227 protein-coding genes, 3 tRNA genes, 3 pseudogenes and 1 other annotated feature (2 of these 234 only partly in view) are annotated in these 230,686 nt (G+C 48.2%); of the genes and pseudogenes, 37 read left to right on the plus strand and 196 right to left on the minus strand.

Features of this window, described 5'->3' with window-relative positions:
* From LHUE1_RS12750 to rpsU, 20 genes are all read right to left on the minus strand, one after another.
* Nucleotides 1-873, minus strand: partial view of an RsmF rRNA methyltransferase first C-terminal domain-containing protein gene (locus LHUE1_RS12750; RefSeq protein ID WP_049171438.1) — the 5' portion only. Its footprint begins 459 nt before the window's first position; the window shows 873 of its 1,332 coding nt (coding positions 1-873); the start codon lies at nucleotides 871-873; its stop codon lies beyond the left edge, outside the window.
* A complete protein-coding gene (locus LHUE1_RS12755) occupies nucleotides 860-1,816 on the minus strand; it encodes an ABC transporter permease (RefSeq protein ID WP_277848135.1) in 957 nt (318 codons plus the stop codon). Before LHUE1_RS12755 ends, LHUE1_RS12750 begins: the two co-directional genes overlap by 14 nt.
* A gap of 212 nt (nucleotides 1,817-2,028) precedes the next feature.
* Nucleotides 2,029-2,772 (minus strand): hypothetical protein, encoded by a 744-nt coding sequence (locus LHUE1_RS12760; protein WP_049171431.1) that lies wholly within the window; start codon nucleotides 2,770-2,772, stop codon nucleotides 2,029-2,031.
* A gap of 107 nt (nucleotides 2,773-2,879) precedes the next feature.
* On the minus strand, nucleotides 2,880-3,227 hold the full coding sequence (locus LHUE1_RS12765; RefSeq protein WP_025012406.1) for a metal-sulfur cluster assembly factor: 348 nt from the start codon (nucleotides 3,225-3,227) through the stop codon (nucleotides 2,880-2,882).
* Between the two features lie 34 nt (nucleotides 3,228-3,261).
* Complete coding sequence (locus LHUE1_RS12770; protein ID WP_025012407.1) at nucleotides 3,262-3,450, minus strand: 2-hydroxymuconate tautomerase; 189 nt, start codon at nucleotides 3,448-3,450, stop codon at nucleotides 3,262-3,264.
* 178 nt (nucleotides 3,451-3,628) lie between these two features.
* Nucleotides 3,629-4,423 carry a Nif3-like dinuclear metal center hexameric protein gene (locus LHUE1_RS12775; RefSeq protein WP_049171428.1) on the minus strand — a complete coding sequence of 265 codons (795 nt, stop codon included), beginning with the start codon at nucleotides 4,421-4,423 and terminating at the stop codon, nucleotides 3,629-3,631.
* Complete coding sequence (locus tag LHUE1_RS12780; RefSeq protein WP_277848134.1) at nucleotides 4,410-5,120, minus strand: tRNA (adenine(22)-N(1))-methyltransferase; 711 nt, start codon at nucleotides 5,118-5,120, stop codon at nucleotides 4,410-4,412. The genes LHUE1_RS12775 and LHUE1_RS12780 overlap by 14 nt, the downstream gene beginning before the upstream one ends.
* A 149-nt stretch (nucleotides 5,121-5,269) precedes the next feature.
* Complete coding sequence (gene rpoD, locus LHUE1_RS12785) at nucleotides 5,270-6,520, minus strand: RNA polymerase sigma factor RpoD (protein ID WP_080958079.1); 1,251 nt, start codon at nucleotides 6,518-6,520, stop codon at nucleotides 5,270-5,272.
* Nucleotides 6,521-6,533: 13 nt separating this feature from the next.
* The gene (gene dnaG, locus LHUE1_RS12790) at nucleotides 6,534-8,303 is read right to left on the minus strand and encodes a DNA primase (protein ID WP_049171425.1); all 1,770 of its coding nucleotides are present in this window, start codon (nucleotides 8,301-8,303) and stop codon (nucleotides 6,534-6,536) included.
* 195 nt (nucleotides 8,304-8,498) lie between these two features.
* Nucleotides 8,499-10,568 carry a glycine--tRNA ligase subunit beta gene (glyS, locus tag LHUE1_RS12795; protein WP_049171423.1) on the minus strand — a complete coding sequence of 690 codons (2,070 nt, stop codon included), beginning with the start codon at nucleotides 10,566-10,568 and terminating at the stop codon, nucleotides 8,499-8,501.
* Between the two features lies 1 nt (nucleotide 10,569).
* On the minus strand, nucleotides 10,570-11,466 hold the full coding sequence (gene glyQ / locus LHUE1_RS12800; protein WP_029345495.1) for a glycine--tRNA ligase subunit alpha: 897 nt from the start codon (nucleotides 11,464-11,466) through the stop codon (nucleotides 10,570-10,572).
* Nucleotides 11,467-11,938: 472 nt separating this feature from the next.
* Nucleotides 11,939-12,250: a hypothetical protein gene (locus LHUE1_RS12805; protein WP_213291534.1), complete on the minus strand. Its 312-nt coding sequence runs from the start codon at nucleotides 12,248-12,250 to the stop codon at nucleotides 11,939-11,941.
* Nucleotides 12,251-12,362: 112 nt separating this feature from the next.
* Entirely contained in the window at nucleotides 12,363-13,178 is an 816-nt protein-coding gene (recO, locus tag LHUE1_RS12810) for a DNA repair protein RecO (RefSeq protein ID WP_049171412.1), read from the minus strand.
* Nucleotides 13,178-14,080: a GTPase Era gene (gene era / locus LHUE1_RS12815; RefSeq protein WP_049171410.1), complete on the minus strand. Its 903-nt coding sequence runs from the start codon at nucleotides 14,078-14,080 to the stop codon at nucleotides 13,178-13,180. Before era ends, recO begins: the two co-directional genes overlap by 1 nt.
* Nucleotides 14,077-14,466 (minus strand): cytidine deaminase, encoded by a 390-nt coding sequence (locus LHUE1_RS12820; RefSeq protein WP_152902766.1) that lies wholly within the window; start codon nucleotides 14,464-14,466, stop codon nucleotides 14,077-14,079. Before LHUE1_RS12820 ends, era begins: the two co-directional genes overlap by 4 nt.
* 2 nt (nucleotides 14,467-14,468) lie before the next feature.
* Nucleotides 14,469-14,867, minus strand: a complete 399-nt coding sequence (locus LHUE1_RS12825; RefSeq protein ID WP_025013637.1) for a diacylglycerol kinase family protein — start codon at nucleotides 14,865-14,867, stop codon at nucleotides 14,469-14,471.
* A complete protein-coding gene (gene ybeY, locus LHUE1_RS12830) occupies nucleotides 14,851-15,309 on the minus strand; it encodes an rRNA maturation RNase YbeY (RefSeq protein WP_049171404.1) in 459 nt (152 codons plus the stop codon). The genes LHUE1_RS12825 and ybeY overlap by 17 nt, the downstream gene beginning before the upstream one ends.
* Nucleotides 15,310-15,312: 3 nt before the next feature.
* Nucleotides 15,313-16,299: a PhoH family protein gene (locus tag LHUE1_RS12835; protein ID WP_010488201.1), complete on the minus strand. Its 987-nt coding sequence runs from the start codon at nucleotides 16,297-16,299 to the stop codon at nucleotides 15,313-15,315.
* A 379-nt stretch (nucleotides 16,300-16,678) separates the two neighbouring features.
* On the minus strand, nucleotides 16,679-17,113 hold the full coding sequence (locus tag LHUE1_RS12840; protein WP_191978411.1) for a GatB/YqeY domain-containing protein: 435 nt from the start codon (nucleotides 17,111-17,113) through the stop codon (nucleotides 16,679-16,681).
* A 27-nt stretch (nucleotides 17,114-17,140) separates the two neighbouring features.
* Complete coding sequence (gene rpsU, locus LHUE1_RS12845) at nucleotides 17,141-17,317, minus strand: 30S ribosomal protein S21 (protein WP_005687665.1); 177 nt, start codon at nucleotides 17,315-17,317, stop codon at nucleotides 17,141-17,143.
* Between the two features lie 280 nt (nucleotides 17,318-17,597).
* Here rpsU and LHUE1_RS12850 point away from each other — a divergent pair, with 280 nt between their 5' ends.
* Nucleotides 17,598-18,428 carry a pyruvate, water dikinase regulatory protein gene (locus LHUE1_RS12850; protein ID WP_049171399.1) on the plus strand — a complete coding sequence of 277 codons (831 nt, stop codon included), beginning with the start codon at nucleotides 17,598-17,600 and terminating at the stop codon, nucleotides 18,426-18,428.
* Here LHUE1_RS12850 and LHUE1_RS12855 read toward each other — a convergent pair.
* Together LHUE1_RS12855 and LHUE1_RS12860 are read right to left on the minus strand one after the other, a co-directional pair.
* The gene (locus tag LHUE1_RS12855) at nucleotides 18,425-19,312 is read right to left on the minus strand and encodes a deoxyribonuclease IV (RefSeq protein ID WP_049171396.1); all 888 of its coding nucleotides are present in this window, start codon (nucleotides 19,310-19,312) and stop codon (nucleotides 18,425-18,427) included. The genes LHUE1_RS12850 and LHUE1_RS12855 overlap by 4 nt on opposite strands.
* Nucleotides 19,313-19,425: 113 nt before the next feature.
* Nucleotides 19,426-20,346 (minus strand): YitT family protein, encoded by a 921-nt coding sequence (locus LHUE1_RS12860; RefSeq protein ID WP_010488175.1) that lies wholly within the window; start codon nucleotides 20,344-20,346, stop codon nucleotides 19,426-19,428.
* 163 nt (nucleotides 20,347-20,509) lie between these two features.
* Here LHUE1_RS12860 and LHUE1_RS14405 point away from each other — a divergent pair.
* Nucleotides 20,510-20,581, plus strand: a pseudogene (locus LHUE1_RS14405) (Asp23/Gls24 family envelope stress response protein); the annotation flags it as partial.
* 119 nt (nucleotides 20,582-20,700) lie between these two features.
* On the opposite strand, the gene msrB reads toward LHUE1_RS14405, so the two are convergent.
* From msrB to hisS, 3 genes are all read right to left on the minus strand, one after another.
* Nucleotides 20,701-21,144, minus strand: coding sequence for a peptide-methionine (R)-S-oxide reductase MsrB (gene msrB, locus LHUE1_RS12865; RefSeq protein WP_047106212.1), 444 nt, complete (start codon nucleotides 21,142-21,144; stop codon nucleotides 20,701-20,703).
* Nucleotides 21,145-21,237: 93 nt separating this feature from the next.
* Nucleotides 21,238-23,043 (minus strand): aspartate--tRNA ligase, encoded by a 1,806-nt coding sequence (gene aspS, locus LHUE1_RS12870; protein WP_049171393.1) that lies wholly within the window; start codon nucleotides 23,041-23,043, stop codon nucleotides 21,238-21,240.
* A gap of 1 nt (nucleotide 23,044) precedes the next feature.
* Nucleotides 23,045-24,328: a histidine--tRNA ligase gene (hisS, locus tag LHUE1_RS12875; RefSeq protein WP_049171389.1), complete on the minus strand. Its 1,284-nt coding sequence runs from the start codon at nucleotides 24,326-24,328 to the stop codon at nucleotides 23,045-23,047.
* Between the two features lie 675 nt (nucleotides 24,329-25,003).
* Here hisS and LHUE1_RS12880 point away from each other — a divergent pair.
* Nucleotides 25,004-26,326, plus strand: coding sequence for an N-acetylmuramoyl-L-alanine amidase (locus LHUE1_RS12880; RefSeq protein WP_010488169.1), 1,323 nt, complete (start codon nucleotides 25,004-25,006; stop codon nucleotides 26,324-26,326).
* Nucleotides 26,327-26,406: 80 nt separating this feature from the next.
* On the opposite strand, the gene LHUE1_RS12885 is transcribed toward LHUE1_RS12880, so the two are convergent.
* The 8 genes from LHUE1_RS12885 to LHUE1_RS12920 form a co-directional block, all read right to left on the minus strand.
* Nucleotides 26,407-27,033: an HAD hydrolase-like protein gene (locus tag LHUE1_RS12885; RefSeq protein WP_277848133.1), complete on the minus strand. Its 627-nt coding sequence runs from the start codon at nucleotides 27,031-27,033 to the stop codon at nucleotides 26,407-26,409.
* Complete coding sequence (dtd, locus tag LHUE1_RS12890) at nucleotides 27,033-27,479, minus strand: D-aminoacyl-tRNA deacylase (protein WP_049171383.1); 447 nt, start codon at nucleotides 27,477-27,479, stop codon at nucleotides 27,033-27,035. Before dtd ends, LHUE1_RS12885 begins: the two co-directional genes overlap by 1 nt.
* 123 nt (nucleotides 27,480-27,602) lie before the next feature.
* Nucleotides 27,603-29,828 (minus strand): RelA/SpoT family protein, encoded by a 2,226-nt coding sequence (locus LHUE1_RS12895; RefSeq protein ID WP_047106218.1) that lies wholly within the window; start codon nucleotides 29,826-29,828, stop codon nucleotides 27,603-27,605.
* Between the two features lie 337 nt (nucleotides 29,829-30,165).
* Entirely contained in the window at nucleotides 30,166-30,489 is a 324-nt protein-coding gene (locus tag LHUE1_RS12900) for a membrane protein (protein WP_049171380.1), read from the minus strand.
* Nucleotides 30,490-30,541: 52 nt separating this feature from the next.
* Nucleotides 30,542-31,270 carry an RsmE family RNA methyltransferase gene (locus LHUE1_RS12905; protein ID WP_049171377.1) on the minus strand — a complete coding sequence of 243 codons (729 nt, stop codon included), beginning with the start codon at nucleotides 31,268-31,270 and terminating at the stop codon, nucleotides 30,542-30,544.
* Nucleotides 31,270-32,223 carry a 50S ribosomal protein L11 methyltransferase gene (prmA, locus tag LHUE1_RS12910; protein WP_049171374.1) on the minus strand — a complete coding sequence of 318 codons (954 nt, stop codon included), beginning with the start codon at nucleotides 32,221-32,223 and terminating at the stop codon, nucleotides 31,270-31,272. The genes LHUE1_RS12905 and prmA overlap by 1 nt, the downstream gene beginning before the upstream one ends.
* A 61-nt stretch (nucleotides 32,224-32,284) precedes the next feature.
* The gene (locus tag LHUE1_RS12915; RefSeq protein WP_049171371.1) at nucleotides 32,285-32,779 is read right to left on the minus strand and encodes a DUF3013 family protein; all 495 of its coding nucleotides are present in this window, start codon (nucleotides 32,777-32,779) and stop codon (nucleotides 32,285-32,287) included.
* Complete coding sequence (locus LHUE1_RS12920) at nucleotides 32,776-33,381, minus strand: DNA-3-methyladenine glycosylase (RefSeq protein WP_277848132.1); 606 nt, start codon at nucleotides 33,379-33,381, stop codon at nucleotides 32,776-32,778. The genes LHUE1_RS12915 and LHUE1_RS12920 overlap by 4 nt, the downstream gene beginning before the upstream one ends.
* 104 nt (nucleotides 33,382-33,485) lie before the next feature.
* Between LHUE1_RS12920 and LHUE1_RS12925 the strand changes: the two genes are divergently transcribed.
* A complete protein-coding gene (locus LHUE1_RS12925) occupies nucleotides 33,486-33,734 on the plus strand; it encodes a hypothetical protein (RefSeq protein ID WP_010488157.1) in 249 nt (82 codons plus the stop codon).
* A gap of 164 nt (nucleotides 33,735-33,898) precedes the next feature.
* Here LHUE1_RS12925 and LHUE1_RS12930 read toward each other — a convergent pair whose 3' ends face one another.
* The 4 genes from LHUE1_RS12930 to LHUE1_RS12945 all read right to left on the minus strand — a co-directional run bounded on the left by LHUE1_RS12930 (nucleotide 33,899) and on the right by LHUE1_RS12945 (nucleotide 35,607).
* Nucleotides 33,899-34,285 carry a DUF1093 domain-containing protein gene (locus LHUE1_RS12930; protein WP_010488156.1) on the minus strand — a complete coding sequence of 129 codons (387 nt, stop codon included), beginning with the start codon at nucleotides 34,283-34,285 and terminating at the stop codon, nucleotides 33,899-33,901.
* 384 nt (nucleotides 34,286-34,669) lie between these two features.
* Nucleotides 34,670-34,873, minus strand: coding sequence for a hypothetical protein (locus LHUE1_RS12935; protein WP_049171368.1), 204 nt, complete (start codon nucleotides 34,871-34,873; stop codon nucleotides 34,670-34,672).
* On the minus strand, nucleotides 34,873-35,259 hold the full coding sequence (locus LHUE1_RS12940; RefSeq protein ID WP_010488153.1) for a hypothetical protein: 387 nt from the start codon (nucleotides 35,257-35,259) through the stop codon (nucleotides 34,873-34,875). Before LHUE1_RS12940 ends, LHUE1_RS12935 begins: the two co-directional genes overlap by 1 nt.
* 260 nt (nucleotides 35,260-35,519) lie before the next feature.
* A tRNA-Ser gene (locus LHUE1_RS12945) sits at nucleotides 35,520-35,607 on the minus strand.
* 551 nt (nucleotides 35,608-36,158) lie between these two features.
* Between LHUE1_RS12945 and LHUE1_RS12950 the strand changes: the two genes are divergently transcribed.
* Nucleotides 36,159-36,758 carry an Ltp family lipoprotein gene (locus LHUE1_RS12950; RefSeq protein ID WP_044112435.1) on the plus strand — a complete coding sequence of 200 codons (600 nt, stop codon included), beginning with the start codon at nucleotides 36,159-36,161 and terminating at the stop codon, nucleotides 36,756-36,758.
* Between the two features lie 219 nt (nucleotides 36,759-36,977).
* Here the strand turns inward: LHUE1_RS12950 and LHUE1_RS12955 are convergent, their stop codons facing one another.
* The 5 genes from LHUE1_RS12955 to recJ form a co-directional block, all read right to left on the minus strand.
* Nucleotides 36,978-37,772: an N-formylglutamate amidohydrolase gene (locus LHUE1_RS12955; RefSeq protein ID WP_277848131.1), complete on the minus strand. Its 795-nt coding sequence runs from the start codon at nucleotides 37,770-37,772 to the stop codon at nucleotides 36,978-36,980.
* Nucleotides 37,773-37,875: 103 nt separating this feature from the next.
* On the minus strand, nucleotides 37,876-38,193 hold the full coding sequence (locus LHUE1_RS12960; RefSeq protein WP_049171364.1) for a DUF960 domain-containing protein: 318 nt from the start codon (nucleotides 38,191-38,193) through the stop codon (nucleotides 37,876-37,878).
* Between the two features lie 16 nt (nucleotides 38,194-38,209).
* Entirely contained in the window at nucleotides 38,210-38,710 is a 501-nt protein-coding gene (gene ybaK, locus LHUE1_RS12965) for a Cys-tRNA(Pro) deacylase (RefSeq protein WP_049171361.1), read from the minus strand.
* An 87-nt stretch (nucleotides 38,711-38,797) separates the two neighbouring features.
* A complete protein-coding gene (locus LHUE1_RS12970; protein ID WP_010488148.1) occupies nucleotides 38,798-39,325 on the minus strand; it encodes an adenine phosphoribosyltransferase in 528 nt (175 codons plus the stop codon).
* Nucleotides 39,322-41,616, minus strand: a complete 2,295-nt coding sequence (gene recJ / locus LHUE1_RS12975) for a single-stranded-DNA-specific exonuclease RecJ (protein WP_049171358.1) — start codon at nucleotides 41,614-41,616, stop codon at nucleotides 39,322-39,324. Before recJ ends, LHUE1_RS12970 begins: the two co-directional genes overlap by 4 nt.
* A 293-nt stretch (nucleotides 41,617-41,909) precedes the next feature.
* Between recJ and LHUE1_RS12980 the strand changes: the two genes are divergently transcribed.
* The 3 genes from LHUE1_RS12980 to LHUE1_RS12990 all read left to right on the plus strand — a co-directional run bounded on the left by LHUE1_RS12980 (nucleotide 41,910) and on the right by LHUE1_RS12990 (nucleotide 43,186).
* Nucleotides 41,910-42,281 (plus strand): hypothetical protein, encoded by a 372-nt coding sequence (locus LHUE1_RS12980; protein WP_049171355.1) that lies wholly within the window; start codon nucleotides 41,910-41,912, stop codon nucleotides 42,279-42,281.
* A 192-nt stretch (nucleotides 42,282-42,473) separates the two neighbouring features.
* Nucleotides 42,474-42,950 (plus strand): ASCH domain-containing protein, encoded by a 477-nt coding sequence (locus LHUE1_RS12985; protein ID WP_049171353.1) that lies wholly within the window; start codon nucleotides 42,474-42,476, stop codon nucleotides 42,948-42,950.
* A 5-nt stretch (nucleotides 42,951-42,955) separates the two neighbouring features.
* Nucleotides 42,956-43,186 carry a hypothetical protein gene (locus LHUE1_RS12990; RefSeq protein WP_025012476.1) on the plus strand — a complete coding sequence of 77 codons (231 nt, stop codon included), beginning with the start codon at nucleotides 42,956-42,958 and terminating at the stop codon, nucleotides 43,184-43,186.
* Between the two features lie 155 nt (nucleotides 43,187-43,341).
* Here LHUE1_RS12990 and lepA read toward each other — a convergent pair whose 3' ends face one another.
* The 26 genes from lepA to LHUE1_RS13120 form a co-directional block, all read right to left on the minus strand.
* Nucleotides 43,342-45,180 carry a translation elongation factor 4 gene (gene lepA, locus LHUE1_RS12995; RefSeq protein ID WP_049171350.1) on the minus strand — a complete coding sequence of 613 codons (1,839 nt, stop codon included), beginning with the start codon at nucleotides 45,178-45,180 and terminating at the stop codon, nucleotides 43,342-43,344.
* A gap of 402 nt (nucleotides 45,181-45,582) precedes the next feature.
* Nucleotides 45,583-46,755: a molecular chaperone DnaJ gene (gene dnaJ, locus LHUE1_RS13000; RefSeq protein ID WP_049169449.1), complete on the minus strand. Its 1,173-nt coding sequence runs from the start codon at nucleotides 46,753-46,755 to the stop codon at nucleotides 45,583-45,585.
* Between the two features lie 113 nt (nucleotides 46,756-46,868).
* Entirely contained in the window at nucleotides 46,869-48,737 is a 1,869-nt protein-coding gene (dnaK, locus tag LHUE1_RS13005) for a molecular chaperone DnaK (protein WP_049169450.1), read from the minus strand.
* 30 nt (nucleotides 48,738-48,767) lie between these two features.
* Nucleotides 48,768-49,361, minus strand: a complete 594-nt coding sequence (grpE, locus tag LHUE1_RS13010; protein WP_049169451.1) for a nucleotide exchange factor GrpE — start codon at nucleotides 49,359-49,361, stop codon at nucleotides 48,768-48,770.
* Between the two features lie 67 nt (nucleotides 49,362-49,428).
* Nucleotides 49,429-50,475, minus strand: a complete 1,047-nt coding sequence (gene hrcA / locus LHUE1_RS13015; protein WP_049169452.1) for a heat-inducible transcriptional repressor HrcA — start codon at nucleotides 50,473-50,475, stop codon at nucleotides 49,429-49,431.
* A gap of 158 nt (nucleotides 50,476-50,633) precedes the next feature.
* Nucleotides 50,634-51,779 (minus strand): radical SAM family heme chaperone HemW, encoded by a 1,146-nt coding sequence (gene hemW, locus LHUE1_RS13020; protein WP_049169453.1) that lies wholly within the window; start codon nucleotides 51,777-51,779, stop codon nucleotides 50,634-50,636.
* 1 nt (nucleotide 51,780) lies between these two features.
* On the minus strand, nucleotides 51,781-52,725 hold the full coding sequence (gene ribF / locus LHUE1_RS13025; protein WP_049169507.1) for a riboflavin biosynthesis protein RibF: 945 nt from the start codon (nucleotides 52,723-52,725) through the stop codon (nucleotides 51,781-51,783).
* Nucleotides 52,726-52,730: 5 nt separating this feature from the next.
* Nucleotides 52,731-53,639 carry a tRNA pseudouridine(55) synthase TruB gene (gene truB / locus LHUE1_RS13030; protein ID WP_049169454.1) on the minus strand — a complete coding sequence of 303 codons (909 nt, stop codon included), beginning with the start codon at nucleotides 53,637-53,639 and terminating at the stop codon, nucleotides 52,731-52,733.
* 54 nt (nucleotides 53,640-53,693) lie between these two features.
* Nucleotides 53,694-54,485, minus strand: coding sequence for a DUF475 domain-containing protein (locus tag LHUE1_RS13035; RefSeq protein WP_191978401.1), 792 nt, complete (start codon nucleotides 54,483-54,485; stop codon nucleotides 53,694-53,696).
* 127 nt (nucleotides 54,486-54,612) lie between these two features.
* Nucleotides 54,613-54,966 carry a 30S ribosome-binding factor RbfA gene (gene rbfA, locus LHUE1_RS13040; protein ID WP_003565780.1) on the minus strand — a complete coding sequence of 118 codons (354 nt, stop codon included), beginning with the start codon at nucleotides 54,964-54,966 and terminating at the stop codon, nucleotides 54,613-54,615.
* Between the two features lie 203 nt (nucleotides 54,967-55,169).
* Nucleotides 55,170-57,953 (minus strand): translation initiation factor IF-2, encoded by a 2,784-nt coding sequence (infB, locus tag LHUE1_RS13045; RefSeq protein ID WP_049169455.1) that lies wholly within the window; start codon nucleotides 57,951-57,953, stop codon nucleotides 55,170-55,172.
* Between the two features lie 20 nt (nucleotides 57,954-57,973).
* Nucleotides 57,974-58,273: a YlxQ-related RNA-binding protein gene (locus tag LHUE1_RS13050; protein WP_049169456.1), complete on the minus strand. Its 300-nt coding sequence runs from the start codon at nucleotides 58,271-58,273 to the stop codon at nucleotides 57,974-57,976.
* A gap of 2 nt (nucleotides 58,274-58,275) precedes the next feature.
* The gene (rnpM, locus tag LHUE1_RS13055) at nucleotides 58,276-58,569 is read right to left on the minus strand and encodes an RNase P modulator RnpM (protein WP_049169457.1); all 294 of its coding nucleotides are present in this window, start codon (nucleotides 58,567-58,569) and stop codon (nucleotides 58,276-58,278) included.
* 11 nt (nucleotides 58,570-58,580) lie between these two features.
* Nucleotides 58,581-59,792: a transcription termination factor NusA gene (nusA, locus tag LHUE1_RS13060; RefSeq protein WP_049169458.1), complete on the minus strand. Its 1,212-nt coding sequence runs from the start codon at nucleotides 59,790-59,792 to the stop codon at nucleotides 58,581-58,583.
* Nucleotides 59,793-59,808: 16 nt separating this feature from the next.
* Nucleotides 59,809-60,288 (minus strand): ribosome maturation factor RimP, encoded by a 480-nt coding sequence (rimP, locus tag LHUE1_RS13065; RefSeq protein WP_025012466.1) that lies wholly within the window; start codon nucleotides 60,286-60,288, stop codon nucleotides 59,809-59,811.
* Between the two features lie 252 nt (nucleotides 60,289-60,540).
* Nucleotides 60,541-64,875: a PolC-type DNA polymerase III gene (locus LHUE1_RS13070; protein ID WP_277848130.1), complete on the minus strand. Its 4,335-nt coding sequence runs from the start codon at nucleotides 64,873-64,875 to the stop codon at nucleotides 60,541-60,543.
* A 128-nt stretch (nucleotides 64,876-65,003) separates the two neighbouring features.
* Nucleotides 65,004-66,734, minus strand: coding sequence for a proline--tRNA ligase (locus LHUE1_RS13075; protein WP_049169460.1), 1,731 nt, complete (start codon nucleotides 66,732-66,734; stop codon nucleotides 65,004-65,006).
* A 23-nt stretch (nucleotides 66,735-66,757) separates the two neighbouring features.
* A complete protein-coding gene (gene rseP / locus LHUE1_RS13080; protein ID WP_049169461.1) occupies nucleotides 66,758-67,999 on the minus strand; it encodes an RIP metalloprotease RseP in 1,242 nt (413 codons plus the stop codon).
* A gap of 16 nt (nucleotides 68,000-68,015) precedes the next feature.
* Nucleotides 68,016-68,804, minus strand: a complete 789-nt coding sequence (locus LHUE1_RS13085; RefSeq protein WP_010488089.1) for a phosphatidate cytidylyltransferase — start codon at nucleotides 68,802-68,804, stop codon at nucleotides 68,016-68,018.
* Between the two features lie 35 nt (nucleotides 68,805-68,839).
* Nucleotides 68,840-69,592, minus strand: coding sequence for an isoprenyl transferase (locus LHUE1_RS13090; protein ID WP_049169462.1), 753 nt, complete (start codon nucleotides 69,590-69,592; stop codon nucleotides 68,840-68,842).
* Between the two features lie 587 nt (nucleotides 69,593-70,179).
* Nucleotides 70,180-70,737: a ribosome recycling factor gene (gene frr / locus LHUE1_RS13095; RefSeq protein WP_010488081.1), complete on the minus strand. Its 558-nt coding sequence runs from the start codon at nucleotides 70,735-70,737 to the stop codon at nucleotides 70,180-70,182.
* A complete protein-coding gene (gene pyrH / locus LHUE1_RS13100; RefSeq protein WP_010488080.1) occupies nucleotides 70,737-71,456 on the minus strand; it encodes a UMP kinase in 720 nt (239 codons plus the stop codon). Before pyrH ends, frr begins: the two co-directional genes overlap by 1 nt.
* A gap of 226 nt (nucleotides 71,457-71,682) precedes the next feature.
* The gene (gene tsf, locus LHUE1_RS13105; RefSeq protein WP_047106254.1) at nucleotides 71,683-72,564 is read right to left on the minus strand and encodes a translation elongation factor Ts; all 882 of its coding nucleotides are present in this window, start codon (nucleotides 72,562-72,564) and stop codon (nucleotides 71,683-71,685) included.
* A gap of 84 nt (nucleotides 72,565-72,648) precedes the next feature.
* A complete protein-coding gene (gene rpsB / locus LHUE1_RS13110) occupies nucleotides 72,649-73,437 on the minus strand; it encodes a 30S ribosomal protein S2 (RefSeq protein WP_010488078.1) in 789 nt (262 codons plus the stop codon).
* Between the two features lie 155 nt (nucleotides 73,438-73,592).
* Complete coding sequence (locus LHUE1_RS13115) at nucleotides 73,593-73,859, minus strand: GIY-YIG nuclease family protein (protein ID WP_213291533.1); 267 nt, start codon at nucleotides 73,857-73,859, stop codon at nucleotides 73,593-73,595.
* Complete coding sequence (locus LHUE1_RS13120) at nucleotides 73,849-74,583, minus strand: tRNA1(Val) (adenine(37)-N6)-methyltransferase (protein ID WP_049169509.1); 735 nt, start codon at nucleotides 74,581-74,583, stop codon at nucleotides 73,849-73,851. Before LHUE1_RS13120 ends, LHUE1_RS13115 begins: the two co-directional genes overlap by 11 nt.
* An 82-nt stretch (nucleotides 74,584-74,665) precedes the next feature.
* Here LHUE1_RS13120 and LHUE1_RS13125 point away from each other — a divergent pair, with 82 nt between their 5' ends.
* The 3 genes from LHUE1_RS13125 (at nucleotide 74,666) to LHUE1_RS13135 (ending at nucleotide 77,717) form a co-directional block, all read left to right on the plus strand.
* Complete coding sequence (locus tag LHUE1_RS13125) at nucleotides 74,666-75,316, plus strand: lysophospholipid acyltransferase family protein (RefSeq protein ID WP_049169464.1); 651 nt, start codon at nucleotides 74,666-74,668, stop codon at nucleotides 75,314-75,316.
* A gap of 185 nt (nucleotides 75,317-75,501) precedes the next feature.
* Complete coding sequence (locus LHUE1_RS13130) at nucleotides 75,502-76,896, plus strand: APC family permease (protein WP_049169465.1); 1,395 nt, start codon at nucleotides 75,502-75,504, stop codon at nucleotides 76,894-76,896.
* Between the two features lie 38 nt (nucleotides 76,897-76,934).
* A complete protein-coding gene (locus LHUE1_RS13135) occupies nucleotides 76,935-77,717 on the plus strand; it encodes a DUF1003 domain-containing protein (RefSeq protein WP_049169466.1) in 783 nt (260 codons plus the stop codon).
* Nucleotides 77,718-77,799: 82 nt separating this feature from the next.
* Here LHUE1_RS13135 and LHUE1_RS13140 read toward each other — a convergent pair whose 3' ends face one another.
* The 12 genes from LHUE1_RS13140 to LHUE1_RS13195 all read right to left on the minus strand — a co-directional run bounded on the left by LHUE1_RS13140 (nucleotide 77,800) and on the right by LHUE1_RS13195 (nucleotide 86,844).
* Nucleotides 77,800-79,608, minus strand: a complete 1,809-nt coding sequence (locus LHUE1_RS13140) for an ABC transporter ATP-binding protein (protein WP_049169467.1) — start codon at nucleotides 79,606-79,608, stop codon at nucleotides 77,800-77,802.
* Nucleotides 79,598-81,355, minus strand: a complete 1,758-nt coding sequence (locus LHUE1_RS13145; RefSeq protein ID WP_277848129.1) for an ABC transporter ATP-binding protein — start codon at nucleotides 81,353-81,355, stop codon at nucleotides 79,598-79,600. Before LHUE1_RS13145 ends, LHUE1_RS13140 begins: the two co-directional genes overlap by 11 nt.
* Nucleotides 81,356-81,545: 190 nt before the next feature.
* Nucleotides 81,546-81,767, minus strand: coding sequence for a YneF family protein (locus LHUE1_RS13150; RefSeq protein WP_010488061.1), 222 nt, complete (start codon nucleotides 81,765-81,767; stop codon nucleotides 81,546-81,548).
* 60 nt (nucleotides 81,768-81,827) lie between these two features.
* Nucleotides 81,828-82,073, minus strand: a complete 246-nt coding sequence (locus LHUE1_RS13155) for a DUF896 domain-containing protein (protein WP_049169468.1) — start codon at nucleotides 82,071-82,073, stop codon at nucleotides 81,828-81,830.
* 31 nt (nucleotides 82,074-82,104) lie between these two features.
* Nucleotides 82,105-82,281 (minus strand): hypothetical protein, encoded by a 177-nt coding sequence (locus LHUE1_RS13160; RefSeq protein WP_010488057.1) that lies wholly within the window; start codon nucleotides 82,279-82,281, stop codon nucleotides 82,105-82,107.
* A gap of 221 nt (nucleotides 82,282-82,502) precedes the next feature.
* Nucleotides 82,503-82,850 (minus strand): 50S ribosomal protein L19, encoded by a 348-nt coding sequence (gene rplS / locus LHUE1_RS13165; RefSeq protein WP_010488055.1) that lies wholly within the window; start codon nucleotides 82,848-82,850, stop codon nucleotides 82,503-82,505.
* A 193-nt stretch (nucleotides 82,851-83,043) separates the two neighbouring features.
* Nucleotides 83,044-83,838: a tRNA (guanosine(37)-N1)-methyltransferase TrmD gene (gene trmD, locus LHUE1_RS13170; RefSeq protein ID WP_049169469.1), complete on the minus strand. Its 795-nt coding sequence runs from the start codon at nucleotides 83,836-83,838 to the stop codon at nucleotides 83,044-83,046.
* Nucleotides 83,828-84,346: a ribosome maturation factor RimM gene (gene rimM, locus LHUE1_RS13175; protein WP_049169470.1), complete on the minus strand. Its 519-nt coding sequence runs from the start codon at nucleotides 84,344-84,346 to the stop codon at nucleotides 83,828-83,830. Before rimM ends, trmD begins: the two co-directional genes overlap by 11 nt.
* Nucleotides 84,347-84,415: 69 nt before the next feature.
* Nucleotides 84,416-84,670, minus strand: coding sequence for a KH domain-containing protein (locus tag LHUE1_RS13180; RefSeq protein WP_049169471.1), 255 nt, complete (start codon nucleotides 84,668-84,670; stop codon nucleotides 84,416-84,418).
* A gap of 12 nt (nucleotides 84,671-84,682) precedes the next feature.
* Entirely contained in the window at nucleotides 84,683-84,958 is a 276-nt protein-coding gene (gene rpsP, locus LHUE1_RS13185; RefSeq protein ID WP_003564756.1) for a 30S ribosomal protein S16, read from the minus strand.
* A gap of 95 nt (nucleotides 84,959-85,053) precedes the next feature.
* Nucleotides 85,054-86,490: a signal recognition particle protein gene (ffh, locus tag LHUE1_RS13190; protein ID WP_277848128.1), complete on the minus strand. Its 1,437-nt coding sequence runs from the start codon at nucleotides 86,488-86,490 to the stop codon at nucleotides 85,054-85,056.
* Nucleotides 86,491-86,502: 12 nt separating this feature from the next.
* Nucleotides 86,503-86,844, minus strand: a complete 342-nt coding sequence (locus LHUE1_RS13195; protein WP_049169472.1) for a putative DNA-binding protein — start codon at nucleotides 86,842-86,844, stop codon at nucleotides 86,503-86,505.
* Between the two features lie 231 nt (nucleotides 86,845-87,075).
* Between LHUE1_RS13195 and LHUE1_RS13200 the strand changes: the two genes are divergently transcribed.
* Together LHUE1_RS13200 and LHUE1_RS13205 are read left to right on the plus strand one after the other, a co-directional pair.
* On the plus strand, nucleotides 87,076-87,267 hold the full coding sequence (locus LHUE1_RS13200; protein ID WP_010488043.1) for a hypothetical protein: 192 nt from the start codon (nucleotides 87,076-87,078) through the stop codon (nucleotides 87,265-87,267).
* Between the two features lie 124 nt (nucleotides 87,268-87,391).
* Nucleotides 87,392-87,706, plus strand: a complete 315-nt coding sequence (locus LHUE1_RS13205) for a hypothetical protein (RefSeq protein WP_010488042.1) — start codon at nucleotides 87,392-87,394, stop codon at nucleotides 87,704-87,706.
* A gap of 212 nt (nucleotides 87,707-87,918) precedes the next feature.
* Here LHUE1_RS13205 and ftsY read toward each other — a convergent pair whose 3' ends face one another.
* From ftsY to LHUE1_RS13335, 26 genes are all read right to left on the minus strand, one after another.
* Nucleotides 87,919-88,914: a signal recognition particle-docking protein FtsY gene (ftsY, locus tag LHUE1_RS13210; RefSeq protein ID WP_010488041.1), complete on the minus strand. Its 996-nt coding sequence runs from the start codon at nucleotides 88,912-88,914 to the stop codon at nucleotides 87,919-87,921.
* Nucleotides 88,914-92,468: a chromosome segregation protein SMC gene (gene smc / locus LHUE1_RS13215; RefSeq protein ID WP_217774539.1), complete on the minus strand. Its 3,555-nt coding sequence runs from the start codon at nucleotides 92,466-92,468 to the stop codon at nucleotides 88,914-88,916. The genes ftsY and smc overlap by 1 nt, the downstream gene beginning before the upstream one ends.
* 19 nt (nucleotides 92,469-92,487) lie before the next feature.
* Entirely contained in the window at nucleotides 92,488-93,183 is a 696-nt protein-coding gene (rnc, locus tag LHUE1_RS13220; RefSeq protein ID WP_010488038.1) for a ribonuclease III, read from the minus strand.
* A gap of 97 nt (nucleotides 93,184-93,280) precedes the next feature.
* Entirely contained in the window at nucleotides 93,281-95,074 is a 1,794-nt protein-coding gene (locus LHUE1_RS13225) for an oligopeptide ABC transporter substrate-binding protein (protein ID WP_049169474.1), read from the minus strand.
* Nucleotides 95,075-95,276: 202 nt separating this feature from the next.
* Complete coding sequence (locus LHUE1_RS13230) at nucleotides 95,277-96,188, minus strand: ABC transporter permease (RefSeq protein WP_010488035.1); 912 nt, start codon at nucleotides 96,186-96,188, stop codon at nucleotides 95,277-95,279.
* 16 nt (nucleotides 96,189-96,204) lie between these two features.
* On the minus strand, nucleotides 96,205-97,167 hold the full coding sequence (opp4B, locus tag LHUE1_RS13235) for an oligopeptide ABC transporter permease (RefSeq protein WP_049169475.1): 963 nt from the start codon (nucleotides 97,165-97,167) through the stop codon (nucleotides 96,205-96,207).
* Nucleotides 97,167-98,120 carry an ABC transporter ATP-binding protein gene (locus LHUE1_RS13240; RefSeq protein ID WP_049169476.1) on the minus strand — a complete coding sequence of 318 codons (954 nt, stop codon included), beginning with the start codon at nucleotides 98,118-98,120 and terminating at the stop codon, nucleotides 97,167-97,169. The genes opp4B and LHUE1_RS13240 overlap by 1 nt, the downstream gene beginning before the upstream one ends.
* A gap of 2 nt (nucleotides 98,121-98,122) precedes the next feature.
* On the minus strand, nucleotides 98,123-99,145 hold the full coding sequence (locus LHUE1_RS13245) for an ABC transporter ATP-binding protein (RefSeq protein ID WP_010488029.1): 1,023 nt from the start codon (nucleotides 99,143-99,145) through the stop codon (nucleotides 98,123-98,125).
* Between the two features lie 470 nt (nucleotides 99,146-99,615).
* Nucleotides 99,616-99,858, minus strand: coding sequence for an acyl carrier protein (gene acpP / locus LHUE1_RS13250; RefSeq protein WP_047106272.1), 243 nt, complete (start codon nucleotides 99,856-99,858; stop codon nucleotides 99,616-99,618).
* 30 nt (nucleotides 99,859-99,888) lie between these two features.
* The gene (plsX, locus tag LHUE1_RS13255; RefSeq protein ID WP_049169477.1) at nucleotides 99,889-100,938 is read right to left on the minus strand and encodes a phosphate acyltransferase PlsX; all 1,050 of its coding nucleotides are present in this window, start codon (nucleotides 100,936-100,938) and stop codon (nucleotides 99,889-99,891) included.
* A gap of 23 nt (nucleotides 100,939-100,961) precedes the next feature.
* Complete coding sequence (gene recG, locus LHUE1_RS13260; RefSeq protein WP_277848127.1) at nucleotides 100,962-103,001, minus strand: ATP-dependent DNA helicase RecG; 2,040 nt, start codon at nucleotides 102,999-103,001, stop codon at nucleotides 100,962-100,964.
* A gap of 109 nt (nucleotides 103,002-103,110) precedes the next feature.
* Nucleotides 103,111-104,787 (minus strand): DAK2 domain-containing protein, encoded by a 1,677-nt coding sequence (locus LHUE1_RS13265; RefSeq protein ID WP_049169479.1) that lies wholly within the window; start codon nucleotides 104,785-104,787, stop codon nucleotides 103,111-103,113.
* Nucleotides 104,788-104,846: 59 nt separating this feature from the next.
* Entirely contained in the window at nucleotides 104,847-105,209 is a 363-nt protein-coding gene (locus LHUE1_RS13270; protein WP_010488017.1) for an Asp23/Gls24 family envelope stress response protein, read from the minus strand.
* A gap of 222 nt (nucleotides 105,210-105,431) precedes the next feature.
* Complete coding sequence (gene rpmB, locus LHUE1_RS13275; protein ID WP_010488015.1) at nucleotides 105,432-105,617, minus strand: 50S ribosomal protein L28; 186 nt, start codon at nucleotides 105,615-105,617, stop codon at nucleotides 105,432-105,434.
* A 155-nt stretch (nucleotides 105,618-105,772) separates the two neighbouring features.
* A complete protein-coding gene (locus LHUE1_RS13280; RefSeq protein ID WP_049169480.1) occupies nucleotides 105,773-106,441 on the minus strand; it encodes a thiamine diphosphokinase in 669 nt (222 codons plus the stop codon).
* Nucleotides 106,438-107,088 carry a ribulose-phosphate 3-epimerase gene (rpe, locus tag LHUE1_RS13285; protein WP_049169481.1) on the minus strand — a complete coding sequence of 217 codons (651 nt, stop codon included), beginning with the start codon at nucleotides 107,086-107,088 and terminating at the stop codon, nucleotides 106,438-106,440. Before rpe ends, LHUE1_RS13280 begins: the two co-directional genes overlap by 4 nt.
* 302 nt (nucleotides 107,089-107,390) lie before the next feature.
* The gene (rsgA, locus tag LHUE1_RS13290) at nucleotides 107,391-108,296 is read right to left on the minus strand and encodes a ribosome small subunit-dependent GTPase A (protein WP_049169482.1); all 906 of its coding nucleotides are present in this window, start codon (nucleotides 108,294-108,296) and stop codon (nucleotides 107,391-107,393) included.
* The gene (gene pknB, locus LHUE1_RS13295) at nucleotides 108,293-110,284 is read right to left on the minus strand and encodes a Stk1 family PASTA domain-containing Ser/Thr kinase (RefSeq protein WP_277848126.1); all 1,992 of its coding nucleotides are present in this window, start codon (nucleotides 110,282-110,284) and stop codon (nucleotides 108,293-108,295) included. Before pknB ends, rsgA begins: the two co-directional genes overlap by 4 nt.
* Nucleotides 110,281-111,024: a Stp1/IreP family PP2C-type Ser/Thr phosphatase gene (locus LHUE1_RS13300; RefSeq protein WP_049169484.1), complete on the minus strand. Its 744-nt coding sequence runs from the start codon at nucleotides 111,022-111,024 to the stop codon at nucleotides 110,281-110,283. Before LHUE1_RS13300 ends, pknB begins: the two co-directional genes overlap by 4 nt.
* 9 nt (nucleotides 111,025-111,033) lie before the next feature.
* Nucleotides 111,034-112,374 (minus strand): 16S rRNA (cytosine(967)-C(5))-methyltransferase RsmB, encoded by a 1,341-nt coding sequence (rsmB, locus tag LHUE1_RS13305; RefSeq protein ID WP_049169485.1) that lies wholly within the window; start codon nucleotides 112,372-112,374, stop codon nucleotides 111,034-111,036.
* Nucleotides 112,361-113,317, minus strand: coding sequence for a methionyl-tRNA formyltransferase (gene fmt / locus LHUE1_RS13310; protein ID WP_049169486.1), 957 nt, complete (start codon nucleotides 113,315-113,317; stop codon nucleotides 112,361-112,363). Before fmt ends, rsmB begins: the two co-directional genes overlap by 14 nt.
* Before the next feature lie 59 nt (nucleotides 113,318-113,376).
* Nucleotides 113,377-115,794 carry a primosomal protein N' gene (gene priA / locus LHUE1_RS13315; protein ID WP_049169487.1) on the minus strand — a complete coding sequence of 806 codons (2,418 nt, stop codon included), beginning with the start codon at nucleotides 115,792-115,794 and terminating at the stop codon, nucleotides 113,377-113,379.
* Between the two features lie 4 nt (nucleotides 115,795-115,798).
* Nucleotides 115,799-116,998: a bifunctional phosphopantothenoylcysteine decarboxylase/phosphopantothenate--cysteine ligase CoaBC gene (coaBC, locus tag LHUE1_RS13320; protein WP_049169488.1), complete on the minus strand. Its 1,200-nt coding sequence runs from the start codon at nucleotides 116,996-116,998 to the stop codon at nucleotides 115,799-115,801.
* Between the two features lie 215 nt (nucleotides 116,999-117,213).
* Complete coding sequence (gene rpoZ, locus LHUE1_RS13325) at nucleotides 117,214-117,462, minus strand: DNA-directed RNA polymerase subunit omega (RefSeq protein ID WP_010488005.1); 249 nt, start codon at nucleotides 117,460-117,462, stop codon at nucleotides 117,214-117,216.
* Between the two features lie 58 nt (nucleotides 117,463-117,520).
* On the minus strand, nucleotides 117,521-118,147 hold the full coding sequence (gene gmk / locus LHUE1_RS13330; RefSeq protein WP_025012432.1) for a guanylate kinase: 627 nt from the start codon (nucleotides 118,145-118,147) through the stop codon (nucleotides 117,521-117,523).
* Nucleotides 118,148-118,213: 66 nt separating this feature from the next.
* Nucleotides 118,214-118,921, minus strand: a complete 708-nt coding sequence (locus LHUE1_RS13335) for a patatin-like phospholipase family protein (RefSeq protein ID WP_049169510.1) — start codon at nucleotides 118,919-118,921, stop codon at nucleotides 118,214-118,216.
* 99 nt (nucleotides 118,922-119,020) lie between these two features.
* Between LHUE1_RS13335 and LHUE1_RS13340 the strand changes: the two genes are divergently transcribed.
* The gene (locus LHUE1_RS13340) at nucleotides 119,021-119,323 is read left to right on the plus strand and encodes a hypothetical protein (protein ID WP_049169511.1); all 303 of its coding nucleotides are present in this window, start codon (nucleotides 119,021-119,023) and stop codon (nucleotides 119,321-119,323) included.
* A gap of 235 nt (nucleotides 119,324-119,558) precedes the next feature.
* Here LHUE1_RS13340 and recN read toward each other — a convergent pair whose 3' ends face one another.
* The 16 genes from recN to LHUE1_RS13420 form a co-directional block, all read right to left on the minus strand.
* On the minus strand, nucleotides 119,559-121,256 hold the full coding sequence (recN, locus tag LHUE1_RS13345) for a DNA repair protein RecN (RefSeq protein WP_047106288.1): 1,698 nt from the start codon (nucleotides 121,254-121,256) through the stop codon (nucleotides 119,559-119,561).
* Between the two features lie 4 nt (nucleotides 121,257-121,260).
* The gene (locus LHUE1_RS13350) at nucleotides 121,261-121,713 is read right to left on the minus strand and encodes an arginine repressor (RefSeq protein ID WP_010487998.1); all 453 of its coding nucleotides are present in this window, start codon (nucleotides 121,711-121,713) and stop codon (nucleotides 121,261-121,263) included.
* A gap of 103 nt (nucleotides 121,714-121,816) precedes the next feature.
* On the minus strand, nucleotides 121,817-122,647 hold the full coding sequence (locus LHUE1_RS13355) for a TlyA family RNA methyltransferase (RefSeq protein WP_049169489.1): 831 nt from the start codon (nucleotides 122,645-122,647) through the stop codon (nucleotides 121,817-121,819).
* Nucleotides 122,647-123,495 carry a polyprenyl synthetase family protein gene (locus LHUE1_RS13360; protein ID WP_049169490.1) on the minus strand — a complete coding sequence of 283 codons (849 nt, stop codon included), beginning with the start codon at nucleotides 123,493-123,495 and terminating at the stop codon, nucleotides 122,647-122,649. Before LHUE1_RS13360 ends, LHUE1_RS13355 begins: the two co-directional genes overlap by 1 nt.
* Nucleotides 123,492-123,719: an exodeoxyribonuclease VII small subunit gene (locus LHUE1_RS13365; RefSeq protein ID WP_010487989.1), complete on the minus strand. Its 228-nt coding sequence runs from the start codon at nucleotides 123,717-123,719 to the stop codon at nucleotides 123,492-123,494. Before LHUE1_RS13365 ends, LHUE1_RS13360 begins: the two co-directional genes overlap by 4 nt.
* Nucleotides 123,712-125,061 (minus strand): exodeoxyribonuclease VII large subunit, encoded by a 1,350-nt coding sequence (xseA, locus tag LHUE1_RS13370; RefSeq protein WP_049169491.1) that lies wholly within the window; start codon nucleotides 125,059-125,061, stop codon nucleotides 123,712-123,714. The genes LHUE1_RS13365 and xseA overlap by 8 nt, the downstream gene beginning before the upstream one ends.
* Nucleotides 125,054-125,905 carry a bifunctional methylenetetrahydrofolate dehydrogenase/methenyltetrahydrofolate cyclohydrolase FolD gene (gene folD, locus LHUE1_RS13375; RefSeq protein WP_049169512.1) on the minus strand — a complete coding sequence of 284 codons (852 nt, stop codon included), beginning with the start codon at nucleotides 125,903-125,905 and terminating at the stop codon, nucleotides 125,054-125,056. The genes xseA and folD overlap by 8 nt, the downstream gene beginning before the upstream one ends.
* A 122-nt stretch (nucleotides 125,906-126,027) precedes the next feature.
* Nucleotides 126,028-126,435, minus strand: a complete 408-nt coding sequence (gene nusB / locus LHUE1_RS13380; protein WP_010487981.1) for a transcription antitermination factor NusB — start codon at nucleotides 126,433-126,435, stop codon at nucleotides 126,028-126,030.
* Between the two features lies 1 nt (nucleotide 126,436).
* A complete protein-coding gene (locus LHUE1_RS13385) occupies nucleotides 126,437-126,892 on the minus strand; it encodes an Asp23/Gls24 family envelope stress response protein (protein WP_010487980.1) in 456 nt (151 codons plus the stop codon).
* Between the two features lie 20 nt (nucleotides 126,893-126,912).
* Complete coding sequence (gene efp, locus LHUE1_RS13390; protein WP_010487979.1) at nucleotides 126,913-127,476, minus strand: elongation factor P; 564 nt, start codon at nucleotides 127,474-127,476, stop codon at nucleotides 126,913-126,915.
* 87 nt (nucleotides 127,477-127,563) lie between these two features.
* Complete coding sequence (locus LHUE1_RS13395; RefSeq protein ID WP_087912259.1) at nucleotides 127,564-128,631, minus strand: M24 family metallopeptidase; 1,068 nt, start codon at nucleotides 128,629-128,631, stop codon at nucleotides 127,564-127,566.
* 75 nt (nucleotides 128,632-128,706) lie between these two features.
* On the minus strand, nucleotides 128,707-128,997 hold the full coding sequence (rpmA, locus tag LHUE1_RS13400; protein WP_003564659.1) for a 50S ribosomal protein L27: 291 nt from the start codon (nucleotides 128,995-128,997) through the stop codon (nucleotides 128,707-128,709).
* Nucleotides 128,998-129,015: 18 nt separating this feature from the next.
* On the minus strand, nucleotides 129,016-129,366 hold the full coding sequence (locus LHUE1_RS13405) for a ribosomal-processing cysteine protease Prp (RefSeq protein ID WP_010487974.1): 351 nt from the start codon (nucleotides 129,364-129,366) through the stop codon (nucleotides 129,016-129,018).
* 11 nt (nucleotides 129,367-129,377) lie between these two features.
* On the minus strand, nucleotides 129,378-129,689 hold the full coding sequence (rplU, locus tag LHUE1_RS13410; RefSeq protein ID WP_005684402.1) for a 50S ribosomal protein L21: 312 nt from the start codon (nucleotides 129,687-129,689) through the stop codon (nucleotides 129,378-129,380).
* Between the two features lie 30 nt (nucleotides 129,690-129,719).
* Nucleotides 129,720-129,788, minus strand: a sequence feature (ribosomal protein L21 leader region).
* A gap of 196 nt (nucleotides 129,789-129,984) precedes the next feature.
* Nucleotides 129,985-130,221, minus strand: a complete 237-nt coding sequence (locus tag LHUE1_RS13415; RefSeq protein WP_049169513.1) for a hypothetical protein — start codon at nucleotides 130,219-130,221, stop codon at nucleotides 129,985-129,987.
* Between the two features lie 212 nt (nucleotides 130,222-130,433).
* Entirely contained in the window at nucleotides 130,434-130,556 is a 123-nt protein-coding gene (locus LHUE1_RS13420) for a hypothetical protein (protein ID WP_010487969.1), read from the minus strand.
* A 343-nt stretch (nucleotides 130,557-130,899) separates the two neighbouring features.
* Between LHUE1_RS13420 and LHUE1_RS13425 the strand changes: the two genes are divergently transcribed.
* A tRNA-Arg gene (locus tag LHUE1_RS13425) sits at nucleotides 130,900-130,973 on the plus strand.
* A gap of 78 nt (nucleotides 130,974-131,051) precedes the next feature.
* Here LHUE1_RS13425 and LHUE1_RS13430 read toward each other — a convergent pair.
* From LHUE1_RS13430 to LHUE1_RS13445, 4 genes are all read right to left on the minus strand, one after another.
* On the minus strand, nucleotides 131,052-132,713 hold the full coding sequence (locus tag LHUE1_RS13430; RefSeq protein WP_277848124.1) for an ATP-binding cassette domain-containing protein: 1,662 nt from the start codon (nucleotides 132,711-132,713) through the stop codon (nucleotides 131,052-131,054).
* 70 nt (nucleotides 132,714-132,783) lie between these two features.
* Nucleotides 132,784-135,177, minus strand: a complete 2,394-nt coding sequence (locus LHUE1_RS13435) for a Xaa-Pro dipeptidyl-peptidase (RefSeq protein WP_049169494.1) — start codon at nucleotides 135,175-135,177, stop codon at nucleotides 132,784-132,786.
* Nucleotides 135,178-135,413: 236 nt separating this feature from the next.
* The gene (gene glnA, locus LHUE1_RS13440) at nucleotides 135,414-136,754 is read right to left on the minus strand and encodes a type I glutamate--ammonia ligase (RefSeq protein WP_010487966.1); all 1,341 of its coding nucleotides are present in this window, start codon (nucleotides 136,752-136,754) and stop codon (nucleotides 135,414-135,416) included.
* Nucleotides 136,755-136,772: 18 nt separating this feature from the next.
* Nucleotides 136,773-137,135 (minus strand): MerR family transcriptional regulator, encoded by a 363-nt coding sequence (locus LHUE1_RS13445; RefSeq protein ID WP_010487965.1) that lies wholly within the window; start codon nucleotides 137,133-137,135, stop codon nucleotides 136,773-136,775.
* A 303-nt stretch (nucleotides 137,136-137,438) separates the two neighbouring features.
* On the opposite strand from LHUE1_RS13445, the gene LHUE1_RS13450 reads away from it, so the two are divergent.
* Nucleotides 137,439-139,529, plus strand: a complete 2,091-nt coding sequence (locus LHUE1_RS13450) for an Orn/Lys/Arg family decarboxylase (protein WP_049169495.1) — start codon at nucleotides 137,439-137,441, stop codon at nucleotides 139,527-139,529.
* A 107-nt stretch (nucleotides 139,530-139,636) separates the two neighbouring features.
* Here the strand turns inward: LHUE1_RS13450 and LHUE1_RS13455 are convergent, their stop codons facing one another.
* Together LHUE1_RS13455 and miaA are read right to left on the minus strand one after the other, a co-directional pair.
* A complete protein-coding gene (locus LHUE1_RS13455; RefSeq protein WP_049169496.1) occupies nucleotides 139,637-140,899 on the minus strand; it encodes a methionine gamma-lyase family protein in 1,263 nt (420 codons plus the stop codon).
* Nucleotides 140,883-141,842, minus strand: coding sequence for a tRNA (adenosine(37)-N6)-dimethylallyltransferase MiaA (miaA, locus tag LHUE1_RS13460; RefSeq protein WP_049169497.1), 960 nt, complete (start codon nucleotides 141,840-141,842; stop codon nucleotides 140,883-140,885). The genes LHUE1_RS13455 and miaA overlap by 17 nt, the downstream gene beginning before the upstream one ends.
* A gap of 68 nt (nucleotides 141,843-141,910) precedes the next feature.
* Between miaA and LHUE1_RS13465 the strand changes: the two genes are divergently transcribed.
* Complete coding sequence (locus LHUE1_RS13465; protein WP_010487958.1) at nucleotides 141,911-142,090, plus strand: DUF3042 family protein; 180 nt, start codon at nucleotides 141,911-141,913, stop codon at nucleotides 142,088-142,090.
* 70 nt (nucleotides 142,091-142,160) lie between these two features.
* Here LHUE1_RS13465 and LHUE1_RS13470 read toward each other — a convergent pair whose 3' ends face one another.
* The 5 genes from LHUE1_RS13470 to LHUE1_RS13490 all read right to left on the minus strand — a co-directional run bounded on the left by LHUE1_RS13470 (nucleotide 142,161) and on the right by LHUE1_RS13490 (nucleotide 146,797).
* Nucleotides 142,161-142,568, minus strand: coding sequence for a rhodanese-like domain-containing protein (locus tag LHUE1_RS13470; RefSeq protein WP_010487956.1), 408 nt, complete (start codon nucleotides 142,566-142,568; stop codon nucleotides 142,161-142,163).
* A gap of 22 nt (nucleotides 142,569-142,590) precedes the next feature.
* On the minus strand, nucleotides 142,591-143,553 hold the full coding sequence (locus LHUE1_RS13475) for an ROK family glucokinase (protein WP_010487954.1): 963 nt from the start codon (nucleotides 143,551-143,553) through the stop codon (nucleotides 142,591-142,593).
* The gene (locus LHUE1_RS13480; protein ID WP_049169498.1) at nucleotides 143,546-143,800 is read right to left on the minus strand and encodes a YqgQ family protein; all 255 of its coding nucleotides are present in this window, start codon (nucleotides 143,798-143,800) and stop codon (nucleotides 143,546-143,548) included. The genes LHUE1_RS13475 and LHUE1_RS13480 overlap by 8 nt, the downstream gene beginning before the upstream one ends.
* On the minus strand, nucleotides 143,797-144,486 hold the full coding sequence (locus LHUE1_RS13485) for a rhomboid family intramembrane serine protease (protein ID WP_010487950.1): 690 nt from the start codon (nucleotides 144,484-144,486) through the stop codon (nucleotides 143,797-143,799). Before LHUE1_RS13485 ends, LHUE1_RS13480 begins: the two co-directional genes overlap by 4 nt.
* 184 nt (nucleotides 144,487-144,670) lie before the next feature.
* Nucleotides 144,671-146,797, minus strand: a complete 2,127-nt coding sequence (locus LHUE1_RS13490) for a peptidoglycan D,D-transpeptidase FtsI family protein (RefSeq protein WP_049169499.1) — start codon at nucleotides 146,795-146,797, stop codon at nucleotides 144,671-144,673.
* A 145-nt stretch (nucleotides 146,798-146,942) separates the two neighbouring features.
* On the opposite strand from LHUE1_RS13490, the gene LHUE1_RS13495 reads away from it, so the two are divergent.
* Nucleotides 146,943-149,537 (plus strand): YfhO family protein, encoded by a 2,595-nt coding sequence (locus tag LHUE1_RS13495; protein ID WP_049169500.1) that lies wholly within the window; start codon nucleotides 146,943-146,945, stop codon nucleotides 149,535-149,537.
* Nucleotides 149,538-149,631: 94 nt separating this feature from the next.
* Here LHUE1_RS13495 and LHUE1_RS13500 read toward each other — a convergent pair whose 3' ends face one another.
* The 12 genes from LHUE1_RS13500 to LHUE1_RS13555 all read right to left on the minus strand — a co-directional run bounded on the left by LHUE1_RS13500 (nucleotide 149,632) and on the right by LHUE1_RS13555 (nucleotide 161,422).
* On the minus strand, nucleotides 149,632-149,931 hold the full coding sequence (locus tag LHUE1_RS13500) for a HesB/YadR/YfhF family protein (protein WP_217774535.1): 300 nt from the start codon (nucleotides 149,929-149,931) through the stop codon (nucleotides 149,632-149,634).
* The gene (locus tag LHUE1_RS13505) at nucleotides 149,912-150,577 is read right to left on the minus strand and encodes a response regulator (protein WP_039639112.1); all 666 of its coding nucleotides are present in this window, start codon (nucleotides 150,575-150,577) and stop codon (nucleotides 149,912-149,914) included. The genes LHUE1_RS13500 and LHUE1_RS13505 overlap by 20 nt, the downstream gene beginning before the upstream one ends.
* Entirely contained in the window at nucleotides 150,570-151,634 is a 1,065-nt protein-coding gene (locus LHUE1_RS13510) for a sensor histidine kinase (protein ID WP_049169502.1), read from the minus strand. The genes LHUE1_RS13505 and LHUE1_RS13510 overlap by 8 nt, the downstream gene beginning before the upstream one ends.
* Complete coding sequence (gene liaF / locus LHUE1_RS13515) at nucleotides 151,631-152,335, minus strand: cell wall-active antibiotics response protein LiaF (RefSeq protein WP_010487940.1); 705 nt, start codon at nucleotides 152,333-152,335, stop codon at nucleotides 151,631-151,633. The genes LHUE1_RS13510 and liaF overlap by 4 nt, the downstream gene beginning before the upstream one ends.
* A 228-nt stretch (nucleotides 152,336-152,563) precedes the next feature.
* Entirely contained in the window at nucleotides 152,564-153,034 is a 471-nt protein-coding gene (gene greA / locus LHUE1_RS13520) for a transcription elongation factor GreA (protein ID WP_010487938.1), read from the minus strand.
* 66 nt (nucleotides 153,035-153,100) lie between these two features.
* Nucleotides 153,101-153,739: a uridine kinase gene (gene udk / locus LHUE1_RS13525; RefSeq protein ID WP_277848116.1), complete on the minus strand. Its 639-nt coding sequence runs from the start codon at nucleotides 153,737-153,739 to the stop codon at nucleotides 153,101-153,103.
* 236 nt (nucleotides 153,740-153,975) lie between these two features.
* A complete protein-coding gene (gene mltG / locus LHUE1_RS13530) occupies nucleotides 153,976-155,127 on the minus strand; it encodes an endolytic transglycosylase MltG (RefSeq protein WP_049169504.1) in 1,152 nt (383 codons plus the stop codon).
* Between the two features lie 178 nt (nucleotides 155,128-155,305).
* On the minus strand, nucleotides 155,306-157,717 hold the full coding sequence (pheT, locus tag LHUE1_RS13535) for a phenylalanine--tRNA ligase subunit beta (RefSeq protein WP_049169505.1): 2,412 nt from the start codon (nucleotides 157,715-157,717) through the stop codon (nucleotides 155,306-155,308).
* Between the two features lies 1 nt (nucleotide 157,718).
* The gene (gene pheS / locus LHUE1_RS13540) at nucleotides 157,719-158,765 is read right to left on the minus strand and encodes a phenylalanine--tRNA ligase subunit alpha (RefSeq protein WP_049169506.1); all 1,047 of its coding nucleotides are present in this window, start codon (nucleotides 158,763-158,765) and stop codon (nucleotides 157,719-157,721) included.
* 381 nt (nucleotides 158,766-159,146) lie between these two features.
* Nucleotides 159,147-159,533 carry a winged helix-turn-helix transcriptional regulator gene (locus LHUE1_RS13545; RefSeq protein WP_010487928.1) on the minus strand — a complete coding sequence of 129 codons (387 nt, stop codon included), beginning with the start codon at nucleotides 159,531-159,533 and terminating at the stop codon, nucleotides 159,147-159,149.
* 540 nt (nucleotides 159,534-160,073) lie between these two features.
* Nucleotides 160,074-160,577 (minus strand): HD domain-containing protein, encoded by a 504-nt coding sequence (locus LHUE1_RS13550; RefSeq protein WP_005684434.1) that lies wholly within the window; start codon nucleotides 160,575-160,577, stop codon nucleotides 160,074-160,076.
* An 83-nt stretch (nucleotides 160,578-160,660) separates the two neighbouring features.
* Nucleotides 160,661-161,422, minus strand: coding sequence for a TrmH family RNA methyltransferase (locus tag LHUE1_RS13555; protein WP_049172173.1), 762 nt, complete (start codon nucleotides 161,420-161,422; stop codon nucleotides 160,661-160,663).
* A 244-nt stretch (nucleotides 161,423-161,666) separates the two neighbouring features.
* Here LHUE1_RS13555 and LHUE1_RS13560 point away from each other — a divergent pair, with 244 nt between their 5' ends.
* Together LHUE1_RS13560 and yidC are read left to right on the plus strand one after the other, a co-directional pair.
* Nucleotides 161,667-161,948: an acylphosphatase gene (locus tag LHUE1_RS13560; RefSeq protein ID WP_025013374.1), complete on the plus strand. Its 282-nt coding sequence runs from the start codon at nucleotides 161,667-161,669 to the stop codon at nucleotides 161,946-161,948.
* Between the two features lie 58 nt (nucleotides 161,949-162,006).
* Nucleotides 162,007-162,996 (plus strand): membrane protein insertase YidC, encoded by a 990-nt coding sequence (gene yidC / locus LHUE1_RS13565; RefSeq protein WP_049172171.1) that lies wholly within the window; start codon nucleotides 162,007-162,009, stop codon nucleotides 162,994-162,996.
* 242 nt (nucleotides 162,997-163,238) lie between these two features.
* Here yidC and LHUE1_RS13570 read toward each other — a convergent pair whose 3' ends face one another.
* From LHUE1_RS13570 to LHUE1_RS13625, 12 genes are all read right to left on the minus strand, one after another.
* Complete coding sequence (locus LHUE1_RS13570; RefSeq protein ID WP_049172164.1) at nucleotides 163,239-164,825, minus strand: HAMP domain-containing sensor histidine kinase; 1,587 nt, start codon at nucleotides 164,823-164,825, stop codon at nucleotides 163,239-163,241.
* On the minus strand, nucleotides 164,825-165,511 hold the full coding sequence (locus LHUE1_RS13575) for a response regulator transcription factor (protein WP_003565833.1): 687 nt from the start codon (nucleotides 165,509-165,511) through the stop codon (nucleotides 164,825-164,827). The genes LHUE1_RS13570 and LHUE1_RS13575 overlap by 1 nt, the downstream gene beginning before the upstream one ends.
* Before the next feature lie 388 nt (nucleotides 165,512-165,899).
* Nucleotides 165,900-167,318 carry an NADP-dependent phosphogluconate dehydrogenase gene (gene gndA / locus LHUE1_RS13580; RefSeq protein ID WP_010487912.1) on the minus strand — a complete coding sequence of 473 codons (1,419 nt, stop codon included), beginning with the start codon at nucleotides 167,316-167,318 and terminating at the stop codon, nucleotides 165,900-165,902.
* A 268-nt stretch (nucleotides 167,319-167,586) separates the two neighbouring features.
* On the minus strand, nucleotides 167,587-168,135 hold the full coding sequence (locus LHUE1_RS13585; protein WP_049172159.1) for a YceD family protein: 549 nt from the start codon (nucleotides 168,133-168,135) through the stop codon (nucleotides 167,587-167,589).
* Nucleotides 168,136-168,200: 65 nt separating this feature from the next.
* The gene (locus LHUE1_RS13590) at nucleotides 168,201-169,337 is read right to left on the minus strand and encodes a nucleotidyltransferase (protein ID WP_277848113.1); all 1,137 of its coding nucleotides are present in this window, start codon (nucleotides 169,335-169,337) and stop codon (nucleotides 168,201-168,203) included.
* 49 nt (nucleotides 169,338-169,386) lie between these two features.
* Nucleotides 169,387-170,124, minus strand: a complete 738-nt coding sequence (locus LHUE1_RS13595) for a class I SAM-dependent DNA methyltransferase (RefSeq protein ID WP_049172157.1) — start codon at nucleotides 170,122-170,124, stop codon at nucleotides 169,387-169,389.
* Nucleotides 170,121-170,480 (minus strand): ribosome silencing factor, encoded by a 360-nt coding sequence (rsfS, locus tag LHUE1_RS13600; RefSeq protein ID WP_010487900.1) that lies wholly within the window; start codon nucleotides 170,478-170,480, stop codon nucleotides 170,121-170,123. Before rsfS ends, LHUE1_RS13595 begins: the two co-directional genes overlap by 4 nt.
* A gap of 3 nt (nucleotides 170,481-170,483) precedes the next feature.
* Entirely contained in the window at nucleotides 170,484-171,083 is a 600-nt protein-coding gene (yqeK, locus tag LHUE1_RS13605) for a bis(5'-nucleosyl)-tetraphosphatase (symmetrical) YqeK (protein ID WP_049172155.1), read from the minus strand.
* Nucleotides 171,076-171,726 (minus strand): nicotinate-nucleotide adenylyltransferase, encoded by a 651-nt coding sequence (locus tag LHUE1_RS13610; protein WP_010487897.1) that lies wholly within the window; start codon nucleotides 171,724-171,726, stop codon nucleotides 171,076-171,078. Before LHUE1_RS13610 ends, yqeK begins: the two co-directional genes overlap by 8 nt.
* 8 nt (nucleotides 171,727-171,734) lie before the next feature.
* Nucleotides 171,735-172,046 carry a YhbY family RNA-binding protein gene (locus tag LHUE1_RS13615; protein ID WP_047107524.1) on the minus strand — a complete coding sequence of 104 codons (312 nt, stop codon included), beginning with the start codon at nucleotides 172,044-172,046 and terminating at the stop codon, nucleotides 171,735-171,737.
* Nucleotides 172,047-172,130: 84 nt separating this feature from the next.
* A complete protein-coding gene (gene yqeH, locus LHUE1_RS13620) occupies nucleotides 172,131-173,255 on the minus strand; it encodes a ribosome biogenesis GTPase YqeH (RefSeq protein ID WP_049172152.1) in 1,125 nt (374 codons plus the stop codon).
* The gene (locus LHUE1_RS13625; RefSeq protein ID WP_025013367.1) at nucleotides 173,236-173,772 is read right to left on the minus strand and encodes a YqeG family HAD IIIA-type phosphatase; all 537 of its coding nucleotides are present in this window, start codon (nucleotides 173,770-173,772) and stop codon (nucleotides 173,236-173,238) included. Before LHUE1_RS13625 ends, yqeH begins: the two co-directional genes overlap by 20 nt.
* 242 nt (nucleotides 173,773-174,014) lie before the next feature.
* Here LHUE1_RS13625 and LHUE1_RS13630 point away from each other — a divergent pair, with 242 nt between their 5' ends.
* The 5 genes from LHUE1_RS13630 (at nucleotide 174,015) to LHUE1_RS13650 (ending at nucleotide 178,140) form a co-directional block, all read left to right on the plus strand.
* Complete coding sequence (locus LHUE1_RS13630) at nucleotides 174,015-174,914, plus strand: VOC family protein (protein ID WP_049172149.1); 900 nt, start codon at nucleotides 174,015-174,017, stop codon at nucleotides 174,912-174,914.
* Entirely contained in the window at nucleotides 174,907-175,875 is a 969-nt protein-coding gene (locus tag LHUE1_RS13635) for a ring-cleaving dioxygenase (RefSeq protein ID WP_049172148.1), read from the plus strand. The genes LHUE1_RS13630 and LHUE1_RS13635 overlap by 8 nt, the downstream gene beginning before the upstream one ends.
* 15 nt (nucleotides 175,876-175,890) lie before the next feature.
* Nucleotides 175,891-176,532 (plus strand): alpha/beta hydrolase, encoded by a 642-nt coding sequence (locus tag LHUE1_RS13640; protein WP_049172146.1) that lies wholly within the window; start codon nucleotides 175,891-175,893, stop codon nucleotides 176,530-176,532.
* Nucleotides 176,533-176,537: 5 nt separating this feature from the next.
* Nucleotides 176,538-177,506 carry an NADP-dependent oxidoreductase gene (locus LHUE1_RS13645; protein ID WP_049172145.1) on the plus strand — a complete coding sequence of 323 codons (969 nt, stop codon included), beginning with the start codon at nucleotides 176,538-176,540 and terminating at the stop codon, nucleotides 177,504-177,506.
* Nucleotides 177,507-177,579: 73 nt separating this feature from the next.
* On the plus strand, nucleotides 177,580-178,140 hold the full coding sequence (locus LHUE1_RS13650) for an LOG family protein (RefSeq protein ID WP_049172144.1): 561 nt from the start codon (nucleotides 177,580-177,582) through the stop codon (nucleotides 178,138-178,140).
* Between the two features lie 134 nt (nucleotides 178,141-178,274).
* On the opposite strand, the gene rplT is transcribed toward LHUE1_RS13650, so the two are convergent.
* The 23 genes and pseudogenes from rplT to LHUE1_RS13760 all read right to left on the minus strand — a co-directional run bounded on the left by rplT (nucleotide 178,275) and on the right by LHUE1_RS13760 (nucleotide 204,417).
* Complete coding sequence (rplT, locus tag LHUE1_RS13655; protein WP_025013361.1) at nucleotides 178,275-178,631, minus strand: 50S ribosomal protein L20; 357 nt, start codon at nucleotides 178,629-178,631, stop codon at nucleotides 178,275-178,277.
* A 34-nt stretch (nucleotides 178,632-178,665) separates the two neighbouring features.
* Nucleotides 178,666-178,866 (minus strand): 50S ribosomal protein L35, encoded by a 201-nt coding sequence (gene rpmI, locus LHUE1_RS13660; RefSeq protein WP_003565872.1) that lies wholly within the window; start codon nucleotides 178,864-178,866, stop codon nucleotides 178,666-178,668.
* A 77-nt stretch (nucleotides 178,867-178,943) separates the two neighbouring features.
* On the minus strand, nucleotides 178,944-179,459 hold the full coding sequence (gene infC, locus LHUE1_RS13665) for a translation initiation factor IF-3 (RefSeq protein WP_171024638.1): 516 nt from the start codon (nucleotides 179,457-179,459) through the stop codon (nucleotides 178,944-178,946).
* 197 nt (nucleotides 179,460-179,656) lie between these two features.
* Nucleotides 179,657-180,352, minus strand: a complete 696-nt coding sequence (locus LHUE1_RS13670; protein ID WP_049172141.1) for an enhanced serine sensitivity protein SseB C-terminal domain-containing protein — start codon at nucleotides 180,350-180,352, stop codon at nucleotides 179,657-179,659.
* Nucleotides 180,342-180,734 carry a hypothetical protein gene (locus LHUE1_RS13675; RefSeq protein WP_025013647.1) on the minus strand — a complete coding sequence of 131 codons (393 nt, stop codon included), beginning with the start codon at nucleotides 180,732-180,734 and terminating at the stop codon, nucleotides 180,342-180,344. Before LHUE1_RS13675 ends, LHUE1_RS13670 begins: the two co-directional genes overlap by 11 nt.
* 155 nt (nucleotides 180,735-180,889) lie before the next feature.
* The gene (gene thrS, locus LHUE1_RS13680; protein ID WP_049172139.1) at nucleotides 180,890-182,863 is read right to left on the minus strand and encodes a threonine--tRNA ligase; all 1,974 of its coding nucleotides are present in this window, start codon (nucleotides 182,861-182,863) and stop codon (nucleotides 180,890-180,892) included.
* Nucleotides 182,864-183,418: 555 nt separating this feature from the next.
* Nucleotides 183,419-184,354: a primosomal protein DnaI gene (gene dnaI / locus LHUE1_RS13685; RefSeq protein ID WP_049172138.1), complete on the minus strand. Its 936-nt coding sequence runs from the start codon at nucleotides 184,352-184,354 to the stop codon at nucleotides 183,419-183,421.
* Nucleotides 184,354-185,703 (minus strand): replication initiation and membrane attachment family protein, encoded by a 1,350-nt coding sequence (locus tag LHUE1_RS13690; protein WP_049172136.1) that lies wholly within the window; start codon nucleotides 185,701-185,703, stop codon nucleotides 184,354-184,356. Before LHUE1_RS13690 ends, dnaI begins: the two co-directional genes overlap by 1 nt.
* 68 nt (nucleotides 185,704-185,771) lie before the next feature.
* Nucleotides 185,772-186,239 carry a transcriptional regulator NrdR gene (gene nrdR / locus LHUE1_RS13695; RefSeq protein ID WP_005687991.1) on the minus strand — a complete coding sequence of 156 codons (468 nt, stop codon included), beginning with the start codon at nucleotides 186,237-186,239 and terminating at the stop codon, nucleotides 185,772-185,774.
* A gap of 54 nt (nucleotides 186,240-186,293) precedes the next feature.
* Nucleotides 186,294-186,896 carry a dephospho-CoA kinase gene (gene coaE, locus LHUE1_RS13700; RefSeq protein WP_049172133.1) on the minus strand — a complete coding sequence of 201 codons (603 nt, stop codon included), beginning with the start codon at nucleotides 186,894-186,896 and terminating at the stop codon, nucleotides 186,294-186,296.
* A complete protein-coding gene (gene mutM / locus LHUE1_RS13705) occupies nucleotides 186,893-187,741 on the minus strand; it encodes a DNA-formamidopyrimidine glycosylase (RefSeq protein WP_049172131.1) in 849 nt (282 codons plus the stop codon). The genes coaE and mutM overlap by 4 nt, the downstream gene beginning before the upstream one ends.
* An 11-nt stretch (nucleotides 187,742-187,752) precedes the next feature.
* Nucleotides 187,753-190,398: a DNA polymerase I gene (polA, locus tag LHUE1_RS13710; protein ID WP_049172129.1), complete on the minus strand. Its 2,646-nt coding sequence runs from the start codon at nucleotides 190,396-190,398 to the stop codon at nucleotides 187,753-187,755.
* Nucleotides 190,399-190,571: 173 nt separating this feature from the next.
* Entirely contained in the window at nucleotides 190,572-191,282 is a 711-nt protein-coding gene (locus tag LHUE1_RS13715; protein ID WP_277848110.1) for a Bax inhibitor-1/YccA family protein, read from the minus strand.
* A gap of 287 nt (nucleotides 191,283-191,569) precedes the next feature.
* Entirely contained in the window at nucleotides 191,570-192,592 is a 1,023-nt protein-coding gene (locus LHUE1_RS13720) for a DUF916 and DUF3324 domain-containing protein (RefSeq protein ID WP_049172125.1), read from the minus strand.
* 85 nt (nucleotides 192,593-192,677) lie between these two features.
* On the minus strand, nucleotides 192,678-193,049 hold the full coding sequence (locus LHUE1_RS13725) for a hypothetical protein (RefSeq protein WP_152902778.1): 372 nt from the start codon (nucleotides 193,047-193,049) through the stop codon (nucleotides 192,678-192,680).
* Between the two features lie 5 nt (nucleotides 193,050-193,054).
* Nucleotides 193,055-193,831, minus strand: coding sequence for a WxL domain-containing protein (locus LHUE1_RS13730; protein WP_049172123.1), 777 nt, complete (start codon nucleotides 193,829-193,831; stop codon nucleotides 193,055-193,057).
* A 34-nt stretch (nucleotides 193,832-193,865) separates the two neighbouring features.
* The gene (locus tag LHUE1_RS13735; RefSeq protein WP_241484827.1) at nucleotides 193,866-197,372 is read right to left on the minus strand and encodes a cell surface protein; all 3,507 of its coding nucleotides are present in this window, start codon (nucleotides 197,370-197,372) and stop codon (nucleotides 193,866-193,868) included.
* Nucleotides 197,373-197,788: 416 nt separating this feature from the next.
* Nucleotides 197,789-199,309, minus strand: a complete 1,521-nt coding sequence (locus tag LHUE1_RS13740; RefSeq protein ID WP_049172122.1) for a helix-turn-helix domain-containing protein — start codon at nucleotides 199,307-199,309, stop codon at nucleotides 197,789-197,791.
* Between the two features lie 271 nt (nucleotides 199,310-199,580).
* The gene (gene murC, locus LHUE1_RS13745) at nucleotides 199,581-200,903 is read right to left on the minus strand and encodes a UDP-N-acetylmuramate--L-alanine ligase (RefSeq protein ID WP_049172121.1); all 1,323 of its coding nucleotides are present in this window, start codon (nucleotides 200,901-200,903) and stop codon (nucleotides 199,581-199,583) included.
* Nucleotides 200,900-202,402: pseudogene (locus LHUE1_RS14410) on the minus strand (DNA translocase FtsK); the annotation flags it as partial. The pseudogene LHUE1_RS14410 and the gene murC, both read right to left, overlap by 4 nt.
* Before the next feature lie 518 nt (nucleotides 202,403-202,920).
* Nucleotides 202,921-203,275 (minus strand): annotated as a pseudogene (locus tag LHUE1_RS14435) (DNA translocase FtsK); the annotation flags it as partial.
* Between the two features lie 171 nt (nucleotides 203,276-203,446).
* A complete protein-coding gene (gene ytpR, locus LHUE1_RS13755; RefSeq protein WP_049172118.1) occupies nucleotides 203,447-204,085 on the minus strand; it encodes a YtpR family tRNA-binding protein in 639 nt (212 codons plus the stop codon).
* A 14-nt stretch (nucleotides 204,086-204,099) separates the two neighbouring features.
* Nucleotides 204,100-204,417 (minus strand): thioredoxin family protein, encoded by a 318-nt coding sequence (locus LHUE1_RS13760; protein ID WP_010487858.1) that lies wholly within the window; start codon nucleotides 204,415-204,417, stop codon nucleotides 204,100-204,102.
* Nucleotides 204,418-204,579: 162 nt separating this feature from the next.
* Here LHUE1_RS13760 and LHUE1_RS13765 point away from each other — a divergent pair, with 162 nt between their 5' ends.
* Nucleotides 204,580-204,921 (plus strand): small secreted protein, encoded by a 342-nt coding sequence (locus tag LHUE1_RS13765; RefSeq protein WP_049172111.1) that lies wholly within the window; start codon nucleotides 204,580-204,582, stop codon nucleotides 204,919-204,921.
* On the opposite strand, the gene trmB is transcribed toward LHUE1_RS13765, so the two are convergent.
* The 4 genes from trmB to LHUE1_RS13785 form a co-directional block, all read right to left on the minus strand.
* Nucleotides 204,918-205,556, minus strand: coding sequence for a tRNA (guanosine(46)-N7)-methyltransferase TrmB (trmB, locus tag LHUE1_RS13770; protein WP_049172109.1), 639 nt, complete (start codon nucleotides 205,554-205,556; stop codon nucleotides 204,918-204,920). The genes LHUE1_RS13765 and trmB overlap by 4 nt on opposite strands.
* A 404-nt stretch (nucleotides 205,557-205,960) precedes the next feature.
* Nucleotides 205,961-206,734 carry a phosphotransferase family protein gene (locus LHUE1_RS13775; RefSeq protein ID WP_049172100.1) on the minus strand — a complete coding sequence of 258 codons (774 nt, stop codon included), beginning with the start codon at nucleotides 206,732-206,734 and terminating at the stop codon, nucleotides 205,961-205,963.
* A 209-nt stretch (nucleotides 206,735-206,943) separates the two neighbouring features.
* Complete coding sequence (locus LHUE1_RS13780; protein WP_049172098.1) at nucleotides 206,944-208,158, minus strand: ABC transporter permease; 1,215 nt, start codon at nucleotides 208,156-208,158, stop codon at nucleotides 206,944-206,946.
* The gene (locus LHUE1_RS13785) at nucleotides 208,155-208,886 is read right to left on the minus strand and encodes an ABC transporter ATP-binding protein (RefSeq protein WP_049172095.1); all 732 of its coding nucleotides are present in this window, start codon (nucleotides 208,884-208,886) and stop codon (nucleotides 208,155-208,157) included. The genes LHUE1_RS13780 and LHUE1_RS13785 overlap by 4 nt, the downstream gene beginning before the upstream one ends.
* A gap of 97 nt (nucleotides 208,887-208,983) precedes the next feature.
* Between LHUE1_RS13785 and LHUE1_RS13790 the strand changes: the two genes are divergently transcribed.
* From LHUE1_RS13790 to LHUE1_RS13800, 3 genes are all read left to right on the plus strand, one after another.
* Nucleotides 208,984-209,418 (plus strand): HIT family protein, encoded by a 435-nt coding sequence (locus LHUE1_RS13790; protein WP_010487852.1) that lies wholly within the window; start codon nucleotides 208,984-208,986, stop codon nucleotides 209,416-209,418.
* Entirely contained in the window at nucleotides 209,415-209,774 is a 360-nt protein-coding gene (locus LHUE1_RS13795; RefSeq protein ID WP_049172093.1) for a YtxH domain-containing protein, read from the plus strand. The genes LHUE1_RS13790 and LHUE1_RS13795 overlap by 4 nt, the downstream gene beginning before the upstream one ends.
* Nucleotides 209,775-209,921: 147 nt before the next feature.
* Nucleotides 209,922-210,827: a peptidylprolyl isomerase gene (locus LHUE1_RS13800; protein ID WP_049172091.1), complete on the plus strand. Its 906-nt coding sequence runs from the start codon at nucleotides 209,922-209,924 to the stop codon at nucleotides 210,825-210,827.
* Between the two features lie 94 nt (nucleotides 210,828-210,921).
* On the opposite strand, the gene LHUE1_RS13805 is transcribed toward LHUE1_RS13800, so the two are convergent.
* From LHUE1_RS13805 to LHUE1_RS13815, 3 genes are all read right to left on the minus strand, one after another.
* Nucleotides 210,922-211,890, minus strand: coding sequence for a 3'-5' exoribonuclease YhaM family protein (locus tag LHUE1_RS13805; protein ID WP_049172089.1), 969 nt, complete (start codon nucleotides 211,888-211,890; stop codon nucleotides 210,922-210,924).
* Between the two features lie 191 nt (nucleotides 211,891-212,081).
* Nucleotides 212,082-212,429: a YlbF family regulator gene (locus tag LHUE1_RS13810; protein WP_049172087.1), complete on the minus strand. Its 348-nt coding sequence runs from the start codon at nucleotides 212,427-212,429 to the stop codon at nucleotides 212,082-212,084.
* Between the two features lie 22 nt (nucleotides 212,430-212,451).
* Entirely contained in the window at nucleotides 212,452-214,494 is a 2,043-nt protein-coding gene (locus LHUE1_RS13815) for a PBP1A family penicillin-binding protein (RefSeq protein WP_049172085.1), read from the minus strand.
* A gap of 111 nt (nucleotides 214,495-214,605) precedes the next feature.
* Between LHUE1_RS13815 and LHUE1_RS13820 the strand changes: the two genes are divergently transcribed.
* The gene (locus LHUE1_RS13820; RefSeq protein ID WP_049172084.1) at nucleotides 214,606-215,436 is read left to right on the plus strand and encodes an RluA family pseudouridine synthase; all 831 of its coding nucleotides are present in this window, start codon (nucleotides 214,606-214,608) and stop codon (nucleotides 215,434-215,436) included.
* Between the two features lie 456 nt (nucleotides 215,437-215,892).
* Here LHUE1_RS13820 and argR read toward each other — a convergent pair whose 3' ends face one another.
* The 3 genes from argR to LHUE1_RS13835 form a co-directional block, all read right to left on the minus strand.
* Nucleotides 215,893-216,348 (minus strand): arginine repressor, encoded by a 456-nt coding sequence (argR, locus tag LHUE1_RS13825; RefSeq protein ID WP_049171698.1) that lies wholly within the window; start codon nucleotides 216,346-216,348, stop codon nucleotides 215,893-215,895.
* Nucleotides 216,349-216,397: 49 nt separating this feature from the next.
* Nucleotides 216,398-218,080, minus strand: a complete 1,683-nt coding sequence (gene argS, locus LHUE1_RS13830; RefSeq protein WP_049171700.1) for an arginine--tRNA ligase — start codon at nucleotides 218,078-218,080, stop codon at nucleotides 216,398-216,400.
* A gap of 219 nt (nucleotides 218,081-218,299) precedes the next feature.
* Nucleotides 218,300-218,370 (minus strand) — tRNA-Gly (locus LHUE1_RS13835).
* Between the two features lie 167 nt (nucleotides 218,371-218,537).
* On the opposite strand from LHUE1_RS13835, the gene LHUE1_RS13840 reads away from it, so the two are divergent.
* The 4 genes from LHUE1_RS13840 to LHUE1_RS13855 all read left to right on the plus strand — a co-directional run bounded on the left by LHUE1_RS13840 (nucleotide 218,538) and on the right by LHUE1_RS13855 (nucleotide 222,004).
* The gene (locus LHUE1_RS13840; RefSeq protein ID WP_047107557.1) at nucleotides 218,538-218,924 is read left to right on the plus strand and encodes a hypothetical protein; all 387 of its coding nucleotides are present in this window, start codon (nucleotides 218,538-218,540) and stop codon (nucleotides 218,922-218,924) included.
* 12 nt (nucleotides 218,925-218,936) lie between these two features.
* Nucleotides 218,937-219,119, plus strand: a complete 183-nt coding sequence (locus LHUE1_RS13845; RefSeq protein ID WP_049171702.1) for a hypothetical protein — start codon at nucleotides 218,937-218,939, stop codon at nucleotides 219,117-219,119.
* 129 nt (nucleotides 219,120-219,248) lie between these two features.
* Complete coding sequence (locus tag LHUE1_RS13850; protein WP_277848104.1) at nucleotides 219,249-220,190, plus strand: dihydroorotate oxidase; 942 nt, start codon at nucleotides 219,249-219,251, stop codon at nucleotides 220,188-220,190.
* On the plus strand, nucleotides 220,187-222,004 hold the full coding sequence (locus tag LHUE1_RS13855) for a glycerophosphoryl diester phosphodiesterase membrane domain-containing protein (protein WP_049171706.1): 1,818 nt from the start codon (nucleotides 220,187-220,189) through the stop codon (nucleotides 222,002-222,004). Before LHUE1_RS13850 ends, LHUE1_RS13855 begins: the two co-directional genes overlap by 4 nt.
* A 115-nt stretch (nucleotides 222,005-222,119) precedes the next feature.
* Here the strand turns inward: LHUE1_RS13855 and LHUE1_RS13860 are convergent, their stop codons facing one another.
* The 3 genes from LHUE1_RS13860 to LHUE1_RS13870 all read right to left on the minus strand — a co-directional run bounded on the left by LHUE1_RS13860 (nucleotide 222,120) and on the right by LHUE1_RS13870 (nucleotide 224,690).
* A complete protein-coding gene (locus LHUE1_RS13860) occupies nucleotides 222,120-222,803 on the minus strand; it encodes an adaptor protein MecA (protein ID WP_010487827.1) in 684 nt (227 codons plus the stop codon).
* Nucleotides 222,804-223,303: 500 nt separating this feature from the next.
* The gene (gene spxA / locus LHUE1_RS13865; protein ID WP_049171709.1) at nucleotides 223,304-223,702 is read right to left on the minus strand and encodes a transcriptional regulator SpxA; all 399 of its coding nucleotides are present in this window, start codon (nucleotides 223,700-223,702) and stop codon (nucleotides 223,304-223,306) included.
* 250 nt (nucleotides 223,703-223,952) lie between these two features.
* The gene (locus tag LHUE1_RS13870; protein WP_049171711.1) at nucleotides 223,953-224,690 is read right to left on the minus strand and encodes an MBL fold metallo-hydrolase; all 738 of its coding nucleotides are present in this window, start codon (nucleotides 224,688-224,690) and stop codon (nucleotides 223,953-223,955) included.
* Between the two features lie 68 nt (nucleotides 224,691-224,758).
* Between LHUE1_RS13870 and LHUE1_RS13875 the strand changes: the two genes are divergently transcribed.
* Entirely contained in the window at nucleotides 224,759-225,265 is a 507-nt protein-coding gene (locus LHUE1_RS13875; protein WP_025012703.1) for a hypothetical protein, read from the plus strand.
* 168 nt (nucleotides 225,266-225,433) lie between these two features.
* Here the strand turns inward: LHUE1_RS13875 and LHUE1_RS13880 are convergent, their stop codons facing one another.
* Nucleotides 225,434-227,509: an ABC transporter permease gene (locus tag LHUE1_RS13880; protein WP_049171713.1), complete on the minus strand. Its 2,076-nt coding sequence runs from the start codon at nucleotides 227,507-227,509 to the stop codon at nucleotides 225,434-225,436.
* A complete protein-coding gene (locus LHUE1_RS13885) occupies nucleotides 227,493-228,263 on the minus strand; it encodes an ABC transporter ATP-binding protein (protein ID WP_025012701.1) in 771 nt (256 codons plus the stop codon). The genes LHUE1_RS13880 and LHUE1_RS13885 overlap by 17 nt, the downstream gene beginning before the upstream one ends.
* A gap of 168 nt (nucleotides 228,264-228,431) precedes the next feature.
* On the opposite strand from LHUE1_RS13885, the gene LHUE1_RS13890 reads away from it, so the two are divergent.
* The gene (locus LHUE1_RS13890) at nucleotides 228,432-229,106 is read left to right on the plus strand and encodes a response regulator transcription factor (RefSeq protein ID WP_010487816.1); all 675 of its coding nucleotides are present in this window, start codon (nucleotides 228,432-228,434) and stop codon (nucleotides 229,104-229,106) included.
* Between the two features lie 9 nt (nucleotides 229,107-229,115).
* Nucleotides 229,116-230,195 carry a sensor histidine kinase gene (locus LHUE1_RS13895; protein ID WP_049171716.1) on the plus strand — a complete coding sequence of 360 codons (1,080 nt, stop codon included), beginning with the start codon at nucleotides 229,116-229,118 and terminating at the stop codon, nucleotides 230,193-230,195.
* A 93-nt stretch (nucleotides 230,196-230,288) separates the two neighbouring features.
* On the opposite strand, the gene nrdG is transcribed toward LHUE1_RS13895, so the two are convergent.
* On the minus strand, nucleotides 230,289-230,686 hold the 3' portion of the coding sequence (gene nrdG / locus LHUE1_RS13900) for an anaerobic ribonucleoside-triphosphate reductase activating protein (RefSeq protein WP_049171719.1). 181 nt of this gene lie beyond the right edge of the window; 398 of the gene's 579 nt are visible here — the last part of the coding sequence; the start codon falls outside the window, past its right edge; it ends in the stop codon at nucleotides 230,289-230,291.

Raw genomic sequence — 230,686 nt, forward strand, 5'->3', positions numbered from 1 at the left:
TAGGCGTAATTTAGCCACAAAATGACCTTCACCGCGCAGCCGATGCGGGAACAAGCGTACCGCTTTGGCTAACTCTTGGTTGCCATCGGCCCATTCCGGTCGCCCGGCTTCCATTCCTGGATAGGTTTTGATGGGCTCAAGCGTCATGTCATAGTTTGTCAATAACCATGCGATGATTTGCTCATCTTCTTCCGGGCTGAAGGTACATGTCGAATAAATCAACTCGCCGCTGGGTTGCAGCATTTTAACGGCCGCTTGCAGAATCTGCTTCTGTCTGGCAGCGCATTCGGCCGGATAATCGCGATGCCAATATTGAACCGCGTCCGGATCTTTGCGAAACATCCCTTCACCCGAACATGGTGCATCAACCAAAATCCGGTCAAACGTTTGCGGCCAGGCCTTCGCCAGCGTATCAGGATCATTATTGGTCACCAGAATGTTTTGGCTGCCCCAGCGCTCGAGATTGCCTGATAGCACCTTGGAGCGGGCCGGGTTGATCTCATTGCTGACAAGCAGGCCGGTATCGCCCAGATAACTGGCCAGTTGCGTCGACTTACCGCCGGGAGCAGCGCAAAGATCAAGAACCCGTTCACCTGCTTGTGGCGCAGCGACCGTGCCCACAAACTGAGCGCTGGGTTCCTGGCTGTAAACCAGACCGGCAACGTGATCAATGTCATTGCCGGCAATTTTGCCATAATATCCCCAAGGACTCCAAGGAACAGGATCATCCGTTGCTTCATCCAGCGGCCAGGGTTTAACAGGATCGCGCCGGAAGCCACTCACCGGTGCTGCATCAAAGCTGGCCAAAAAAGCCGCCGCATCTGCGCCTAATAAACGAGTATATTTTTCTTTAAAAGCTTCAGGTAGTTGCACTTGTTCGATCCTTTCTGCGAATTAAGTAACGCAGGAAAATAATAGTGGCGATCGTTAAAATAACCAGAAAACTCCAGATATTGGTCCGGGTGGTGAAGTAGAACCACCAATTGGCAAACAAGCCGCCGAGAAACAGACTGATGCCCACATGACTGGCACAACTGGACAAAACACCGCGTAAGTATCTGGCGCGCATGTTGATCTCCAAACCGGATGTTTGTAACGGCCCGATCAATGTGACCATCAATAAACTTAAGATTCCTGCTCCCATTAGCAGTAACACACAGAATAAAGCAGTTTGCCCATAAGCGCGCCACCAGCTAGCCGCATCGCTGTCGCTAAAATGAACGCGATGGACACGACTTGCCCGTAAAATTGTCTTCAGTGCCTTACTATGCTGATTGGCGCCATCAACATAAATTTTAACGTGCTTCAAGGTCAGACCTTCATTCGCCATACTCGGCGAGGCATTCAGGAAAACTGCCTTGTTAAGGGGACTACCCTTGCGCGTTCCAACTGTCCCCATGACCGGAATGTACTGGCCGTTAACACTCAGATAACGTTGATTATTACTGCCGGTATAAAGCTTATCTGCTAAATCATGGCCGACCACCGCCACGGGCAGACTTGAGGCAAAATCCCCCGTTGAAAACCATTGCCCGGTTTCCACCGGAAGACTCGCGACCGACCCGCGCTGATACACGTAAACCAGCTGTTTCGTCACAAACTGTACCTGGTAACCGGAAAAATCGGTTTTCTCAAGCTCAGCCACCGCCTTCGTCACACTTCGCGAACTGCTCGTGACATATTCCTGCGCCATTTCAGACATCCCAAGATGATCCAGCTGGCTGGCATATTCATTTTGATCATGCTGCGACCAAATCAACCCAGCCAAAATCGCCAAGCCGATCCATAGAAAATCAATCAAAAATAATTTTTTCACGAGATCCTCCTGTGAAGTGAGCTGAGCGTGAGCCGGCGCGCTTAGGGGTCGGAGTGTAAGCGGCCTTGGTCGCGATGGCCCGGGCTTAGGCCATTGCGACCAAGGTCCTTACACGTAGACCCCTGCGCCGGCGAACGCGTTATGGCGCCAGAAAACCCTCTTTTCAACTAACAATGCACTGTCAGAAACAGTCCCTAATCCACCATCCAGCATCACTGCAACCGATACACCCGCTCATGAATCGCATCGAAATGGCCCAAAGCCCGATTCAACGCAAACAAACGGCGGTCAGGCACCTGCTGAGCTTCCTGCCAAAATAGCCGGCTGTTGGTGGCCCCTTGGCGCTCACCGATCACAAACAATTGCTTATCGGGAAACGACCGCGCCATGATATGTAAAAAGCGCACATCGTTCGGATCCTTATCCGGGCTCCACGCCATGACCACCGCATCAACCTGATCGGCATATAAGAACAAGGAAGCATTAGCGGTGGCGGTTTTAACTGGGACTAAGGGTTGCTGGCCGGTCACGTTTTCTTTGACCCAAGTGTGCGCGTCCGTTGTAATCGTGGTATCCCCTTGCGCCCGCAACCCGGCGCTAACGTAACCGTTACCGGCTGCGACTTCCAAATACCGCTGGGAACCATATAAACGGTGCCAGACGTTAAAGAAGTCGGCGTGGACAAATGACCACATCCCATAATGAAACGCAATGTAACGCCGAAAATTATGCAACAAATGATCCAGTTGTTGCAACTCTGCCAATCGAGCGTCAGGCAAAGCTAAAGCATGTTCGATTTGCGGCGTCGTCAATCCTAACCAAGGCAAGGCACGTTGCGGCAAGCGATGATTCGCTACTGCCGTTTGCCACGCATCCATTGCCGTCATTTGTTGTTTAAGTGGCAAAATGGGCGTGTACTTGCGCGCTAACTCATTTAACCGGGTCCAATAAGTCATGTCAACCTCGATATTTAACGAATGCTAGTGAAAAAGAAACTTGCAGCAAAACACTCAAAAGCCGCCATAAACGGCGGCTTTTACGGTTAATTTTGACAACCAACCTGTTAATGGATACCCAGTGCCATTTTGGCATAGCGACTGAGCCGTTCCGGGCCCCATGCCGGGTACCAAACCAGATGGATTTCGACACTCTCGATCCCATCAATCGCAGTCAAGGCCCGCTTAATATCGGCATCCAGCATATCCGTCAATGGGCAACCCATCGTGGTCAGCGTCATTTCAACGGTACACTTGCCATCTTCATCCAGATCAACCCCGTAAATGAGCCCAAGATTAATCAAATCGATTCCCAATTCAGGATCGATCACTGTCTCAAGCGCATCAAGAATCTGTTGCTTCATTTTATCAAAATATGCCTGATCCTGGGTGGTGGCTTCGTCATGATCTGCCATCAGCGGTCCCTTCTTTCCAAAAAATTGCAGAACCTTACGCCTTATCGGCCGCTAAAACACCCGCAACGGCGTAATGTTCTTTTGCCATTTCGTTTAACACAATGTGCACATGTTCAGCTGGGGCGCCGGTATCTTTAACAATTGCGGCAGTGACATCTTTGACAAGTGCCTTCAATTGCTCCGGTGAGCGGCCTTCGATTAAATCAATATGGACTAATGGCATAGCATTTCGCTCCTTCAATCATCATTGGTGAAAGTTAATTTGTTTCATTTTAGCATGCAAAGCCGTTTTGCGCACGTTTTCGCGAAGCCTAGTATGGGTCAAGATTCTCTAGGCGTTAGTTTAGTGTCTTGCCCAACCTAGTGATTGAACGCTGATTTTTTTGATTATCTGACGGTGACTACATAAACGTAAACGGATCCGTGGATAACTTGGACGGAATAGCTTTGACGTCCCAACCTTCTACCGCTGCCCATTCATTGATCAAGGCGGCTACTTTGCCTTTCATGATGGCTTCGATGTGATGGCCTGGGTCGATGACGGGCAAATCCGCTGCCAACATGTCATGGCCGGTGTGATAGTACACATCACCGGTAATGAAAACATCCGCGCCGGCTTCCTTGGCATCGTTGAACGCGTCGCCGCCATCACCGCCAAGAATGGCAACCCGCTGAACCTGGCGATCCAAGTCGCGCGCGATCACCCGGAGTCCCTTAACGTTGTAAGCAGCTTTGACCTGTTCAACGAAGGTTTCGAGCCGGACTGGTTCCGGTAAAAGGCCGATCCGCCCCATATTGGCGCCTTCACCTTCGTTAATAAACGGCACGACCTGGCTTAAACCGAGTGCTTCGGCCAGCCAGTCATTCATGCCTTCCTGAACCCGATCCAAATTCGTGTGGGCGCTATAAACCAGCAAATCGTCCTTCAGAATCTGCGCATACATGGCGTTTTGCGGCACTCGCAGGTCGAGGTTGTGAACTGGCCGAAACATGGCCGGATGGTGGGAAAAAATCATGTCAGCATGAACCGCTTCGGCTTCTTCAACCACTTCCGGACGAACATCCAGGGTCACCAAAACCGTTTTAACTGTTCGTTCCGGATTGCCTAATTGCAGCCCGCTAGGATCCCGTTCCCAGGAAAGGCTTAAAGGTGCATAATCTTCGAATCGATTGATAATCTGCTTACCGCTTGTCATGTGCGTTTAACTCCTCCTTAATGAGTGCCAGGATATGCTCCTGTTCGCGAATCTTAGCCAGTGGTACCATTCGTGCGTCTGCCAACCCCTCAAGAACGGCTTCGGTCTTTTCAGCCTCCCGATGCATCTTTTTCATAAACACCGGATTTTTCTGGCGGCGCAAAATGGGGCCGAAGCGCAGATCTGCTTCTGAATACGGAACATCTGGTTTGGTTTTACCAGCTGCCATAATCTCGTAAATATGACCTTCATCTTCGACAATCTGTTCGCTGATAATACCGTATCCATGCTTGTCTAGCCAGAGACGGATATCATATTGGTGACGATTCGGCGCCAGTACCAATGTTTCGGTGCCGTCCATGCGCGTACTGCCTGCGTCGAGAATATTGGTAATTAATTGCCCGCCCATGCCAGCAATGACAATGGTCGAGATGGCATCAACCGGCTTGATACCGGCTAAGCCGTCTGCCTGGCGCACGTCGATTTGCTCGGTTAACCCCGCGGCAGCCACGTTTTGTTTGGCGATTGCCACCGGACCGGCGCCGATGTCGCTGGCAACGGCGAATTGAATGATGCCGCGCTGCACAAGCTCAATTGGTAAAAAAGCATGATCGGTACCAATATCCGCAACCCGTTCGCCGGGTTCGATAAACGTACTGATCGTTTGCAGGCGCTTTGATAAATGTATATGATCCATTAACTTTACGATCCCCTCATCTAATTAACAGTTTTCATTATAACAAACTGATGCGAAGATGCTGGTATTCGGTCTAAAATCAATTGGTTTGAACGCAAAAAGCCGCTATCTCTCAACCGAGAGACGGCGGCTTTGTAGACTTGCTTTAATTATTCAAGAAAATCTTTAAGTTGCTTGGAACGACTTGGATGGCGTAGTTTCCGCAGCGCCTTTGCTTCAATTTGCCGAATCCGTTCGCGGGTCACACCGAAGACTTTGCCGACTTCTTCCAGTGTCCGAGTACGACCATCGTCAAGACCGAAGCGCAACCGCAAAACATTTTCTTCGCGGTCAGTTAAGGTATCGAGAACACTTTCCAGCTGTTCCTTGAGAAGTTCATAGGAAGCGTGGTCTTCCGGACTGGTGGCGTCCTGATCTTCAATGAAATCACCTAGATGAGAATCGTCCTCTTCACCAATTGGGGTTTCAAGGGATACCGGTTCTTGGGCGATTTTAAGAATTTCGCGGACCTTTTCAGTTGGCATATCCATTTCGGCACCGATTTCTTCAGGTGTTGGTTCACGACCAAGGTCCTGAAGCAGTTGCCGCTGAATCCGGATCAACTTGTTAATGGTTTCAACCATATGCACGGGAATCCGAATGGTGCGGGCTTGGTCGGCAATGGCACGGGTGATGGCCTGACGAATCCACCAGGTCGCGTACGTGGAGAACTTGAAGCCTTTGCGGTAATCAAACTTCTCGACCGCCTTCATCAGGCCCATGTTACCTTCCTGAATCAGATCCAGGAATTGCATGCCCCGGCCGACGTACCGCTTGGCAATTGAAACAACCAACCGTAAATTGGCTTCAGCCAGGCGCTGTTTGGCTTCCTGATCGCCTTGTTCAATCTTCAGCGCCAGCGCGACTTCTTCGTCCGCCGTCAGTAAGGAAACACGACCGATTTCCTTCAGGTACATCCGCACAGGGTCATTGATCTTAACCCCTGAAGGTGCAGACATGTCACTCATTTCCTTCTTGGAAACCTTCTTTTGCTTCTTCAGGCTGATGGTTGCCGGCTCGCCGTTTTCATCGACGATCGCAATGCCGTTGTCTTCGATTTTCTGCATCAAATCATCAATCGCATTGCTCTTAAGCTCGAATGGCTTGATCAATTTAGCGGTCAGGTCATCTTCGGTAATCTGCTTTTTCTTCTTGTAATCTTTGATCACAGCCTTGACAGCACTATCATATGCCTTCGTGGTTGTGTGGGTCTTGCTAGCGGTAGTCTTCTTGGCCGTAGTTTTCTTGGTTGCGGTCTTTTTGGCCGTCGCCTTCACATCGGTTGCTGTCTTCTTGGCAGATGCAGCCGTTGTCTTCTTTGTGGTCTTGCTTACTTCAGTTGCTGTTTTTTTCTCAGCCATTAAAGTTCCTCCCCTAGCCTTGTTGTTGCTTCAAAAGTTTCATGAGATTCACATATTGCACCGTTAACTCGCCTTGTTTCTGCTTGTCTCCCAAACGTTGCGCTTCAACAATCGCCTGTTTGATTGCCTGCAGCCGGGTCACCGTCGAGGCAGACGTGATCGTCTGAATTAACTCGTCAATGGTTGCCTCGGTGGCTTCAGGCAATGACTGCATCGCAACATCCGTCGCCACGCCGCTGAGTTCGGGATCAACTCGATCCAGAAATCCCGCCAAATCACCGTCTGGCTGTTCATGCAAAAAGTTCAGCCATCCGGTAAAAAGTGTCTGGAAATAATCGGTTGGAAATACGAATGCGGCATTTTTCAACCGCTGCATCACCAAATCATCATGCCACACATAATATAATAACTGCCGTTGCGCCGCCGTGTACCGATCAAGCGGGCGCGCCGGTTGGTCCGTGACAGCGGGACGCGCAACGGGTGGTTGTGACTGCTGCGGTTGGGGCAAACTTTGATTCAACGCCGCGATCGGCACATCGGTCGTTTCGGCTAGCTGTTTAACGTAAACTGCTCGGGCAACCGGATCGCTGATCTTACCAATGATTTTCAATGCGGCATTCAAGTAAGTCAGTTTAGCCTGATCGTTATGCATATCAACGCCGCGGGCTAAGAATTGTAACATAAAAGCTGTTGGTGTCAAAACCGACTTGACTTGCGCCTGAAAAGCTTCAGCACCGCGGGCTCGAATATATTCATCAGGGTCCATCCCATCTGGCAAAACTACCACATCGGTTTGCAGCCTAGGATGATCGGCTAACATCGTCACTGCACGCTCAATGGCTCTTTGGCCGGGTTCATCACCATCGTAACAAACAGTCAACCGTTTGCTCAAATGGCTGATGATGTCGACTTGCTCGGTCGTCAGGCTAGTACCCATTGACGCAATGCCGTTTTTAACGCCAGCCTGATAAGCAGCGATGACATCCATGTAGCCTTCAAAAAGAATCGGTCCCCCGTCGCGCCCAATTTCGGCTTTTGCGCGATGCAGGTTAAACAGGACATCACGTTTGTTAAACAACTTCGTCTCCGGGCTATTCAGATACTTGGCCTGCGACTTATCATTTTGCAGGATCCGCCCGGAAAAACCGACCACCTTACCATTGCCGTCTGTCAACGGAAACATGACACGGTCGTTAAAGCGGTCAAACAGTTTGCCTGCCTGATCTTCGACAAATAAACCACTTGCACGTTGATCCTGATAATCGATTTTACGGTTATTCAGGAAAGCCACCAATAGATTGCGTTCTTCCGGCGCGTAGCCCAGCTGGAATTCTTCAATCGTTTCATCGGTTAACCCGCGCTTATGCAAATATGCCAGTGCTGCTTCACCTTTTTCGGTGTTGACCAGAATGTGGTGAAATAAATCGGCCGTATCTTGCAGGATGTGTTGCTGCTTGGCAATTTCCGGATCAACCGGTGCGGCGTGACCGATTTGCACATTAAGCGGGATACCGGCGAAATCAGCCACTTTCTTAACGGCTTCGGGAAACGTGACATTATCGTAGTCCATCACGAACTTAAAAACATTGCCACCCCGCCCACATGAAAAGCAATGGAAAATCTGCTTTGACTCATTGACGGAAAATGATGGCGTATGCTCTTCATGAAAAGGACAGAGGCCAAAAAGGTTTTGGCCGGTTTTACGCAACTGGACAAATTGTCCGATATAGTCAGCAATGTTAACTGCCTTCAGGACTTGATCGACAGTGGCCTCTGGAATCATTCCGGCGATATCAGCTCACTCCCTTTCCATGACAGGCGCAACAGCAATGGCGCTCCCGCTTGACTGTTGCACGACTTGAACCGACTGAAATAGCGGTAAAAAGTCGCACTTCTCATGTGAAATGCGACTTTTCAATAGTCTATCGGCATAATAATACAAGATACAGTATAGCGCGTTCTCGTCAAAAAGGCAAATCTACTTAACAATCACCTGGCTAACATCACCGAATTGGCGAATAAGCTGGGCGAGTTGCTGCAAGGTAGCCAAGCGATTAGCCCGCACCGCGGCATCGTCGGCCATCACCATCGTGGCGTCAAAATAAGCGTTAATCGGATCAACCAAGGCTTTTAATGCTTGGTAATCGGCTTCGGTCGGTTCAGCATCGAAGGTCTTAGCCGTCGTCGTTACTGCTTCGTGCAACTGACCTTCAGTTTCATTTTCAAATTTATCGGGATCGACCGGAGTATCAACAGTTTTGTTACCGGTAATCCGCAAAACCCGTCCTAGGGCTTCCATGACCGCTTTAAAGTCATCATCCGCTGCGTGAGCTGTCAACAGCTTGGCCGCATCCAAAATGCCAGCAATGTCAGCGTCGCTGCGAACCGTGACCGCATCCACGATATCGTGGCGAATCTTTTCAGCTTGCAGTAGCTGCTTGGCACGGTCAATGATGAAGTCATTAAGCGCTTGTTGATGGGCCGCAAAGTCAAGTCCGTTTGTTTTCCCTGCAGCAGCTAATGCTTGGGCAATCGCTGGCTGCAGTTTAGCGAGCGCAAATGGCCAGTCGTGTGCGGCGATCATGCGAACGATGCCGTATGCTTGGCGGCGCAAAGCGTATGGATCGTTGGAGCCGCTTGGAATCAGATCAACCGCAAAGAAGCTCATGAGTGAATCCAATTTGTCAGCAATGGCTAATACGGTGCCGACCAGACTTTGTGGCAACGCCCCATCTGCGGCAATCGGTTCGTAATGCTCGGCAATGGCCTGGGCAACAGCCGGTTTTTCGCCAGCTAGTTGCGCATAATGCTCGCCCATGATGCCTTGCAATTCAGGAAATTCCCCGACCATTGATGTGACTAGATCAAACTTGTAAATCGATGCCGCGCGGTCCAGATCAGCCTTGTCTGTGGCAGTGAGGCCAAACTGGTCAGCAAGCAAATCGGCAATAACTTTTGTACGCGCCATTTTGTCGTACATCGAACTGATTTTATCGTGGAAGCTGACGGCTTTCAGGCGCTCAACATCCTCGGCGATGCTGCGTTTTTGATCTTCTGCATAAAAGAAGGCGGCATCCTCAAGGCGGGCAGTCAACACTTTTTCATTTCCGGCAATCACGTTGGCTAAGTGATCACGGTTACCATTGCGGACGCCGATGAAGGCATTGACCATTTTCCCGTTCGCATCGCGGGCATAAAAGTAACGCTGATTGTCCTTCATTGAGGTGATCAGAACAGCTTCAGGAATGGCCAGATATTTCTTGTCAAACGTGCCGGCAAAAGCAGTTGGCCATTCAACCAAATTATTGACTTCTTCCAATAGATCGGCGTCAAGGTCGATTTGCCACTGATGATCGGTGGCAATTTGTTTGATTTGGTCGCGGATAAGCTGCTTACGCGCCGCTGGTTCCACAATCACAAACTGGTCTTTTAAAGCAGATACATACGCATCAGGATTCGGCAAGGAAACGGGTTTGCCGAGGAAGCGATGGCCCTGAGTCACACGACCGGCTTCAACATCCAGCAACTTCATCGGCACAACTTCACCATCCAGCAAACTGACTAGCCAGTGAATCGGGCGAATGTATTCAAAATCATACGCGCCCCACTTCATTCGCGTCGGGAAAGTCAGACTCTTAATGACATCCAGCATCCCTGGCAGAATCTCGGCGGCACTTTTTCCCTTGATCGCTTTATGCAGGTAAACATAATCGACCCCTTTGACGGTTTTAAAGACAATGTCGTCTGGGGTCATGCCCTGACCGCGCGAAAAGCCGATCGCAGCCTTCGTCCAGTTGCCATCTGCATCTTGGGCAATCTTTTTAGCCGGGCCTTTGACATCTTCTTCAATATCCGCTTGTTTCGCCGCCAGATCATGAACAAGTAACGCGAGCCGCCGCGGGGTTGCGTAACGGTCAATGCGGCCATGTTCAAGATGATTGGCTTTTAAAAAAGCAACTGTTTTATCATGGAATTGATTCAAACTCGGCGTGACAACATGGGCAGGCATGTCTTCAAGGCCAATTTCGATCAGATAGTCATGCGTCATGTTATTGCACCTCCGTTTTGTGCTGCAGCAATGGGAAGCCCAGCTTTTTCCGTTCAGCCACAAATGCCCGGGCAACCTTGTGTGCCATCTTGCGAATCCGACTCATATACCCGGCTCGTTCCGTTACGGAAACAGCCCCGCGTGCGTCTAGCAGGTTAAAAGTGTGGCTGCATTTGAGAATGTAATCGTAAGCAGGATGAACCAAGCCGAGATCCATCAGCCGCCATGCTTCTTTTTCATAAGCATCGAAAAATTCCAATAACATTTTCTGGTCGCTGACTTCAAAGGCATATTTGCTGTGTTCATATTCAGGTTCTTTGAAAATGTCCCCATACAAAACCCCGTCGCCCCATTCAAGATCAAAGACACTGTTAACATCTTGAATGTAAGAAGCCAGACGTTCAACGCCATAGGTAATTTCACTCGTCACTGGCGACACTTCAAGACCGCCGACCACCTGGAAATACGTAAACTGGCTGACTTCCATCCCGTCAAGCCAGACTTCCCAGCCAACACCGGCGCAACCCATGGAAGGATTCTCCCAGTTATCTTCAACAAAGCGGATATCGTGTTCCAAAGGATCGATGCCAAGCGCAGCCAGTGAATCCAGATAGTAATCCTGGATGTTTTCCGGCGACGGCTTCATGACCACCTGAAATTGGTGATGTTGGAACAGCCGATTCGGGTTTTCACCGTAACGACCATCTGCCGGGCGCCGCGATGGTTCCACATACGCGGCATTCCAAGGCTCCGGTCCGATTGCCCGTAAAAAGGTATACGGGCTCATGGTGCCGGCACCTTTTTCTACATCATAGGCTTGCATCAACATGCAGCCTTTGTCACCCCAGAATTTTTGCAGGGTCTGGATCATCGTTTGGATGTCCATTTTTGTTGTCATGACAACCTCTTTCCCGGTGAATCGAAGCGGATCCTGGCTCAGGCAACTGTTTTTTAAACGCGAAAACGTCCCTACGCCAAGATATGGCGTAGGGACGCTTCTGCGCGGTTCCACCCTACTTCAGACAGTTACAAAACCTGCCTGCAGCTTCATCATTTGGTTCGAAAACGCCAATCATATCGACCGCCACCAGGCTTACACTATCCCTGACTCGCTGAAGTTCAGTACCGATATGACCTTTTTTCTCATCACCGATTCAATTTTCTTAATAAGTATAGCATCGCGGTAGGTGCTGTCAAGCAACTTTCTGAAAACAGAGCGTGAACTGGCGCGGTTAGAAGTCGGAGTGTAAGTGGCCTCAGGTGTGATAGCCCGGGCTTGGCCATTGCGCCTGAGGTTCTTACACGCAGACTTTTGCGCCAGTAAACGCGTTTCAGAAAATGGACATGTCAACCAACCACTTCAATAAAAACTAATTAATCCCAGATAACTGATCAATGCTTGACTTGCTGTTATGCCAAAGTTCCTCAGGCGTATAGGTATCTTTTTCAAAAAGCGTCACCTTGCCATCGGATTCAATCCGGGCATTGGCACCGAGCCATTCCCAAGTCGGTGCCACAAAAAAGTTAACCCGTTTGCCCTTACCCTTGCTTGGCGACCATGAGGATACATAATTATCGATAAAATGTGTCCGCATGAACCGCCTTTGCCCGTTATCAAACTCGATTTGCAGTATGTTTGCGCCCATCCAGACTTTGACAGCTCTGGGTAATGTTTCTGCCATGCTTGCCACTCCTTTTAAAACACCTGCTGAAAATTATCTTCACCCAAAAATTATCAATAACGAAACCGCTTACTTATATTCAATCTACCATAAACACATGGAAAAGCAATGACTATTCTCGATGCTCGTTGTCCGACTGGGAGTCGTTGGGTTGATGCGCGTCCGGCAGGCGATCCTGCCAGTGATTCATTTGGTCAATAAACCGCTTGGCTTTGGGGGTCACGCCGACCATATCGGTATAAATGACATCCAGAATGCGTTTTAGCTCAGCTTTGGTGTCAGGCTTTACATCAATGCGTTTAACCTGATCCAGATTCAATGTGCTGAAGCGGCGCAGATAAAAGATCGCGCGGGCACTGGCATGAAGCCGATGGGGATCTTTATCCCAGTGACGCTGGCAGAGTAAACCGCCGTAGCTTTCAGAAAAATCGAGCGGCAAATCAGTACGACCGTCGATCACACAACCGCGCCAATTGGGCTCCACGCCGTACGCTTTAAGCATCTGAACTTCGATCACATTAGCGATAATTTGCGGATCAAGACCGGTATCAATCAAATGCAAGGCTTGCTTGATCTGATTAAACCAAAACCCGACTGGTTGCCCATCCGGATAAGCCAGATCGAGCAACCCAAAGATGTACGATGCGTAAGCGTTTAGCGTGATATCGGTTGAAATCTGCCGGTATTGCGTGGCATTTTTAATTGCGGACAAATACGAGAGACCCGACTCACGAATCTCCCCGATGTAGTCGGCATGCGTAAATGGCAAAATGCCAGCAGCTAAAGTAAAACCGGGCTTGCGTGCCCGGTTCAACAGAAACATTTTCTTACCGAACTGATCGGTTAAAATTTTAACCAACATGTCGGATTCGCGATAATTTTGGCGAGACATCACGAGTCCCTCAAAGGTTTGCGCTTGCTTGACCATTACCGCAGATCCTTTGTGTTATAGCCGAGGGATTTGAGGTAAGCGTTATTGTCGCGCCAGTTTTTCTGGACGCGAACCCACAGCTTCAAGTTCACCTTATCACCCAGTAAATTCTCAATGTCCCGGCGTGCCCGAATACCGATTTGCTTCAGCATTTGCCCGCCGCGACCGATAATGATGCCCTTTTGACTGTCGCGTTCGACAATAATGTACGCCTCAATCTGCAGCTTGCCGCCTTCGCGATCTTTCATGCGCTCGACCTGGACAGCTGTGGCGTGCGGCACCTCATCGCGGGTAAGTTCGAGGACTTTCTCCCGAATCAATTCACCCACGACGAAATATTCCGGATGGTCGGTCAGCTGATCTTCCGGATAATATTGCGGCCCAACTGGCAAAGCTGCGGTCAACGAGGTCAATAAGTCATCGACATTGTTACCCATGGTTGCGCTGATCGGGAAGACCTGGGCGAAGTCATAATCATGCTGATAGCTTTCGATAAGTGGTAAAAGATCGTCCGGTTTAACCAAATCGATTTTATTCAGAATTAAATAAACCGGCTTCTTCACCTCGGCCAGTTGCCGCATAATATAGGCATCACCGGCACCTTTTTGCTCATCCGCAGCGACCATGAACAAAATAGCATCAACCTGATTCAGGGTCGACAATGCCGCTTTATCCATGTAGTCATCAAGTTCATTTTTAGGCTTATGAATCCCGGGCGTGTCGACAAACACAATCTGGGCATCTGGCGTCGTATAGATGCCGTTGATTTTATTTCGCGTTGTTTGAGCCTTAGGTGACATAATGGCAATCTTTTCACCCAAAATCCGATTCATGAAAGTTGATTTGCCGACATTTGGTCGACCGATAATGGCCATAAAGCCAGAATGATGTTCGCTCACGGGTTTAAGTCTCCTTTCGAAAATGCTCCCGGCAGTAATGCTTGCGGCGTTGTTTGTTGCGAATCGCCGCGAACGTTGGCCAGCGTGATGACCGCATCGGCAGGAAAGAACTCGCTGATGACTTGCCGGCATGCCCCACAAGGTGAAACCGGGCCTTCCGTGTCAGCGATCACCAGTAATTCATCCAGTTTGGTATAGCCAGCGCTCACAGCCGCAAAAATCGCACTCCGCTCGGCGCAATTACTTAGGCCGTAACTGGCATTTTCGATGTTGGCGCCAGAAAAAATCCGGTCACCGACGCGGACAGCCGCGCCGACCGCAAAATGGGAATAAGGAACATACGCATTTTCGCGTGCTGCTAAGGCAGCGGTACGTAAAACAGACAACATTACCAACTCCTCAAAAGGTCTAACAACGGTGGCCCAAAAACATAAACGCCGGCGACTACGGCGATTAAGGATACCAGCAAAACGGCGCCAGCACTCATATCCTTAATTTTTTTTGCCCGTAAATCATAGTGTTCCCCAATAATGAAATCCACCAGATTTTCAACAATGGTATTCAATAATTCGCCTAAGAAAACCAGCAGAATGGCTAAAATCAGGACGAACCAAGAAAATGGCGGTACTTTTAGCCAGATACCGGCAATAATCACCAAAGCCGCGCTGGTAAATTCGCGTTTGAAATTATTTTCGTCGACAAAAAAGACGCGCAGCCCATCGAGCGCGTGGCGGGCGCTTTGGATAAAATGCTTATTTTTGCCGATCTGTTTATCGGGTAAGGCCATAAGCTGCCAGAATTTTCTTTTGAAGCGGAATCATCACGGCTTCATCTTCCGGCTTAATGTGATCATAGCCGTTTAGATGTAAGAAGCCGTGAACCACCGTGTACCCCAGCTCGCGCTCAAAGCTGTGGCCATATTCCTTAGCGTGGCGGCGAACCGTCAGTGGATCAATAAACAGATCGCCAATGTTCTTTGCCATGCCTGGAAGTAGCGGCAGATCGTCTTCGCCATCTTCAATCGCAAAACTAATGACATCTGTTGCGCGATCGGTGTCGCGATAGTCACGATTAATCTTCTGAATGTCATCATCACCGACAATCGTAATGGACATTTCGGTATCAGTTGGTAATTTTAACTGTTGTCCGCAAAAAGCAACCAATTTCTGAATCAGATCATGATGTTGTGCGTCTAATAAATGATCATCATCGTATAACTCTAAGTCCATCGCTTACTCCTTTGTCCGTTTCTGCAGCTGTAAATCGTGTTTGCCGTAAGCTTCGATAATCTTGGCAACGACCGGATGCCGCACAACGTCTTGTGATGAAAATTGCGTAAAGGCAATGTGGCTAATCCCTTTTAGCAGTTGTTCCGCCTGTAGCAGACCGCTTTTGGCATTATTCGGCAAATCGATTTGCGTGATGTCGCCGTTGACGATCATTTTTGAGCCAAAACCGAGACGTGTTAGAAACATTTTCATTTGTGCCTGCGTTGTATTCTGCGCTTCATCGAGAATGGCAAAAGCGTTGTCGAGTGTGCGGCCGCGCATATAGGCTAACGGCGCGATTTCAATGACTCCGCGGTCCATTAACCGATCAGTGTGTTCTTTTCCCAAAACGGCGTACAACGCATCATAAACCGGGCGCAGATAAGGATCGACCTTTTCTTTGAGATCGCCCGGAAGGAAGCCCAGACTTTCCCCTGCTTCGACGGCCGGCCGCGTCAAGATAATCCGTTCCACTTGCCCAGCCTTCATCGCCGCAACGGCCATGACCACAGCTAAGAAAGTTTTCCCTGTCCCGGCAGGACCGATCCCAAAAGTAATATCGTTATGCTTGATCGCATCGACATATTGGCGTTGGCCAAAATTTTTAACTCGAATCGGTTGGCCTTTAGCGTCCCGCAGCAAGGTTTCGCTATACATGTCGGCAAAATACTCCAATGTCCCGCGTTTCGCCATGGCAACCGCACTGGCAATATCCTGCGGTGACAACTTAATGCCCTGCGACAACAACTTACTCGTTGCTTCCAGCAGCTGCAAAGTCAAACTAACCGTCTCCGGTTCACCGCTAATGCGTAATTCGTCCCCAAAAGGCGAAATACGCACGTTCAAGCCTTCTTCAATCAACGTCAAATTAGCATCATTAATGCCGACAAGGTTAATCGCCATGTCGGGATTGCTAAGTCGGAAAATTTTCTCCGAGGTTTCCTGTGCCAAATATTGGCCCCCTAACAAATATTTTAAGCGGTAAAGATGGTATTAGTTTAGCATATTTTAAGAGCGCGAGCAGGAGCGCTTAGAAATCGGAGTGTAAGTGGCCTCAGACCTAAATGGCTGGTCTTTGCCATTTAGGTCTGAGGTCCTTACACGTAGATTTCTGCGACTGTGAGCGCGTTTCCGCGCTAGAAAGCCAGAGGCTGGGCTTTGGCCATTTGTGCTTGAGGTCCTTATGCGGAGATTTCTGGGCCTGCGAACGCGTTTCTGCGCCAGAAAGCGACAGTCCCTTACACTTCGCCCATGTGCAACCTAAATGCCAACACTCGATAACGCGCGCAATCACCACAATAAAAAGCCGGTGCTAACACCGGCTTTGTCGTTAACTAAGTTTTTCTTTTACCACGCTGCTGACGAGACCGCCATCAGCTTGGCCTTTAACCTTGGGCATCAGCGTCTTCATCACCTTGCCAAAGTCTTGCTTACCTGTTGCTCCGACCTCTTTGATTGTTGCATCAACGATGTCGGCAACTTGGTCTTTGCTTAACTGGGCTGGCAGAAAACGTTCCACAACCTTGATTTCAGCTTCAGTTTCCTGTACCAGATCATCACGGCCGCCTTTTTTGAATTCCGAAACGCTTTCCTTGCGCTGCTTTAATTCAGTCGCAAGAACGCTCTTTTCTTCATCCTCGGAAAGCTCATGGCCGACTTTGATCTTTTCATTGACCAACGCTGTTTTCAACATCCGGACGACGCTCAACGTTACCTTGTCCTTGGCTAACATGCTTTGTTTCATCTGAGCATTAAGCTCATCCATTAAAGCCACTATTCACCAAGTCCTTTATTAATACTTCTTACGCTTACGCGCAGCTTCTGACTTCAGCTTGCGGCGTACGCTAGGCTTCTCGTAGAATTCACGCTTGCGGTATTCAGCGAGTGTACCAGACTTGGATACAGTACGCTTAAAGCGCCGAAGAGCGTCATCGAGAGATTCGTTTTTCTTAACAACTGTCTTAGCCATGTGATATCCCTCCCTCCGACACTTGTGTAACCACTGACGGATATCATAGCCAATAGTTCGTTTATTAGTATACAAAACTGACAACCACGCGTCAATAAGCGATTCCAGATTTTTATATAAACAACCGCTGTTATTGACAAAGATGTTGTCTTAACTAAATCTTAACGCCTTTACCGGTCACAATCAAAGATTTGCTAGCGTCTGGTAACTTGTTCTTCAACATTCACGTGCTCGTTTGAATTATGCTATGATAGCGTTATCTAAGTAGCGAGGTGGCATTATGACCCAAGAATTGAATTTATATATCATGTCAGATTCGGTTGGCGAAACGGGACTGCGACTTGCGCAGGCGGTTGCCGCACAGTTTCCGGAATTTGAAGCGCATTACGTACGATTTCCGTTTATTCATACAAAGGAAAAGATCTACAGTTCACTTGATGAAGCAAAGAAAGAAAATGCGTTGGCGATCATGACGTTTGTTACGGACGGTTTCGCCCAACTAGCAACGCATTATGCCAAAGACCAAGGCGTCATCGCGATCGATGTCATGTCGCCGATCATCAGCGGCATCAAATCAATTACGCATGAAGAACCCAACCACGTTCCAGGTGCCGTGCATGATCTCAATGAACGTTATTTTGATCGGATTTCGGCGATGGAATTTGCGGTCTTGTATGATGACGGCAAAGACCCGAAAGGCTTTTTGGAAGCAGATATTGTGTTGCTCGGCGTATCACGGACAAGCAAAACACCACTGTCCCTTTTTCTCGCCAATCGCAATCTCAAAGTCGCCAATTTGCCTTTGGTACCCAATGCCCATATTCCCGAAGAAATCTGGCAGGTCGATCCTAAAAAAATTGTCGGCTTGACCACCGATGCTTCCGTTTTAATGGAATTTCGGCGTCAGCGCATGATTCAATATGGCTTGAATCCGGACACTGCCTATTCGGCGCGTGATCAAGTTAATCAAGAATTGAAGTTTGCTGAAGATCTCTACAAAAAAATCGGCTGCATGGTGATTAACACCGCACACCGATCGATTGAAGAAACTGCAACCTTGATTTTGGAGCACATGGGCTTAGATGAATTTGAAAATACCGAAACCCATTAATCCATCAACCGGCGCAAAGCTTCCGGTTGAAAATGGCCGCTTTTGAGCCACTTGATTTCCTCCCCGTATGGCGGGACCTGATGTTTCTTATCTGGCCCGACATACGGGGTTTCGAGTATCTTGGGTAACTTTTCCAATGCGGGATGATGGGCAATTCGATTTAAAGCGTCAAACCCGATTGTTCCAAAACCGATGTTGGCATGGCGATCCTTATGGCTGCCCCGTGGATTCTTGGAATCGTTCACGTGAATGACACTCAGCCGATCCAAACCGATGACGTGATCAAATTCATTTAAAACACCGTCAAAATCATCTTTAACATCATAACCGGCGTCGTTGGTATGGCAAGTATCAAAAGTCACGCGCAACTTTTCGTTATAAGTCACCCCATCAATGATTGCGGCAAGTTCCTCAAATGAACGGCCGATTTCCGTTCCTTTCCCTGCCATGGTTTCAAGCGCGATCGTGACGTGTTGCTTAGGGTCAATAATGCGATTCAAGCCTTTCACAATTTGCTTGATGGCGGCTTCAGGACCGGCGCCCACATGCGCACCGGGATGAAATGGCATGGCATAAGCGTGTAACGCGTCCGCCCGGGCAACTTCTTCCCGCATGAATTGCACCGCAAATTCAAAGTTCTCGGGTTTCTTCGTATTGCCAAGATTAACAATATAAGGTGCGTGAATAACGGTATGACTGATGCCGTCTTTGGTCATCGCCGCCAGCCCTTCAGGAATGCGCATTTCGCTCGTTGGTTTGCGCCGCGTGTTTTGCGGCGCACCTGTATAAAACTGCAGTGTATTGGCATCATAACTAGCCGCTTCTTCAACTGCCCCTAGCAACATTTTTGTGCCTTTCATACTGACATTGGCACCGATTAACATTTAAAAAGCCCCCTATGTATGATCAACCAGCAATCGTTTCAATTGAGATTGCTGGTGATCAGAAAAAATTTCATCAAAAAACCCGGCTGTTTTCCGGGTTCATGTTAGCGCGGTTAATCCGTTTTTGGCTCGTAAAAATGGCCGAGGATTTTGACCGAGTCCGTAATTGACACAAACGCATACGGATCGCTGTGACGCATGGCCTGCTCTAGGTCATACATTTCGGCCCGGGAAATGATCGTGAACAGAATGGTTTTTTCTTCGTGATGGAAGGCCCCTTCTGCATCGTGAACAATGGTGATGCCGCGGCGTAGCGAACCTTGAATCTCCCGAACGACCTGCTTTGGCCGGGCAGTCACAATCATGACCTGCAGCCGTTGCTGGCGCGTGTATAGCGAATCCATGACCCGGCCATTGATGAAAATTGCCAACGCCGAATACAACGCATGCGGCCAATCGTTGACAAAACCGGCAAGAAAGATAATCAGCACGTTGAACATAATATTGATCGTGCCAACCGTCCGTCCGGTCCGTTTACGCAGAACGATCCCGAGAATATCGATACCGCCAGTGGAAATATTATTGCGCAAAGCAAAGCCGGTACCCAAGCCATTCACAACCGCGCCAAAGATACCACAAACGATGGGGTCTTTAGTCAGCGGTGTTAATACCCCAAGCAACCGAATCATGATCGTCGAAAAGATAACCGCCAAAAAGGTGAACACCGTAAAGCGGTGGCCGATTGCCTTCCATGCCAAAATAAAAAGTGGCACGTTCAAGAAAAATAGCAGCGTCCCAGTTGAAAATAAATCCGTTGTCGCCAGCGAAAAGAATGGCAATGCAATGTCAAAGTTGAACCATTTTCGCACCACGGTCGCCAAAAGCTGGGCCGCACCGGTAATGCCACTGGCAAAAACCCCACCCGGTTCCCAAAACATATTCAACGCAACGGCGACACAAATACTATAGAAAAATGCCGCTGATAATCGTGACCAATTTTGATGTCGGCGAATTAGCCGATCAATCTCTTCCATATCAAAAACCGCTCCCTGTCACCCATAATCATGTCGTGATCAAGTATAACAAGGGCGGTCTTTGATTGCTACCAAATCAAAAAATCGGTCGGTTTATTTATTTTGACGGGTGTCATAACGCGTTCCCTGGCGCAGAAGTCTGCGTGTAAGGACCTTGGTTGCAATGGTCAAAGCCCGACCATCACGCCCAAGGCCACTTACACTCCGACTTCTAATCGCGCCAGCTCACGCTCACATTAACGCGTTCCCTGGCGCAAAAGTCTGCGTATAAGGACCTTAGGCGCAATGGCCTAAACCCGGGCCATCACGCCTAAGGCCACTTATACTCCGACTTTTAATCGCGCCAGCTCACGCTCACTTGAATAGTTGTCGATATTGGCCGTAGCCTTCTTTCTCGAGATCGGCAACCGGGATGAAACGCAGCGCTGCGGAATTGATGCAATAGCGCAAGCCGCCTTTTGCAATTGGACCATCGTTAAAAACGTGGCCAAGGTGCGAATCAGCCTCGGGACTGCGGACTTCGACGCGTTCCATCCCAAAGCTCTGATCCCGGTGTTCGGCGAGCTTTGTAATCGGTTTGGTAAAAGATGGCCAGCCACAACCGGCATCATATTTATCTTGGGAGGAAAATAGCGGTTCGCCGCTAACAACATCTACATAGATGCCATCTTGATAAAAATCATCATACTGACCGGAAAACGGCCGTTCAGTCGCGGCTTTTTGCGTAACCGCATAAGCTTCAGGTGACAGTTGCTTCTTTAGATCGGCTTTTGACGGCCGTTTTGCTTTATCGAACATAAAAAACACCTCCGCTACAATCCATTATAGCGGTAGGCGTTTCGATTGTCAGCAATTAAATTGCATAACAACTTTAGGCGAAAGTGACGCCCCTTATTCGGTTAAGTTCTCGTCGCCTTCATGCTCTTTTTCCGGATCGACATCTGGCCGAACTTCAATACCTAAATCCTTAAGCTGTACGTCCGCAACTGGTGAAGGTGCACTGGTCATCGGTTCGCTGGCTTTGCTGTTCTTCGGGAAGGCAATGACATCGCGAATGTTGGTGCGGCCTGTGAGCAGCATGACAAACCGATCCAATCCAATCGCCAAGCCACCATGCGGCGGGAACCCGTAATCAAGCGCTGTCAGCAGGAAGCCAAAACTCTTTTGGGCACGTTCCGGAGTGAAGCCCAGCGCTTTGAGCATCTTTTCTTGAATCTTCCGGTTGTGAATACGGATGGAGCCGCCGCCTAATTCATAGCCATTCAACACAATATCGTAACTTTGGGCGTGCGCTGCATGCGGATCGGTATCAAGCAGATGAACGTCTTCCTCGTTTGGCATCGTGAATGGATGATGCGCCGGAACCCAACGTTGAATTCCTTCGTCATATTCGAACAGTGGCCAGTCAACCACCCAGCAGAAGCGGAACTGCTTGTTGTCAATCAAACCAAGATCATGGCCAAAATGGGTGCGAAGATAACCTAACGAATCAGCAACGACTTTTGCCTTATCTGCTACAAATAAAACCAGATCCCCAGCATGGGCGCCAACCGCTTGTGTCAGCGTCTTGCCGTCACCGAAGAACTTGGCAATTGGGCCGCTAATGCCGTCAGCTGTCACTTTCATCCACGCCAGACCCTTGGCACCAAAGCGTTTGATGTAATCCTGTTGGGCATCGATCATTTTTCGTGAATATTTATCGGCTCCGCCAGGCAAAACGATTGCCCGCACTTGGCCGCCATTTTGCACAGCACCCGCAAAAACTTTGAAATCAGAATCTTTGACTAAATCGGAAACATCCTGAATCTGCATGCCAAAGCGAAGATCCGGCTTATCAGAGCCATATTTATCCATTGCATCCTGCCAGGTAATCCGCTCAAATGGTAACTTGACGTCAATGCCTTTTACATCGTGCATCACCTGAGCAATTAGGCCTTCAGTAATATCTTGAATTTCTTCTGCCGTTAAGAAACTGGTTTCAAGGTCAATCTGGGTGAATTCCGGTTGGCGGTCGCCGCGCAAGTCTTCATCGCGGAAGCACCGGGCGATTTGGTAGTACCGATCAAATCCGGCCCCCATCAACAGCTGCTTAAATAATTGCGGTGATTGTGGCAAAGCATAGAAGCTACCAGGGTAAACCCGCGATGGCACCAGATAGTCCCGGGCTCCTTCAGGCGTGCTAGCAGTTAACGTCGGCGTTTCGACATCAATAAAGCCATTGTCATCTAAGTAATGGTGCACACTGCGCATGATGTGAGCGCGGGTGAAGATGTTCTTTTGCATCTCAGGCCGGCGCAAGTCAAGGTAGCGATACTTTAATTTGGTCTCTTCTGTTACGGCGACATTGTCTTCAATATAAAATGGCGGCGTTTTGGCCTTGTTCAAAATAGTGATGTCATGGACTTCAACTTCGACATCGCCGGTTTTCATTTCCGGGTTCACCGCTTGCGGCTTGCGTTGCTTGACCACCCCGTGCACTTCGATCACATACTCGGAGCGCACCGAATTGGCCACTGTCAACGCGTCTTGATCAAATTCCTCAGAAAAAACAAGTTGAACGATGCCTTCCCGGTCCCGCAAATCAATAAAAATCAAACTGCCGAGACTGCGACGTTTCTGCACCCACCCTTTTAAGGTTACTTCCTGATCAACATAATCGGTGGTCACATCACCGGCATAACAGGTTCGTTTACTCATACTACTTTGCCTCCGTTACTTGCGTATAAATTTTACCAAAATCTGCCAACACATCTGCTTGGGGAAAAGCTTGTTGCTGGCCGGTTGCCATATTTTTAATCTGGACGGTGCCGGCTGCGCGTTCGCTTTCGCCTATTGTCAAAACCAGCTTCGCATGCGCTTTGTTGGCTGCTTTAAACTGACCCTTTGCTTTGCGACCCATGTAATCCATTTCACCGGTAAAGCCTTGTTGACGCAAGGCTGTCAGCATTTGCAAGGCTTCTTGGTCAGCACCTTGGTCAATGGTAACGATGAAGGCATCCGGTTGCGCTGCTTCTTGGTCTGATTGCATCAACAGCATCAAGCGCTCAACGCCCATAGCAAAACCAATTCCGGGAGTCTCGGGACCGCCGAGTTCTTCAACCAGCCCGTTATAACGACCGCCTGCCAAGATCGTCGTGTAGCCGCCACCAAAGACTTTATCATCGGACATGACTTCAAAAATCGTGTGGTTGTAATAATCAAGTCCGCGGACCATGGTCGCATCCACATCAAAATCAATCCCCAGCCCTGTCAGCAATGTCTTCACGCGATCAAAATGCTGTTGGGCTTCCGGCGTCAGATAATCCAGAATTGAAGGCGCATTGGCAACGATTTCCTGGTCATGACGGTCTTTACTATCGAGAATGCGCAACGGATTTTTTTCTAAGCGAACTTTAGAATCTTCAGAAAGCTCATCTTTGAACGGCGTCAGGTAATCAACGAGCGCCGCATGAAATGCTTTACGCGTCGCTGGGTCGCCCAACGAATTGATGACAAACTTAAGATGTTTGGCACCTAAAGCTTCGAGTAACTGCTTGGCCAAGGCGAGCGTTTCGGCATCGAGCACCGGAGAATCACTGCCAAAAGCTTCGACCCCAATTTGATGGAACTGCCGCTGGCGGCCACTTTGCGGGCGTTCATACCGGAACATCGGTCCCATATAATAAACCTTGTAAGGCTTTGCATATTCAGGACCGTATAATTTGTTTTCGACATAGGCTCGCACGACACCGGCAGTGCCTTCAGGACGCAAGGCCATCATTCGATCGCCTTTATCTTTAAAGGTATACATTTCTTTGGTCACGATGTCGCTCGTGTCGCCAGCACTGCGCGAAAATACGTCGACATTTTCAAAAATCGGCGTGCGGATTTCACGGTATTGGTATTGGGCAAAAATTTTACGGGCAACAGCTTCTACCTGCTGCCAACGTTCACTTTGGCCAGGTAAAATATCGGCTGTGCCTTTTGGACGTTGATAATTCATGAGGGACCTCCTGTAGTCTGAGAGATGTGATGGGGTTGGGTGATCGGGTGGGTTTTAGTGGTTGGCTTCGTGAGGATGGTTTGGTTGAGGGTGTTCGCAGGAGCCTGCGTGTAAGGAGCTCAAGCCCTAAATGGTCAAACCACACGACTATGGGATTGAAACTATAGACATTGGGGGGCAATCCGGTTCCGAAACGCGCTCGCAGTCGCAGAAATCTACGTGTAAGGACCTCAAGCCTAAATGGCCAAAGCCCAGCCATTTAGGCTTGAGGCCACTTACACTCCGATTTCTAAACGCTCCTGCTCGCGCTCTAAAAAAATGCACCCCTCGATTGCTCGAAGGGTGCGGACACGGTACCACCTTGTGTTTTACTTTGCCATAACGGTGGCGTTCCGGAATTTGATCACCTCGGGAGTGTCTTTTCGATCGGTCCCGGCTTTCACCATCTCCGGGTCGCTTAAAGTTGATCTATCCTACTCCGTCACAGGTCTTAGTTATTGTTTAAAGCATACGGTTTGCAGAAAGCTTTGTCAACGGCGTTTCTATTCTTTTCTTATCGCTGACTTTTCACTTTAGCGTACGGCTTACAGACAGTTAAACCGTCTTTACCGCCTTTTTACCAGCCGATTTGCTATAATGAACTTAACGATTTTTAGAGAATGGTGAGGCTGGGTCATGAAACCTATCGGACAATTGAAAAAATGGCCATTGATCATTTTGCTGGCGGTGTTGTTTGGCGTTGGTGCCGCGACGACCAGTGTCATGGCCAATACGCAATATATGACGGTCAAGGCCGACACAGTTAACGTGAGGCTGGGGCCTGGGCTTGCTTATGGCATTATGGGTCAGGTTAAGTCGGGCAATCAGCTGACGATTATCGGTGCCAAGAATTCCTGGTACCAAGTGCGGCTTGCCGGGAATCGAATTGGTTGGGTGGCATCATGGCTGGTCGATCAAAGCGAAGCTGCCACGACCAGGGCAAAAGTTGCCACCGTCAATCAACCGGTCAATGTGCGCGAATATGCGAGCCAGGATGCCAAACAATTAGGCTCCCTTAATGCCGGCGTGAGTGTTAAGGTCGTCTATCAGGAAGGCAACTGGACGCAAATCGCATATAACAATACTGCAGCGTGGATTACCAGCAGCAGCGTCCAGCTGACCGGCCAGACAACGAACCTCGCGCAACCTGCCCAAGCAAATCTGACGCAGACCCAAAGCAATCCCTCGCTAAAAGTCACGACCAACACAACGACTAATTTACGAAATGCAGCAGGTATCAATGCGCCGGTTGTCGAAAAACTGGACAAGGGCACGGAACTGACCGTTATCAAGCAACAGGATGATTGGTATCAAGTTACCGCGCCTGATGGCAAAACCGGTTTTGTGGCTAGTTGGACAGTCAGCGCACCTAATGACGGTCAGACGCAAAAAGCCGCAACCAAGCTTTCCGAAGCGACAATTGTTCTTGATCCGGGTCACGGCGGTACCGATACCGGCGCCATTGCCAATGATGGCTCTGATTATGAAAAGACCTACACCCTGAAAACGGCAGACCTTGTCGCCAATGCTTTGCGCGCAGCCGGAGCAAACGTCATCATGACACGCACCACAGATACGTTTGTTGATCTTGCGCCGCGGCCAACCACCGCCAACAACGCACATGCAGATGCGTTCATCTCATTCCACTTTGACTCTAGCCCATCTAAAAACTCTGCATCAGGCTTCACCACCTACTACTACAGCAGTAAAAAGGATCTCGCGCTGGCCAAGTCGATTAATGGCGCGCTGACTGGCTTGCCGCTGGAGAATCGCGGCGTAGCTTTTGGTAATTATGAAGTTTTGCGTGATAACAAGCAGCCGGCCATTTTGAACGAAATGGGCTACATCAACAATGATAAAGACTTCAAACACATCAAGGATCCGACGTATCAGTCCAAAATAGCGACGGATATCGTCAATGGATTGAACGCCTACTTCAAGGCTGGCAATCACCAATAACGTTTCATTTGTTTTCGACCAACCAAAATACCCGCTAAGGCAGCTGCGGTTGCCTTAGCGGGTATTTTGGTTGCAACTATTTACTTACGGAACAAAGGCGGAATTTCTTCCAAAGTATTCACCTTAAAGTCCGCTTGCGGTGCGGCATTTAACCCATCGACATTGAAGTAAATGGTTTTGACTCCTGCGTTGACGCCAGCATCAATGTCCAGAGAACGGTCACCGATCATGGCGGTAACTGCCGGGTTCAGCTGAAACCGGTCAAGCAGATACTGAATCGCATCCGGTGCCGGTTTGCGCGGTAAGTTCAGATCGGAATCCACACCACCGAGAAACAAGGTATCCGCATGATCATTCGCTAAGATTTGCCATGCGCTGTGATCGCGATGCGTTAACAACAGATTGTTCCCACCTTGGTCCTTGATTGCCTGCAACACTGGCAGCGCCGCCGGGTAAGGATGAATGTCATGAAGGTAAGCACGAGCACGGTGATGGTAGTCAGCCTCTAATTCATCCACTGAGCGCCCTACTTTGCCACCGAAATCGGTTAGAAACTTTTTGATCGAAGTCTTTTTGACTAGGCGGTACAAAGCATCCGGTTCAATTTGTCCGCCATTATCCAATACGAGGCTTCTGAGGGCTTTCATCATGCCGGGATAGGAATCATACAGCGTGCCGTCAAAATCCCAAATAGCATTAACCAGCATTACTTCGCCTCCGTATCAAACAGAATGGTGACTGGACCGTCGTTAGTGAGACTCACCTGCATATTGCCACCGAACTCACCGGTCGCCACCGTGACCCCCAGTTGCCGTAGTTTGGCATTGAAGGCTTGGTACAGTTGCTCACCTAAAGCCGGATCAGCCGCATTGGTAAAACTCGGCCGATTGCCACGGCGGGTATCGGCATATAACGTGAATTGGGAAATCGACAAAATCTGACCACCGACATCTGCTAAGGCCAAGTTCATTTTGCCGGCACCATCACTAAATACCCTCAATTTACTGATTTTTTCCGCCAGATAGTCACTATCGGCTTGGGTATCGTTCGGACCGACACCTAATAACACGACAAAACCGTGGTCGATGGCTCCGACTGTCTTCCCCTCAATGGTCACTTGGGCGGCAAGACTGCGTTGTACAACTGCGCGCATAAATGTCTCTCCTTTTCTCGTTCACTTTCATTTGAAACCTGAGCTGTCTCGCTGTGGCCGAAAAAGCAGCAGGAACAAACATCTCAGTCTAAGCTGGTGATGTTGCTCGACTGCTGCCTTCGATCAACCATTGGCCCGTTTAACTTCATAAATATCCGGGACATTTTTAACTGCGTCCATCAACTTGTCCAAGTGAGCAAGGTTACGGACCCCGACCGTAACATGAATGTCAGCCATTTTGTCATGGTCGACTCGGCCATTGATATTATTCAAGGCTTTGGTTTGGGCGTTGAGAACCTGCAGAACATCACTCAGCAATCCGCTGCGATTGTATCCGTAAATTTCGAGATCTGTGTTGAAGAGCTGCTTTTGATCCTCTTCATTCTCCCAGCGAACCTCAATCAGCCGGCCGGACATTTCTTTGGAATTTTGAACGTTGGGGCAATCAGCACGATGAACAGTCACACCGCGGCCTTTGGTGACATACCCGACAATCGCATCGCCAGGAACAGGCATGCAGCACTTGGCCAGATGAACCAGCAGATTATCGACGCCTTCAATCACCACGCCATCTTCGGAATGGGTTTGTGGCTGGTGGCGTTCGCTGGAAACTGTCGTCACTTTTTGATTTTTCGACAAGATCGCGGCTTCTTTAGCTTTACGATCTTTTTCAGCCTTCTCGTGGCGATACTTCTCGGTCAGCCGATTGGCAATGACTTTCGGCGTATATTCACCATAGCCGATCGAACTCATCAGTTCATCTTCGGTTTGAAAATTCAGCCGCTGCATGAGCCCGGACAGGTTTTCCTTGGTTAGGAACTCTTTAGGCGTATACCCTTCCTCTTGCAGCTCGTGTTCCAGCATATCACGGCCTTTTTCGGCATTTTCGCTTTTATCGGCTTGCTTAAAATAGCGCTTGATCTTGTTGCGGGCACGGGAGGTATAAACAATCTTGATCCAATCACGACTCGGAGCGCTGCCACTGGCCGTCAGCATTTCGACAATATCGCCGTTTTTGAGCACATAATTCAGCGGTACGATTTTGCCGTTGACCTTTGCCCCGACTGTATGATTACCGACTTCAGTGTGAATGAGATAGCCAAAATCAAGTGGATTACTCCCCTTAGGAAGCTCATAGACGTCACCCTTGGGCGTAAATACATAAACCCGATCGGTAAAAATATCGCCTTTGACACTTTCCATGAAATCAGCCGCATCGCTACTTTCATCCTGCAGTTCGAGGATTTCACGGAAAATATCCAGTTTCTTACCAGCCTTGTCATACTGAACTTTACTGGTCTGACCTTCTTTGTAAGCCCAGTGTGCCGCAACACCATATTCAGCCACATGATGCATTTCTTCGGTGCGAATCTGTACTTCTAGCGGTTTGCCCATGGGCCCGATGACCGTTGTATGAATACTTTGATACAGATTGGCTTTTGGCATTGCGATATAATCTTTAAATCGCCCTGGCATTGGCTTCCATTTGGTGTGGATGGCACCCAAAACCGCGTAACAGTCTTTAATCGTTTCGGTAATCACCCGAATGGCTAGCAGGTCATAGAGCTCGTCAAACTGCTTGTGTTTGTCGCGCATTTTTTTGTAAATGGAATAAATATGCTTGGGACGACCATAGATTTCGTATTTGATATGCAAGTCAGCCAATGCTTTTTTGATTTCTTCAATGGCTTCTTGGATATAAGCTTCGCGTTCGGTTCGCTTGCTGTTCATCAAGTGGGCAATCCGATAGTACTGTTGCGGGTTTAGATAGCGCAACGACAAATCTTCGAGCTCCCACTTGATGGTGCTGATCCCCAAACGGTCAGCTAAAGGCGCATAAATCTCCAATGTTTCATTGGCAATCCGCCGCTGCTTGTCCGGGCGTAAGTGTTGGAGTGTCCGCATATTGTGCAGACGGTCAGCCAATTTGACCATGATGACCCGCAAGTCCTTGGCCATTGCCAACAACATCTTCCGGTGGTTCTCGGCGAGTTCATCTTTATGCGCGACATACGTGACTTTGCTCAGTTTGGTGACGCCATCAACAATAACCGCAACATCGTGCCCAAATACTTCTTCAATGTCACCTAACGTAATGTTGGTATCTTCGACGACATCATGTAAATAGCCGGAAGCCACTGTCTCCGGATCCATTTTTAATTCGGCAAGAATCCCGGCTACCTGAATGGGATGGATAATGTAAGGCTCACCGGACTTGCGAACCTGGTCTTTATGGACGTATGCAGCAAATTTATAGGCCTTTTCGACGAATGCCAAATGTTCAGGATTCATATAAGCTTTGCACAACTTCATGACATCCGGTTGGGTAAGTTCAACTTCTTCGGCCATTCCAATTCCTCCTAAGCGCTCACCAGCGCGGTTAGAAGTCGGAATATAAGCGGCCTTGGACGTGATGGCCGTTTTTTGGCCATTGCGTTCAAGGTCCTTACATGCAGACTTCTGCGCTGGTGAGCGCGTTAATAGGCGCACCGACATTATGAGAAGGGCGATAAACGGTCTGTTCCGACTTGGCCGGGACAACACGCTTATCGCCGCTTCGTTACGCTTGATTAATCGCGTCAGTTCGCGCATGATCGCTGCACGTTGTTGATGAAACAATAGTCGCACAGCTGGTTTCATCTGTTCTTAGACTACCCTTAAATTATAACGATTCTCTGGCAAAATGCTAGTCCTTTGCCATTGCCAGTAGGCTTAAAACGATGTAGATCGGCGGAAAAAAGTACCCATACCATTTGTAGCGCCATAAAACCATCAACGTAAACAAAACAGGTAAAACCAGAAGCCACCACCAGCCTAAATGATGGCGATGAATCATTTTGCCAATCCACCAGGCACTCAACATATTGATCAAAATGAACAGCACACCGACACGAATGGCAGTGCTGAGATGCAGTAACGGGAAGACCCAAGGGAGGAGCAAGGTCACGAAGACACTCCAACAAATAATGGTGTTGCGCGGAACTTTGACCCAATTCATGACACGACTCATCAGTGATAGTCTCCTTTATCAATGATTCAATTATCAATGATTCAATTTTTAATTAAGAAAGCTCGGTGAGAACCGAGACAGCACTCAGCAAGTACAGAGGCGCCGTTTCTGCCCGTAAAATTCGTGGGCCAAGACCGGCTGGTGTGAAGCCATTTGCTTTTAACCCAGCTAATTCAGCCGGTGAAATACCGCCTTCCGGACCAAAAACAACGCATAATGATGCCGGCTTTTCTGCCAACGCTGCTACCAGTGCCGCATGTTCGCCTTGCTTGGCACTTTCTTCGTAAGCAACCAGCTTGACTGCCGCGCTATTGCCTACATCACTAAGCTTAGCATACATCGCCACTTCAGGAACCAGATTGCGATGACTTTGTTCTGCGGCATTCTGAGCGATGGTCGCCAGCCGGCTCAATTTTTTGGCAACCCGTTCGGCCGGCCAGCGGGCAGTGCCCCACTGTGCATTAAAAAAGCCGATCTTGGCAGCGCCTAATTCGGTTGCTTTTTGGACAATCCACTCGGCTTTATCGCCTTTGCTGACACCGCAGACAATTTCAACGGCAATCGGCAGTTCAACGGGTTGCGTGACATCCTCGCCGATCAAAACCGTCAGCGGATCTGTGCTTTGAATCGTGGCGTGATAAACATGGTGTTCAGGATCGGCTAACTCAATCACATCGCCCACCTCATGACGCAACACCTTAATGGCATGCTTGGCAATCGCTGGTTCCAATGTTAACGTCTGCTTTTCATGCAACTTATGTACGGTGAAAAACCGTTGCATCAGTCGTCCTCCTCTTGAATCACGGCATCGAGTGCCACCCAGCCGCCTGTTTCACGCCGTTGGGCAATCGTAAACCCATTGGCCTGCAAAGTCTGCGTGATTAAGGCAGCTTTGTCGGCAATAATGCCAGCCAGAAGAAAATGACCCTTGGGCTTCAAGCGTTCCTGAACCTGCGGAATTAAAGGCACTAAAACCTCAGCTAAAATGTTGGCAACAATCAAATCAGCAGACATGGTGATCCCTTGTAGCAAATCATTTGCCTTTACCGTGATGTGGCTGACAGGATTGAGTTCAATGTTAGACTGGGCATTTTTGACGGCAACATCATCGACATCGGTTGCTAAAATACGGCTGACACCCAAGCGTTCGGCAGCAATCGCCAAAATTCCGGAGCCCGTTCCGACATCAATCATCGTCTCACCGCCGCGCACCACTGATTCCAGTAATCCTAACATCAACTGGGTGGTCGGGTGCGTACCGGTGCCAAACGCCATGCCCGGATCCAGCGTCAGCACGATTTCGCCATTTTGTTCCGGGGTGTAATGTTCCCATTTAGGCACAATGGTCAAAAAACGCGAAACTCGAAGCGGATGATAATACTGTTTCCACACATTGGCCCAATCCGCCTGCCGCACATCGGTCAACGTGACCGTTGCCGCTCCGGGATCTAATCCGAATTGCTTCAATGCTTTGACTTGCGCCGCAATGTGATCGCGCTGTTCAATGAGTGAGGTAGCTGGATCAAAATAGCCAATCACCTGGGCGCCTGAAGCCAAATGCGGAATAGTGGTCGGGTCAAACCAGGTTCCGTGAGCATCAATTGTCGCCTTTTTGAAGTCAGCAGCGTCCTTAATTTGAATCCCTTCGGCACCGGCTTCCATCAAAATATTACTAACCGCCTCTATCGCTTCAGTCGAGGTTGTTACCGTTAACGCTGTCCAATCGTTGTTCATCGATGTCTCCTTTTAGTGCCGCCTATCATCCACTTGCAGTTAACACTCACTCATCAACTTATTAATACTTTGGATACGGCAAAAAGATCCGATTGTTGGCGTCAGGTTGTTGCGCCAGAATCTCTTCAAACGCCGCATCGTCGAAATTCAATGAAAAAAGATCATTGTCAGACGTGCCATCGACAAAATCCATCAGATCGCTTTCACCATCGTCCAGCAAATCCTGTAAGTAAATGAACAACGCATCCACGGTTGCGACGTCAATGCCTTTCTTGCCATTAAAACCGAAAATAGCCAGATAGTCATCGGCATAATCTTCACCATGCAGCCGGGTTTCGTCATAAAAAAGAATTGCATCTTGATAAGTGACCGGTCCGTCATCAATGGTCGCGCCGTTTTGGTCTTCAACCTCGATGCCTACCTCACCCTGTGCCGTCATAGTGATTTCCAATTCAATGACGTGGGCATCCTTATCCCAGTTCAAACTAAGATCGCCGTCAAAATCGAACTGATCCATTTTCTCGCCGATTGCATCTAACATATTCAGTTGGCTCATGCTTGCCATCCTTTCATTTTCCGATCCTGGTCTCGCCGCGGCAAGCCCGACACAAACGGATTGCCGGACACGTAAAATCGCAGGGGTGCACTTGTCCAGGGTTCCTTATTGGGGATGCCGATTCGCGGACCGATCACGATATTCCGTGGGCGATACGCTGTTGGCGTTAGTTTTAATTGACCGTCATTTAGCACAGTCCCATCGAGCTGGCGATCAATCGCTAACGCCTGGCATAACTTTCCCGGCCCGTTTGTAAGCCCAACCCCGGTTTGATGACGCCGGTGCGCCATGTCCGCCAGTCCAGCAATCGGTTCAAGCGCGCGAATCAAAATGCACTCAGGAACATCAGCTGCCTGGGTCACAATATTCAGCAAACAGTATTGCCGCATTTGATACACGTAAACCGTGCCCGCTTCCAAGAACAGACTGTGATTGCGCTTAGTATGCCGATTGCCAAACGCATGTGCCGCTTCATCGCGAACACCGAGGTAAGCTTCGGTTTCGACAATTAAGCCGCTGCAGTTGGCTAAACTTAACTTCATCCCCAGCAATTGTTGGGCGGATTGAAGTGTTGGTCGTGTTGCTAACCAAGGAATTATCATGCTTAATATATTAGCCTAGCTTCAGACGAATGCAAAGGGCTAAGTGGCTTTGCCTTCAAAACATCGCCAGGTATAATAGTAACCAACTGGAAAGGAAGCTGAACATGGCAGAAAACTTAGCATTGCGCGCGCTTATCAGTCAACAAGCCGACACACTGGTCTCCGAACTCTACACAGACGACAAGGTCAATGCCCGCCTCCAAAAATGGTTAGCCAAAGTACCGGATCCGGGTGTAGCTGACACTTATAGCTATTTGCTATCAGAGTCGCGGGATTTTTCCGAAGAACTACTTTATCGAATCTTAAGCAAATTGGTCGAAGACGGCGCGCTTACATTGCCTGACCAAAAATAATGGCTAGCAAAAAGAGGCAAACTAGCAGTCTTAATGGGCTGTTGTTTGCCTCTTTTTTGCGTGTGACCAGGTACGGCTAGAAAGCAAGGCGTGGTCGGACTCAGCTCAGGTCTCTGTACTATGTCCATGCCATGCTAGCGTCATGCTCTAAATGCCACCGAAAACTACTTAAGCTTATCCTTAATCGCCGCAGGAACTGAATCAGCTGAAACGGTTTGTGGGCCAGCAATGACCCGTTTTTGCGAAATCTTGGCTTTAACGTACGTCCCTGGTGTTAATGGCTTGGGATCAGCCGATTCTGGAGATGAGAACCCGAGTTTTCGTTCTTGACCATCTTTTGTAATCCAGACGAAATCGTATTCATACGTGTAGTATTGTTTGCCATTCACTTTATAAGGCGAGCCATCATCATTCTTGGAAGCTTCCTTTTTGCCTTCAGTGACCACGGCATAAGCTTCAACCCCATTATAGGTACTGTTCCAATACTGATAACCAAAAAAGCCCAAAACGAGAACTGCAAGTAACGCAACCACACCTATAACTCTTTTCATGGATAATCGCTCCTTTTTGTTACCAACATTATGTCAATCCAATTGAAAAGTTGCAACTATCTTTACCGCCTTTAGGGTTTTCTTAAATCGTGACAAAAATGTCATAAACGTAAGGTGGGCAAGGAATACATAGGTATCTGTGTTAGTTGTATCGGTTTATATAGCGTCATTTTAAGGACTAAATACGGACTTGACCGAACATTTTTGTAAGACCAAAACAACAAAATAATTACTCTTAATTTAGCTTTAATACTTTTGCAAGTATCGTTCGGCGGAAGGTAATCTCGAAATATCTGAGGATTGTTGGTGTGACAACAAAATCAGCCTCGGAGACAAAGATCGTCCCGAGGCTGATATGCCTTCTTGTCCAACTACTAAATGGCTTTAACGCGCATCTTTGGGTGAATGCTTCACTGGCGGATGATTCTTATTGTTTTTATTCGGACTGCGTTTTAATCGGCTGAAGACTGACTGAACCGCCTTGAAACGTTGCGGATCGCGGCGGGCATTTTTGACAAACTGGCTAAAATCATGATCGCCAATGCCGACTTCCGGTTCGTCATCTTTTTTATGCTTTAACCAAGGCATCATGACACCTCCGACTCCTCGCGCATTCGATGTGAGCGGTTGGCGCCTCTCAAAATAAGCAGCATGGCAACGACCAATCCAATCAATGCGAAGACACTATAATTAGGAATCAAAATAAAGGCAATAAAGGCGCATAACCCAATGATGTTGCCCACTGTTAGCAATCGTGAATGTTGACTCACAAAATACGACAGTAGATGAAAAATGATGCCAGGCACGGTCAACCACCACAGATGGTCCGCCCATGTCATCAGCGTTGCGCCAACGCTTGTAAAAGAAAATCCGTTGGGCAAAGTTGTCACGATCGCAACAATCAGCATCACAAGGGCAAACGCCCCGTAAATCAAATCATAAAGTGCCGGTACTTTTTTAATGGAAATTTTCAAGTGTCGATCATCCCTTGTTTTAGCAGTAACTGTATTATACAAGTTTGCAGAAACCATTGCACGATGATGGATCCTGTTTATACAAAGGTTATTAATCTTCTGCTGCAGAATTTTGATATGAGCGAGCAAAAATGAAACGGACCGGATGGAAACCGACCGCGTGATGTGCGGGTTCGCATAGTCGACTTTGGAACCAGACTAATGGCGAAAAAAAGCGTGATAACAGGCGTTAAATCCCGGTATCACGCTCTTTCAATCTCAGGAGAGTACAGGATTTGAACCTGCGCGCCGGTATTAGCCGGTTCGACGGATTTCGAGTCCGTTGCATTACCACTCTGCCAACTCTCCAAAACACAAGAACTAGTATAACAAAATGCCTGCGCTTTGGGAAGCAATTCTCTTGAAATTTGTTTGACTAACTTCAAAGAGACTGAATCTTGGTGCTGATCATTTAGATGAGTGGTGACACTGTGTCACCTTCTAATCATGTGACGTTTGCAGCTGTTTTGCATGATTTGATTATGCATGCCTTTGTAAAATTACTAAATACAAGTCTAAATATCATCTATAAATAAATTATGTTATTAAATTATTTAAACTTGTACACAATCCTTTTGTACCATCTACAAGTTTTATTTTGTTGACATAAATTGTTAAGCTGTATAATATGCTTCTAAAGGTGCAAACAGGCGCCTTCGACTTTCAGCTCTTCGGGAAGTTAATGCCCATTTTATCGTTGTTGTGAAGGTTCACAGGTGAAATGACAAGTAGGAATCGCGATCTGTCGGGGCAGATCGGATTATTTTTAAATAATTAAATAAACAATTTGGAGGAAAAGTTAAGTGAAGAAAAAGCCGATTTATAAGCGAATTTGGTTCTGGTTACTTGTTGTCGTTGTTATGATTATTGCTGGCGGAATGGCTGGGGGTAAAGGTAACAACAGCTCAAAACAAACATCCAGCTCTAGTCAGACTGAAAGTAAAACTGCTGATGCGTCAAAATCAACGCCATCCAAAGCTGAATCCAAAGAACCTGATGTGCCGGCCGATTATCGCTCGGCATTAGCCAAGGCAACATCCTATGCAACGATGATGAATATGTCGAAACAAGGCGTTTATGACCAACTTACCTCTGAGCATGGTGAAAAGTTCTCAGCTCAAGCAGCGCAGTATGCGATTGATCATGTCAAGGCGGACTGGAATAAGAATGCTGTTAAAAAAGCTAAAAATTATGCTGACACAATGCACATGTCAAAGGCTGGCATACTGGATCAATTGACTTCTGAACACGGCGAAAAGTTCACCGCTGAAGAAGGCAATTATGCCATTCAAAATGTCAAAGCAGATTGGAACAAAAACGCGTTGGAGAAAGCTAAGTCATACCAAAAGGACATGGCGATGTCACCTGATGCAATTCGTGACCAGCTAACTTCAGAGCATGGTGAAAAGTTCACCGCTGAAGAAGCAAATTATGCAGTTCAACATCTTAGTGATAAGTAGCCGCAACTCTTTTTAAACCTGAGTTACACTGAAACAACCTTCGTTCAATGATCGAGCCTAAATCAAGCTAGGACTTGGTTTGGGGGCAAGCTTGCCTGTTTGCATCAACTATCAAAAGACACCCGTGAGAAAATAACTCACCGGTGTCTTTTTGTCTTTTTAGCATTTTATTCTGATTCGGATTTTGACAACGCAATCATCGAGATCAAGGTGCCTTCTTTAATCCAGACGATTCAAAAAATCTGTCAAAAAAGCTAAACGCCTTTGCGCCTGCCCAAAAATATCCGGCTGATAGCGCGTGAGCACTTCTTCGTCAAAAGCACTGTGCGCAATATACTGGTCATAGCGCAGTTCAATTTGAATCGCCGTTATTCCCTGTTGGTGCCCATAATGACGCGTGATGTCGCCTCCGCGAAACGGAAAATTATTTTCGACAGTCCAGCCCTGCTCGATTAACCGATTTGTTAGTGCTTGCCGAAATGTTTTGCTGGAAGTCCGGTCGTGATCGTTGCCTAAGATAATGGTTTTTGGCTTAACGCCCGGATAATACGGATATTGAGCAAAGCTGTGCAGGTCAATTAAATAAGCATGGCCAAATTTTGCTTTCTTTTGATTCAGCAACCTGCTTAGCCGATGGCGGTAAGGCCAGTAAAATATGCGGACGCGTTGCTGCATCTGCGCAGTCGTTAACGGTTTTGCGTATAGCGGATGGTCAAACGTGTTGCGTTGATAGATAGTGGCCGAGCGATAATCATGGTGCAGATCGTAAGTCACGGCGCGGTTGGGATCGGCAACGTAGCGATTGACGTGATTGATCAATGTCGTAAACCCAGCGGCTGGTAAAAAGCGATAGAGTTCCGGCAAAAACCAATCTGTGTTGGCTAACACAGCTGTCGGCAGCAGCGCCTGTTTCATGGAATCAGGAAGCCAAGTGCCGCTGTGCGGTAAACTGATAACGACCTGTGAATCATGATCCGGATTCAGCACCGTGTATTTTGCGTTTTGGTCATTCAAATATGAACCCCCCCCCTTATTGCAAACGATGCACCGTAAAAAATCAGCACCGAACGATTTTCGCCCGATGCTGATTAGCCTTTTTACTTGATTAAGTGCGACATTACGATTCGCGGTGGCCTTCTTCAGGTAAAAGAATGGTTTGACTCTCACCATCATCATAAGCCATCACGGTGTCCGGGAAGCTGGGATCGTATGGGAATGGCAGATCCACGGCCATTTCCGTGTCGGCCCCTTCCTCACTAAAATGAACCGTGAGCTTACCTTGATTGTTCTGCAGATCAAAGCGCAGTAAGTTGTTCAGTGGCACCACGCCTTGTAAGTTGCGGTCGATGATCATCCAAATACTATCGATAATTTCGCCTGGCAAGTTCGAAATGATGCCAAATGTCGCGAATCGACTGTGATTTGCTTCAAACATGACTTGGCTCCTTTCCTCAGTCCTGTGTGGCAATATCCGCAAACTGTGCATTGACAAAGTCTGCCAACACTTTGGGATCAATGCCAACGGAACGGCCGACTTTGCCAGCTGATACAATCATTTGCTGCTGATTTTCGGCCTCTTGACTGATAAAGATCGGGTACTTGTGGCGTTCATGAATGCCAATCGGTGTGTTAGCGCCGTGTTCATAGCCAGTCGTTTTCACAAGGTCTTTTAACGGCACCATACCCACTTTGCGATTGCCGGAGACCTTGCTTAGCTTTTTGTAGTCGACATGCCGATCTAAGGGAACAACGCCAACCACTGGCCCGGTCTTGTTGCCGGTCAATACCAACGTTTTATAAATTTGATGTTCCGGAACATCGAGGTGATCGACTTCCAACTGGGCAACGTCGCCCACTTCTTCGGTCGGAAATTCATAAGGCACGTAGGTAATGCCCGCTTTGTCTAACATTTTTTCGACCAAGGTTTTTTCTGTCTTATGATGTTTAGCCATTGCGACCCCTCCTCACGAAATTTCCATCTGACCTACTTGAAAACCTTCACTTAAAATACTAGGGCAATTGCAGCGAAAATACCACCATCAAGCGCCGGTGTATGCCATTAACGTGAACATATCATAGTCCTTGATCTTATCGCGGCCATGTAAGTCGCTTAATTCAATCAAAAAGGCTGTACCAACCACCACACCACCCAGTTGCTCAACTAGGCGAATCGTTGCGGCAATGGTCCCCCCGGTTGCCAGCAGGTCATCACAAACCAGAACCCGTTGACCCGGTTTGATGGCATCCTTGTGTAAATACAGGGTCGCTTCGCCATATTCCAGATCGTAACTGGCCTTAACGGTTGGCCGCGGCAGCTTTCCCTTTTTCCGGGCCGGTGCGAAACCAATGCCTAACTTGTAAGCGACCGGACAACCAACAATAAAGCCGCGTGCTTCCGGACCGACGATCATCTCAACGCCTTTGTCCTGGGCGTAAGCGGCAATTTCGTCAGTTGCTGCGGCATAGGCCTTTCCGTCTGCCATCAGCGGCGAAATATCGCGAAAAATAATCCCCGGTTCCGGAAAGTCTTTCACACTTGCGATGTAATCTTTAAAATTGATGGTCATGATCCTACCTCACTGTCTGTATGCTCCGTCAGCAACATCGCTTCTAACTGGGCTCGCGGCATGGTTTGCAGCTGCTGCGCGAGCGTTAGAAATTCCTCGCGCGCTGCATAAGCCTTGGCCGTCTGCAGTGGCTTCTTGGCCGGTGCTGTGACTGGAGAAATAAAAGCACCATCTATTGTAACAAAGTCAAGTTCAAAAAACACCTGAATCGCCAAGATCACCTGATGGACCGTCAAGTGCACGGCTTTAGCGATTGCCGGAATGTGGTGCTTGTCAAAACCGGGGTGGGCCTTGAGAAAATGCAAAACAGCGCCGAACTCAACGCGCGTCGGAATGGCCACTAAATGACTGGGTGCGCCGTAAAACATAATGGCGACTGGTGGTTGGATTTGCTGCATAAGCGCGCGCAGTTGTGCACGATTCTGCGGTAAATCAACCAAAACGGCGTTGGCTAATGGCGATGTGACTTGCTCAGCCGTCAGCGTCGGGCCACCAAAGGAGAATTGCCGCTCAAACTGCTGCTTAACTTTCGCATCAAAAAAGACATAGGTGCGACTGCTTTTGAATTGGCTGCCGTCAACAGAAGGCATTCGCCAATCAATGACTTGCGGTTGCTTGACTTCATAATCTTTTAGCATCAGCTGCAGGCTCGTATTGCCTTGCCAGGTGTTCTGATCCAGTCTGACAGCAAGCTTGACGGCTTGGGCATCAACCAGCGTTGCAGCGGCCTCACCAAAGCCAAAACCGATGACATTAATACCGTTATCCACCTGAAACCGGAGATGCGCGTTTTCCTTGCCAATTTGTTTCACATTTTGAATCACTTGTGGCCGAAGTGAAAAAGTCGGTTCGGGATTGCCCTGGCCAAAAGGCGCAAGTTGGCGAATCAATTCGTAATGAGCCAACGTCAAATCATCTTTTTCTAATCGCGCAGCAATCGGCAGCGTCGGCTTTGGCACGGTTTTGAGCATCGTTGCTGCAGCCGCCTCCATCTGCGCATGAATTGCAGGTAGCGCCTCGGTCTTGGCCGTTAATCCAACCGCCATATGATGCCCGCCAAACGCCACCATTTTGTCTCTAACCGGTTCTAAAGCGTTAAAAAGATGATAGGCTTCGATGGAACGACCCGAGCCTTTGGCAGTCATGCCATCATCAGCGATATTCATAATTAATGTCGGCTTGCCAGTCGCCTCAACCACTTTACTGGCAACGATCCCGACAACACCTTCGTGCCAGCCTTTTTTCGCCAGCAGCAAGGTCTTGGCGGCTTGGTTTTCCGGAGTCTGTGCCATTGCCAGTGCTTCTGTAGCAATCTTGCTGACTAATCCTTGGCGTTCCTGATTTAATTTACCAACCTGTTGCGCCAGATCAGCCGCAACATCCTCTTCAAAAGTCGTCAGCAAGGTGACGCCGGGATTTGCATCTCCCATGCGTCCTAGTGCATTCAGTCGCGGACCAATCACAAAGCCGACTGTTGTTTCGTTGACAGTTTCCGGGGCAACGCCCGCCTCTTTTAAGATCGCGGCAATCCCCACCCGCGGCTGAGTTTGAATCATTTTCAAACCCAACTGTGCAATGACGCGATTCTCATCGGTTAGACTAACCAAATCCGCGATCGTCCCTAAGGCAGCCAAATCGACGCTTTCAAGCGGCGGCTCGCCAAGCAGCGCGGTCGCCACTTTGAACGCCACACCGGCACCGGAAAGATCGCCAAACGGATAATGACCATCAGGATGCCTCGGGTGCACGACCGCTACCGCATGCGGCAGGTTTGCGGGTAGTTCATGGTGATCCGTGACCACAACGTCCATCCCGGCTTCCTGAGCGGCGTCAATCACAGAAGCGCCAGCCACGCCGTTATCAACCGTGATCACCAGTTGCGTCCCAGTTTTCTGCAAATAGGCATAAACTTCGGCATTTGGGCCGTAACCGTCAGCAAATCGATCCGGAATAAACACATCAGGTTCCGCGCCAAGGCTCTGCAATGTTTCAAGCATAATGGCGCTGCTGGTCAGGCCGTCAACGTCATAGTCACCGTAAATCGTGATCTTTTCATTATGTTCGATTGCTTTCAGGATTCGCGCGACTGCCTTATCCATGTCATGTAACGCAAATGGATCGTGCAGCCGGCTGATGTCCGGGTGTACGAATGCCTCGTAGTCAGATTTATCCTTAATACCTCGCTGCCATAACAAAGTCGCCAAAAAGGCCGGCACGCCTAATGTCTGACTCAATTGTTGAACGGCCGCTGGATCGGGTTGTGCGGCGAGTTGCCACTGATACTGCGTCATATTGTTTCGTTCCTTTCTAACCGATCCAGTATACCAGACAACCCGCCACGAATTAACCGCTTGCCACAAGTTTTCCATTGCACCAATGGCCTTTTTAACCTCTTCTATTGCTTCTTTGCTAAACCCATCCGTTCGGGCAAGAAAAAGCGTGATATAATTGAATTGTTAGAAAGCCCTACTCCAGTCAGCGACTTTAACCGGGCAATCCGTAATTGAAGGGTTGTCTTTATTAGACAAAGCGTAACGGATTAAAGCCTTTCGCAGACCGTTACGATTTTTAAGGAGGAAGCACCATGGCAAAATCTCAAGACCAATTCAATGAAAAGGCCGGCAAGAAGATTACAGTTTCTGACGAAGCAGTCGATAAGGCAGCTAAGCAAATTGAGAAAGTCGGTTATGTAACGGAAAAAGACGTTCCGGAAATGATCGACCGCGATTACACCCGGGCATTGTCAAAGAAGGTTTCCGCTAAACTTCACAGCGACAACGACGATGATTACTTCTACGAGGAGCCTTTTGATTACGAAAACGGGCGAATCGCCAACATCATCTGGGATATGGATAAAATCAAGACACGTGAAGAAGCCATGAAAACCTTGGCAAATGAACTTGGTTTAACCGTACCGAAGATCGTCATGCGCAAAGTTGACGAACAGGTCTTCTAAAACTGAATGTTGACAAAATCGATGCCCGCGCAAGGCATCGATTTTTTCTTACTGTTAAATGATGCTTCTGTATCAAGAAGGACCTAATGGCGGGCATTGACTGATACCCATGTGTGCGGCCTTATAATAAGCTAATCATGCACCATTTTGAGAATTGTGTGATAATAATGATAAAGAAAGGACGTGAAAGTCATGGCTGATCAGCAAGTATTGGACGACTTTTTTGCTAAAGCTAAAGCTGCGTTGGATCTGCCAGCCGCAACCTACGAAGACGCCTATCAGCTCGGCGGATCCGAGTTGGCTGACGAGTTAGCTGCGCTGGTTAAAACCGGCCAAAAGACCGCAACCACCAGCGGCTTTGAACTCTATACCATTGAGCAAGACCCGCTGCCGATTGCTGGCGTTTACAACATCATCTTGGATCGTCAGGATCGCCCTGTCGCCTTGACTTTCACGGACAATGTGTTTGTGACGCCATTTACCAAAGTCGATGCCACGATCGCCAAACGTGAAGGCGAAGGCTCCCAATCGTTGGCAAGTTGGCGGGCAGCTCATGAGGCGTTTTTCCGCCACGAATATCAGGCAAACGGCATTCAGTTTGATCCCGCCTCATCAATGGTGGTTGTCGAAGAGTTTCACACGGTTTATCCGATTGTTCAAGCGAGGTGACGAACATGAGTCTTAAAAATCGCACGGCATTAGCGGAAAAGAAAGTCACAGGGAAACTCGAGGACATCCCTCACCCGACTTTAGACGCGACTATCTACATCCTTGTTTTCGGCATTACGGCGCTCGGCGGATTGGTTTCCTATGGCGCATACCAGTTCTTCAAACCGGAACGCAAGCTGGCGCATAAGGCAAAACATATTGTGGATGATCATCAGCGTAAGAATGAGGGCTATTAGACTGCACGAAAGTAGATTAAAACAACCAGACGCCACGGATCACCAGCGCCTGGTTGTTTCGTTACTGTGAGTTATTGTCAGCTATCAAAAATGCAGAGCTGCCGTTTAGAGGAACAGTCTCAGTAAACGTTACAGATTTAAATGACTACAAACCGCTATTTACCGCGGCTTTCTTCGTCATTCATCTTAAGAATGCTCATAAACGCCTCCTGAGGCACCTCCACAGAGCCCACCGCTTTCATCCTCTTCTTACCGGCTTTTTGTTTCTCCAACAGTTTGCGTTTCCGGGTAATATCACCGCCGTAGCATTTAGCCAGAACGTTTTTACGATAAGCCTTGACGGTGCTGCGGGCGATAATCTTGTTGCCGATGGCTGCCTGAATCGGAATTTCAAACTGTTGCCGCGGAATCGTTGTTTTTAGCCGAGCAACAATGGCCTTGCCGCGGTCATAAGCAAAGTCTTTGTGAACGATGGTGCTCAGAGCGTCAACCGGATCACCATTGAGCAGGATGTCCATTTTGACCAGATCACTTTGACGGTAACCAATAATCTCGTAATCCAGACTCGCATAGCCTTTAGTGCTGCTTTTGAGGTCGTCAAAGAAGTCATAGATAATTTCTGATAACGGTAGTTCGTAGATCACATTAACCCGATACTTATCCAGATAATCCATCGTAACAAATTCGCCGCGCTTACGCTGGGATAGTTCCATGACCGGTCCGACATAATCGTTTGGCACCATAATCGAAGCCTTCACGTAGGGTTCGCGAATTTCTTTGATTTCACTGGCATCCGGCATGTCAGCTGGGTTATCGATGGTCTTTTCGGTTCCGTCTGTCAGGACTACCTGATAGTCCACACTTGGCGCTGTCATGATTAAATCAAGGCCATAGTCGCGTTCCAGGCGCTCCTGGACGACATCCATGTGTAACAGCCCTAGGAACCCACAACGGAAGCCAAAACCAAGCGCCTGGGACGTTTCTGGTTCGAACTCTAGCGCCGCATCGTTGAGCTGTAATTTTTCCAATGCTTCGCGCAAATCATTAAACTTCGCATTATCGACTGGGAAAAGTCCGGAGTAAACCATTGGCGTGATTTTCCGGTAGCCTTTTAATGGTTCTTTTGCCGGCCGATCCGCTAGTGTGACAGTATCACCGACACGAGTATCCTGAATCGTCTTAATTGATGCAGTAATGTAGCCGACATCCCCTACCATCAAAAAGTCGCGCTTAACGGCTTTAGGCGACATAACCCCGACTTCTGTTACCTGAAACTGCTTGCCGTTGCTCATCAGCTGAATGGTGTCACCGACCTTGACCTGACCTTCCTTAACGCGGACATCAAGCACAACGCCACGATAATCATCGTAAACCGAATCAAAAATTAAAGCTTGCAAGGGTGCGTTGATATCCCCAGATGGTGCAGGAATGTCTTTTACAATCCGTTCAAGAATTTCCGGAACACCGAGCCCGGTTTTGCCACTTGCCAAAATCGCATCAGAAGCATCAAGGCCGATCATTTCCTCGATTTCTTCTTTGACCACATCCGGCTGGGCGCTGGGCAGGTCGACTTTATTGATGACAGGAATAATTTCCAGATCATCGTCAATCGCCAAATAAACATTGGCGAGCGTTTGGGCTTCGACCCCTTGAGTGGCATCGACAACTAACAGTGCCCCTTCACACGCCGCCAGACTGCGACTGACTTCATAACTAAAATCAACGTGTCCCGGCGTATCAATCAAGTGGAAAATATAGGTTTCGCCATTTTTGGCTTTATAGTGCAATTCGACCGCGTTGAGTTTAATCGTAATCCCGCGCTCCCGCTCAAGCGCCATATCATCAAGCACTTGCGCCTGCATGTCACGCTTGGCAATGGTGTCGGTTAATTCCAAAATGCGATCGGCAAGCGTCGATTTGCCATGATCAATATGGGCAATAATCGAAAAATTGCGGATATGCTTTTGTCGTTCCAGCATTTCTTCATGATTCATCTTTAATAGTGCCTACTTTCTAAGCGAACGTTTGATTCTTATTATAGCAGAGCGTGAGCTGGCGCGGTTAGAAGTCGGAGTATAAGTGGCCTTGGGCGTGATGGCCCGATTTTGGCCATTGCGACCAAGGTCCTTATACGCAGACTTCTGCGCCAGGGAACGCGTTTCAAGCAGAGCGTGAGCTGGCGCGGTTAGAAACCGGAGTGTAAGTGGCCTTGGGCGTGATGGCCCGAGTTTGGCCATTGCGACCAAGGTCCTTACACGTAGATTTCTGCGACTGTGAGCGCGTTTCCGCAACCAGACAAGTTAGATTGAAGTTGCCAGACAAGGATATCAAAAAATCGGTTCCAGCGACAAGTTGCCTCCAGAACCGATTTTTTTGTGTCAATTAATTTTAGCGCTTTATTTCCCGCCTTTAAACGCTTCTTTAACACGGTCAAACAACGTGCCATTATGCGGCGTGACATCTTCACCGCTGGCAGCAGCAAATTGCATCAATGCTGCTCTTTGTTTCTCATTCAGATGCTTTGGCGTTTGAATTTCGACGGTAACAATTTCATCGCCGGTTCCGTTGCCGCGCAGTCTTGGCGCACCCTTACCGCGTAGTCTGAACTTAGTCTGGCTTTGGGTACCTGCCGGGATCTTCAACTCAACCGGTCCATGAACCGTATCGACTTTGATTTCGTCGCCCAATGCAGCCTGCGCAAAGCTTAATGGGATGGTCAGATAGATTTCTGCGCCGTCCCGTTGATACTTTTTGCTTGGTGCAACTCGGAAAACAATGTACAGATCACCGTAAGGCCCGCCGTTGGTCCCCGCTTCACCAGCTTGTTGCAGCCGCATTTGCTGACCGTCTTCAACGCCGGCTGGAACCTTGACATCAATAGTGTGACGTTCTTGTTCATGACCGCTGCCATGGCAAGTCGGGCACTTTTCTTTGATTTCTTTACCGGTACCGCCGCAGACGTCGCAAACCTGGCGTGTCATCATCGTGCCAAAGGCCGTATTTCGTTGTACCTGGATGTAACCGGTACCATGGCACTTATGGCACGTTACCGGGCTGGTACCCGGTTTAGCGCCACTACCATGACAGGTATGACAAACAGCTTCGCGATCGTAGGAGATCTTGGTATCTTTACCAAAAATCGCCTCTTCAAACGTCAAGTCCATCCGGTATTGTAAATCGGCGCCTTGACGCGGTGCTGACGGATTCGCTTGGGCACCACCACCAGCTCCGCCAAAGAATTGGCTGAAGATATCGTCAAAGCCGCCGCCAAAACCACCTTGGCCACCGAAATCGCCAAAGCCGCCTGCCTGGCCTCCTCCTGCGCCGGCGTTGCCAAATCCCTGCGGACCATCAGCAGAACCATACTGATCATAGGCCGCACGTTTCTGGGGATCAGACAGGACCTGATAGGCTTCATTTATCTCTTTAAACTTTTGCTCTGCACCTGGTGCGTGATTGAGATCGGGATGATATTTTTTCGATAGCCTGCGAAAAGCCTTACGAATGGTGTCATCATCGGCATCCCGGCTCACACCGAGCGTCTCATAATAATCTTTCTGATCCGCCATGAGTTCCTCCTCGATTCAGATCGTGACTGAAAATGCCAATTCAGCATAGCATAATTCAAACAAAAAGCCAAAACCGCGCCGCGGCTTCGGCTTTTTGCTGATGATCTGCGACCTTACTTCTTATCGTCGTCAGAAACATCCTTGTAATCGCCATTGATGGTATCATCGTCAGACTTCTTGTCGGTACCGCCTTGCGTTGCACCGGTTGCAGCACCACTCGCAGCGCCGCCTTGTGCCTGCTGATTCTTCTGGGCGTTTTCATAAAGCTTAACGGTCATGTCCTGAACCAGCTTGTTCAAGTCGTCCCGCTTTTGCTTCATGTCATCAAGGTTGTTTTCTTGTTGCGCTTTCTTCAAAGCTTCCTGAGCATCCTTGACTTTCTTGATGTCTTCTTCAGGAACCTTGCCGTCAACGTCCTTGAGCGTCTTGTCGGTCTGGAAGAGTAACTGGTCGACATCGTTCTTCAAGTCGACTTCTTCCTTACGCTTTTCGTCGGCTTCAGCGTTTTCTTCGGCTTCCTTCTTCATGCGTTCGATTTCTTCATCGGACAAACCGCTAGAACTCTTAATGGTGATGTTCTGTGACTTGCCTGTGCCAAGGTCTTTGGCAGAAACCTGAACGATCCCGTTCTTATCGATATCAAACTTGACTTCGATTTGCGGAACCCCACGTGGTGCCGGCGGAATATCCGTCAATTCAAAGCGACCAAGCGTTTTGTCATCTGCTGCCATTGGCCGTTCACCTTGCAGAACGTGAATGTCAACAGCAGGCTGGTTATCAGCTGCAGTTGAGAAGACCTGACTCTTGGACGTCGGGATGGTCGTGTTACGATCGATTAACTTGGTGAAGACACCACCCATGGTTTCAATACCCAGTGACAGCGGGGTAACATCCAGCAGGACAACATCCTTAACATCACCGGAAATGACACCACCTTGGATAGCAGCACCCAAAGCAACAGCTTCATCAGGGTTGATACTGTGATCTGGGTCTTTGCCGGTCCATTCTTTAACGGCTTCCTGAACCGCCGGAATTCGTGTAGAACCACCGTTCAAGATAACCTTGTCGATGTCAGCGTTGGTTAGCTTAGCATCCTTCAACGCATTTTCAACCGGTTGCTTGGTCTTGGCAACCAAGTCAGCGGTCATTTCGTCAAACTGAGCACGCGTCAAAGTGCGTTCCAAGTGCAACGGTCCATTAGGGCCAGCAGAGATAAATGGTAGACTGATCTGGGTCTGGGTAACGCCAGACAGATCCTTCTTTGCCTTTTCAGCAGCATCCTTTAAACGTTGCATGGCCATCTTGTCCTTAGACAGGTCGATGTTGTTGTCCTTCTTGAATTCGGAAACCAACCAGTTGATGATCTTGTTATCAAAATCATCCCCGCCCAAATGGGTATCGCCATTGGTTGACAGAACTTCAAAGACGCCATCACCTAATTGCAGAATGGAAACATCAAAGGTCCCACCGCCAAGGTCATAAACCAGAATCTTTTCATCCTTGTCGCCTTTGTCCAAGCCATAAGCCAATGCTGAGGCGGTTGGTTCGTTGATGATCCGCTGTACATTCAAACCGGCAATTTTACCGGCATCCTTGGTAGCCTGACGTTGGCTGTCATTGAAGTAAGCCGGCACGGTAATAACGGCATCCTTAACCGGTTCGCCCAGATAGTCTTCAGAAAATTTCTTGATGTATTGCAGAATCATCGCTGAAATTTCCTGAGGGGTGTATTCCTTGTCGCCAACCTTAACTTTGTAGTTGGCTTCGCCCATGTGGCGTTTGATCGAAACAATCGTGTCCGGGTTGGTAATTGCCTGACGCTTGGCAACTTCACCGACTTGAATTTCACCATCTTTAAACGCAACAACAGACGGTGTGGTCCGATTGCCTTCAGGATTTGTAATGATCTTTGGCTGATTGCCTTCCAAAACCGCAACAGCTGAGTTGGTGGTTCCTAAGTCAATACCAATAACTTTACTCATATTGTTATACCTTCTTTATTTTCAGTTTAATTATTTAGCAACAACGACCATAGCAGGGCGTAAAACGCGATCTTTGAGATAATACCCTTTTTGCAGGACCTGCGCGACAGTATCAGCTGCGTGTTTGTCATCAGCCGCGACTGTTTGTACGGCCTGTTGGGTATTCGGATCAAATTTTTCGCCTGTGCCATCAATGGCAGTGATGCCGTTCTCTTTCAAAGCGCGTTCCAAGTGGTCATAAACCATCTGGACACCCTTTTTCAATGAAGCAGCACTATCATCTTTGGCCTCGGTTGCAAGCGCACGTTCAAGATTATCGACAACTGGCAAAATCGCCTTTGCTAACTTCTGGCCGTCATACTTCAGCAGTTTCTGTTGCTCTTTTTCGAACCGATGATTCATATTTTGAATTTCCGCGGCTGCCCGCAGATATTTATCTTCGAATTCATCACGTTCTTTTTTCAACTGCTCGCCATCATGTTGGCTGCTTTTTAGTTGATCATTGAGATCAGCGATGCTTTCTTTCAGAATGTCTTCTTTAAGCGAAGATCCTGACGCTTCAGCAGGTTGTTTTGCCTGTTTGGCGGTATCTGCTGCAGTTTGCTTTGCTTTTTTTTCTGCCATGGTATCCTCCCTTTAAACCATATTTGCTGGCATTCATGGATCCACACTAACAAATATTTTTTAATTTTTATTGATCAAAGTTGGCATAATAATCCGTCAACCGTTTTGCCAGCTCTTCACGGAAAACATCCAGCAGTCCGATCATTTTCGAATAAGGCATCTGCGTCGGGCCTAGCAAGGCGATCATCCCGGTGCCGTGGTCACCAACATCGTAGCTAGCGGTGATTAAACTGAGGTTGGCCAAATCAATTGGCTTAAGCTCTGGACCCAAGCGTACTTGAACCGGCGTTTGACGAATCGGTCCGCCAAGCAGTTCCGTCAGATCACCGTGATCAGCGTCAATCAATGACATAATCTTTTTCAGTTCATGGATATCGGAATCGCCTAGGTAATCCATCAGATTCAACCGCCCGCCAACGTAAAAGCGCTCGGAAGCAGCAGATTTCAAAACGTTACCGAAGATATCCAAGAAGCCTTCAGGACTGGTCAGATACTGCATTAACATCGAAGGCACATCGGTTTTCAGCCGCTGTGCAACTTGAATTAGTGGCAGTCCAACGAGTTGATCATTGACAATTCGAATCGCCTTTTCGAGCTCATCGGATGAGATGTTTTGCGATACGGTAAAGACCTGGTTTTCAATGTTACCGTTATTCGTGACCAAAATCGCCATGACTTGGTGATTGCCTAATGGAACAAGGCGAAAACCTGTCAGCTTGATATTGGTTACTTCAGGTCCCAAGCTAATGGCCGTGTAACTCGTCAGATTAGACAAAATTTGCGCACTTTGCGCAACAATCTCATCCATCTTATTGTATCGCTGGCTAAATGCCTGCTTGATAGTCGCCAGTTCTTGATGCGAAACACGCACCGGTTCAACAAGGTGATCGAGATAATAACGATAGCCTTGCGTTGACGGTACGCGCCCGGAACTGCTGTGGGTCTTGGTGATCAAACCGGCATCTTCTAGCGACGCCATATCATTACGGATTGTGGCGGAACTGACATGAATGGGCAGCTCGCGCATCAATCGCTTTGAACCAACCGGCTCTCCGCTTTCAGTAAACAGGCGGATGATTTCTTTTAAGACGAGCACTTGCCGTTTCGTCAACATTTTCTCACCTCACCTTTAGCACTCGTTTCGCACGAGTGCTAATACACTGAATAATATACCAAGCACTGTTAGCAAAGTCAAGGCGACATTGCTAAAATCTTCAGTGTTTTCGGTGTTTCTAGCCAGTGGCGGCCATTTTTTCAAGAAAAAAGAGCCGTTTAAATAAGCGGCTCGTCAAGCAAAAACTGTTGAAAGACTTCGTTGCCTAAAAACTTGCCCTTGTTGGTCAGCCGAATGAAACCATCATCGCGCTGTAACAAGCCTTGGCTTTCCAACTCAGGTACGGTCTCGCCATAAACGGCATCAACGGTCAGATGATAGCGCTGATAGAAGCGTTTTTCACTTACGCCGCGCATGGTTCGCAAGCCAAGGAACATTTCTTCTTCAATTTGTTCGGAAACCGGAACCAAATGATGGGCCAAAACCGGTAAATGATCGGTGTGAAGCGGCGTTAGGTACTGTTTGATCGGACCATAATTGTGATACCGATCGCGCCCAAGATAACCAAACGCACCAGCTCCAAAGCCGAAGTACTTGTCATTTTGCCAGTAAAGCAGATTGTGTTGGCATTGATAACCATCTTTGGCAAAATTACTGATTTCATATTGATGTCTGCCGTGTGCCTCCATTAGATCAATGGCATCCTGATACATATCGGCTTCGACATCCTGCGTTGGCAAGCGCAATTTGCCTTGGCGCATCAAATTATAAAAGATGGTTTTCCGTTCAAGAATGAGTGAATACGTCGAATAATGCGGTAAATTTAAATCGAGGGCTTTTTGTAGACTATTTAAAAAATCGTCCCGGCTTTGATCAGGTAATCGGAAAATCAAATCAATCGACAGATTATCAAAACCGACTTTTCTGGCGTTGGCAATCGCGACATACACGTCCTTGGCGCGATGAATCCGTCCGATCCGTTTGAGGACATCGTTGTTAAAAGACTGAACCCCGATTGAAAGTCGATTGACACCATAATCATGTAAAACCTGCAACTTATCGGTCGTCAGCAAATCATTGGGGTTCGCCTCAAACGTGAATTCACCAGAATTGAAGTGCAAGATGTCGCGAATGCCTTGGCAAAGTGTCGCTAACTGTTTGGGCGTCAACGTTGTAGGTGTTCCTCCACCGACATAGACCGTTTCGATTTTCTCATCAGGATGCTCAGCCATGACCATTCGCATTTCCTTAAGCAACATCGCAACATAGTCATCAACCGGCTGTCCTTCAATGAAGACTTTATTGAAGTCACAGTAGTAACAAATATGTTCGCAAAACGGAATATGAATATATGCGCCTGCCATTTCAACCCTTCCTCGCAAAATACTGACGGACTGCCGTTTCATCTTTCTTTAATTGGGTAATCAGGCCTTCTGCATTGGCAAATTTCACTTCACCGCGTAGATAGTGGTACCAACGAACCTGAACAGTTTTGCCATAAATCATACGGCTAAAATCCAGCAAATTAATCTCAAGCGTCACATCGCGATCACTGCCAAACGTAACATTACGGCCGATCGAAGCCATCCCCAGATACCAAGTACCATCCACGTTTACTGTTACGGCATAAATCCCGATACCAGGAAGCCGCTGCTGACCTAATGTTGCCAGATTAATTGTTGGAAAGCCAAGTTCTCGACCACGGGCTTCGCCATGCACCACTTTGCCAGTCGTTAAATAAGCGTACCCTAAAAGCTCGTTTGCCGTATCGATATCCCCTTGATCCAACGCATCACGAATCCGGGTCGAGCTGATTTTTGCACCATCTTCGGCCAACTTAGGTACGCTAATAACTTCAAACCTGCCGTGCGCGTAGTCGGGCAGCAACGCCATATTGGCAATCGCGCGTTTACCGTAAGTATAGTCAAAACCGGCCACAACTGTATCAGCTTTCAGGCCCACCAAATACTGATCCACAAACGCTTGCGGCGATAAGGCAGCAAATTCCGGTGTAAAGTGAACAAAATACAACAAATTCACGCCTAATTGCCGCATTAGATCAATCTTTTCGTCACGCGTTGACAGATACTGAATCGTTGTTTTACCAACGCCGCGATAAACAACAGCCGGATGAATATCAAATGTCATCACGGCTAACGGCAATTTTTTGGCTAAAGCAATTTGCTTTCCTGCTTTAATCACGGCTTGATGGCCGCGATGTACGCCATCAAAAAAACCCAGCGTTAAAACAATGGGCTGTGGCGGCGCCGCTGATGCTTGCAACGGCGGGTGAATATCAATGACTTCCATCAAAATTATCTCTCATTCTTCTCATTTGCTAAAAACATAATATCCGGGCGATACTGGTGTTTTTCGAACCGATAAATGGCTTTCAAAACGCCATCGTAACGTAGCCGAACCCGTGGTCCATCCAACTGAAGGGTCAAAAATCGGCCGTGTCGGACATCGTCATACTGGTCGTCTGTCAAATCAACTTTCGGCAACTCAGCAAACGCAATGTCAATCGGTTGGATCACTGACGCTAAGGTGCCTTCAGTAATATGTTGCCCCAAGGCTTCAAGACTGACCGCTTGGGCTAATGTAAAGCCGCCGCTTTTAATCCGCGTCAATTGGCTCATTACTGCAGCGACGCCTAGCGATTGGCCAACATCAACTGCCAAGGTGCGGATATAGGTTCCCTTAGACACCGCAGCCTCAAAACGAAAACGTTGGATCCCTTGAGTTGCGTCGAAAATCGGTTCACTGGTTCGCTCAAAGCGTTTTACCGTTACCTGACGTTTTGGCCGTTCAACCGACTCACCTGCCCGGGCATATTCATACAACCGTCTGCCATTGACTTTGACTGCGGAAAACATCGGCGGCACTTGGGTAATTTCGCCCGTCAATTGGGTGAGTGCCTGATCCAGTTCATGCACCGGTACCGGCTTCACCATCGGCGTTCGCTTCACCACCTCACCATCAAGATCTTCAGTGGTCGTTGCAAAGCCAAGTGTGATTTCGCCGGTATAAATTTTGCCACTGGCCATTAATTGGGGCACAGCTTTGGTTGCCGCGCCAATCGCGAGCGGCAAAACACCATCAACGTTTGGGTCAAGCGTGCCGGAATGACCGATTTTTTTAATGTGAAGAAGCTTGCGTGCATGATAAACGGCATCGGCACTGGTCATGCCGGTCGGTTTATACAGCGGAAGAATGCCGTTCATGAATTTGGCCCCTTTCAATTTTTAAAATTAAAAAACGCTGACTATTGTACGCCATCACGCTTTTGGCTTGGTATACATACTGCGATGATGCTTGGCATGCACCGCATGTCGCCATCCTGCCCAAATGAAAATCAGTACTACCAAAATCGAAAAGAGCCAGTCCGGCGTTTTAACGTTGATCATAGGTAAACTCAATCCAAGTTTGATGGCAATAAGACCAACAAGGACATACGCCGCGGTTTCCAATTCAGGTACCCGGTCAATGAAGGTCGTGATCACCTGGGCAACGATCCGCATCGCCAAAATACCCAGGCAGCCACCGATTAAAACAATGACCGGATTATTGGAGACGGCCAAAGCTGCCAAGATCGAATCCACCGAGAAAACAATATCGAGGCTTTCAATTTGAAAAACCGTACCCCATAAACCATGGGCACGTTTAGCCTTTTTGTCTGTATTACTTTTAGGATGACGAACCGCATAAAAATAGCTGGCACTCATCCATACCAGATACAAAGCGCCAAGTGCCTTAATCGGCCAAAACTGTAATAAGTAAGTTCCCAGTCCGATGGCAATGAAGCGAAACAGATACGCCCCGCCCATGCCATACATCAAGGCCTTTTTGCGATCCGACTCGGCCTTAAGCTGTTCAGTCTGGGCAGCGAGAACAACCGCATTATCAACGGAGAGCATACATTCTAAAAGGATTAAGCTAAAAATCGTGACTAAGCCGCTGACCGAAAAAGCCAGCTGCCAGTTGTGGATAGAAAAGAATGGTCCGTATAAGGCCCCTAAAAACTTGATCGTGATCCTTCCCTTCTCAATGTTTATTATTATACCGTTCAAGCCAGGAAAGCTAAAGCGGCTATTGCGAGAAAAAGAAGACTGCTCGTTGCATGATGATGTTATTGAAAATTGGTGCACCAAAAAAGGATCCAGTCTTTGCGACTGAACCCTTTCTGGTTGAACAACGCTATTCCAAATTCTTGCGCCGCACTTCGTTAATTAACTGATCAATACGGGCACCATACTGAACGGATTTGTCTTGAGCAAATTCGATTTCCGGCACCTTGAACAGCCGAATCCGCTGCCCGACTTCACGCCGAATCAGTCCACTGGCTTTATCCAAACCGGTTTGGGCTGCTTCGACTTTATCAGGTGCATCATCGAGAATGCTGTAGAAAATGGTGGCATGTTGCAGATCACCGGTCAGTTTGACTCCGGTAATCGTCACGCCTTTGACCCGCGGATCGTTAACATCCTTTAACAAGATATCATCAACTTCACGTTGGATCTGAGTCTCAACTCGACCGATACGATGCTTCATCTGCGAATTACCTCCTGTTGAGCGTGAGCCGGCGCGCTTAAAGGCCAAAGTGTAAGTGGCCTTGGGCGTGATAGCGCTCTTTGTCATTGCGACCAAGGTCCTTACACGCAGGCTTCTGCGCCGGCGAACGCGTTATGGTGGAGCGTTCGTCAACTTTTCACAGCCAGCAAACGCCTATCCCTTAAATGACTTCCGTACACTGTTTACTTAACCGGTACTTCTTCCATTGTAAAGGCTTCGATCTGATCACCGACTTTAATATCATTATAATTCTCAATGGTCAGCCCGAGTTCAAAGCCTTGGCGAACTTGCTTGACATCATCTTTAAACCGACGAAGTGAACCAAGTTTGCCTTCATACTTGACAATACCATCACGGATGAGGCGAACGCCGGCATCGCGGGTAATATACCCAGAGTCAACGTAACCACCGACAACCGTGCCGACTTTGGAAACCGGAATCGTTTCACGAACAGTGACCGTACCGATAACCTTCTCTTCATAAGTTGGTTCCAGCATGCCCTTCATCGCAGACTCGACTTCTTCGATTGCCTTGTAGATGACACTGTGCAGGCGAATATCAACATCATCCTGTTCTGCCTGCGCCTTAGCCATTGCTGTCGGCCGAACGTTGAAGCCAATGATGATGGCATTACTTGCTGCGGCCAGTGTCACATCACTTTCATTAATCGCACCAACTGCTTGGTGGATAATGTTGACCCGAACGCCTTTGACTTCAATCTTCTCAAGACTACCTGCCAAAGCTTCAACAGATCCTTGGACATCCGCCTTGATGATAACGTCAACTTCTTTAAGTTGACCTTCTTTCATCGTTTCAAACAGATTGTCCAACGTGACATGCGTTGTGTTCTTGCGTTCTTCTTCTTGAGCCCGTTTTGCCCGTTCTTCACCGGCCGCCCGCGCAGTCCGTTCGTCCGCAAAGACAACGAACTTATCAGCGGATTGCGGCACGTCATTGAGTCCGGTAATTTCGACTGGCATGGATGGCAACGCATCCTTGACCCGGCGGCCATGATCGTTGGTCATAGCACGGACACGGCCAAAGGTATTCCCGACAACAATCGGATCGCCGGTATGCAACGTCCCTTGTTGAACCAAGACCGTTGCAACCGGTCCCTTACCTTTATCCAAACGTGCTTCGATGACCGTACCGACAGCTCGCTGATCAGGGTTAGCCTTCAATTCGAGCACATCCGCTTCCAGTAAGATCATTTCCAATAATTCGTCAATGTTCTTACCGAATTTAGCTGAGATTTTGACAAAAATCGTGTCGCCGCCCCAGTCTTCTGGAATCAGCCCATATTCGGTCAATTGCTCCATGACGTGTTCCGGATTGGCACCTGGTTTATCGATTTTGTTGACCGCCACAATGATCGGCGCCTTGGCAGCCTGGGCGTGATGAATCGCTTCAATCGTTTGCGGCATCACACCATCGTCAGCAGCAACCACAAGGACAACAATATCGGTAATATCGGCACCGCGCGCCCGCATGTTGGTGAAGGCCGCATGCCCCGGAGTATCAAGGAACGTAATCAACCGATCACGTAATTTAACCTGATACGCGCCAATATGCTGCGTAATGCCACCGGCTTCGCCTTCAGTCACGTGCGTATGCCGTAACTTGTCCAGCAAGGTTGTTTTACCATGGTCAACGTGCCCCATGATCGTCACAACTGGCGGCCGTGGCTGCAAGTTGTCTTGGTTCTTGTTTTCTTCTTCGAACACTTTGTCCAAATCGGAAATGTCTTCATGAACCTTTTCCTTCGCGTCAATACCATAATCGGTAGCCAAAAGTTCGATGGTATCTTTGTCCAGACTCTGGTTCTGGTTGACCATCACGCCCAACATAAACAGTTTCTTGATTAATTCAGCTGGTTCACGATGAAGAATCTTGCCCAGTTCCTGAGCATTCATCCCAACTTCATAATTCAAGACTTCTGGTAACGGCCGCTCTTTGCGCTGTGGCATTTCCTTCTTCGGCTGGCTCTGCTGACGGCGCTTGTTCTTCTTGTTGCGCCGGTTGCTGTTGCGGTTAAACCCGTTGCGATTCCCAAAGCTGTTGCCGCGACCAAAGTTGTTATTCCCACCACCGCGCCGACTATTGCGGTTGTCCTGACTGCCGACCGTTGCTGGTTTGGCAGCTGGCGTAACGGCAGCCGGTTTTGTAAAGCGTTGATTGGTTTTTGCAGCTGGTTGTTCGGTGCGAGGACGCTGTTCTGTCCGTTGCGACCGTTGTTCCGTCTGTGGCCGCTGTTTTGCACGAGTCGATTCAGAGCGTTCAGGACGTTTACTCGCTACAGCCGGTTTAGCTTCTTGTTGACGCTTTGGCTGTTGCCGTTCGGATTCCGGCTTGACGAATTTCCCGCCATTGCCTGCAACGGGACGCGGATTGCCATTGGCTGCGGTCGGACGTCCGGCACGTGGCATTGGGCCGGTCACACGCTGGTTGTCAAACCGGCGATTACGATCGCGCCGATTGCGATCATTCGGGCGATTGTTATTCGCAGAACGGTTGTTATTGTTGCTGCGATTGGTGTTCCGGTTTCCTGTCTTAGCAGCCGCTGCCGGTTGCTCGCCACCGCGGTTGTGATTCCCGGACTTATGCGCTGTCTGGGTGCCCCGTGGCCGCAAAATCGTTGACTTACTTAAAATGATTTTACCGTCAGCAGTTTTGTTGGACCGTGCCGGCTTATGCTCATGCCGGGTCGGTTTTTCTGCAGCTGCATGCTGATTATCTTTAGCACTTGTAGACGCTGCTGACTTGGTCGGTTTAGCAGCCGCTGATGTTGAAGGTGTTTTAGCTGCTGAAGACTTGCTCAACACCCCTTTGATTTTTGCTTCTTGATCTTGATCGATCGAGGACATGTGATTCTTTACTTCGATACCCAAGTTTTTGGCAATATCGATCACGTCTTTATTATCGACGTGCATTTCTTTGGCAAATTCATAAACGCGTTTTTTGCCCATTTCTTCACGCTCCCTGCAATTTAGGTGAGCAGCTCTTGCATCTTCTTGGCGAAGCCTGCATCTGCCACGGCAATGATTGAACGATCACTACCGATAGCCTGTGATAAGTCCATTTTGGAGAATACTGTCACCAAAGGAACTTTATAGTAGCTGCTTTTATCGGAAAACTTCTTGCGGGTATTGGCACTTGCATCACTGGCGACGAACACCAGCTTTGCATCACCGGAACGAATCGCTCCTAACACCAGTTGGTCACCGGTGGTAAGACGACTGGCGCGGCGGGCCAATCCCAATAAATTTAAAACGGCTTGTTTTTGCATGGTTACTTGCCGAATAGTTCCTGACGTGCCTTTTGGTGATCGACATAAGCAAAAAGATCATCGTAAAAGGCCGGGTCAATGGTGATACCGAAGGCTGCGTCAATCAGTTTCTTTCCCTTAGCCTGTTTCACAGCATCAGGATTCAACGCCACATACGCGCCACGTCCTGCTGCTTTGCCAGTCGGATCGATTGCAACAACATTTTCCTTGTTTTTAACGATGCGAACAAGTTCTTTTTTGGGCATCATCGTATTGCTTAGCAAGTCCTTGCGCATTGGAATCTTACGCTTTTTCATGGCTCGCCTCCTTATGCCTGTGACTGGTCATCAGCGTTTGGGGTGACCGGTGTTGCCTCGGATGTGTCATCCGATTGTTCGGCTTCGGTTGGTTCATCGCTAGCTGCCTCGGTGTTGTCGACCTGATCATCTGACGCCTCTGCTGCTTCAGCTTCCGCCTCTGACAACTCATCGTCATCCACGAATTCAACTTCGGACTCTGGCTTAATATCGATCTTATAACCAGTCAACTTTGCGGCAAGCCGCGCATTTTGACCTTTTTTACCGATGGCCAGTGACAGCTGATAATCAGGAACGATCACGGTTGCCGAACGGTCATTATCTTCATCGTTGAACTGAACCGCGATGACCTGGGCCGGATTCAAGGCATTGGCGATGTAATCGGCAGGATCTTCTTCCCACTGAACAACATCCATGTTTTCGCCTGACAACTCATTGACCACCGCCTGCACTCGAGCACCGCGCGGGCCAACCGTCGTACCGACAGCATCGACAGCATCATTAGTCGCCCGAACCGCAATCTTCGTCCGATCGCCAGGTTCACGGGCAATGTTGACAATTTCAACCGTACCATCGAAAATCTCCGGAACTTCTTGCTCAAACAAGCGTTTAACCAAGCCCGGATGCGTCCGACTAACGAAGACTTGGGGGCCTTTGCTGGTATTTTCGACCTTGGTCACATAAACCTTGATGCGATCGTGCGCCTCATACTTCTCGTTCGGCATCTGATCTTGGCGGCCTAAAACGGCTTCGATCTTACCTAAATTGACGTAGATGAACCGATTATCGCGCCGCTCGACAACGCCTTGTAAAATTTCATCTTCATACTGGGAATATTCATCATAAACAATACTGCGTTCGGCTTCCCGCACACGCTGCATAATGACCTGCTTGGCTGTTTGTGCAGCGATCCGTCCGAAATCTTTAGGGGTAACTTCGAATTTGATTTTATCGCCGATTTCGTAAGCTTTATTAATCGCCAACGCATCCTTGAGACTTACTTCTAACCGCGAATCAAAAACTTCATCAGTCACTTCTTTGACAGCATAGACATGGATGTCGCCTTGTTTAGGATCAAATTCCACATCGACATTTTGTGCCTGATTGTAATTACGCTTATACGCGGAAACCAATGCGGCTTCCAAAGCTTCGATCACAACCTCTTTCTTAACACCTTTTTCTTGCTCTAAGGCGTCAAGTGCTTGGATCATTTCCTTTGACATGCTTTTCTTACCTCCACTAGAATTCGATCGCCAACCGTGCAGAAGCGATCAATTTTCGGTCGATGACCTGATCGAATTTGCGGCTTTTATCTTTGACCGTTAATGTCAACTGGTCAGGTTTCAGATCTTTCAAAGTGCCTTCGAAGATTTTCTTACCGTCCAGCTTCTTGAATAGCGAGACATGAATATAGTCGCCGACTGCCTGCTCATAATCCATCTCACGTTTCAACGGTCGCTCGGCACCGGGACTGGAAACTTCAAGGAAGTATTGTTGCGGAATCGGATCCGGGTCCATACTGTCCAGTTTCTCGGACAAAGCTTCACTGACCAACACACATTCATCCAGTGTGATGCCACCTGGCTTGTCGATATACACCCGCAAGTACCAGCCGCCGCCTTCCTTCACAAATTCGACATCCGTGAGGTAAAAATGATGGTCGTCCAAAATCGGTTTGACCAAAGCGGTCACGGTTTCAACAACCGATTGCGTACTCAAGCCACCGCCTCCTTTATTGTTCACTCAAGACTTTTGATTCTAACGGTTGCCAGCCAAACATCGTGACGTTCGCCAATAAAAAGAGTGAGCATCGCTGCTCACTCACCGCCAGAACCTTACTTTACTATTGCTACAATACCATAGATAGCCGCCACTTGCAAACAGGCAGTCCGTTGTGGTAGTAAGCGTCACTACCAACTTCACATGATTTTGCTACTTTGAGGTTATGCCACCATCATATTGCCTGACAATTTAAAATAATCCGTCAAAAAGCGAGAGTTGGTTCTCGTCTGGTAAATCGTCTAGCACATGGTTGGTTGTCATGTAATCAATCAGCGTCTTGGAGACTTTACCACGATTGGCAAGATCTTCTTTAGACAGGAACGGTTTCTCTTCGCGGGCAGCAACAATCTGTTTCGCGACGTTATCGCCCAACCCCGGAACTGCGCGGAACGGCGCCAGAATCGTGTGGTCATCCTGAATCAGAAAATCATGCGAATCAGACTTAGTGACATCAATCATTTTAATCTTGAAGCCGCGTTCCAGACATTCGTTGGCAATCTCCAACACGGTCAGGAGTTGCTTTTCTTTCGTCGAAGCATCCATCCCTTTGTCAGTGATTTCCTTCATGGCGGCCTTAACCGCTTCTTTGCCGTGGCTCATCGCGGCCAGGTCAAAGTCTTCCGCACGCACGGAGAAGTAAGCCGTGTAGTACACCAGCGGATAATGAACCTTGAACCAGGCAATTCGTAACGCCATCAAAATATAAGCCGTGGCATGGGCCTTCGGGAACATATACTTGATCTTCAAGCAGGAATCGATGTACCAGTCTGGCACATTTTCATTTTCCCGCATGGCTTTTTGCCAATCATCCGGAATCCCGCGCCCTTTACGCACGTGTTCCATAATGTTAAAGGCCACTGAGTCATCCATGCCCCAATGAATCAAGTCCATCATGATGTTGTCACGACAGCCGATGACTTCTTTTAACGTGACAATGCCCTGCTTGATCAATTCCTCGGCATTACCTAACCACACGTCGGTCCCATGTGAAAGACCGGAGATTTGAAGTAATTCGCTGAAGGTTGTCGGTTTGGTTTCTTCGAGCATGCCGCGGACAAACCGAGTACCGAATTCAGGAATGCCCAGTGTGCCCATTTTCGAGTTGATCTGTTCAGGGGTAACCCCGAGACTTTCAGTGCCAGAGAAAAGCGCCATCACACCAGGGTCATCAGTCGGAATTGACTTCGGCTCAACTCCGGATAAATCTTGCAACATGCGGATCATGGTCGGATCATCATGGCCCAGCACATCCATTTTCAAAATGTTGTCATGAATCGAATGGAAATCAAAATGCGTCGTCATCCAGGCTGCGTTTTGATCGTCAGCCGGATACTGGATCGGGGTAAAGTCGTAAATATCCATATCAGCCGGGACGATTAGAATACCGGCAGGATGTTGCCCGGTTGTTCGTTTAACCCCGGTATCGCCTTGTGCCAGCCGATCGATTTCGGCTCCGCGCAGTTGCTGGCCAGTGTCACGTTCATAAGCTTTGACATAACCATAAGCCGTTTTGTCAGCAACCGTACCGATTGTTCCGGCCCGGAAACTGTGATCCTCACCAAACATGACCTTGATATAGTTATGGGCGATCGGTTGATAATCACCGGAAAAGTTCAAATCAATATCCGGCACCTTATCGCCGTGGAACCCGAGGAAGGTTTCGAAAGGAATGTCGTGACCGTCTTTGTGCAGCTCAGCGCCACACTTCGGGCAGACCTTATCAGGTAAGTCAAAACCGGAACCAACTTCGCCATGCGTAAAGAATTCACTGTATTGACACTTAGGGCAGCGATAATGCGGCGGCAGCGGATTGACCTCGGTAATGCCCGCCATTGTCGCCGCCAGACTAGAGCCAACCGATCCTCGCGAACCGACCAAGTAACCGTCCTTGTTTGACTTTAAAACCAGTCGTTGGGCAATGTTGTAGATGACCGAGAATCCGTTACCGATGATACTTTTTAACTCTTTGTCCAAGCGTTGCTCGACGATTTCCGGCAAAGGATCACCGTATAATTCATGGGCGGTGGTCATGACATCATGCTTGAGTTTGTCTTCCACACCAGGCACATCAGGCGTATAGAGTTTGGTTTTGACTGGCGAAATGTCATCGTCAATCCAGTCAGCAATCAGATTGGAGTTGGTCACAACCAACTCTTTGGCCTTTTCAGCACCTAGCCAGTTAAAATCATCCAGCATTTCCCGAGTTGAGCGAAAATGCACATCAGGCAGACTGTGACGATTCAGCGGGTTGGCACCGCCTTGGCTATGAATCAGAATTTTGCGATAAATGGCATCGTGTTCATCAAGGTAATGAGCATCCCCGGTGACCACCACCGGTTTCTCCATATCTTCGCCGATTTTGATAATTTTTTGCAAAATATCCTTTAGATGCGATTCGCCTTTGATCAAATCTGCTTCCAACAATGGCTGATAGACCGGTAATGGCTGGATTTCAAGATAATCATAGAAAGCAGCCTTTTCCCGGGCCTCGGCTTCCCCTTTTTGCATCATTGCCGTGAAAACTTCACCATTGGAGCAGGCCGATCCGACAAGCAAACCTTCACGCAATTTTTGCAACTGACTGCGTGGCACCCGTGGTACGCGGTAGAAATATTTAACATTGGAAAGTGAAACCAGCTTGAACAGATTCTTCAATCCCGCCTGCGTCTTAGCCAAAACCACGGCATGACTCGGTCGGGCAGCCTTGTAAGCATCGCCCGCTCCAACCCGATCATTCAGCTGATTAAGCTTGGTCATGCCATAAAGCTTGGCCGCTTCCTTTTCCAACGCGTAAAGCAAATAACCGGTTGCCTCGGCGTCGGCGTTGGCGCGATGGTGGTGTTCCAGACTGACCTTATATAGCTTAGCCAACGTATCGAGCTTATGATTCTTGCGTTCCGGATGCAGCATGCGCGACAATTCCAGCGTATCAATAACAGGATTCTCGATGTCCGGTAGTCCGTGGCGTTCATACCCGTTATCCAGGAAGCCCACGTCAAACGTCACATTGTGGCCAACCATAATGGCCCCGTCACAAAATTGCTGGAAAAGTTTGAAGACTTCTTCTTCCGACTTCGAGCCATGAACCATGTCATCTGTGATATGCGTCAGATTAATCGTCAATTCCGACAAGGGAAAACCGGGATCGATCATTTCTTCAAATTGATCAATCACTTGGCCATCTTTCATCTTAACCGCGGCCAATTCAATGACCTTGTCATAGACTGCTGACAATCCGGTTGTTTCAACGTCAAAGACGACATATTCGGAATCGGCAAGGTCGCGAGGTTCGTTAGCGCGATAAGCGACAGGTGTGCCATCGTCAACCAGGTTAATTTCAACGCCGTATAGCATTTTTAATCCGGCCTTATCTGCCGCTGTGTGTGCTTCTGGGTAAGCCTGTAAGCCGGCATGATCCGTCACGGCGATGGCTTTATGACCCCATTCTTTTGCGCGGTTAACAAAATCGGTGATCGAATTCGTTGCATCCATTTGACTCATGTTGGTATGCAAATGGAGTTCAACCCGTTTTTCACCTTCCACGTCATCAGTCGGATCAGGGTGTGAAACGGTTTGAATGTCCTGAGCATTAATCGTCAATTCACGGGAATAATTATCTTCCTGAACGCTGCCCCGTACGCGTAACCATTGGCCTTTTTGAATTCGGGCAAACATCGCCTCATCATCAGCGCCGTTACTAAACTTCTTGGCAATGAAACTGGAACTATAATCCGTGATTTTAAAGATTAATAATTGCCGTTTGGAGCGTAACTCACGCACTTCCACATCAAAAACGTAACCTTCAACGGTAACCGACCGCTCTTCTTGTGTGATGGTTACCATCTGCTGTGGCGGGTCACTCATTTTTAGCTGACGACCCATTTGAACTGGGCCATCAGTGCTTTCTTGTTTCTGCTTGGCGGCTTGACGCTTAACCACTTCAGCAGCAGCTTGTGCCATTTTGGCCGTTTGGGCGGCTTTTTGGGCTTCGAAGGCGGCCACTGACTGGGCAGCCTGCTCTTCATCAACGTCTGCCTGCATCCGCAACCCGGTGAATCCGACTTGCTGATAGGTTTCCTCAAGCTTGCCTAAGCCTTGATGAATCAAGTATTGGCGAACCTGTTCGTTTTCCGCGGTGATCACCGCACGACCATTGACCAAGGTCGGAACCTGCTTTTCACACAACTCCCGCACGATCCCGGTACCGATTTCCGCATTTTGCACGACAAATCGCCAATACTGAGCCAGCAATTCATCGGTTAAAACCGGATGAGCCACCGCAATGGTCAAGTTAGTTTTGGCAATTTGTTTAAACGCAAGCGGCAGTTGCGTCGCCAGTGGATTAAAAATCTGAAACGGCAGAATCGCAGGGAATCCCAGCGTAAAGTCATACCGCTGCGATTGCTCGTGGATGGTCACGCCTTGGACCACACCTTCTGCCAGTGCCGGATCATTTTTGACATCCGCTGGCAAATCAAGTTGATCCAGTAATTTTTCAAACATCTCATGTTGGGATAAAGCCAAATTGTGCACCCCTCTTAGATGGCAGAAACTGGGACAACCCGCCGCGTGGTGATCAATGCCATGTCGAAATTGCTTTCAACATGGCGATCATCGGATTGGCGATTTTGCCCCAGCATCATCGTAATCAATTATGCTTTTGCTTGTTCTTGTTTATGCAGCTGGGCCATGAGGATTTTGATCGAACTGATCAGCTCTTCCTTCTTGACTTCAATGGTCTCGCCGGTTTTACGCAACTTTAGTTCAACAATCTCGTCGACCGCTTTTTTCCCGACTGTTACGCGTAATGGTACCCCGATCAAGTCAGAATCAGCGAATTTAACCCCCGGTCGCTCATTACGGTCATCAACCAAAACACTGTAACCAGCCTCTTCAAGCATACTTTCGATTGAAGCTGTCAGCGTCTTTTGTTCCTCGCGCTTTAGATTAACCGGAATTAAGTGAATGTCAAATGGTGCGATCGTCGTTGGCCAAATCAAGCCATGATCGTCAGCTTGCTGTTCGGCAATCGCTGAAAGCAAGCGCGAAACACCGATCCCATATGAACCCATGATGATGGGTTGGCTGCGGCCATTTTCGTCGAGAAAATTGGCACCCATGGTTTCTGAGTAACGTGTGCCCAACTTAAAGATATGGCCGATTTCGATCCCACGGGTAAACTTAAGCACGCCCTGCCCATCCGGCGAGACTTCGCCTTCCTTGACAAATCGGATATCAGCAAAGCTTTCCGGCGTGACATCGCGATCAAAGTTAACATTTAGAAAATGGGTGTGCGCCTTATTAGCACCTGCAACCAGGTTCGTCAAGCCGCTTAAACTGTTATCGGCAATAATCCGCACGTCTTTGTCGACGTTAACGGGACCGATATTGCCAACTTCGGCATGCATGACCGTCTCAACCTGTTCAGGGGTTGCCATTTCAAGAAAGTCTGCACCTAAAATGTTCTTTAGCTTGGTGTCGTTCACTTCATAATCACCACGCACCAAAGCCAGGACTGGCGCGCCATCAACCATAAACAAAACGGCCTTAATCAGCTTTTGTTCTGGTACCTTCAATAATGCGGCAACTTCCGCAATGGTTTTGGCATCTTTGGTATCAACCGGTTTTAATTCCGCCTGAGCTTCTACGCCTTGCTTAGGTAGCGCCATGCTGGTGGCCATTTCCAAATTGGCAGCATAGTCGGAACTATCCGAATAGACGATAGTATCTTCACCGATGGGCGCAATCGCGGAGAACTCCTTGGAATCCTTACCGCCCATGGCCCCACCATCACCGATAATGGTGCGGTAGCGCAGCCCTAAGCGATCAAAGATATTGGTGTAAGCATGCTCCATCTGGCGATAAATCGTATCCAGATCCTGATCATTGCTGGTAAACGAATAGGCATCTTTCATAATAAATTCACGACCGCGTAAGACGCCGTAGCGTGGACGATCTTCATCACGAAACTTATCCTGAATTTGATAAAGAACCAGCGGCATGCGCTTGTACGATTTTAGTTCATTGCGAACCAAGTCCGTGAAGGTTTCTTCATGGGTCGGCCCCAGAATCATTTTACGATCCTGGCGATTTTTCAACTTAAACAGGTTCGGTCCATAAGTTTCATAACGTCCGGATTCTTCCCAGAGTTCGGCTGGCAACAAGACCGGCATCTTCATCTTAACCGCGTCAATCTTTGTCATTTCATCATCAATGATGGCCTCAATGCGAGTTAGGACGCGTTCAGCGAGCGGCAAATAAGCGTAAACACCAGCTTGAACTTGGCGAACAAAGCCAGAACGCAACATCATTTTATGTGACTTCGCTTCCGCCGAACTCGGTACTTCTTTTTCTGTGGGAATAAACATCCGTGATTGTTTCATGTCAGCCTCCAAAGCTAGTTTATTTAAAAGTAACGCATAATGTCATTAATCGTGACGGCGAGCATCAACAAGACCATCAAACCCAGACCGATCATCGTGACCACACCTTCAGTTTCCGGTTTGAGTGGCTTGCGCCGAATGATTTCGATCAGGTTTAATAGAATTTTCCCGCCGTCCAAGACCGGAATCGGCAGTAGGTTGGAAATGCCCAAACCAAGGCTTAGGTAACCCATGAAGAACAACAAGCCAGCCAGTCCACCTTTAGCACTTTGGCTGGTCATAGTATAAATACCGACTGGTCCGGCGAGCTTATTAAGTGAAAAACCACCAGTGACCATTGACTTCAAGACATCCCATGTGCGAACAGCTAGGTCCCATGTCTGGGTAAACCCATAAGTAAAGGCGCGCGCCGGTGACTTCTCAACGGGCACCATCACGCCAATCTTACCTTTCTTATCCGGTTTAATCGCAATATTTTGTGTTTTGCCATCCTGCTTGACAGTAAACATGACTGATTTGCCGGCATGTTTGCTGACCTGTGTTGAAAGATCCGTAAATGAATGAATCTTCTTACCATCGATGGATTCAACCCTAGCATTCGATTTAAGTCCTGCTTGAGCAGCCGGATAATCGGGAAGAACGGTTCCAACCTGATTGGTATTCAAAATCTGCACACCAAAAATCAGGCCATAAATGATGAACGTCAAAATAGCGAGAATAAAGTTATTCATCGGTCCGGCAAAATTGACCAAGAGCCGCCGCCAAACCGGTGCATTTTGAAATTGCACGTCTTCCGGCGCAATCTGGACTTCTGTGCCATCTTCTTCGATGATAGTGGCGTCATGATCAACCTGCCAACTTTGCAAGGCATCTTCATCACCATTCGGATAACCTTCGATGACAAGGTCCTTGACCAAATCGACGCGACTGACCTGAACCGGCATGCCGCCTTCTAATGTTGTTTTGTCACTGGCATTAATGCGGACAACTTTACCGGCATCGTTCAAAATCAAGCTCAGCATCGTGCCTGGTTTGATATCATCTTCATCGTCCTGCCAGCCTGCCATACGCACATAACCGCCCAGTGGCAACAGGCGCAATGTGTAGGTCGTATTATTCTTATGTGACGCCCAAAGCTTCGGACCCATGCCAATCGAAAATTCACGCACCAGAATACCGCTGCGTTTTGCAAAGTAAAAATGGCCAAACTCGTGAACCACCACAAGAATGCAGAAGATAACAATAAAGGCAATGATTGTGGTCATATGTGCTCCTTAAAGGTTAGACAATGCCAAAGAGATGCAACATTGGCAATACCAGCAGTAGACTGTCGAATCGATCCAAGATGCCGCCGTGTCCCGGTAAAATTTTCCCGGAGTCCTTAACGCCATAAAACCGTTTCAACGCGGATTCAATCAAATCCCCGATTTGCCCGATAACGGATAAACACAGCGCAATGCCCATCATCGGCCAGAATGTATAGTATTGCGGTAAAAACATTAAGTAAATAGCAGCAGTAATCAACGCCAGAACAATGCCACCGATGCTGCCTTCAATCGTTTTGTTGGGGCTAATCGCCGGCCATAACTTGTGGCGGCCCAACTTGCGGCCGATCATATACGCACCGGTATCAGTGAGCCAGACAATCAGCAGCGCAAACATCAACGTATCCAGTCCTGCATCATTCCGCACGCTGATCAAGTAATGAAAACCGGTGCCAATGTAAAAGAACGAGAGCACCGAGACGCCGATATCGTCGAAGGTTGTCCGATTTTTGGTCGTGACCGTTAAGAATAGCAACAAGGCAACCGCAACATAAATCAAATCGATACGGCCCAAAAAGGCAGGCAGCCAGCGGAAAAAGCTATTTGGCAAAACCACGACCAAGACACCAAGCGCCGCAATCAGGAAATCCGGCGAAAGAATAATCCGCTTCCGCATAATATAGACTTCTGACAAAGCGATCAATGCCAAAACCGCCCCGGCTGTATCGATCCAACCGCCGCCCAGGATTAAAATCGGAATAAAAATCGCTAAGGCAACGACCGCCGTTATGACCCGTTGTTTCATGATAATAAATCCTCCATCACCATTTCATTAATTGATTATTTTTTTAAACCGCCAAAGCGGCGATCGCGTGCTTGGTAGGCTGCGATTGCCGACTCAAGGGCAGCCGGTGAGAAGTCCGGCCAATAATCATCCACAAAAACCAGTTCACTGTAAGCAATCTGCCACAGTAAAAAGTTAGAAATCCGCAACTCGCCACTGGTCCGAATCAGCAGGTCGGGATCAGCTAACGGGCCCAGAAATCCTGTCATCAAAGCAGACGAAAAACGGGAATCATCAATTTCCTCTGGCTTGAGTGCACCTTCCTGAACCTGTTTAGCCAACTTTTGAGCGGCGTGAACCAATTCATCACGACCGCCATAGTTTAAAGCAAAGTTGAGGATCATCCCAGTATTATTAGCTGTATCAGCCATAGCTTTTTCACTCGCTTGACGTGTCGGCTCAGGCAAGTCGGCCAGCTCACCCATAACTTCAACTTTAACATTTTCCTTAATTAAATCAGGCATGAAGTCATTAAAAAAGTCGACTGGCAAGCGCATTAAGTAATTGACCTCAGAACCTGGCCGCTTCCAATTTTCGGTTGAAAAAGCATACAAAGTCAAAACCTTAACGCCAAGGCGACTCGCTGCTTTGGTAATGGTTTTAACATTTTGCATGCCCTGCTTATGCCCGGCAACCCGCGGCAAAAACCGCCGCTTCGCCCAGCGGCCATTACCGTCCATAATAATCGCAATATGCGCAGGAATACGTGAAAGATCAAGCTTTACTTTAGAACCCTTGGCTGTGGCCAAACTGGCGCCTCCTCACAACGTCCATGGTACCCTCAAGCACCAAATGTCTTAAACGATTGTAGCAGAAAAAAGACAAGAGCGCGAGCCAGCGCGGGTAGAAGCTGGAGTGTAAGTGGGCTTGACCGCGATGGCCGGGCTTTGGCCATTGCGGTCAAGGTCCTTACACGCAGGCTTCTGCGCTGGGGAGCGCGTTTCCATGCAGCATCGGCTAACAGTGCTTCACTCAACACCGGCAGTTGAAAGCGAAAAGCCTTGTGCCATTGCGACCAAGGTCCTTACACGCAGACTTTTGCGCCAGTGAGCGCGTTTCCGTGCAGCATCGGCGAATCCTCCTCACACACCAGAGGTAGAAGCTTTGGCCATTGCGGTCAAGGCCCTTACACGCAAACTTCTGCGCTGGGGAGCGCGTTTCCGTGCAGCATCGGTTAACAGTGCTTCAGTCAACACCGGCAGTTGAAAGTGAAAAACCTTGTGCCATCGCGCCCAAAGCCCTTACACACAGACGCCTACACTCCCATACACCACCAAAAAACAAAAACCCCAGATTTCCTCTGAGGTTTGCCCACAACCATTAAGCTTCAGTGATCTCAAACTTCGGTAATTTCTTTTTCCTTCGCTGCGGCAATATCATCAATGCGCTTGGTTGCTTCATCCGTGACTTTTTGCATGTCCTTTTCAAGCCGATGCAATTCATCTTCGGTGATATCGCCGTCTTTTTCCTGACGTTTCAGCTTGTCAAGTCCTTCACGCCGGATATTGCGCACTGCAATTTTGGCATTTTCGGAAAATTTACCGACTTCTTTAGCAATTTCCTTCCGGCGCTCGCCTGTGAGTTGCGGAATCACCAGACGAATCACGTCGCCATCATTAGCCGGATTAATGCCCAAATCACTGGCATTAATGGCCGTTTCAATGTTTTTCAGCGCAGATTTGTCATAAGGGCTGATTTGTAAGACCCGCGCTTCAGGAACAGTGATGGCTGCCATCTGGTTCAACGGCGTCGGTGCACCATAATATTCCACCGTAATCTGATTAAGTAAACTGGCGTTGGCGCGACCTGCGCGAATATTGCCTAGTTCGCGCTGCAATGATTCTTCGGTTTTGCCCATATTGGTTTTTGCCTGTTCGATAATTTGATTTGCCATTAGCTTCTCCCTTCGATTGTGGTGCCGATCTTTTGGCCTTCCACAACCCGTTTGATATTACCGGGCTCATTCAAGTTAAAGACAACTAAGTCGATGTCATTGTCCATTGACAACGTGCTGGCGGTTGAGTCCATGACTTTCAGATCCTTATTGATAATGTCCATGTGCGTGAGACTTTCGTACTTCACGGCGTGGGTATCTTTATTAGGATCAGCGGAGTAGACGCCATCGACGTTGTTCTTCGCCATCAAAATGACATCAGCACCGATTTCTGCAGCACGTAACGCTGCCGTTGTGTCTGTGCTGAAGTACGGGTTGCCGGTACCGCCAGCGAAGATCACCACCCGGCCCTTTTCTAAATGACGAATGGCCTTGCGTCGAATATAAGGTTCTGCGATCTGCCGCATCTCGATCGACGTTTGTACCCGAGTCGGGACACCTTGGCTTTCCAGATTATCCTGCAAAGCCAGTGCATTCATGACGGTGGCTAACATGCCCATGTAATCGGCTTGCGCGCGTTCCATGCCCATCTCGGCACCGGTTTCGCCGCGCCAGATATTGCCCCCGCCGCAAACAATGGCGATTTGCACACCCAGTTCATGCACCTGCTTGATTTGTTCAGCGATCGTCGCGATGACGGGCGGCTTAATCCCAAAACCAGCCTCTCCTGCCAGCGCTTCTCCGCTGATTTTTAAAACGATCCGATTATATTTGACCATGTATCTTATCCCTCCGTTGGTTGCTGGCACTATTTTACCATAGTCGCAGCATTTCTGCGGCAAGAAGCTGCAGACAACTGCCCTGTTTTACCAGCTCTTCAACTGGATAGCTAAAAATTCATGACGCCCGCTGACAGTCAATTTTTCCTTGCCCAAAACGTGACGCCTTCATTTTGCCATAGAAAAGGGGCCCTGCCTCGTCGACAGTCCCCCTTTTGTTGGGCCATTAACCCTTGATTTGGTCCATGACCTCATCAGCAAAGTTTTCTTGTTTCTTTTCAATACCTTCGCCGACTTCATAACGAACGTAACCCTTGACGGTGCCACCCTTAGCAGCAACGTACTTGGCAACGGTTTGGTCCGGATCCTTAACAAATTCCTGATCAACCAATGAAATCTCGCTCAGCCACTTGTTAACTCGGCCTTCAACGATACGAGGGACAATCTTTTCTGGCTTACCTTCGTTCTTGGTTTCTTCAGTGAAAATATCTGTCTGATGCTTTAATTCATCAGCTGGCACCTTGCTGCGATCCAGATACTCAGGATTGATAGCAGCAACATGCATCGCAACGTCTTTTGCAGTGTCGTCATCGGCACCATCCAGAACCGTCAAAGCAGCAATTTGGCCACCGTTATGCAAGTAGGCACCAAAATGTTCATTGTCTGTCTTGGTAACGACCTGGAAACGCCGCAAACTGATCTTTTCGCCAATAACCGCGGTCAAGGCAATAGCACCTTCATCGATTGTCTGACCATCACTCATCTTGGTCGCCTTGGCAGCGTCAAGATCAGCCGGCTTATTAGCAGCAATCGCCGCTGCTACCTTGTTGACATAGTCCTTAAACTGATCATTCGAAGCCACAAAATCGGTTTCCGAGTTCACTTCAACAATCGCAGCGGTGTTACCGTTAATGGCAATTTCTGCCAAACCTTCAGCTGCAATGTTGCCGCTCTTCTTAGCCGCTTTTGCCAAACCCTTTTCACGCAAGACATCAATCGCCTTGTCCATATCGCCGTCAGCTGCGACCAATGCCTTCTTGGCATCCATCATTCCAACCTGGGTGCGGTCACGTAATTCTTTAACTTGTGCAGCAGTAATTTGAGCCATGGATCTGATCCTCCTTGATTGTAAAAAAGCTGCCTGCAGATCTTGCAGTATGCGAAACCCTCAGACAGCTTAATGTTTAATTAATTAGTTAGCGCTTTTGTTGTCGCCTTCAACGGCTTCCACGATATCTTCCATGGAGTCAGCCTTCTTATCGGCAGCTGGTTGCTGATCCTGGTCGTCGCCTTGGTCTTCACCCTGGTTGCCTTCAATGATCGCATCAGCCATCTTGGAAGTAATCAGACGAACGGCACGAATCGCGTCATCGTTAGAAGGAATGATGACATCAATATCGTCAGGATCGGTGTTTGTATCAACCATCGCAACGATTGGAATGTTCAGCTTTTGTGCTTCCTGAACCGCAATCTTTTCCTTGCGTGGGTCAACAATGAACAGCACATCCGGAATCCGTGGCATGTCTTCGATGCCGCCAAGGAATTTTTCAAGCTTTTCTTGTTGCTTCTTCAGAAGTGAAACTTCTTTCTTAGGAAGGACATCAAAAGTGCCATCTGTAGCCATCTTCTTGATGTCTTTAAGCCGCTTGATCCGGGTTTGAATCGTGTTCCAGTTGGTCAGCGTACCACCGAGCCAACGGTGATTAACGTAGTATTGGCCAGCGCGGGTTGCTTCTTCAGCAATAGCATCTTGTGCCTGCTTTTTTGTTCCAACGAACAAGAAGACGCCGCCGTTTTGGGCTTCTTCCTTCACGAAATTATAAGCATCGTCAATCATCTTAACGGTCTTTTGCAGATCGATGATGTAGATACCGTTTCTTTCCGTAAAGATATACGGCTTCATCTTAGGATTCCAACGACGGGTTTGATGCCCGAAATGTACACCAGCTTCAAGAAGCTGTTTCATGCTTAATACTGCCATGTTTTTGTTCCTCCATTATGGTTTTATTCCTCTTGACAACGTCAGCTCGCAGGTGGACTTCAAAGGAAGCACCCCACTCACGATCAGTCAGTCAATGTGGTTTGTGCATACCGCACTCGACAAAGTATACAGACTTTTCACGACTTTGACAAGCCCTACCACTTGACATGATGTGCGGTTAAAAATTGCTCTTTTTTGTGACGACTTTGATGTTTAAAATGCCATTCCGCCGACAGTGCTTCGTGCTTTTCGGAAAACGCTTCCTGGTACAACAACCGAACCGGTCGCCGCGATGCCGTATACTTCGCACCCTTACCGGCATTGTGCGTGGCTAATCGCGCTTCAACATCATCAGTAAAGCCGCCATAGAAGGTTCCATCGGCGCATAAGAGGACGTAAAAGTAATAATACTTACTCACCATGCAACAACCTCCTGACGACTGGCGTATAGCTGCCATCTGCCTCATGCACAATCAGTGGCGGCATGATTCGCAAGCCATCCGGTCGTCCGGCTTTGATGGCTGCAATCAAAACCATGTTTGCCTCTCGATCCTCGCGCGGATGAATGAATTGCAACTGCTTAGGCGCCAAACCGGCCGCGGTCAAGGTTGCTAACAATTCCGCCAAGCGTTCCGGGCGGTGAACAAAATAGGCTTTGCCTTGATACTTCAACAAGTCGGCACTGACTTTTGCCACCGTAGCGAAGTCAGTGGTTAATTCATGTCGCGCCAAAGCAAGATGATCATTCGGGTTGGTGATACTTTGGTCACTCACCTTAAAATAGGGAGGATTACACGTCACAACATCAACTGAATCCTTTGCGACCACCTGAGTTGTCTGTGCTAAATCACCCACGTGCACATCAACATTTGTTAAATGATTCAATTCAACACTGCGACGCGCCATATCTGCCAACCGCGGTTGTAATTCCACCATGGTCACCTGGCCATCTGTTTCGCGTGCCAAAAAAAGCCCGACCGCACCATTGCCAGCTGCTAAGTCCACTATTCGGCTGTGACGCTTGACTTGGGCGAAATTGGCCAGTAAAACTGCATCTAATGAAAACGAGAAAACCGCGGCACTTTGTATAATTTTAATGTTGCGACTGGCCAGCACGTCGACTCGTTCACCTGGCAATAATGACATCTCCAACACCTTTTTCCTCCGAAAGCTGGTTTACAATGGTATAATTTACCACAAAAGTTTAACCATGAAGGAAGAATAAGCCATGTTTTATAGTTTTCTGCGTTATGTCGTAGCCGGTTTACTCTGGCTCATCAATGGACACGTTAAGGCTCAGGATAAGCAACAATTACCTGACGGGCCATTTGTTCTGGTTGCGCCTCACCGCTCCTGGCTCGACCCGGTTTTCCTCGCACTTGCCTCCTGGCCGCACCATTTTTCATTTATGGCAAAAAGCGAATTGTTTAAAAATCCCCTGCTGCGCTGGTTACTTGTTAAAGTTGGGGCTTTCCCGGTTGATCGCGCGCATCCCGGGCCCAGTGCCATCAAGGTTCCGGTCCGTGCTTTAAAGCAGGAAAATAAGGCGCTAATGATTTTCCCTACCGGCTCGCGTTACTCCGCGGATATGAAAGGCGGTGCGATTCTGATTGCCAAGTTGGCAAAAGCGCCGATTGTACCGGCTGTCTATCAAGGCCCGGGAACTTTTTGGTCATTGTTTAAACGCAAACCTGCAATTGTCCGTTTCGGATCACCGGTTGAGCCTCCAAAAGGTCGGCTGACTGACGAAGCGCTCGCAACCTTTAGCGATCAGTTGCAAGAAAAGTTTGCGGCATTAGATCACGCGATCAATCCGGATTATAAGTACATCCCTGATAAGAAGAAATATCTGGAAGAAAAAGAACATGGTGACGTTTAAGGTTCGCTTGTCGAACCTTTTTCGTTGGATGGGCTTGTGTTGAACCGTTTGATGTTATGTGCTTTTGGGTGTAGTACCCGGTGAACGTTCAGCCCCCTCAACGCGTTCGCCGATACAGGAGTTGGCTCACGCTCACTTCTTCATAACGCGCTCCCCGGCGCAGAATAGAAAGGACAAGTATCCTTATGAATCTTTGGAAAAGAATGACCCGTAAGCCAGACTTGGCGGCCGCACTTAAAGCTGATGATTTACTGACACGAAGCTTAACGACGCGAGATTTGATTGCATTAGGCATTGGTGCCGTTATCGGTACTGGGATTTTTATTTTGCCTGGTACCGTTGCCGCTACAACGAGTGGCCCGGCAATCACGATAGCGTTCATTCTGGCGGCGGTTGTGTGTTCATTGGCTGCCATGTGTTATGCGGAATTTGCTTCGGCACTGCCGGTGGCGGGTTCGGCTTATGCGTATGGCAATATTGTTTTCGGGCAGGTTTTTGGCTGGATCATTGGCTGGGCACTCATTCTTGAATACATGTTGGCAGTTGCTGCGGTTTCGACTAGCTTTTCTGCCTACTTTGCCAGTTTGCTAACGGGTTTTCATATCCATCTGCCTGCAGCGATTGCCGGACCGTTCTCGCCTAGCCACGGTACTTATGTCAACCTGATTGCCGTCCTTGTTGTTTGGTTAATCGGCATTATGCTTTCGCGTGGCATGCAGTCTTCGATGGCGATCAATCGACTCATGGTTTTAGTTAAATTGCTTATCATTCTTATTTTCGTGATCGTCGGTTTCTTTTACGTTCAGCCGGCGAATTGGCATCCTTACCTGCCATTTGGTGCCAAAGGCGTTCTCGCCGGGGCTGCCATGGTTTTCTTTGCTTACCTTGGCTTTGACGCAGTGTCGGCGTCAGCTCCTGAAGTAAAGCAACCTCAACACACCTTGCCTCGTGGGATTATCGGTACCTTGATCATCGCCACAGTCCTATATGTTTTAGTCGCCATTGTTTTGACAGGAATGGTGCCATTTACCAAACTGGACGTTGCTGATCCAGTTGCGTTTGCGCTCGGTGCGGTTCATTTACGCGGTCTTGGCGGTTTCATTTCGGTTGGTGCACTGGCAGGCATGTTCACCATGATGGTCACGATGATTTACAGCTCATCCCGATTGATTTATGCTATTGGCCGTGATGGCTTGCTTCCCCGTTGGTTCGGTCATATTAGCGGACATCTACCAGAAAATGCCCTCTGGACAGTGGTCGCCATCATCGCGATCATGGGCGGGCTGGTGCCGCTAAACCAGCTGGTCAACCTTGTTAACATTGGCACGCTGATTGCATTTGCGTTTGTTTCCATCGGCATCATCCCGTTACGTCGACATAAAGCCATCACTAACGATGGCTTTCACGTTCCCGGTTACCCAGTGACGCCAATCGTGTCGTTTCTCTTTTGCCTGTTGCTCATGACCCAATTAAGTGTTGAAACCTGGCTTATGAGTCTCGCGTGGTTTGCGTTTGGCTTGGTCATTTATTTCAGCTATGGCATCAGACACGGGCACGTTTCCGAAGCAAAAATCAGGTAACAATCAACATCATATTTACTTAAGAGAGGAAAATAATATTGGTCAATAAACAAACAGCAACCTGCCTTGTTGATGGTCAAGTATATGCCATCAGTGATGGGCTTTTCTTAAGTGATCTGGAAACCAAACTTGTCAATATCATCAAAAATGATTATCCCAAGGCCACTAAGAACAGTTTTATCTGCAATTCGCATTTATTAAATTATCGGCTTGAACGGATGCGACGCCAACAACGCCAAGATGAACGGGCACATGAAAAAATCAACCGCAAAATGTCGCAAGCGTTGGTCAAGGATGATTTTCAACTGACCGATGTTTACGACAACATGGAAGCAACGAACACATTCGGCGAACGAATTGCTGACGCGGTTGCCAAGTATGCCGGCTCATGGCCGTTTATCATCCTCTTCTCCGGCTTCATGGTGGTTTGGATGATTCTCAACACGGTGGGCATCTTTGGCCATAAGTTTGATCCGTTCCCGTTCATTTTATTAAACCTCTTTTTGAGTATGGTAGCAGCGTTGCAGGCACCGCTCATTATGATGAGTCAGAACCGGGCGGCTGAGTATGATCGACTCGAGGCCAAGAATGACTATCATGTTAATCTTAAGTCGGAAGAAGAGATTCGCTTACTTCATTCCAAACTGGACCACATTATTGCCGACGACAACCCGAATTTATTTGAAAGTCAGCGCCTGACAGTTGAGGTTATGGGCGAAATGGTCAACCAGTTGACGGAAACCCGCCAACAGCTTGAACTACTTAAAGCCAGTCAGGATGAAACCGACAAGGCCGTGCACGAGGAAAAATCGAAAAAATAAAACATCCCTATTTGGCGTGGCATGTGATGCCTACTTACCAAACAGCGGATGTTCTTTTTTACACCAAATTTTCGGATAACCATCATTTGTTAGTGGATTCAGCGCCACTGTCACCGACTTGCAGATGATACATTTCATAATAGCGACCATGTTTAGCCAATAAGGATTCATGCGTCCCACGTTCGACAATTCGCCCGGCATTCAGTACCAAAATAAGGTTGGCATCCTGAATAGTCGAAAGACGATGGGCAATGGCTATCGTCGTCCGTCCCTGTCGAATACGCCGCAAGCCCTCCTGAATCACTGACTCGGTTTCTGTGTCGATATTGGCAGTTGCCTCATCCAAGACGAGAATCTTGGGATTCGTCACAACCGTGCGGGCGAATGAAATGAGCTGCCGTTCGCCGCTGGAAAACTCGCTTCCGCCTTCAATAACCTTGGCAGAATAACGATCCGGTAATTTATTAATGAAGCGATCCGCCTGAACGAATTCAGCCGCTTGCTGAACCTGCTGATCCGTAATCTGATCATTAAACAAGCGAATATTGCTACTGATGTCCCCATAAAACATGAAGGAATCCTGCAGCACCAAACCTAACTTCTTCCGCAATTCTTCCATCGGGTAATCACGAATGTCGACATCATCAATCAAAATCTGCCCTTTGCCAAACTCGTAAAAGCGCATCATGACATTGATAATCGAACTTTTACCCGAACCGGTATGACCGACTAATGCCACCGTCTCCCCAGGGTTGGCAACAAAACTGATATCATGCAAAATATCGTGCTTGCCATCATAGGCAAAACTAACATGGCGGAATTCAATTTTGCCTTGCTGAATCACCGCATGCGCGTCAGGGTGCTGGGCGGGCGCGTACTCTTTGCTATCCAAAATCCGGAAAATTCGGCTACCAGCTACCACACCGTCTTGTAGAAACGACAGATTATCCATCATGTTGACCATCGGGTTGAAGAAGTTAGCAGTATACGTGGTGAACGCATACACCAAACCAGCTTCAACATAACTATGCATGGAAATCAGCCCGAACGTCCACAAAACCGCAATCAATGCGAATGAATATAACAAGTTGATCACAGACGACAGCAGCAAGGAGTTCACTCGAATCATGGCCTTACGAGCATCCAGGTATTCCTGATTAGTTGCCTCAAACTCACGGCTGATCCGATTCTCCTGCCGAAATTGCTGAATAATGCTGATACCTTCAATCGATTCATTCAGCTGGGTATTCAACTCGGAAAGCTTTTCGCGCATGTGCCGATAAACTTTGGAGCTGTACGTGCTGTAATACCAGACAACCACTAACAAAATGGGTAAGAACGCAGCCACCAACAACGCAATTTTAGGATTTGCTGCAAACATGATAGTGAAACTACTGATAACCGAGAACAAGCCGACGATAACCGCCAAAATAACGTTCCAGAAATCAGAGAAGGTCATGGTATCATTCGTGACGCGCGAAACAATCGAACCAGCCGGCGTCTGATCAAAATACCGCATGCCAAGTGTATGCAGTTTAGCAAACAACTGTCGCCGCGCATCTTCAAGTCCCCGTTCAGCGCCCATGTTGAATAAAAAGGTCTGGAAGAACTGAAAGACGGCTTTTACGAAGGTGCCAAATGCATATAAGACCGCAAACAATAGGAGAATTTTGACGGTCGCACTTTGATTCGCCAAATACCGATCCATAAAAATCTGCAGGATCTTTGGCAGTAAGACGTTCATACCTGCCAATAACGCCGCAGCAACAATCGCACCGATGAATTGACGTTTGTATGGTCGGGTAAAGCCCATGAGTCGACGCATAATCTTAATCTGTTGTCGCACCGGGATACTTTTAGACCATGCACTTTCGTAACCTTTACTTGCCACGTACGTCACCTTCCTCCGCTGCTTCCATTTCCTGCTTTGCCCACATTTCGGCATACCAACCATGTTTGGCCAACAATTGGGCATGTGTACCACGCTCAATGACTTGGCCGTTTTCCAAAACAATAATTTCATCGGCATGCATCACTGAGCTCAAGCGATGAGCCGCAATGATCGTTGTTTTATGCGCGCGATCACGTTTCATGTTGGTCAGAATTTCTTCTTCGGTTTTCGCATCCACTGCTGATAAGGCATCATCCAGGATCAACAATTCAGGCGCATTGATGACCGCCCGAGCGATGGCCAAGCGTTGTTTCTGTCCGCCAGATAAGCTGACGCCTTTTTCGCCAACCAAGGTTTCATAGCCTGATGTGAATTTTTTGATATCATCATGCACCGCACTTTCCTTGGCGGCATTTTCCACGTCCTGCTGGCCCTTTTCAAAGGCGGAAAAGCGAATGTTGTCCGCGACCGTGGTTGAAAACAGAAAATTATCCTGAGGGACGTAGCCGATTGAATCAAGTAACGCATCCAGTGAATAATCCTTAATGTTATGGCCGCCAAACTCAATGAACCCATCGTAATTATCGAATTCACGCAACAGAAGTTTGAAAATCGTACTCTTGCCGGCGCCGACCTTCCCGACAATCCCGAGCGTGTTGCCTTCCAACAAGGTAAAATGAACCCGACTCAAGGCCACTTGCTGATCATTGGGGTAACTAAACTTGTTGATCTGATACCGGATATTACCATGCGCCGGCGTGGTAATCGCGTCTTTGGCTTCGAGAATTGTCGAGCGCTCCTGAAGCAGTTCGTTGACCCGATCATAACTGGCATTCCCGCGTTCAAGAATGTTAAACAGGCGACCAATCGCAAACATGGGCCAGACTAGCGCCGAAACATAGGTCACAAATGAAACCAGTTGGCCGACCGAAATTTGGCCGTGCACGACTTGCCAGCCGCCGTAAATGATCGTAATGACATAAGTAAGGCCCATAATCAGACTAGTCGTCGGATCAAACAACGCATCGATAAAATTAACCCGGCGATTAATCTGCACGGTTCGATCGACAATCCGGTTAAAGTCGGCTGTATCCTCCGCTTCCTGGCCGAATGTCTTAATCACTTTGATACCGCTGACACTTTCCTGCGTTTTATCATTCAACCGCGAAAATGCCGCCTGCGACTCGGAAAACGCCGCATGCAGTCTGGTGCCCAGTTTACGTGCCATCACGGCCAGCAGAGGCATCGGCAAAATCGCCACAATCGTCAGGCGCCAATCGACCACTAAAATCATCGCAATAATGGTCGTACCTCCTGTGATAAACGAATCAAATAATGTCAAGATTCCGGCACCGGCCACATTCTGCACCGCGTTTAAATCATTGGTAGCATGAGCCATCAAATCCCCGGTGCGATGTTTTTGATAAAAAGTCGCGTCCATTTTCATAAAATGCCAAAATAAACGGGTCCGCAACGTGCGCTCCAACTTTGCGGCCCCGCCCCAGATTGCATTACGCCATCCATAACGGAAGAGATATTGCGCAATTCCGGAGAACAGCAGCAGCCCCAGCATAAGGGCAAGATAATTGCCTGTCAGCCGTGATTTACTCATTGCATCAACCAGATCGCCGATGACCTTTGGCGGAATCAAATTAACCAAGGCTACTAATAGTAAAAAAGTCACGCCTAACAGGTAACGCCGCCACTCTTGTTTAAAATACCACCCTAATTTTCTAAAAATTCCCACAACCATGCTCCTTAAATCGCCAACCTAATTCGCGCGTTCAGAATCAAGCTGCTTGTTTTATGAAATAAATGACTTATGTTTTCTCATAAGCGCCGTTAGTTATGAATATTCTCTCATGATAGCACAAACATCGTTAGGACGCGAAAACGCGACGACAGAAAGCATCTCTGTCATCGCGTTTTCTTAGCAATTACTTAGCATTACGTTGGGCTTGTTTCATTTGCGCCATCATTTGGTTCAGTTTCTTAGCAGATGGCTTTTGCCCCATTTGCATCATCATGGTGCGCAGCATGTCTTCGTTCACAGGCGGATTATCTTGAAAATACTTTTTCATATATGCCCGTGCGCCGAAGAATCCGCCTGCTAAGCCGACCAGTAACGCAATGATCCCCACAAGTATTGTGATTAGCAATGTGCGGCCTCCTTCAAGTTTCATTTCTCATTGTACTAAAGCGCTTTGTTGTTGAAAAGACTAATCTTTCCGCCAGCCATGTTCGCGTTGGATTTTTTGGACTTTTTTGCTGGTGATTTCTTGTCCTTTTTTGTCAAAAACCTGTGTGTGCTCGATTTGATCGCGTAAACCGGCACGAAAATCTTTTAAATAAGCTTCACGCAGCTGTTGACGTTCGATTTTTTCCTCAGGTGTCAACCCTACGCTGCGATCTTTCTTGGCTAATTCATTGATCCGATCCAGTCGTTCTTTTGGTTGTTGTGCCATCATGTTGCCCCCTAAGTTTTAATATCATCACTTAATTTAGTTGAACCGCGTGGTAGTGATAATTTGCGGCTTCATGATCAGGATACGGCGCATTTTGTAACATCGCAACATATTCTGCGGCACGGCGCCGAGAAGAGAAGGCTTTGAGCAACTCGATAGGTGCTAAGCGGTCCGCGTAGTAGACAACATAAATCAACTGATCGTTCATGAGCCTTCACCTCGAGTCTTTCGTGGCGCGGTGGTGGTGTGAAGCTGGAAATTCCCCGTTAACTCCCATAACGCGTTCACCGGTGCAGAAGTCTGCGTGTAAGGACCTTGGTCGCAATGGCCAAAGCCCGGCCATTACGCCCAAGGCCACTTACACTCCGACTTCTAAACGCGCCGATTCACGCTCAAACAAAAAAAGACCGTTTCCGGCCTTTTCCAAGATTAACGACGCTTTTCGCGGATACGTGCTGCTTTGCCGCGGAGTGCGCGTAGGTAGTAGAGTTTTGCCCGACGAACTTGGCCGTGACGGGTGACTTCAATCTTTTCGACCCGTGGGGAGTGTAATGGGAATGTCCGTTCCACACCGACACCGTTTGAGATTTTACGAACAGTGTAGGTAGCGGAAATGCCAACACCGCGACGTTTGATTACAACGCCTTCAAAGAGCTGAATACGTTCGCGTTCGCCTTCGACAATCTTAGCGTGGACGCGGACGTTATCGCCTGCACGGAAGTCAGGAATATCGTCGCGTAACTGTTTCTTGGTAATTTCTTGAATCAATGGGTTCATTGGTCTTTCTCCTTTGCCGACATTCATAATCATCCCGAACAGCGGAATGCCGTTGATATGTGACGTATCACAATCAATAAGTTTAGCATGTCCGGTGATGCGTGTAAAGATAAAATTCTTTACAAGATTGGCTAGCCGCTATGTTTCTAAACAACCAGACTGCCTAATCCAAAAACCTCGTAGCATTTCGGGCCTAATTTTGCTCCGAATCTTCTGCGTTCCGGGTGCTTGCATTTAACCGTCTTTCTGCTGCTTTAGTAGCCTCTTCTGTTTTAACCTCGCGTAACAGTTTTTTGGCGGCATCATCAAGCTCGACTTGTTTAAGTAAATCCGGCCGCCGCAGATAGGTTCGACGCAGACTTTCCTTTAACCGCCAGCGCGCAATCAGCTGATGGTTGCCATTTTGGAGGACTTCTGGCACCTTCATGCCGCGATATTCAGGCGGACGGGTATATTGCGGGTATTCCAGCAGTCCATTTTCAAAACTGTCGGTGTAGGCACTTTCGTCATTACCCAAAACACCTGGCAAAAGCCGGACAATGGCATCAATCATGACCATTGCCGGCAGCTCGCCGCCGGTTAGGACATAGTCGCCAAGTGAATATTCATCGGTGACAAGTGTCCGAATCCGTTCATCATAACCTTCGTAATGCCCACAAATAAAGACTAGGTGACTTTCTTGAGAGAGTTCCCGTGCAACTTGCTGGTCGAACTTTTTGCCTGCCGGATCCATCAAAATGACCCGCTTAGGTCCCGGATGGCGCTGATTAACCCCGTCCATGGCCTCAAACAGCGGTTCCGGCTTGAGCAACATCCCCGCACCGCCACCATAAGGCGTGTCATCGACATGATGGTGTTTGTCGTGGCTATAACTACGATAATCAACCACATCAAAGTTAAGCAAATGGCGTTCAAGTGCCTTCCCGATCATGCTTTCGCGCAATGGCTCAAACATATTTGGAAATAAGCTTAAAACATCAATCTGCATCGTCAATCAACCCTTCTGGCACGATGACGTGCGCTTCCTTGTGTTCCAGATCAATTGACTGCACCACAGACTTTAAAAACGGCAACAAAATTTCGCTTTTACCGGCACGGGGAATCACCCAGACATCATTAGGACCGGGGCTGAGAATCTCGCTAACTTGACCGAGTGTCTGACCATGCTCATCAATCACCGTCAAGCCGATAATATCTTTATAGTAATAGCTGCCGGCTTCGAGCGGCTGTAGGGCAGCATCCGTGACCTGCAGTTTTTTCCCTTTAAACGGTAAAACCTGGTTAATATCCGTATAGCCTTTAAACGTCAGCATCGTGAGGCCTTTATGCTTGCGAACCGACTGAATCGTCAGTGCCGTTTTGGGCGAAGTCGCAACATAAACTGTCTTCCCCACCTGAAACCGCTGTTCCGGAAAATCTGTCGTCACAAGTACGCGAACCTCACCGCGGATGCCATGGGTATTCACAATCGTACCAATATCATAATACTCGGGCATACATTTCCTCCTTATGTCTCCACCAGTCATGTCAAAATAAAAAGACCGACGCGGTATGCGCCAGCCTTTTTATTTTGTATGCGGCGCATCCAAAATATTGAGCCGCACCCGCTTATTGTACGGGCTTTTAACACTGTATACAATGGTTCGGATTGCCTGGGCAACCCGGCCCTGTTTGCCGATCACGCGGCCGACATCCTCAGGTGCAACAGCTAGATCAAAGGCCATATACTCGCCTGTTTCATGTGCCGTCACCTTTACGGCTTCTGGTTTGGTAACCAGCGGGGTAACAATGGCTTTGATCAAACTACCGATATCCACCATTTAAGACCGCCCTTATTTCTTAGCAAAGCGCGCTTCATGATACTTCTGCATGATACCCTTGCTGCCAAGCAAGTTACGTACAGTATCTGAAGGTTGTGCGCCTTTTTGAAGCCAATTCAAAATATCTTCTTCATTTAACTTTAAATCGACTGGATTAGTCAACGGGTTGTAATAGCCCACGGCTTCGATGAAACGACCGTCACGCGGCGAGCGTGAGTCTGCTACAACGATCCGGTAGAAAGGCTTACGCTTTGAACCCATCCGCTTTAAACGAATTTTAACTGCCACTAAGTCCACCTCCTGCTCATTTATCAACCTTGATAGCATAGCAAAAAAAAATTAAGCTGTAAAGCCTTTTTTCTTTACACGGAAAATTGTTCGGCTTATGAATGGAATCGCTTGGCCTTTTTAAGCCGCTTCTTCTTGTTGCGCTTTTGCTTGCGGACCATTGAGTTCATCGCCATTTTTCCTAGTTTGCCAGAAACACCACCACCCATGAGTCCGTCAAGGCCCTTCATATTGCCTTTGCTCATCTGGTTCATCATTTGTTTACTTTGATTGAACTGTTTAATCATGCGATTGACTTCAACAACCGGTCGGCCAGAGCCACCGGCGATCCGCCGCCGCCGACTCGGATTCAGCAAATCCGGATTTTCCCGTTCCTGCGGGGTCATCGAATAAACAATGGCCTTCATGTGGGCAATGTCCTTAGGATCCATTTTGACATTTGCCAACGCCTTATTATTCGCCATCCCAGGAATCATCTTCATGATGTCCTCAAGCGGCCCCATCTTGCTAATTTGGTCCATCTGATCGAGAAAATCGTTAAAATCAAACGAATTCTCACGGATCTTCTCAGCGACTTCTTGAGCTTGTTTTTCATCATAGTTCTTTTGGGCTTTGTCAATCAGCGTCAGCATGTCGCCCATGCCAAGAATCCGGTTGGCCATCCGGTCCGGATAAAAGACATCCAAGGCGTCCATCTTTTCGCCTTGCCCGATGAACTTGATCGGCTTGCCAGTGACCGCGCGAATCGACAATGCTGCCCCGCCACGGGTATCACCATCCAACTTCGTCAAAACAACGCCGGTAATATCCAGCTGTTCGTTGAAGCCTTTGGCAACATCAACTGCCGCTTGACCGGTCATGGCATCCACGACCAGTAAAATATCATTTGGATGCGCAAGTGCTTTGATGTTCTTCAGCTCGTTCATGAGCTTTTCATCAATCTGCAATCGACCGGCTGTATCAATGAGGACGTAATCGTTTTTGTTCTCTTTGGCGGTGGCCAAGCCTTGCCGCACAATTTCAACCGGATCGGTATCGGTGCCCATCTCAAACACTAGCACATTCAGCTGCTTGCCGATGGTTTGCAGCTGATCAATCGCTGCAGGGCGATAAACGTCGGCCGCGATCAGCAAAGGTCGCGCCTTCTCGTTGTCCATCAAATATTTGGCTAGCTTGCCGACCGTTGTGGTTTTCCCGGCCCCTTGCAACCCAGCCATCATAATGACGGTTGGAATATGCGGCGCCTTGTTCAGCGGCACCGCTGCCTCGCCCATGGTTTTGACTAACTCGTCGTTGACAATCTTAATGATTTGTTGGGCGGGGGTCAGGCTTTCGAGTACTTCTGTACCAACTGCTTTAGTGCGGACGTTTTTGATGAACGTCTTAACCACATCAAAATTGACATCGGCTTCCAGCAACGCCAGCCGAATCTCCCGCATGGCCTCGCGAACGTCGCTTTCACTGACCTTACCTTTTCGCCGTAATCCGCTAAAGGCTTTTTGTAACCGTTCCGATAATCCTTCAAATGCCATAGTATCCCCCTGCTATTTCGCGGTTTGATCCGCGACTCGTTCTAATAATGTGCTCAAAACCTTGTCGTCCGGGTAATGGGTGCGGACATAGCCCACCAGCGCATCCACCGCCTCATTTTGCGCTTGGTAATTGGCAAAAAGATGCAGCTTCTTTTCATATTCTTCCAGACTGGCTTCGGTTCGGCGAATATTGTCGTAAACCGCCTGGCGCGACACGTTGAATTCAGTCGCAATTTCGCCCAGCGAATAATCATCGCCGTAATACAAAGCCAAATACGCATGTTGTTTATCCGTTAATAACGGGCCATAAAACTCAAACAATGAGTTCATGCGATAATTTTTTTCGATTTCCATCATGTCATTCCTTTAATCCCATGATTGCCGGTACATCAGTTCTCCGGCCGCTTGAACATGGTCCTTGTATAAGGATACCGGTATCGCCGGAAATGGTCAATTAGCAGTGGCAAATAGTTGGCGCATCTCACGTTTTAAAAAAGACGACAAGCTAGACGAACGGTCATTAAGCACTTAAAATGTAATCGGTCACAACCGCCTTATCGTCATTTAGAAAGGACAAGATTTCACATGCCAAAAACGGATCTAAAAATGACAGCAGCTGGTTTTAAAACTACCGATGATTTAGTTGACGCTACCATCCATCTGCTTGATGAGAACGACTATCACTTTCTGGCGATCGCACTAGCGCAAGAGCTGGTGTATCATCGTAGCGACCAAGATAAAGTGACGTTGATTAAAGAATATGTCCAACTTGTGTAGATATAGAGCTACATTCGCACATTGTCTGTTCTCTAACAGGACGGATCGACGAAAGCGGATTCACATTTCCGGTTTTGCCTCATTTCGTGGTACACTGAACATGTGAAAAATTGGAGGGAAGAATATGGTCGCAACCTTTATTTACTGGGCCGTGTTTGCTGTCCTTGCTGCTTGGGGATTGTGGAGTTTGGTTTTCTCATGTGTTTACCTGAGCAACCATGAAAACGGCAATTTATGGTTCTTTGCTATTATCAACACCATTTTCGGTCTTTTAGGCTGGTTATTTGCATGGATCATGAGCAATACAGCATGGCAACAATACTGGTTTGCAAGTAAAGTCCAACCATCTGCTTGGTTCACCTACCTGCTAATCGGCTACCTTGTCTTGGTTATCTTGCAAGTCATTTTTGGCCGGGAAAAGAAGGTCCAGACAGCCTAAATCATCAACGCGCTGGATTGACGCACGTTAACGCGTTCGCCGGCGCAGGAGTCTGCGTGTAAGGACCTCGGTCGCAATGGCAAAGTTCGCCATCACGCCCAAGGCCACTTACACTCCGACTCCTAAGCGCGCCGGCTCACGCTCATATAAAAAAGCGTTGCACTTGAACGAACGGGTGCAACGCTTTTTTCTGTTCTTTTGATTGCCTTGACTTAGGCTTTGACTTCAATCAGGCCCTTAAACAAGCCGGTCACGAACTTCGTCGGATCAAATGCCTGCAAGTCATCCATTTTTTCGCCCAGCCCCACTAACTTGACCGGTACATGCAGCTCATTGCGGATTGCCAAGACGATGCCGCCTTTGCCAGAGCCGTCTAGCTTGGTTAGCACAATGCCTGTAATTTGGGTCGTCTGGTTAAACTCTTTCGCCTGATTCAGCGCATTCTGGCCGGTCGTGGCATCCAGCACTAACAAGACTTCTTGCGGCGCATCCGGCAATTCGCGGACGATCACGCGTTTAATCTTGTTCAACTCATTCATCAAGTTGACTTTGTTTTGCAAGCGGCCAGCGGTGTCGACCAACACCACATCGTAGCCTTCTTCTTTTGCCCGCTTAACGCCGTCAAAAACAACGGCTGCGGGATCGCCGCCTTCTTTCGTGGCCACCACCGGCACATCAACGCGGCGGCCCCATTCTTGCAATTGTTGAATAGCGCCGGCACGGAAGGTATCGGCTGCCACTAGCAAGACGCGCTTGCCTTCTTCTTTGAGCTGATGCGCTAGCTTGCCAACAGTGGTCGTCTTGCCGGCGCCATTAACGCCCACAAACAGAAAGACAGTTGGCCCTTCTTCGGCAAAGTGCAGCTGGTTATCTTCACCTTTGCCGGCCTCACCATACATATCTACCAGCTTCTCAACGATAACTCGCGAAACGGCCTTGGGATCCTTCGCATTTTTAAGCTTAACCTCTTCGCGCAATTCATCGCTCAACCGAACCGCTGTTTCAAACCCGACATCGGATTCGATGAGCATCTCTTCAAGGTCATCGAAAAAGTCTTCATCCACCGTCCGAAAGTTGGCAAATAACGCATTAAGCTTTTCGCCAAAACTACTGCGGCTTTTCTCAAGACCTTCGTCATATTTATTTTCTTCAGGCGTTTCCGGCTCTTCCCCGGTGAACGCTTTTTTAATCGCATCAAAAAGTCCCATTAACTTGTCGCCTCTTTCTGTGATTGATCCAGACTGACCGCCATAATCCGACTCACACCGGATTCTTGCATGGTCACGCCGTACAAGACATTGGCCGCAACCATCGTGCCGTGACGGTGCGTGATCACGATAAATTGCGTCGCACTGGCATAATGGCGTAAGAACTCGCCAAACCGGTTAACGTTGACATCATCCAGTGACGCCTCAACTTCATCCAAAATCGAAAATGGCACCGGACGGACTTTTAGAATCGCGAAAAGCAACACAATCGCGGTTAACGCCCGTTCGCCACCTGACAGCAATGACAGTCGCGTCAGCTTCTTGCCAGGCGGTTGTGCGGAAATCTCGATCCCGGTTGCCAACAGATCATCAGGATCGGTCAAGCTGAGATGGGCATGCCCACCGCCAAACATTTGTGGGAAAATCGCTTCAAACGCACTATTCGTCTGGTCGAACATATTTTTGAATCGTGTTTTGACAGTTTCATCCAATTCGTGCATCGTCTCTTCAAGCTGCTGTTTAGCGGCCAAAAGATCGTCTTGCTGCTTGGTGAGAAACTCGTAGCGCTGATTGACTTCTTTGAACTGTTCAATTGCATTCAGATTAACCGGCCCTAGTTCATCGATCCCGCGTTTCAAGAGCTTTAACTTGCTCTTTAATTCGGGAATCGGCGCGTGATCCGGCGCCACGGCAGCTTTGGCCGCTTCGTAAGTGAGCTGATAATCCTCGGCTAACGTGTTCAGACGAGCATCCAGGCCCAACTTCACCCGGTTAAGGGCCACCGCCTGTTGTTCGGAGGTCGCCATCGCCTGATGCTGTTGTTCATAGGTCGTTGTAATTCTGGCAGAAATCTCGCTTAACTTGCCACGATTGGCCGCCTTGGTTTGAGTCACTTTGGTTTGCTCGGCCTTCAGCTGCTTCAGTTCCTCTTGTAACTTGGCAATCGTAGCTGTACGACTGGCTTTTTCAGCCGCCGTTTCCTTAGCCGTGGCCGTAATGTGCTCAATGCGTTGCTGGAGTTCAGTAATTTGTTCATTTGCATCCCTGGCCTGCGTTTGCCATTGCTGATGCTGATCATGCAGCGTCTGCAAGTCATTGGTCACCACGGCCAGCTTCGTCTTCAACGCATTTTCGGCTGCTGCTTGCTTCGACCGGGAATCGGCCGCAGCAGTCGCAGCAGTTTTCAGCTGTTCAATTTCTGCCTGAGCCTCTTCGATGTCACGAGCAATTTTTTTGCCAGCTTGACGAAGCTCGGTCATTTTGGTACTTAAATCAGCCTGAGCCGTGTTGGCTTGTTGTGCGGCCGCCAACTGTCGCTGCGCCTGTCGTAACGTCTCTGCCTGCGCAGTGTGTTGACTGGTAATGGCCGTTAGATCGGCCGCTAACGCCTGAGACTGCGCTTGAGCGTCCTGCCACGCAGCTTGGGCAACATTCTCCTGCTTGGTCAGTTCGGTCAAGGCGGTTTGCTTCTTTTTGAGATCTTCAACTAATTTCTGCAGTTGGGTCTTGAGATGGCGAGCTTCTTGATTGCGGGCCAGCGGTGAGGCTTGCCGGCCTTGTTTGACCTGGCCGCCTGTCAGCGAGCCACCTGGATTCAAAATATCCCCAGCCGTCGTTACAATACGATAACGGTGATGAGTGGTATTGGCAATGGTAATCGCGTGCGGCAGGGTATCGACAATCAAGACACTGCCTAGTAGATTAGCCATCACGGACTTTAGATCAGCCGGATATTGGGCAAGCTGCAGACCCGTGCCTAAAAAGCCGTCTGCGCCTTTGACAAGCTGCAAAACCGCACTTGGCAGCTCACGTGGCCGCATCACAGCAGCAGGTAGAAAAGTCGCCCGACCAGCTCGCTGTTGCTTTAACAGGCTGATGGCGCGTTGGGCCGCCGCTTCATCGCGGGTGACAATAGCTTGGAGATTGCTACCTAACGCCAAATCAAACGCTTGCTGGTAAGCGGTCGGTACTTCCAACAATTCAGCCACCGCACCAATCACACCTGGCAAGGTTGCTTTATGCTTCAGCACAACCCGAACGCCGTTATAAAAGCCCGCATAGTCTTCATTCAATTCAGATAGCGTCTCATACCGTGCACGTGCGCGTTGATAAGTCGCCATTTCGTCTTGATAAGTTTGCTGCTGGGCACTGCGGTTTTGTTGCAGCTGATTCAACTTGGTTTTAGCTTCTTCAACGGCAGTTTGTTGCGTTTCTGCTTTAGCCTGTAACTTTTGCTGCTGGCTTAACAGCGTATTGACCTTGGCCTCCTGATCCTGCGCCTGCTTGCTCAGCTCATAGATTCGCCGATCGTGCGCCGCATTTTGACTCGCCGCGAGTTGCTGGTCTTTTTGTAAGGCTGCCTGTGCATTTTTATTGTCAGCTTGAGCTTTCAACAAATCAATATAGTGATTCTGGACAGACTCCAACTGACGATTCAAAGCAGCCGGGTCTTGGCTGGCTTGCTTTTGCTGTGCCAACTGTTCCTTGAGGTTTTGCTGCTTTTTCTGGGAGGCATCAAGCTGCTTGGTTAAGTCGGCCAGTCGCTGATTTGCCTCTGTTAGCGCCTGCTGAGCGTGGGTCAACCGATCTTTTAAATCAGCCAAGGTTGTCGCCGCATTGGCCGAGCGTTCGCTAGAGAGGTTCGCTTCACCGCTAAGATTTTCAAGCTTCATCGAACGACTCAAGACCTGGTCATTCAACTGGTTCAACCGTTCTTCATGCTGATGATCCACCGCACTCAACTGTTCAGACTGATTTTCCAGATCCTTAACCTTTGCCGTCAGCGCCGCAATGGTCGCCTTGGTCACTTTAGCTTCGCCTTGGGTCTTCTCCTGCTCCGCCGCCAGCTGTTCGATTTCCAGTGCCAAAAGTGTTTGATGAATCTTTTTATAGTCCGCAGTTTGCTGCTGATAGTCCTTGGCCAGTGAGGCTTGCTCTCGCAGTGGTTCAACCTGATGCTTCAACTCGACAATAATGTCATTAATCCGCGCCAGATTATCGTCATTGTTGGCTAATTCGCGCTCAGCTTTGGTTTTCTGTTGCTTATATTTATAAACGCCAGCGGCTTCTTCGATGATGCCCCGGCGTTCTTCTGGTTTGCTATTAAAAATCGCTTCAACCCGGCCTTGCGAGATAAACGAAAAACTCTCACGCCCCAAGCCGGAATCCATGAACAGATCGACAATGTCCTTCAATCGAACATCTTGATTATTGAGCAGAAATTCCGAGGTGCCATCGCGATACAATCGGCGCGTCACCGAAACTTCGGCTGGCTGATTTTTAAGATAACCATCGCTGTTGTCGAAGGTCATGGTAACCGCCGCACGATTCAAAGCAGGTCGGCTGTCCGTACCTGCAAAGATAACATCACCCATTCGCTCGCCGCGCAGGCTTTTGGCACTTTGCTCGCCTAATGCCCAGCGAATCGCCTCGGTGATGTTACTTTTTCCACTACCATTTGGCCCAACAATCCCAGTCAGACCGGATACAAAATCAATTTCGGTTTTATCTGCAAATGATTTGAAGCCATTAATGATCAAACGCTTTAATTCCATGATGACCCCATTCTAGTTCTTACTTTTTCAAGCGGGCTAAAGCCGCCTTGGCTGCAGCTTGTTCAGCCGCTTTTTTATTTTTACCGAACCCGGTCCCTAATACTCGGCCTTCAACTTCAACATCAACGTGAAATTGGCGTTCATGAGCAGGACCTTTTTCATCCAGGAGGTGATACACAATCGCCACATCACCATTTTGCTGCAGGGTTTCCTGTAATGCAGTCTTATGATCCTGGTTAGCCGAAAACTCACCGGCATCAATCTTAGGAAAAATGATCTGTTCGGCAAATTTGATATTGGCTTTACGGCCTTGATCCAAGTACAAGGCACCGTTAAATGCTTCAAACAAGTCTTCCAGCAACGTCAATCGCTTGCGGGCACCGGCTTTTTCTTCACCTTTTCCCAGTTTAATATAGCGATCAAAATGTGCCTCTTTTGAAAACGCCGAAAAGGCTGCAGTTTGAACCGCGGCAGCACGGATACGGGTCAAATCACCTTCCGGCTTGTCCGGAAACTTACGATACAGATAGTCAGAAACGGTCAGTTCAAGCACCGCGTCACCAAGAAATTCAAGTCGCTCGTTATCTTTTAAACCTAATTCTTTGTGTTCATTAACATACGAGGAATGCGTGAAGGCTTCATCCAATAGACTGAGATCGTGAAATTCAATCCCATAACGCTGACGCAATTCACTCACAAACTCTGAGGCAACCATGAAGAGCCCTCCTTTTTATCACCTTCTAATTATACAAGAGCGCACCAAAAAAGACACCTGCGATTGCAGATGCCTTTTAGAGGTAATTGAGTTTCGACTACTTCTTGGCGGTGCTGTTGCTGGTAACAGCTAGCTTGGACCAGTTCAAGTAGTTAGCCGAAGCATAGTCAACACTCGCGTTCTTCACCCGTTTGTTAACCGGGAAGATTTCTGCCCGGTACAATGTTGGAATAGCAAATGCCTCGTCATTAGCATATTTCTGCCATGCTTTCAATGCTTTAGCACGGTATGTCGGATTCATTGCTTTCTGACCATCAATGTCATTCAACAACTTGGTATTCTCAGCAGAGACAAACCGTGTGTAGTTAAACGGCGCTTTAGCTGAGAACAGATCCATTGGTGAAGGATCGGACGAAAGACTCCAAGCGGCCGCATAAACATCGACACTCTTATCATCTTTTTGAATCTTGTCGTAGAAGGAGTTGAATTCGATTGGACGACCGGTGGTTAACTTAACACGCAAACCGATCTTCTTCCACTGCTGAATGTAGTCCTGTGCCAATGGTTGAGCCGTTGAGCCACCAGCCATAGTAGCAAAGTTAATCGTCAGCTTCTTGCCATTAGGATCGGTTCGATAGCCGTCTTTGCCCTTCTTATAACCGGCCTTATCAAGCAAACTATTCGCTTTTTTGATGTTCAAGTCATAGCCATTGATATCGGCATGCACATCTTTACCGAAGACAGGTGGGATCAAAGTTGTTGCACGCGTCCGCGTACCATTGTAGAACTTAGACGCCACTTCATCATTGTTCAGTGCATAACCCATGGCCTGACGAAGACTCTTATTGGCCATCTTTGCCTTTGGATTATAAACGTTTTCGTTCTTGCTATCGTCCCACTTACCTAACTTAAAGCCAAGGTAGTTGTAAGCCAATGCTTGATGACCAAGGTTCGTATACCCGGCGATGCTCTTCCAATCATTGTAAGTATCTGAAGGCATGCCATAAACCACATCATATTTATGATTCTTCAAAGCAGACGTAATTGACGCACTAGAAACATTTTCCATGGTGATCTTGTCTAACTTAGGAGCACCCTTCCAATAATACTTATTCGGGGTATATTGGACACTTTGACCGGCAACAACCTTGCTAACCTTGTAAGGGCCAAAGAACAAAGGTTGCTTCCGAACTTTATCGCTGGATTCTAGTTTATCAAAAGCAATGTCATGCAGATAGTGATACGGTGCTGCATTTTCGAGGAAATAGCCATTTCCTGAAGTGCCAAACGAAGGCTTCATTTGCTTGAAGTGAATAACCATCGTATTACCATTATCACCCTTCGGCATCGTCAACCCGGAAATGGAATCAGCCTTACCATCATGGTACTCAGTCAAACCTTCAATGTTCTGAAGAGACTCAGTGTACCGTTGACTCTTTGTAGCTTTGTTCGCCATGATTTCATAGGCATACACCAGATCACGCGCAACAACCGGCTGACCATCAGACCACTTAACGTTTGGCTTAATGGTAACCGTAATCGTCTTAGCGTTGTTATCCTGCTTCAAAGTCGCGGCACCCTTATTATTGAATTTGAATTTGCTATTGTAAGCAAACAGAGATTCAGCAGTAGGGTTCATGTAATAATAATCATACTGATCGGTGTAGAGTTCTTCGTTGAAGACCCCCTTAAACGGTGAATCATCAACCACCGCTACATTGACATTGCCGCCTTTAACTGCCTTTGCAGTATTGTTGTAAGAAATCGGGAACTTCACACTCTTATTGGAAGTACTTGAGCTGGAGTTCGAACTCTTACTGCCACAAGCTACCAAGGTGATGGATAAAGCGGTAGCGAGCGTGATCATTCCGAGCACAGAACGCTTTTTCATACTTTTTCCCCCTTCCGCGCCGTCATCGCAATATGTAAGCGAAGCAACGCTTCATGTGAGTTAAATGATAGCATAATTAGAGCGAAATGACCAATGTTTCGCCACAAATTTTTCTTTTTTTCTTCAAAAATAAAGAGGCACCCAGTTTTGTCTGAGTGTCTCCTTATAAATTTTCAAATCAATTTTCAGAAAAAACGTGACTTTAACCACGACGTTGCCGTGAATCGGCAGCACGCCGTAATGCTTGGCCAACAAAGTTAATTGAGAGTGACAGTGTCAACAAGACCAAAACTGCAGGGAACCATACCCACCAGCGATTAAAAATCAAATCTGGATTTGATGCATAGCCAATTAGCGTCCCTAAACTTGGGGTCTCCATTGGCAGCCCAAAACCTAAGAAAGATAGTGCGGTTTCGATCCCGATAGAGCTTGCAATTGTCAGCGTCAGATCCGTAATGATCAGTGAACTAATATTGGGCAAGACCCCGGTGAACATAATCTTAAAGTTAGAGGTCCCTGACGTCTTTGAAGCCATGACATACTCACTGCGCGCTTCCGACAGCACTAACGATCTCATCAGTCGTGTGGTGGTCATCCAGTAGAAGGCCGCCATGATAAGAATGATGGAGATCACGTTATATTGCGGCACAATCGTAACTAAAACGATAATCACGAGCAAAGATGGGATGATCATCCAAAAATCAACGAGTCGCATAATCACGGAATCAATCCAGCCACCGAAGTATCCAGAAATTGTTCCAAGGACAACCCCGACAAACTCAATGATTAGCGCCACCGAAATCCCGATAGTAATCGAGTTGCGGGCAGCAAAGAACAAATATTTGAACATATCCCGGCCGCCTTCATCAGTCCCGAGAATATACCCGTTGACACCCGGTGACGTGTAGCGATCCATGATATTAACCTGCGTTGCACCGCCAACATTGAACAACATTGAGCCAATAAACGCAGCAAGGATAATCGCAACCGCTAAGAATAGTGAGACCACAGCAACCTTGTCTTTGCGGAATTCGTTCAGAATCACCTTGAAGTTAGAAGGTGATTGTTCAATTTTTGTGGTGTTAGCCGCCACTTCATTTGCATTGTTTTGCATAAACTTTCCCCACCTTCTACTCGATCCGGATCCGCGGATCCACGATACTCATGATGATATCTGACAGTAAGTTACCAAGCAACGTCAGGAAGCCGAACAAAAGCACCAGCGAGATAACCACCGGATAATCACGGCTGGTCATCGACGAAACAAAGAGCTGGCCCATCCCTGGATAACTGAAGACCGTTTCCAGGATAACCGATCCGCCAAGCAACATAGTGATTTGGTTACCCATGAACGCCGCAATCGGCAATAAGGAATTACGCAAAATATGTTTATTGAAAATGACGCGATCCGGCACACCTTTAGAACGCGCGGTTCGAACAAAGTCCTGGTGGGTATTATCAATGACCCCCGTACGTAAATACTGAATCGTACTTGGTGTCGTAATAATGCCCGCCACTAACGCCGGTAGGATCATATGATAGATCCGGTCCCAAACGTAACCAATTGTTCCCGGATTATACGTCGACGACACACTCCCACCGGTTGGGAACCACTGTAAGAAGAAGCCGAAGAAAATGAGCCCTAACAAGTAGAAAACAAATGGTGGTACAGCCATCAAAATGAAGGATGCAACCGAAATTGCAGAATCTCGTTTACTGCCTTCATAACGGCCGGCAATAACACCGGCTGGAATGGCGATAACGTAAAGAATTACTGTTGACATCAATGCCAGCCAGAATGTATTTACGGCACGTTCGCCGATCAGACCGGTTACTGACCGTTTGTAAACGAAGCTCTGGCCCAAATCACCATGGAACATGTTACCAACCCATTTGACATACTGAATATACCACGGATCATTCAAGCCATACTGTTGACGTAAGGCCGCCATCTGTGCTGCACTTTGCCCTTGCTGAAAATTACCGGATAACGGATCCCCGGGCATCATTTTCGACAGGACGAAAACCAAGACACTCAGCAAAATCAATTGCGGGATCATGATTAAGATCCGGCGTAGAATTGTTTTCCACATTAATCATGCACTCCCTTCATCGTTGAATCTGGCAGCGCAACGTAATGTGTATCGGAAATCTTCTGGAGATCCAAAACGCGGCCTTCCTTAGAATAATATTTAGATTCTTCTTCTTTAAAAATGCGTTCGACTTCGCGCCGATGTTCTTTGTTCTCCTCGCGATCATCGGGGTTAACATCAGGAATCGCGGATAAAAGCCGTTGCGTGTAAATATGTTGCGGATGATTATAAATATCTTCGCGCGTTCCGATTTCAACGAAGCGGCCACGGTGCATGATCGCCATCTTTTTACACATGTGCTTCACAACGCCCAGGTCATGTGAGATGAACAGATAAGAAATGTTGTACTCTTCCTGAATGCGTTTCATAAAGTTCAGCACTTGCGCTTGAACGGACAAATCCAGCGCGGATACGGGTTCGTCGGCGATAATCAACTTAGGATTCGTCGCCATGGCTCGGGCAACCCCGATTCGTTGACGCTGGCCGCCGGAAAATTCATGCGGATACTTGTACAAAGCATCACTCGGCATCCCAACGATATCCAGTAATTCCTGAACACGATGACGCTCCTCGTCTTTGGTCAGGTTCTGAAAATTACGAATCGGCTCAGCAATGATATCTTCAATGCGCTTACGGGGATTCAGGCTGGATAGCGAATCTTGGAAAATCATCTGCACGTCCTTGTTGTACTGCATGTGCTTGCGAACGCTGCGCTTGGTGATGTCCTGACCCTTGTACATGATCGAACCGGACGTCACCGGCTCCAGTCCAACAATCGCTTTGCCGGTTGTCGATTTGCCTGAACCGGACTCGCCAATCAGGCCATATGTTTCGCCTTGCTCAATGTCAAAATCAATCCCATCGACTGCCAGCACATGATCCGTCACCCGATTAAAGAAGCCGGAACGAATGGGATAATGTATTTTTAGATTTCTAACTTCAATCATTGCCATAATTACTCACCTTTTTCAGCCGCTTGGTCGTCATCCGGGAAATAGAAGTCTTTGTAGCACGTGCACTGAACAAAATGATCAGGTGCGACTTCATGCATGGTCGGATGCTCTTCGTGAGCAGATGCCGGAATCCATGGAATTCGGGGAGCAAATCGGCAGCCTTCCATCTGCATATTCTTCAATGACGGCACCACGCCTTGGATGACGTGTAACTCATCATCATCGGAGTCGGCTTGCGGCATCGAGCGCAACAGACTGCGGGTATACGGGTGGGTCGGATGCTTGAAGACATCCATCACCGAGCCGCTTTCAACAATCTGTCCCGCATACATCACCGCCACGCGATCAGCGGTTTCGGCCACAACGCCGAGGTCATGGGTAATTAAAATAATGCCGGAATGCATTTCCCGTTGAATATCTTCCAACAAATCCAGAATTTGTGCCTGAATCGTGACATCCAAAGCGGTAGTTGGTTCATCGGCAATGATAATCGGTGGTTTGCAGGCAATCGCAATCGCAATGACAATCCGCTGCCGCATCCCGCCAGATAGTTCATGCGGGTAAGAACGTGCCGTCCGTTCGGGATTGGGAATGCCGACTTGATTCAGCAGTTCCAGCACCCGTTTATCACGTTCTTCTTTGTTCATCTTGGTATGGTAAACCAGCGTCTCTTCAATTTGCTCGCCAATCCGCATCAACGGATTCAACGCAGCTAACGGATCCTGGAAAATCATACCAATATCCTTACCACGAATCCGATCAAACAGGGTTTCATTTAACCCGACCAGATTCAGGTTGTTATACAAGATATCACCGGTCACTTTTGTATTACGCGGATCATGAAGCCCGATAATACTGGTTGCCAAAGTACTCTTGCCGGAGCCTGATTCACCTACAATCGCCAGAATCTCATCTTTTCGTAACGTGATGCTGACATCATCGACAGCATCATAAAAAGCATCTCCAAGTCTGAATCCGGTGTGCAGATGTTGCACATCTAGCAGCAAATCTTCAGGTTTATCCAAACGAACTCCTCCTTTGCGTCCTTGACGCAAGATTAAAACAAGATGAGATTTTTGAAATAATTGTCTCTAAGTATAAAGAAATTATAGTGGTTATGCAAGCCAAAAATGCGTCCCAACGCCATTGACGCGCGAAATTTACGGATAAATCCATCAATGATTCGTGCACAAGGATGGCGAGCTTTAAAGAAAATCGAGCATCCTCAACATGATGCTGCAAGCTGATCATATCAGAAAATTCGGTTTGTTTGAAGAAAACGTCCTTTATCGTCTGCGTGCGGCTCGTAAAAACGAAAGTGAGTCGCGCTCACCATAACGCGCTCCCCGGCGCAGGAGCCTGCATGTAAGGATCTTGGTCGCAATGGCCTAAGACCGGGCCATCACGCCCAAGACCACTTACACTCCGGCTCCTAACCGCGCCGGCTCGCGCTCACAAATAAAAAAGCCGCCATCACTGGCAGCTCACGCATTCACTATTTTTGATGTGCTTTGATGTAATCAACCGCATCTTGAACTGTTTGGATCTTTTCCGCATCGTCATCTGGAATTTCCGCGCCGAATGCATCTTCGAGTTCCAAAACAAATTCGACAATATCAATCGAATCTGCATCAAGGTCTTGCTTGAAATTCAAGCTTGGACTGATTTTGTCAGGACTTAACTGAAAATGGTCCTGAATCAAGCCTGCGATCTTTTGATAAATTTCGTCTTCACTCATGCCGCTCCTCCATTCATCTGCCAATTTAGTTTACTTGTTTCCAGCGTCGTTGTCTACGGCTTTATCAGTGGTTTTCGCTTCGGCAATTTCAGGGTGAGCGTCAAAATAATCCACCACTTTGGCTACCGTGCCATTTTTGACCATTTTGGCTGTCTGCAGCAAGGTGTAATAAACCGTGTCAGCATCAGCCGCGCCGTGAGCTTTGACCAGCGGCGCTTTAAGCCCAAGCAAGACCGCGCCACCGTATGAAGAAATATCGAAGGTTTGTGCCATCGACTTGAGGTTGTTTTTCAAAAACAGACCACCTAATTTGCCGGAAACACCGCCATCGTAAATGGCACCCTTTAACATGTGCATAACAGTGCGGACAGTGCCTTCAATTGCCTTTAACGTTGCGTTGCCGGTAAAGCCGTCAGTGACGACCACATCGGCAGGTCCATTGAGAATATCACTGGACTCGACGTTTCCCACGAAGTTAATCCCAGGAGCAGCCGCCAAAAGATCATGCGCTTCTTGATGCAACTTGTCGCCTTTGTTTGCTTCTGTGCCGTTGTTAAGCAAGCCCACGCGTGGATTGTCAACGCCGCGAACGTCTTTAGCGTAGTAGCTGCCCATGATCGCGTATTGCAACAAATGATACGGGCGATTTTCCGCATTGGCGCCGACATCTAACATCACAAAGCCCTTACCGTCAACAGTCGGCAAGGTTGGCAACAAACCCGGCCGTTCAATAGCCTTGATCCGGCCGATAATGAATAAACCTGCTGCCAATAACGCCCCGGTGGATCCTAGTGAAACCATCGCGGCCGCGTCGCCTTGTTTAACTGCTTGCGCCGCCAACACCATCGAAGCCTGTTTCTTACGCCGAATCGCCCGAACCGGTTCATCGTCACTGTTAATCTTCTCGGCCGTGTGCACGATCGTCAGCCGATCCTGATTATGAATCAAAGGTTTGATTTTGGCTTCATCCCCATAAAGGATAAATTCCAAATCCGCGTCATGGTCGCGTGCCTTTTCCGTTCCGGCAATCACAACTTCCGGAGCGTGGTCACCGCCCATTGCATCAATTGCAATTTTCATAAAATCCTTCGTTCCTTTCGCATTTAATCCAAACTGCCGTTCATCTGCCGACTAGCAGCCAGATAAGCGGCTAGCGGTTGATGCTCAGGTTCCAGCAAGTGCGGATCAGTTTTAAAAATCCGGGCCACAATCTGTTGGGCAGCTTCCAGAGTTGGAAAATCCCCGACAGGATCGGCCACTTTAAATTCCGGCAGTCCTGACTGCTTATCTCCAAAAATATCACCCGAACCGCGCATTTCCAAATCTTTTTGGGCTAACAAGAAGCCGTCATTGGTTTTGGTCATGATTTGCATGCGGGCGATGCCTTGCTCATTTTTAGGGTCAGCAATCAGCAAACACTGTGCTGCCTTATTACCACGACCCACGCGGCCGCGAAGCTGGTGAAGTTGCGATAGGCCGAAGCGATCGGCATCGAAAATGGCCATCACCGTCGCATTGGGGACGTCCACCCCAACTTCAACCACCGTCGTCGAAACCAGCACCGCAATGTCACCCTGACTAAACGCCCGCATGATTCGATCTTTTTCATCCGGCTTCATTTTGCCGTGCAACAACGCAACCTGCCCAAGATTGCCAACCGCTTTTTGCATATCTGCAAAAAGCTGCTCGGCGTTTTGCAGGTCGATCTTTTCCGATTCCGCAATCAGCGGGGTAATGGCAAACACCTGGCTTCCTGCCTGCACCTGACTGCGAATCAGCTGATAAACCTGACCGACTTGGTTCTTACGCAGCCATGTAGTCGTGATCGCCTTGCGTCCTGCCGGTAGTTCATCAATGGTGGAGACGTCCATTTCACCGTATGCCGTAATCGCTAGCGTTCTAGGAATCGGCGTCGCGGTCATAGACAGTAAATCGGGCTTCTGGCCTTTTTCCTGAAGAACCTTGCGTTGGTTGACCCCAAAGCGATGCTGCTCATCGATAACCACCAACCCCAAGGCTTTAAAATCGACGCCTTTTTGAATCAGCGCATGGGTACCGATGATCAAATTAAGTGTGCCCATTCGCAGGTCGGTCAGCAATTCACGCCGCCTCTTTGCGGTTGTCGATCCCGTCAAGAGCCCCAGCTTAACCGGGAAATTAACGAACAGTTTCTGCAACTTGGCAAAATGTTGCTCCGCCAGCACTTCTGTCGGCACCATCAAGGCAGCCTGATAGCCGGCTGTGACCGCCGCATACAAGACAATCGCTGCAACAATCGTTTTCCCGCTGCCCACATCACCTTGCAACAGGCGATTCATATGATTGGGCCGGCGCATGTCCGCACAGATCTCATTCACAACCCGCTTTTGCGCATTGGTCAACGAAAACGGCAACGTGGCAATCAATGCTCGCAACGCCTGATTGTCATACGGAATGGCAAGACCGTTGCTGCTGTTGGTATTAAGCTGTTTCAGCGCTTGTATTTGCAGTTGAAACAGGAAAAACTCGCGAAAAACACCGGTTCGGCGCGCCGCCTTGGCTTCTTGCGGTGTGTCGGGAAAATGCATCCCATGGACCAGCTGTTCGTCCGTCATTAACCGATAATGCTCACGAATGCTAGCGGGGATCAGGTCATGTATATGCTGATGATCACGCGCCCACGCCGCTTTAATCAGGTCGAGTAATGTACCCATGCGAATATTTTTATTCACGGTATAAATCGCCGCCATGGACGGCTGATCCCGTGACTGGGTGGCCAGAATTTTCATCCCGGTCAAACTGCGGCGCTGGGCATCCCACTTGCCAAAAATTGCTGCTTCGTCACCCATCTGAAAGCGATCTTTTAGCCACGGCTGATTGAAGAAAGTGACCAGAATGACGCTGCGTTCGACCTGCAGCTTGACATTCACCCGGCTGCGATGCGGACCAAAACGGCTAATAACCGGATCGGCAACCACGACGCCTTTGATCGTCAGCTTTTCTTGATCGGTTGCTTCAGCAAGGTCTTTAACTTTAAGGTCATCATAGCGATATGGAAAATAAAACAGAACATCACCGACCGTATGAATGCCTAAACTGGCCAAGCCTTCTTCACGCTTAGGACCAACACCGGGTAAAACGCTAACCGGGTCCGTGAGCGCCATCATCATCCCTCCCTTCGCAATAAGATGGTAAACGACAAACTGTGCTTAGCCTTTCATGTCGCAAAAAAGTGCCCCGCATGCGGGACACCTTGGCAGTAAAGCAACTTGTTTACTCGACTGAGACAAGATAAGGATAAACCGGCTGATCGCCTTGGTGAATTTCAAATTCCAGATCCGGATGCGCTTTGCCGACCGCATCCGCAATTTTCTTCGCTTCGCCTTGATTAGCATCGGCGCCCACAATGATCGTGACAATTTCGCTGTCGTCATTGATCATCTTGTTTACCATGGCAATCGCTGCTTGTTGGCGATCCTGATCAGTGACGCTAATCGTGCCGTCAATGATCCCCATCCAATCGTGATTTTTGATAGCCAGTCCATTAATGGTGGTATCGCGAATTGCTTGCGTAATAGAACCGCTAATCACATTCGGTAGTTGTGCGGTCATTTCGCTTTGATTGGTAGCCAAATCGGCGTCTGGATTATACCCAAGCATAGCGGTCATGCCTTGATTGATGGTCTTACTTTTCACGACAGCTACTTCTACGTCAGTTGCGGCCTTAGCAGCAGCTTCTGCCGCCATGAAAATATTGCCGTTATTTGGTAAGACGATCACATGCTTAGCGTGAGCGGCCTTCACCGCATCCAAAATGTCATTGGTGCTTGGATTCATGGTTTGCCCGCCATTTAGCACGTAAGTCACGCCCAAACTCTTGAATAGCTCGCCGAGTCCCTCACCGGCAGCGATGGCAACAACACCCATCTCAGCTAGTGGTTGGTCATTGGCATGAGCATCTAGAGAGCCTTCCCGTTCAATAATGCTTTCCTGTTGTAAGCGCATGTTATCGACTTTGATTTTCATAAGCTCACCGAATTGCTGGCCGTAACGAAAAACCGTGCCAGGATGTTCAGTGTGAACGTGGACTTTGACCACTTCTTCATCTGCAACCACCAATGTCGAGTCGCCGAGGGTATTCAAATAGTTACGAAACGGTTCATAATCAAAGTGCTTGAAATGATCGCCGGTTTCGAGTTCAACCATCATTTCGGTACAATAACCATAAACAATGTCGGCCGGATCCAGTTGGGTTTGGGCACTTTGGTGGTGGACAGCATTAATCATTTCGGTCATTTCTTCATCCGTGACATCATGAACATCCGAACTGACTTCGCCGGATAAGCCTTCACGGAATCCTTCATAGATAAAGACCAGTCCTTGACCGCCGGAATCGACAACACCGACTTCTTTCAAAACGGCCAGCAGATCCGGCGTCTTGGCTAATGCACGTTTAGCACCCTTAACAACGGCCGTCATAACGACCAAAGCGTCATCTGAGCCATTAGCCGCTTTTAAGCCGGCCTTAGCTGCTTCGCGGGCAACGGTCAGGATGGTGCCTTCAACCGGCTTCATCACCGCTTTATAAGCCGTCTCGACACCATGAGCAAACGCGTCAGCCAAATCCTGAGCAGTCAGACTCTTTTTACCTTCTACGCTCTTGGCAAAACCTCGGAAAAGTTGAGAACTAATGACCCCCGAATTACCGCGGGCGCCCATCAACAGGCCCTTGCCTAAGTGCTTGGCCAGATCGCCAACGCCTGCATCATTAGATTCCAACACTGCCTTGGCACCGGTTTGAAACGTCAGATTCATATTGGTTCCAGTATCGCCATCAGGCACCGGAAAAACATTTAATGAATTCACAAAATCAGCATTTTTATTGATGCGATGTGCGGCTACCCGGATCATGTCCTGGAATTTAGTCGCCGTTATTTCGGTTACTGCCACGAAACATCCTCCTCGAAGAACTTAATATCGTTACACCGTCAGCTGACAGTGCCTTAATGTCAGTCGCCTAATACCTTGACGCCCTGGACGATGACGGTCACTTCGTCGGTTGTGACCCCCAACATCGTTTCGAGGTTGTATTTTACTTTGTCTTGGACATTTCGGCAAACTTCGGATATTTTGGTACCATAACTGACAATGATGTTGACTTCAATCTTGACGCCATTGTCAGTTTGGCGTACCACAACACCGCGCGCATAATTTTCACGCTTCAAAATGTCATTGAGATTATCCCGAATCTGGTTACGGCTTGCCATCCCGACAATCCCGTAAATCGATGTCGCGGCACCACCAACCACTGTTGCAATGACATTGTTGGAAATGTCGATAATCCCATACTTGGTTTTGATTTTGACCGCCATGCTGAATCCTCCTAGCCATTCACGATGCGCTTTCACACCGTGTACAATTCTACCAGTTAGTGTAGCATAGGCACGAAAGCATTAAAAGCGCCACCGCTTGTGGATTCCTGCCTAGGCCTTCTCACTGACGGATGCTCCGACTTCCGCGCTGAAGAAGCAAAAAGATCCTGACAATGATGGATGCATCACATTCATTGTCAGGATCTTTTTGTATTTATGGGATCAAACCCGGGTCAGTTTACCTGATTTAAGGGCACGTGCAGAAACCCATACCCGCTTTGGTTTACCATCAACAAGGATACGAACCTTGTGCAGGTTGGCTTTCCATGTGCGCCGGCTTGAATTCAAAGCGTGTGAACGCTTATTGCCAAACGTGGTATGACGACCTGTAATAACATCTTTAGCCACAATATGACCTCCTTTTTTTCAAGGTCACCCTCGAATTTTTCACTCAACTAACTTATCATAGCCCCGCGGCGAATGCAAGAAGTTTTGCAAAGTAAAATTACTTGACAGCCTCGATTGGTCGCGACAATGATTACACACTGACTGTCATTTGGTAGCTAGTTGTCGACTTTTTGACCGATACGATCGCGGCTGTAAATGATCGCAACTTGGCCTGCTGTCCAACTGACCGTAAATGGTTCGTTTCCAATGAATTCGTTTGACGCCCACGCGTAAGGAAACGCACCGTCCCACGCTTTCAGAGGATACTTGGCACCAATGATCGTCAAAGCCGTCACGGGCGTTAAATTAATAACCGCCACGTAGCGATAACCCGGTAACGGCTGAATTTCGTGTTTTCCCGGATCGTAATAATCGACGCGATTTTGCTCGTCTAGAAGATGAATCCGTTCAATGTCATCAAGAAAACGCGGCTGAAGCGGCAAAAACAGGTTGGACAAAAAATGATCCAGTCGGCCGCCAGTTGCCCCGACCAGCGTCACTTTGTCCGCGGAAAAGTCCGTTAAGGCCGCCTTCACCGCCAGTTCGGTATCCGTATCGTCTTTTGCCGACGGGACTTGCTCAATCTTTTGAACACGCTCCCGAACTAATTGAAATTCGCTCGCTGTCAATGAGTCAAAATCGCCGACTGCCAATACCGGCTTAATACCTGCTTTGACCAATCGTAGGGTGCCCCGATCAACCCCGATCCATTCGCCGGCTAATTGTTGCCAATTCTCTGAGAGGTTCTCGTGCGGTCCGCCAGCCATGATATTGACGTCTGTCATTTGACCGCCTCACGTAACGACGTGATCGCGTCACTGACGTTTGGTGCGCCGAACACATAGGAACCTGCCACAAAGATATCGGTGCCGGCTGCTGCGGCCGCCTTCACTGTCTGGTCGTTAATCCCGCCATCAACTTCGATCACAAAATGTAAATCTCGTTCCTGCCGAATTTTGTGCAATCGCGCAACCTTATCAACCATTGGCGTCAGGAACTTCTGCCCACCAAATCCGGGATTGACCGTCATCACCAAAACCTGATCGACAAGGGGCAACACTTCATCCAGACTGCTCAATGACGTCCCGGGATTCACCACCACCCCGGCACGAACACCGGCAGCGCGAATATGTTGCAAGACACCATAAAGATGACTGGTTGCTTCTTCGTGCACCAAAATCGTATCGGCACCGGCCTTGGCAAACTCCGGTGCCCAAACACCCGGATCACTCACCATCAGATGCACTTCCAACGGCAGATTCGTCACCGGACGCAACGCCTGAACAACCAATGGGCCAAACGTCAAATTACCGACAAAGTGGCCATCCATAACATCCACATGCAACAAATCCGCCCCTGCTCCCTCGACTTTTTCAACATCGCGAGCTAAATGAGCAAAATCAGCACTTAAAATTGATGGGGCAATTTTCATAGGAATCCCTCCGTGAGCGCGAGCCAGCGCGGTCAGAAGCCGGAGTGTAAGTGGCCTTGGGCGTGATGGCCTGGACTTAGGCCATTGCGACCAAGGTCCTTACACGCAGGCTTCTGCGCTAGCGAGCGCGTTAATGTGAGCGTGAACCGGCGCGCTTAGGAGTCGGAGTGTAAGTGGCCTTGGGCGTGATGGCCCGAGCTTAGGCCATTGCGGCCAAGGTCCTTACACGCAGACTCCTGCGCCGGTGAACGCGTTAATGTGAGCGCAAACCAGCGCTTCCAAACCAGTCCACGCATGATCGATTACTTTTTCTTATAAACCGGGCGCTTGCCGCTTAATTCTTCGCGGAACTGCAAATAATTTTCATAGCGACTCGCCATGATCTTGCCAGCGGCCAAAGCTGCCTTGACTGCACAGTGGGGCTCGCTAACGTGTTGACACCCGCGAAACTTACAGTTAGGTGCCAAAGCAACAAATTCAGGGAATCGGTCGCGTAAATCATCTAAGGTCACATCTAGCAGGCCAAGCGATGAAAACCCTGGGGTGTCAGCCACTAACCCGCCATGAATCGGATACAAATCCGTTGTCCGCGTCGTATGCCGCCCACGATTCAATGCACGACTGATAGACGCAGTCGCCAAATCCAGTCCCGGCACCAAGTGGTTGATCAAAGTCGATTTCCCTGATCCTGTTTGGCCAGTAAAAATCGTCAATTTATCCGCAAAACTAGCGTGAACCTGTTTCAAAACCGCTTGATCAAAAACATGCTCCGGCGCAAAAACAGCGTAGCCGATCGCTTGGTAGCCTGTCAATGATGTTCGAATCTTTTCCAGTAATTTGGCAGGGGCCAAATCGGTTTTGGTCAAATAAATTTCAGCGTGAATCGCATGGCCTTCGAGATAAACCAGAAAGCGATCCAATAAATTCAAGGAAAAGTCTGGTTCAACGGCAGAGGTAATCAGCAAGGCCTGATCCACGTTGGCGACTGGCGGACGTGCCAACGCATTTTGGCGTGGCAGGATCCGTAAAAGATAACCTTCATCATCCCCATGACCGGGTTGAAAGGCCGCAAAGTCGCCAACCAGCGGCGTGATGTTGTCATTGCGCAGACTACCACGGCCTCGGGTGCGATAAACTGTCTCACCGACCGCAATATCATAGTACCCACTAATTTGTTTAATGATTCTTCCGGTTAATTCATCACTCATTGGGTAATATTTGCCTCCTGCGCAATCACTGTGCCATCTCGCACAACGCGGTAGCTGCCGGGATACTTCTTGCTAACCTGCAACGTAATCGTGACCTGGTCATCTGCCGTGATATTGAATGTTTTATTGATGTCACTGATATTGTGTGTCTTATCACCAATAAAGACCTGAATGCCATTTGGTGTCACGCCACTGCTGCTTGCGCTGGCACTCGCGCTACCGGAAGCAGCAGATGGTGCCTGGTACGGAATCGAAATAGTTTTTGAAACGGTTTTGACTTCATCAGGGTCTGCACCTTGGGAAATGGTGACATTCACGGTGGCTCCGGATTGAACCTGTGTCCCTGCAGCCGGGTTCTGACTAATCACCATGCCAGTATCGACCGTATCGGAATAACTTTGACTGATCACAATCTTTAAGCCGACTTCATTAGCGTAGTCGCGTAAACTCTTTTCCGTGTATCCGGTAAGGTCACGCAACGCAAACGACGTGTTGACCTTCTTGACTTTAACCGGCTCGGCAACTTCAAACGTGATGGTTGTCTTGCTGGCAATCACTTTTTTCCCGGCTTTGATACTTTGGCTTAAAATCTTACCCGCAGAAGCTTCATTTGTTTTAATTAGTTTCTCCTTCACGGTCACGCCGCGTTTTTGCAAGTCAGACTTGGCATCGCTATAATCCTGCCCGACATAATTATCCAGCGTGATTCGCGGTTGTCCCCGACTTAAAATCAGGTTGACGCTCGACGACTCTTTCACGCTGACTTGCCGTTTCGGATCAGAATCGATGACTAAATCCTTATCCACCTTGGTTGAGTAAGCATAGCGATACTTTCCGACCTTCAACCGCGCACTTTTTAGCGCTGTCTTGGCCTGAGCAGTTGTCATGCCGCGTAAGTCAGGTACGGTTACGTCTGCCTTTTGATTGGCTGTTACAACGCCAATCCCGATCAGCAGCAAAAGAACCACGACTGCACTGATGGCAACAATAAGCCAGCGGCGGCGCTTCTGTTTAGGCCGGTTCTCAGGCGCAGATTGATCGGCGGGCTGATCCGCTCCGCCATCAGAATTGTGCGGCGGAGTTGGGCCATTAGGAACGATCGGCACAACTCGCGTTTCATCCAAATCGTCCTTAGGAATCACGTACTTGGCTTCATGGGCTCGGGCAGGACTCAAGGCAGTGTTCAAATCGCTTGCCATGGCCTCGGCACTGGTATACCGATTGGCAGGATTCTTGGCAGTCGCTTTGAAGACAACATTCTCGAGGGCTTGCGGAATATGAGGATCAAACGCTCGAACTGAAGGAACCTCTTCCTGAAAATGCTTCAACGCAATTGAGACCGCTGAATCACCTTCAAACGGAACCGAGCCCGTCAACATTTCAAAAAGAATGATCCCGAGCGCATAAATGTCGCTTTGTCGCGTGGGCATACTCCCCCGAGCCTGCTCAGGGGAAAGATAATGAACCGATCCCAATAACGAATTGGTCATCGTCATGGAATTTTCCGATAGCGCGACAGCAATCCCGAAATCAGTAATTTTGGCATGCCCGTTTGCATCAATCAAAATATTCTGCGGTTTTAAATCGCGGTGAATAATATTGTGATCATGAGCCGTTTGAACCGCAGACAGAATTTCTTCCATCATATCGACAACGCGCTGATACGGAATCGGAAAATGCTCAACGATATAATGCTTTAAATCAGAGCCTTTAACATACTCCATGACCAGAAACTGCTGACCATGGCTTTCACCCACATCATAAATCGACACGATATTAGGGTGCACCAATTCGCTGGTCGCCATGGCCTCACGTTGGAATCGCCGAACCGTGTCGGGATCGTTTTGTAGATCAAGTCGCAAAACCTTGACCGCAACGTCACGATCGAGGATAAGATCGTGCGCTAAATAGACGTTGGCCATGCCGCCTTCGCCTAATGTTTTGATGAGCTTATAGTGTTCATTTAAAATCGTCCCCGGCTCGATCATGACGGTTCCCTCCGATCCTGATGAATGATCAAGGCGCTAATATTATCCGGTCCGCCAGCCGCATTAGCTTGAAGAATCAATTCCTGGGCCTTGCTGCCAATCGGCATATCCTCGCGTAAAACCGCCGCAATGCTTTCGTTGTCAACCATATTGGTTAGGCCGTCTGAACAAAGCAGCAGGTAATCATCATACTCCATGTCATAAATCGTCACGTCAGCGTCAACATCGCTGCTGACCCCTAAAGAACGGCTGATCACATTCCGTTGCGGGAAGCGTTTGGCCTCTTCAGGGGTCAATTCGCCATATTTCACCAATTCGTTGACCAGGCTATGATCTTCAGTAATCTGAATCAGATGGCCGTTACGATAAAGGTACCCACGCGAGTCACCGATATTGGCCACGACAAACCGCGTGCCACTGATAATGACCGCCACCACTGTTGTCCCCATACCGGAAAGATCGGTATATTGTTTGGCTTTTTGTAAAATCATGTCATTTTCTTGCTGCAACTCAAAAATAAGCCAACGCACGATTGACTCGATTTCAGCCGTATCGGTCTTTTCAAACGCGTAGCCGAGATGCGATACCGCCATTTCACTGGCAACATCACCGCCGCGGTGGCCGCCCATCCCATCAGCCACCAAAGCAAGCGTTGCTTCAGATTGGTTCTTGAAAATACCGACATAATCTTGATTATTTGGTCGCCGCCGACCGATGTCCGTGCGATAAGCAAACTCCATACATACCCCTCATTTACGGCGAATCATACTGGCAATGAAAAAGCCGTCGGTATCATAATCGTCTGGAAATAGTTGCAGTGCCGGTGCCCCATGCGCCTTGGTTAATGGCTTGAGCGTCAAAACCGGCACCTGTTCAAATTCAGGATGAGCAGCCAAAAATTGCGCGACAACATCCTGATTTTCCTCTTTCACCATTGTACATGTACTATACGTCAGGCGGCCACCGATTTTTAATGTGGGCGCCACGCTATTAAGAATCGCCAACTGAATCTGTTGTAAATGGCGCGGATCATCAGCCTGTTTGGTGTACTTGATTTCCGGTTTACGGCGAATCAGTCCCAATCCGGAGCAAGGCGCATCAACTAAAATCTTGTCAAACGATTCAGGTGCAAAAGTGGCATCAACTTGACGGGCATCCAACATTTGGGCAGAAACCCGATCGGCTAATCCCAAACGATTGGCATTTTGTTGAACTAGCCGAATCTTGTTGGCATGGAGGTCCAATGCCGTAACACGTCCTCCTTGATCAGGATCAAGATACTGGGCAATGTGGGTCGTTTTGCCACCAGGAGCCGCACATGCATCCAACACTGCATCACCTGGCTGAATATCCAGACTCGGCGCCACCAACATCGAACTTTCATCCTGCATGGTGTAATCCCCTGCAGCAAATTCCGGCATGCCCGCCAAATGTCCGCCGGGAGCAATCAAGCCGATCGGCGTCAGCGGGCTTTCCCGTAGTTCAGGAAAGCTCGGCTGTAAGATTTTCAGCAAAGCATCCGGCGTTATTTTGGTGGTATTGACGCGAATTGACGCATGCGCAGGCTGATTGATGGCCGCCAGTACGCTGGCTGTTTTGGCGACACCCAACTGTTCCTGGAGCTTCTTAACCAGCCAAAGCGGCGTGCTGCTGGTGATAGCAAGTCGCTCGATGGGATCGCTAATGCTTGCAGGATCCGGGAAACCGGTACGCTGTGCTTGCCGCAGCACCCCGGTCACAAACTTGGCAATGCCTTGATGGCCCAGTTGTTTGGCGATTTCGGTGCTGTCAAAAAAGACTGCCCGCGCCGGCACTTTATCTAAATACTGTAGTTGATAGACCGCAGTTTGCAGCAAACACCGAACCCAAGGATCCAGTTGGCGATTTTTGACGAACGGGTGCAACAGATAATCTAAGGTCAATTGATGCTGAATCACCCCATATACAATGTTGGTCAGCAAACCAGCATCCCGACTGTCAAGCCGATACTTAGTGATGATGTGGTCAAGGGTCAGATTGGAATAACCACCTTTGCCCACAACGCGGGTTAACGTCTGGACTGCCAGCAATCGCGGATTATTTGGCTTCATCGGTGATCACCTGCTGTCCGACTGTCAAATCACGGCCAGGACCGTTCAAATAATCGGCGATATGTTGCTTGCCTTTACCGGCTGGCTGCAATTCGTCAATTTGAAAAGTGGTCTGATCTCCAGCCGCCACCACCAATTGATGCTTGCTGCGTTCCACGACACTGCCAGCAGGCAAGTCCGTTTTTTCGGACAATGGCGTTACTGCCCACAGTTTCGCGCGCTGGCCATTCATGTAGACATAGCCGCCCACATCAGGCCGAAGCGCACGCACCCACTGATCCAAGGCTTGCGCCGGTAAGTGAATGTTGAGATGTTCCTGTTCTTTGGTAATCGTTGGCGCAAACGTCACTTTTTCAGGATCCTGCGGGGTGCGGGTTGCTGTGTTGTCAATAATCTTCGGCAATGTTGCCAACAGTAAATCGCGGCCTAGCAACGACAGCTTTGTAAAAACGGTGCCAGTATCATCTTGGCGGGTTAGCGGTAACTTAGCTTGGGCAAACATGTCACCGGCATCCATTTTCTTCACCATTTCAATAATCGTCACGCCAGTTTCGGCATCACCGTTGATAATGCTATATTGAATCGGCGCGCCGCCGCGATATTTTGGCAGCAAAGAGCCATGGACATTGACTGCCGCAATTTGAGCCGCCTGCAAAAACTTGGTCGGCAAAAATTGCCCATAAGCTGCCGTCACGATTAAATCAGGCGCCAAAGCAATGGCCTTAGCTAATTCGGGACTGCCGCTAAGTTTTTCCGGTTGCAATACCGGGATGTCATGGGCGACGGCAGCCTGCTTAACCGGACTGGCGGCCACCTTCTGCTTACGGCCGACTTTTCGATCCGGCTGGGTCATGACCGCCACAACATTATAGTTTTGGTCAATCAGACCTTCTAGAATGGGTACCGCAAAATCGGGGGTGCCTAAGAAAATTACTGAAGTCATATTTTCCTCCAAACCTTAAGTTCGTTAACAAAATACTAACGAATCGGTTGTTGTTTTTTTTACACAAATGAAAGTGGTTCGGGATCAATCGTCACCTGAAAGCCTTGACGACTGCTTTGTTGGGTTTCTTCAAGAATGTGTTGCAATGTTTCAGCCAACGTCGGCTCATGCTTGTATTTTAAAACGATCTGATAAATATAGCGATTTTTCAAACGGGCAATCGGTCCGGGCGTCGGACCAAGCATGATCACTTGATCGGATAATCGATCGCGTAGCTCCTTTGCCAGCGAAAAAATGGCTTTAGCAGCTTGGGTTTCATCGACATGACTGACACCGATCTTAGTCGAAAAGAAGTACGGCGGATAATTGCCTTGATGACGAACCGCCATTTCCTGCCGAAAGAAGCCTTCATAATCCTGACGTTTGGCATACTGAATGGCGTAATGATCCGGGTTAAAGGTCTGGACAAATACTTCGCCAGGCTTATCAGCGCGCCCGGCACGGCCACTGACCTGCGTCAACAACTGAAACGTCTTCTCACTTGCTCGAAAATCCGGCAAGCCTAGCGCCGTGTCGGCATTAATCACGCCAACCAGTGTCACGTCAGGGAAATCCAATCCTTTGGCAATCATTTGGGTGCCTAACAAAATATCTGCCTGGTGGGCCCCAAAAGCATTCAAGATCCGCGCATGACCACCTTTGCGTCGTGTGGTATCGACATCCATACGCAAAATCCGGGCATCTGGCAGCAACTTTTGCAATTGTGCTTCCACTTTTTGCGTACCGGTGCCGAAATAACGGATTTTATCCGAACCACATTGCGGGCAGCGGCGCGGAATGGCTTCTTCGTGGCCGCAATAATGACACTTCAACGTGTGCGTATCCATGTGTAACGTGAGGCTGATGTCGCAGTTAGGACACTTTGCAACATAACCGCAATCCCGACACATAACAAAACTCGAATAACCACGGCGATTCAGCAGCAACACACTTTGCTCATGACGCTGCAGCCGTAACTTCAAAGCGTCCAACAGCGGCGCGGAAAAGTCTTCTTGCCCACCTTGCGCAAAGCTTTCACGCATATCCACAATGTGAACCGGTGGTAACGGTTGATCATTGATTCGATGCGGCAACCGTAACAGTGTATAGACGCCTTTTGCCGCTCGGGCACGTGATTCCAGTGAAGGCGTTGCGGAGCCTAAAACGACCGGTGCATGATGAATCTGCGCCCGTTTTAACAAGACGTCACGTGCATGGTAACGTGGCGAGGAGTCTTGCTTATAACTGGTTTCGTGTTCCTCATCCATGATGAAGACGCCAATATGCTTCAACGGCGCAAAAGCAGCAGAGCGGGCGCCGACGACCACTTGGGCTTCGCCGCGGGCAATTCGCCGCCATTCGTCGTACTTTTCACCATCTGACAAGCCTGAGTGCATCACCGCCACGTGCATGCCAAACCGACCTTTGACGCGATCCACCATCTGTGGCGTGAGCGCAATTTCGGGAACCAGCATCAAGGCTGTCTGCCCAGCCGCTAGCACTTGGGCAATCACCTGAAGATAGACTTCAGTTTTACCGGAACCGGTGACGCCTTCCAACAAGAACGTCTCAGGTTCCTTAGCTTTAACGGCCGCGTTAATGGTTTTGACCACTGCCTGCTGCTCGTCTGTGAGCGGCAGTGGTTGCGTCAACGGTTGATGCTGGAGTTGTGGATATGGATCTCGGTAGGTTTCATGCGCTTCTAGTTTTAGCCAGCCTTTTGCCGCTGCCTGATTAATAACCGATTTTGTCAGGTGATGGCGATGCTCCACTTCCGTTAACAAGGGGCGCTGATGTTCCGCCGACCAGGTTTTGATGAAGGAAAGCAGTTCCAGCTGTTTGACGGCGTTTTTGCGTACCTGATTTTTTTGCTCCTCAGCCTGCTCAGGTGACAACTGCGGCACAAGATAAAAGACCTTCTTGACCCGCGCTCGATCTTTTTTGATGTAAGAAATCGCCACTTTGCCGGCCTGGGCCAACTTCATCAGCGCAATCTGTTGCTCGTCACTTAACGTATTCATGGCGACGCTATCCGCTTGACCGAAGTACCGCGTGCGCTCATCAGCAGACAACCCCAGTGGTTCGGCTACCTTGACGGCATCGATCTTCAGCATCGCTGGCAGCATCGTCTGCATGCAGGCAATCCAAAATGAATAGGTGGTTTCTGCCAGCCATTTGGACAATCCTAGCATTTCGTGATTAAGCACCGGTGCCGGATCGAGTACATCCAGGAGTGGCTTAAGTTCGCCATCATATTGACTTTGATTGGCAATGGCCACAACCATGCCGCTGACTTTGCGATCGCCTTTGCCAAATTGCACCCAAACCCGCATGCCTGCTTGAAGTGCACCATCCAAACGTTGTGGCACCAGGTAATCAAACGGCCGATCAGTTTGCATGGTCGGAACATCCACAATCACTTTGGCAATCGTTGCCAAGCGCTCACCCCTTTTGTTTCGGTAACATCGTTGCTAACTGTTTGATCAGTGCGACGGCCACTTGTTGCTTGGACATCTCCGGTAATGTCACTGGCGGTTGGTTTGGCCGCAATAAAGTCACAGCATCCGTATCGGCATTGAACCCGTGCGTTGCATCAACCGCATTGGCAACGATCATATCTGCTTTTTTCTTCGTTAGTTTGACTTGAGCATTGGCCAATAAGTCATTGGTTTCGGCGGCAAATCCAATCACTAACTGATGGGTTTTCTTTTGGCCTAACGTCGCCAGAATATCCGGATTCTGAACTAAGGTCAATGTTAAGCCGCTATTGGCGTCAACCTTTTTCAATTTATGGTCACTAATGGTCGGTGCCCGGTAATCCGCCACCGCTGCCGCCATCACCACAGCATCGGCCTCTTCAAACTCAATCATAATGGCATCAGCCATCGACTGAGCGCTTGTCACCGGTTTAACCGTCACGCCAGGAACAACTGGCAATTGCTTCGTTGTGACCAGCGTGACTGTAGCCCCGGCACCAGCCGCTGCATTGGCAATAGCGGTACCCATTTTGCCAGATGAATCATTGGTTAAAAAACGTACCGGATCCAATCGCTCCTTGGTGCCCCCGGCTGACACGATAATATGCCGGCCTTTTAGCAGCGGTTCATCAAGGCTTTCGATGTAAAGGGCAATCTGGTCTGGCTCTGGCATTCTGCCAACGCCGACATAGCCTTCTGCTAACTGACCGGTTGCCGGTGGCAGTAAAAGATATCCTTGCTGTGCGGTTAGCTTGGTTATATTGTGTTGTGTTTGCGGATTTTGCCACATTTGATCATTCATAGCCGGCACCATGAGCTTGGGTGCGGCCATTGCTAACAAGGTTGTCGTCACAACGTTATCGGCCATGCCTGCCGCCAGTTTTGCCAGGGTATTCGCCGTGGCTGGCACAATAACGCCTAAGTCGGCCCAACGAGCCAAAGCTACGTGGGCAACATGTTCGGGATGGTCAAATTCATGTCCATCCGTCAAAACGGCGTGCTTGCTAACAATCGCAAGCGTTTCCGGCGTGACAAACTTTTCAGCACTTGTTGTCATTGCAACGCGCACATCATGGCCTGCTTTTACTAACGCCCGGACCAGCAACGGCGTTTTGTAAGCAGCAATGCCGCCAGTGACAAACAGGGCTATCTGTTGCTTCTTCATGAGGCACCCCTTTTACTTCTGTATTCTTAGGTTCATTATAGCAAACAGTGAGCGGCATGCTTGCATGGTTGCGAGAACCGAGCGTCAGAGTCTGGATTACCGATTTCCAAACGCTCCTGCTCGCGCTCAACAAAAAGAGGCAGTGGACTTTTTTGCAGTGTCCCTGCCTCCTTTTCCTATTGGCGCAAACCCAAATGGATGAACATCATGGGTGCTTATGCTTGTTCCTTGTGATCCAGCTTTTCAGCATCGCGTTCAAGTAACTTGGACTTTGGATCGATGACCACGTCACCCGCGGCAATTTCTTCAAGTGCTTTGCCGACACTCTTGTCAGATTTATAATCAGACAACATTTTCAGATCCCCAGATTCGAGTTCATGAGCGCGTTTTGCGGCCAAGACCGCTAGCGAATAGCGTGAAGGTACTTTTTCCAGTAACTTGTCAATAGAAGGATAAATAATCATAATGAAGCTCCTTTTTGTCATAATAGCTGCTCTGCCGCGGCGAGCAGTCAGCCTGTCCTTATCTGGCTAAGTCGGCACTTGCCAACATGCCTTTGTAACGATCAATCACGCGTGGCACCCGTAAATGTTCGCTTTCAATGATGCGTTCAATCCGTTTTACAGCCAAATCAACCTTGTCATTGACCACGGCATAATCGTAGTTCTCCATCATCGTGATTTCCGAAGCTGCCTTGCGAATGCGTTTATCAATCGTTTCATCGTCATCGGTACCACGGCCTTTTAGCCGATGGCGCAACTCACCTAAGTCTGGTGGCGTCAAGAAAATAAAAACGCCATTGGGACATTTTTTGCGCACTTGCATAGCACCATTGACTTCGATTTCAAGTAACACATCACGCCCGGAATCAAGCGTCTCATTCACATATTTCAGCGGCGTACCATAGTAGTTATCCACGTACTTCGCATATTCCAGCATACCACCTGTCGCAATTTCGTGCTCAAACTGCGCCTTGGTTCTGAAATAATAATCAACCCCGTCAACCTCACCGGGCCGCATTTGGCGTGTCGTCATTGAAATTGAATATTGAAAATCCCGATAGTTACCATTCAGCATGGCCTGCCGAACTGTTCCTTTGCCAACGCCACTAGGGCCAGACAAAACAATCAGCATCCCCCGTTCGTGCATGTGTGAACCTCTTTCGTTAAGTATTACCAAACATTTTGCACTTTTTCGACGCTGATTTCAACTGCTTCATTGATGTGGTAACAAAAACGTCATGCGGGGTAACGCTTTTTTGGCATCCTGACGACCCAATTCCAACATGGCAGCGATGGCACTTGGCCGAAAATCAAAGAGCTGCGGCAACCGGCGACTGGGTTTTAGATAGCAATCGCCGTGATCATGACCGATGCGGCCAATGCCTTCACCACTAATCGCCACGACAAAATCAGCACCGATATCTCTGGCAAGATCAACCGGTAAATCATTGACCACGCCACCATCCACAAAATTAACGCCTTGTCGTTTGATCGGCGTGAACACACCCGGCATCGCACTTGATGCTAATAACCATTCTCTGGCATCCACGGCATCAAGCACGTCTAACCTAGTGACATGAGCTTTAAAATCCGGCAGCGAGGTTGTCACAACCAGCACCGCTCGATCATCGCGTTTCGGCATCTTCAGCATTTGATCAAGCAGTGGAACAAAATTCCGCCGTGCAAACACCGGTCCGGTCATTTTGCGTGCCGTAAAATATTGCCACCAGCGGGCTAATTGGAATGGCGTCATGCGGGCTGTTGCCGCCGCGTTAATGGCTCCGATTGAAGAACCGATCACAAAAGTCGGTGCCAGTTGCGGACCCAAAACAGTCCACACACCTGCCTGATATGCGCCATGCGCCGCGCCACCACCGAAAACAACTGCAAGGGTCAAACTAACGCACCTCCGTTTGCACATCACCTTGTAACTGAAGCGATCGTAAGTTAAAAAAGTAGTTGCAAGTTTGAACACATGTTCGTATAATGAAGTTACAAACAAATGTTCGGAGGCTTGATCATGGAAAATAAATCATCAGCACTGCAAAGCGTCACCCAGCATCTTGTGGCTTCTTATCGCGAAATATTCGATCTGGCAGCGCCCACTGCTCGCATGCCAATGCATCAGGTGGATCTTTTCATTGATCAGGCCATGCAGCGTCACTATAAAGTGGCACTCTTCTTTAATCACGAATCGTCACCTTTTGTTGGTCACATTATTCGGACGCTCGGCAACAACCGCTTTCTAGTCAAAGCATACCACAGCAACGTTTTCCGCGTCATGACCAGCACAAGTGTCAACTTTATCAAGCGCTTTGATTAACAGGCCCTTTCCAATTCCAATCATGTTGAACATTAAAGCTGTGCATTAGAAACCATCGCTACGTTTCTAAGTCGCATCATTAGGCTAACATCACATGTTTGCCGCACTGAAGCCGGTGATACATTTAAATTAAAATCGCCCGCAAAGACAAAAATTATGTCTTGCGAGCGATTTTTTGCTATTCAGTTCCGTAAATGTACATCACTTAATGGATAAGCCTGGACGCCAAATGAGGTCATGTCCGACCGTGTTTGAACTCATCGGCCATTTTCAACAACTCTTCGGCGTGTTCGACCGTTAGTTTGGTGATCTTTTCACCAGCCAGCATACGGGCAATTTCATCAACCCGTGCTTTAGCCGTTAGTTTGTTAACTTGCGTGGTAGTTCGCCCGTCATGGACGTTTTTACTGATCACATACTCGTGATCCGCCATGGCAGCGACCTGTGGCAGATGCGTAATGCAAAGAACCTGCGAAGATTTGGCAATGAGGCTGATTTTATTGGCAATTGCCTGGGCAACTCGACCGGATACCCCAGTGTCAACTTCATCAAAGATAATGGCTGTCACACCTTCGGATCGGGCAAAAATCGTTTTCATTGCCAGCATCAAGCGCGACAGTTCGCCACCTGAGGCAATTTTAGCCAGCGGTTTTGCTTCTTCACCTGGGTTTGTCTGGATATAGAAAACCGCTTCGTCCAAACCATCTGGCCGAAAATCTTTGGCCTTCGTGAAATGAACCGAGAAGACTGTTTTATCCATGTATAGCGATGCTAGCTGTTCATGAATCGCTTTGGTCAGTTGTTTGGCCGCCGCATGCCGCCGCTTGGACAAGGCTGACCCCAGTTTTTGCAACTGCGCGCGGGATTCTTTCAAAGTACTGTCTAGATCTTCAACCGAGGTTTCGGCCTGCTCCATCTGACTTAATTCTGCGGCCGCACGCTTACCATAGGCAATGACTTCATCAAGCGTTTCACCGTATTTACGTTTGAGTTGATTAAATAAATCAAGGCGCTTTTCAACTTCATCAAGCCGACCCTCATCAAACTCCTGATCATCAAGCTCGTTAGATAAATCATTTTGGACATCCTGCAAACTGTAATAGGCACTTTGCAGATTATCGGCGATGGCCGCAAAATCAGGATCCAAATCCGCAATACTTTGCATACTCGACATGGCTTGGCCGATTTGGTCAAGCGCATTAACCTCTTCGTCGCTTAGCAATGCATAACTTTCCTGTAACGCTGAATTAATTTTTTGAAAATTGGCGAGGCGTTCCCGCTCGGTACTTAAATCCGTATCTTCATGCGGATGCAGATCTGCACTTTGAATTTCATTAACCTGGAATTTCAGCATGTCCAGCCGTTGTGCCCATTCCTGTTCGTTCGCCTGTTTTTGCTTGACGGCCTGTAAAGTGTGTTGATAATTGTGATAAACCTCGGCATACTGTTGCCGGATTTTCAGCAAATCATCACCAGCAAAGGCATCCAACAAACCTAAGTGCGTTTCGGAATGCATTAACTGCTGATGTTCGTTTTGACCATGAATGTCGACCAGCGTCTCGCCGATAGCTTTTAACGTTGCAGTATTCACTAAATGTCCATTGACGCGGCAAACATTACGCCCACTGCGGAATAATTCCCGCTGTAATAAGACCGTGTCTTTTTGATCCGGATCCATGACCCCGTATGCCTGCAATTTGGCTTCAGTAGCCGGATTAGCTTGCGCATCAAACAAGCCCTCTAAGCTGGCTTTGGCGGTGCCGGTCCGAATGAAGTCCACTGATCCGCGCCCACCGGCTAGCAGACCGACTGCATCAATAATGATTGACTTCCCGGCACCGGTTTCTCCTGTGAGCGCCGTCATCCCCGGCTGAAAGCTCAGTGCCAGGTTGTCAATGATGGCAAAATCATGAATTGCTAACTCTTGTAACATTGCTTCACCCCACCATTGCCTCAAGTTCAGACAATACTGCTGACGCATATTGCGCCGACCGACAAATAATCAGAATCGATGCATCACCACTAATCGTTGCAAAAATCCGTTGATCATCTAACTGCTCAATTAACGTTTCAACTGCTGCCGCCGTCCCCGGTAACAAGGCTAAATGGACAAAGTTATCCATGGCTTCGCCCCACTTCATCGCCGTTACAAGCGTCCGCTTCAATTTGTCAGTTGCCGGAAGCTGCTTTTCAACTGGCATACTGTAGCGATAGTGGCCTTCCCCTGCTGGCACTTTAATCAACTGCATTTCTTTGATGTCGCGTGAAATAGTTGCTTGGGTTACCGGAATGTTCAGGTCGTTAAGACGCGCCACCAAGTCTTCTTGCCGCTCAATGGGCTCATCCCGAATTAACCGCTGAATGGTTGCTTGTCGTTCACGCTTGCGCATATGCTCACCTCTATCAAAAATGGGCATCCCAGTGGCTCAGAATGCTTTAGCTCTAGCATAGCGCATGCATCGCGGGGTTGCCACGGTTTTGCATAAATATACATTAAGGACGTTTTAATTCGGCATAAGCAGCCTTCAATGTTGCCTCAATGTCTACAGTTGGCGCGACTTTACCCGGGATTTGTTCGGCATTTTGTAAATGAATTAAAAATTCAATATTGCCTTCTCCGCCTTTAATCGGACTATAGTCTAAACCCAAGACGTTGTAACCAGTCGCACTGGCAAAATCGACAATCATTTTTAAAACATCGCGATGGACCTGGGGATCACGGACAATGCCGTGCTTGCCAACATGAGCTGGACCTGCTTCAAACTGCGGCTTAATTAACGCAACCGCATGGCCATCAGGAATCAGAATCGCTTTTAGTGGCGGTAAAATCAATTTCAATGAAATAAAGCTAACATCTGTCATTGCAAATTCAACCGGGCCGTCAGTAAAATCTTCCGGTTTGCTGTAGCGAAAATTCACGCGTTCCATCACCTTGACTCGCGGATCTTCGCGCAATTTCCACGCTAACTGATTATAGCCAACATCCAAGGCATAGCTCATCTTGGCACCTTTTTGTAATGCAACGTCAGTGAAGCCGCCTGTTGACGCACCGATGTCCAAAACCGTTTTGCCGGTTAAATCAAGGTGAAACGATTTCAAGGCTTTTGCCAGTTTAAGCCCGCCGCGACTGACATACGGCATTTTTTTACCTTTCACGTGCAAAATCGCATCGCCTGGGATCTTGACGCCTGGCTTATCTAAGCGTTGGTTGTTCTGATCATAGACCTCACCAGCCATGACCGAGCGTTTTGCTTGTTCACGGGATTCAAAAAGTCCCTGCTCAACCAGCAAGACGTCAACCCGTTCTTTTTTGACTTTTTCCATTATTTCAACACCGCCAAAATCGATTGTAGCGCCGCAGCATCAACAGTTAAGCTCTTTAACGCTGCATCAGCCTGCTGAATCTGCGCTGCCAACGCCTGCTCGGCACCTTTTAGTCCAAGTAGCTCGGGGAAGGTGTTTTTATGCTCGGCAACGTCCTTATCCGCTGTTTTGCCTAACTCGGCAGTTGTTTTGGTGACATCGTTAATATCATCCTTGATCTGAAAACCGAGACCAAAAGCAGCCGCAAAATCTGCCAAGGCCGCCTGATCAGCTTCGGGGATCGTTACGAATACGGTGCCCATCGCCACAGCGGCTTGAATCAAGGCACCGGTTTTGGCTTGATGCATGTGCTTCAGCGTCGCCAAATCATACTGGACTCGCTCGCCATCCATATCGAGGACCTGGCCTTCAACCATCCCCGAACTACCAGCTGCCTCGGCAAGTATCTGAATCAGCGCAGCGCGTTTATCCGGATAATGTTGACTTAATAAGGCAAAGGCATCGGTTAAAAGTGCGTCACCGGCTAAGATCGCCAACGCCTCACCAAACTGCTTGTGATTCGTCGGTTTGCCGCGGCGCAGATCATCATTATCCATGGCAGGCAAATCGTCATGAATCAATGAATAAGTATGCACAAATTCAAGCGAGGCGGCAGCAGGCAGTGCCTCAGCAACCACACCATCATACATAGCAACCACGCTCAATAACAGTAGCGGACGTAATCGCTTACCACCTGCGTCGACGGAATAAGCCATTGCGGCGCGTAAATGCGGGTTAGGTACCTGTGCTAGTGTTTCATCTAATGTATGTTCAACGGCTGTCCGCCATTGACTTAAGATCGGATTCATTGTTGGCCTTCTTTAGGTTGAAAAGGTTGGGTGGTGCCATCGTCACTCACCATTTCTGTCACCGTCTTTTCGGCTGACTTCAATGTTTTTTCGAGTTCCTGACTCAATTTCACGCCAGCTTTAAATTGATCCAAAGCTTTTTCAAGTGGTACATCGCCTTGCTCCAGTTGATTGACAATTGCTTCAAGTTGGGCAAGTTTTTCTTCAAACGTAGGTTCAGCCATGATTCTTCTCCTTTGTTGTCACATGAGCGCCAATTTGACCATCCGCAACATGAATGTGAATGTCGGCACCGACCGCATAGTCATCTGTCTTTTTGAGCATCTGCCCGGTGTCATCCGTTACATAGGCAAATCCTCGGCCCAGTATCTTCAATGGGCTCAAATGGTCCAGTCCAAGCGCCGCATTGGCCACCGCTTGACGCTTAGCCTTTACAACACTGATGACTGCCCGATCTAGACGGTGTTGATCATCGAGCAGTTGCCGTTTGAGGTTCACGACTTTTATCAGTAATTGCCGCCCATCAAGTTGCTGCGTCGCCATGGCCAGACGATGGTCATTTTCGTGCAATTGATTGACCATGCTTTGATTAAGCCGCTGCCGCAATTGATCGACGCGTTGCACGTACTGGTCGTACAAACGATCAGGCTGGGTTAAGACGACGCTTTCTGCAGAGCGCTGCAGTCGGCTGGCAGCATTTTTGAGGCGGTTGTGCATCGCATTGACCAGACGCACACGATCTTCCGAGATGCGATTAAGTGCGTCGACCAGCGTCACGGGCGTTACAATTTCCGCAGCAGCCGTTGGCGTCGCCGCCCGCCGATCGGCAATGAAGTCCGTAATGGTCGTATCGGTTTCATGGCCGACCGAACTCACAATCGGAATCGGCATGTCGACTAAAGCCCGCGCCACTTTCTCTTCGTTAAACGGCCACAGGTCTTCAATCGAACCGCCGCCGCGGCCGATAATGACGGCATCAAAGTCAGACATGGCCTTAATGCGGTTCAACTGTTTGACAATCGAATCCGCCGCCTGATCCCCTTGGACAACCGCCGGAAAAAGAGTCAGCTGTAGAATCGGATAACGGCGCGCCACAGTTGTCATGATATCCTGAATCACCGCACCGCTGGGACTGGTCACAACCGCCACGCGTTTAGGAAACAACGGCAACGGACGTTTATTGCGATCAAATAACCCTTCGCTAGCCAGCTTTTTCTTTAACTGCTCAAAGGCTTGGTAGAGTGCGCCAACGCCGTCCGGTTCCAACCGTTCCACAATCAGCCGGTATTCACCACTTGGTTCATACAGACTAACGCGGCCAACTGCCAGAACCTTCATGCCTTCTTCAAGATTGAATTGCAACTTGCTAAAAGCATTGCGGAACATCAACGCACCGATCTTAGCGTGATCATCCTTGAGGGAAAAATATTGATTGCCTACCCGTTTGCGATAATTAGAAATTTCACCGGTTAAATAAACCTTGGCCAGATAAGGATCGGCATCGAATTTACGTTTTAAATATTGAGTTAGTGCGGTGACACTTAAGTACTGGTCGGTATCAACCATGCAATCGCCTCTTCGCCAGTTCAACTGTTTGGGCCATGAGTGAGGCAATTGTCATCGGACCAACGCCACCCGGTACCGGTGTTAAAGCACCGGCAACAGGCTCAACCGCATCAGCATCGACATCGCCGTGCAGTTTCCCATCAGCTCCGCGCGAAATACCGACATCAATAACCGTTGCCCCGGGTTTAACCGCATCGGCGCCAATAAAATGCGGCACGCCAATCGCAACAACCAAAATATCCGCTTCACGGGTCAGCGCTTTAAGGTCACGGGTTTTACTGTGGGCAATGGTCACCGTCGCATCGTGATTCACCATCAGACCAGCGAGCGGCCGGCCCACAATGTTCGAGCGGCCAACAATGACCACCCGCTTACCGGTGACATCAATCTGATAAGCATCTAACAGCGCCATAATGCCATAAGGGGTCGAAGCCACAACAGTCGGTTCATTGGTCCACAAGCGGCCCACACTCACCGGGCTAAAGCCATCCACGTCTTTATCGGGATCGATCGCATTAATCACGACCCGTTCATCCAGTTGCTTGGGCAATGGCAGCTGGACCAGAATGCCATCCACATCGGGATCCTGATTCAATTCAGCTACCTTTGCCAATAAGGTTTCCTGAGAGGTTTCTTCTGGCAACTTAAACATTAGGGAACGAACCCCGATTTCCTCCGCGCGCCGTTGTTTGTTACGCACATAAACCTGGCTGGCCGGATCCGATCCCACTAAAATGACTGCAAGTGTTGGCGTCACACCTTGTTGCGCCAAACCAGTCACTGTCTGTTGAAGTTCACTAAGAATGCGTTTTGAAACTACCTTGCCATCCAATCGCGTTGCCACAAAAACCACTCCCCATTTGATTAGCATTGTCTGATATAACAACCAATGTTCGGTTCCTCGATCGCGTCAAGTACCGGTATAAAGCAAAAACCGGCCAAAGTAATTGTCTTTGACCGGTTAACTTACGCTTTCGGCGATGCTTCAATAAAATTAGCCAAAATGCCATTGACAAACTTAGCAGATTGGTCATCGCTGTAACGTTTGGCCAAATTGATGGCTTCATTAATTGCCGCAGCTTCCGGCATCGCTTCTTCATAGCGAATTTCATACAAGCCCAAGCGCAGAATCATTAAATCCGGTTTGGTCAAACGACTCAGCGTCCACCCCTTTTTAAGCTGAGGGGTTAAGGCAGCATCCAACGCCTCCTGATGCGTCAAGACGCCTTCCACCAATTCACTTAAATAAGGCGGCACTTCAGTATCTTTAGGTAAAACTTCTGCGTATACGGCGCTTTTATCTGCTTCCGGATTCGTTGCCAACGCAAAAAGCGCTCGAAAGGCAGCTTCACGGATCGCGTGTCGTGATTCCATGTTAATCGTCATCCTTGCTGCTCGTTGTCGATGGTTCATCAGTGTCGTCATCTTTAAACAGATCATCCGGATTGACTTTTTCCGTCTTTTCAGGGATGACGCCAACGACATGCACATTCACTTCGCTTAACGTCAAATCCGTCATAAAGAGTAACTGTTCACGTAGCTGTTCTTGCATGGCCAAAGCCACTTTCGGAACGGAGACACCGTAATCCAGATAGACGTAGACATCAGCCGTAATCTTATCATCGGCAACTGTCACACTAACGCCTTTACCGTGGTTGGCACGGCCAAACCAGGCGTTAATTGAAGAGCCTAATGTACCGCGCATTTGATAGACACCGTCTACCTGACTCGCAGCAATGCCCAAAATGACTTCCAAAACTTCAGGAACAATTTCAATGGTCCCTTGAGCATCCGTCCGATTTGCTAATATAATATTGGTTTCTTCAGCCATCGCGAGAACCCTCCTAAACCTTAATTATTGGCACGTGAAATGTAAGTACCATCATCCGTGTTAATCGTCAGTACATCGCCAGTGTTGATGAAAAACGGCACCTGAACGACTAGGCCGGTCTCCATAGTGGCTGGTTTCGAACCGCCGCTGCTGGTATTGCCACGAATGCCCGGTTCGGTTTCCTTTACCGTCAAGTCAACTGTTTTCGGCAACTCAATACCCAGGGTTTCATTGCCGTGCATGATAATTTTAACATTCATGTTTTCTTTTAAATAATTCAACTGGTCGCGAATCTCATCGCCGGGAAGCGTCAGTTGATCGTAAGTATCGGTGTCCATGAAGACGTAATTATCGCCATCGGCATAAAGGTACTGCATGTTTTTACTGTCGATCTGCGCTTTTTCAACCTTTTCAGTTGATCGGAACGTTTTTTCCTGTACCGCACCCGTGCGCAGGTTCTTCAAGGTTGAACGAACAAATGCCGAACCCTTGCCTGGCTTAACGTGTTGAAACTCAACGATTCGCCACAGGTCACCGTCGACCTCAATCGTCAAACCATTCTTAAAATCATTAACAGATATCATGAACTTCCTCCATACATTCAGTTGTAAGCTAAATCTATTCTAGCAAGCGGTGAAGATGCTTGCAACAGCCATGCCACGTGGATGGCTTCACAGTACCAGTAACTCAGCTGGCGCCGGTTGACTAAGACTCTGATTACCGTCTGCTGTCACGACCAAATCGTCTTCGATTCGGACACCGCCAAGATCCGGAACATAGATGCCGGGTTCATCGGTCACGACATTGCCTTTTGCGGCTGGTACATCGAGATAAGGACCCCAGGCGCCAGGGCCTTCATGAATCGACAAGCCAATGCCATGTCCGGTACCATGGCCAAAATATTGACCATAGCCAGCGTCATTAATTGCGTTATGCGCCAAATCATTAATCGTTCGTCCCATCACACCAGGCTTCAAAGCTTGCTGGACTTTCTGATTCGTCGCATAAACAATTTGGTAAATCGTCTTAAGCTTGGCATCTGGCTCACCGACTGCAAACGTCCGCGTCAAATCGGACATGTAGCCGTGATAGATGCATCCCCAATCGAGGGTCACAATATCCCCCTTGGCAATCTTCTTTTCCGTTGCTGCGCCATGCGGCATTGCCGAACGCGTGCCGGAAGCCACAATTGTTTCAAACGAGACATTGCTGGCACCAAGTTGCCGCATGAAAAAGTCCAAGTCATTGGCAATGTCAATTTCCCGCATCCCTGGTTTAATCGTATCAAGAACATGCTGGTAACCTTTTTCGGCAATGGCAACCGCCTTTTTGATCAAGGCCAGTTCCTCATCGTCTTTGACTTCGCGCTGTGTTTCAACAAAGTCACGTGTTGGCACCAGTGTTCCCTGCGTTAAAAGATCAAAGGCTTCGTAATCGGCATAATTCAGATGAACGGCTTCAAAACCAATGCGGGTCAACTGCAATTGATTGGCTAAATCACCTGCCGTCTTATACAAACCATCTTGATGCAAAACCAGTTTGGCATTATGTACCTGTTGCTTAAACTGCTCGGTAAACCGGGAATCCGTTATAAAGTAAGCTTTCTCCGGCGTCACCAGCAAGGCACTTTCTTCACCGGTAAAACCTGTCAAATAAGTGACGTTGGTGGCATCGGTAACAAAAAAGCCATCCAATTTCTTGTCCAGAATCCGTGCCTGCAATGCTGTCATTCGATCCATCCAAACCACTCCTTATTGACATTATTTTAAAATTTTGAAAAAAAGACGCCCCGATTACCGGGACGTCATCAATATTTATTCAGCAGCTGCTGCCGGATAAACTGAAACCTTCTTCTTGTCACGGCCGAAGCGTTCAAACTTGACAACGCCGTCAGCAGTCGCAAACAAGGTATCGTCGCCGCCGCGGCCAACGTTTTCACCAGGATGGATCTTGGTACCGCGCTGGCGATACAAGATGTTGCCTGCCTTAACGAACTGACCATCGGCACGCTTGCTACCCAAACGCCGGCCTGCAGAATTACGGCCGTTAGATGTTGAACCGCCACCTTTATGGTGAGAGAAGAATTGCAGATTCATCTTTAACATAACGTACACCTCCGAGAATTAATTTTGTTTTAATTGTTTTGTCGTAATCAAAATGCGATCAGGATATTGATCTTGGATGCTTTGTAATTCAAGCAATAAATTTTCCAACAAAATCTGACTAATGTGCAACTGTTCGCCAGTGATTGCCGACTTAAGTGTCATTTGCAGATGGCCGCCATGGACCTCATCCGCATCAACGTCAGGCTTAAAACCCGCCAGAGCTTCGACACCATTGACGGCGCCAATACTCACAGCCGAAACAGCAGCACAGACGATATCCTTGCCGGTTTTACCGGCATCGGCATGGCCACTCAGTTCGAAACTGACGATATCGCCATGCTCATCGCGATGAAAAATTGCCTTGATCATAAACTGACCTCTTATGCGTTAATCGCGTCGATAACGACTTTCGTGTATGGCTGACGATGGCCCTTCTTTTGATGAGAGTGCTTCTTAGGTTTGTACTTGTAAGTAACAACCTTTTTCTCGCGCCCTTGTTTTTCGACCTTGCCAGTCACGGTTGCGCCGGCTACAGTTGGCGTGCCAATCTTGGCATCACCTTCACCAGCAACCATAATCACTTCGTCAAAAGTAACTTGCTTGCCTTCTTCGGCATCAAGTTTTTCAACATAGATGGCTTCACCGACTTCAGCTTTATACTGTTTGCCGCCTGTTTTGATAATTGCGTACACTGTGTGCACCTCCTGTTTTGCCTCTCGGCTTTTCCCCTGAAGACTCGCCAAGTTAGGTGCTTACGCTTAAAACCTAACGATGTGCGGTTGCATAGGAGGGGTGCCAAATACAACGGACTAATATTACCAGACAGCACGCCAAGTTGCAAGCACATCGCCGATAATAGCCGTTTTTTGTCGATCGCTGATGATAACAGCTTTTTGATTGTTCCAAACCCGCAATTGTTTTTCAACTCGGCTTGGCGCTAATTAAATGGTCAGATTGAGTTGCAGCCTTAAGACAGCAACTTTCTTATTACGGCAAGTGCTGCTGGCGGTAAAGCCAAACGCCAATGATGACCGCGGGCATATAAAGCGCATAAATCAAGGTAAAGAACGTCAACCAGCCGCCAAACGCTGCATTAATCAGCAGTAAGGCCACATATAAAATGCCATCAACAATCCAATTAATCGGTTTTCTGAGTTGGGTGGTTACCGTTATTAGCAATGCAGCGGTAACCAGTAAAATGAAGATGTTCAGCAAAATGATGATCAGTACCACCCCCTGGATGGAATTATAGCCAAGCCAAACAGTTTCAACAAGGAAACGTTTTAATCGGCGACTTCGAACCAAAAAAAGGCCCAGAAAAAATCTGAGCCTGCCCCTGCCAAGGAACCTAATATAGCATAAAAAGTCTCCATGGCACTAGTCCCTTGGCAAAAAAGAAAGCCGCCGGTATGAAGTCATTCACCGGCAGCAAGACATTATTTCTTCAGTTGTTGCAACGCTTTTTCAATTGTCTCGCCCTTACCAATGTGCTTAGCATTGTGCGGATCAATCGCGATAAATTCTTGCGTCTTCATGTTCAACTGGATTCGATATCCCATCAGAATCCCTCCATTCTTAAAAATGTGAATGGCCTTCGGTAGCGATTGAGTGTATGTTACTCACTTATTGTTAGGAAGTCAAGAGCGTGAGCAGGAGCGCTTAGAAATCCGAGTGTAAGTGGCCTCAATCCTAAATGGCTGGTCTTTGGCCATTTAGGATTGAGGTCACTTACACGTAGATTTCTGCGACTGCGAACGCGTTTCAAAGCCGGATTGCCTAACTACAAGAGCTGTAGCGTTCCTTCCACATCCTTAAAACCTTTTACACACCCTCCACAAAGTTCAAGTTCCTCAACATTCCGTTGACGCCTACCCGCGCTTCTCGTATACTTAATAACGATTTGTACCAGTAGCTCAGCTGGATAGAGCAACGGTCTTCTAAACCGTTTGTCCCGGGTTCAAATCCCGGCTGGTACACTTAAAGCAAACAGTTTGTCCTCAAAAAGCCCGATGTTTCGGGCTTTTTGTGTTACCAAGTTTACCTAAATGCCGCCCTTAAATAGCTTCTGTGCCAGTAGCAACTTCCCTGGAATCCTCACTTTTTAACCGCAACCTGTGATCAACCATTTCGTAAATCTTTACGCCATACGCCTGCGCCAAGGCTTCCTGATAATGATGCGCGACTTCAATGACCGTTGCAGGTAGCGTGTAAATAATGCGATGAATTTTATCAGCATTGGTCTGATCAAGACTTGAGGAAATCTCATCAAGTAAAAAGATGGGACTTTTGCGCAACAGTCCGCGGGCAATCGCAATGCGCTGCGCTTGTCCACCTGATAGATTACTGCCGTTATCAACAATTTTGAAATCAAGCACATGCTCACCCAATTCCTGATCAAGGCCCACCAGCCGCAAAACCGCCAAAACCGCGGCATCATCGTAAGCCTGATATAACGTGATATTATCCCGCAACGTACCATTAAACAACCAGACATTTTGCGACACCAAAACAAACTCACCAGCATGCAGCGGTTGACCGGCAAAACGAATCGCACCTTGAGATGTCACTTGACCGGTGATGGCTTTTAGAAGGGTTGTTTTACCTATTCCAGAAGGACCGGTCACGATGACTTTGCTACCCGGTTCAAGGCGGATATTGACATCACTCAAGATTAAATGCCGATCACGCACAACAGTTAGATCGCTGATGTCAAGCTGGCCTTCTAAAGCTTCCGGGTTTGACTCGCCATCATCAACCTTGGATATTTCAAATTTACCAGCCGCCGGTAACACGCGTAGCTGACTCGTGCTAACAATTTGACTTTGATATTTGCTCAAACTGCGAGCGCCGCCTACAACAGAATCTGCCGTCATTGTCAGTGTCAAAATGACGCTGGTCGTCACACCAAACAATCCTTTGGCCATCAAGAGGAGGCCGATAAAAAGTGGCAACAAAAACGCCGCAATGGCAAATAGCCAAGAAACATATTGAAATAAATATTGAAAGTTATTCATTCGTTCATAGTCGCGTTCTTCTTGGCTCAAATGTTGCTTAAATCGGGTGAAGAAGACCGGCCAGGCTTTAAAAATAAAGATTTCCATTCGGCCTTGAAAAATGTCTTTCATACTCAAGACCAAACCGGCATTGGTGTTAGCCCAAATGTCCGACTTTTTTGCCAGGCTCTTTCTGCCAAAGTGACTCGGAAGCAGTGACAATGCAGAAAATAACACATAGACCAAACTTAACACGATATTGGTTTTCAGGATAAAAGCCACAGCGATGATCAAGCCAATCACTTGTTGCAGCATATTGATAAGTCCGACAAAGTAGGCTTGTTCAATTTGTTTCGCAACGCCGGTCACATCATTGATCGTGTCAGAAACCTCCGTGGCGTCAGTCCCTGCGTGCGCGACTGAGGCGGTGAAATACGCTGATTTAAGTGCCTGATTCAACACCCGAACAGCGCGTTGCTGGGCGCGCAAAAACAGATAGAGTGATGTATAGGTAACGAGATAGGCAGCTGCAGCTAATGAGACATAACGCACCACAGCGTCAAGATTACTGAAGTCAATATTGACCAGCTGACCGAAAACCACGCCATTTAAAATTGGCTCCAAAGTGCTTGTCAGGCTCAGTAAAAATAGCACCACTATTAAAGTCAGCGGCAACTGTCGAATAACCCAACGTATATTAATCTGGCGTTCCTGATGATCCATCCACTTCACGTCCTTTTCCCGCAACGGCGCAAACTTATGACGATGTTGTCCTCAACCGTGGATGCTATTTTTAAAGTCGAAATGGCAATGTTAAGGTGCTCTTCGCCAAATCGACGTGATAATGCGTTGTTTTTGTCGGTCGGATCGTTTGCGCCATATCGGCACCATGGATGATCAAGGCAAGCTGCCGGCCGGTCGGTAAGTGATAGTGCGTCGGTTGCAGATCCAGACTCACGTGAAAAAACTGGCCCGGTGTGATTTGCTGCACTTCGTAGGCGTTTTTAGGATTTTGTAAATTAATATGACCTAACGTTATCAGTTTACTTGGGGTTGGCTTAGCGGCCGGCTTGAATTCGACAATATCGGTTGTTTTAAAATCAAAGCCTAACTGTAAATCATTGGCCGCAACGGTGGCTGCGGTTTCGCCAAAACGCTTGGCCTCGCCGAGATCCACGAGCCGAACACTAAGAATGCCGGTCGGTGCATCAACTGCCAACGTCAGCTCAAGATGTGGAATGCCTTCCAGGATTTGATCACGCTCAAGCACTGGTTGGGTCAACCACAACCGGCTGTTAGCGTAAGCACTATTAGGGGTAATGATGGCCTTTTCGAAACTGGCGCTGGTGTCATGTTGCGCCGCAAACGTTGCCGTGGCATGATCGGTAAACTGATCGGTAGCTGCTTCAAAGTCATTCTTCAGGTTGACCTCAGTTGTCACATGTTCCGCTTCCGGATTAGCAAAATCGGTATAGGCTGACCAGGTCTGCGGAGTCACGTTATCTTGCACAATAACATTCGGCAAAACATCTGCAACATCATTGGCTACCCCTAACAGCTCATGTGTCAACCACAAGTTCATCATGTCCAAAAAGTCCAACGAGCGAACATTGTGAACATAAACATGTTGTCCTTGATGTAAAATCAGTTTCTTTTGAATCGGCAAATCTGCAATTGCCTGCCAGAAACGGATTGCGTTTTTAGGCTTGACATTCCAGTCATTGAGCCCGTGAATCAACACCACGTCGGCTTTGACGTTGGCGGCATTTTTGCGGTAATTACGCGCATCCCACCACGCGGTATAGGCACCCGTCGTCCGATCCTGATCACGGGTAATCGCAGCAAGATGCCGCTCCCAAGCCGACTTGATGCGAATCATATCGCCGCCGGATTTCTGCCGGGAAAACGTATCAACTGCCAAAACATCAGCGTCTTCACCTTGAAAGCCGCCGGGCGCCACGACCAAACCATTTTCGCGGTAATAATCATACCAGCTAGAAATGCCGGCATCGGCAATGATGGTTTTCAACCCCTCAACGCCGGTCGTCGCCGCAGCAATGGCTAACGTAGCTAAGTAGGACTTACCGGTCATCGCAACTTTGCCGGTTGACCACCAAGCCTTAATGGCAACGCCAGCAGTACGGTTCGTGAACGCCCGGCGCTTACCGGTCAGCCATTCGATCACTGCCACAGCCCCGGCCGTTTCCTCAGGTCCACCAATGGTCCGAAAGCCGTCTGAATACCGCGTGCCAACCCCAGCTGAGTAAACCACAGCAAATCCGCGCGCAAGAAAATAATCGTTGAACGCATACATACTATTTTCTTCGGCATAGGCCTCTGCCTCTGTCGCCTCGCCAGTAACGGCCCGCTTCGGTAAGTCTTCGATTTGAGCCGCTGTAGCCGTCACTTCTGCCTTCGAGGCTCCATGCGGCTTGACTGCCAAAACCGTTTCCGGAACATGCGTCGCAGCTGTCACATCATTGGTCCCATGAAAGTATGGATTCGCGGTAAACAAAACGGGAACCTTCAATCCTTGCTCGGTGGCTTTGGGTCGATAAATCGTCGCTTCTAAAAGATCCCGCTTTCCATCGTGGTCTGAGTCGACATCAGACTCAATCCATACCACCTCACGGATAGCTTGGCGCGCATCGAAAACCTGTTGCACTTTACCATTAAACAATAAAGGTTTCGGTTGGGTTGCCGACGACTGAAAATCTTTGAAAAAGCCACGATTGGCTAAATCATCGAGAAAGTTGACCAAGTGTTTAGTTCGCGTCGTCAACAATAAGTAGCTAGCCTTCAGAAAATCCTCGGTATCAAGCAGATCATGATCAATGCTTGGCAATTTTGTCGCCGCCATAAACGGCAATGGATCTGCCAAATCGAAATCGGTGAAGGCTTCAAACCCCAGCAACTGCAGGGCTACATTGTAAAAGTTTTGCCGGGTCATCTGCGTGGGCCCCGATGCCAACCAGTCAGCCAGATTCTGCCGCGAATCGACTGCAATCTGAGCGAATTTATCTTGTTTGGCCGCGGGCTGATAAGCTTCCGGGAAAAAGGCCGCATACATGGCTGCAGCCGTATCTGCAAAGTCACCTTTAGGATCTGCCGGCAAGCCGATGCGGGCAAGTTCCGTTAATTGTTGGCTAAATTCAGGTGTTAACCGCGCGAATTGGTTTAATTTCATGAGCAGTGCCGTCCTTTATGAGAGAAATGTGATAAATTCAGTGTAGCCATCTCATTTAGCGTTTTCAACTATTAATATTGATTAACTCCCTACAACAGTTGAGGTTTTTCAGATCGTACGCAATCAAAAAAGCTTCAGGCGTGGTTGCGTCTGAAGCTTTTTGAAATATGGAATGCTTGACTGTTTTTACCAGTTAGTCAAGGAAAAGGTTAACAACAGCTTTTGGGTGGCTGGAATTAATACAATTCCAGGTATTGTTGCCGTTCCCATTCGGAAACCTGCTGGCGGTATGCGGACCATTCGAGGTTCTTCGAATCCATAAAGCTTTGATACAAATGTTCACCCAGGGCAGCCTTGACCACGTCATCAGCCGCCAATGCCTTCAACGCATTGTGCAAGGTTGATGGGAGGTCTTGAATATGATTTGCTTTGCGTTCGTCGTCTTGCATCCGATAAATGTTACGATCTACCGCTTCTTCCGGCTTCAACTGGTTCTTGACGCCATCAAGGCCGGCCTGAAGGATTGCGGCAATGGCTAAGTAAGGATTGGCAGTCGGATCAACCGAGCGTAACTCCAAGCGGGTTGATAATCCCCGTGACTGCGGTACCCGAATCAGTGGTGAGCGGTTTTTGCCGGACCAAGCCACATAAACCGGGGCTTCAAATCCTGGCACCAGTCGTTTGTAGGAGTTGACGGTTGGGTTGTTAACCGCGGTCAGCGCATAAGCATGGCGCAAAACGCCAGCAAGGAAATGCATCGCCGTTTCACTCAACTGATCGTCGGTATTTGGATCATAGAAAGCATTGCCTTTGTCGTGGAAAAGGCTCATGTTGATGTGCATGCCGCTACCGTTGATGCCGTGAAGTGGTTTAGGCATGAATGTCGCGTATAAGCCATGTTTGCGGGCAATGGTTTTGACCACAAGTTTGAAGGTTTGAATGTTATCGGCAGCGTCTAACGCATCGGCATATTTGAAGTCAATTTCATGCTGGCCCGGTGCCACTTCATGGTGGGAAGCTTCGACTTCAAAGCCCATCTTTTCCAACTCAAGGACAATATCACGCCGGCAATTTTCGCCCATATCAAGCGGTGCAAAATCGAAGTAAGAACCATGATCATTCAGCTTCGTTGTCGGATTGCCGTTTTCGTCCAGTTTAAACAAGAAGAATTCCGGTTCAGGGCCGATATTGAAAGCTGTGAAGCCGGCTTCTTTCATTTCATTCACGACACGGATCAGATTGTTACGCGGATCGCCGCCAAAAGGTGTGCCGTCTGGACGATGAACCGAGCAGATCAGCCGGGCAATCTTACCATGATCATTCTCCCACGGGAACAATAGCCAAGTGTTAAGATCCGGATAGAGCAGCATATCGCTTTCTTCGATTCGAACAAAACCGTCAATCGACGAACCATCGAAGGTAATCTTATTATTCAGCACCTTTTCCAACTGGGAAATCGGCACCTCGACGTTCTTAATGATCCCGTTAATGTCGGTAAACATCAGGCGCAAGAATAAGACGTTCTCATCCTTAACTGTCTGGCGAATCTCATCAGCGGTAATTGCTTTTCTTGCCATATACGTGAACTCCTATCTTTAGTGTGATTGTCGGAAGCCAATGGTGGGACCCGGATCCGGGCTTTGATTGAGTCGACTCTGATTCAGCAGTTCGTCGCGCAACACTTTGCGAACTTCGGCATCACTATCCTCGCGATGACGTGGATGCTTCAACCGCTTGACATCAGCCAGCGTGAAACCATCGGCCATCTGACTGCGGATTTCCAGCAGTTCATCAACGTCATTAAGCGAATAAGTTCGGTGATTGCCGGCATTGCGCTCGGGCTTGACCAATCCCTGGGCTTCATAGTAACGAATCTGGCGGGCAGTCAAGTCTGTTAACAACATAACTGTACCAATCGGCAAAACCGATCGCGTTCTCAGATCAGCGATCTCAGCCATAGGCATCCTCCTTTACAACGATGTCAGCTTATCAAACCAGATAAACGGTGTCAACGCAACATGTAAGTTTTTCTGACATTTACCGTAAAAAATGAAAAAATTTTATTTTTACGATCAACTTGTTATAGACCAATATGTTGAGCCAATTATTCAAAAAGAAGCGCTTTCTACTAAGTCAACTTGCCACGCTTGTCAGTATTATCCAAGCAATCCGAAATCTTACCGCGCCAAATTCTTTCTAGGTATTTTCAACTATGAAACGTATGATAACAGTAACTAGGTTTCTGAAAGGACGTTGTCGTCATGACCTTACATTTACACGTTGGGTACACCCCGACCATGAAATCTGTCAACTTACCCACCGATTGGCTGCCGTTTAATGATTATCCTTTGGCAGCTTTCAATGCAGTGGTGGTGCATGCGGCCGATCAAAATGTCTTTGACCAACTTGTTGCCAGTGAACTGCCTTTGCCGGTCTTTGTCATTGGCCACCGCCAAAATGATTCAACCGGCCAGCTGGACGTGACTGAAGCACCGCGACTTGATGCTAATTTGCTCACTCAAATCACCGCGGCAGCGACACATTACGAAAAGACCATGATTCCTGCTTTTCTAAATGATCTACTGAATTTTGCGCAGGCAAATCCCACAAGCTTTGCCACCCCCGGTCACCACAGCGGCCATTACGATCGATTAGCGCCCGCCGGTTATTTACTTTATCAAGCTTATGGTGACACTTTTTTTGCCAGCGACACCAGTGATGTCGTCACTTCGTTAGGCGATATGCTGACACATGGCGGCAGCCCGCTGGCAGCTGAACAAGCCACGGCGCGGTTATACCACGCTGATGAAACTTATTTTGTCACCAATGGCACGACTGGCTCCAACAACATTGTGGCTAGTGCGTTGTTGACGCCAGGTGATCTGGTCTTGTTTGACCGCAATAATCACAAATCATTTTATAATGCTGCGCTGGTGCAAAATGGGGCGCGCCCGGTTTACCTTGACACCCTCCGTACGCAGCGCGGATTAATCGGTCCACTCGACCTTACTGATATCAGCGCTAACCGGCTACGCCAACTGGTTGCGAGCATTGATCCGCAAAAAGCTCAAGAACGCCATCCGTTTAGACTGGCCATTCTTGAACTGGAAACCTTCGATGGAATTGTTCCTAATGTCCGCCAGTTACTTGATCTTTTTGGCCCATTGACGGATTACATCGCCTTTGACGCTGCTTGGGGCGGCTATGAGCCGTTCATTCCGGCCATGAAGCCGATGGATCCTTTGCAGATGCCATTAGGTCCGGATGATCCGGGCATTATTGTCACCCAAAGCGTTCACAAGCAACAATCCGGCTTCGGCCAAGCGTCTCAGATTCATAAAAAAGATGCGCACATCAAAGGACAGCCACGCTATGTCACCCATGAGCAGTTCAACCATGCGTACCTTAAACATGTCACCACTAGCTACTCTTACCCACTTTATGCATCGTTGGTCGCTAATACCGCAATCAATCAAGGCCGCCGGGGTCAAAAGATCTGGGCCGACGCTCTTCAGGCAGCACTCGCCTTTCGTCACTCGTTAAGTGATTCTCGCTTGTTTTTGGCCTATCAAAATCCAACGTTAACCGCAATTACCCCGCAAAAGGCAACGACTTCTGCGGAAGCCTGGGCAATGGCCCCTAACGCCAAGTGGCATCAGCTCCTGCACTTAAAACCGAACCAAGCCTATCTTGATCCGGGCAAGGTCACGGTGCTGTTACCGGAAACGGCAACATTTGGCGTTAGCGGCTGGTTGGTCGATCGCTACTTGCTTGATCACGGAATTGTCCCGGAAAAAGCCGATTTGAACAGCTTGCTCTTTTTGGTAACGCCGGGATCTGCCGCAACCGACTGGCAGCACCTTCGCCGAGTTTTGCAACAATTCGAAAAAGATTACTTTGCCAACAAAACTGTTGCCGAGGCATTACCAAAATTAGTTGCTGAAACCGGCGAGGCGTACAAGGATCTGACCTTACGCGAACTGGCCCAGCAAATGTCCGATTTTTTCCGCGAAGCTAAATTGGCCCAGCAGCAACAATTACTTTTCACAAATACGAACAACATACCGACTGCTATGACGCCACAAGCAGCCGACCGCTGTTTTGTCCGTGGAAAATTTGACACCGTGCCACTGCAGGCTGCGGAAGGCCGAATCGCCGTTGCCGGGGCATTGCCGTATCCTCCTGGCATTTTCGTCGTCGTGCCGGGCGAACGCTGGCGTGCGGTGGCCATTCACTATTTTGAAACGTTATTTGCCGGCATCCGTCGTTTTCCTGGATTCACGCCGGAGATTCAGGGCATTGTGACCGGTGCGGACGGTGAACCTTATGTGCAGGTCGTGGCTGAGAAATAGCGATTTTTGAAATTTTTCAGACTTTACATTTTTCACGAGCAAATCAAAAAAGCGCCAGTGCACTGCCTGTTTGCAGTGACGCTGACGCTTTTTGACATACAAATCGTTTATTGAGCTTGATCAAAAAAGGTCGATTGTGCCGCCCCCATAGTTGCCAATTTAATATGCGCGTAAGTCAAACCGCCTTGCAAATAAAGCGTGTATGGCGGACGCAACGGACCATCCCCGGAAAATTCAACTGTCGAACCGGCTACAAACGTCCCACCGGCCATAATGACCTCGTCTTCGTAACCAGCCATTTTCTCCGGAATCGGCGTCACAAAGCTATCAACGGGCGAATTGGCTTGTATTGCCTTGGCAAACTTAACCATGTCAGCTTGATTGCCGAAATTAACCGTTTGAATCAGGTCCGTCCGCGGCGCATCCCAGGTTGGTGATACATCTAAGCCTAACTTTGCAAATAAGGCCGCTTCAAAGATCGCCCCTTTAATCGCATTACCGGTTGTTTGCGGTGAAATGAAGAAACCTTGATACATATCAGCCAGCGCACCGACAGTCGCCCCCTCGGCACCACCAAGACCAGGAACTGTAAAGCGATAGCTGATGCGCTCAATTAAATCCTTCTTGCCGACAATATACCCACCGGTTTTGGCCATGCCGCCCCCAGCATTTTTAAACAGCGACCCCGCCATGACATCGGCGCCTACTTCAAGTGGTTCGGTTGTTTCGGAAAATTCGCCATAAGCGTTATCGACAAAAATCCAGACATTCGGCAACACGCTGCGAACAACTTTGATCATTGCCGCAATTTGATCGACCGTAAACGAATCGCGCGTTGCATACCCACGCGAACGCTGAATCGCAACCACTTTGGTTTTAGCGGTCAGCCGTGCCTTAACCGCATCATTGTCGACTGCCCCATTTGGCAAAAGATCAACATAATCGACGCCAATGCCGTATTCTTTAGGACTGCCAATGCCGTTGCCAGCAAGTCCCAGCACCTCTTGCAATGTATCATACGGCTTGCCGGTGATGTACAAAATGTCATCCCCCGGGCGGACAAGCCCAAGTAATGCAACCCCGATTGCGTGCGTGCCAGAAACAAATTGTGGCCGCACGAGCGCGTCTTCACCGCCTAAAACGTCGGCATAGATGGCCTCAAGCACATCGCGGCCTTCATCGTTATGTCCATAACCGGTCGATCCGGTTAAATAGCTTTCGGCAACATGGTGTTTCTGAAAGCTCGTTAAAACTTTATCTTGGTTCTCCAAAATCCGTCCATCAATCGTAGCTAGTTGCGGTGCGATTTGGGTATCGACTTCTTTGACCATTTTTAATAAGGCGGGATCAAATTTATCTGTCCAACTCATTTTCTTCTCCTTTAACCGGTTGCTTCAGCCACTGACATACTAAGGCAACCACTGCCTGCTTTTCTTCTGGATGGGCAACCAAATCAAACCAGTGTGTCGGCATTTGGTTGCGAAAATACGTCAGCTGCCGTTTGGCAAAGTGGCGTGAATGCTGCTTGATGAGTGCCACACAGTCAGCCAAATCAGCTTGACCTTTAAAATATGGAACCAGTTCTTTATAGCCAATGGCCTGCATTGCCTGAGCATCAGGCGGAACGGTTTTTAACAAATTGGCGACTTCTGCTTCCAGTCCCTCAACCATCATGGCATCCACCCGCGCATTGATTCGCTCGTATAAAACCGCTCGCTGCGTGGTCAAGCCGATAACCAATGTTTCATAAAGCGGTTGGGGCTGAGGCTGTTCGGAAAACCGCCTGCCAGTCAATTCAATGACTTCCAGTGCGCGAATCACCCGGCGCGTATTAGCAGGTTCAATCTGCTTGGCCGCGACCGGATCACGCTGTACCAACTGCGTCCATAACCATGACGCACCATACTCGGCTAATGCCTTTTGCCATCGCTGACGGACACTTTTTGGCGGCGCTTTACCACCCAGTGGCAGATTCAGGCGTAAACTATTCAAATAAAAACCGGTCCCGCCAACTAAAATCGGCAGATGATGCCGTTCACTGACCAGCGTGATGGCATTTTCGGCGGCTTCTTTAAACTTAGCAACCGTGTAAGTCATCGTTGGCTCAACGATATCCAGTAAATGATGCGGGACGCCAGCCATTTCGTCAGGCATGACTTTGGCGGTACCGATATTCATATGACGATAAATTTGATACGCATCACCATTGATGACTTCGCCTTGAAGCTGCTGGGCCAAGTAAATGCCAAGATCACTTTTACCCACTGCTGTTGGTCCCACAATCATGACGATGCGGTTTACCGGTTTATCCATTTCATTAAGCTCCATCAATATAGTATAATAAATTCAGTATCACAGATCACCAATCAGGGGGGATTCTCATGAAACATAAATTTGCACGCGGCTTTTTCGTTGGCACGTTGATGACGCTTGGCGCCATTGCCGGCAGTGTTTTCGCCTTCAAGAAAAACTATGTCGAACCTGTTGAAACCAAGGCCGATGAAATCAATGAAAATCGGCGCAAAGCTAATCGCAAACGCTTCTCAGCCCATCAAGGCTAAGCAAATAAGCATCGCTTAACAAAAAAGCAATCGACCAGTGCGATTGCTTTTTTTGCTGCCTATGTACGGCTCAATAATTAGTCGGGCTTTTTTTGATTTTGCCTGACCAGTTATCGTAACCGCCTTTTAACCAGCTGATCTTCTCAAAGCCATTCTTGCGCAAGCGCCGTGCTGCCCGCAACGAAAGGACGCCGGTTTTGTCATAGAGATAGACCGGCAAATCTTTACGCATCTCGCCTAACCGCTCACGCAGCTGCGTATATGGAAGGTCACGCGCACCAAGAATATGGCCTGCTTTGAATTCGTTGCGTTCCCGTAAGTCGATAATCTGGGCTTTGCGCATTGTGTGCTCAAATTCTTCAGGTGAAATTTCGCCACCGATGGCCTTGAATTTCGACTTTTGATAATAGCTCCACAACCAGCTGAAGCCCCAGTAAATTAAAAATAATCCAACAAAGATTAACAGATAAGTTAACACTTACACGACTCTCCTTTTCCCCTTACTTCAGCGCCAGGCTTGCGGCTCCAATGACGCCAGCTGTATTGCCCAACGTTGCCAACCGCAATCGCGTGGTTTCACGAACATTCGGGAACGTATTTTCTTTGAAATACTTATCAACGCGTTTAAGCAAGAAGTCGCCTGCTGCCGACACACCGCCACCGATGACAATGAATTTCGGATTCAATAAATTGCCTACGTTTGCTAAGGCCAAACCAAGATAGAAGCAAACCCGGTCCACAATCATCAAAGCCAGGCGATCGCCGTCTTTTGCCAAATCGAAAACGATTTTGCTAGAAATCTCGTCCCCATCGTCCAGCGTTTGCTTCAACTTTGAGTCGCCGGCAAATTCTTCTGCCATGTCACGAGCAACCCGCACCACGCCGGTCGCACTAGCTACTGTTTCGAGGCAGCCGCGCTTGCCACAGGTACATAGATACCCGTTAACCGGATCGACGGTGACATGTCCTAACTCACCGGCAGAACCGGCAACGCCATGTAACAGCTCGCCATCTGCAATAATGCCCCCACCAACGCCCGTACCAAGCGTCACGAAGGTCACATCCGGATCATTTTCACCGGCGCCTTTCCAGCGTTCGCCCAATGCCGCAACATTGGCGTCATTATCAATGTTGAAAGGAATCTTGGTGCCGGATTCGATCACTTTTTTGGCTTGCTGCAATGTTTTCCAGTTCAAATTGTATGCGCCAATAACGGTGCCAGCTTTGATATCAACAGAACCCGGAGACCCCATGCCGATGCCGGCAAAATCGGCTGGCGACATGTTGTAAAGTTTTAGGTGTTCGTTAATGGACGTCACAATATCCGGCAAAATATGGCTGCCTTCATCCAGAATGTTGGTGTCGATACTCCAGCGCTGCTGAATATCGCCCGCCTGCGTTAAAATAGCAAATTTAATGGTTGTACCGCCTAAGTCAACCCCGATTAATTTTTGATTATTCATTTTGATCATTCCTCCGTTGGTTCGAATGCAAAGGTAAATCGTGATTCAAGGGATCTTGCTCTTCTTGTTCATGGGCATGCCGCAAAACAACTTTCGCATTCAGATAAACCTTATCGTCAATCAATTTTGCCTGATGCAAACGGTCTAATTCTAGTGCTGCCAGCTCAATATCCCACACCCGTTTACCGACATGGATAAAGGTGCCAAAGCTCTTTAATAATTGCAAAACATCATAATAAGTTTTCATACGATTCCGCGCTGAATTCCAAATAAAATCAAAGCAACCAGTCCAAAGATCAAGGTGACTGCCGAAGCGACGCGCCGGACAGTCCCCATACGACCAAGTGCCGGGGCTCCCAACATGCCGGCCGCTAAGAAACCGCCTAGCACACCGCCAATGTGTCCATAAATATCAACGCCGCTAGAGAAAAGGTTAAATGCCAAGTTCAAGACAACCAACAACAAAAATTGACGCGACAATTGCCGAATGACGGGGTTATCGCGGTAGGTATCCCCCAACATCAAGCAAGCTCCCAACAACCCAAAAATCGCGGTGCTGGCTCCTGCTGCCAACGTGTTGGGACTGAAAGCAAAACTTGCCACGTTGCCGGCAAAACCGGAAATGAAATATAGCAGGAAGAACCGCCAATGACCAAATAAACGTTCCGTCATTTCGCCTAAAAAGTATAACGAAAAGCCATTCATCAAGATGTGCGTTAAGCCAATATGAACAAATACCGGGGTGATCAGGCGCCACCATTGTCCGTATAAAATAAGCGGATTAGCTCGGGCACCATAAGCAATCAGCACTTCAGTATTGGTGCTGCCACCGGAAAGTGTCTCTAGAATGAACACCAAAATCGTGACGGCCAGAATGCCGTTGGTCACATAGGCTGAATTTTGAAAACGTGAGCGCCAATTTGCGTAGTTCATTGAAATCCTTTCTAACTTGACTGTCCAAGCAGCAAGTGCGTGTATAACCGTCGCCAAGCGGCAATCTCGCTAAAAAAACAACAGGTGACCCTGTTGTTTTCCCATTGCCACCAGTGCCAATCAATCACTTGACGGCCATGTTCTTGTAGTAGTTTAGCATTTTTTGCACACGCTGCCAACAACGTTAACCATTGATGGTCTTTTGATGGATCGAATAGCCCTTATCTTCTTTGATGTCATTCATCTTATAGAAGTCGCTAAACATTTCTTTGGCAATTTGTAACTGATATGGCGTTGTCGTTTCAGCTTTTAAGTTAGGAATAATGACCGCAATCGCAATCTTGGGATTCTTCGCTGGAGCAAAGCCAACAAAACTTTCCGTGATGGTCTCGGTCAACGCCGATCCTTTTGACTCACGGGTAAAGCCTTGCGCCGTCCCGGTTTTCCCAGCGACCCCAGGATTCAAGGAATTCAGCGACGTTGCCGTTGTCCACCCATTCGTACCATGGACAACCTGCCACATCCCCTGCTTCACCAGATCGATTTGTGCTTGGGTATTCTCAATTTTAGACGTTACAGATGGCTGAGTTGTACTTAAAATCGGTCCCTTACTGCCATCGCTCAGTGTCTGACTGATACTATTGACCAGGTAAGGACGCATGCGGTACCCATTATTGGCAATCGCACTGATGTACTGCAGCATTTGGATCAAGGTGTAGTTATCGTAGTTCCCGTATGCCAAGTCCAACGCCGACCCAACTAGTAAGTTGCCAGAACTGTCATGGGTACTACCTTCCAACCCGGCAATTTCACCAGGCAAATCGATGCCGGTCTTGATTCCTAAGCCGAACTGGTTGAAGTAGCCGCGCATCTTGCTGAAAATGTTGTTGTCTAGTTTTAGATAATTATTCGGCGAGTAAGCGTAATGGCCTTCCTTCATCGCCAGCCACATCATGTAAATGTTACTGGACACTTCCAACGCTGAAGCAGCATCCAGCGAGCTGAACGTACCGACAGGGTAAACGGATTTTTTAACTGGTGTACCCGGCAAATAAATCGGCGTGTCTGCCTGGGTATTGTGGTCAACCGTAATAACTCCGTCTTGAAGTGCACCGAGAACCGTTGCCCCTTTGACCGCAGACCCGACAACAAAGGCACGATTGATAACCCCAAGCGCATCGTCTTCGACTTTATGGGTCTGCGTATCCTGATGTTGCCCGGCCATGGCCAGAATCCGCCCGGTATTTGGATCCATTGCCACGGCATATGCACCATCCGATAAACTGCCGGCACCGGCCGAGCGAACCGAACTAAAGGTGTCATCCAACGCCTTTTCGACTTTCTTTTGGTATTCCGAATCAATGGTCAGATTCAGATTGGCACCTTGCTGTCCTTTGAATTTAGAAACCGACTGGACAATTTGGTTATTATTGCCGATTTCAACCTGGGTCTGACTCTTTGATCCCTTTAAAACATTCTCGTACGCTTTTTCCAAGTAACTGGTGCCGACACGGTCATTGCGCGCATACCCATTCGCTAAGTATGCGTTCAATTCATCCGCAGGCAGCCCGCTTTTTTCATTGGAAACCCGGCCGATGATCGAGGTCATTGACTCGCCATTAGGGTATGAGCGTTCCCAATCAGTGCCGAGGTTAACGCCTGGCATCTGCGTCAGCCGTTCACCGACAACCGCCACCTCATGAGCAGTGACATTTTGGTTTTTCAAATAAACCGTGGACAACTGCGTGGCACCGTTCATGATTTTATAAAGTCCTGCTGCTTCTTTTTGAATGGGCGTCAACGTCGGCATATGTTTGCGAACATAGGCAACTTGATATTTATACAATTTATCGGAGTCCGCTGAAGGCAATTTTTGAATCTGCTTAGGCAGCTTTTTGGTGATTCGCTTTGACACCTTGGTCTGCGCCAGGTAGTAATCAATATAATCACGCTTGGTTAGATTCTCAGCCGGCTTATCAATCAACCTTGCCAGCTGATTGGCAATGTCATACATTTGTTGGGATTTGGTCCCGACACTCTTGGTATAGGTAATCGCATTGTTGGCCTTGTTAGTGACAAGCGCGCGTCCCTTACTGTCATAAATCAACCCACGCGGTACATTGCCGGTGACCGTTGTTTTGTTCGTCCGATCGACTTCGGCAGCCAATCGGGGACCATTTAGAATCTGCAAATAAGCCAGCTGGGCAACCAGTGCCGCTAACAAAAGAAACGCAATGAAAAACAATAAATTTAAGCGAAACGGAATGTGACTTTTATTTCGTTTCGGCTGCGGTGTACGAATGTACTTCACCCTAAATGCTCCTTTGAAATCTCTATCTTTTAAAGTGTAGCAAAGAACCCGGCAAAACGCTATGTGTCTTATGATATGCTTGAAATAGCGATGCCGGACGAAAATAAGCCGGAATTAATTTTAATTTAGAAGTTGGTGGGTACCTGTGCGACGACGATGGTTAAAAAACAATCCGCTGATCCTTAGTTTTTTACTGCCGGGACTGTTAGTCGGTTTTTACTTTGCTATTCGCGGCGTTTTCCCGTTTGGTTCCAGCAGCGTGCTCACGGTTGATCTGGGCCAACAGTATATTGACTTTTTTGCCTATCTTCGCCAAACTCTGCTCGGCCACCCGGGGCAGCTTTTTTATGCCTTTAATAAAGGATTAGGCGGCGACATGTTTGGCGTCTTTGCATATTATTTACTGAGTCCGTTTAATTTGTTGGTAATTCTTTTCCCCACTGACATGCTGGATGTTGCTGCTTTTTTGATCATGATTCTAAAAATCAGCACGGCCGGATTAACCATGGGATGGTATGCCAAACACCACGGAATTAACGGGCTGATGATTTCCGCTTTTGGATTGGCATATGCGCTTAGCGGTTGGCTGTTGGCAAACAGTTTCAACTTGATGTGGCTAGATGCAGCGATTTTGCTGCCGCTGATCGTTCAAAGTGCGGAGGCGTTGTTCACCAAAGGCCGGAACATTGCCTATATCGGCTGGCTGGCAGCTGCCCTAATCATTAACTTTTACACAGGCTATATGATCGCTTTGTTTCTGGTATTATACGCCGCTTATTGGCTCAGTGCCCATGCCAAGTCTTGGCGGCACGCCTGGCGCATCGGCCTGCGCTTTATAGGCGCCAGCTTACTGGCAGCTATGTGCAGCGCCGTGGTGCTTCTTCCAACGTGGTTTCAGCTTGCCCAGTCCAAAGCAACGTATACGGTCAAAACGTTCCAGTGGCACTTTGAGTATGCCCCGGATCGCTTGTTAAGCAAGCTGATCCCGGGAAGTTTCAACTTTGATCAAATGCCTTCAGGGTTCCCGAATATTTACGTCGGCGCCTTAGGATTTGTTCTAGCAGTCCTTTTCTTCTTATCCAGACAGCAGCCATGGCGACAGAAAATCGCGGCTGTCTTGGTGACCGGTTTCTTGCTACTTTCCTGCATGTTCGAACCGCTGGATTTATTGTGGCATGGTTTTCAGTTTCCGGTTTGGTATCCGTACCGGTTTACGTTTGTTTTGTGCTTCTGGTTCCTGAGTTTAGGTATCAACAGCTTGGCAAAAATAGAAACGGGATTGTCGCTGCAAAAGCTCGTCATTTTGCTAATCGTATTCGGGCTGATTTACGGTGACGTGGCGCTTAATCTGAAGCACTTCAGCTTTTTGACTTTCGGTAATCTCGTGTTTGGCATCGGTTCGCTGTTACTGGTGCTTGTGTGGCTCAGTCTGGACCAGCACCGGCCGTTATGGTTTGGGTTTGCCATTGTTTTGGTCGATATGAGCGGCAGCATGATTCTGACACTGAATCAGCTGGCTTACCTCGGCCACCGTGATTACCACGATTATACCGCAGCACTTATTCAAGGGGCCAACGCCGTCAAGGAAGACGATCACGGATTCTTTCGCATTGGCAAAACCACAATTCGGACGCGCAACGATCCGATGACCGGCAACTATCGTGGTGCCGATCAATTTAACTCGCTGCTCGAGCCAGCTTTACCAAAGTTCTTTGGGCAAATTGGCCAACCCGAAGACGACGGCTCGGTGGCATACACCAATGGCACGTTAATCACGGATAGCCTGCTGGGGATGAAATACTTTTTAACACCGACTCATGCGCAGAGCTCCCTACCCGATGCCGGGCAACGGCCTGATTTAAAGTGGTATCGGCAAGTGAACCAAGTCGGCCCCTGGAAAATTCTGCGGTCACCATTCGCTCAACAAATCGGCTTCGCGGCCAGCACCGATTTACTGAAACAGCAGCTTTATAGCGATACACCTGTCGCCAACCAATCGTTTATTCTCCAGGCTGCCCTAGGAAAAGACACCGATCCTTATTTTAGCGCGTTGCCACTCCCCGAACCGACGCTTGCTGGCGTTCGCCGCACGACATCAAATGGCACCTCGACCTTTACCAAGGTTGGCAAAGGTCGCCATACTGTGACCTATCGTTTTAAACCACAAGCGGGAAAATGCTACGTTCTGACGCTTGGCAGCCATTTTGCCAATCACCTGGTGAACCTCAAACAAAATGGAAACGCTGTGACGCTCCCTGATAGCTTTAACGACACGATCACTGTAAACGTCACGCCTAAAAAGGGCCTCCAGGAGCAATCTTTAACTTTTCAGCTCAATAAAAAAGAAGCGTGGTTTGACAATGTTGGTCTGTATCAAGCTGATGTCGGTACTATTCAACACGATCTCAAACAGTTACAAGCTGGCGGTTGGCGGGTTAAACACGCCACTGACACCACCATTGCGGCTGATGTCACCATCCATCAATCACACCAAATGTTGCAAACAACAATTCCAACGGCACCAGGCTGGCACGTTCGCGTTAACGGCCGCCCGGTTTCAGTCAAAACCAGTCTAGGCATTTTCATGGCCATTCCGCTTAAGCCCGGGCATTATCGCATCACCATGCGCTACACCCCGCCATTATTGGGCTGGGGCAGCCTGATAACGGTTATCGGCTTGCTTCTGACGACAAGGTGGTGGTTTGTCACAACTCGGCACCAGCCCTATCGGAAATCATGATCTGAAAAGCAAAAAATCCTTAGGCAACAGCAACCGCGCCCGAGGATTTTTTGCGTGCAGATTAATCATACATAAAGTATGACTGCAATCTGACTTATTCTTCTTTAAATTCGTACTTAGGTTCATCCAGATGGGCATCGTAATCAACCGTCATTGCAAGGTTTTCAAAGAACCATGCATCGGTCGGATTGACGAAATAGGTCACGCCGTCTTTTTCGACTGACATAATTGGATGCTCTGGATAATCATCCCTTGTCATGCCCACGCTAAAACCATCATGAACCTGGGTTTTACCATAAGCTTTTCCGAAGAAGCGAATGCCGGCACCTTGATCCGGTAAATTCAATTCACGGTGAAACCATTGACTTGCTTTATCAGTGATCGCGAGTTGCAACCCCATCATCTCCTTGATCATTTTTGACCAGACCATGCTTTAGCGCATAAATCGCCGCCTGGGTCCGATCCTCGACATCCAACTTGGCTAATATGTTTGAAACGTGCGTTTTAACCGTTTTTAATGTAATAAATAATGCTGTGGCAATCTCCTGATTCGACTTGCCTTGCGCAATCAACTGCAAAACTTCGCGTTCGCGGTTGGTCAGTTCGTCATACTGCGGTTGCGGATGATTCATGCGATTCATCATTTTGGTGGTCACCTGCGGCTCAAGTACCCGTTCGCCCTTGGCAGTCTGCCGAATGGCTTTGGCAATTTCCTCCGCCGTTGCGGTTTTCAGAATATAGCTCGCCGCCCCTGCCTCCATGGCTGGATATACTTTGGCATCATCGATGAAACTGGTCAAAATGATAATCCGCGCTTGCGGCCAAGCTTTCAGAATCTCCTTAGTCGCCGTAATGCCGTCTTTTACCGGCATCACCAGATCCATCAAGATAATATCAGGCCGATCTTTCAACGCCATATCGACGCCTTCCTGGCCGTTCTCGGCTTGATCGACCACCTCTAAGTCAGGCTGAACGCCAATATAAGTCGCCAGTCCCAATCGAACCATTTCGTGATCATCAACGATCAATACTTTAATCATGCGCAACATCCTTTGATAACGGTACCCTGACTTCAACACTGGTTCCTTGACCGACCACACTCACAACCTTGGCCGTTCCGCCCATGGCCGCCGCGCGTTCCTTGATATTGGCAAGACCATAGTTACCGTTGCCATTAGTTTCTTTTGGATCAAACCCAACACCATCATCCACCATACGCAAAATAACCATATCTTGCAACCGCTTCAGATAAACTTCCAGGCTATCGGCCTTGGCATGGCGTAATGTATTGCTAAGTAACTCCTGAACAATCCGGAAAAGATTATCCTCCGTTGCAGCATTTAACTTAATGTCATCCAATTGCCATGTGATTTTGATTGTAATCTTGGTTTGCAATTCTTTCAACAACTGAATGATTCCCTGCTTTAGCGACTTGCCTTCAAGATTAGTCGGACGCAGATGCAATAGCAATGCCCGCATTTCCGCCTGGGCTTCATTGATCACTTTTTGAATCGTATCCAACTGCTTCTGCAAAGCTTCCTGCTTAGGATCGCGTTCTGCAACACTCCGCAGTGCGGACAACATCATCATCGCCGCAAATAACTGCTGGGAAACGGAATCATGCAGTTCCCGAGCTAACCGATGCCGTTCACCGGTTAGAATGGCCTCACGGGTTTCGCCGGAAAAGCGGACAGGCGTATTACTATAACGTTCAATCTCACGTTGTAAGCGTATCATTTTTTGCCGTAACGCTTCAAGCAAGTCAGCTGGCTGTTTGCCCAATGCGGCGACCGCTTGTTGAGAGCGATTAAAGATTGGCGCTTGATATTGTCCGGCATTTAATTGCGCCAAGCGACTATCCAACTGATTACGCATCACCCGTTGTCGCCATAACACAATCACGGTGGCGCCGGAACTGATCAGTAAGGCTCCAATAAAAAGGTAAACAAATAACGGCGCCGAAAGCACATTCGCTAACAGAAGCTGCAGGAAATCATGATGGGTCACTTTTGCCAGCATAAACACCAAACAGGCCTCGACCAAAATCGTCCAGACCAGCAGAATCAGAAAAAAACCGACTAACATCCGTCTCCTCATACTGCCAGCACCTCCAAGTCGCCCACCACCACATTCGTGATAATGTGGATTCGGCGCGGTGCATCGTCGTAATCCTGCGAATAAGCGGTCACACTTTGGCTATGCAGCATCGAGTCGGAATCTTCAAAATGCAGCCGCCCATAAAACGTCGCATGTTCTACAGCAACGCCAACACCCACGGGAACCAAAATTCTGGTTTTCCCAAAGCCTTTGCGAATCATAATCACGCTGTCGCCTTTGGGTAAAAAAGTGTCACCCAGGTCAATGATGGTATCACCAGCTGGCACCACCATATTGATGTCATCCCAATCATAACTAGGTGCAATCGTTTGCCGCCCTGCCCAGGAACGAATCGTTCGGCGCCCGGCTTTTTTGCCTGGGGCCTCCGTGACTGGGGCAACGTACTGTTTATGATTCCAAACCGAAAAGCCTGCTTTTGGTTTGGTCAGAACCATCATCAAAAAGATCCCGGCCACCATCAATATGAGCCAAATCGCGGGATTAATGAAAATACCTAGTACCATTAAAACACCGCCAAACGTGACACTAAAAGTCCGCAGCCGGTGCCAGTGCATGCCTAAGAAAAGAAACAGAAAGCCAATCAGGATCGTTGCCAACGCCATGGGATTCGTAATGATCTGGAATCCTAGCCAGAGTAAGAGCGCAAATTCAATCCCCAAAAACAGTTGCCAGCGGCGCATTTGCGATCCCTCCTTTTAATCAAAATCGTGAATTTATCTGGCAGTGAGGCATCACCAAATTCGTACCCGACTACCATATCCTTGATTTATTATAACGGATCAAATGCTCGCTAGCTTAGGGCGTAAGGCTGATATTCACCGGCAAGTGATATTTGCTCATAAGAAAAGCCAGCAAGCACATCCTCGTCGTCGGAGATGTGCTTGCCGGCTAGCTTTTATAAAATGAGATTAGCCTTCAACTTTTGTAATCGTCACGGTCATTTCGCCGCCTGGGGTGTTAATGGTAACTTTGTCGCCAACTTTACGACCAATAAGGCCTTGGGCAATCGGGCTTTCATTACTGATCTTGCCATTGAAAGCATCGGCTTCCGCTGCCCCGACAATTTCGTATGTTTCCTCGTCGCCGTCTTCTTCAAAGGTCACTTTTTTACCAATGGAGACTTCATTTTTAGCAACTGCCTTAGCGTCAATGATCTCAGCGTACCGCAACATTGTCTGAATCGTCACGATCCGATTTTCAAGTGTGGATTGTTCATCCTTGGCTGCTTCATATTCGGAGTTTTCGGACAAATCGCCGAACCCCCGGGCTACCTTGATCCGCTCAATAACTTCTGGGCGTTTCTTGGTTTTTAGTTCCTCAAGTTCGTTTTCAAGTTTCTTTTTACCTTCTGCTGTCATCGGATAGCTTTTGTCTGCCATAAAATACTTACCTCACTTCTTATTTTCCTTAGTCACTTTATTAATCCGGGAGCCATTTGTCAATGGCTACTCTTGTAAACCGCGTTCCGCTAGAATGGCTTTGATCTTGGTCACCAGTAAATCAATGGCGACTTGATTCTGACCGCCTTCCGGAACAATCAGATCCGCATAGCGTTTCGTTGGTTCAACAAATTGATGATACATCGGTTTTACGGTTTTTAAATATTGATTAGTAATTGAATCTAGTGTCCGCCCGCGCGAAACCATGTCGCGCCGGATCCGGCGAATGACACGAATATCGTCATCTGTATCGACAAATACCTTAATGTCCATCATGTTACGTAACGACTCATCATCAAGAATCAGAATACCTTCAAGAATGATCACATCTTTAGGCTCAAGATGCACTGTTTTATCCGAGCGATTATGAATCGTGTAATCATAGACCGGTTGATCAACTGCATGACGATGGATCAACTCATCCAGGTGATGCTTCAGTAGCGGAGTGTCAAACGCCAACGGATGATCATAATTGATTTTCTTCCGCTCCGAGAATGGTTTGTCGCTTCTCTTATAATACGCATCCTGTGCCAGTAAGAGCAAGGAATGCCCGGAAAAGTGATCGAAAATTGCTCGACTGACACTGGTCTTGCCACTGGCAGAACCACCAGTCACACCGATCACAATGGGTTTCTTTTGCTGCATCTGCTGGCCTTCTTTCATTTAAATCGTTGACAGAAAAAACTGCGCACAACAGCCTTGGAAAAGATGTCCAGCATTCAAGCATCATTTCCAAGGCCGTTTTTCTTTAATTGAGTCACTAAAATTTCGCCACTGATTCTAACACGATAAAACTGCTCCGTCTTGCCTGTCAAGATCAACCCACAAGTAAATCATGCCACTAAAGTCGTGGATAAGGGGCGCTAGGGCCAACATGTAAATTACTTATTGACAGATGAATTATCGCTGGCAAACTTAGCCGTGTTCTCGTCGTGTTGTTCACGCGTGGTAGCATACAGCACTTCGCCGGTCTTCAGGTTGGCAACAAAGTACAGATAATGCTTGCTGCGATCATTTGGACTCAACACCGCAGTGATACTTTGCTCACTTGGCGAATCAAATGGACCAGGCCCGTAACCGGTATGCACATACAGGTTATACGGCGAATCAACACTGGTATCTTTATTGGTCAAATGGGTTTTATGTGTGTTTAAAGCATACATAACCGAAATATCGGATTGCAATGGCATATCCGCATCAATTCGATTCAAGAAGACCCCGGCAATTGTCCGGCGATCTTCCTGGGTCACCCCTTCACGCTCAACCAGCGAAGCCAAGGTCATGACTTCCTGAACCGTATAACCTTGCTTTTTGATACTCTTATAGTAACTTTGCATGACGCTGTCGGTTTTGGCTAACATGGCTTCAACCAGATCTTCGACCGTCTCGCCAGCGCTCACACTATAAGTGGCTGGGAAAAGATAACCTTCCAAGCGGTAGCGAACGCCTTGGGCCGAAGCAGCAGAGCTCAGAAGCTGCGGGTATTTCTTGGCCATTTTAGCAAAGAACGCCTGATTTTTCATGAGCGCCATGAATTTCTTGCTCGTCAGATTGCGATTTGATTTGCCTAGCTTATTCACGGAGGTTGCGATTTGCTCGATTGTCGCGCCTTCTTTAACTAGCAACTGTCCCGCCGCGGTGGCTGCTGTGCCGCCAGCCCGCAACTTTTGGATCACCTGATTCATCGAATCACGTTGTGTCAACTGATAACTGCCGGCCTGAAAGTCAGCAATGTTGTGAAACTTGACATAATAATTGAACACCATGGCACTTTTGATCACGTGCTTGGCTTCCAATTTGGCGGCAATTTGTTTGGTGGATGAACCTGCAGGCACCGTGACATTGACAGAAGTCTGACCATTCGGATTCACCGGCTGAAGTGCCGAGTGGACGTACCGATACCCCATCAGGCCAACAATCACCAGCACCGCAAACAAGATACCCAGAACCCACGCGACAATCTTGTGCGACGCCTTTTTTTCATCGGCGCGCAACCGCCGTTTGTCCTCTACATGTCGGGATCGCCTATCCAAAAAAGATGCCTCCTTTTTACGTACTATTGTTTATCGCGGATTAAACTAAATGTGCCTGTAATCCAAACTGGCAGCATACAGCCGCTTATGTAACAGAACCACCGCCGAACTATCTTCGGCAGCAGCTTAATAACCAATGACCATCATACCTAATTACGCGGTAAATTGCGACTGATGATTAGCGAATCTCAGCAGCCAAATCTGATGCTAACGCAGACTTAACACGATCGAACGCTTGCGTCACTTCGTCTTCAGTCAGCGTCTGGTCATCCCGCCGATAAGTCAGCGTGTATGCCAAGCTCTTTTGGCCCTCAGCGATGTGTTCACCTGCGTAAACATCGAAAAGTTTAACCTGCTTCAGATAGGCACCGCCGTGTTGCCGGAAAACGTCCATCACTTGCGCATTTGTGACGGTCTCAGCCACCTGAAGCGCAATATCGCGCGTGACGGCCGGGAACTTCGGTGCCGGTTGGGCAATCTTTTCCTGTTTTGGCGCAACGAACAACGCGTCAAGATCTAGCTGAAAGACAAACGTCTCGGGCAAATGGTTGTCATGTTCAAATGCGGGATGCAGGCGTCCTAAGAAGCCAATGCGCGTGTCGCCGACAAAAATATCGGCAGCTTGGCCTGGATGAAGTTCGGTCACTGCCTGCGTTGCCGCAAACCGTACTGGCTCTGCCAATGAATAATCTTCAAGCAAGTGGGTAACAATCCCTTTGACATAAAAGAAATCAACGGGACGGGCATCCTGGTTCCAAGTCTTAGTCGTCACCTGGCCGGTCAATGCACCACCTAGGTACTCGATTTCAGTCGGGCGAACCTGATCGCCGGTTTTGGTGAAAATGCGGCCCTGCTCATAAATCGCCACATTGGTTTCTTTACGAGCCTGATTGTATTTAATGACATCCAATAATCCAGTGACCATGTTCATGCGTAACACGGCATGATCGGTTGTCATCGGTGAATCAACCCGGGTTGGCTTGCCTGGTTGCAGTTTGAACTGCTCAGCCGCTTTGGCAGTGGTTAAGCCATAAGTGATTGCCTGGGTTAAGCCCAGTCCTTCAAGAAGATGCCGGGTCCGCCGAATCCGTTTTTGCTTCGGGGTATATTCCCCGATTGTCATAGTTGTCGTCGGCAAGGTACTTGGTAAATTATCAAAGCCATAAATACGCGCAACTTCTTCAACCAGATCCGCTTTAATGTGGATATCCCAGCGGCGTGGCGGAACCGCAACCGCAAAAAGACCGTCCGCAACCGTCACGCCAAAACCTAACTGGCGAAAAATGCCGGTTACCTGGTCTTCTTGCAGATCGGTGCCTAAAACGTGATTGATGTGGTCTAGGGAGATATCTACCACCACATCCTTGGCTTCAACAGCAGTCGGACTCAAAGTGCCTTTAGCCGATTGACCGCCTCCCAATTCAGCCATCCAGGCAACAGCAGCATCCAACGCGTGGTTAATATCAGCCAGATTGATGCCTTTTTCGAAGCGGGAAGACGCTTCTGAACGCAGATTATATTTCAACGCGGTTTTCCGCACATTGACCGGATTAAAACTAGCCGCTTCAACGACAACGGTTGTGGTGGTTTCGGAGATCTCCGAATTCAAACCGCCCATGACCCCGGCTAAAGCAACCGGCACCTGACCATTTGTAATGACGATGTCGCGATCATCCAGTTCATGTTCCCGACCATCCAAGGTAGTTAACGGCTCACCGTTTTTGGCACGGCGGACTTCAATATGCTTGTCGCCGAGTTTGGCATAATCAAATGCGTGCAGCGGCTGGCCATACGCCAACATAATCAGATTCGTGATATCGACAATATTATTAATTGGCCGAACCCCGGCATTCCAGAGACGCCGTTGCAACCAGAGTGGGCTTTCTTTGACCTTAACATGATCAATAACCCGCAGCTGATAGCTCGGTGCATCGTGGGCATCTTTGACTTCTGCAGTTAGGTAGTCGGCAATCGGCTTCGTGCCCTCGGTTAACGGTTTTTCGACAAAATGCGGCTTTTCGGCATAGGTGGCACCGACCTCCCACGCAACGCCGCGCATCCCTAAAGCATCCGCGCGGTTTGGCGTGATTTCAAAATCCAAAATGGCATCATGCATACCTAACGCGGCTAACGCATCACTGCCTGGCTTCAATGGTTCGTTGAAAACATAGATGCCGTTCAAATAGGACTTTGGTACCACATTTTCGTTAAAGCCGATTTCCTGAAGCGCACAAATCATCCCGAGGCTTTCTTCGCCGCGCATTTTGCCTTTTTTAATTTTGACATTGTCCGCAATCCGCGCACCTGGCAGTGCCACAACGACCGTTTGTCCTGCAGCGACATTGGGAGCACCGCAAACAATCTGCCGCGGCTCCGCTTCGCCGACATCCACATCACAAAGCTTGAGATGATCGGAATTCGGATGCGGCTTACTTGTCAGCACTTTCCCGACCACGATTTTTTTCAATCCGGCGTCAGGGTGCTTAACCCCATCGATTTCAATCCCGGTTCGGGAAACCTTATCGGCCAATTCTTCTGGTGAAACCGGGACATTGACGAGTTCTTTTAACCAATCATATGAAACGTTCATCTTAACCCTCCTGGCTGAACTGCGTTAGGAAGCGCAAGTCGTCTGTGTAAAAGCTGCGGATATCGTCAATGCCGTATTTCAGCATGGCGAACCGATCCGGACCGAGGCCAAATGCAAAGCCACCATAGACATCGGCATCAATCTTGGCTGCCCGCAGAACATTCGGATGCACCATGCCGGCACCGAGGACTTCAATCCACCCGGTATACTTGCAAACCGGGCAGCCCTTGCCGCCGCAACGGAAGCAGGAAACATCGACTTCAACAGACGGTTCCGTGAATGGAAAATAACTCGGACGCAACCGAATTGTTCGATCAGCGCCAAACACGTGCTGACACATGGCAAGCAGCGTTCCCTTGAGATCAGCCATGGTAATGTGCTTATCAATGACTAATCCTTCCATTTGGTGAAATTGATGGCTATGCGTGGCATCGTCATCATCGCGACGATAAACCAAACCCGGACTGATCATCTTCAACGGCCCCTTACTGAAATCATGCTTTTCCATGGTCCGCGCCTGCATCGGGCTCGTCTGTGATCGCATCAGCAATTCATTGTTGATATAAAAAGTTTCCTGCATATCACGCGCCGGATGGTCCTTGGGAATGTTCATCATTTCAAAGTTATAATGATCTTCCTCGACTTCCGGGCCACTCAGCACTTGATACCCCATGCCCATGAAGAAGCTTTCAAGATCGTCCATGATTTGGATAATGATGTGCGGCGTACCAGCAACAACCGGGTCGCCCGGCAATGTCACGTCAATGGTTTCCGACGCCAATTTGGCATCAATAACCGCCTGTTCCAGTTGCGCTTTGCGGGCTTCAATCGCGGCACTCAACTCATCACGAATTTTGTTGGCAAATGCACCGACTTTTGGTCGTTCATCGGCTGCAAGATCCTTCATCCCACGCAGGACGCTGGTGATCGGACCTTTTTTCCCTAATAGCTGCACGCGAATCTGATTCAAGTCATCCAACGAATTGACTTCTTTGATGCGCTCGTTGTTTTGTTGAAAAAGTTGTTCGAGCTTGGTTTGAAAATCCATATTTTTCCTCCTCGATTACTGACTGCAAGTGGCATTTTTTATGCGTTTTGAAGGCATAAAAAAAGTCCCTCTTCAAAAGGGACGAAGCGTCGCGGTACCACCCTTGTTCATGGTCACACTGATCCATGCACTCAACAAGGTAACGGCCAGGCCGGAGCTTTCTAAGTGTTGCCACCTCAAAAGTCAACTCGGAAAGTGAAGACAAACATTTTGGTAACAGACGTCTCGCAGTCTTATGAACGTCACTCCCTGTCTTACCAGCCTGTTTGGGCTTTCGTCATGGTTTTTATGTTTTTAGATAAAACAAGCTTAGCAAATTGAGCGCTGACGTCAAGAGCTGAATTTTCAACTGGCGCCCGTTAAAAGAAAAAAACGCGTGAATTACGCGTTTTTCTGAGTCTCATTGGCGTGGCACTCTTCATCCGTAACCCAGGCATCGCCCCAAGCGTGTGCCGCTGCCATCACCGAATTCAAAGCCCGGCCTTTATCTGTCAGTGCATATTCGATCAAAGCCGAATCCTTATGGGTCAAACGATTGATCAAGCCTTCGCCCTCAAGTTCTTTCAGACGCTCAACCAAAACCCGGTCTGAACAACGCGGAATCAGCTTCGCAATATCCTTGAAACGGGAATTGCCATTGTTCAATAACACTTCCAGGATCAAACCGTTCCATTTCTTGCCTAGAATTTCAAACGTATGTTGAAATTTAGGACAAAGAGCGACTTGCTGACTTTGACAATCGGTTGTACTGGTTACTGTTGCATCCACTCTACTCACCTCATTATTCCCACTTACTTACATTTAGATAGTGCTAGCATACCACACTGGCAAAATATTACAACCCGATGTATAAGAAAGTCCAGACAAACCAAGTAAAACTGCTAATAAAGTCACTTAATTATTGGAGTCCCAAAACGATCAAAAAAGTCTTAGGCAATAAGTTCCATGTCGTGCCAAACTACGCAATCTCCGGCCAGCTGGGGCTGGAACGCTGTGACGGCGCTTTGAGCCAGAAAACCACTGTCTCAAAGTCGCCTAACAACATCAGCGACAAAAATCGGTCGCTGTGTTGTTTCCACTGCTGAGCCCCATCTGGCCTGCGATTGCTCCGCTTTGGCACTAATGTCTCAATAGCTCTCCCGAATTACTTTGCGAAAACAAAGAGTGAACATGATCCAAGTTTATGAATGTTTGTTTTTATATTGTGAACTTGAATTATGTCAGAACCTTTCAAAATAAAAAGAACCGCAGATAAATATCCGCGGTTCCCGTGTGGACGGTGGCAACTACCACCATCATATCACGATCCTAATTTAAAGCTTTTAAGTGGGTGTGGATCGGATGCCGGAGCTTGTGCATCCATGGTACGACGACCTCATCCATCGCAGCATAATCATCAACTAGAGATACAACAAAACTCTCCTTGTATTTAGGCAAGCCAACTGTTGCGCCCCACATGTGCTTGATGATGATGTCTTTTTCCATCGGTGACAATTCGGTCAGCTTCTCAGCGTTCCGTAAAGCAATCCGAGGATGGATAAAGGCATGCGTCCCCAAGTCAAACTTGGTTTTGCGCCAATCATAGTAAAACAGATCGTGCAACAAGCCTGCTCGGGCGATCGCACGAACATTCAGATGCAGCCGTTTCCCGATCAGATAGCTCTGATAGGAAACACTGATCGAGTGCTCCAATCGGTTAGAATAATGATGTTGCGGGTGTTCTGCCAGTCGCTGAACCTCAGGCTTGGCCAATAAATCAGCCACATACCCTACATACTCAGCATCCGATTGCCAATCGCGTTTTTTGCTCAAGACATCTGCTCCTTTTGTGGTTTGATGAACACACTTATAGTATAACAGCTTCCACCCCTAAAAGGCACCTTCATAATAGATTCTTAATCCCCAACTAGATGAAACATCATGATCGCTGCAGCGACCGCAACATTCAACGATTCTGCCTGCCCGCGAATGGGAATGTATAAGTTTGTGTCGGTTTGCTTTAAAAGAACAGGATCCATACCGTTACCTTCGTTGCCGACGATCAAGCCAAATTGGGCACTTGGCTGAATCTTGCGATAACTTTTAGCCTTCTCATTGAGTTCCGACCCATAAACCGGAATGCCGGCCCGTTGCAGCGCTTTGATAATCGGCATCAGCTTGGCGGAGACGATACGGACGTGGAATTGACTGCCCTGCATAGCCCGCAAGACTTTTGGGCCAAAAGCATCGGCCGTTCCCTGCCCGAAAATCACGGTCTTGATGCCGGCAGCATCTGCCGTACGTACTAAAGTTCCGACATTGCCGGGATCCTGAATCGCGTCTAACAACAAAAATTGCCCACTCAGAGGCTCAGGTAATTGTTCGGCCTGCCGTGGCATAACCGCAAAAATGCCTTGCGGTGTCTCGGTGTCACTGAGATGTTCCGCTACTGATTCCGAAATCTGGGTGATTTTGTCATAAAACGGCTTGAGCGCGCGGTCATCCAAATATTTTTCGGTTGCATAAATATCGTAAGGCGTCTGACCACTCGCCAGCGCCTCCTGAACCAAATGACGCCCTTCCAATAAGTAACGTCCGGCATCTTTTTGGTGTTTCTTAACGGTTAATTTTTTAGCGGTCTTGATTCTGTCGTTCTTAGGTGATGAAATATATTCCATAAAATTCTCCTTCTGGCGCCAATGTTCGGCGATGTTTACAGTTGCCGACAAGTTCATTTTTAAAAATCAAACTTTAGTCCATTGTCGCCGCACTCATAAGCCTTATGCTACACTAGTATGGACTGTGGAGAAAGCACGGATGAGGACTTTGATGCTTTTTCACAGGCAGTTTTCTCACGAAATGAGCGCACCTAGAAGCTTTCTGATACTAGAAGCGCGTGATAGTAGGAAAGGAAGTGTCTTTTTGGTCAAACTCGCTAAACAAATCGTCGTCCGTGGCCGGGTGCAAGGCGTCGGTTTCCGCTGGGCCACGAAGATGATTGCAGATAATCTGAACATTAGCGGCACTATCGAAAACCGCTCTGACGGCTCTGTTTTTATTCAGGCAGCTGGCGAACCGCTTAATCTGGCAAAATTTGTCGCCCAGGTTAAGGCAGGTCCTAATCCTTACGCTAACGTTTCGACTTATGAAGAGAAGCCCTTGGAAAACATTCCAGACTTCCATGGTTTTCGCGTCACCGGTTGAATCCGTTCAGCCCATACAGTATAGTTAAACCCGATGACATTTTGAAGGGAAATTATTCATGCACAAGTCGAAAAAAGTATTTACATTAGGGATTGTGGGCTTATTGCCCTTATTATTAGCCGCGTGTGCTCCAACCACGAAACAAGGGGTCACGCTTAAACCACCAACGGATCCATTCTTTGGCACTTTTTATAAAGTCATTGGGCTGCCACTTCAGCACTTGATGGAGTGGATTGCCGGGTTTGTCGGCACGACCAGCAGCTACGGGATTGCGATTATCGTGATCACCTTACTGGTCCGCTTAATCGTGTTACCGCTCATGTTACGGCAACAACGGACCATGACGGCTTATCAGGAAAAGCAAAAGATCCTCCAGCCACAACTGAAAATTGTCCAAGAAGCGACCAAAAAAGCCAAAACCCCGGAGCAACAATTAGCTGCCAATAACTACATGCGGAAAATTTATTCCGCCAACGGGACGAGTATGATTCCGTCCATGGGTTGTTTGCCGATGCTCATTCAGTTGCCGATTTTCTCAGGTCTTTACCAAGCCATTGCGTACTCACCGGAAATCTCGCGGGCAACCTTCTTTGGTATTCAACTAGGCCACTCCAATTTCATCGTCACAATTTTAGCCACCTTGCCGTATATTGTGGTCAGCTTGATCATGTTGCAGGGCGTGCCGCCGGAACAGCGAAAAGCGATGCAGACAACGGCCTTTTTGAACCCGATCATGACGTTTATTTTTTGTATGATGTACAATGCCGGCTTAGGTCTCTACTTTGGTGCTGGCGGCATTATCCTCATCATCCAGCAAGCGATTGTGACTTACATCGTAACGCCTAACATTCGTAAGCGGCTTGATGAAGAAATGGAAGAAAATCCACCGGTCATCGTTGTTAATGAACATACCTTTGATGACTGGGGCAAAGTCACTGCGACAGCTGGTGCGACTAGCGGCAGTCACCAGCCGGCAGATCCAGATGCCATCGACCATAACAAATTACGCAAGCGCAACGCTGGTAAGCAGCAGCGACCACGCAAGTAAACTGTCACGTTTCTTAGTCGTCCGTTTTCGCGGGCGGCTTTTTTAATACTGGAGGCGATCACGATAGCCGGCTTCATCACGTGTACGGCACCCAAACGTTGAAAGTTGCGGGCAATCGCCAAGGTTCGAGGGATGAATGTAACTTTTGACCGTCAAACAACAAAATCGGCTGCAGAGACAAAATTTGTCTTTGCAGCCGATTTCACGTGAGAAGCGCTAACGTTTTTTAATCAACTTTGAAGTCACAGATTACTTTTAATCGTGGTATCGCCCTTCGGAGCAGCCGCCTGTTTGGCTTCTTCCTGAGCCTTAAGCGCCTTAGCTTTTGCTTCGGTAATGGTCGGCAGGTCAATTCGGAAAATGGACCCGTGTCCCAACGCTGAATCGACTTCGATTTGGCCGTGGTAGCTTTCAATTAACTGTTGGGCGATCGATAATCCGAGCCCATTGCCGCCTTTTTCCCGACTGCGAGCCTTGTCAACGCGGTAGAAGCGATTGAACACACGGCGTCGATCCTTTTCGGCAATGCCTTCGCCAAAGTCCTGCACGGCCAAAGCAACACCATTGCCACTGTTTTGCGCCATTGACACATGAATCTCTTTTCGGTTAGTCGAATATTTGACTGCATTATCCATTAAAATGATCATGACCTGCTCTAAATGATTACGATACATGCGAACATACGTGGTCTTCTCAAGATCATCATCTAACGTAAACGTGAAGTCGGGATGGATCATCCGAAAGTCTGCGACAACCTGCTGAACGGTTTTATGCACATCGACCACGGCATTAGGAAACTGAACATCCACCTGATCAGCTCGGGTCAGATCCAACATTTCCTGAATCAGGCTCTTCATGCGGGTAATTTCCTGCAACGATGCCTTCAAAGACTCATCCAAGACCTCGGGATCATCCTTGCCCCACCGGTTCAACAGTTGCAGGTGGCCTTCCAAAATGGCAACCGGTGTCCGCAACTCATGTGACACATCCTGCACAAATTCACTCTGCTGATCGATATAGCGCTGAATCCGATCTAACATGCCATTAAATTCGAGCACGAGGTCACCAAGCTCATCATTGCGTTTGAGCGCCGGTATCCGGACGGTACTTTCCGGCTCCTCATTCACGACATCAATAGCATTCGTGATTAATTTAATGGGTTTTAAGAAGCGCGTCGCCAAAATATAACCAATCAGAATCGAAATCAATACCGCCGCAAAACTTAAGCCCACGATGAGTAACGTGATTTCGTGCATCGTCGCATGGAACGCCGTTAGTTTATTCGTCACTTGTACATAACCAATTAAGTCAGACGTCGTGGCCGAATAAATTGGTGCAGTGCCTACCAGACCGTTAAAATCACCAATATGGCTCTCCTGTACCTCGGTGCCATGAACCTTGCCTAACGTGATGGGGGTATCCCGTGACTGAAAAATATTCGTGCGATCGCGTGAAAAAACCGACACACTCACATCGGCCTGCGCCAACTTTTGAATCACCGAATCAGAAAAAATCCGCTCACGTGATTCACTCGGTGCCGGTAACGAAGGTTGATCCGACGCCGTTGTACCTTCCAACCGCGGAACAACTTGGGCAATGGTCAAATCGCCACTGACTGGGGAAAGTCGTTGGACAACGGTACTAAGCGTGTCCGTGACGGTTCGGCGCTCCTGATTCAACAGAATCTGTCGCATCGCACCGTATAGAATCATCGAAAAGGTGACAAAAGTGACAAAAATCCCGACACCAACCGTTACGGCCCATTTGACCTTTAACGAGATGCGGGGACTTTTCTTCTTTTGCCCGGTACTTGTCTGTTTAATCACCATTACGAGCGCATGACATAGCCGGTTCCCCGAACCGTCTGAATATAACTAGGTTCACCCGGCCGATCGATTTTGTTACGAATATAGCGGACATACACATCGACAACATTCGTTTCAACATCGGAGTTATAACCCCAGACCTTGGAAAGCAAGACGTCACGAGCCAAGACCACATTGACGTTCTCCATCAAAGTCAAAAGCAATTCATACTCACGCTTGGTCAGCTCGATAATGTCATCACCGCGCCGAACAACCCGGTTTTCCTTTTCAATCACGAGATCACGATATTTGATCGTGGTTTGTTTAGCGGTGTTGTTTTCGCCTTCGATACTAATTCGGCGTAACAACGCGCGTAACCGCGCCAACAATTCTTCGATGGCAAATGGCTTGACAATGTAATCGTCGGCGCCGTGGTCCAAGCCACTAACGCGATCAATCACAGAATCACGGGCGGTCATCATGATAATCGGCGTATTCTTGACCTGTCGTACCCGCCGGCAGACTTCAAGGCCATTCAACTCTGGCAACATCAAGTCAAGCAGGATAGCATCCCAGTCTTCAGCCAACGCCGCCTCAAGTCCGGTGCGGCCATTGAAATGGACTTCCGTTTCGTAGCCTTCGTGTTTTAATTCCAGCTCGACAAACCGGGCAAGATTTTTTTCGTCTTCAATAATCAGTATTTTACTCATCAGGGTCTCCTTATGCTTTCTTAGTGGCACCACACACGCAACGCAACTTTATTCGTGATTTCTCATTAAAAAACGATGCTAAGCTAGTTTAGCACAGTTTTCTCATTTTGGCTATAAGCCGCGCAATGATGGGCACAATCGCCATTGAAAAAAGTTTGTTCGGTGGTTTTCTCATTTTTCAATCCGGACAGGTTCTCATAAACAGGTCCACGCTCATACTTAACCGAGTTACCCACTCGCCCAGCACTTCTCTAATTTTATTTTCATAAGCGGTCTATCGCCAATTTCCATCAAGCCATCAGCGTACATCTTTTAGCTCAGCCTTTAACCAAAAAAGAGCCAATCCGACATGTTTGCGGATTGACTCGATCAATTGGTCATTAAAATTTTAAGCTTCGTGGTACCAACTATAGTGGAAAATGCCATCGCGATCGGTTCGTTCGTAGGTGTGGGCACCAAAGTAATCGCGTTGTGCCTGGGTCAGGTTGGCAGGCAGCACTGGCGAACGATATGAGTCGTAGTAGCTGATCGCTGCGGAGAAACCCGGAACCGGCACACCGGCTTTAACGGCGAGACCAACCAGATCACGGACACTTTCCTGATAATTCTTGGCGATATTCAGGAAGTAATCGTCTAGCAATAAGTTTTGCAAGTCTGGCTTTTTGTTGTAAGCATCCGTGATGTTTTGCAAGAAGCGGGCACGGATGATGCAGCCGGCACGCCAGATCTTTGCCAATTCGCCATATTGGAGATTCCAGTCGTATTTTTCTGAGGCGAAGCGCATTTGTTCAAAGCCTTGAGCATATGACATCAGTTTGCTGAAGTACAGAGCCTTGCGAATCATTTCGATGGCTTCTTTTTTGTCGACCGAAACGTTGGCAACCGGCTTTGGCAAAACTTTACTTGCTGCCACCCGTTCCTGCTTCATGGCACTGATGTAACGAGCATATACGGATTCGGTGATCACACTCTGCGGAACGCCCAATTCAAGCGCTGATTGTGATGACCATTTACCCGTGCCTTTATTACCGGCACGATCCAGAATCACGTCAACAATTGGCTTGTCGCTGCCAAGATCGTCCTTGCGGGTCAAAATGTCGGCTGTAATGTCAATGAGATAAGAGTCCAGTTCGCCTTTATTCCAGTCACTGAAAATGTCGGCAATTTCTTTAACATCCAAGCCAAGCAGGTTACGCATCAAATTGTAACTTTCAGCGATAAGTTCCATATCGCCGTATTCGATGCCGTTATGCACCATTTTGACATAATGACCGGCACCATTTGGCCCAATGTAAGTGACACATGGTGCGCCATCGTCAGCTTTTGCGGAAATGGCTTCAAGAATTGGCGCAACCAGATCATAGGCTTCCTTTTGACCACCAGGCATGAGGGAAGGACCGTGCAGCGCACCTAATTCGCCACCGGAAACGCCCATGCCGATGAAGTTAATGCCGGATTTGTCCAATTCGGCACTCCGGCGCATGGTATCTTCAAAGAAAGTATTCCCACCATCAATTAAAACATCGCCTTTATCAAGTAACGGCAACAATTCTTTGATAACCGCGTCAGTGCCGGCGCCAGCTTTAACCATCATGATAATTCGGCGCGGCTTTTCGAGCGAAGCAACAAAGTCCTCGATCTTATAACTTGGTACCAACTTCTTATCTGGATGCTCGTCAACAACCGCCTTGGTTTTACTTCCGGTTCGATTGTAGATTGCAACGGTATTGCCGCGGCTTTCAATGTTCAAGGCAAGATTCTTGCCCATCACAGCCATACCGACAACGCCGATTTGTGGTTTATCCATTACGGAAACCTCCTCATTAATTTCAACATTTACTCCATTCATGTTAGCAGAAACAGCCTTGATTTAACAGTCTTCAGAAGCCTTCGCAGGCAGGTAAAATGTATTATTTTCAAGTTAGCCAAGTTCGGACTGAGTGACCTAGCAAATAAGAAAAGCAGTGCCCCGACCTAAGCCTGTGAGCACTGCTTAATTCATGATTAGAACCTAGTATCTGTTCATCTTTTATCATTCAGGTTTGCCTGATTCTTTTCAGCAACAAACACACACATCACGATTCATCCTGATCCGGGAACATCCCCTTCAACTTTGCAAAGGGATTATCTGCCTTCTTTTCTTCTTCTGTCCGCTTCTTGTATTCATCTTCGGCGAGCACTTCCCATTCATCTCCGGCAGGCATATCACCGGTGGCTGCTTCTTCCGGTGTGAGCACTTGCATCGGAATACTGAGCAACAAATGATCCTCGACCGCTGGCAAAAGATCAAGCTCGGATTCTTCGAGGGGCATCAGGATTTCACCGTCTTCATACTGATCCGCATGGCCTTCATCGGTTAAATAGATTTCACTAAAAGTAAAGTTCTGCGGCATGGTCACCGGTTTCAGGCTGCGGGTGGACGGAACCACGAGCGTACCGGTCAGATTAACACTGACCAGAAAATCGCCGCGATCATACAACACGTCCCCACTCACCTGAATGGGACTCACATCAAGAATCTCCGGATCGCGATCCTGCAGATCAGCCTTGACATCTAACGTGGTACTAAAGTGTAACGGTTGCTCATCATGTTTCATTAATTCCTGAATGGTCCATTTCAACATGGCGATCCTCCTTAAAAATACATTCGAAAGCCTAGGACCTTCGGATAAAAACCAATTCATACGCCTCACATGAGTGGCGGTCGACCATAATTCTGTTCGACGCCGCCAATGGCTGTGATTAATCGATCCGCACGGTGGGTCATGGCTAGGACCCCATCCGGTGCAAGCATATCAGCACTGACACGTGTGAGCAAGGGGTAAGCCAGGTGGTGTTTGACAGTGCGCAGATATTGCCGGCCAGTCGGCGTAAACCCAAGGACATGCAGTTGTGGCAGGCGCCGAGCTTTTGTGACAGCAGCGGTCGTCATATTCAGCGTGATGGCTAGGGCGAGCCGACGTAATCGAGCATAGGTATAGCGCTTGGACTTAACCCGGTGCAAAAACTCGGTCATATCATGAGCACCATCAATTTGCTGGGTGAACCGGTATTCCAATCCCTCTGCCATCGTCGCCACTTGCCGCAACTCAGCTAAATCAGCCGTTTGCAGACGATATTTTAACCACGGGAAAAATTGCGACCAGCCATATTGCGGTTGCTCGGCATAAATCGAAATCAAATCTGCCGGCACAACACCTGTGACAGGCTCGCCTTGCCACAAGTGTTGTCGCACCGCCGAGGCACTGGCAAGATTGGCTTTGATTTGCTGCTCATCATGCCCAACACCTTGTCGGCCGAATGGGTAAAGCTGCATCGGCACCTGTAATGCCAAAACTGCCTTGGCATAACTCAAGCCCAACATAAAGTTTGGGTCCGTCTGCGTAATCCCCGCCACCTTCGCGTACGCAGCATTCAGTTGGGTCGCGTAAGTCTGCGTATAATCGGCAAAACCCGGGTCCGTGATATCAGCCGATGCTAATTGCCGGGCAAGATCTAAATAATCTAGCTCAGGGTGCTCGGTTCCAAATGCCAGTGCCGATACATGCAACGCTGCTAAAGCCGACACACCGGCTTTGGCGAATTGATCAGCCGCTTGAACGGCACCGGTCACCGGTAATTCAATCACGATATCGGCACCATGAGTCAGCGCTGCCTCCGCACGTACCCACTTATCAAAAATCGCCGGTTCGCCGCGTTGCACATAATTACCTGACATGACCACCACGACGACATCGGCGTGCGTTAAACTTCGCGCTTTAGCCAATGCAAAAGCATGGCCTGAGTGAAACGGATTAAATTCCGCAATCATGCCAACAGCTTGCATACACACCTCCAGAATCGTCTTCGTCAGTCAAATCAGAATTCGTTTTTGCCTACCGCTTCTTGGCGTGAAAGAACCAGCGGGTACTCTTGGCCGAAACCGGCTGCATTCCAAAATCAGCCGTGACTTCAACCTTTTCAAAGCCGGTCGCCTGCAGCGCCGCCAGATAATCTTCCAGCGGATAAGTGCGCTCCTTGTGGGTTTCGGTTAGCGGCTTGTAAGCATCTAAGTCCTCGTCATAAATGAAAAACGTCAGATCGTGTTCGATACTATGCGGTTTTTCACCGACAAAACTGTTCCATAAAAAAGCGAAGTCATCGCTTTGATAATTGTACATATAGCCCGGAAAAACGTGATCCATCTGGTAAAGCGAATGAGCATCAAAAAGAAAATCCCCGCCTGAAGGCAGCAATGCCGCCACCTGGGCGAAGACTTGCTTAACTGCCTCAAGATCGGGCATATAGCAAATTGAATCATCAAAGCAGGTGACCACGGGGAACTTCGGCAAGTCATGTAAATCCCGCATGTCGCCTTGGATCAGCGTTAAATCAACATCAGCAGTAAGTGCTTTTTCTTCAGCTAATGTCAACATGTCGTCTGACAGATCGAGATCGGTGACTTGATAGCCTGACTGTGCCAACAACACGGCGAGAAAGCCCGAACCACCAGCAAGCTCCAGCAAAGGCTGATTGGCTGGCGCTACTCGTTGTTTAACGTAATCCCGCCACCGTAAATACAGTGACTGATCCATCAATTTGTCATAAACTTCGGCAAAAGTGGTGTAAATCATGCCTCAACCCACTGATCCACGTTGACAAGCGGTGCACTTTGCCACAATTTCTCAAGGTTATAGAATTGCCGCTCTTCCGGCATAAAGACATGGACAACCACGTCATTCAAGTCGATGAGCATCCATTTCGAACCCTTTTGGCCTTCGATTCGGCGAATATCGACACCGGCCGCTTCTTCTTTTTCTTCGATTTCATCCACAATCGCCTGTACCTGACGATCCGAAGTGCCGCTCATAATGACAAAATAATCCGCCAATAAGCTCACACCGCGCATATCCAAAGCGACAATATCCTCGGCACGCTTTGAATCGCCGGCTTTAACAGCAATTTCCAACATTGTTTTTGCGTCGACCATAAACTACTCCTTTGCTAAAAATGCGTTATAAGTTAACAGTGTTTTAGGAAAGACCAACTTGCGCGCGCCGATCAGGTACATCAACGTATTTTCCAATTCGATACGGCTGGCCTCTTCCAGATTCGTTTCAGCAGCCTTGCGCGCCTTGGCTTCGACAGGCAAAGCCCGTTGCGGCTCAATAAAATCGCCGACAAAGATACATTCATCTAATGGCGTCATTTCCGGATCCCCGGTTGTATGCCGGGCAATCGCAGTCAAGACCTGCTTATCCGTAATGCCGACTTCGGTTTGGATAAAATGAACGCCGACAACCCCGTGCCAGACGCCTCTGCCATATTGCAACAAACTGGGATCAAAGCCATCTTCGACAATGACCCGTTTGTAGGTTTCGACCGGGATTTCTTTGCCATAATCGTGCAGCAAACCAGCCAAACCGGCACGATCAACATCTTGATCAAATCGCTTAGCCAGTTCAATGGCCGTTTGTTCCACGCGCAGGCAATGCTCGTAACGCGGTTCGTCCAGGCGATTGCGTAAGCGATTTAAGATTTCTTGGCGGCTTAAGCCGTGTGTCAAGCTGTCAGGGTACTGATGTTCATTCACGATATAATCCCTCTTTTTGAATATAGTCAATAACTGGGTCTGGTACCAAATAACGCAGGCTGCGGCCATTTTGCACCCGTTCACGCACCGCGGTCGAACTGATATCGATTAGCGGGGCATCGACCCATAAAATCGGATAGCGACTGGCCGGTGTATAACCGCGGCGTTTAACGCCCACGAAAGTCACAAGTTTGACCAGTTCATCAATATGAGCCCACTTGGGTAAATAATCAACCATGTCAGCGCCGATGATGAAATAATAGTCAGTATCCGGATGTAAGCGACGCAACTCCTGCATCGTTTGATAGGTATAACTAATACCGCCTCGGCGAATTTCAATGCCTTCCAATCCAAAAAGCGGATTGTCGGCAATGGCCAATTGTACCATGTTCACCCGGTGCCGTGCCGAGATAGCTGTTTTAGTATCAACATGTGGCGGCTGATTATCCGGCATAAAGTAAACTTTTTCCAAGCCGAGTTCGGTGCCCGCTGCCTCCGCCATAATTAAATGGCCGTTGTGAATTGGATTAAAGGTTCCGCCAAACAGGCCCACCTGCTTGCGACGATGCACACCTAGAATCTGTTCGCGCATCGCCACTGAGATGACCGGCTGAGTTAAGGTGACACTCTGCGTCTTTTCCATCGCAATCCCTACCGTGCGTTCACTTCAAGACTAATTCGGCGATGCTCGGTTTTGGCTGCTTCTTTGTAGACAATCACCGTGCGGCCGATAATCTGAGCCACTTCCAAGCCGGTAATCGCGGCCTGTAAAGTGTCAGCAACTTCCCGCGGGGTATCATCGGCGGTTGGCAACAAACTGATTTTCACCAGTTCTCGCGTTTCCAACGCATCTTTGACCCCAGCGACAAACGCATCACCAAGCCCATTTTTGCCAACTTGAATCAACGGTTTGGTCGTCATCGCCAGGCTCCGTAAATAGCGTTTCTGTTTACCAGTTAACATATTTTTAAAACAACTCCTCTGATGGCACTTTCGTCAACTTTGACTCAACTGCGGCTAGCCACATCGTTGCGATCGCAATCAAACTTAAATAAATGCTTTTCGCAATAGAACATCCACACCTTTAGGCGCATAGCCTGCGATCGTGACACCGGCCGGTACGGTAATCCAGCCAAGTCCGGCAAAAACGAGATCTGACTTTTCCTTTGGGGTGAACTCAAACCGTACCAGTGGCGGAAACTGAGCCACTTCATCGGCTTGCGGTGGCGCAAGCAGGCCGCCAACATGTCTTTGGTAAAAATCATCAGCGTTAGCTAACTTGGTGCGGTGCAACGGCAATTGATTATCCGTGTAGATCACGAACGACTGACGGCCGCCGCGAAGATAGTCGAATCGCGCCAATCCACCAAGAAAAATCGTCTGTCCTTCATTTAACTGATAGGTGGCCGGCTTGATCACCGATGTCGGGGATACCAGTTTTAAATCCTTAGGTCCCACAAAATGTGCCATCTGATGCCGATGAATAATACCTGGTGTATCAATCAGCGACTGGCCGTCATCTAGCGGAATCATAATCCGATCCAGCGTTGTGCCTGGAAAACGCGAAGTGGTAATCAGGTTCTCAACACCCGTTAATTCCTTGATAATTCGGTTGATTAAAGTCGATTTTCCGGTATTTGTCACGCCAACAACGTAGACATCGCGATGCTCTCGATATTTTTCGATTGCGTTTAATAAGTCGTCAACGCCAAACCCCTTTTTGGCACTGGCCAGCATCGTCGCAACCGGGCGTAACCCCTGTGCTTTGGCTTGCTGCTGCAACCAATTTTTTAACCTGTTCGGATTCAGCGACTTAGGCAGAACATCGGCTTTATTGCCCACCAAAATGACCGGATTATCGCCGACAAACCGGTGTAATCCGGGAATCACGCTGCCATTAAAATCAAAAATATCAATCACATTCACAATTAGCGCGTTGCTCTCACCAATTGCGTTCAACAAACGTAAAAAGTCGTCATCTGTCAATGTGACCGGTGCGATTTCATTATAATGCCGCAACCGAAAACACCGTTGACAATAAATATCGTCTTCAGTGTCAGCTTTAGCTAAAGTAGCAGCAGGCAAGTATCCGGGTTGTTTTGGATCTGTTGTCTGTAAAATAGCGCCACAGCCTATGCAGCGGCGCTCTTCATCATTTTTGATGGTGTCCATGAATATCCTCCTGATAATTCAGCTGCCGTTTTTTCGCAAGTGCTTTAAAAACGAAGCCTTCAAAAAACCGATTGATCCGCGTGTTCCACGCATCACTTTCCACCAGTGGTTGCGTTAGAATCGTGCGCACGCCGGCAAGGTTGCCAGCCCAAATATCAGTCAGGAGCTGATCCCCGACCATCACCACTTCCGAGCGTTTTAAGTCCAATTCCTTACGTGCTTTGGTAATCCCCACCGGCAACGGCTTCAATGCTCGCGCCACATACGCGACTTGAAGCTTGGCCATTGCCTTGTGGATACGATTAGCGTTGTTATTTGAGACGACCACCACTTGAATGCCGCCTTTTTTCAGATCTGAAAGCCAGCGAGTCAGTTTAGCCGTACCTTCCGGATGATCCCAAGCCATCAACGTATTATCAAGATCCGTCAACACCGCTTTAATGCCTTGCTGTTTCAGACTGGCAGGCGTCAGACTGAAGATATTCGTTACCAGCCAAGTCGGCTCAAAAACTGCCACAAATCTTGTCCCCTCTCCGGTTGTTCATATCCTTATATTATAGCGGAAAAGATGCCTAAGCGCGAGGCCGTTTGCCTAATACCTACGACGCGTCCGCAATGAAAACGCTATTTTAAAAAGACGAAATAATCGCCTTATTGTTGCAAACAGGGTACGATGAATTTGAAATCAAACGCTCGCATTCCGTTATTAAGCCTGTTATACTTATTTTTAGTAAGTGTTTCAAAATAGGAGGCAACACCATGACCCGTTTGCATCATGTCTCGCTTTTAACTGGCGACGCAACCGCAACTATTCATTTTTATACAAATGTTTTGGGCTTGCGGTTGGTAAAAAATACGGTTAATCAGGAAAATATTCACGTCCGGCATCTGTTTTTCGGTGATTATCAGGGAACGCCTGGCAGCGTCGTGACTTTTTTCGTCATTGACCGGCTTGGCCACCGTTATGACGGGCGCAATCAATTAGGCGGGATCGATTTGGCGATCCCCGGCGATTCTTTGCCTTTTTGGTTTGAACGGCTGCAGCAAGCCGGCTGTGTGATTTCTGAAACCGCGGACCGTCTTACGTTGGTTGATCCTTCTGATACGCCGGTTCGGCTGATTGCCTTCCAGAAGACTTTGCCAGATCATTTAACGGTTCCTAACGACATCCCCGGCAACCGACAGATCACCGGCCTCATCAATGTTGACATCCCTGTTGCTGACCACGAAGCCGAGAAAGCCTTCTTCGAAGCGATGCTAGGCCAAGCTGCCGAACACGAACAGTTTAAGCTGGCAGCGGGCAACACTTTGACACTAAAACCGAGCCTGACTGACGATGTCAAACGATTTGGCCGTGGCAGCATGGATCATTTTGCTTTGACCGTTGATCACGAAGAAGCGTTGCCGCGTCTTGGCACCATTGCCGCACAACATGGTTATGAAGTTGAAGAGTTTGCCGATCGCGGCTGGTTTAAAAGTCTTTATGTTCGTGACCCGGCGGACAACCGCATTGAATTTGCAACCCAGTCGCCCGGCTTTACATTAGACGAGCCGCTTGAGCATTTAGGTGAGAAACTGGGCCTGCCGCCGAAGTTTGAAGCGCGGCGGGCGACCATTGAAAGTTATTTCAAAACCAAAGGAGTGGATTTCCATGATTGAACATCCGTTACTCGGCATGAACCACGTCACCGCCATGGCAAGTGATCCTCAAGCCATTTTTGATTTCATGAGCAAAACTTTAGGGCTGCACCTGATCAAGAAAACGGTGAATCAGGATGCTTTAGACACTTATCACTTCTATTTTACCGATGACCAAGGCACTGCCGGCACCGACATGACCTTCTTTACGTTCCCTAATCAGGAAAAAGGCAAAAAAGGCACGAATATGATTTCACGGGCCAGCTTCCGGGTACCAAGTGATGCGGCCTTAGATTACTGGCTCAAGCGATTTGCGGAAAAAGGGGTCGCAAACGATGGCATCAGCACCCAGTTTGATGCCAAAATCATTAATTTCCACGATCAAGATGATCAGCAGTTTCAGCTTATCTCCGATGAACACAATCATGGGGTCGCAGGTGGCACTCCTTGGAAACACAACGATGTTCCGGAAGAATTTGCCATCACCGGTCTTGGGCCGGTCACGGTTACGATTTTCAATCTCGGCCACATGCAATATGTGCTAACGGAAATTATGGGTTATAACAAGATCGCCGAAGACGGTAACTGGTCACTCTACGAAGTTGGCGATGGTGGTCACGGAGCACAGGTGATTTTGGAACACCGCGAAGATCTGCCAATTGCCGTTGAAGGCTTTGGTAACATTCATCACGCCGCCTTTTCCACGGATACACGTGAGACGCTTGGCACGTGGATTGATCGCATCAAGCAATATCGCCTGCCGCAATCCGGCTACGTGGACCGCTTCTACTTCAAGTCTGAGTATTTCCGGGCAGCACCACAAATTCTTTTCGAAATCGCCACAACCGGACCAGGCTTCTTACAAGACGAAACTTATGATGAAGCTGGCATCCACCTTGAGTTGCCGCCATTCTTGGAAAGCAAACGTGATGAAATCGAAAAGCAGCTCACACCAGTCAAAACCGATTGGCGCGGTCGTTAATTTGTGGAGGTAGTTATGGCAGAAGAAAACGTCAATTATACTTTTGTAAAAGGTGACCCCACCGTCTCCCCTTTGTTATTGCTACACGGCCAAGGCGGCAATGAAAATGATTTGCTGCCGATTGGTAAATACCTATCGCCTAATAGTCCCATGCTATCGATTCGCGGACGCATTCAGGAACAAGGGATGAATCGTTATTTCCGGCATTCGGAAAACGGCGGCTTTGATTTAGCTAACCTTGAGCAGGAAACCACTTGGCTTTTTTCGGTTTTAAACGAGCTTTGCCAGAAATTCAATATTGACTATAACCGGTTTGTGGTCGTTGGCTATTCAAACGGTGCCAACGTTGCTGCGCGCGCATTGTTGACACGGCGTGATACTTTTCACACCGGCATCTTTTTCCACCCGATGGCACTTTCGACGGTTGATTCCCAGCAAGACCTAAGCGATGTGAAAGTCTGGATGTCCCATGGTGATCAGGATCCGATCGTGCCAGCCCAGAACTTTAAGGTATTGACCACCTATCTCAAAGAGCAAGGGGCAGACGTGACGATTTTCCGGCACGGGCAAAGCCATAATTTAAATGAAGCTGAATTGGCAAATGCCAAATCCTGGTTGGCGAATAGTGGCCGACTACAGGATTGGCAACGGAGGTGAATCCTATGCAACGTTTTGGGTTTGAGGAATATGGCAAACCAAATGTTTTTAAAAGTATTGAAGCACCGGTCCCGGAGCCAAAAGCCGGACAAGTGCAGTTGCAGGTTCTGGGTTTTGGCTTGAACCCTTATGACGCTTCTCTACGCCGCGGTGAGCAGGCAGCGTTTCGGAAAGTTAAGTTTCCCGTGATACCGGGAACGGATGTGGTTGGCCGCATTACCAAGCTAGGTGAAGGCGTCACCGACTTTGCGGTAGGCGATGTTGTTTTGAATTATCGTCCAATCGGCGGTTATAGTGAATTTGTGACGGCCTCAACCTCTAAAGTTTACAAAAAGCCGACTGCGCTAAGCTTTTTGGATGCCGCGGCGTTACCGCAAGTTGGCTTGGCGGCTTTTAACATTCTTCACTATATGTTGAATCTCAAACCTGGAGAAACGCTGGGCGTTGTCGGTGCCAGTGGTGGCGTTGGTGCCATCTTGGTGCAAATTGCCAAGTTTGAAAAGTTGCACGTCATCGCCGTGGCTGGTGAGCAGCATCGCGAATATCTGCGGCAGTTAGGTGCCGATCAAATCTTCGGCTACACCGACGATTTGCCGGAAGATGCAGCCGATGCTGTGGTCAATGCCGTGTTCGGCGCTGCCGATCATGGCGCTGCATTAAAACTTGTTAAGCCAAACGGTCAGTATGTCACAACGGCTTATGCCGATGTTGATCTCAGCAGCAAACCAGACGTGACCCATTTGCAGTTAAATCCGTCGAAGGACTACTCGGTGCATGATGGCTTTGCCTATCTCACGGATGTCGCCCAAAAATGGGGACTACAGGTTCGTGTCGCTCAGGCTTTCCCATTTAATGTTGACGGTGTGATTGCCGGCCATGAAATGCTGGAAACGCATCACGCGCCAGGCAAGTTAGTCGTTATGCAAGGCCGCCATGTCATCCACCCGATTCGCAAAGACGTTAACCACCTGTAGTGCCTCAAAAAACCGCTTGCGACCCGCCTTTTCCCGCCGTATGATAACAACATGCACGGAAAGGCGGAAAGATATGAAAATTGCAGTCTATTGCGGTGCCAATCATGGCGTTAATGATGAATTTCTTCAGGCAGCTACACAGGTTGGTGCCTGGATTGCCGAGCGTGGTGATACTTTAATCTACGGCGGCAAGCTAGGCTTAATGGGTGCGGTTGCCGGCAGTACGCTTCAACATGGCGGTCAAGTCATTGGCGTCATGCCTCAGGTGTTAGCAGACCGCGGCCTGGCCATGCCCGACCTGACGGATTTGGAAGTTGTCGCGGATATGGGTACCCGTAAGGCCCGAATGATTGAACTGGCCGATGTCGATATCGCCTTACCCGGCGGCCCGGGAACGTTAGAAGAAATTACGGAAGCCATTTCTTTTTCCCGGATCGGATTAAACGCCAGTCCTACTGTTTTGTTCAATCAAGACGGTTATTACGAGCCGCTGCATCAGATGTACCAAACAGCGGTAGATCAAGGGTTCTTCGACCAGGATGCATTTGACAACCTGTTATTTTCATCTGATCTGCAGGAAATCAGCACGTTCATTGCTAATTACCAACCGCTTGGGGTGCGACAATATCATTAACCAAGCAAGCTTGTATATGACTCATATAAAAAACACGCCATTTCATTCAAAGCGAATGGAATGACGTGTCTTTTTATATGTAAGCGTAAACTGACGCAACTAGAACTTACGCCAGTAAACTGGTTACATGCTGATTAAGCCAAAGCTTTTTTAGCGGTATCCGCCAAAGCCTTGAAGCCGTCTGGGTCGCTGACAGCAAGATCAGCGAGCATCTTACGGTTCATGTCGACATTAGCGAGTTTCAGGCCGTGCATCAACTTGCTGTATGAAATGTCATTCATACGTGCAGCTGCGTTAATCCGGGCAATCCAAAGACGCCGGAAATCGCGCTTCTTGGCGCGGCGATCGCGGAATGCATAGCGATACGAAACCATGACCTGCGCACTTGCTGCCTTAAACAGTAAATGCTTGGCACCACGATAACCCTTAGCGAGCTTCAGTACCTTCTTACGACGCTTACGAGTAACTGTTCCACCTTTAACACGTGGCATTAGAATTCCTCCTCAAATCAAATCCGATAGCTTATTATTTCATCTGGCTGAGCATCTGGCGGATCCGCTTCATATCTGAGTGGGATACCAATGCTGACTTACGCAATTGACGACGCTGCTTCTTCGTCTTGCCGTGGAAACGGTGTGACGTGTATGCGTGACCGCGCTTAAGGGCACCTGATGCGGTTTTCTTAAAACGCTTTGCGGAAGCGCGGTGGGTCTTGAATTTTGGCATGTCTTTTTCCTCCTCTAAACATCAATGCGCGCACGACTACTTAAAGCCGTGCACGCCTTTGTAACATTCGCCGATGATTATTTATCGGCTCGCGGTGCAAGCATTAAGAACATGCTGCGACCATCCATCTTTGGATGAGTTTCAACAGTAGCAATTTCCTTAACGGCATCCGCCATCTGCTCAAGAACCTTACGACCAAGATCCTTGTGCGTAATTGCTCGACCACGGAATCGAACGCTCACTTTGACCTTGTCCCCTTTTTTCAGGAACTTCGTCGCGTTCTTAAGCCGGGTATTGAAATCTGCTTCACCAATGGTCGGGCTCAAGCGGATTTCCTTAATGGTGACAGTCTTTTGTTTCTTCCGAGCATCGCGCTCTTTCTTCTGCAGCTCGAATCGGAATTTCCCGTAGTCCATGATGCGGGCAACCGGTGGCTTGGCATTAGGCGATACTAAGACAACATCTAAGTTTGCATCCTCGGCAATGGCCAAGGCGTCACGCGTACTCTTAACGCCGAGCTGTTCACCGGTCTGGGAGATCAATCGAACTTCACGTGCGCGAATACTGTCATTGACTATCAGATCTCTTGCTATGGTTGTTCACCTCCGTGTGAATTTCAGAGAAAAAACAAAAACAGCGTGGCCGCAAAGACCCCCGCTGTTCATTAAATACCGAACTAATGAGCCTAGAGGTCTAAAGACGTGGGCGAGAAGCGGGAACTTCTGCTTTTTCTCAACAGCAATAACTATACAGTAGCAAGCCGCTTGCGTCAAGAGGGGCGCTATCGATGTTATCGTTGGTAAAAGGGCGAAAACTCACCGCTGACATATCGGCCTAGTTCATTATCGGTTGGACTGACATGAAATTGCTGAGTTTCCGGTAAGTAAGCTTCCGCAAAACCAACCAATGCGTGTAAATCAGCGTCTTTGTCAGCATCGACAACCAGTAGCAAACTCTGTGCGTCATCCGCACGCATCATCGTAACCAAATAAGCGGCGTGCACGGTTGGCATTTTTGGCAGGTATTCCCGCAACTGCTCAACAAGATCAGCGGTTTCGCGAGGTGGTTCACTAATTCGAACAGCCTCGCCATGTTTGGCTTGATCCGGCTTTGCCACATAAAATAGATTGGCACGTGACAATACCATGTTTTCATCATATGGATTGATGACCACGCCGAAAATGTCGCGATCCTCATATAAGAAATTGGCACAATCAGCAATCGTCGCAACCGCAAAATGATCGTGATCCGGACTTTTGGCAAAATTTGCCTGATCCGTAAAAATTGGCAAATAATCATGCCCATTGTCATCAGTAAGCATCACCACGGTCGGGTCGCCTGTACGTGCCGTCCCGACTGGCAACATAAACTTGGCACTTTTCAAGCCAGCATAAAAAGCCGCTTGCGTGTCATCATTTTGATCCGTTCTTAAAAGCCGCATCAAATGAATTAACTGGGGATTTTGAACTTGTGGCTCATTGGTCATCGTCGTCTTCTCCTTTATTTTGCTGCTGGTTGAGGTTCATTTTATTGCGAAAATTCCGTAATTTTTTAGGTAAGCCGATCAGCCATGACAATAAAACGATGCCGACACTGCCGAAAACCGCAACGCCTTGAGGTTGAAATTCAATTTTGCCGAACCACCAATTGGCAATGCCATACGCGGCCAATGCCGTTAAAAGCATCACGATCCCCATCAGCACCAGCAGGCCGCGACCACGATGGGCAATGAGCCAGCGGCCGCGCTGACTGGGAGTCCGCCACGGTAACTTCAAGTAAACCAGTAGAACAACAAAATACAAGCTGGCTGCCAAAACTTTTGTGACGAAAAATAAAACGAGCCATGAAGCCCATAACGCAATAACCACCTAGTCACCCTTTCCTTGCTGTCTGTCGTAAATGTGTCCAGTGTATCATACATGGCAATAGGCGGCGAAAAAGTGCCAGGTAATTGTAGCGCAGCGAACAAAAAGATCTGAGTCAAATGGCGCAGATCTTTTCGGTTTACTTTAAAGGACGGCTATTAATCGCCTAAAACCTTCTTCGCCTCGGTAGGCTTGGTCTTGCCATCGCGACTGTAGTTCTTGACTTCGGCGACCATCGCGTCAATGAACATGTTACCGGCTTCTTCTTCGGTATGCTCATCACCGTAACGCCGAACCGAAACGGCAGCATCGTTGAGTTCCTTGTCACCGACAACGACCGTATATGGAATCTTCTTGGTCTGGGCTTCACGAATCTTGTAGCCCATCTTTTCATTCCGATCATCGACTTTGACCCGCAAGCCGGCTGCCAACATCTGGCGCTTGATGCGGTTGACATAGTCTAAGTGCAGATCATTGTTAACCGGGATCAAAACAGCCTGTGTCGGTGCTAACCAGGTCGGGAAGGCACCCTTGTAGATTTCGGTCAGATAAGCGATGAAGCGCTCCATCGTGCCGACAATGCCACGATGAATCATGACTGGTCGATGTTCTTCACCATCTTTGCCAACATAGGTCAGGTTGAAGCGTTCTGGCAACATGAAGTCCAACTGGATGGTCGACATCGTTTCGTCATTACCCAAGGCCGTCTTGGTCTGGATATCCAGCTTTGGCCCATAAAAGGCAGCTTCGCCTTCAGCTTCGTAGTAATCAAGATGCAGATCATCCATCGCACCTTTAAGCATGCTCTGGCTGCGGGTCCACATTTCATCATCATCAAAATACTTTTCGGTATTCTTGGGATCACGATATGAAAGCCGGAAGCTGTAATCGGTAATGTTGAAGTCTTCGTAAACGTCCATGATCAGGCGCAGAATCTTTTTGAATTCTTCTTGAACCTGATCCAAGGCAACAAAAGTGTGGCCGTCATTTAGCGTCATTTCCCGAACACGCTGCAAGCCGGACAGTGCGCCGGACTTTTCATAGCGGTGCATCATGCCCAATTCAGCAATGCGCAGCGGTAATTCACGATAAGAACGGATATGATGGTTGTAAATCTGAATGTGGCTTGGGCAGTTCATCGGCCGCAATTCAAGCATTTCACCATCGCCCATGTCCATTGGCGGGAACATGTCTTCGCGGTAGTGATCCCAGTGACCGGATGTCTTGTATAAGTCGAGGTTGGCAAGCACCGGCGTATAAACGTGTTCGTAGCCGTCTGCGATTTCCTTGTCGATAATATACCGTTCGATCACCCGCCGGATTGTTGCCCCATTTGGCATCCAGTAAGGCAAACCGGCACCGACTTTAGGATCGACGAAGAAAAGATCCAAGTCGCGGCCGATAACCCGGTGATCATGCTCAGCTGCTTCCTGACGGCGTTTAGCATCATCTTCGAGACCTTTTTCACTCCAATAAGCCGTCCCGTAAATCCGCTGGAGCATCGGATTGCTGCTCTTGCCTTGCCAGTAAGCGCCGGCAACTGACAGCAGTTTGAAATGCTTCAGATCTTTGAGACTTGGTAGCAGGACTTTTTCTTCGAAGTCAACAAAGTCACCGAGCTTGTAACCCTTAATCGGATCACCAGCAGCTTCGACCAATTGCTTCTTGAAAGGATCGTCTTTGAAGCGGGCAAAAGCATCGGCACGACTGAGAACAACCGGTTCCAAAGCAGCGTTGGCCTTAATGATTTCTTCCATTTTCTTTTGAACCGTTGGCAAATCATCGACACTTACCTGGCCATCCGCCCGATCGGTATCGTAATAGAAGCCATCCTCGGTCGCCTGACCCTGACCAAAATGGATATCAGGATACAAAGCTTTGAGTGCTGCAGCCAAAACAAACGCTGCCGTTTGCCGGAGAACCGTCAGCCCCTCGGCATCATCCTTGGTCATAATCTGCAGTTTGCCAGAATGAGCAATCGGTTCATCATAAGCGATCAACTCGCCATCCAACTTGCCGGCAACCGCCTTTTTGGCCAAACTGTTACTAATGCCTTCTGTAATAGCTTTCACCGTTGTACCATCTGGAAATTGTTTAACATTGCCATCTGGAAACGTAATATCTAATGCCATAAGAAAGACTCTCCTTTGTTGTTTTTTCGAAGAAACCATCCGTTCACCGATGCAGAGACCTGTGCGTAAGGATCTTGGTCGCAATGCCTAAGGGCACAACGCTTCAGTTCCAGACACTGCGGCTTCCGCTTGCGATAACGCGTTCGCCAGCCCAGAAACCTGCGTGTAAGGACCTTGGTCGCAATGGCCAAAGCCCGGCCATCACACCCAAGGCCACTTACACGCCGGTTTCTAACCGGGCTGGCTCACGCTCACAAAAAAATCGCCCCTAACATCTCCTAAGAGACATCAGGGACGATTTGTGATCGCGGTTCCACCCAGGTTGCCGACAGTCTTGCTGCGGGCCACTTCATTAACGCGTAACCTGCGCAACTGAGCCTTTCGGCAATCTCAAGAAGTGGTTCGGATCAGATCTTGCAAGACTTTCAGCCGCGGCCTTGCTCTCTGTCGGATGATCCTTTATTGCTTCCGTCTTCGATAGCTACATTGAACCACATTGCGCGGCTGGGTGCAAGCGGTTTTCTGAAAATTGCGTTATTCTTTTTGGAGTCGCACTTAATTAGCCAGCGGATTGCGGCGATTTTCTCCGCCGACCGTTACTTCTTTTGCGAGAAAACGGATCCGTTCCATAATGCGTTGGGCTTTTAGCATTTCGGAATTACCGCGGTCAGTCCCGGCCAAAGATTCGGTTAAATCGGCCATGCTTTTGTTGGAGCTAAACAGCGTCGGCATTTTTTCCTGCATGCGGTATTGCAAAATGATGCCAAGCACATCATCCCGGACCCAGGGACTGATACTTTCGGCGCCAATATCATCAAGCATCAGCACTTGCGCACGTTTGACGCTATCGATTTTTTTCAAAACCGTGTTGCTGCCAATGGCGCTTTTCATTTCAACAACAAAGGTCGGAACGTGAATCAGCGTCGTGCCAATGCCGCCTTTGCTGGCAAGATCATTGGCAATGGCACCGAGCAAATAGGTTTTACCGACGCCAAATGGACCGCTTAGATACAGGCCTTGGTGAAATGTTTTGGGATCGGCGACCACTGCCAAGACAAACCGGTTTGCGGCCAAAAGCGCATCCACCCGCTCATCGGTCGGATCGTAACTCGTCAGACTTGCATCGTGAATATCTTTAGGCATATTAACCGAGGTCACTAGCGACGCCTGCTTGGCCTCTTCGTCAGCCGCAAGCTTTGCATCTGTCGGCTCATAAGCGACATCGATCAGCCCGTTGGCAACGACTAACGTGGGTTGATAGCCGGGTGCCAATGGTAATTCACCACGGGCAATCTTGTTCCGCTCACTGACGAATTCATAGATTTTGGCCGTGCCGCGATCAATCGCATCGTCAGCTAATTCTGCCTCGTGTTGCTTAAGGAAGGTCTGGACATCAGGATCCTGCAAGGCTGCTTTGACCATTTTGAAATACCGCTCCCGCCACTGTCGAGAGTCCATTAACATTGCTAAGCGTTTACGCATATCTTCCATTAGTTCGTCCCTCCCTTATCACCGAGTTGTCGTAACTTTTCCAGCTGAGCAGCCAACGTCTGGCGATCCGCTTCGCTGACCTTTTTCTTCTTGGGTTGATAGCCTTCCTTAGCCCAATCTGGCAGCTTTTCCTGCCGCACACCTTTGGATTGGCCCTGATAGCGTTTCTTTCCAGTTGCTTTCTGCTCTTCAAACGTATGAATCTGCTGTAACGCTGCTTCGGGGCTCGTCACATTAGCTTTTAACCAGCTGTTTGCGATCGCATCCATCAAGGCTTGATTGATACTGTCATTCGTTCGGAGAATATAATCAATCAAAATATTAATCGTAGGGGCATCAAAAACATTGCGTTCACTAAGGCTCTGCACCGCGCGCAATTCATTATTGGCCGGATACATCCGGTCATTCTTAGCCTGTTTGGCCGCGGTTAAAAACTGACGCGGTGGCATGCTTTTGGCCCGTTTCAGCAGCGCTTCGTCAGCACTAGCCACTTTTGGCGGTTTGGTTGCTACTGGCTGCGCCTTGGTTTGCGGCTGCTGGCGGGTATAACTTTGCTCGGCCAGCCGCCGCAACGCGTTCAAGTCGATTTTGCCCGTCATCACATCCGTCGCCCGACTGATCAGCCGCGCAAAGTCAGGTGGTTGAATCCCGTAAAACCCGGCGATTTGATACAGTGCCTCTTGGTGTTTGGCTAATTGGCCTGACTGAATATTGCTGTTGGCTAACAACGATTGCAAAAGTTCCCAGTCATAGCCTTCGCCATTACCAAGCCGCGGTAATTGAGGCTGATTTTGAGCCATTGCCTTTTTGGCGGCAACCACCGCACTTGGTTCCCCGCTTAAGTTGTGGTCAAAGCGAAACACGTCCAAAAAGTTTGCTGTGATCTCCTGCCATTCCGGGCGGCGAACCGGTTTCAGACTGAACTGTGCAACCAGTTCGTCATACCGTTTTTCACCAACCTTGTCATAAAGCAACAGGCCCATCAAATCATCTTTAAAAAAGGCATCTGGCTGCACTGGCGGATAAAGTTCATAAGCGTAATAGCGTCCTAGGGAATCGACTTGCGTATAAGTTCGCAATAAGCCGACTGCTTCCAGTTTCACGCGAGCCACAAAGAGCTGATCGATGTCGATATCCAACAAATCCAATAGCCAGAGTTGCGGGCGCCGATCCGTCACCAAAGCGCGGTCTTTGACTTCCTGCCATAGACTTAGATAAAGCGCCATGGCAATCGGCCCCACGAGCGGTTGATAAAGCGAGATGGCGATCTTTTCATCAAAGTCGCTAAAATAACCTGCCTTGGTCAACACAAAGCCTGCTTGTGGCATAAACGTATCCGGACGCTGCATAGCAAATTCACCTCTTTTCAGACAACGGACCTGAGACAACTGCCCCAGGTCCGCTTGTTTTGCGCTCACTATTTCTTAGTCTTTTCCTTCTTCATCATATCCTGAAGCTCTTGCATGAAGACGGACATATCTTTGAACTGCCGATAAACACTGGCGAAGCGAATATAAGCCACGTCATCAACATCTGCTAGCTTGGACATGACATATTCGCCAATCGCTTGACTGGAAACTTCATTTTCACCAATCGCACGCAATTGGTTTTCAACCGAATCAACGATCCCTTGCATCTGCTCCATGGTGACCGGTCGTTTTTCTGCGGCCCGGATCAGTCCCTTCAGAATCTTCTCACGATTGAACTCTTCTCTGGTACCATTTTTCTTAATCACCAATAACGGGGTTTGCTCGACTCGTTCAAAAGTCGTGAAGCGAAACCCGCAATTCTCGCATTCGCGCCGGCGTCGGATCGCCCGACCGCCGTCTGTGGGACGCGAATCAACGACCCGCGAACTATTATGATGGCAATGGGGACATTGCACGACTCCACCTTCTTAATCAAAGTTTGATAATTAATTATAGCACGCACACGCCGCTTATGATAGGTGCTGTAACTGGCGGATCAAGGCTTTCGCTTGGGCAATCGTTGCTTCTGATTTTCCGTTATTGTCAATGACAAAATCAGCCATGGCCGCTTTTTCCGCCAAGGGTATCTGTGATGCAATGCGTTCTTTGGCTTCGGCTTCTGTCAGACCATCACGGGCCATCAACCGGTCCAACTGAACCTTGGGATCAACGGTGACCACGGCAACACCATCGAATGCATCGGCATAATCGGCTTCGTAAAGGAGTGGAATGTCACCAACCACAATCGCAGCACCGCCAGATTTCGCCTGTGCTAACGCTTGATTAATCGCCGCGCGCAGGTATGGTCGATTAATTTGATTCAGCGCCTCCAAACGCCGCGGTTGGGAAAAGACAATCTCACCGAGCTTGGCACGGTTGAGTTTACCGTCCTCGCGCAGTACTTGTGGCCCAAATGCCTGGACAATACGGGCGAGTGCAGGCCGACCGGGTTCGACAATCCGGCGCGCAATCACATCGGCATCTACGACTGGATAGCCAGCTGCTTTAAAGACTCGACTCACCGTTGATTTTCCTGAGGCAATACCGCCTGTCAAACCCAATAAATAGGTCATGCCGGACGCCTCCTTTGATGCAGAGGTTGGCAGTGGGGACAATAATGGGTACCGCGTTGGCCGACTTTGATTTTAACAATGAGTGTGCCGCAGCGATCACAAGGCGTCCCTTCCCGATCGTAAACATGTAGGGCATCTTGAAAAGAGCCGCGGTTGCCTTTTGCATCAACGTAGGTATGAGCACTGGTGCCGCCAGCAGCAATGGCCGCATCTAACTCCTTGATAATATTGTCATGTAAGGTATGAATTTCTTTTTTTGTCAGCGTATCAGCTGGCTGCAATGGATTCAAACGACTCAACCATAAAACTTCGTCGGCATAAATATTGCCGATACCGGCAACAACGGTCTGATCCAGTAACACCGATTTGATCGCTTTATGATGGCGTTTTAGTTTTTGGGCAAACGCCGCCTCGTCAAACGTCGCAGGGGTCGGCTCCGGCCCTAATTTTGCCAACGCCGGCACCGATTGTTCCTGACCAGTATGAATCAAGCGCATGCGGCCAAACTTGCGTAAATCCCGGTAGCGCAGTTGGCTTCCATCCTGGAACGTAAAAGTCACATGATCGTGCTTGTCAAATGGCGTATGGCCATCGCTAACAACGTAATAGCGACCTTCCATGCGTAAATGGCTGACAATGGTTTCACCGTTGTTCAGCCGAATCAACAGATATTTTCCCCGGCGATCGATCGTGGTGACAGCAGCGCCGACGACTTCTTTTTGAAAAGTCGGCAAGCCATTAATCAGAATTTTCGCCCAATTCGTACTAATGGCGGTGATCCGTTTGTTTTTGATAAGTGGCAACAATGAACGGCGAACCGTTTCGACTTCAGGTAACTCTGGCATTCCCGTTCTCCTTATTTCGCATCAAACCAAGTCGGACCGTAATGGCTATCGACTTTCAACGGCACGTCCAATTGCACGGCAGAATCCATAATCTTAGGCACAAGTTTGCCAAGTTGCTCCATTTCTGCGGTAGGAGCTTCAAAAATGAGTTCATCGTGCACCTGCAACAGCATTTTGGCTTGCAGATGGGCATCGGTTAACGCTTTTTGCATGCGAATCATTGCAACTTTGATAATGTCCGCTGCACTGCCTTGGATCGGCGTGTTCATCGCGGTGCGCTCAGCAAATTTACGTAAATTAAAGTTACGTGAATGAATTTGCGGCAAATAGCGGCGGCGATGGAACAGTGTCTCGACGTAACCGTCTTCGCGCGCCTTTTTAACCATATTGGCCATGTAATCATGAACCTTAGGATACTGCTCGAAATAGCCATCAATGAAAGCTTTGGCTTGCTTACGCGAAATTCCGATATTCTGTGCCAGGCCATAGTCGCTAATACCATAAACAATTCCAAAATTAGTTGCCTTGGCTTGCCGTCGCATATCCGGCGTGACTTGATCCGGTGAATCCAAGCCAAAAATCTTCATCGCTGTGTTGGCATGAATATCGACGCCATTTTTAAAGGCTTGTTGCATATTTTCGTCACCGGAAATATGTGACAACACGCGTAATTCGATTTGCGAATAATCCGAGCTGAAAATCTGCCAATCAGGATGGGATGGCACAAACGCCTTCCGAATGATTTTACCTTCGTCTCGCGCTGGAATGTTTTGCATGTTCGGATCGACGGAGCTTAAACGGCCGGTCTGGGTTAAGGTCTGCAAGTAACGGGTATGAATCTTGTGATCCGGCATTTGTGCTTTCAATAACCCCACAACATACGTCGAATTCAACTTTGCCCACCCGCGATAATCCAGAATATCCTGAACAATCGGACTGGCAGACTTCAGCTCGTTTAAGACATCGACACTGGTAGAATAACCTGTCTTGGTCTTCTTGATGACCGGCAGATTCAGCTTTTCAAATAAGATCTCACCCAGTTGCTTCGGTGAATTCAGATTGAACTTAACGCCAGCCTCACCATAAATCTTTTCTTCCAGCACCTTGATGCTTTGTGAAAACTCTGTACCCATATCTTTTAAGGTCTGGGCATCAAGCGTGATTCCCTGAATTTCCATATCTGCCAACACGCGCGCCAATGGCATTTCCATGTCCGTGAAAAGATCGGTCTGTTCCTGTTTAGCCAGATCTTCGGTTAAGTCGGGACGTAACGCAAAGAGTGCCATTGACTTGCGGGCAAATTGGGCAAATAGCTTTTTATCTTCTGGTACTTGGCGCTTGGCTCCTTTGCCATAAACATCTTCATCCCGCGGCAGGTCGTGATAATCATGGTCTTCGGCGATTTTGCCTAAATCATTGCTATTTTCGTCCGGATTGATCAAGTATGAAGCCAGTAAAACGTCAAACGCGATGTCCGGTAACTCTAATCCCAAGCGATGGGCAGCCACAATGTTGCGCTTGCCATCGAACACCGTCAAATCCCGCTTCGAATCACCTAGCCATTTGGTCACTTCGGGAATCGTCAGCAAGGAAACGTCCGTGCTGACATACGTTTCGTCTTTCGTGCCAATAAAAAAACCAATCTGGTCGGCAATATGATAATTGTCGTCCAACATTTCGATTTCAAAAGTGATTGGTTCCGTGATTTTCGTCAGGGCCAAAATGGACTTATCATCCAGCACCGAAAAATGAACCGGCTGCGTAGGTTTAGCCACATCCCCGCCGATCTTTTTCAGTAACGAGTTCATGTTCATCTTGGTATAAAATTCCCGCAGTTTGGCTAAGTCAGGTCCAGAATAAGTGACATCCGCCAAGTCGACTGTGACGGGAGCATCGCGATCAATCGTGGCAAGTTGCTTACTGAGATAGGCCTTATCCTTATCATTGATCAGGTTCTCTTTCAACTTGGACGTTTTCATCCCGTCAATATTCGCATAAAGGTTGTCAATACTGCCATACTGCTTCAGCAATTTCAACGCGGTCTTTTCGCCGACTTTGGTAACCCCCGGATAATTGTCAGAGGTGTCACCCATTAAGCCTTTCAGGTCGATGATTTGTGTCGGCGTAATCCCCAGCTTTTCTTTAACATGCTCCGGCGTATACGCTTCAAGTTCATTGACGCCTTTGACAGTCACCTGCACTGTCGTCTGGTCGGTGGTCAATTGGGTCAAATCCCGATCACCGGTCACAATCGTTGTTTGCCAGCCAGCGTCATCTGCCCGCTTCGCCATGGTTCCGATGATGTCGTCAGCTTCGTAATCTTTTAATTCATAATGCTGAATGCCCATATCGTCAAGCAATTCTTTGATGTACGGCAACTGTTCCAATAACTCGCTTGGCGTTTTGGCTCGGCCACTCTTATAATCAGCGTACTTCGCGGTGCGGAACGTGGTCTTACCGGCGTCAAATGCCACCAGTGCCGCGTCAGGTTGAACAGACTTCAAAACAATTTCCAGCATGTTATTGAACGCGTAAATCGCATTCGTATGCAGCCCATCCTGATTGGTGAACCGGTCGAGCTGATTGTATAAGGCAAAAAAAGCGCGAAACGCAATCGAGTTGCCGTCAATCAGCAATAATTTAGTTTGACTCGTCATATATGAGCTTCCTTTTCTTCTCAGACCACCTCTGAAGATGTCATGAGTTAATTGTCACAATCATTGTACCAAATTCTAGGCCTTTTTGGCGGATGGGTCATATTTGGCGGTTCGCCACTAGCGTTAGTTTTGGGTAGAAAAAAAGCCGGCGTTCAGCCAGCTTTTGAATACATTTAATTATTATTGTTGCCAACGCCCAGAATCTGCAGAATGGCGGTGAATAGGTTCAGGAAATCAAGATAGAGCATCAATGCTCCGACAACAGCCAGGGAATTTTCTGAAATTGCCGCCTGACCGTCACTGCCGGTTGTCAGGTACAGGTTCTTTAAACGCTGCGTATCCCAAGCGGTCAAGACGATGAAGATAATCAAGATGGCATAGGAGATCAGCATCTGTAAACCTGTCGAACCCATAAACACGTTGACTAAAGACATGATGATCACGCCGAACAACGCAACAAAGGCAATGTTACCGGCTTTGCTCAAATCACGCTTGCCAAAATGGCCAACCATCGACATGACGAGGAAGACCACCGCCGTTGTTGCCAAAGCAACTGCCAAGTTCGAAGTCCGTGCGACCATTGCAACCATTGCAAATGTAAAGCCAAAGCTTGCGGACATCAGATAAAACATCAACGTTGCGTAACCCGGACTTGCCTGTGCCCGTCGTCCTGTGACAAAGAAGGATAAAATCAGCGGCAAAGCAAGCATAATCCAGAAAACAATCGGATGTGCACCTACAAAGTTCGTATAATCTGCTTTAAAAGTAACTCCAAGTAAATAACTGACGAGCGCCGTCACAACCAGCCCGCTCCCCATCAAGGTGTAGATGCGGGAGAAGAACTGCGTCAAGCCGGCCTCGTTCACAACGCGGCGTTCTTGCATATTGCGTTCATTCCTTTCAACTATCTGTATCTATTATAACTGCTATTGTAGCATTTGTCAGTCCGACCAACGACCGATCTTGTGCTGCCGGGTTTGATGACTGATAATGCTCTCAATATCTTGAGGTGCAGTGATTTTATTGTAACTTTTAATGACGCAGATAAACAGCAAAAAGCCTCCTCATTCACTCTAAAACGAGTATGAGAAGGCCTACTTTCTTAACTTACGGCAATGATTTTCAAACTCACTCAGGCAACTTCGTCATTGAGCAGAGTCGGTGAATCAGATTACCGTTTGTGGCGACGAATTGATTGGATTTTCTTGAAAACGGCATAAAGGCTGATACCTAACACGATCCCACCGATGAGAATCAAGTACCACGGTATCGATGCTGCTGGCGTCTCTGGTTTAGATAACTCACGTAACTTGTCGGCATCTTTCTTGGAAACGGTAAATGTCCGCGTCAGGTTCCACGTGCGCCCGCCTCCTTTGGCAACCAGCTTAAGTCGATATTTTCCCGGTTCCAACGGGCCTTTACCAAGATTAAGCTTGAAATTAAAATTGGAATTCGGTGCCATGTTGATACGAGTTTTTTCGGATCGATAAAGCGCCTTACCGCCTGATTGGCGATAAAGATAACCGCTCACGTGCAAATTGCGCAGGATGGCTGCTTCAAAGTTCTGGATATTAGCAAGAATTGCCGGCTGACCGTGATCGTTATCCGCTGCCACTTGTCGCAATTTCAAATCCGGTACAACCGGCTGATCGGATTCCGACAACATTAAGCCGACCGCATAAACATAGCGATTGGTTACAGCGCCTTTTTCGTTGCCTTTATCATCAGACTTGGCCTTGAATTGCAACCCGCCAAGCACCGTTCCTGAGAAAGGCTTGGCCGGCATTTTTAAGTGAATCTTAACCGTTTGTTGGCTCAAGGCAGGAATCGTCACCTCAGCCGGCAACGTCACAATTTCCTGCAGGTTAACCGGTAAAGTCGGATCAGCCGGTTTAGGAGACTTACCATATTCAACGACCCCGTTATCATTGGTAAACGCTGACTGGGCAGCCAGTAAAACTGTCAAAGGTGCTGTGTTGCGGTTCTGAATCACGACCTCTAGATCCTGCTCCTGATTCGGCGAGACCCGCAAATCAAAATATGTCTGACTTGTATCCCGCTGGTTTGCCGGTAAAACCGTTTTGACGGTAAAGCCGGCATCATCAGCAGCCAACACCTGTTGTGGCCGCAAGACAATCCCAAAAGCAATCAATCCTATAGCCAAGCTCAACCAAAACCAATTTTTCTTAATCATTTTTCGTCTTGAAACCAGCCCAAAAGGTCAGCTATCACGCCACACCAACACTCAGTTTGCCAGGCACTGATATTTGCACTGGGTCTTATCCTTTCTTTAAAGTTAATCGATCCATAACCTTTTTCCGACCATACAAAACACTCGCGATCAAGAGAATGCCAATGCCGCAAAGCACCAGACTATTTTTGATCCATTCGTTTAGTTTTGGCAGGTATCGAGCATCCCCGCTCTCAACGCTCAACGGAGACGATCCACGATCAGGCACTTTTGAACTCTTAATCTGAATCGACTTAAAGTCAGGCAGTGGCAACGACCCGCCGCGTTGACCGGTCGGTTCGATAACGATTTGAACGCGCGCTTCGGTTTCAAAGGTAGCTGATGCAGTAACCTGCCCGGGTGGCATGCTCACCAAGAAGGCAAAGATGACGAGAGCCCCGCTGATACCTTTCTTCATCATCTTGATTAAATCGGCGCACTGGTTAGCGTCCATGTCAACTTGGTGGTGAATTCAGCTGACTTCAAGCCCTTCGTTGTGTAGCTTTCAGCCGGAACGGTCAATGAAACACCTTCCCCTGCCTTAGCCGGATTAAAAAGGTTAATAAAGGTTCCCTTAGCGACATCCTTGTCGTTGACGGCCAAAACGTCAGTCGCTTGGCCGTCACCCATATAAACTTTAATGGCCTTACTTAAGCCAAAATGGTTGCTGGCATCGCGAGCCTGTCCATCCACAACACTGCTTTCCAGCAATGTGATGAAAGCATTCTCCAGCTTAACTGTCTTTCCTTGGCTATCCTTTTCGTCTGACTTCAGATCGGATGCCGACAAGCTGACCTTCCAAGCGTCTGCCCCCAGCCGCTTATCCGTCACCTGGAAGCGATTAGGCACCGGAATCGTTTTGCCATCCTGGCCTGTCCACTGATCAGGCTTAGCATAAACTGTTGTCGCAACAGTTGGATCCAACTTTAATTGGCCAAAGTCAAGTTGCGACACATAGTCTAACGTTAAGCCTTCACCACCTGCATTTTTGGTATTGTCGCCATTAGCTACCGTACCCGGCGTCTTGTCTTTGGGGTTAAGTGGATTTAAAACCCGAGTCGGCGCATCTGATTGCATAATCTTGACGCTGCCGTCAGTTGTCACCGTGCGGGCGTCGTCGGCATGGACAACCGCTGAGTTCGCTGCCATCCCCACCGTCAACGCCGCAAGCGCCATGAACTTTAATTTTGTGTGTGTCTTCATTTGTCATCTTCCTCCTGAATAAATTCTTCACATCTCAGACTGGTGTGTCGCCTAACGTCCATTGCAATTTAAAATCATAAGTGTCAGCCGAAAAATCAAACATATTCTCCGGAATGCGTAGCAACAACCCTGCTTGCGCATCATAGGTAAAGCTATGATCGATTTGTGCTTTGGAAACTTTCTTAATCCGTTGATTCGTACCCACTTTCAGCGGATATTCATGTGCATCTTCACGGAAAAACAATAGCGATTGCTTAACCGTTCGCTGCTTGCTGTCGGTCAATGGCGACTGTTGTTGAACATCAAGCGTCCAACTTGTCTTTCGACTCCGACCATCTCTGACTTTAATCGTCATGGTTGATTGATCGCCTACTCTAGGGACTTCAATCTTCTGTCCGTCAATCCGGACACTACCAAAATCAATCACTTTAGGCATTTGAACGAAGCTGAGACTGCCTTCAGTTACTTCAATAGGAATTTCGTATACATAGGCAATCCGCTGACTAACATTGGCAACGCTGGCTTGGCTGACTTTGAGTTGAATTTGCTTTTTCCCGACAGTTTTTAAGTCAGGCATGTCAATTGATTCAATCTTCAATGACACCTGTTGCTTGCCAACTTCATTTTTAATGACCTGTTCGACCTTCGACGGATCAGTATGGTTTTCAAATGTTAATGCTGGGAAAACTATTTGATTCAAATCTAACAACTGATAGCCCTTATTGGTGACTTCAAACAGCCATTCCTTTTTGTTTTGACGTTTGGGCATATTTTGGGTAACACCGTTTTCCATCCAACTTACTTTGTTTTCAAGATGTTCCACAGCGAGCACATCGCCGGGTTTAGTCGCGGCAATCCGACCTTTACCCCACTGATCCAGCAGCTGTTGCTTTCGAGTATCGCCATTTGCTGTCATTTCGGCAGCAAGCTGTTTGCGATCATGTACGGTTAACATGGTACCCGTGGTGGTATAAAGAGACGTGCTGAGATACTTCTGCTTTGGAAAGATACTGTGAACCTCGCGATTATCATCATCGAGACCATCCGTTGCCACGATTTGCAACTGATTCTGCTCTTTAACAAGCGCCAAGACGCCGCCAGCATAGCGCGGTGTCATTTCATAACCTTTGATCGCAATCGCATTCCCATAACCAACCTTCATGGTGTTGGTGGACAAGACGCTCCCAGTGCTGGCATCAAAACGCATCGTCACATCAATGGGATTACCGATTTTGGTCAAGCGCTGGTTCTTAGGATTTAACAACTTATCAATGGCTTGCGGCCGATTAATCGAGAGCTTCTGATCACCCCACTTGATGTCGCGGTCATCGTACTCTTTAGCCGACGCAAGCATCGCACCTAATTTCGCCATCGTGACAGTTTCACCTAAATTGAAGGTGATTGGCTGAGTCGCAAAAGTGGCTCGTTTCACGACTTGAACCGGCACGTCATAGGTGGCTTCAACTTCTTTACCACTCATTAATTTTTCGGAAACGACTACTTTTGCCGATGCTTTGCCGACTTTACCGACGTCAGGGTTACTTTCATAACGTTTGATTGCCAGCTTGGCTTTGGCCGGTAATTTAAAGAATTCACGCAACCGTAGATCCATTTCATCTTGAGTGGCATGAACAGGAATATTGACACTTTGTGGTTTTAACTGATTCACCTGTAGTGGTCGATAACCTTTATCGGTAATCTCAAAATAAAGCTCCTTGGGACGATTAATCCCCGTCAATTGCTGTTCCTTAGAATCCTGGGTATAACCGATTTTACCTGCTTCATTGGCCACTAAGATGACATCACCCGGTTCGACCGGCAATTCACGATTGTTGCCCCACGCGTTCAGAAAGTCTTGCTTTTTAGCATCACCATTAAACCAATTGAGTGATTCTTTTGACAGATTCTTGGTAGATGACTGTTTCATATCAACATGAGCAATCGCAGCGTATGGCTTTCCCTTAAACTGGTCATTGAGTGCGTTATTATCATTAGCCGCACCAGAAGTGGCGATGACTTTTAAGCCATCATCATTCAACAACACATAGGCACCACCGGCATCACGCGATTGACCAGCTTCGTCACCCTGGCCGCGAATGACAATGGCGTTACCATATGTCGCCGTTGCCGTCTGCGTGGATTGAATGTGACCCGTATTCGAGTTGAATAGAAACGGTGCAGGAAGCTTCTGAAATAGGACGTCAATCCGCCTAGTCTTAGCATTCAGCTTGTCGTTGATTGCCTGCGGTAGCAAAAGTTCGATTTGATCATCCACCCATGCAACCGGGGTGCCATCAATTTGGTTGGCGCTGACAAACATGCGTTTTAAATTTTTCGCCCGCCACTGTTCACCTAGGACAAAATGACCGTCCCTAGCTTTAATGTCGCCAGCCGGAATCACATTTAATTCGACTTCATAGTCAAAATCCGCAACGCGATCTTCTTCTAACACTTCAAAAGTCCGGACAAATGCTTTGGTTTTACCGGGCTTGCTAACATCCGGTCGCGTTCTAAACCGCTTAGCAACGATATTGTATTTAATGCCGAGTGCTTTAGGGAACGTTGCATCTAATTCCGCATCAGTGGCATTTTGTGGCACATCGACAACTCTGGTTTCAAGCTGGTTCACTTTCATCGGTTTAAACCCTTGTTTCGTGATTTGAAAGAAAACCGCTTTCTTAATATTGGGATATTCAGCTTCCGACAACGTATGCACCTGTGAGTCTTTGGCATAACTGATTTTGCCTTCAACATTTTCCACTTTAATGATGTCACCCAGCTGAACGGGTTGCACGCGATTCAAACCCCACTGATTCAGAAAATCCTGCTTCTTGGTATTCCCGGTGGCACCAGCAGTATTGTCTTGAAAAAAGCCCAAATTCAAAAATTTGTGATCCCGCATCGAAATATATTCAAACCGACCATAAAATTGGTCCCCAAAGTTTGAATTGATTTTTCCATTGTCACTACTACCGCCAGATGTGGCAATCACTTTTAAAACCCCATCCGGATCACTGTCAACCAAGGACAAAACGCCCATGGCATTGCGATTTGCTGAGGTTTCTCGGCCATTAACAATAATGGCATTACCATATTTAGCAGTTGCCGAGCCAACGCCCGTCACTTTGCCTGTGCGCGAATGAAACAGCAAATCAATCTGTTGCTTGTTATACAACACGTCAATTCGCTTATTGGGTTCATTCAACCCCATTTGCCGTGTCGCGCTCTGAACCTTGTCGGGAATTGTTGGCCAAATATTCGAATTGGAATATGGGACACTGGTGCCATCAGCTTCATAAGCACCCTTCATCCACCGTGATCTTGTCTGGGTACTAAAATACTCACCCAGTGTAAACACTGCATCCTGTCCCTCAATCCTTGCTCCAGGCAGTAGCAGTCTTGCTGATAAGGCAGGGCCGGCCGTTTTGCTTAAAGGCACCATCGCTGGTTGCTTCAGCTTGCCATACTGTGTATTCCCGGCCATGCGACGATCAGTGGCCTTAACCGTATTCGCAATCCGGTCCCTAAACCGCGTTTGCACGTTGTCTTGCTTCCCAAAAGCAAAAAATGCGCAACTGATGCATACACCGGTAAACAGCGCTAATAGCACGAAACACCATCTTATGTGCTTTGACGGCACCTTTATCACTCCTTTCATAATATCCAATTGTGTAACACTGAATGTTACAAAAACTAATTTTATAGATCTTGGTGCTCTCATAAATTTCACATTTTTGGGCATTATGATTTTTGGAGATTCTGATTTTGGCTTTTATATTGTTTTATATTTATCGTGTATATTAATTTTTGCTAATTAAGATCAGTTACTTTCGTTGTAAAAACGGCTTCTTGCATCAATTCTATTTTATTTTCTAAATACCAAATATTCATCTTCCAATTAACCTAAATGCCATAAATCATTAATTGAAAGCGGATCTGAGCTTCGTCCTTGCCTTTTCAAAACTGGCTGGAGATGGCAGTTTGCTCGCGAATGATGCTGACCAGCAAAGACTTGATTTGATCAATATCGTAAGTTGTTTCAATTTCATTGATTCGATAATGATGCTTAGCGGCAATAGCGGCCGATGACGTTTTGAAACTGGTAATTAGTAAATCATATGTCGCCGGTGCCTCCGCAATTTCAAGGACAACCGAGCACATGCCCGCCAAAGCCAGTTTTAAGCGCGCCATTACCGCAGATGTCGCCAACCAGTCGTCGTTCAGCAGAAGGCCGATTCGAATCGGTTTAGCGATTTGAACATGGGTCACCATTAAAAGTCGCACATAATGCTGCGTTAAAAAAAGCCGTTTAGCAGGCGCAGCGCAACATGGGTCATCCTTGGCCACAATCGCAGTCAACTCACTGGCCAATGTTTCTAAATGTTGCAACTGCTGATCACTGATTAATACCCGGTCGGCTGGCTGAGCCAATAACCTAAAGTCTCCTTGGAAAAACTGAATTCGATGATGTAATTGATTTAATGTGTACTGCATGCGGATCCTGGAAGCATCTGAACACTGCGTCTCAAAACCCGCACAGATTTGCCGCAACGCCGCCATAAAATATTGATTCCGCTGCTGCACAGTCGGTAAAGCTAGTGCCAAATATTTTTCAACGTGACGAGGATCAGTTGCTGAGAAATCAATGATGTCCATCGAACAAACAAAAATATAGATGTTATAGACTTCAAATTCATCCAAAGCCAGCGCATATTGCTTGGCAATTTCAAATAGCCAATTTCTAATCATGTGATAAAGCGGATTTACTTCTAGCTGATGAAGCGTTTCTTCGGGGATGCCGGTAAATTTTTTATCACCGGTAAAATGGCGTTTAAGTGCAATGTCCAGCCAAACGCAAAGCTTGATTTCACCATGAGGAGAAAATTTAACCTTTGATCGTGCTTCGAATCTCTTAATGTAACGCCGAGCCGAAAAAGTTGCCGCCAAAGCTGCAAGTTCTTCGCTATCATAGCTATTTAAAACCAACTGGTAATATAAATATCGAATCTCAACCTCTGAGCCAATCAACGTGCCATTTTTAATTTTGATCGCATGCGACTTCAATCCGAGATTTAATTGTTTGATTTTGCGAAACACAGCGGCTTTGCTCATGTACAACTGCGCGACGAACTCGTCAACCCGACATTTTCCTTTTTCCAGTAGTGTTGCCAAGATCTGATATTCCTTCGACTGTCGCAAAAGTTTCCGGTACAAGTCATCAAACAACACCGGCTTTTGCGTTTCCAAAAAGAGCCTGCGCCCTTTTCCCTCGTTGCATTGTCTAATTTGAGCTGCTTCGTCAAATGCCTGCAGCCGTTGTTGCAAAGACGCCACAGTGGCAGCAAGTGTACTTGGTGTCACTTGTAGACTTTCGAGTAATCGGGAGTAAGAACAGCCATGCGTTCCGGCTGTCAAAAGTAACTGCAACAGCTTCACATCTCTAGCTTCGTTGCTTTCAATAAAATCATACAAATCCATGCCATTCGCCTCGCGATCTTACCATTGGATTATTCTAAGTTATCGTTCATCAATGTTTCATCATGTTAACATGACAGTGTTATCATGTCAGCTTGTTTTTTTAGTGTCTTTTATCCGTAGAATAGACGTTTCTATAATTTTTGTAATTTTAATATGACTTTTAATCCAAATAAAAACCCAATATAAGCAGCTGGTCTTTGCGTAAGACACAGTGCCTATATTGGGACACATCAACAAAATAATGGATTAAAATGGTTTTTCGATGTTCTAGTCATTTAGTGAATGATTCTTCATTGAGTAACGACTCATAAGCCTTTTCGTACTTTTGAATATCGCCGGCGCCCATAAAGACAACAACCGCGTGATGGAACTTGAGCAGTGGTCGCATGTCTTCCTGATGGATCACCGCAGCGCCTTTGATTTGGGCCACAACGTCCTCTGACCGAATGTTGCCATTTTTTTCACGGGCAGAACTGAAAATCGGTGTCAGGAACGTTTGATCAGCCTGGCTCAGCACTTGAACATATTGTGGTTCGTAGGCTTTGGTTCGGCTATAAGTATGAGGTTGGAAAACCGCAATGATCGCTTTATCAGGATACTTTTGGCGGGCCGCATCCAGCGTGGCCTTAATCTCATTAGGATGGTGAGCATAGTCGTCTACAATGATCATATCCTTGATATCCTTTTCGGCAAAGCGCCGTTTTACCCCGCCGAAGTTTCCCAGTTCACGGGCAATTAACCCGGCATCAAGCTTCTCCATATGTGCGACTGCAACAACGGCCAACGCATTGAGGACACTGTGTTCGCCAAACAATGGAACAAAGAAGTGGCCGATTAGCTGATCGTGGAAATAGGCATCAAAACTGCTGCCTTTAGTGTCGCGATCCACGTTCCGCGCCTGAAAATCGTCCCGATCACTGGTGCCGTAATAATAAACCGGCACCTTAGCCTTTAATTTGCGCAGCCATGGATCGTCACCCCAGGCAACAATTGCTTTTTGAACCTGATTAGCCTCAGTTTCAAAGGCATCGTAAACATCTTCAAAACCGTGATAATAGTCGGGATGATCAAAGTCGATGTTCGTCATAATCATGTAATCAGGATGATAAGCCAAGAAATGCCGCCGATATTCGTCTGCTTCAAAAACAAAGAATTTTGAATCGCGCACGCCTTTGCCGGTACCATCGCCGATCAAATAACTGGTTTTGGCAACACCACTTAACGTATGAGCCAGCAACCCCGTTGTACTGGTTTTACCGTGGGCACCGGCAACCCCGATGCTGGTATAACCCTTAATCAATTGGCCGAGGAACTCATGGTAGCGATAAATGGTCAGCCCCATCGCCTTGGCCTGCTTGATTTCCGGATGATCGTCGGTAAAACTGTTGCCGGCAATGACGGTGTAGCCTGGCTTCAGATTGGCAGGATCAAATGGCAACATGGTGATTCCGGCTGCTGCCAAGCCTTTTTGTGTAAATGTGTACTGGGTGATATCACTGCCCAACACCTTGTGGCCCAAATCATGTAGCACCAGTGCCAACGCACTCATTCCTGAGCCTTTGATACCAATAAAATAATAGGTTGCCTCTGTCATGACGATTGTTCCTCTTTCTTTGCTTGTGTGTAATAAACTTCACGCGGTTTGGCGCCTTTAGCTGCCGACACCAGATGCCGAGCTTCCAGTGTATCGATGAGATTTGCCGCGCGATTGTACCCGATTGAAAAGACGCGCTGCAGTTTAGATGTCGAAATGTGGCGTTCACCAGCCAGGTAGTCCAAAACATCGGGCATAAGCTCATCTTCATGGGCATTGCTGGCTTCGGCTTCAGCCGACTTGACAAGTCCTGCTGGATCAAATAAGTACCGCGGTCCTTGGCGTGCCTTCACGTAATCAACAATACTATCGATTTCCCGATCGACAAACGTACCTTGCAGTCGAATCGGCTGACTGGCACCGTTGCCTAAGTACAACATGTCGCCACGACCTAAAAGCCGTTCTGCGCCAGCGGTATCGATAATGGTTCGCGAGTCAATTTGACTGGCGGTCATGAAGGCAATTCGCGTTGGAATATTATTCTTAATCGTACCGGTGATCACATCAACACTAGGACGTTGGGTGGCAACCAGCAAATGAATACCTGCCGCACGCGCCTTGGCGGTGATCCGCGCAATATCGTCTTGAATCTCGCTACCAGCTGCCAACATCAAATCCGCCAACTCATCAATAATAATGACCAAATACGGTAACACTTGGTTATATTCCTGATGACGCTTAGCCTTCGCATTAAATTGTTCCAGATTACGAACGCCAGCCGCTGCCAGCTTCTTATAACGGTCATTCATCGTGGTAACAACCCACTTTAACGCCGCGCTGGCAGCTTTAGGATCGGAGATAACCGGCGACACCAGATGTGGTAAGCCATTATATCCAGCAAGCTCAACGGCCTTAGGATCGATCAAAAGCAAACGAACTTGCTGGGGTGTGGCTTTGTACAGCAACGAAACCAGCAAGCTATTGATAAAGACCGACTTGCCTGATCCGGTCGCACCGGCAATCAACCCGTGCGGCATTTTGGCCAGATTTGTGACGACTGGCTGACCAAAAAGATCCACCCCAAGTGCAATGGTCAAAGGCGATTTTGCTTGTTGAAAGGCGGGAGTATCGAGCACTTCCCGTAGCATGACCGGTCGCGGTTTCAAATTGGGGATTTCGATGCCAACCGTATTTTTTCCGGGAATCGGAGCTTCAATGCGGATGTCTTTGGCAGCAAGTGCCAGTTTAAGGTCATCATTCAAGTTGGTGATTTTGCTAACCTTAACCCCGCTTGCCAAACTGACCTGAAATTGCGTCACGGTGGGTCCGATGGTATGAGCGACCACATGTGCGTCCACGTTAAAGGCTTGAAGCGTTTGATCAAGTCGCTGGCGCTGTTGCAGCACCCAGTCACGCTGGGCTGCCTGATCAGCCACGACTGGCGGTGAAAGTAAGCGTAATGGCGGGATGGTCTCTGTGGTGGCATCATCTGCGCTAACCGCTGTAACGGGGGGTTCCGACGTTGTCATTGACGCAGGCAGCCCGGCTGTTCCTGATTGCGATTGTGCTGTAGACGCCTCGCCTGCGCCGCGTGCTTCCGGTATTGACGGCGCTGACCGTGCACTTTCGGCATCCCTGCTTGCTACTGACTTCGCCTTTTGTGCTGCTAACGCCTTGCGTAGTTTTTTGGCTTCATGCTTGCGTCTTAACGCCTCGATTCGGGCAGCTTTGCGGCTATTAGGCCCATGCGGTTTCGTCTCCTGCCCGGCATTGGCGGATGACGTCTTTGGCATTGATGAAACTTCCACTGACGGTGCAGATTTAACGTCTTCTTCAGTCGTCGCTTGCACCTCTGCATCAGACGCCGGCTGCGGCTCAACTGGTTCGGCAATAGCTGCTACAACGGCATGCGGCTTCTGCGGTTCACTTGCCTCATGAACAGCCGCGGCTTGGTCGCTTGCGACTGGTTCGGAAGCAGTTGTTGAAGTTGCCGCTGACGCCCCTTCTTCTTCGCTAACAGATTCCGATGTTGTCACCGCAATCGCTAATGAATCAGCTTCAATCTGCTTACTTGGCTTGGTGCCATGACCCACAAAAAGATAAACGCTTTGCTCATCCGGCCTTAAAGCAGTCGCGATCTTCTGATAGTCAATCCGCTCTTTTGGCAGGGTTCGAACCGTACTATTCGGTGTTGTGAGACTCGCAATTCGATCGCGATCATGTCTTGGCAACGGATGGCTCATGGCCCGCAAATCTGCCTGTGCTTCTGCAACTTTTCGCGGATTCACCGGTTTTTTCGGCGCGTGCGCCAGCTGCGGCGGCAAGTGATATGGCTCGTCTTGCGGCTGCTTCCATTTCGAATTCGTTAATTCGGATTCAGGTGTTGGCAAGTTATTTTGATGTAAAAATGCCGGCCCATCATAATGTGCCATGATTGAATCCCCTTTTTATCGTGTTTTAACGGTGTCTCCATTTTAGCATACGCACCGGTTCCCCGAATCCTTGATCTATAAAAATAATCTTTTCCTCATAACGCGCTCACAAAAAATCGACTCAAGCATCATTGCACTTGAGTCGATTTACAATCTACCTTGAATGTTCTATTAGGCTTGCGCAGCCACCACTTTAGCGGCTTCTTTAGCATCAAACGGAGTACCGGCAGCCAGCTCATCTGGCATCACAAGAATGCCGCGTCGTTGTGGTGCCCCTGGAATGGCTAATTCACGAGCACTGCTGATCATGCCGTAAGAGGCAACGCCACGCAAAGAGCCGGGCCAGATAATCTTACCATCTGGCATCATGGCACCAGGCAGCGCGACCACGATCGTTTGTCCTAAAGCCGCGTTGGGCGCGCCGCAAACAATCTGCACCTGCTTCTCACCAATATCAACCTGCGCCACATGTAGATGGTCAGCATCAGGATGGTCCTTGAAATCGACAATTTTGCCAATCACAAACTTGGGCTTGTCATCTGCTTCAAGCTGGCCCGGTAATCCTGCTTCTTGAATAGCAGCATTTAGTTTCGCCACTTGTTCTTTGGTCAACTTAACCTGACCTTTGCCTGTTAAAGAACCCAGCCATTGACTGACCTTGAAAAAGTTATAGCCGATCACCTGATTTTGGTCATTTAAGATCGCCACAACGTCCCCATTTTGCTGCGTTGTCTGTGTCGCAGTATCCGGCCCTGTGATCGCAATTAACGTATCGCCGAATGCTGATTGATTATAACTGGTAATAAGCATGCGTACCTCCAAAATTAATGCAAGCCGTTGATAAAGTCCTCGACTTGTTGTTTCGTTTTACGATCTTTATTGACAAACCGGCCGACTTCCTTGCCGTCATTAAAAGCAATAAAGCTAGGAATGCCGAAGACACCCATGTCCTGGGCAACTTCTAAATTCTTATCGCGATCAACCGCGACAAATTCATAGTCTGGAAAATCTTTTTCGATTTCCGGCATTGCCGGTTTGATAAAGCGGCAATCCGAGCACCAATCTGCAGAGAAGAACAGCATTTTCTTACCTGGTTTTTTAACCTCATCCAAAATTGCTGTATTCGATCCAAGTTCTTTCATAGCCAACATCCTTTCACTTACTATTTAAAAGTAACTATAACAGGAAAATCGCATTGGCGCAATGTCATTTCATATTAGTTACATTATACTTAAGTTAGACGTTTAGCCACAAGCTGATAACTGAAAAAAGTCGTCGCATCTTTTGCGTTAAGGAGGGCTATCATGCGAGTTTCAAAATTAAGATCGTCTTTTGCTGTCTGGCTAGCAACCGGCATCATCACAGCGGGAACATCGGTGATGATTCATCACCGACTTTATTACCGAACCATCCCTAATCGGCTCCTAGCCAACATTAAAGCCGGTTTCGCAAACCGCGGAACCATTGAGAACAGTTGGATTGCCATGTATCCGACAACGATTGAAACGCCTAGTCAGCACCATATCCGAGTTTATACAGGTGGCCTGACGATACGTCAACACCATACACACCAACAATTTGAATTTGAGGTACAACCCGATGGCCATTTATGGCGACGCCACCAACTTCACTTGGTTGAAAACTAAAAATGCGCGACTAACTCGTAAATCCGGCCGCCGTCAGCACTGAACTTCTCCTCATACTCGGTTGGCACATTATCGGTAACGCGCTTGTCGTGATGAAGATCAAGCGACACGAGGTCAAAGGTCATGCCAAAGTTATTCATGCTCACCAACGAATATTCAAAAAGCCCTTGATTATCGGTCTTAAACTGCAGCAACGCGTTTGGTTTCATAATTGCTTGATATTGCCGCAAAAAGTCGTGATAAGTCAGCCGTCTTTTTTCGTGTCTGGTTTTTGGCCATGGATCGGAAAAGTTCAAAAACAAACCGCTAATTTCACCATCAGCAAAATAATCAGTTAAATCGGCGCCATCGCCTAAAACGAGCTGAAGATTAGGCAGTTTTAACGCCACCTGCTTCTTTAGAATCATGGCAATGGCCGCCTCCTGCAATTCCAAAGCGATGAAATTATATTCCGGATGGGCTTGAGCCATGGCAACAATAAACTGCCCTTTGCCAGAGCCGACTTCAAGATATAGTGGCTGCTCCTGAGCAAATCGTGTCTGCCACTGACCGGGCATTTTTTCTGGCCGTACGAGGATCATCTCTGGATGAGCCTCAATCAATGGTTTGGCCCATGTTTTGTTACGTAATCGCATTGGTATCGTTTCCTTATCTTTGAGTATTGTTTAATGCGGTGATTTTTTGAGTTAACTTGCATATTTGTTTAGGGCTGGTGGCTGCCGTAACGCGTTCGCCAGCCCAGAAACCTGCGTGTAAGGACCTTGGTCGCAATGGCCAAAGCCCAGCCATCACGCCCAAGGCCACTTACACTCCGGTTTCTAACCGGGCTGGCTCACGCTCAGTTCTCCATAACGCGTTCGCCGGCGCAGAAGCCTGCACATAAGGACCTTGAACCTGAATGGCCAAAGCCCAGCCATTCAGGTTCAAGGCCTCTTATGCTCCGGCTTCTAAGCGCGCCGGCTCACGCTCAACAAATCAAAAGACCCGCGACAAAGCCATTTTGCCACAGGCCTTTTGATTTGCTACTTGTTGCACCACTTCAATGTGTGGATTGCAGTACTTCGAACTGGCGCAGGGCTTTTGCCACTTCATCCGATCGCTGATGTAACGCAGCGGTCTTCATATCGCTTAATAAGTGCAGGTCACTGTACCAATAAAGTCGATGTTGCAAATGATCATCCATGTTTGCCCCATAAGCCGCTAAGAATGCCGGCCATGTGTCGTGGTTGCCATAATGCGCCATGACGTCGGCAAGATCATAAGCTGGATCGCCCAGCGCCACTTGCTCCCAATCAACTAAATACAGGCGGCCGTTCGCTCGCAGCCAATTTTTGTGATTCAGGTCGCCGTGACAGACACTTTGCACGGTCACCCGCGGCACCCAGCGTTGGATCTCCGCCAGTGCCTGCTCCACTCGCGGTTGGGCCGCGAGATTTTCGGGAAAGTTTTGCAACAACGATTGGCGTAACTGATCAGGATCCAACACCTGACCGCCAACTTGGCGAAGCATTCGCTTTAATAAACTTGAGTGGTGCACCTTTGCTAACATGCTGGCGACGACCGGCTGCATCATTTGCTCGCGGGTCAACGTTTCGCCGTCTAACCATTCTTGTGCGGTTAGCACATCGCCGGTACTGACCCGGCGCGTCCATAGCAACCGCGGGGTGATGTGTTCAACTGAAAGTGCCGCAAGAAATGGTGACGCGTTACGTTTAAGGAAATATTTTTGATTCGCATAAACCCCAAGAAACGCACTTCCGGTGGAACCGCCTGCAGGCTGCAGGGACCACCCGGCATCTAATTCAAACTCCATAGGCACTACTCCTTATATCTGGCCGCAGGAATGGTTCTAGTCATCAAAAAGACACTCCCAGGCGCTCGTGCGTCCACGTTTCATATTACTAAGTTGCGATTTACCCGTCAAGACTAACTGCCAATTGCAGCTGACCTGACGAAATACGCAGGCTTTTCATTTTCCACCGAACGTTTTTGATTTGACTTAGAGCTGTCAGCCAAACAGGATTAAATCATGACGTGATGCTGTTTTAACCGCATGCGCGCATACCAGCGGGTAAATGCCCAGACGAAAAGTCCCCCGCCGATGAAGATTGACCCGGCTGCCAACCATTGCAACCGAACAAGTGTCACAAGCGTAAATGTCAGTACTTCAATCAACAGCAAAACCGTTAACAGCTGCTCAAACGCAGCCGGCTTCTGCTCAGGCGCCACGGGATACAAATGCACAAAGACAATATCATCATACTGATAATAAAACGGTAACAGTTGGAACCCGACCATGTAAAGAAACAAGATGGCAAAGCCCAGCACCAGCCACCACGGTGACAAAACGGCCACGATCACGGCACCGATGACGAGTAATCGCACATACAAACCAAGGTATTCGCCGCCGCGCAAAAAGCCACGCAAATACAGGAATAGCCATGTCGTTGCCTGCTGGGGCTTGACCAGTTTCAACAAGCCATCCAGATATCGGCGTCGATGGACACTGTTGGCTAAGCCAGGCACATCGGTAAAGAGATTGTAAAACCGATACAGCCGCCCCATTCGTGCCTCTTCCAAGCTAATTAAAGCGGAAAAATTCAATTGTCCTTGGTCAAGCACCGATTTTAACTGCCATCTAAAAACAAGGTTTAGGATTAACGCCACCAAAAGTGTTATGGCAGGATGAACGTAAAACCCGCCAAACAAAGCGATGAACGCAATGCCAAGCAATAAGAGCCGCTGATGATGCCAGCGAATCGGCAGGTGGTACCGCTGTAAAAATTGCAGCCACAAATCAAGATCTTTAAACAACCACAAGGCCACGAGCAATGCCATCGTTCCGCTTGCCGGATCTTGACCAAGCTGCGCAAATAACGGCCACATCGCTAAACTCGTAAACGTCAACAAGACGCCAGGTAGGATCATGCTATAATGGCGTGCCTTCAACAAATAAGCTTTAAAGGCTTCGGCTTTTGGCAACAAGAAAATTTGATCCGGTGCTTCCGCAAGCGTGGCCAGCTGACCAAGGCTCAGAAAGCCGGTGAAAATCAGAGCCAGTCCTAAAGCAAGCCATCCAGAAGGTTGCAGGGTTTTAACAATTTGACTATATGCATAAAGCGCACCGCCAAACAAAATCAGCAAAATCAAAACGAAATGATCGTTAAACACCAACCGCAAATATTTTTGCTGTTCTTGCACATGTTGACGGAGACGGGTTCGCCACAACTTGATCATGCTTTTTCCTCCGTCATCTTCATGTAAATATCATCCAGGCTGCCGTCCTGCAAACCGAATTGTTGCTTCAGGGAGGCCATGTCGCCGGTCGCCCGCACTTTTCCGGATTTGATCAACACAAACTCGTCAGCATACTGCTGGGCGGTTGCCAGGATATGCGTTGACATGAGCACCGATGCCCCTTGCTGCTTTTTAGCCGTGACGATGTCCAAAAGATCATGAATGGCCAATGGATCAAGGCCGGTAAACGGTTCGTCGATGATGAACAATTGGGCATGCGTCATAAATGCCGCCACAATCATCACTTTTTGTTGCATACCTTTTGAAAATTTAGCTGGGAACCAGTCCAGCTTGTTGTCAAGGCGGAACCGTTTCAGCATCGCATCGGCTTCGCGCCAGGCTGTGTCTTTATCGAGGTCGTAAGCCATGATCGTCATGTCAAGATGCTCACGAAGCGTCAACTCCGGATAAAGCACCGGGGTTTCCGGAACATAAGCCAGGCTGGCGCGAAAACCGGTTGGATCGGTATTTAATGTTTTACCATCTAAGTCAATCGTGCCGGTTTGTGGCGTCAGTAAACCGATAATATGTTTAATAGTTGTCGATTTACCTGCCCCGTTAAGACCGATTAACCCGACAATTTTGCCTGAAGGTACCGAGAAGCTGACGTCTTTGAGAATCGTTAAATTGCCGTAACCGCCAGTGAGTCCATCAATTGTTAAAGTCATCTTACCAGTCCCTATCTGTATAATTTCAGTTAGGGATATGATAGCATGAAATCAAGGTTTCTATTAACAAAAGCGTAAGCAGAAATGAGGCAAGGACATGATTGATTGCATTTTTTGTAAGATTGTTCGTAATGAGATTCCCAACGTTCCGGTTTATGAAGACGATGTCGTGAAGGCGTTTTTGGATATCACGCAGGTTACGCCGGGCCATACGCTAATCGTCCCTAAGAAACACGTTCCCGATATTTTTGCGTATGATACCGACCTAGCCGCCGCAGTTTTTGAACGGGTGCCTAAAATTGCTCGGGCGATTAAGGCAAGCAATCCGGCCATCAAAGGCATGAACATTTTGAACAATAATGGCAAAGTTGCTTATCAAAGCGTCTTTCATTCACATATCCACTTGATCCCTCGCTACAGCGATCAAGACGACTTCGGTATGCATTTCGGCGATCACAGCGCTCAGTACGATAATGCCAAGCTTGAGGCCGTTGCCGCCAAAATTCGCAACCAGCTGGAGGCACAAGCATGAAATTTCGTCACGGCTTTTTATTAGGCGCGGTTGCCGGTACGATTTATGGAATATTAACGGCCAAAAAAACCGGTCCGCAACGGCAACAGGAGATTGCTACTTATTTTAACGGCGTTGCAAATGGCGTCACCCAAGTTCGCCAAAGCATCAACCACCTCAGTGAGACGCTAACGAACTTGTCCGCTGAAGTTGATCAAACGCTCAAGCCAGCCATGAAAGACATTACCAACAGCGTCGAAACTTTCGAATTCGAAACGGCACCGCGCACGGACGCGATCCAGGAACATCTCGACAAGATCAATGAGGCAGTCAGCGATCTTGGCACCAAAGCACCGACGTCTACAGCAAAACCTTAACCAAAACATTGAAAATGGCGTAAGCAGTTGTCGCCAAGCCGTGACGGATTATTGAAAGTTATGTGAAGATCGGCGTATGGCGATAAGTTATGGTATAGTAGACGGCAGTGTTAAACAGAAACTTTTTAGATTAGGATGTGTGATTGCATGAAAAAATGGATTCTCGGCGTTGTTGGCTTGTTTGTAGCAGTGACCTTAGCAGGCTGTTCAAGCGGCACTGTTGCAAATATGAAGGGTGCCAAGATCACCAAAGATGAGTATTATAACGCCATGAAGAAGACCACCACCGGTCAAGCGACCTTACGTAACATGATCGTTTTAAAGGCGTTAGAACAACAATACCCGAACAAGGTGTCAGACAAAAAGGTCAACAGCCAGTTCAACAAGCTGAAGAAGCAATATGGTTCTTCATTTGATTCAACGCTTGAACAAAACGGCTACACCGAATCAAGCTTCAAAGATCAAATCCGGACAACGTTGTATTCCGAAGTTGCTTTAAAGGACATGAAGAAGCCAACGACCAAACAAATTGAAGCTCAGTGGAAGAAGTACCAACCAAAGATTCAGGTACAACATATCTTGGTTAAGACCGAAGATGAAGCTAAGCAAATCATTTCCGATTATCAAAAGGATCCAACCGAAAAGAACTTCGAGGCTTTGGCTAAGAAGAACTCTATCGATACAGGTACCAAGAATAAAGGTGGTAAGTTAACTGCCTTCGATAACACGGATACCAGCTTGGATTCAACCTTCAAGGCAGCTGCCTTCAAGCTCAAAAAGCCTGGCGATATCACGACAACACCGGTTAAGACCCAATATGGGTACCATGTCATTCGTGCCATTTCCATCGGCAAGAAAGGTACCATGAAGGAACACAAGAAGGATCTGGAAAATCAGATTTACACTTCATGGCAGAGTGATCAGACCGTGATGAACGGTGTTATTACCAAAGTCTTGAAGAAGGCTAACGTTTCAATTAAGGATAACGACCTTAAAGACGTTCTTTCAAGCTACCTGAGCAGCGGCTCAAGCAGTTCAAGCACTTCCAACTAAAAACAGGACCAAGCAAGATAGCAAAAGGCTCGCGCCGTGGCGCGAGCCTTTTTGTGTATCTTTTATTTTTGAAAGTCCATTTTACTTAATGGCATCAATGCGGATCCGGAAATGTCTGACCGTTCGTCGGCCGATAAAAGCGCCGGTTATCCATGCCAAAAAGCCGTTCGGTAAACGTCCCTGGATCAACATGCTGGTAAGCGGTGGTCATCATATTGATGGACGCATCCATTTCATCCAGCTCATGTAACACCTGCGCCTCCAGGACCTGCGGACGAACCGGTGAGCCGTATTCAAGCAATCCGTGATGGGCCAAGACAACATGCCGCAACAGCAACATATCTTCCCCATTGATGTCGATTTTAAGCTGATGCGCAGCCAGCACGATTTGTTCGTCAATCAAAACAATATGCCCGATTAAATTCCCGGGAACCGTGTAATCCGTCGAAATCGGTCCGCTTAATTCGATGGTTTTACCTAAGTCATGCAAAATGGATCCGGCGTATAGCAAACTTTTATTCAAACTCGAATACTGGGCTGTCACACTTTTAGCCAATCGCAAAATGCTTAGCGTGTGAAACGCAAGCCCGCCAGCAAACGCGTGGTGATTCGACTTGGCAGCCGGATAGCTGAAGAACGCTTTTTTATGATCGTTAATCAATTTGCGGACGATGCGATTCCAGTTAGCGTTGGTGATCTCAAAAATAAAGCTATTCAGCTCTTCTTCCATGGCATTAGGCGCTTCCGGTGCCCGCTCGACGAAGGTTTTCGGGTCATTGCCTTCTTCCTGCGTTGCAAGGCGCATTGAATAAATCTTGATTTGCGGATTGCCTTGGTACAGCTCACGTTTCCCGGATAGCTGTACCACCTCACCCGCCTTAAACTGAGCAATATCGTTAGCAGTGGCATCCCAGAACTTCCCGGAAATATGGCCGGAGTTATCCTGGAAAATCATTGCAATAAATTTTTTGCCATTCTTGGCCACGCGAACTTCAGCCGATTTAATCAGCACGGGAAGTCGCACATCTTCTTCATTATGGTAATCAAAAAGCCGTTTTGCCACGGTTGTCACCTTTTCCTTTACTATACAAGCTAACTAAATCATACCGATGTCGGTCCTAAAGTACAAGGAAGGTCTCAATTGCCCGTCACGTGTCGCCAAAATAAAAAAGCCCCAGAGAGAACGCTCTCCGGAACTTTTTCTAGTGCAGGTTCCTAAACGAATTCAGCACCTACACCGACCCAGTTAACTGATTAAGGTTTGCTTTGGTAAACATCAATAATCGGCTGGGAAATAATCTTATTCAGTTCGTCCATCATCTGTGACAGGCCTTGTTCCTTGGCCATCAGGTTTTGGATCGGTTGGATGTCGCGCATCTTGTCGCCAAGTGCCTGCAGCGATTTCACTTCTTCATCCGTGAAATCCTGTCCCTGCATTGACTTTTGCTGCATCTCGTATTGCTTTTGCTGAAACTGTTGGAACAAGCCGTAAGCAACGGTGTCCAACTTCAACAGATCAAAAGCCTTCTTGAGATCCTGAAATTCCTGAGTGCTCTTGATATCTTCCGCCATCTGATTAGCGGTGTCGTAAACGTTTGCCATACTTTACCTCACTTTTTTGAGCCTATTTGAACCAGCCCTTGATATTATCATACCATTTTCCCACAGTTTGCTTGGCACTGTCTATGCCTTTATCGATACCATCTTGAATTCCTTGCCAAATATCGTCATTTTTTTCTGGTGTCTGAATACTTGCCATTTGTGCCGCATCCTTGGTATCAAAGGCTGTTTGTGGGGTATTGGGCATTAATTTGGACATTTCAAGTTTGAACAACGGTGCTACGCCAGAAGTGCTTGTGCCCTGCAGGAAATGTTGACTGTCGGTTGTCGGATAACCGATCCAGGTCGCATTGACAATGTCAGGAGTATATCCAACAACCCACTGATCTTTTGTACCATACCCCCAACTGCTTGGCACTTCGGTACTGCCAGTCTTCCCGGCAATAGTGTAGCCAGATGGTTTGGCCGTCGACCCGGTGCCTTCGTTGAACGTGCCGATCATCATGCTGGTCATTTCCTGCGCCACTTTTTTGGAGATGATCTGCCGGCTTGGCGGGTTCGAATTATCGACCACCGTCTGGCCCGTCGCGTCGACAATTTTGCGGATAAAATGGGTCGTCGGCAGCTTACCGCCGTTGGCAAACGCCGCATACGCCCGCGCTAACATGAGCGGGGACACTCCATTTTTCAAACCGCCAAGTGCCGCTGCTAGGTTCTGGTCGCTTGATTTGAGTTGAATACCGAAACGATCAAGACTGGAAACCCCTTTTTGAACGCCGATTTTGTTTAACAACCATACTGCCGGCGCATTAATCGAATCCGCCAGCGCTTTATACATTGGCACGGTACCCAAATAGGTTCCCGTAGCATTGGTCGGCGTATATTGATTTTTACCATAACTAAGCTTTTCGTCTTTCAGAATCGAATCGTAATGGTAGCCATTTTCCAGTGCGGGCGTGTAAACCATCAGCGGCTTAATCGTCGAACCGGGTGAATTGCGCAACTGGGTGGCATAATTAAACCCTAAGAAGGTATGCTCACCACGGTTGCCCACAACTGCGCGCACACCACCGGTTTTGGGATCCAAGATGATGGAGGCACCTTGAACCTGTTTACCATCCGCAGCATCGGCCGGGAATGCCCAGTTCTGCTCAAAACTAGTTTGCAGGTTCTGCTGATAAGTTTGATCTAGATTCGTGTAAATCTTATAACCTTTGTTCAGAATGTCATCAACACTAATACCTTCACTCCGCGCTTCTTCAATAACCGAATCGAAATAAGATGGATATTTTTGCGCATTCGCCGTTGAAAAGGCATCGACAACCTGCACCGACTGGGCTTTGGCCGCATTGGCCTGTGCCTGGGTGAGCTTGTTGTTATCGACCATGAGTTGTAAAACGACATTGCGTCGGGAAATGGCGTTGTCTTTATGGTCAGCAGGATTGTAGTAACTGGGATTACGCAGCATCCCTGCCAAAATGGCCCCTTCACTGGCATCCAATTGACTGGCATTTTTGCCAAAATACCGTTTCGCCGCATCCTGCACGCCCCACACGCCGTTGCCAAAATAGGCATTGTTAAGGTACATGGCAAGGATATCCTGCTTGGAGTAAACTTTATTCAGCTGAATGGCCATGAACAATTCCTGCGCCTTACGCATAATCGTCTGTTTCTGCGTCAGTAACGTATTTTTCGCGAGTTGCTGGGTAATCGTACTACCACCACCCATAATCTGACCGTGGTGGATCACGTAATTGAATGCAGACCGCAGAATCCCTTTAATCGAGAACCCGCCATTGGTATAAAAAGTTCGATCTTCTGTTGAGATCACCGCATTTTGAACCTGCTTACTAATGTCGTTTAACTCAACATAGGTCCCTTTTTGACCATACAACGTCCCTGCTTCTTCATTGTTATCATCATAAATGACCGTTTTGGTTTGCAAGGTACTTTTAATATTTTGAACATCAGCGGTTTTGGCTTTATAAGTAAACCAGGCAGAGAAAACCAAAATGACCGTTAGTCCGATTAAAATCAGCCAACGAATCACCTGAAACCGGCGGAAGAACCACCGAATGCCCTGCCAGACACGTGATAAAAATTCCATGCCTGCCCTCCTATTGTGAATCTTATTTATTGTAGCATAGCCAGGCGCTACCTAAATCCCGGCTTCAGGTTTTTAAGCAAACTTTATGGTCAAAGGAAACGAGGAAAACTCTTGTTATTTCAAACCGTCGCCATTGCTAAAACGCATGCCAGCCTGCGTGATCAGCTTCAATCCTGGTTGATTCCCCGCAAACGGCAACATCAGATGCGCGTTGCCCGTTCGATCCAGGTAAATGGGCATTATCGCCATTTTAACGAACCAGTAGTCACCGGTGACCGTGTCGCCATGACTTACGACGAACCGATTCGCCTGGCCTATGTGTCGGAAACGCCTCACCTCAATATCCGCTTTGAAGACGACAATTTACTCATTGTCGACAAACCTGCAGGCATGAAAACCCATCCGAATAAGCCGGGCGAAACCGGCACCTTGATGAATCAGGCCGCGGCCTACTTGGCCCCTCAACCGGCGCTAATCACGCACCGGCTCGATATGGCGACTAGCGGACTTTTAGTCATTGCCAAAAATCCGCTTGCACAAGCCATTATTAATCGGCAGCTGGCGACCAAAACCATGCACCGCGACTATCTTGCCGTGGTTCAGCGCGGCATCCCCAAAGAAGGCCGTATTGACGCACCGATCGGCCATGATCCGCAAGACAAACGCAAGCGCATGATTCGTCCTGACGGTGCCCCGGCTGTCACTCATTACCAACGGATTGCGGAAACGGCGACAACTGCCACCGTTCTGCTTCGCCTGGAAACCGGCCGCACTCACCAGATCCGCGTCCATCTCGCCAGCATCGGCTATCCAATCATCGGTGATCCATTATACGCATTGCCAAGTGATGAACCGCGAATGCGCCTGCACGCCTATCGCGTTCGCCTTACAAAGCCGCTCAGTGACGAACGACTCACCGTCACTAGTCCGGTGCCATTTTAGGTGATCGGTCGCATAGAAAGACGAGGTCGAGCCATAATTTTCTGAAAGCGTTCATAGATTAGTGAATTCTGAACAATCAAAAAAGCTCAGGTAATAAGTTCCGAGTCGTGCCAAACTCCACAATCTCCGGCCAGCTCAGGTCTGGCGACCGCGAAGCTAGAGTGGTGGGCACGACTTAGAGCCTCTGCAAAACCGGCAGAGGCTCTAAGCTCGGCCTTGTACTACGCCGGGAAGACCGCCCGGCTAGTACAATCTCACCACTGAGCCCCATCTGGCCTACGATTGCTCCGCTTTGGCACTGATATCTTAATAATCCTAGCAAATTCTCCTGGGAAAACAAAAAGCGGACATACTCAAATCATTGGAAAGTATGTTCGCTTCTGTATTGTCGTCATTAGTTATGGTTCAACCACGTCTTTTGTTAACTCGTCACGCCTCAACCAAACAACACCGCCATCACCGATCAAAAGCATGCCGGTATGCCTCCTCAAACCACTTCGCCTGACGCTCATCGGGACTGATGACCACGATGGTATCATGGCCGGCGATGGTGCCGACGACCTGATCAAAATCGATATCGTCGATGATGGCAGCCAGCAAGTTACCGTTACTCGGCAGTGTCTTGATAACATTCATAAATTGAACCCGGGTGATTGACAAGCCGACTTCACGGATCGAACGGCCTAGACGCTCCAGTTGTGATTCCGCCGAGCCACGAAAAATCGTATACCGCAGCGTTCCTGTTGCATCTTGTGCCTTCACGATTTTCATTTCGCGAATATCGCGGGAAATCGTTGCCTGTGTGGCATCAATACCAGCCGCTTTTAAAGCCGCCAGAAGCTCTTCTTGGGTGGCGATTGGCTTTTGATTGATGATCCGCGCCAACGCTGCCTGCCGTTCATTCTTGTTCATCTCAATACCTCCACCATGACGCTGTCGCTAGTCGCGATGATCTGACGGACTACATCTCTTCCGGTGCGGCCACACCGAGCAAATGCAAGGCATTCTCCAAAACCTGCGTGGTCGCCTTCACCATCGCCAGCCGTGCCGGCAATTCACTGTCTTCGACCAAAACTTTGACGTTGGCATAATACTGATTGAACGCTTTGGCCAAACGCAAGGCATACTTGGCAATCACGGAAGGTTCATACTCCTTGGCAGCACGCGCAACAATGGCTGGGAAGTCGCCTAATGCCCGCAAAACATCCCATGCAGCCGGATCGCCCAAAGCAACTTCCGGCGCTGGCGCAATGTCTGCTTTCCGCAAAATGCTATGCGCCCGGGCATTGGTATATTGAACATAAGGACCGGTTTCGCCTTCAAACCGAACCACTTCTTCCAAATTGAAATCAAAGTTGTCCAAACGTTCATTTTTCAGGTCGTGGAAAATAACCGCCCCGACACCCACTTCATGGGCCACCTTTTGCGCATTCGGCAAATCCGGGTGCTTTTCGGCAATTTGCTGCTTGGCTAGATCAACCGCATCGTTTAAAACCTTTTCCAGCAAAATAATGTTGCCACGGCGGGTTGACAGCTTCTTGCCATTCGCCGTAATCAAACCAAACGGAATATGGTGAATATCATTGGCCCATTCATAACCCATCTCCAGCAAAACTGCTTTCAACTGCTGGAAATGCTCGCGCTGTTCATTACCAACCACATACAGGCTTTGGACAAAGTGATAGTGATTCTTGCGGAAAATTGCCGCAGCAAGGTCACGCGTCATATAAAGCGTAGCGCCATCGGACTTCTTGATCAGCGCCGGATTAAGGTTGTACTTGCTTAAATCGACAATTTCAGCACCTTGACTGGTTTTGAGCAGATGTTTGTCCTCAAGCGTTTTAACCACACTGTCCATTTTGTCGTTGTAAAAAGCTTCCCCGTTGTAAGAATCAAAATCTACGCCGAGGATCTTGTAAATGCGGTTGAATTCAGCCAGTGACACGGTCCGGAACCAGCGCCATAGCGTGAGTGCTTCGTCATCGCCATCTTCAAGACGTTTGAACCATGCCCGTGCTTCTCCTTCCAATTCGGGGTCCTTTTCGGCTTCCTCATGAAACTGCACATAATAGTGAAGCAGGTTTTTGATCGGATCGGCTTTCACCGCTGCTTCGGAACCCCATTTTTTGTAAGCCACGATTAACTTGCCGAACTGAGTGCCCCAGTCGCCAAGGTGATTGATTTTAATAGGACTGTATCCGACTTTTGCCAAAATATTGGCCAGCGCATTGCCGATAACCGTCGAACGCAGATGGCCCATTGACATTGGCTTGGCGATATTCGGGCTGCTCATATCGATCGGGACATTACCTTTGCCCAACTTGGCATCGCCGTAATGCTCGCCTTCCTGCGCAATAGCTTTCAGGACTTCGTGGGCAAAACTAATCTTATCCAAATAAAAGTTCACATAACCGCCAACCGCTTTAACCTGTTCAAATGGCGCCGCATCGATTTTTTCCACCAAATCGCTGGCAATCATTTTGGGTGCCCGGTGCAGAATTTTGGCTAATGAGAAAGTTGGAAAAGCATAATCACCTAAGTCAGATGATTTAGGCGTTTCAACTAACGCGGCAATCTTCGCTTCATCCAGTTGACCCGCCAAGGCTGGTTTAAGGGCATTGACAACAAGTTCTTTAAAATCCATAAGTTCCTCCTAAAATGATGATGCCACGAAAAAAGACCCATCTCTCCCTTATCGAAGAGACGAGCCTTTGCCCGCGGTACCACTCTACTTGACATATGTCCACTCAAAACACTGATCCTCAAAAGCGCGCCGCCTGGTCTGACGTGATCGTTTGCACTAGCCGATCTCACTGTCAAAACGCCGATTAACCTGACATCCTCTTTCTCTTCGGACCTATACAGCGGTCGACGAGAATCGAACTCGCGACACCAGCTTGGGAAGCTGGAGTTTTACCACTAAACTACGACCGCAAATCAACGCATATAAGTGTATCACGGCGATGCGCATTTGCAAAGTCGCAATCGGTCTTTTTTTCTATGATTTCAATGAGAAAACATCTTAAAAATGAGTACGCGTAATTTTGTTGTTAATCTTTCTCACCGTGCTATAATAATAGGAAAGAAGAGGAGTGGTCGAGATGGCAAAAACGGGACGTCACTATTATTTCGTGGCGCGCAACGAGAAAACCAAAACTGGTTATCGCATCAGTTTTCCTAATATCCCTAATGCTGAGGCAGTCGGGACAACGTATGAAGAAACCGTTTATTATTCATATCGGGTCTTGGCTGATTTCTTAAGCCATCTGCCAAAAAAAGAAGCCGAGATCCGCGCCTATACACTGTCAGATATTCCGGATACTGTTTCAAGTAACGTTTTCTACTCGTTAGTGAGTGTCACGCCAGACTTTGATCCCCATAAGATGGAGACACACTTTACCTTACCGCAAACACCGCCAGACGATATTCGGCAAAAGGCCGCCAAACTTGCGGGTTTGGTGACGCCAAATGACAATGTTGCTTTGTAGGGTACTGATAAGATGCGAACTTTTCAAATGATCTTGTTGGCAGTCTTTGTTGTTGGTATTCTCTCAGCTTTTGTCGGTTTATTGAGTTGGCTGGTGTTGATGCTTAGGCATCGGCCGCCTGATCGCGCTCGTCGTTTGACGCTGATGAGTGGTGCGGTTTCTTTAATTGCTTTGATTTTGAATGCCTTCACTTAATGATTAACGCTCCGTACGCCATCTTTTCCGCGATGCCGGGGCGTTTTTGTTTGGCTGGCGAGCCGGTGACTGGTTTCTGGCGCTTTTCTATGCTTAAATGGGAACAGCAAATATTGAAGGAGTGTGGACATGACTGATCTGCATACAAGTATTGATAAGTTTCAATTTGACAACGTGTTTATGAATGCAAGTGGCGTACGTTGCTACACCAAAGACGAACTGGATGAACTGGCACAAAGCGATGCCGGAACTTTGGTTACCAAGAGCGCGACCCAGGCAAAGCGGCTTGGCAATCCCAGCCCGCGGTATGCCCGCTTAGAACTAGGCTCGATTAATTCCATGGGGTTGCCTAATGAAGGTCTCGAGTATTACTTGGACTATGCACTGAACTTTCAAAAAGCCCATCCTGACAAGCCGATTTTTCTGTCAGTTGCCGGTCTTTCCATGGAAGAAAATCTGGCGATGGCCCACACCATTGAAGATTCAGATTTTAACGGTTTGGTTGAGTTCAATTTAAGCTGTCCGAATGTTCCCGGCAAGCCACAGACCGGTTATGACTTTGACCGGACGCAAGAAGTTTTGACTAATCTCTTTAGCTTCTTTACCAAACCGGCTGGCGTTAAGCTGCCGCCTTATTTTGACCTTGCACAATTCGACCAGATGGCAGCGATTCTCAATCAATTTCCGCTTAAATTCGTCAATTCGATTAACAGTCTTGGCAACGGCCTGATGATTGATCCGGAAACCGACACGGCGTTGATCAAGCCTAAGGGTGGCTTTGGCGGCATCGGCGGTGCTTACACCAAACCAATCGCACTTGCTAACGTCCGGGCCTTTTCGCAGCGCCTCGATCCTAAGATTCAACTGATCGGAACCGGTGGCGTGACCAACGGCCGGGATGCTTACGATTTAATTCTGGCCGGCGCAAGTCTTGTGCAGGTGGGTACCCTCTTGCAAGAAGAAGGCCCCGCTGCGTTCACGCGGTTAACTCGGGAGTTACGCGCCGTGATGCAAACTAAAGGCTACAATGCCATTAGTGACTTCAAGGGACAATTAAAAGTCTTATCATGAACGAAAAGATTAAAGTCTGGGCATATTTTAAACACAATAGTCAAGACTTTGCCCGGCACTGGGGCGCCTATTTTCTGCTTATTAGCGTGACCAACTTGGTCGTTGGCCTCGCGATCATCCCGTTGCTGACCTTTGGTGCCCAGCAAGTCTTACGCTTAGGAAACGTTCCCTATATTACCTTGACTAACCTGGGACAGATCGCCACAGCCAAACCGGTTACAGCACTGTTACTGCTGCTAATCGGGCTGATACTGCTGTTGTTTGTCTACTGGCAGTTTGCATTTTTGTTGTTAGGCATTCAAAACATTCATCGGCAAACGCACTTAAGCTTTAGGCAACTGGCCGGCGCCACTATTAGGAAAACCAGGCGCCTGACACCCACGACCATTTTGAGTTTAATTGCTTACTTCGTGTTAATCTTCCCCTTTTCAAGCATCGTCTTTAAAACCAGTTTATTGGCAAAACTGACGATTCCTGATTTCATCATCGATTATATTTTTGATCGGTGGTATTTAACCGTTTTGATCGTGGTGCTTTATTTATTGGGCACTTGGCTGGCTATTCGCCTCTTGCCTTTACTGCCCGCACTGATCCTTAATGATCAATCACCGCGGGCAACGGTGGTTCGCAGCTGGCGGGCAACCCGCGGTCAAACCTGGCGAACTTTATGGGCAGTTATCCTGATTGTGATTCCCGTATTAGTGCTTTCCATCCTGCTAGTTGCAGGCCTGTATGCTTTTCAAACCTATCTAGACCAGCAGTGGCAACAGTGGTCACTACTGGGTGCAACGATTAATCTCGGCCTTTTGCAAGTCGCCATGTTGCTGATCACGGTCTTCTTCACCGTCATGCTTTACCAACTGGCGACTTCGCAAGCGGAAACGTTTCATCTGATCGACAGTCAGGACCACGTTGTGCAAATACCAAAGCGGCGACGCAATTGGGTTTTTAGAGTGAGCGCATTTGCCTTAATCATGGTGATTATCGGCGGAACGAGTCTGTTTTATCATGCCTACCTGATTGGCGCATTAACCACCCAGCCGTTAACGATCTCTCACCGCGGCGTCGATAACGGCAACGGGGTTCAAAACACCATTCCGGCGCTTCTGGCAACTGCCAAAGAAAAACCGGATTATGTCGAAATGGATCTTCATGAAACCAAGGATCATCAGTTTGTCGTCATGCACGACGAGAATCTGAAGGCTCTAACTGGCAAAGACGCTGCGCCCCATCAACTGACGCTGGCGGAAATCACACAGCTGACCGCGCGTGAAAACGGCCACGCAGCCAAGGTCGCAAGCTTTGACCAATATTTGGCCGCAGCTGAACAGGTTCATCAAAAACTGCTAGTAGAGATCAAAACCACGCCACATGACAGTCCGCAAATGATGGATCGATTCATCAAACGTTATGCCAAACGCTTATTAGCCAATCATGATCAAGTCCATTCGCTTGATTACGGTGTGGTTAAGACGCTGCGCCAACGGGTTCCGAAGCTTAAGACGTTCTTTATTTTACCGTATACGTTGGTTTTCCCAGAAACGCCGGCTAGTGGCTATACGTTAGAATCAACCACACTTTCTACCACGGTTGCTGATCAAGCCCACGACCATCATCAAGCTGTCTATGCTTGGACCATTAACGATCCTGATGACATGCAGAAAATGACGTTCATGGATGCGGACGGCATCATTACTGATCAATTGCGCCTGTTAAAGACGACGTTGCGCGAGATGAATGATCACCCTAGTTATGCTGATCAGCTCTTGAATTATTTGAATGGTTTTTCAACCGAAGACAATGCACCATTTTAATGCCTCGAGTGACATCTTTTGAGCACAGACAACGCAAAAGCCGGCATCTTTTCCAGTTTGGAAAAGGTGCCGGCTTTCTTTAGACGATCAATATCGCTCAGTTACTGAACCTATTTTATTTAAAGTAATAACGTGCCGTTTCTAACGCACTGGTCTCCATCAAACGCTTACCATATTCGGACAGAACCGCGGATGATAGTGGCGAACGATCACCAAATTCCAGTGCAACCGCCATTTCGTCATGGGCTTCGTTAGAGGAAATCTCATTAGGATAGAACGTTAATACGAGGTAATAATTTTGCTTATACCGGTAAAGGTCGCTCTTTCCGCCTTCCAAACGCAGCGTCTGCGCAAGGCTGATAAAGTCTTCAAAGTCCTTTAATTTCAAAACGAGTTCGGTTTGCGGAGCCTTTTTAGCGTCAATATAACCGCCTTCGTCGACTGCCTGCTGATCGTGTTGATCATTGGCGTCTAAGCCCTGCAGCTGCTGACGAATATAATCCGGTACTTGGGTGTCCGTACTGTCATCATCAGAACCGGTGTCGCTATCATCATTCTTTTGACCATTCTTACTGATCAACAATTCGAGCCCGGATTGACTTGGCATGACCTGAAACGTCACGGCCTCGTTTGTGGCAAACGTATGGTCTTTGTCAACTTCATCAAGGATACTGTAAAAGAAGCTCTCAATCTGCTTGTGATTGCCAAGCAAATCCAATACCGTAATCCCCCGTTGCGCTAGATCATCGTTACCTAACATGACCCGGATCGTATTTGCATTAATCCGTTCCATTTCCATGATTGCTGCACCTCACTTTAGTCACGGAACCCTGAGTTCTGTGGTTCATCACATGACCACTTACTACATTATAGCAGATTTACTACGTCAAGGCATTCTACCGCACGTAAGCGCTATGATCAAGTCTAGTGCACAGAGCGTGAGCAGGAGCGCTTAGAAATCGGAGTGTAAGTGGCCTCAAGCCTAAATGGCTGGTTTTTGGCCATTTAGGCTTGAGGTCCTTACACGTAGATTTCTGCGACTGCGATCGCGTTTCGGAGCCGGATTGCCTACAATACTCCCTTGGCCATTGCAACTGAGCTCCTCACGCAGACTTCTGCGCCAGTCAACGCATTTCATAACCAAATTCTCTCCAAAACTTTCGTCAAAACGAAAAAATGCCCCAACACTTATACGCGTGTCGAGACAATTTTGTTATTTGTTTTATGATTAATGACCGATTGGCTGCTAGCTTGTGTAAGTACAACAGTCACGCGGGTAAAAGACCACGACTTTTCAAATTAAAATCCTGCCAATAATTGCGCCTGTTGAAGTTCCAAGGTACGCACAGACCGCGGCAAAAAGCGCCGGATCTCGTCTTCGTTATAACCAACCTGAAGACGCTTGTCGTCCATCATGATCGGCCGACGTAATAAACCTGGATATTTTGCTACCAGTTTAATTAGCGTGCCGGTCGACAAATCATCGATGTTAATTCCTAGCTCCTGGAAGATCTTCGAACGTGTTGAAATAATTTCTTCGGTACCCTCTTCGGTCATCATCAATAACCGTTTGATTTCATCAACGTTCAATGGATCAGAAAAAATATTGCGTTCTTTAAAAGGAATCTTATTTTCCTTTAACCAGGCGCGCGCCTTCCGACAAGATGTGCAACTTGGGGACGTGTATAAAATAACCATGAGCGCTCGCTCCTTTTTCTTTGACGAGGAATCCTTCTCAACTACAGGTATAGTATACGAGATTGACTCGAAGCGGCGCAATCATATTTAGAAAAATAATTTTTAAAAATTGAAAATCCATTTTTGAAATCTCTGTAGATCTCTGCACAATCAACGTTTTTATAAGTTTTCTTGTGAAAAATAGCTCAAGTTATAATAACTAATTTTTTAACATTTAGTTCTCATTTTAAGTGAACATTTATGATCACTATCAGACATTAATTGTCAAGTCATCTGCCGCCAACAAAATTGGTATGCCCACTGCTTGTTTTGCAGCCTGCTGCTTTAAGGTATCAAGGTCGAGTTGTTGCGGCAAATGTGTCAACAAGAGTTGCTTTACGTCGGCATCCTTTGCTAAGCGGCCGGCCTCAGGTGCGGTTAAATGCCATCGTGGTGTCGGTTGATCCGCCAGAAAATTGGTATCTGCCATCAAGAGATCGGCGCTTTTTGTAAACGGTATCAATCCAGGAAAGTAACGCGTATCACTTGTGTTGACCAGCACTTTATTGGTCCCTGATTCAACAATGCGCACAGCAAAGGCTGGCACTGGATGCTGCGTCTCAAGAAACGTGATCGTGAACGGTCCTAAATGCAAGGTACTGTCAGCGGAGTAGCCCATGCCTTGCGTAAATGGGCCAAAGGTTAGACTGCCAAAGTTTAACGGATCCATCGTGTGGCCGTAAATTGGCAGTGGCGAGACTTTTTTGGTCCCCTTCCGCAACTGATAATAATATTGCAACACCCCGACATCCGCCGTGTGATCGTGGTGATAATGGGTTAGCAAAACCGCATCTAGTTGCAATGGATCAAAAACCTTCTCCAAGGCAAGCAGACCGCCACTGCCTAAATCCATTAATAAATGGTAATCGCCGCTTTCAACTAAGTAGGTGCTGGTCGCGTGGCCGGCATCCGGATAACCGCCAAGATAACCTAAAACTGTCAATTTCATTTAGTTTTTCCTCCCTTTCAACCTGAAAAGCCGCTAAGAAGTTTATAATAAGTGTGGAGGTGGTCGGTATGTCCACAATACAAACAGTCTTCGGTAGTAAGTCGTTCCTTGTCAAATTGCTCGATGAGCGCCATGATCCCCAACTAAAATTGTTAAAACCGGCACAAAGCGGCCTGGATTACATGATTTACGATCCGAGTGGCCGGGCGACATTCAGTGCGCCATTGCGTTACGACATCATTACGAGCTTAGGCCCAACCGAACAAAACGGCTATGTGCAGTTCATGTATTTTAATTTGGACACGGACGATGTCAAAGTGTTCTTATCAAAAATCAAACAATTGATCGATAACCACGACATCTTGCTTGGGGAAAATCACATCCTGTTGGCGCAAGAAGTCAAACACCCTGATAATTTTCTGATGGTTTCTGTCTGGCAATCCAGCAATGACTACTACGAGTTCAAGAATACCCCAGCACTCTCATCAGTCAAGGAGTTCATTCGCCGCGCCGCTTCGGCTAATGGCTTTCATGAAGCGGGGTATACCGTCATTGACCCCCATCAAAAAGATTAAGCCGAGCCGGTCATGTAGCCGGAAAATTTTTAACATGTCAGTCCTGTGAGCCGGCAAGTATTCGTCTAACCTCAAAGCACCAGAATTTGCCAGAACCGATCGCCAATAACTAACCACCGTTATCGCTGATCTTCGCTGGTCATTCTGGTGCTTTTTGATGCATTTTCATCAGTCGCTAACCCACCGGCTAACCGGCCCATCAACCATACGAATCATGACATGCACAGTCGCCTGATAAAACAGCCAGTCAATCCCGGCATAAATGGCAATCATCAGACCGAGATAACGCGACGGCGGATTATCAAGATAATTGGTCATCACGCTGATTACACACAGTGCCATGATAATACCGAATACAAGTGGAACGGCGAAAACAACCCCCGCCTGGCGATAAATCGTGTGGCGAATCTGTTGCGGATCCATCCCCAGATGCTTCAGTATTTGAAAATGCCGAGTCTCCTGACGAACGGCGATGACTTGTTTGAGCAATAAAATGCTGCCGGTTGCAACCACAAAAACGCCGCTTAACAGTAAGATCAAAAATAGTAAAAACCCATATAACGTACTGACGAAATTTTGTTGCGATGCTTGCAGCCCGATCGGATTGCGCCAGAAGTTCATTTTGGTACGCACCCGATTAGTGACCGTCAAATCATCGCCTGCCAGCTCATTGTCACCTATATTGACGTATTCCTGTAGATTCTGGCTATTGTCCAGATGCTGCAGTTGTGCCAGTGCCCGTCGCGCGGTCTTGGTTTTTGGCAGCTTAGCCATATATAGCCGGTCCGGGGTGCCTTCTAACATGTCAAATGTCTGGTCACTAACCAGTAATCCCCGATCAAAATAGTTGTTACTGCCAGTTGGAAAAAGATTGGTTGTCTGGGTGAGCCGAAGTGACGTATCACTGCCTGGTAACATAATCGCCCGATCCGGATTACGCCGCGCGCCAACCGGTCGAAATCCGGTTCTGTTTGGCAACATTAGCTGAGCTTCCTGTTGGCGTAATCGAACTGGCGTTAAACCCTTTTGCAATCGTGCTGCCCGCCGATAATCACGCATTGCAACAACATTGTAAACACCAGGCTGCTCGCGAACCTGCCCGACCTGATCCCGTAACCGAATCTCGGCATAGACTAATTTAGACGAAATGGTAACCGCATGAGTCGGCTTAACCTTGGCTTTTTTCAAAACGTCGGTCACATTATCGACGCCGACACCGGATGCCACGACAGTCGTTGGAATTTCGCGCAACACCAGCTCCTGCTTGTATTGGAAAAGCATGACGGAACTGCCCAGCATCGTAATCGTCACCGCGCAAAGAAGAGTCGTCAACCACAATGAATGGGCATTGCCTTGCAACCGTTTGATAATTAGATGACGGGAAATCCCACTTGCATTGCGAGTCTGCATCTCATGACGACGTTGAAACCACGCCACCAATCCTGGAAGGAAGTCGGCGAAGACTAAAAATAGCCCCAGTAACAAAGCTGCCACGACTACGACCAATAAAATTGGCAGCATCATTCGACCCGGGATCCATGGCAGCAAGCGCATTAAACTGCCGCTAATCGGCAACAGGCGTAACATGGTTAATAAACTACCGACCAGTAACGTAAAACCGCCAATGCCAAGCCAAAAACGCCACCAGGTCTGCGGTTTAGGCGCAACCGGCACATCTTGTTGCCGAATGAATTGCCGAAGTGGATTTTGAACGTAAATGGCGTTAACCGCACCGACTAACAGATAGACAACGCCCATCAATGTCAAAACATCCAGCAACGCTGACGGCGAAACCATAAAACCAATCGGCGTATGCAAGGCCATCAGGCGAATCAACACCATGCCTAACAATGGCGACAGAATAAGTCCAAGCAAGACACCAGCCACAAACCCGATAGCACCGACAATCAAGCTTTCAATAAACACGGTCAGGCCAAGTTTGGCTCCAGATAATCCCAAAAGTCGGTATAAGCCGATCTCCTGATCACGGCGGGCAATTAACAGGCTATTTAAATACAATAGGAAACTGATCGAAAACAAAGCCAGCAGGACCATGACAATCATTAACAGACTGGGTACAATATCCAGACTGCCTAGGCGCTTGCTGGCATCGGTTAAAATCAACCGATTGTTCGCCACCGCGCCAATCGCATACATAATGGCGTTGATTAACGCAGCGATCATGATCTGCAAGCCATCTTCGTGCCGATGTCGCACAAGGTTGGTCTTAATCTGTTGCCACACGTGCATGGCCTCCTCCGCTTACCGTCGCTTCCATATCAATGATGCGATCAAAGAACTGTTCACGGGATTTGCCGCGGGTTACTTCAGCAAAAAACGCACCATCTTTAATGAAAATAATCCGACTGGCAAAACTAGCCGTAAACGGATCATGGGTGACCATCAAAATTGTGGTTTTCTCCTGCTGATTTAACTGCTGGAGATACCGCAAAAAGTCTGTAGCTGCCAATGAGTCAAGGCTTCCAGTCGGTTCATCAGCCAGCAGCAGGCTCGGCTGCGTGATCACCGCCCGTGCAGCCGCCACCCGCTGCCGCTGTCCCATGCTTAACTCGCCGGGAAATGCTTTTAATAACGGGTCTAAATTGAGATGCTGGGACACCGTCCGGAGACGTTCAGCACGATCTGGTTGAACATGACGCTGTAACGTCAGTGGTAAAAGGACATTTTGCGCGACCGTCATATCGTCTAACAAATTAAAATCCTGAAAAACAAAGCCCAGATGGTCACGGCGGAATGCAGCTTGTTGGCTTTCATTCAAAGCTTCCAGATCATATCCGGCAATTTTGACCTTACCTGTGCTAGGCGTTTCAATCGTTGCCAAAATATTCAGCAACGTCGATTTTCCTGCACCACTTGGCCCCATGATACCGATGAATTCGCCGGCTGCAACCTGAAAGCTAAGGTCATTTAAAGCGCGAACCCGATCATGTCGCTGTCCAAAGATTTTACTTAAATTAGATACTTCTAAAATTGCCATGGCTTACCTCCGTCATCATTCTACCAAAAACCACTGTTGACTGCTGTTCATCATCCTCACTGACATCCTGTAAATGTCAACGGCATTTTTCTTATTAAGCAACTGTTCTCGCGGCTTGTGCTTCCTGGCCAAAACTTATACGATAAGTGCAGGAATGGAGTTGATCACGTGTTTAAAATCATGATCGTAGAGGATGATCAGACCATCAGCGGCCTGATCGCTGACAACCTAAAAAAATGGCAGTTCGAACCAGTCGTTGTGACTGATTTTAACGCTGTCTTCGATGATTTTCTGCAAGAAAAGCCTCACTTGGTTTTGCTGGACATCAATTTGCCGGTTTTTGACGGTTATTACTGGGTCCAAAAGATTCGCGAAGTCTCTAAGGTGCCGGTTATCTTTATCTCAAGCCGCAACACTAATATGGACATGGTCATGGCCATGAACATGGGCGCCGATGATTTCTTAAATAAACCGTTTGCGATGGAAGTCTTGATCGCCAAAATCAATGCTTTGCTGCGGCGAACCTATAACTATGCCGATCAAGGAACGGATGTTTTGGAACACAACGGCCTCATGTTGAACTTGAAAAACGGCATGGCCCAGGTGAATGACAATGAAATCAATCTTTCCAAAAACGAGTACAAATTACTGCAGATTCTCATGCGCCAGCACGGGCAAATTGTCAGTCGCTCGCGTCTTCTGAAAGATCTCTGGCAAGATGAACGTTTTGTTGACGATAATACGCTAACGGTTAACATCAATCGGTTGCGCAAAAAAATCGAAGAAGCCGGCTTAAAAGATTATATCCAAACCAAAGTCGGTCAGGGCTATATCGTTCCTTAGGAGGCTGCCATGCGTTTTCGCGATTACATCAAAGACCACCTGTGGCCCATTGGCGGTTACATTTTATGTGTGGGGTTAGCGGCCATCATTATCTGGCTGGATCCTCAACATCGAGTTAAAATGTCAACACTCTGGTATGCGGTGTTACTAGTGACACTTGTTGCGAGCGCTTTTTTTGTGGCTCACTTTGGCCGAATTCGGCGGTTTGCGGCCCAACTTCATGACCGTCAAGAGGCCAAGGATGCGGCGCTGGACTGGCCGCTGCCTGGTGGCGAATCAGGCCTCGAACAAGTTGTTGCCGATACGTACAACCAAATGCTGACGCTGCATCGCCAACAGATTACCGCCTTATTAGCCCAGCAACAAGATCAAAAAGACTTCATTGATTCCTGGGTCCATGAAATTAAAGTGCCGCTAGCGGCGGTTTCGCTTTTGGCTGAGAGTTTTGAAGGGCAAGTACCGGACGACAAACTCGATAATCTTAATTTGCAATTGGATCAGATCGAATTTTATGTCGAGCAAGTTTTGTACTACTCCCGACTCGACAGTTTTTCCAAAGATTATCTGCTGCACAACACGCCGTTAAAGCCGCTTGTGAATGATGTCGTCGCCAGTCAACGGAATGGGTTTATCAACAAACGCCTGTCATTTAAGCTCAATGGCGAGGATCAAACCGTGCTAACCGATAATAAGTGGCTGCGGTTTATTTTGGCGCAACTAATTTCGAATGCCGTGAAATACACACCGGAAGGCGGCCGCATCAGTGCCACCATCCGCAATACTGGCAAAGAAACCCAGCTCATGATTACCGACACTGGCATTGGCATTCCTAAAGATGAACAACATCGCGTGTTTGAAAAGGGATTTACTGGGAGCAATGGGCGGATATCAAATCACAAATCAACCGGTTTGGGGCTCTTTTTGGCGGAAAAGCTTTCCGAAAAGCTTGGCCATCATTTGACGCTGACGTCCGTGATTAACCAAGGGACCACCGTGACCATTCATTTTCCATATGTCAGCTATTACAGCGATCCAAGCCAAACGGTTCATCATCCCAAAACCACCCGCGAGCAATCTTCTAATAGTTAAATGCGTCTTTTAGTCAGCAAAATCCAACAAAAAAGAACGAGTGACTTCTGACATACAGTTTCCTGCAGAAAGCCACTCGTTCTTTTTGTGATGTTACCGAATAAGATTCTTCCAAAGTTTAATCTCGCCAGCCGCTTGCGTTGCCGGCACGTCGATGATGCGTTGATTGGCGCTGCCGCGAAATTGTAAGGTTAAATCTTTTTGTGCCAGTAAGAAGCGGCCGTCGACCAGGATGTCGATGAGCCCTAATAACGTCAACTTATCTTCGGAATCCTGCATCAGTTCCTCGTATGTGTACCCGCTCCAACTCCAAATGTCTTTGTCGTGGCCAAATTCCTGCCGAATCCGGCGGCACAACCGAATGCATACCTGCGTGTTCAAAAACGGTTCGCCGCCTAATAATGTCAGCCCTTGTACATACGACTGACTGAGATCTTCAATAATCTGATCTTCCAACTCCTGAGTGTAAGGTTTCCCATATCGAAAATTCT

Source organism: Lacticaseibacillus huelsenbergensis (assembly GCF_029726355.1).
GTDB classification, from domain to species: domain Bacteria; phylum Bacillota; class Bacilli; order Lactobacillales; family Lactobacillaceae; genus Lacticaseibacillus; species Lacticaseibacillus casei.

Coding starts and splice junctions, on each gene's coding strand:
- LHUE1_RS12760 (WP_049171431.1), bottom strand. CDS start 2,772: ATGACTTATTGGACCCGGTTAAATGAGTTAGCGCGCAAGTACACGCCC.
- LHUE1_RS12765 (WP_025012406.1), bottom strand. CDS start 3,227: ATGGCAGATCATGACGAAGCCACCACCCAGGATCAGGCATATTTTGAT.
- LHUE1_RS12770 (WP_025012407.1), bottom strand. CDS start 3,450: ATGCCATTAGTCCATATTGATTTAATCGAAGGCCGCTCACCGGAGCAA.
- LHUE1_RS12775 (WP_049171428.1), bottom strand. CDS start 4,423: ATGACAAGCGGTAAGCAGATTATCAATCGATTCGAAGATTATGCACCT.
- LHUE1_RS12780 (WP_277848134.1), bottom strand. CDS start 5,120: ATGGATCATATACATTTATCAAAGCGCCTGCAAACGATCAGTACGTTT.
- rpoD (WP_080958079.1), bottom strand. CDS start 6,520: ATGGCTGAGAAAAAAACAGCAACTGAAGTAAGCAAGACCACAAAGAAG.
- dnaG (WP_049171425.1), bottom strand. CDS start 8,303: ATGATTCCAGAGGCCACTGTCGATCAAGTCCTGAAGGCAGTTAACATT.
- glyS (WP_049171423.1), bottom strand. CDS start 10,568: ATGACGCATGACTATCTGATCGAAATTGGCCTTGAAGACATGCCTGCC.
- glyQ (WP_029345495.1), bottom strand. CDS start 11,466: ATGACAACAAAAATGGACATCCAAACGATGATCCAGACCCTGCAAAAA.
- LHUE1_RS12805 (WP_213291534.1), bottom strand. CDS start 12,250: ATGGCAGAAACATTACCCAGAGCTGTCAAAGTCTGGATGGGCGCAAAC.
- recO (WP_049171412.1), bottom strand. CDS start 13,178: ATGGTCAAGCAAGCGCAAACCTTTGAGGGACTCGTGATGTCTCGCCAA.
- LHUE1_RS12825 (WP_025013637.1), bottom strand. CDS start 14,867: ATGGCCTTACCCGATAAACAGATCGGCAAAAATAAGCATTTTATCCAA.
- ybeY (WP_049171404.1), bottom strand. CDS start 15,309: ATGGACTTAGAGTTATACGATGATGATCATTTATTAGACGCACAACAT.
- LHUE1_RS12840 (WP_191978411.1), bottom strand. CDS start 17,113: ATGGATGAGCTTAATGCTCAGATGAAACAAAGCATGTTAGCCAAGGAC.
- rpsU (WP_005687665.1), bottom strand. CDS start 17,317: ATGGCTAAGACAGTTGTTAAGAAAAACGAATCTCTCGATGACGCTCTT.
- LHUE1_RS12850 (WP_049171399.1), top strand. CDS start 17,598: ATGACCCAAGAATTGAATTTATATATCATGTCAGATTCGGTTGGCGAA.
- LHUE1_RS12855 (WP_049171396.1), bottom strand. CDS start 19,312: ATGTTAATCGGTGCCAATGTCAGTATGAAAGGCACAAAAATGTTGCTA.
- LHUE1_RS12860 (WP_010488175.1), bottom strand. CDS start 20,346: ATGGAAGAGATTGATCGGCTAATTCGCCGACATCAAAATTGGTCACGA.
- msrB (WP_047106212.1), bottom strand. CDS start 21,144: ATGTTCGATAAAGCAAAACGGCCGTCAAAAGCCGATCTAAAGAAGCAA.
- aspS (WP_049171393.1), bottom strand. CDS start 23,043: ATGAGTAAACGAACCTGTTATGCCGGTGATGTGACCACCGATTATGTT.
- hisS (WP_049171389.1), bottom strand. CDS start 24,328: ATGAATTATCAACGTCCAAAAGGCACAGCCGATATTTTACCTGGCCAA.
- LHUE1_RS12880 (WP_010488169.1), top strand. CDS start 25,004: ATGAAACCTATCGGACAATTGAAAAAATGGCCATTGATCATTTTGCTG.
- LHUE1_RS12885 (WP_277848133.1), bottom strand. CDS start 27,033: ATGCTGGTTAATGCTATTTGGGATTTTGACGGCACGCTGTATGATTCC.
- dtd (WP_049171383.1), bottom strand. CDS start 27,479: ATGCGCGCAGTTGTACAACGCAGTCTTGCCGCCCAAGTGACCATTGAG.
- LHUE1_RS12895 (WP_047106218.1), bottom strand. CDS start 29,828: ATGGCCGAAGAAGTTGAACTTACCCAACCGGATGTCATGAAGTTGTGC.
- LHUE1_RS12900 (WP_049171380.1), bottom strand. CDS start 30,489: ATGAGTCGTGTCATGAATTGGGTCAAAGTTCCGCGCAACACCATTATT.
- LHUE1_RS12905 (WP_049171377.1), bottom strand. CDS start 31,270: ATGCAACGGTTTTTCACCGTACATAAGTTGCATGAAAAGCAGACGTTA.
- prmA (WP_049171374.1), bottom strand. CDS start 32,223: ATGAACAACGATTGGACAGCGTTAACGGTAACAACCTCGACTGAAGCG.
- LHUE1_RS12915 (WP_049171371.1), bottom strand. CDS start 32,779: ATGAGCCAACTGAATATGTTAGATGCAATCGGCGAGAAAATGGATCAG.
- LHUE1_RS12920 (WP_277848132.1), bottom strand. CDS start 33,381: ATGATAATTCCTTGGTTAGCAACACGACCAACACTTCAATCCGCCCAA.
- LHUE1_RS12925 (WP_010488157.1), top strand. CDS start 33,486: ATGGCAGAAAACTTAGCATTGCGCGCGCTTATCAGTCAACAAGCCGAC.
- LHUE1_RS12930 (WP_010488156.1), bottom strand. CDS start 34,285: ATGAAAAGAGTTATAGGTGTGGTTGCGTTACTTGCAGTTCTCGTTTTG.
- LHUE1_RS12935 (WP_049171368.1), bottom strand. CDS start 34,873: ATGCCTTGGTTAAAGCATAAAAAAGATGACGAACCGGAAGTCGGCATT.
- LHUE1_RS12950 (WP_044112435.1), top strand. CDS start 36,159: ATGATTATTGCTGGCGGAATGGCTGGGGGTAAAGGTAACAACAGCTCA.
- LHUE1_RS12960 (WP_049171364.1), bottom strand. CDS start 38,193: ATGTTTGAAGCAAATCACAGTCGATTCGCGACATTTGGCATCATTTCG.
- ybaK (WP_049171361.1), bottom strand. CDS start 38,710: ATGGCTAAACATCATAAGACAGAAAAAACCTTGGTCGAAAAAATGTTA.
- LHUE1_RS12970 (WP_010488148.1), bottom strand. CDS start 39,325: ATGACCATCAATTTTAAAGATTACATCGCAAGTGTGAAAGACTTTCCG.
- recJ (WP_049171358.1), bottom strand. CDS start 41,616: ATGACGCAGTATCAGTGGCAACTCGCCGCACAACCCGATCCAGCGGCC.
- LHUE1_RS12980 (WP_049171355.1), top strand. CDS start 41,910: ATGGCAAAATCTCAAGACCAATTCAATGAAAAGGCCGGCAAGAAGATT.
- LHUE1_RS12985 (WP_049171353.1), top strand. CDS start 42,474: ATGGCTGATCAGCAAGTATTGGACGACTTTTTTGCTAAAGCTAAAGCT.
- LHUE1_RS12990 (WP_025012476.1), top strand. CDS start 42,956: ATGAGTCTTAAAAATCGCACGGCATTAGCGGAAAAGAAAGTCACAGGG.
- lepA (WP_049171350.1), bottom strand. CDS start 45,180: ATGAATCATGAAGAAATGCTGGAACGACAAAAGCATATCCGCAATTTT.
- dnaJ (WP_049169449.1), bottom strand. CDS start 46,755: ATGGCGGATCAGAAAGATTATTATGAGACGCTCGGTGTGAGCCGGGAT.
- dnaK (WP_049169450.1), bottom strand. CDS start 48,737: ATGAGTAAAGTTATTGGTATTGACTTAGGAACCACCAACTCAGCTGTT.
- grpE (WP_049169451.1), bottom strand. CDS start 49,361: ATGGCAGAAAAAAAAGCAAAGCAAACTGCAGCAGATACCGCCAAACAG.
- hrcA (WP_049169452.1), bottom strand. CDS start 50,475: ATGTTGACGAAACGGCAAGTGCTCGTCTTAAAAGAAATCATCCGCCTG.
- hemW (WP_049169453.1), bottom strand. CDS start 51,779: ATGGCAGGCGCATATATTCATATTCCGTTTTGCGAACATATTTGTTAC.
- ribF (WP_049169507.1), bottom strand. CDS start 52,725: ATGGAAGTCATTGATATTCACCCGCCGTTGCAAGCATCAGCGGCGCCG.
- truB (WP_049169454.1), bottom strand. CDS start 53,639: ATGAACGGCATTCTTCCGCTGTATAAACCGACCGGCATGACCAGTGCC.
- rbfA (WP_003565780.1), bottom strand. CDS start 54,966: ATGAAGCATCGTATCGGTCGAGTTGAGACTCAGATCCAACGTGAAGTT.
- infB (WP_049169455.1), bottom strand. CDS start 57,953: ATGGGCAAAAAACGCGTTTATGAATTTGCCAAAGAAATGCACGTCGAT.
- LHUE1_RS13050 (WP_049169456.1), bottom strand. CDS start 58,273: ATGCAAAAACAAGCCGTTTTAAATTTATTGGGATTGGCCCGCCGCGCC.
- rnpM (WP_049169457.1), bottom strand. CDS start 58,569: ATGAAAAAGCGTAAGATTCCAATGCGCAAGGACTTGCTAAGCAATACG.
- nusA (WP_049169458.1), bottom strand. CDS start 59,792: ATGTCAAAGGAAATGATCCAAGCACTTGACGCCTTAGAGCAAGAAAAA.
- LHUE1_RS13075 (WP_049169460.1), bottom strand. CDS start 66,734: ATGAAACAATCACGGATGTTTATTCCCACAGAAAAAGAAGTACCGAGT.
- rseP (WP_049169461.1), bottom strand. CDS start 67,999: ATGACCACAATCATTGCCTTTATTGTTATCTTCTGCATTCTTGTGGTG.
- LHUE1_RS13085 (WP_010488089.1), bottom strand. CDS start 68,804: ATGAAACAACGGGTCATAACGGCGGTCGTTGCCTTAGCGATTTTTATT.
- frr (WP_010488081.1), bottom strand. CDS start 70,737: ATGGCAAATCAAATTATCGAACAGGCAAAAACCAATATGGGCAAAACC.
- pyrH (WP_010488080.1), bottom strand. CDS start 71,456: ATGGTCAAATATAATCGGATCGTTTTAAAAATCAGCGGAGAAGCGCTG.
- tsf (WP_047106254.1), bottom strand. CDS start 72,564: ATGGCTCAAATTACTGCTGCACAAGTTAAAGAATTACGTGACCGCACC.
- rpsB (WP_010488078.1), bottom strand. CDS start 73,437: ATGGCAGTATTAAGCATGAAACAGCTTCTTGAAGCTGGTGTACATTTC.
- LHUE1_RS13115 (WP_213291533.1), bottom strand. CDS start 73,859: ATGGTGAGTAAGTATTATTACTTTTACGTCCTCTTATGCGCCGATGGA.
- LHUE1_RS13120 (WP_049169509.1), bottom strand. CDS start 74,583: ATGTCATTATTGCCAGGTGAACGAGTCGACGTGCTGGCCAGTCGCAAC.
- LHUE1_RS13125 (WP_049169464.1), top strand. CDS start 74,666: ATGTTTTATAGTTTTCTGCGTTATGTCGTAGCCGGTTTACTCTGGCTC.
- LHUE1_RS13130 (WP_049169465.1), top strand. CDS start 75,502: ATGAATCTTTGGAAAAGAATGACCCGTAAGCCAGACTTGGCGGCCGCA.
- LHUE1_RS13155 (WP_049169468.1), bottom strand. CDS start 82,073: ATGGCACAACAACCAAAAGAACGACTGGATCGGATCAATGAATTAGCC.
- LHUE1_RS13160 (WP_010488057.1), bottom strand. CDS start 82,281: ATGAACGATCAGTTGATTTATGTTGTCTACTACGCGGACCGCTTAGCA.
- rplS (WP_010488055.1), bottom strand. CDS start 82,850: ATGAACCCATTGATTCAAGAAATTACCAAGAAACAGTTACGCGACGAT.
- trmD (WP_049169469.1), bottom strand. CDS start 83,838: ATGCAGATTGATGTTTTAAGCTTATTTCCAAATATGTTTGAGCCATTG.
- rimM (WP_049169470.1), bottom strand. CDS start 84,346: ATGCCCGAGTATTATGATATTGGTACGATTGTGAATACCCATGGCATC.
- LHUE1_RS13180 (WP_049169471.1), bottom strand. CDS start 84,670: ATGGTGGATATCGGTAGTTTGATCAAAGCCATTGTTACCCCGCTGGTT.
- ffh (WP_277848128.1), bottom strand. CDS start 86,490: ATGGCATTTGAAGGATTATCGGAACGGTTACAAAAAGCCTTTAGCGGA.
- LHUE1_RS13195 (WP_049169472.1), bottom strand. CDS start 86,844: ATGGAAATCGAAAAAAATTATCGCATGAACTCATTGTTTGAGTTTTAT.
- LHUE1_RS13200 (WP_010488043.1), top strand. CDS start 87,076: ATGCCAAAAACGGATCTAAAAATGACAGCAGCTGGTTTTAAAACTACC.
- LHUE1_RS13205 (WP_010488042.1), top strand. CDS start 87,392: ATGGTCGCAACCTTTATTTACTGGGCCGTGTTTGCTGTCCTTGCTGCT.
- ftsY (WP_010488041.1), bottom strand. CDS start 88,914: ATGGGACTTTTTGATGCGATTAAAAAAGCGTTCACCGGGGAAGAGCCG.
- smc (WP_217774539.1), bottom strand. CDS start 92,468: ATGGAATTAAAGCGTTTGATCATTAATGGCTTCAAATCATTTGCAGAT.
- rnc (WP_010488038.1), bottom strand. CDS start 93,183: ATGGTTGCCTCAGAGTTTGTGAGTGAATTGCGTCAGCGTTATGGGATT.
- LHUE1_RS13225 (WP_049169474.1), bottom strand. CDS start 95,074: ATGAAAAAGCGTTCTGTGCTCGGAATGATCACGCTCGCTACCGCTTTA.
- LHUE1_RS13230 (WP_010488035.1), bottom strand. CDS start 96,188: ATGCAAAACAATGCAAATGAAGTGGCGGCTAACACCACAAAAATTGAA.
- opp4B (WP_049169475.1), bottom strand. CDS start 97,167: ATGTGGAAAACAATTCTACGCCGGATCTTAATCATGATCCCGCAATTG.
- LHUE1_RS13240 (WP_049169476.1), bottom strand. CDS start 98,120: ATGGCAATGATTGAAGTTAGAAATCTAAAAATACATTATCCCATTCGT.
- acpP (WP_047106272.1), bottom strand. CDS start 99,858: ATGAGTGAAGACGAAATTTATCAAAAGATCGCAGGCTTGATTCAGGAC.
- plsX (WP_049169477.1), bottom strand. CDS start 100,938: ATGAAAATTGCAATTGATGCAATGGGCGGTGACCACGCTCCGGAAGTT.
- recG (WP_277848127.1), bottom strand. CDS start 103,001: ATGGCGCTCACGGACCCGGTTAGCGTTTTACCCGGTGTTGGTCCTAAG.
- LHUE1_RS13270 (WP_010488017.1), bottom strand. CDS start 105,209: ATGGCGGTCAAAATCAAAACCAAGTATGGGATTATCGACATTTCCAAC.
- LHUE1_RS13280 (WP_049169480.1), bottom strand. CDS start 106,441: ATGACAGACGTCAATATCATGGCTGGCGGACCGCACGAGAACCTCTCA.
- rpe (WP_049169481.1), bottom strand. CDS start 107,088: ATGAAAATTGCCCCATCAATTTTAAGTGCTGATTTTGCTCATTTAGCT.
- rsgA (WP_049169482.1), bottom strand. CDS start 108,296: ATGAGTGATGAATTAACCGGAAGAATCATTAAACAAATTAGTGGGTAC.
- pknB (WP_277848126.1), bottom strand. CDS start 110,284: ATGATCGAGCCGGGGACGATTTTAAATGAACACTATAAGCTCATCAAA.
- LHUE1_RS13300 (WP_049169484.1), bottom strand. CDS start 111,024: ATGGAGTTTGCTTATCGCACGGACATCGGTCGGCGGCGACCAAATAAT.
- rsmB (WP_049169485.1), bottom strand. CDS start 112,374: ATGAAGCCAAATAATCCGCGATTGCTGGCAGTCCAGACGTTAACCCGC.
- fmt (WP_049169486.1), bottom strand. CDS start 113,317: ATGACTTCAGTAATTTTCTTAGGCACCCCCGATTTTGCGGTACCCATT.
- coaBC (WP_049169488.1), bottom strand. CDS start 116,998: ATGAAGAAGCAACAGATAGCCCTGTTTGTCACTGGCGGCATTGCTGCT.
- rpoZ (WP_010488005.1), bottom strand. CDS start 117,462: ATGATTATTTATCCTTCTATTGACAAGTTACTGGAAAAAGTACCTTCA.
- gmk (WP_025012432.1), bottom strand. CDS start 118,147: ATGCACGAACGGGGGATGCTGATTGTTTTGTCTGGCCCTAGTGGCGTT.
- LHUE1_RS13335 (WP_049169510.1), bottom strand. CDS start 118,921: ATGTGCAAACGGAGGTGCGTTAGTTTGACCCTTGCAGTTGTTTTCGGT.
- LHUE1_RS13340 (WP_049169511.1), top strand. CDS start 119,021: ATGGAAAATAAATCATCAGCACTGCAAAGCGTCACCCAGCATCTTGTG.
- recN (WP_047106288.1), bottom strand. CDS start 121,256: ATGTTACAAGAGTTAGCAATTCATGATTTTGCCATCATTGACAACCTG.
- LHUE1_RS13350 (WP_010487998.1), bottom strand. CDS start 121,713: ATGCGCAAGCGTGAACGACAAGCAACCATTCAGCGGTTAATTCGGGAT.
- LHUE1_RS13355 (WP_049169489.1), bottom strand. CDS start 122,647: ATGGAAAAAGTCAAAAAAGAACGGGTTGACGTCTTGCTGGTTGAGCAG.
- LHUE1_RS13360 (WP_049169490.1), bottom strand. CDS start 123,495: ATGAATCCGATCTTAAGTCAATGGCGGACAGCCGTTGAACATACATTA.
- LHUE1_RS13365 (WP_010487989.1), bottom strand. CDS start 123,719: ATGGCTGAACCTACGTTTGAAGAAAAACTTGCCCAACTTGAAGCAATT.
- xseA (WP_049169491.1), bottom strand. CDS start 125,061: ATGGTTGATACCGACCAGTACTTAAGTGTCACCGCACTAACTCAATAT.
- nusB (WP_010487981.1), bottom strand. CDS start 126,435: ATGGAATCACGACACGCGATCCGTGAAGCTGCCTTTCGAGCGCTTTTT.
- LHUE1_RS13385 (WP_010487980.1), bottom strand. CDS start 126,892: ATGGCTGAAGAAACCAATATTATATTAGCAAATCGGACGGATGCTCAA.
- efp (WP_010487979.1), bottom strand. CDS start 127,476: ATGATATCTGTTAATGATTTTAAGAATGGTTTGACGATTGAGGTCGAC.
- LHUE1_RS13395 (WP_087912259.1), bottom strand. CDS start 128,631: ATGGATCGAATGACAGCATTGCAGGCACGGATTCTGGACAAGAAATTG.
- rpmA (WP_003564659.1), bottom strand. CDS start 128,997: ATGTTAAAGATGAATCTGCAATTCTTCTCTCACCATAAAGGTGGCGGT.
- LHUE1_RS13405 (WP_010487974.1), bottom strand. CDS start 129,366: ATGATCAAGGCAATTTTTCATCGCGATGAGCATGGCGATATCGTCAGT.
- LHUE1_RS13420 (WP_010487969.1), bottom strand. CDS start 130,556: ATGGGATATCGAATCCAGTTGAACATGAAGACGCAAGAATTTATCGCG.
- LHUE1_RS13430 (WP_277848124.1), bottom strand. CDS start 132,713: ATGGATCATCAGGAACGCCAGATTAATATACGTTGGGTTATTCGACAG.
- LHUE1_RS13435 (WP_049169494.1), bottom strand. CDS start 135,177: ATGAAATTAAACCAATTCGCGCGGTTAACACCTGAATTTAGCCAACAA.
- glnA (WP_010487966.1), bottom strand. CDS start 136,754: ATGGCAAGAAAAGCAATTACCGCTGATGAGATTCGCCAGACAGTTAAG.
- LHUE1_RS13445 (WP_010487965.1), bottom strand. CDS start 137,135: ATGGCTGAGATCGCTGATCTGAGAACGCGATCGGTTTTGCCGATTGGT.
- LHUE1_RS13450 (WP_049169495.1), top strand. CDS start 137,439: ATGACCTTACATTTACACGTTGGGTACACCCCGACCATGAAATCTGTC.
- LHUE1_RS13455 (WP_049169496.1), bottom strand. CDS start 140,899: ATGAGTTGGACAGATAAATTTGATCCCGCCTTATTAAAAATGGTCAAA.
- miaA (WP_049169497.1), bottom strand. CDS start 141,842: ATGGATAAACCGGTAAACCGCATCGTCATGATTGTGGGACCAACAGCA.
- LHUE1_RS13465 (WP_010487958.1), top strand. CDS start 141,911: ATGAAACATAAATTTGCACGCGGCTTTTTCGTTGGCACGTTGATGACG.
- LHUE1_RS13475 (WP_010487954.1), bottom strand. CDS start 143,553: ATGAATAATCAAAAATTAATCGGGGTTGACTTAGGCGGTACAACCATT.
- LHUE1_RS13480 (WP_049169498.1), bottom strand. CDS start 143,800: ATGAAAACTTATTATGATGTTTTGCAATTATTAAAGAGCTTTGGCACC.
- LHUE1_RS13485 (WP_010487950.1), bottom strand. CDS start 144,486: ATGAACTACGCAAATTGGCGCTCACGTTTTCAAAATTCAGCCTATGTG.
- LHUE1_RS13505 (WP_039639112.1), bottom strand. CDS start 150,577: ATGATTAAAGTATTGATCGTTGATGATCACGAAATGGTTCGATTGGGA.
- LHUE1_RS13510 (WP_049169502.1), bottom strand. CDS start 151,634: ATGAGGAGACGGATGTTAGTCGGTTTTTTTCTGATTCTGCTGGTCTGG.
- liaF (WP_010487940.1), bottom strand. CDS start 152,335: ATGCGCCGCTGGCAACTGTTTTTGGGGATTGAATTTGCGCTCTTACTC.
- greA (WP_010487938.1), bottom strand. CDS start 153,034: ATGGCAGACAAAAGCTATCCGATGACAGCAGAAGGTAAAAAGAAACTT.
- udk (WP_277848116.1), bottom strand. CDS start 153,739: ATGCAGCAAAAGAAACCCATTGTGATCGGTGTGACTGGTGGTTCTGCC.
- pheT (WP_049169505.1), bottom strand. CDS start 157,717: ATGAACGTTTCATATGATTGGTTAAAAGAACTCGTCAATGTCCCGGTT.
- pheS (WP_049169506.1), bottom strand. CDS start 158,765: ATGGATTTTCAAACCAAGCTCGAACAACTTTTTCAACAAAACAACGAG.
- LHUE1_RS13555 (WP_049172173.1), bottom strand. CDS start 161,422: ATGGAATATATTTCATCACCTAAGAACGACAGAATCAAGACCGCTAAA.
- yidC (WP_049172171.1), top strand. CDS start 162,007: ATGCACAAGTCGAAAAAAGTATTTACATTAGGGATTGTGGGCTTATTG.
- LHUE1_RS13570 (WP_049172164.1), bottom strand. CDS start 164,825: ATGGTGATTAAACAGACAAGTACCGGGCAAAAGAAGAAAAGTCCCCGC.
- LHUE1_RS13575 (WP_003565833.1), bottom strand. CDS start 165,511: ATGAGTAAAATACTGATTATTGAAGACGAAAAAAATCTTGCCCGGTTT.
- gndA (WP_010487912.1), bottom strand. CDS start 167,318: ATGGATAAACCACAAATCGGCGTTGTCGGTATGGCTGTGATGGGCAAG.
- LHUE1_RS13585 (WP_049172159.1), bottom strand. CDS start 168,135: ATGTTGAAATGGACCATTCAGGAATTAATGAAACATGATGAGCAACCG.
- LHUE1_RS13590 (WP_277848113.1), bottom strand. CDS start 169,337: ATGCAAGCTGTTGGCATGATTGCGGAATTTAATCCGTTTCACTCAGGC.
- LHUE1_RS13595 (WP_049172157.1), bottom strand. CDS start 170,124: ATGATTTACACCACTTTTGCCGAAGTTTATGACAAATTGATGGATCAG.
- rsfS (WP_010487900.1), bottom strand. CDS start 170,480: ATGGTCGACGCAAAAACAATGTTGGAAATTGCTGTTAAAGCCGGCGAT.
- LHUE1_RS13610 (WP_010487897.1), bottom strand. CDS start 171,726: ATGGAAAAGACGCAGAGTGTCACCTTAACTCAGCCGGTCATCTCAGTG.
- LHUE1_RS13615 (WP_047107524.1), bottom strand. CDS start 172,046: ATGTTAACTGGTAAACAGAAACGCTATTTACGGAGCCTGGCGATGACG.
- yqeH (WP_049172152.1), bottom strand. CDS start 173,255: ATGGACACCATCAAAAATGATGAAGAGCGCCGCTGCATAGGCTGTGGC.
- LHUE1_RS13630 (WP_049172149.1), top strand. CDS start 174,015: ATGACCCGTTTGCATCATGTCTCGCTTTTAACTGGCGACGCAACCGCA.
- LHUE1_RS13635 (WP_049172148.1), top strand. CDS start 174,907: ATGATTGAACATCCGTTACTCGGCATGAACCACGTCACCGCCATGGCA.
- LHUE1_RS13640 (WP_049172146.1), top strand. CDS start 175,891: ATGGCAGAAGAAAACGTCAATTATACTTTTGTAAAAGGTGACCCCACC.
- LHUE1_RS13645 (WP_049172145.1), top strand. CDS start 176,538: ATGCAACGTTTTGGGTTTGAGGAATATGGCAAACCAAATGTTTTTAAA.
- LHUE1_RS13650 (WP_049172144.1), top strand. CDS start 177,580: ATGAAAATTGCAGTCTATTGCGGTGCCAATCATGGCGTTAATGATGAA.
- rplT (WP_025013361.1), bottom strand. CDS start 178,631: ATGCCACGTGTTAAAGGTGGAACAGTTACTCGTAAGCGTCGTAAGAAG.
- rpmI (WP_003565872.1), bottom strand. CDS start 178,866: ATGCCAAAATTCAAGACCCACCGCGCTTCCGCAAAGCGTTTTAAGAAA.
- LHUE1_RS13670 (WP_049172141.1), bottom strand. CDS start 180,352: ATGACCAATGAGCCACAAGTTCAAAATCCCCAGTTAATTCATTTGATG.
- thrS (WP_049172139.1), bottom strand. CDS start 182,863: ATGGCATTAGATATTACGTTTCCAGATGGCAATGTTAAACAATTTCCA.
- dnaI (WP_049172138.1), bottom strand. CDS start 184,354: ATGGAAGATATGCGTAAACGCTTAGCAATGTTAATGGACTCTCGACAG.
- LHUE1_RS13690 (WP_049172136.1), bottom strand. CDS start 185,703: ATGCAGCGTCCGGATACGTTTATGCCACAAGCAGGCTTTGTGTTGACC.
- coaE (WP_049172133.1), bottom strand. CDS start 186,896: ATGACCTATTTATTGGGTTTGACAGGCGGTATTGCCTCAGGAAAATCA.
- mutM (WP_049172131.1), bottom strand. CDS start 187,741: ATGCCAGAGTTACCTGAAGTCGAAACGGTTCGCCGTTCATTGTTGCCA.
- polA (WP_049172129.1), bottom strand. CDS start 190,398: ATGACGAGTCAAACTAAATTATTGCTGATTGACGGCAACTCGATTGCG.
- LHUE1_RS13715 (WP_277848110.1), bottom strand. CDS start 191,282: ATGCAAGAACGCCGCGTTGTGAACGAGGCCGGCTTGACGCAGTTCTTC.
- LHUE1_RS13720 (WP_049172125.1), bottom strand. CDS start 192,592: ATGATTAAGAAAAATTGGTTTTGGTTGAGCTTGGCTATAGGATTGATT.
- LHUE1_RS13725 (WP_152902778.1), bottom strand. CDS start 193,049: ATGATGAAGAAAGGTATCAGCGGGGCTCTCGTCATCTTTGCCTTCTTG.
- LHUE1_RS13730 (WP_049172123.1), bottom strand. CDS start 193,831: ATGAAGACACACACAAAATTAAAGTTCATGGCGCTTGCGGCGTTGACG.
- LHUE1_RS13740 (WP_049172122.1), bottom strand. CDS start 199,309: ATGGATTTGTATGATTTTATTGAAAGCAACGAAGCTAGAGATGTGAAG.
- murC (WP_049172121.1), bottom strand. CDS start 200,903: ATGACAGAGGCAACCTATTATTTTATTGGTATCAAAGGCTCAGGAATG.
- ytpR (WP_049172118.1), bottom strand. CDS start 204,085: ATGCTTATTACCAGTTATAATCAATCAGCATTCGGCGATACGTTAATT.
- LHUE1_RS13760 (WP_010487858.1), bottom strand. CDS start 204,417: ATGAAAGAACTTGGATCGAATACAGCAATTTTGGATGAGGTTAAAAAA.
- LHUE1_RS13765 (WP_049172111.1), top strand. CDS start 204,580: ATGCGAGTTTCAAAATTAAGATCGTCTTTTGCTGTCTGGCTAGCAACC.
- trmB (WP_049172109.1), bottom strand. CDS start 205,556: ATGCGATTACGTAACAAAACATGGGCCAAACCATTGATTGAGGCTCAT.
- LHUE1_RS13775 (WP_049172100.1), bottom strand. CDS start 206,734: ATGGAGTTTGAATTAGATGCCGGGTGGTCCCTGCAGCCTGCAGGCGGT.
- LHUE1_RS13780 (WP_049172098.1), bottom strand. CDS start 208,158: ATGATCAAGTTGTGGCGAACCCGTCTCCGTCAACATGTGCAAGAACAG.
- LHUE1_RS13785 (WP_049172095.1), bottom strand. CDS start 208,886: ATGACTTTAACAATTGATGGACTCACTGGCGGTTACGGCAATTTAACG.
- LHUE1_RS13790 (WP_010487852.1), top strand. CDS start 208,984: ATGATTGATTGCATTTTTTGTAAGATTGTTCGTAATGAGATTCCCAAC.
- LHUE1_RS13795 (WP_049172093.1), top strand. CDS start 209,415: ATGAAATTTCGTCACGGCTTTTTATTAGGCGCGGTTGCCGGTACGATT.
- LHUE1_RS13800 (WP_049172091.1), top strand. CDS start 209,922: ATGAAAAAATGGATTCTCGGCGTTGTTGGCTTGTTTGTAGCAGTGACC.
- LHUE1_RS13810 (WP_049172087.1), bottom strand. CDS start 212,429: ATGGCAAACGTTTACGACACCGCTAATCAGATGGCGGAAGATATCAAG.
- LHUE1_RS13815 (WP_049172085.1), bottom strand. CDS start 214,494: ATGGAATTTTTATCACGTGTCTGGCAGGGCATTCGGTGGTTCTTCCGC.
- argR (WP_049171698.1), bottom strand. CDS start 216,348: ATGAACAAGAATGAACGGCAGGCAGCGTTGGCGCGGATCATCAATCAA.
- argS (WP_049171700.1), bottom strand. CDS start 218,080: ATGGATTTTAAAGAACTTGTTGTCAATGCCCTTAAACCAGCCTTGGCG.
- LHUE1_RS13840 (WP_047107557.1), top strand. CDS start 218,538: ATGGCAAAAACGGGACGTCACTATTATTTCGTGGCGCGCAACGAGAAA.
- LHUE1_RS13845 (WP_049171702.1), top strand. CDS start 218,937: ATGCGAACTTTTCAAATGATCTTGTTGGCAGTCTTTGTTGTTGGTATT.
- LHUE1_RS13850 (WP_277848104.1), top strand. CDS start 219,249: ATGACTGATCTGCATACAAGTATTGATAAGTTTCAATTTGACAACGTG.
- LHUE1_RS13855 (WP_049171706.1), top strand. CDS start 220,187: ATGAACGAAAAGATTAAAGTCTGGGCATATTTTAAACACAATAGTCAA.
- LHUE1_RS13860 (WP_010487827.1), bottom strand. CDS start 222,803: ATGGAAATGGAACGGATTAATGCAAATACGATCCGGGTCATGTTAGGT.
- spxA (WP_049171709.1), bottom strand. CDS start 223,702: ATGGTTATTTTATACACGTCCCCAAGTTGCACATCTTGTCGGAAGGCG.
- LHUE1_RS13870 (WP_049171711.1), bottom strand. CDS start 224,690: ATGAAATTGACAGTTTTAGGTTATCTTGGCGGTTATCCGGATGCCGGC.
- LHUE1_RS13875 (WP_025012703.1), top strand. CDS start 224,759: ATGTCCACAATACAAACAGTCTTCGGTAGTAAGTCGTTCCTTGTCAAA.
- LHUE1_RS13885 (WP_025012701.1), bottom strand. CDS start 228,263: ATGGCAATTTTAGAAGTATCTAATTTAAGTAAAATCTTTGGACAGCGA.
- LHUE1_RS13895 (WP_049171716.1), top strand. CDS start 229,116: ATGCGTTTTCGCGATTACATCAAAGACCACCTGTGGCCCATTGGCGGT.